Source organism: Streptomyces sp. JL2001, from assembly GCF_050917515.1.
Taxonomy (GTDB): domain Bacteria; phylum Actinomycetota; class Actinomycetes; order Streptomycetales; family Streptomycetaceae; genus Streptomyces.
The window spans coordinates 1,810,382-2,039,585 of the sequence record NZ_CP169421.1; the positions used below are offsets into that span (position 1 = coordinate 1,810,382).

At 72.5% G+C, this 229,204-nt stretch carries 196 protein-coding genes, 2 pseudogenes and 2 riboswitches (2 of these 200 cut by a window edge); of the genes and pseudogenes, 78 read left to right on the forward strand and 120 right to left on the reverse strand.

The features are described from left to right. The 5 genes from ACE1OA_RS07870 to ACE1OA_RS07890 all read left to right on the forward strand — a co-directional run. A protein-coding gene (locus ACE1OA_RS07870) for a sulfate adenylyltransferase subunit 1 (protein ID WP_356608380.1) crosses the window boundary here: on the forward strand, positions 1-9 show its 3' portion. 1,341 nt of this gene lie to the left of the window's left edge; the window shows 9 of its 1,350 coding nt (coding positions 1,342-1,350); its start codon lies off the left edge, out of view; it ends in the stop codon at positions 7-9. Positions 10-198: 189 nt separating this feature from the next. After that, positions 199-1,305 (forward strand): aliphatic sulfonate ABC transporter substrate-binding protein, encoded by a 1,107-nt coding sequence (locus ACE1OA_RS07875; RefSeq protein ID WP_384870977.1) that lies wholly within the window; start codon positions 199-201, stop codon positions 1,303-1,305. A 43-nt stretch (positions 1,306-1,348) separates the two neighbouring features. Next, positions 1,349-2,143: an ABC transporter ATP-binding protein gene (locus tag ACE1OA_RS07880; RefSeq protein WP_356608376.1), complete on the forward strand. Its 795-nt coding sequence runs from the start codon at positions 1,349-1,351 to the stop codon at positions 2,141-2,143. Continuing rightward, positions 2,130-3,014 (forward strand): ABC transporter permease, encoded by an 885-nt coding sequence (locus ACE1OA_RS07885; protein WP_356608374.1) that lies wholly within the window; start codon positions 2,130-2,132, stop codon positions 3,012-3,014. Before ACE1OA_RS07880 ends, ACE1OA_RS07885 begins: the two co-directional genes overlap by 14 nt. Before the next feature lie 7 nt (positions 3,015-3,021). Continuing rightward, positions 3,022-3,759 (forward strand): sirohydrochlorin chelatase, encoded by a 738-nt coding sequence (locus ACE1OA_RS07890; RefSeq protein ID WP_356608372.1) that lies wholly within the window; start codon positions 3,022-3,024, stop codon positions 3,757-3,759. A gap of 64 nt (positions 3,760-3,823) precedes the next feature. Here the strand turns inward: ACE1OA_RS07890 and ACE1OA_RS07895 are convergent, their stop codons facing one another. Both ACE1OA_RS07895 and ACE1OA_RS07900 read right to left on the reverse strand, forming a co-directional pair. Next, positions 3,824-4,396, reverse strand: coding sequence for a TIGR03086 family metal-binding protein (locus tag ACE1OA_RS07895; RefSeq protein ID WP_384870982.1), 573 nt, complete (start codon positions 4,394-4,396; stop codon positions 3,824-3,826). 81 nt (positions 4,397-4,477) lie between these two features. Then, a complete protein-coding gene (locus ACE1OA_RS07900) occupies positions 4,478-5,119 on the reverse strand; it encodes a DsbA family protein (RefSeq protein ID WP_356608368.1) in 642 nt (213 codons plus the stop codon). Positions 5,120-5,223: 104 nt separating this feature from the next. Here ACE1OA_RS07900 and ACE1OA_RS07905 point away from each other — a divergent pair, with 104 nt between their 5' ends. Then, a complete protein-coding gene (locus ACE1OA_RS07905; RefSeq protein ID WP_384870984.1) occupies positions 5,224-6,072 on the forward strand; it encodes an aldo/keto reductase in 849 nt (282 codons plus the stop codon). On the opposite strand, the gene ACE1OA_RS07910 is transcribed toward ACE1OA_RS07905, so the two are convergent. The 7 genes from ACE1OA_RS07910 to ACE1OA_RS07940 all read right to left on the reverse strand — a co-directional run bounded on the left by ACE1OA_RS07910 (position 6,044) and on the right by ACE1OA_RS07940 (position 12,846). After that, positions 6,044-6,427: a nuclear transport factor 2 family protein gene (locus ACE1OA_RS07910; protein WP_356608364.1), complete on the reverse strand. Its 384-nt coding sequence runs from the start codon at positions 6,425-6,427 to the stop codon at positions 6,044-6,046. The genes ACE1OA_RS07905 and ACE1OA_RS07910 overlap by 29 nt on opposite strands. After that, positions 6,420-6,971, reverse strand: a complete 552-nt coding sequence (locus ACE1OA_RS07915; protein ID WP_356779234.1) for a DUF1697 domain-containing protein — start codon at positions 6,969-6,971, stop codon at positions 6,420-6,422. Before ACE1OA_RS07915 ends, ACE1OA_RS07910 begins: the two co-directional genes overlap by 8 nt. A 73-nt stretch (positions 6,972-7,044) precedes the next feature. Further along, positions 7,045-8,247: a S8 family serine peptidase gene (locus ACE1OA_RS07920; protein ID WP_432752542.1), complete on the reverse strand. Its 1,203-nt coding sequence runs from the start codon at positions 8,245-8,247 to the stop codon at positions 7,045-7,047. A 268-nt stretch (positions 8,248-8,515) separates the two neighbouring features. Continuing rightward, positions 8,516-9,709, reverse strand: a complete 1,194-nt coding sequence (gene mgt / locus ACE1OA_RS07925; RefSeq protein ID WP_356608358.1) for a macrolide-inactivating glycosyltransferase — start codon at positions 9,707-9,709, stop codon at positions 8,516-8,518. Between the two features lie 64 nt (positions 9,710-9,773). Beyond that, positions 9,774-11,072 carry an ABC transporter substrate-binding protein gene (locus ACE1OA_RS07930; protein WP_432752543.1) on the reverse strand — a complete coding sequence of 433 codons (1,299 nt, stop codon included), beginning with the start codon at positions 11,070-11,072 and terminating at the stop codon, positions 9,774-9,776. Continuing rightward, positions 11,072-11,914 carry a carbohydrate ABC transporter permease gene (locus ACE1OA_RS07935; protein ID WP_432752544.1) on the reverse strand — a complete coding sequence of 281 codons (843 nt, stop codon included), beginning with the start codon at positions 11,912-11,914 and terminating at the stop codon, positions 11,072-11,074. The genes ACE1OA_RS07930 and ACE1OA_RS07935 overlap by 1 nt, the downstream gene beginning before the upstream one ends. Beyond that, the gene (locus tag ACE1OA_RS07940; protein WP_356608352.1) at positions 11,911-12,846 is read right to left on the reverse strand and encodes a carbohydrate ABC transporter permease; all 936 of its coding nucleotides are present in this window, start codon (positions 12,844-12,846) and stop codon (positions 11,911-11,913) included. Before ACE1OA_RS07940 ends, ACE1OA_RS07935 begins: the two co-directional genes overlap by 4 nt. A gap of 142 nt (positions 12,847-12,988) precedes the next feature. On the opposite strand from ACE1OA_RS07940, the gene ACE1OA_RS07945 reads away from it, so the two are divergent. Together ACE1OA_RS07945 and ACE1OA_RS07950 are read left to right on the forward strand one after the other, a co-directional pair. Further along, positions 12,989-13,852, forward strand: a complete 864-nt coding sequence (locus ACE1OA_RS07945) for a phosphotransferase enzyme family protein (RefSeq protein WP_432752545.1) — start codon at positions 12,989-12,991, stop codon at positions 13,850-13,852. 45 nt (positions 13,853-13,897) lie between these two features. Then, complete coding sequence (locus ACE1OA_RS07950) at positions 13,898-14,728, forward strand: alpha/beta fold hydrolase (protein WP_384870994.1); 831 nt, start codon at positions 13,898-13,900, stop codon at positions 14,726-14,728. 60 nt (positions 14,729-14,788) lie between these two features. Here ACE1OA_RS07950 and ACE1OA_RS07955 read toward each other — a convergent pair whose 3' ends face one another. The 4 genes from ACE1OA_RS07955 to ACE1OA_RS07970 form a co-directional block, all read right to left on the reverse strand. Then, positions 14,789-15,511, reverse strand: coding sequence for a 3'-5' exonuclease (locus ACE1OA_RS07955; RefSeq protein ID WP_356608346.1), 723 nt, complete (start codon positions 15,509-15,511; stop codon positions 14,789-14,791). Positions 15,512-15,588: 77 nt separating this feature from the next. Then, complete coding sequence (locus ACE1OA_RS07960) at positions 15,589-16,839, reverse strand: SAV2148 family HEPN domain-containing protein (RefSeq protein WP_356608344.1); 1,251 nt, start codon at positions 16,837-16,839, stop codon at positions 15,589-15,591. Positions 16,840-16,940: 101 nt separating this feature from the next. Beyond that, complete coding sequence (locus ACE1OA_RS07965) at positions 16,941-18,239, reverse strand: copper amine oxidase (RefSeq protein WP_386543976.1); 1,299 nt, start codon at positions 18,237-18,239, stop codon at positions 16,941-16,943. Between the two features lie 55 nt (positions 18,240-18,294). Beyond that, positions 18,295-19,134 (reverse strand): Tat pathway signal sequence domain protein, encoded by an 840-nt coding sequence (locus tag ACE1OA_RS07970; protein ID WP_432752546.1) that lies wholly within the window; start codon positions 19,132-19,134, stop codon positions 18,295-18,297. 147 nt (positions 19,135-19,281) lie between these two features. On the opposite strand from ACE1OA_RS07970, the gene glgX reads away from it, so the two are divergent. After that, complete coding sequence (glgX, locus tag ACE1OA_RS07975) at positions 19,282-21,402, forward strand: glycogen debranching protein GlgX (RefSeq protein WP_356608339.1); 2,121 nt, start codon at positions 19,282-19,284, stop codon at positions 21,400-21,402. A 67-nt stretch (positions 21,403-21,469) separates the two neighbouring features. Here glgX and ACE1OA_RS07980 read toward each other — a convergent pair whose 3' ends face one another. Then, the gene (locus ACE1OA_RS07980; protein WP_384871036.1) at positions 21,470-22,783 is read right to left on the reverse strand and encodes an MFS transporter; all 1,314 of its coding nucleotides are present in this window, start codon (positions 22,781-22,783) and stop codon (positions 21,470-21,472) included. Positions 22,784-22,873: 90 nt separating this feature from the next. On the opposite strand from ACE1OA_RS07980, the gene treY reads away from it, so the two are divergent. Beyond that, the gene (treY, locus tag ACE1OA_RS07985) at positions 22,874-25,234 is read left to right on the forward strand and encodes a malto-oligosyltrehalose synthase (protein ID WP_384870999.1); all 2,361 of its coding nucleotides are present in this window, start codon (positions 22,874-22,876) and stop codon (positions 25,232-25,234) included. Here the strand turns inward: treY and ACE1OA_RS07990 are convergent. Next, positions 25,191-26,252, reverse strand: a complete 1,062-nt coding sequence (locus ACE1OA_RS07990) for a cytochrome P450 (protein WP_432752547.1) — start codon at positions 26,250-26,252, stop codon at positions 25,191-25,193. The two genes, treY and ACE1OA_RS07990, sit on opposite strands and share 44 nt — an antisense overlap. A gap of 158 nt (positions 26,253-26,410) precedes the next feature. Continuing rightward, complete coding sequence (locus ACE1OA_RS07995) at positions 26,411-26,983, reverse strand: DUF1707 and FHA domain-containing protein (RefSeq protein ID WP_356608333.1); 573 nt, start codon at positions 26,981-26,983, stop codon at positions 26,411-26,413. A gap of 123 nt (positions 26,984-27,106) precedes the next feature. Here ACE1OA_RS07995 and ACE1OA_RS08000 point away from each other — a divergent pair, with 123 nt between their 5' ends. Together ACE1OA_RS08000 and treZ are read left to right on the forward strand one after the other, a co-directional pair. Further along, positions 27,107-28,096, forward strand: a complete 990-nt coding sequence (locus ACE1OA_RS08000; RefSeq protein WP_386543969.1) for a GNAT family N-acetyltransferase — start codon at positions 27,107-27,109, stop codon at positions 28,094-28,096. A 51-nt stretch (positions 28,097-28,147) separates the two neighbouring features. Beyond that, on the forward strand, positions 28,148-29,899 hold the full coding sequence (gene treZ, locus ACE1OA_RS08005) for a malto-oligosyltrehalose trehalohydrolase (RefSeq protein ID WP_356779223.1): 1,752 nt from the start codon (positions 28,148-28,150) through the stop codon (positions 29,897-29,899). An 84-nt stretch (positions 29,900-29,983) separates the two neighbouring features. On the opposite strand, the gene ACE1OA_RS08010 is transcribed toward treZ, so the two are convergent. The 3 genes from ACE1OA_RS08010 to ACE1OA_RS08020 all read right to left on the reverse strand — a co-directional run bounded on the left by ACE1OA_RS08010 (position 29,984) and on the right by ACE1OA_RS08020 (position 33,068). Next, complete coding sequence (locus ACE1OA_RS08010; RefSeq protein WP_384871005.1) at positions 29,984-31,117, reverse strand: aminopeptidase P family protein; 1,134 nt, start codon at positions 31,115-31,117, stop codon at positions 29,984-29,986. 57 nt (positions 31,118-31,174) lie between these two features. Next, positions 31,175-32,134, reverse strand: coding sequence for a hypothetical protein (locus ACE1OA_RS08015; protein ID WP_384871007.1), 960 nt, complete (start codon positions 32,132-32,134; stop codon positions 31,175-31,177). Positions 32,135-32,195: 61 nt separating this feature from the next. Continuing rightward, positions 32,196-33,068, reverse strand: coding sequence for a LysR family transcriptional regulator (locus tag ACE1OA_RS08020; RefSeq protein ID WP_384871009.1), 873 nt, complete (start codon positions 33,066-33,068; stop codon positions 32,196-32,198). Between the two features lie 85 nt (positions 33,069-33,153). On the opposite strand from ACE1OA_RS08020, the gene ACE1OA_RS08025 reads away from it, so the two are divergent. After that, the gene (locus tag ACE1OA_RS08025) at positions 33,154-33,939 is read left to right on the forward strand and encodes a CTP synthase C-terminal region-related (seleno)protein (protein ID WP_432752548.1); all 786 of its coding nucleotides are present in this window, start codon (positions 33,154-33,156) and stop codon (positions 33,937-33,939) included. A 45-nt stretch (positions 33,940-33,984) separates the two neighbouring features. Here the strand turns inward: ACE1OA_RS08025 and ACE1OA_RS08030 are convergent, their stop codons facing one another. Continuing rightward, positions 33,985-34,620, reverse strand: coding sequence for a nucleoside/nucleotide kinase family protein (locus tag ACE1OA_RS08030; protein ID WP_356608319.1), 636 nt, complete (start codon positions 34,618-34,620; stop codon positions 33,985-33,987). Between the two features lie 50 nt (positions 34,621-34,670). Between ACE1OA_RS08030 and ACE1OA_RS08035 the strand changes: the two genes are divergently transcribed. Next, positions 34,671-35,072: a VOC family protein gene (locus ACE1OA_RS08035; protein ID WP_356608317.1), complete on the forward strand. Its 402-nt coding sequence runs from the start codon at positions 34,671-34,673 to the stop codon at positions 35,070-35,072. Positions 35,073-35,560: 488 nt separating this feature from the next. Beyond that, positions 35,561-37,618: an elongation factor G gene (gene fusA, locus ACE1OA_RS08040; protein ID WP_432752549.1), complete on the forward strand. Its 2,058-nt coding sequence runs from the start codon at positions 35,561-35,563 to the stop codon at positions 37,616-37,618. On the opposite strand, the gene ACE1OA_RS08045 is transcribed toward fusA, so the two are convergent. Beyond that, positions 37,566-38,057: an ATP-binding protein gene (locus tag ACE1OA_RS08045; protein WP_432752550.1), complete on the reverse strand. Its 492-nt coding sequence runs from the start codon at positions 38,055-38,057 to the stop codon at positions 37,566-37,568. The genes fusA and ACE1OA_RS08045 overlap by 53 nt on opposite strands. Positions 38,058-38,200: 143 nt before the next feature. On the opposite strand from ACE1OA_RS08045, the gene ACE1OA_RS08050 reads away from it, so the two are divergent. From ACE1OA_RS08050 to ACE1OA_RS08070, 5 genes are all read left to right on the forward strand, one after another. Further along, entirely contained in the window at positions 38,201-39,034 is an 834-nt protein-coding gene (locus ACE1OA_RS08050; RefSeq protein WP_361316479.1) for a helix-turn-helix domain-containing protein, read from the forward strand. Then, positions 39,031-39,216, forward strand: coding sequence for a DUF397 domain-containing protein (locus ACE1OA_RS08055; protein WP_361316476.1), 186 nt, complete (start codon positions 39,031-39,033; stop codon positions 39,214-39,216). The genes ACE1OA_RS08050 and ACE1OA_RS08055 overlap by 4 nt, the downstream gene beginning before the upstream one ends. A 113-nt stretch (positions 39,217-39,329) precedes the next feature. Next, positions 39,330-39,785, forward strand: a complete 456-nt coding sequence (locus ACE1OA_RS08060; protein ID WP_384871019.1) for a hypothetical protein — start codon at positions 39,330-39,332, stop codon at positions 39,783-39,785. 5 nt (positions 39,786-39,790) lie between these two features. Further along, positions 39,791-41,128, forward strand: a complete 1,338-nt coding sequence (locus ACE1OA_RS08065) for a hypothetical protein (RefSeq protein ID WP_432752551.1) — start codon at positions 39,791-39,793, stop codon at positions 41,126-41,128. Then, a complete protein-coding gene (locus ACE1OA_RS08070; RefSeq protein WP_384871023.1) occupies positions 41,125-41,445 on the forward strand; it encodes a hypothetical protein in 321 nt (106 codons plus the stop codon). The genes ACE1OA_RS08065 and ACE1OA_RS08070 overlap by 4 nt, the downstream gene beginning before the upstream one ends. A gap of 103 nt (positions 41,446-41,548) precedes the next feature. Here the strand turns inward: ACE1OA_RS08070 and ACE1OA_RS08075 are convergent, their stop codons facing one another. Then, on the reverse strand, positions 41,549-42,955 hold the full coding sequence (locus ACE1OA_RS08075; protein ID WP_386543055.1) for a TerD family protein: 1,407 nt from the start codon (positions 42,953-42,955) through the stop codon (positions 41,549-41,551). Between the two features lie 114 nt (positions 42,956-43,069). Between ACE1OA_RS08075 and ACE1OA_RS08080 the strand changes: the two genes are divergently transcribed. Further along, on the forward strand, positions 43,070-44,371 hold the full coding sequence (locus ACE1OA_RS08080; protein ID WP_432752552.1) for a benzoate/H(+) symporter BenE family transporter: 1,302 nt from the start codon (positions 43,070-43,072) through the stop codon (positions 44,369-44,371). Between the two features lie 222 nt (positions 44,372-44,593). Here ACE1OA_RS08080 and msrB read toward each other — a convergent pair whose 3' ends face one another. From msrB to ACE1OA_RS08100, 4 genes are all read right to left on the reverse strand, one after another. Beyond that, entirely contained in the window at positions 44,594-45,025 is a 432-nt protein-coding gene (msrB, locus tag ACE1OA_RS08085) for a peptide-methionine (R)-S-oxide reductase MsrB (RefSeq protein ID WP_356608303.1), read from the reverse strand. Positions 45,026-45,041: 16 nt separating this feature from the next. Further along, positions 45,042-46,448 (reverse strand): UDP-N-acetylmuramate--L-alanine ligase, encoded by a 1,407-nt coding sequence (murC, locus tag ACE1OA_RS08090; RefSeq protein ID WP_356779211.1) that lies wholly within the window; start codon positions 46,446-46,448, stop codon positions 45,042-45,044. Between the two features lie 303 nt (positions 46,449-46,751). Continuing rightward, complete coding sequence (locus tag ACE1OA_RS08095) at positions 46,752-47,204, reverse strand: indole-3-glycerol phosphate synthase (protein WP_356608299.1); 453 nt, start codon at positions 47,202-47,204, stop codon at positions 46,752-46,754. A gap of 124 nt (positions 47,205-47,328) precedes the next feature. Further along, positions 47,329-48,114: a pyrimidine reductase family protein gene (locus tag ACE1OA_RS08100; RefSeq protein WP_432752553.1), complete on the reverse strand. Its 786-nt coding sequence runs from the start codon at positions 48,112-48,114 to the stop codon at positions 47,329-47,331. A gap of 36 nt (positions 48,115-48,150) precedes the next feature. On the opposite strand from ACE1OA_RS08100, the gene zapE reads away from it, so the two are divergent. The 5 genes from zapE (at position 48,151) to ACE1OA_RS08125 (ending at position 54,566) form a co-directional block, all read left to right on the forward strand. Continuing rightward, a complete protein-coding gene (gene zapE, locus ACE1OA_RS08105; protein WP_356608295.1) occupies positions 48,151-49,266 on the forward strand; it encodes a cell division protein ZapE in 1,116 nt (371 codons plus the stop codon). A gap of 34 nt (positions 49,267-49,300) precedes the next feature. Beyond that, positions 49,301-49,726, forward strand: coding sequence for an OsmC family protein (locus tag ACE1OA_RS08110; protein ID WP_147980592.1), 426 nt, complete (start codon positions 49,301-49,303; stop codon positions 49,724-49,726). Positions 49,727-49,850: 124 nt separating this feature from the next. Beyond that, positions 49,851-51,209 carry an alkaline phosphatase PhoX gene (locus ACE1OA_RS08115; protein ID WP_432752554.1) on the forward strand — a complete coding sequence of 453 codons (1,359 nt, stop codon included), beginning with the start codon at positions 49,851-49,853 and terminating at the stop codon, positions 51,207-51,209. A gap of 254 nt (positions 51,210-51,463) precedes the next feature. Next, the gene (locus ACE1OA_RS08120) at positions 51,464-52,297 is read left to right on the forward strand and encodes a PPK2 family polyphosphate kinase (RefSeq protein ID WP_432754046.1); all 834 of its coding nucleotides are present in this window, start codon (positions 51,464-51,466) and stop codon (positions 52,295-52,297) included. A 1,288-nt stretch (positions 52,298-53,585) separates the two neighbouring features. Further along, on the forward strand, positions 53,586-54,566 hold the full coding sequence (locus ACE1OA_RS08125; protein WP_384875500.1) for a polysaccharide deacetylase family protein: 981 nt from the start codon (positions 53,586-53,588) through the stop codon (positions 54,564-54,566). Positions 54,567-54,672: 106 nt separating this feature from the next. Here the strand turns inward: ACE1OA_RS08125 and ACE1OA_RS08130 are convergent, their stop codons facing one another. Further along, entirely contained in the window at positions 54,673-55,035 is a 363-nt protein-coding gene (locus ACE1OA_RS08130; RefSeq protein ID WP_356607480.1) for a MerR family transcriptional regulator, read from the reverse strand. A gap of 91 nt (positions 55,036-55,126) precedes the next feature. Between ACE1OA_RS08130 and ACE1OA_RS08135 the strand changes: the two genes are divergently transcribed. Then, positions 55,127-55,582, forward strand: coding sequence for a hypothetical protein (locus ACE1OA_RS08135; protein ID WP_432752555.1), 456 nt, complete (start codon positions 55,127-55,129; stop codon positions 55,580-55,582). A gap of 18 nt (positions 55,583-55,600) precedes the next feature. Here the strand turns inward: ACE1OA_RS08135 and ACE1OA_RS08140 are convergent, their stop codons facing one another. From ACE1OA_RS08140 to ACE1OA_RS08155, 4 genes are all read right to left on the reverse strand, one after another. Further along, entirely contained in the window at positions 55,601-55,858 is a 258-nt protein-coding gene (locus ACE1OA_RS08140; protein WP_432752556.1) for a hypothetical protein, read from the reverse strand. A 68-nt stretch (positions 55,859-55,926) separates the two neighbouring features. Then, positions 55,927-56,577 carry an ABC transporter gene (locus ACE1OA_RS08145; protein WP_356778925.1) on the reverse strand — a complete coding sequence of 217 codons (651 nt, stop codon included), beginning with the start codon at positions 56,575-56,577 and terminating at the stop codon, positions 55,927-55,929. Beyond that, positions 56,574-57,428, reverse strand: a complete 855-nt coding sequence (locus ACE1OA_RS08150; protein ID WP_432754047.1) for an ATP-binding cassette domain-containing protein — start codon at positions 57,426-57,428, stop codon at positions 56,574-56,576. The genes ACE1OA_RS08145 and ACE1OA_RS08150 overlap by 4 nt, the downstream gene beginning before the upstream one ends. Beyond that, positions 57,425-58,102 (reverse strand): AIM24 family protein, encoded by a 678-nt coding sequence (locus ACE1OA_RS08155; protein WP_356607488.1) that lies wholly within the window; start codon positions 58,100-58,102, stop codon positions 57,425-57,427. Before ACE1OA_RS08155 ends, ACE1OA_RS08150 begins: the two co-directional genes overlap by 4 nt. A gap of 72 nt (positions 58,103-58,174) precedes the next feature. Here ACE1OA_RS08155 and ACE1OA_RS08160 point away from each other — a divergent pair, with 72 nt between their 5' ends. From ACE1OA_RS08160 to ACE1OA_RS08185, 6 genes are all read left to right on the forward strand, one after another. Continuing rightward, a complete protein-coding gene (locus ACE1OA_RS08160) occupies positions 58,175-58,891 on the forward strand; it encodes a peptidyl-tRNA hydrolase (protein ID WP_356607490.1) in 717 nt (238 codons plus the stop codon). Positions 58,892-59,003: 112 nt separating this feature from the next. Continuing rightward, positions 59,004-59,750: a DUF4142 domain-containing protein gene (locus tag ACE1OA_RS08165; protein ID WP_356607492.1), complete on the forward strand. Its 747-nt coding sequence runs from the start codon at positions 59,004-59,006 to the stop codon at positions 59,748-59,750. 121 nt (positions 59,751-59,871) lie between these two features. Next, positions 59,872-61,386 carry a DUF692 domain-containing protein gene (locus tag ACE1OA_RS08170; protein WP_432752557.1) on the forward strand — a complete coding sequence of 505 codons (1,515 nt, stop codon included), beginning with the start codon at positions 59,872-59,874 and terminating at the stop codon, positions 61,384-61,386. Then, entirely contained in the window at positions 61,383-62,444 is a 1,062-nt protein-coding gene (locus ACE1OA_RS08175) for a TIGR04222 domain-containing membrane protein (protein ID WP_432752558.1), read from the forward strand. Before ACE1OA_RS08170 ends, ACE1OA_RS08175 begins: the two co-directional genes overlap by 4 nt. 69 nt (positions 62,445-62,513) lie before the next feature. Continuing rightward, entirely contained in the window at positions 62,514-63,260 is a 747-nt protein-coding gene (locus tag ACE1OA_RS08180; RefSeq protein WP_356607498.1) for a TIGR04222 domain-containing membrane protein, read from the forward strand. A 76-nt stretch (positions 63,261-63,336) separates the two neighbouring features. After that, positions 63,337-64,998, forward strand: coding sequence for an alpha/beta hydrolase (locus tag ACE1OA_RS08185; protein ID WP_432752559.1), 1,662 nt, complete (start codon positions 63,337-63,339; stop codon positions 64,996-64,998). Positions 64,999-65,062: 64 nt separating this feature from the next. Here the strand turns inward: ACE1OA_RS08185 and hemQ are convergent, their stop codons facing one another. Both hemQ and hemG read right to left on the reverse strand, forming a co-directional pair. Then, on the reverse strand, positions 65,063-65,776 hold the full coding sequence (gene hemQ / locus ACE1OA_RS08190) for a hydrogen peroxide-dependent heme synthase (RefSeq protein ID WP_147980603.1): 714 nt from the start codon (positions 65,774-65,776) through the stop codon (positions 65,063-65,065). A 17-nt stretch (positions 65,777-65,793) separates the two neighbouring features. Next, complete coding sequence (gene hemG / locus ACE1OA_RS08195) at positions 65,794-67,281, reverse strand: protoporphyrinogen oxidase (RefSeq protein ID WP_384875476.1); 1,488 nt, start codon at positions 67,279-67,281, stop codon at positions 65,794-65,796. Positions 67,282-67,420: 139 nt separating this feature from the next. Here hemG and ACE1OA_RS08200 point away from each other — a divergent pair, with 139 nt between their 5' ends. Further along, positions 67,421-68,440, forward strand: coding sequence for a DUF4349 domain-containing protein (locus tag ACE1OA_RS08200; protein WP_386543044.1), 1,020 nt, complete (start codon positions 67,421-67,423; stop codon positions 68,438-68,440). 27 nt (positions 68,441-68,467) lie between these two features. Continuing rightward, positions 68,468-69,841, forward strand: a complete 1,374-nt coding sequence (locus ACE1OA_RS08205) for an FAD-dependent oxidoreductase (RefSeq protein WP_432752560.1) — start codon at positions 68,468-68,470, stop codon at positions 69,839-69,841. Between the two features lie 70 nt (positions 69,842-69,911). Here the strand turns inward: ACE1OA_RS08205 and hemE are convergent, their stop codons facing one another. Beyond that, positions 69,912-70,988, reverse strand: a complete 1,077-nt coding sequence (hemE, locus tag ACE1OA_RS08210; RefSeq protein WP_356607509.1) for a uroporphyrinogen decarboxylase — start codon at positions 70,986-70,988, stop codon at positions 69,912-69,914. Positions 70,989-71,078: 90 nt separating this feature from the next. Here hemE and ACE1OA_RS08215 point away from each other — a divergent pair, with 90 nt between their 5' ends. The 6 genes from ACE1OA_RS08215 (at position 71,079) to ACE1OA_RS08240 (ending at position 78,487) form a co-directional block, all read left to right on the forward strand. Beyond that, positions 71,079-71,771 carry a DUF3000 domain-containing protein gene (locus tag ACE1OA_RS08215; protein WP_356607511.1) on the forward strand — a complete coding sequence of 231 codons (693 nt, stop codon included), beginning with the start codon at positions 71,079-71,081 and terminating at the stop codon, positions 71,769-71,771. 233 nt (positions 71,772-72,004) lie between these two features. After that, positions 72,005-72,667, forward strand: a complete 663-nt coding sequence (locus ACE1OA_RS08220) for a response regulator transcription factor (protein ID WP_327373566.1) — start codon at positions 72,005-72,007, stop codon at positions 72,665-72,667. Between the two features lie 147 nt (positions 72,668-72,814). Continuing rightward, positions 72,815-74,101, forward strand: coding sequence for a ribonuclease D (locus tag ACE1OA_RS08225; RefSeq protein ID WP_356607513.1), 1,287 nt, complete (start codon positions 72,815-72,817; stop codon positions 74,099-74,101). Positions 74,102-74,270: 169 nt separating this feature from the next. After that, positions 74,271-75,017, forward strand: coding sequence for a ferritin-like domain-containing protein (locus tag ACE1OA_RS08230; protein ID WP_432752561.1), 747 nt, complete (start codon positions 74,271-74,273; stop codon positions 75,015-75,017). Positions 75,018-75,140: 123 nt separating this feature from the next. Next, on the forward strand, positions 75,141-76,355 hold the full coding sequence (locus ACE1OA_RS08235; protein ID WP_356607517.1) for a thiolase family protein: 1,215 nt from the start codon (positions 75,141-75,143) through the stop codon (positions 76,353-76,355). Next, positions 76,352-78,487: a 3-hydroxyacyl-CoA dehydrogenase NAD-binding domain-containing protein gene (locus ACE1OA_RS08240; RefSeq protein ID WP_356607519.1), complete on the forward strand. Its 2,136-nt coding sequence runs from the start codon at positions 76,352-76,354 to the stop codon at positions 78,485-78,487. The genes ACE1OA_RS08235 and ACE1OA_RS08240 overlap by 4 nt, the downstream gene beginning before the upstream one ends. A gap of 222 nt (positions 78,488-78,709) precedes the next feature. Here ACE1OA_RS08240 and ACE1OA_RS08245 read toward each other — a convergent pair whose 3' ends face one another. After that, on the reverse strand, positions 78,710-79,888 hold the full coding sequence (locus ACE1OA_RS08245; protein ID WP_432752562.1) for a hypothetical protein: 1,179 nt from the start codon (positions 79,886-79,888) through the stop codon (positions 78,710-78,712). A 116-nt stretch (positions 79,889-80,004) separates the two neighbouring features. Here ACE1OA_RS08245 and ACE1OA_RS08250 point away from each other — a divergent pair, with 116 nt between their 5' ends. Then, positions 80,005-80,403, forward strand: a complete 399-nt coding sequence (locus ACE1OA_RS08250) for an NTP pyrophosphohydrolase (protein ID WP_386545423.1) — start codon at positions 80,005-80,007, stop codon at positions 80,401-80,403. A 73-nt stretch (positions 80,404-80,476) separates the two neighbouring features. On the opposite strand, the gene ACE1OA_RS08255 is transcribed toward ACE1OA_RS08250, so the two are convergent. The 9 genes from ACE1OA_RS08255 to ngcE form a co-directional block, all read right to left on the reverse strand. Next, a complete protein-coding gene (locus ACE1OA_RS08255; RefSeq protein ID WP_356607525.1) occupies positions 80,477-81,955 on the reverse strand; it encodes an amino acid permease in 1,479 nt (492 codons plus the stop codon). Between the two features lie 188 nt (positions 81,956-82,143). Next, entirely contained in the window at positions 82,144-84,063 is a 1,920-nt protein-coding gene (dxs, locus tag ACE1OA_RS08260; RefSeq protein ID WP_356607527.1) for a 1-deoxy-D-xylulose-5-phosphate synthase, read from the reverse strand. Between the two features lie 228 nt (positions 84,064-84,291). After that, complete coding sequence (locus ACE1OA_RS08265) at positions 84,292-85,659, reverse strand: sugar ABC transporter permease (RefSeq protein ID WP_432752563.1); 1,368 nt, start codon at positions 85,657-85,659, stop codon at positions 84,292-84,294. Next, the gene (locus ACE1OA_RS08270; RefSeq protein ID WP_147980617.1) at positions 85,656-86,462 is read right to left on the reverse strand and encodes an ATP-binding cassette domain-containing protein; all 807 of its coding nucleotides are present in this window, start codon (positions 86,460-86,462) and stop codon (positions 85,656-85,658) included. The genes ACE1OA_RS08265 and ACE1OA_RS08270 overlap by 4 nt, the downstream gene beginning before the upstream one ends. 193 nt (positions 86,463-86,655) lie before the next feature. Then, a complete protein-coding gene (locus tag ACE1OA_RS08275; RefSeq protein ID WP_384875311.1) occupies positions 86,656-87,753 on the reverse strand; it encodes a substrate-binding domain-containing protein in 1,098 nt (365 codons plus the stop codon). Between the two features lie 122 nt (positions 87,754-87,875). Beyond that, complete coding sequence (locus ACE1OA_RS08280) at positions 87,876-89,087, reverse strand: ROK family transcriptional regulator (protein WP_356607529.1); 1,212 nt, start codon at positions 89,085-89,087, stop codon at positions 87,876-87,878. Positions 89,088-89,368: 281 nt separating this feature from the next. Continuing rightward, positions 89,369-90,310, reverse strand: a complete 942-nt coding sequence (locus ACE1OA_RS08285) for a carbohydrate ABC transporter permease (protein ID WP_432752564.1) — start codon at positions 90,308-90,310, stop codon at positions 89,369-89,371. Then, positions 90,310-91,239: a carbohydrate ABC transporter permease gene (locus ACE1OA_RS08290; protein ID WP_384867574.1), complete on the reverse strand. Its 930-nt coding sequence runs from the start codon at positions 91,237-91,239 to the stop codon at positions 90,310-90,312. Before ACE1OA_RS08290 ends, ACE1OA_RS08285 begins: the two co-directional genes overlap by 1 nt. A 115-nt stretch (positions 91,240-91,354) precedes the next feature. Further along, a complete protein-coding gene (gene ngcE / locus ACE1OA_RS08295) occupies positions 91,355-92,800 on the reverse strand; it encodes an N-acetylglucosamine/diacetylchitobiose ABC transporter substrate-binding protein (RefSeq protein WP_356607535.1) in 1,446 nt (481 codons plus the stop codon). Between the two features lie 422 nt (positions 92,801-93,222). Between ngcE and ACE1OA_RS08300 the strand changes: the two genes are divergently transcribed. Beyond that, a complete protein-coding gene (locus tag ACE1OA_RS08300) occupies positions 93,223-97,044 on the forward strand; it encodes a GH92 family glycosyl hydrolase (protein WP_356778911.1) in 3,822 nt (1,273 codons plus the stop codon). 62 nt (positions 97,045-97,106) lie between these two features. Here ACE1OA_RS08300 and acnA read toward each other — a convergent pair whose 3' ends face one another. Together acnA and ACE1OA_RS08310 are read right to left on the reverse strand one after the other, a co-directional pair. Beyond that, entirely contained in the window at positions 97,107-99,821 is a 2,715-nt protein-coding gene (gene acnA / locus ACE1OA_RS08305; RefSeq protein ID WP_432752565.1) for an aconitate hydratase AcnA, read from the reverse strand. Between the two features lie 209 nt (positions 99,822-100,030). Further along, on the reverse strand, positions 100,031-100,963 hold the full coding sequence (locus ACE1OA_RS08310) for a helix-turn-helix domain-containing protein (protein ID WP_356607541.1): 933 nt from the start codon (positions 100,961-100,963) through the stop codon (positions 100,031-100,033). Positions 100,964-101,072: 109 nt separating this feature from the next. Between ACE1OA_RS08310 and ACE1OA_RS08315 the strand changes: the two genes are divergently transcribed. From ACE1OA_RS08315 to ACE1OA_RS08325, 3 genes are all read left to right on the forward strand, one after another. After that, positions 101,073-102,131, forward strand: coding sequence for a saccharopine dehydrogenase family protein (locus tag ACE1OA_RS08315; protein ID WP_432752566.1), 1,059 nt, complete (start codon positions 101,073-101,075; stop codon positions 102,129-102,131). Positions 102,132-102,257: 126 nt separating this feature from the next. Continuing rightward, positions 102,258-102,614 carry a VOC family protein gene (locus ACE1OA_RS08320; RefSeq protein WP_356607545.1) on the forward strand — a complete coding sequence of 119 codons (357 nt, stop codon included), beginning with the start codon at positions 102,258-102,260 and terminating at the stop codon, positions 102,612-102,614. Between the two features lie 50 nt (positions 102,615-102,664). After that, a complete protein-coding gene (locus ACE1OA_RS08325; protein WP_147980625.1) occupies positions 102,665-104,194 on the forward strand; it encodes a helix-turn-helix domain-containing protein in 1,530 nt (509 codons plus the stop codon). A gap of 89 nt (positions 104,195-104,283) precedes the next feature. Here the strand turns inward: ACE1OA_RS08325 and ACE1OA_RS08330 are convergent, their stop codons facing one another. The 3 genes from ACE1OA_RS08330 to ACE1OA_RS08340 all read right to left on the reverse strand — a co-directional run bounded on the left by ACE1OA_RS08330 (position 104,284) and on the right by ACE1OA_RS08340 (position 107,596). Then, a complete protein-coding gene (locus ACE1OA_RS08330) occupies positions 104,284-105,837 on the reverse strand; it encodes an MFS transporter (protein WP_356607547.1) in 1,554 nt (517 codons plus the stop codon). Between the two features lie 248 nt (positions 105,838-106,085). Next, positions 106,086-106,487 carry a RidA family protein gene (locus tag ACE1OA_RS08335; protein ID WP_356778906.1) on the reverse strand — a complete coding sequence of 134 codons (402 nt, stop codon included), beginning with the start codon at positions 106,485-106,487 and terminating at the stop codon, positions 106,086-106,088. Next, positions 106,484-107,596 carry an acyl-CoA dehydrogenase family protein gene (locus ACE1OA_RS08340; RefSeq protein ID WP_356778905.1) on the reverse strand — a complete coding sequence of 371 codons (1,113 nt, stop codon included), beginning with the start codon at positions 107,594-107,596 and terminating at the stop codon, positions 106,484-106,486. The genes ACE1OA_RS08335 and ACE1OA_RS08340 overlap by 4 nt, the downstream gene beginning before the upstream one ends. A 108-nt stretch (positions 107,597-107,704) precedes the next feature. On the opposite strand from ACE1OA_RS08340, the gene ACE1OA_RS08345 reads away from it, so the two are divergent. Together ACE1OA_RS08345 and ACE1OA_RS08350 are read left to right on the forward strand one after the other, a co-directional pair. Then, entirely contained in the window at positions 107,705-109,375 is a 1,671-nt protein-coding gene (locus ACE1OA_RS08345) for an AMP-binding protein (RefSeq protein WP_384867585.1), read from the forward strand. A gap of 69 nt (positions 109,376-109,444) precedes the next feature. Beyond that, the gene (locus ACE1OA_RS08350) at positions 109,445-110,287 is read left to right on the forward strand and encodes a PaaX family transcriptional regulator (RefSeq protein WP_361312721.1); all 843 of its coding nucleotides are present in this window, start codon (positions 109,445-109,447) and stop codon (positions 110,285-110,287) included. Between the two features lie 85 nt (positions 110,288-110,372). On the opposite strand, the gene ACE1OA_RS08355 is transcribed toward ACE1OA_RS08350, so the two are convergent. Together ACE1OA_RS08355 and ACE1OA_RS08360 are read right to left on the reverse strand one after the other, a co-directional pair. After that, positions 110,373-112,763: a bifunctional salicylyl-CoA 5-hydroxylase/oxidoreductase gene (locus ACE1OA_RS08355; protein WP_432752567.1), complete on the reverse strand. Its 2,391-nt coding sequence runs from the start codon at positions 112,761-112,763 to the stop codon at positions 110,373-110,375. A gap of 2 nt (positions 112,764-112,765) precedes the next feature. After that, entirely contained in the window at positions 112,766-113,593 is an 828-nt protein-coding gene (locus ACE1OA_RS08360) for an enoyl-CoA hydratase family protein (protein WP_356607559.1), read from the reverse strand. A 246-nt stretch (positions 113,594-113,839) separates the two neighbouring features. Between ACE1OA_RS08360 and ACE1OA_RS08365 the strand changes: the two genes are divergently transcribed. Continuing rightward, positions 113,840-114,298: an ATP-binding protein gene (locus tag ACE1OA_RS08365; RefSeq protein ID WP_384867590.1), complete on the forward strand. Its 459-nt coding sequence runs from the start codon at positions 113,840-113,842 to the stop codon at positions 114,296-114,298. A gap of 93 nt (positions 114,299-114,391) precedes the next feature. On the opposite strand, the gene argF is transcribed toward ACE1OA_RS08365, so the two are convergent. From argF to ACE1OA_RS08390, 5 genes are all read right to left on the reverse strand, one after another. Continuing rightward, on the reverse strand, positions 114,392-115,402 hold the full coding sequence (argF, locus tag ACE1OA_RS08370) for an ornithine carbamoyltransferase (RefSeq protein WP_432752568.1): 1,011 nt from the start codon (positions 115,400-115,402) through the stop codon (positions 114,392-114,394). Positions 115,403-115,612: 210 nt separating this feature from the next. After that, a complete protein-coding gene (locus ACE1OA_RS08375) occupies positions 115,613-116,845 on the reverse strand; it encodes an arginine deiminase (protein WP_356607564.1) in 1,233 nt (410 codons plus the stop codon). 203 nt (positions 116,846-117,048) lie between these two features. Beyond that, positions 117,049-119,595 (reverse strand): polynucleotide kinase-phosphatase, encoded by a 2,547-nt coding sequence (locus ACE1OA_RS08380; RefSeq protein WP_432752569.1) that lies wholly within the window; start codon positions 119,593-119,595, stop codon positions 117,049-117,051. Then, on the reverse strand, positions 119,592-121,259 hold the full coding sequence (locus ACE1OA_RS08385) for a 3' terminal RNA ribose 2'-O-methyltransferase Hen1 (protein WP_432752570.1): 1,668 nt from the start codon (positions 121,257-121,259) through the stop codon (positions 119,592-119,594). Before ACE1OA_RS08385 ends, ACE1OA_RS08380 begins: the two co-directional genes overlap by 4 nt. A 97-nt stretch (positions 121,260-121,356) precedes the next feature. After that, on the reverse strand, positions 121,357-122,343 hold the full coding sequence (locus ACE1OA_RS08390) for a hypothetical protein (RefSeq protein ID WP_432752571.1): 987 nt from the start codon (positions 122,341-122,343) through the stop codon (positions 121,357-121,359). 250 nt (positions 122,344-122,593) lie between these two features. On the opposite strand from ACE1OA_RS08390, the gene ACE1OA_RS08395 reads away from it, so the two are divergent. Next, positions 122,594-124,957, forward strand: a complete 2,364-nt coding sequence (locus ACE1OA_RS08395) for a hypothetical protein (protein WP_386541283.1) — start codon at positions 122,594-122,596, stop codon at positions 124,955-124,957. A 242-nt stretch (positions 124,958-125,199) separates the two neighbouring features. On the opposite strand, the gene mmuM is transcribed toward ACE1OA_RS08395, so the two are convergent. Beyond that, positions 125,200-126,111 (reverse strand): homocysteine S-methyltransferase, encoded by a 912-nt coding sequence (gene mmuM, locus ACE1OA_RS08400; protein WP_432752572.1) that lies wholly within the window; start codon positions 126,109-126,111, stop codon positions 125,200-125,202. 11 nt (positions 126,112-126,122) lie between these two features. Next, on the reverse strand, positions 126,123-127,046 hold the full coding sequence (locus ACE1OA_RS08405) for an LLM class F420-dependent oxidoreductase (protein WP_356607576.1): 924 nt from the start codon (positions 127,044-127,046) through the stop codon (positions 126,123-126,125). Between the two features lie 248 nt (positions 127,047-127,294). Here ACE1OA_RS08405 and ACE1OA_RS08410 point away from each other — a divergent pair, with 248 nt between their 5' ends. Further along, the gene (locus tag ACE1OA_RS08410) at positions 127,295-127,495 is read left to right on the forward strand and encodes a hypothetical protein (protein ID WP_356607578.1); all 201 of its coding nucleotides are present in this window, start codon (positions 127,295-127,297) and stop codon (positions 127,493-127,495) included. Positions 127,496-127,790: 295 nt separating this feature from the next. Here the strand turns inward: ACE1OA_RS08410 and ACE1OA_RS08415 are convergent, their stop codons facing one another. From ACE1OA_RS08415 to ACE1OA_RS08435, 5 genes are all read right to left on the reverse strand, one after another. After that, entirely contained in the window at positions 127,791-128,288 is a 498-nt protein-coding gene (locus ACE1OA_RS08415; RefSeq protein ID WP_356607580.1) for a DUF6099 family protein, read from the reverse strand. A gap of 126 nt (positions 128,289-128,414) precedes the next feature. Further along, positions 128,415-128,795, reverse strand: coding sequence for a nucleotide pyrophosphohydrolase (locus ACE1OA_RS08420; protein WP_432752573.1), 381 nt, complete (start codon positions 128,793-128,795; stop codon positions 128,415-128,417). Next, positions 128,792-129,922 carry an AAA family ATPase gene (locus ACE1OA_RS08425; RefSeq protein WP_432752574.1) on the reverse strand — a complete coding sequence of 377 codons (1,131 nt, stop codon included), beginning with the start codon at positions 129,920-129,922 and terminating at the stop codon, positions 128,792-128,794. Before ACE1OA_RS08425 ends, ACE1OA_RS08420 begins: the two co-directional genes overlap by 4 nt. A 355-nt stretch (positions 129,923-130,277) precedes the next feature. Beyond that, a complete protein-coding gene (locus ACE1OA_RS08430; protein ID WP_432752575.1) occupies positions 130,278-130,694 on the reverse strand; it encodes a cell division protein SepF in 417 nt (138 codons plus the stop codon). A gap of 147 nt (positions 130,695-130,841) precedes the next feature. Beyond that, on the reverse strand, positions 130,842-131,297 hold the full coding sequence (locus ACE1OA_RS08435; RefSeq protein ID WP_432752576.1) for an Lrp/AsnC family transcriptional regulator: 456 nt from the start codon (positions 131,295-131,297) through the stop codon (positions 130,842-130,844). Between the two features lie 187 nt (positions 131,298-131,484). On the opposite strand from ACE1OA_RS08435, the gene ACE1OA_RS08440 reads away from it, so the two are divergent. The 4 genes from ACE1OA_RS08440 (at position 131,485) to ACE1OA_RS08455 (ending at position 138,410) form a co-directional block, all read left to right on the forward strand. Further along, on the forward strand, positions 131,485-132,600 hold the full coding sequence (locus tag ACE1OA_RS08440; RefSeq protein WP_356607588.1) for an asparaginase: 1,116 nt from the start codon (positions 131,485-131,487) through the stop codon (positions 132,598-132,600). Positions 132,601-132,628: 28 nt separating this feature from the next. Continuing rightward, a complete protein-coding gene (gene aspA, locus ACE1OA_RS08445) occupies positions 132,629-134,038 on the forward strand; it encodes an aspartate ammonia-lyase (RefSeq protein WP_384867609.1) in 1,410 nt (469 codons plus the stop codon). 84 nt (positions 134,039-134,122) lie between these two features. After that, positions 134,123-134,322, forward strand: a riboswitch (cobalamin riboswitch). Between the two features lie 201 nt (positions 134,323-134,523). Further along, positions 134,524-136,845: a 5-methyltetrahydropteroyltriglutamate--homocysteine S-methyltransferase gene (gene metE, locus ACE1OA_RS08450; protein WP_432752577.1), complete on the forward strand. Its 2,322-nt coding sequence runs from the start codon at positions 134,524-134,526 to the stop codon at positions 136,843-136,845. A gap of 278 nt (positions 136,846-137,123) precedes the next feature. Beyond that, positions 137,124-138,410 carry a YhgE/Pip domain-containing protein gene (locus ACE1OA_RS08455; RefSeq protein WP_432752578.1) on the forward strand — a complete coding sequence of 429 codons (1,287 nt, stop codon included), beginning with the start codon at positions 137,124-137,126 and terminating at the stop codon, positions 138,408-138,410. 22 nt (positions 138,411-138,432) lie between these two features. On the opposite strand, the gene ACE1OA_RS08460 is transcribed toward ACE1OA_RS08455, so the two are convergent. From ACE1OA_RS08460 to ACE1OA_RS08475, 4 genes are all read right to left on the reverse strand, one after another. Beyond that, positions 138,433-139,368, reverse strand: coding sequence for a hypothetical protein (locus ACE1OA_RS08460; RefSeq protein ID WP_432752579.1), 936 nt, complete (start codon positions 139,366-139,368; stop codon positions 138,433-138,435). A 3-nt stretch (positions 139,369-139,371) separates the two neighbouring features. Further along, positions 139,372-139,959: an RNA polymerase sigma factor gene (locus ACE1OA_RS08465; protein ID WP_432752580.1), complete on the reverse strand. Its 588-nt coding sequence runs from the start codon at positions 139,957-139,959 to the stop codon at positions 139,372-139,374. A gap of 79 nt (positions 139,960-140,038) precedes the next feature. Then, positions 140,039-140,518, reverse strand: a complete 480-nt coding sequence (locus tag ACE1OA_RS08470; protein WP_432752581.1) for a hypothetical protein — start codon at positions 140,516-140,518, stop codon at positions 140,039-140,041. 186 nt (positions 140,519-140,704) lie between these two features. Then, positions 140,705-141,889: an N-acetylmuramoyl-L-alanine amidase gene (locus ACE1OA_RS08475; RefSeq protein ID WP_432752582.1), complete on the reverse strand. Its 1,185-nt coding sequence runs from the start codon at positions 141,887-141,889 to the stop codon at positions 140,705-140,707. Positions 141,890-142,494: 605 nt separating this feature from the next. On the opposite strand from ACE1OA_RS08475, the gene ACE1OA_RS08480 reads away from it, so the two are divergent. Beyond that, complete coding sequence (locus tag ACE1OA_RS08480; protein WP_356607602.1) at positions 142,495-142,962, forward strand: DUF1877 family protein; 468 nt, start codon at positions 142,495-142,497, stop codon at positions 142,960-142,962. Between the two features lie 275 nt (positions 142,963-143,237). On the opposite strand, the gene ACE1OA_RS08485 is transcribed toward ACE1OA_RS08480, so the two are convergent. The 4 genes from ACE1OA_RS08485 to ACE1OA_RS08500 form a co-directional block, all read right to left on the reverse strand. After that, complete coding sequence (locus ACE1OA_RS08485) at positions 143,238-143,663, reverse strand: DUF6223 family protein (RefSeq protein WP_384867623.1); 426 nt, start codon at positions 143,661-143,663, stop codon at positions 143,238-143,240. A gap of 158 nt (positions 143,664-143,821) precedes the next feature. Beyond that, positions 143,822-144,229 (reverse strand): hypothetical protein, encoded by a 408-nt coding sequence (locus ACE1OA_RS08490; RefSeq protein WP_386541260.1) that lies wholly within the window; start codon positions 144,227-144,229, stop codon positions 143,822-143,824. 57 nt (positions 144,230-144,286) lie between these two features. After that, a complete protein-coding gene (locus ACE1OA_RS08495) occupies positions 144,287-145,180 on the reverse strand; it encodes an RNA polymerase sigma-70 factor (protein ID WP_432752583.1) in 894 nt (297 codons plus the stop codon). 37 nt (positions 145,181-145,217) lie between these two features. Next, entirely contained in the window at positions 145,218-146,465 is a 1,248-nt protein-coding gene (locus ACE1OA_RS08500) for an NAD(P)/FAD-dependent oxidoreductase (protein ID WP_432752584.1), read from the reverse strand. Between the two features lie 673 nt (positions 146,466-147,138). On the opposite strand from ACE1OA_RS08500, the gene ACE1OA_RS08505 reads away from it, so the two are divergent. Beyond that, positions 147,139-147,351, forward strand: coding sequence for a hypothetical protein (locus ACE1OA_RS08505; protein ID WP_432752585.1), 213 nt, complete (start codon positions 147,139-147,141; stop codon positions 147,349-147,351). 222 nt (positions 147,352-147,573) lie between these two features. After that, positions 147,574-147,699: pseudogene (locus tag ACE1OA_RS08510) on the forward strand (IS5/IS1182 family transposase); the annotation flags it as partial. 457 nt (positions 147,700-148,156) lie between these two features. Here the strand turns inward: ACE1OA_RS08510 and ACE1OA_RS08515 are convergent. Further along, the gene (locus ACE1OA_RS08515) at positions 148,157-148,699 is read right to left on the reverse strand and encodes a hypothetical protein (RefSeq protein ID WP_386541255.1); all 543 of its coding nucleotides are present in this window, start codon (positions 148,697-148,699) and stop codon (positions 148,157-148,159) included. A 376-nt stretch (positions 148,700-149,075) separates the two neighbouring features. Next, positions 149,076-150,086, reverse strand: coding sequence for an AraC family transcriptional regulator (locus ACE1OA_RS08520; protein ID WP_384867633.1), 1,011 nt, complete (start codon positions 150,084-150,086; stop codon positions 149,076-149,078). Between the two features lie 332 nt (positions 150,087-150,418). On the opposite strand from ACE1OA_RS08520, the pseudogene ACE1OA_RS08525 reads away from it, so the two are divergent. After that, a pseudogene (locus ACE1OA_RS08525) lies at positions 150,419-150,487 on the forward strand (hypothetical protein); the annotation flags it as partial. A 43-nt stretch (positions 150,488-150,530) separates the two neighbouring features. On the opposite strand, the gene ACE1OA_RS08530 reads toward ACE1OA_RS08525, so the two are convergent. The 3 genes from ACE1OA_RS08530 to ACE1OA_RS08540 form a co-directional block, all read right to left on the reverse strand. Next, positions 150,531-150,743 carry a hypothetical protein gene (locus ACE1OA_RS08530; RefSeq protein ID WP_386541303.1) on the reverse strand — a complete coding sequence of 71 codons (213 nt, stop codon included), beginning with the start codon at positions 150,741-150,743 and terminating at the stop codon, positions 150,531-150,533. A gap of 170 nt (positions 150,744-150,913) precedes the next feature. Beyond that, complete coding sequence (locus ACE1OA_RS08535; RefSeq protein WP_384867637.1) at positions 150,914-152,242, reverse strand: class I SAM-dependent RNA methyltransferase; 1,329 nt, start codon at positions 152,240-152,242, stop codon at positions 150,914-150,916. A gap of 85 nt (positions 152,243-152,327) precedes the next feature. Continuing rightward, complete coding sequence (locus tag ACE1OA_RS08540) at positions 152,328-154,376, reverse strand: APC family permease (protein WP_356604122.1); 2,049 nt, start codon at positions 154,374-154,376, stop codon at positions 152,328-152,330. Between the two features lie 234 nt (positions 154,377-154,610). Between ACE1OA_RS08540 and ACE1OA_RS08545 the strand changes: the two genes are divergently transcribed. Both ACE1OA_RS08545 and ACE1OA_RS08550 read left to right on the forward strand, forming a co-directional pair. Continuing rightward, positions 154,611-155,279 carry a potassium channel family protein gene (locus ACE1OA_RS08545; RefSeq protein WP_356604124.1) on the forward strand — a complete coding sequence of 223 codons (669 nt, stop codon included), beginning with the start codon at positions 154,611-154,613 and terminating at the stop codon, positions 155,277-155,279. After that, positions 155,279-155,962 carry a potassium channel family protein gene (locus ACE1OA_RS08550; RefSeq protein ID WP_356604126.1) on the forward strand — a complete coding sequence of 228 codons (684 nt, stop codon included), beginning with the start codon at positions 155,279-155,281 and terminating at the stop codon, positions 155,960-155,962. The genes ACE1OA_RS08545 and ACE1OA_RS08550 overlap by 1 nt, the downstream gene beginning before the upstream one ends. A 159-nt stretch (positions 155,963-156,121) precedes the next feature. On the opposite strand, the gene ACE1OA_RS08555 is transcribed toward ACE1OA_RS08550, so the two are convergent. The 4 genes from ACE1OA_RS08555 to ACE1OA_RS08570 form a co-directional block, all read right to left on the reverse strand. After that, positions 156,122-156,868, reverse strand: a complete 747-nt coding sequence (locus tag ACE1OA_RS08555; RefSeq protein ID WP_432752586.1) for a DUF3159 domain-containing protein — start codon at positions 156,866-156,868, stop codon at positions 156,122-156,124. 3 nt (positions 156,869-156,871) lie between these two features. Beyond that, on the reverse strand, positions 156,872-157,270 hold the full coding sequence (locus ACE1OA_RS08560; protein ID WP_356604130.1) for an OB-fold nucleic acid binding domain-containing protein: 399 nt from the start codon (positions 157,268-157,270) through the stop codon (positions 156,872-156,874). Between the two features lie 138 nt (positions 157,271-157,408). Further along, complete coding sequence (locus ACE1OA_RS08565; protein WP_356604132.1) at positions 157,409-158,095, reverse strand: response regulator; 687 nt, start codon at positions 158,093-158,095, stop codon at positions 157,409-157,411. 54 nt (positions 158,096-158,149) lie between these two features. Next, on the reverse strand, positions 158,150-160,699 hold the full coding sequence (locus ACE1OA_RS08570) for an ATP-binding protein (RefSeq protein ID WP_384867640.1): 2,550 nt from the start codon (positions 160,697-160,699) through the stop codon (positions 158,150-158,152). A 228-nt stretch (positions 160,700-160,927) separates the two neighbouring features. On the opposite strand from ACE1OA_RS08570, the gene ACE1OA_RS08575 reads away from it, so the two are divergent. Together ACE1OA_RS08575 and ACE1OA_RS08580 are read left to right on the forward strand one after the other, a co-directional pair. Further along, positions 160,928-161,320 carry a YciI family protein gene (locus ACE1OA_RS08575; RefSeq protein ID WP_432754048.1) on the forward strand — a complete coding sequence of 131 codons (393 nt, stop codon included), beginning with the start codon at positions 160,928-160,930 and terminating at the stop codon, positions 161,318-161,320. Next, a complete protein-coding gene (locus ACE1OA_RS08580; RefSeq protein WP_432752587.1) occupies positions 161,317-162,573 on the forward strand; it encodes an RNA polymerase sigma factor in 1,257 nt (418 codons plus the stop codon). The genes ACE1OA_RS08575 and ACE1OA_RS08580 overlap by 4 nt, the downstream gene beginning before the upstream one ends. A gap of 140 nt (positions 162,574-162,713) precedes the next feature. Here the strand turns inward: ACE1OA_RS08580 and ACE1OA_RS08585 are convergent, their stop codons facing one another. The 4 genes from ACE1OA_RS08585 to ACE1OA_RS08600 all read right to left on the reverse strand — a co-directional run bounded on the left by ACE1OA_RS08585 (position 162,714) and on the right by ACE1OA_RS08600 (position 165,482). Further along, positions 162,714-163,382, reverse strand: a complete 669-nt coding sequence (locus ACE1OA_RS08585) for an ABC transporter ATP-binding protein (protein ID WP_432754049.1) — start codon at positions 163,380-163,382, stop codon at positions 162,714-162,716. Between the two features lie 231 nt (positions 163,383-163,613). After that, the gene (locus ACE1OA_RS08590; RefSeq protein WP_356604138.1) at positions 163,614-164,384 is read right to left on the reverse strand and encodes a DUF3710 domain-containing protein; all 771 of its coding nucleotides are present in this window, start codon (positions 164,382-164,384) and stop codon (positions 163,614-163,616) included. 1 nt (position 164,385) lies between these two features. Next, entirely contained in the window at positions 164,386-164,898 is a 513-nt protein-coding gene (dut, locus tag ACE1OA_RS08595) for a dUTP diphosphatase (RefSeq protein ID WP_147976780.1), read from the reverse strand. Further along, complete coding sequence (locus ACE1OA_RS08600) at positions 164,898-165,482, reverse strand: PaaI family thioesterase (protein WP_356777358.1); 585 nt, start codon at positions 165,480-165,482, stop codon at positions 164,898-164,900. Before ACE1OA_RS08600 ends, dut begins: the two co-directional genes overlap by 1 nt. Before the next feature lie 58 nt (positions 165,483-165,540). Here ACE1OA_RS08600 and ACE1OA_RS08605 point away from each other — a divergent pair, with 58 nt between their 5' ends. Next, entirely contained in the window at positions 165,541-166,047 is a 507-nt protein-coding gene (locus ACE1OA_RS08605; protein ID WP_356604142.1) for a DUF3093 domain-containing protein, read from the forward strand. Positions 166,048-166,182: 135 nt separating this feature from the next. On the opposite strand, the gene ACE1OA_RS08610 is transcribed toward ACE1OA_RS08605, so the two are convergent. The 4 genes from ACE1OA_RS08610 to ACE1OA_RS08625 all read right to left on the reverse strand — a co-directional run bounded on the left by ACE1OA_RS08610 (position 166,183) and on the right by ACE1OA_RS08625 (position 169,765). Continuing rightward, on the reverse strand, positions 166,183-167,166 hold the full coding sequence (locus tag ACE1OA_RS08610) for a hypothetical protein (protein WP_356604144.1): 984 nt from the start codon (positions 167,164-167,166) through the stop codon (positions 166,183-166,185). A gap of 12 nt (positions 167,167-167,178) precedes the next feature. Further along, the gene (locus ACE1OA_RS08615; protein WP_003955561.1) at positions 167,179-167,475 is read right to left on the reverse strand and encodes a DUF4193 domain-containing protein; all 297 of its coding nucleotides are present in this window, start codon (positions 167,473-167,475) and stop codon (positions 167,179-167,181) included. 395 nt (positions 167,476-167,870) lie between these two features. Then, positions 167,871-169,106 (reverse strand): sensor histidine kinase, encoded by a 1,236-nt coding sequence (locus tag ACE1OA_RS08620; protein ID WP_356604146.1) that lies wholly within the window; start codon positions 169,104-169,106, stop codon positions 167,871-167,873. 5 nt (positions 169,107-169,111) lie between these two features. Beyond that, positions 169,112-169,765, reverse strand: a complete 654-nt coding sequence (locus ACE1OA_RS08625) for a response regulator transcription factor (protein WP_147976775.1) — start codon at positions 169,763-169,765, stop codon at positions 169,112-169,114. 449 nt (positions 169,766-170,214) lie between these two features. Here ACE1OA_RS08625 and ACE1OA_RS08630 point away from each other — a divergent pair, with 449 nt between their 5' ends. Beyond that, positions 170,215-170,388, forward strand: coding sequence for a hypothetical protein (locus ACE1OA_RS08630; RefSeq protein WP_187282579.1), 174 nt, complete (start codon positions 170,215-170,217; stop codon positions 170,386-170,388). A 71-nt stretch (positions 170,389-170,459) separates the two neighbouring features. Here ACE1OA_RS08630 and ACE1OA_RS08635 read toward each other — a convergent pair whose 3' ends face one another. Together ACE1OA_RS08635 and ACE1OA_RS08640 are read right to left on the reverse strand one after the other, a co-directional pair. Next, a complete protein-coding gene (locus tag ACE1OA_RS08635; protein ID WP_386544211.1) occupies positions 170,460-171,299 on the reverse strand; it encodes an inositol monophosphatase family protein in 840 nt (279 codons plus the stop codon). A gap of 9 nt (positions 171,300-171,308) precedes the next feature. Continuing rightward, the gene (locus ACE1OA_RS08640; RefSeq protein WP_356604153.1) at positions 171,309-172,436 is read right to left on the reverse strand and encodes a ferrochelatase; all 1,128 of its coding nucleotides are present in this window, start codon (positions 172,434-172,436) and stop codon (positions 171,309-171,311) included. A gap of 132 nt (positions 172,437-172,568) precedes the next feature. Here ACE1OA_RS08640 and ACE1OA_RS08645 point away from each other — a divergent pair, with 132 nt between their 5' ends. Continuing rightward, entirely contained in the window at positions 172,569-173,822 is a 1,254-nt protein-coding gene (locus tag ACE1OA_RS08645) for an MFS transporter (protein ID WP_356604155.1), read from the forward strand. Further along, positions 173,770-175,101, forward strand: coding sequence for a D-arabinono-1,4-lactone oxidase (locus tag ACE1OA_RS08650; RefSeq protein ID WP_432752588.1), 1,332 nt, complete (start codon positions 173,770-173,772; stop codon positions 175,099-175,101). Before ACE1OA_RS08645 ends, ACE1OA_RS08650 begins: the two co-directional genes overlap by 53 nt. 7 nt (positions 175,102-175,108) lie before the next feature. On the opposite strand, the gene ACE1OA_RS08655 is transcribed toward ACE1OA_RS08650, so the two are convergent. Next, complete coding sequence (locus ACE1OA_RS08655; protein ID WP_384867656.1) at positions 175,109-175,942, reverse strand: hypothetical protein; 834 nt, start codon at positions 175,940-175,942, stop codon at positions 175,109-175,111. Between the two features lie 486 nt (positions 175,943-176,428). On the opposite strand from ACE1OA_RS08655, the gene sepH reads away from it, so the two are divergent. After that, positions 176,429-177,472, forward strand: coding sequence for a septation protein SepH (gene sepH / locus ACE1OA_RS08660; protein WP_356604161.1), 1,044 nt, complete (start codon positions 176,429-176,431; stop codon positions 177,470-177,472). 90 nt (positions 177,473-177,562) lie between these two features. Here the strand turns inward: sepH and ACE1OA_RS08665 are convergent, their stop codons facing one another. After that, the gene (locus tag ACE1OA_RS08665) at positions 177,563-178,390 is read right to left on the reverse strand and encodes a sulfurtransferase (RefSeq protein WP_384867659.1); all 828 of its coding nucleotides are present in this window, start codon (positions 178,388-178,390) and stop codon (positions 177,563-177,565) included. A gap of 317 nt (positions 178,391-178,707) precedes the next feature. On the opposite strand from ACE1OA_RS08665, the gene ACE1OA_RS08670 reads away from it, so the two are divergent. After that, the gene (locus ACE1OA_RS08670; RefSeq protein ID WP_356604165.1) at positions 178,708-179,481 is read left to right on the forward strand and encodes a VOC family protein; all 774 of its coding nucleotides are present in this window, start codon (positions 178,708-178,710) and stop codon (positions 179,479-179,481) included. Here ACE1OA_RS08670 and ACE1OA_RS08675 read toward each other — a convergent pair. The 7 genes from ACE1OA_RS08675 to ACE1OA_RS08705 form a co-directional block, all read right to left on the reverse strand. Next, entirely contained in the window at positions 179,453-180,877 is a 1,425-nt protein-coding gene (locus ACE1OA_RS08675; RefSeq protein WP_432752589.1) for a polysialyltransferase family glycosyltransferase, read from the reverse strand. The genes ACE1OA_RS08670 and ACE1OA_RS08675 overlap by 29 nt on opposite strands. A gap of 3 nt (positions 180,878-180,880) precedes the next feature. Beyond that, positions 180,881-181,846 (reverse strand): glycosyltransferase family 2 protein, encoded by a 966-nt coding sequence (locus tag ACE1OA_RS08680; RefSeq protein ID WP_356777374.1) that lies wholly within the window; start codon positions 181,844-181,846, stop codon positions 180,881-180,883. Positions 181,847-181,938: 92 nt separating this feature from the next. Continuing rightward, entirely contained in the window at positions 181,939-184,650 is a 2,712-nt protein-coding gene (locus tag ACE1OA_RS08685) for a YfhO family protein (RefSeq protein WP_432752590.1), read from the reverse strand. A gap of 161 nt (positions 184,651-184,811) precedes the next feature. Then, positions 184,812-185,462 carry a thymidine kinase gene (locus ACE1OA_RS08690; protein WP_356604173.1) on the reverse strand — a complete coding sequence of 217 codons (651 nt, stop codon included), beginning with the start codon at positions 185,460-185,462 and terminating at the stop codon, positions 184,812-184,814. Between the two features lie 73 nt (positions 185,463-185,535). Then, positions 185,536-186,750: an alkaline phosphatase family protein gene (locus tag ACE1OA_RS08695; protein ID WP_432752591.1), complete on the reverse strand. Its 1,215-nt coding sequence runs from the start codon at positions 186,748-186,750 to the stop codon at positions 185,536-185,538. Continuing rightward, on the reverse strand, positions 186,750-187,334 hold the full coding sequence (locus ACE1OA_RS08700; protein WP_329115009.1) for a DUF5998 family protein: 585 nt from the start codon (positions 187,332-187,334) through the stop codon (positions 186,750-186,752). Before ACE1OA_RS08700 ends, ACE1OA_RS08695 begins: the two co-directional genes overlap by 1 nt. 109 nt (positions 187,335-187,443) lie before the next feature. Next, positions 187,444-190,434, reverse strand: a complete 2,991-nt coding sequence (locus ACE1OA_RS08705) for a GNAT family N-acetyltransferase (RefSeq protein ID WP_432752592.1) — start codon at positions 190,432-190,434, stop codon at positions 187,444-187,446. A 173-nt stretch (positions 190,435-190,607) separates the two neighbouring features. Here ACE1OA_RS08705 and ACE1OA_RS08710 point away from each other — a divergent pair, with 173 nt between their 5' ends. Beyond that, entirely contained in the window at positions 190,608-190,889 is a 282-nt protein-coding gene (locus ACE1OA_RS08710; protein WP_147976764.1) for an HPr family phosphocarrier protein, read from the forward strand. Positions 190,890-191,070: 181 nt separating this feature from the next. Here ACE1OA_RS08710 and ACE1OA_RS08715 read toward each other — a convergent pair whose 3' ends face one another. The 4 genes from ACE1OA_RS08715 to ACE1OA_RS08730 all read right to left on the reverse strand — a co-directional run bounded on the left by ACE1OA_RS08715 (position 191,071) and on the right by ACE1OA_RS08730 (position 195,839). Beyond that, positions 191,071-191,754, reverse strand: a complete 684-nt coding sequence (locus ACE1OA_RS08715; RefSeq protein WP_356604180.1) for a GntR family transcriptional regulator — start codon at positions 191,752-191,754, stop codon at positions 191,071-191,073. Positions 191,755-191,936: 182 nt separating this feature from the next. Further along, on the reverse strand, positions 191,937-192,707 hold the full coding sequence (locus tag ACE1OA_RS08720) for a M23 family metallopeptidase (protein WP_356604182.1): 771 nt from the start codon (positions 192,705-192,707) through the stop codon (positions 191,937-191,939). Between the two features lie 13 nt (positions 192,708-192,720). Continuing rightward, positions 192,721-192,887: riboswitch (cyclic di-AMP (ydaO/yuaA leader) on the reverse strand. Positions 192,888-193,098: 211 nt separating this feature from the next. Next, positions 193,099-194,466, reverse strand: a complete 1,368-nt coding sequence (locus ACE1OA_RS08725; RefSeq protein WP_356604359.1) for a M16 family metallopeptidase — start codon at positions 194,464-194,466, stop codon at positions 193,099-193,101. Positions 194,467-194,492: 26 nt separating this feature from the next. Continuing rightward, positions 194,493-195,839 (reverse strand): M16 family metallopeptidase, encoded by a 1,347-nt coding sequence (locus ACE1OA_RS08730; protein WP_356604184.1) that lies wholly within the window; start codon positions 195,837-195,839, stop codon positions 194,493-194,495. A 223-nt stretch (positions 195,840-196,062) separates the two neighbouring features. On the opposite strand from ACE1OA_RS08730, the gene ACE1OA_RS08735 reads away from it, so the two are divergent. After that, positions 196,063-198,519, forward strand: coding sequence for a DNA gyrase/topoisomerase IV subunit A (locus ACE1OA_RS08735; RefSeq protein ID WP_432752593.1), 2,457 nt, complete (start codon positions 196,063-196,065; stop codon positions 198,517-198,519). Positions 198,520-198,609: 90 nt separating this feature from the next. Here ACE1OA_RS08735 and ACE1OA_RS08740 read toward each other — a convergent pair whose 3' ends face one another. Then, entirely contained in the window at positions 198,610-199,287 is a 678-nt protein-coding gene (locus tag ACE1OA_RS08740; RefSeq protein WP_356777384.1) for a TetR/AcrR family transcriptional regulator C-terminal domain-containing protein, read from the reverse strand. 93 nt (positions 199,288-199,380) lie between these two features. On the opposite strand from ACE1OA_RS08740, the gene ACE1OA_RS08745 reads away from it, so the two are divergent. Then, positions 199,381-200,853: an FAD-dependent monooxygenase gene (locus tag ACE1OA_RS08745; RefSeq protein ID WP_432752594.1), complete on the forward strand. Its 1,473-nt coding sequence runs from the start codon at positions 199,381-199,383 to the stop codon at positions 200,851-200,853. 15 nt (positions 200,854-200,868) lie between these two features. Here ACE1OA_RS08745 and ACE1OA_RS08750 read toward each other — a convergent pair whose 3' ends face one another. Then, on the reverse strand, positions 200,869-201,930 hold the full coding sequence (locus ACE1OA_RS08750) for a CobW family GTP-binding protein (protein ID WP_432754050.1): 1,062 nt from the start codon (positions 201,928-201,930) through the stop codon (positions 200,869-200,871). A 115-nt stretch (positions 201,931-202,045) separates the two neighbouring features. On the opposite strand from ACE1OA_RS08750, the gene ACE1OA_RS08755 reads away from it, so the two are divergent. Both ACE1OA_RS08755 and ACE1OA_RS08760 read left to right on the forward strand, forming a co-directional pair. After that, positions 202,046-203,743, forward strand: a complete 1,698-nt coding sequence (locus ACE1OA_RS08755) for a sensor histidine kinase (RefSeq protein WP_432752595.1) — start codon at positions 202,046-202,048, stop codon at positions 203,741-203,743. Next, the gene (locus tag ACE1OA_RS08760) at positions 203,740-204,423 is read left to right on the forward strand and encodes a DUF7342 family protein (RefSeq protein ID WP_384867682.1); all 684 of its coding nucleotides are present in this window, start codon (positions 203,740-203,742) and stop codon (positions 204,421-204,423) included. Before ACE1OA_RS08755 ends, ACE1OA_RS08760 begins: the two co-directional genes overlap by 4 nt. Positions 204,424-204,489: 66 nt before the next feature. On the opposite strand, the gene ACE1OA_RS08765 is transcribed toward ACE1OA_RS08760, so the two are convergent. The 5 genes from ACE1OA_RS08765 to ACE1OA_RS08785 form a co-directional block, all read right to left on the reverse strand. Then, positions 204,490-206,088: a solute symporter family protein gene (locus ACE1OA_RS08765; RefSeq protein WP_432752596.1), complete on the reverse strand. Its 1,599-nt coding sequence runs from the start codon at positions 206,086-206,088 to the stop codon at positions 204,490-204,492. Beyond that, on the reverse strand, positions 206,085-206,660 hold the full coding sequence (locus ACE1OA_RS08770; protein ID WP_432752597.1) for a DUF485 domain-containing protein: 576 nt from the start codon (positions 206,658-206,660) through the stop codon (positions 206,085-206,087). Before ACE1OA_RS08770 ends, ACE1OA_RS08765 begins: the two co-directional genes overlap by 4 nt. Positions 206,661-206,758: 98 nt before the next feature. After that, positions 206,759-207,496 carry a response regulator gene (locus ACE1OA_RS08775; protein WP_432752598.1) on the reverse strand — a complete coding sequence of 246 codons (738 nt, stop codon included), beginning with the start codon at positions 207,494-207,496 and terminating at the stop codon, positions 206,759-206,761. Further along, the gene (locus ACE1OA_RS08780; protein WP_432754051.1) at positions 207,493-208,686 is read right to left on the reverse strand and encodes a sensor histidine kinase; all 1,194 of its coding nucleotides are present in this window, start codon (positions 208,684-208,686) and stop codon (positions 207,493-207,495) included. The genes ACE1OA_RS08775 and ACE1OA_RS08780 overlap by 4 nt, the downstream gene beginning before the upstream one ends. Positions 208,687-208,862: 176 nt before the next feature. Continuing rightward, a complete protein-coding gene (locus ACE1OA_RS08785) occupies positions 208,863-210,980 on the reverse strand; it encodes a DNA gyrase/topoisomerase IV subunit B (RefSeq protein ID WP_147976749.1) in 2,118 nt (705 codons plus the stop codon). A gap of 431 nt (positions 210,981-211,411) precedes the next feature. On the opposite strand from ACE1OA_RS08785, the gene ACE1OA_RS08790 reads away from it, so the two are divergent. Further along, complete coding sequence (locus ACE1OA_RS08790) at positions 211,412-211,642, forward strand: DUF7455 domain-containing protein (protein WP_137992866.1); 231 nt, start codon at positions 211,412-211,414, stop codon at positions 211,640-211,642. Positions 211,643-211,779: 137 nt separating this feature from the next. On the opposite strand, the gene ACE1OA_RS08795 is transcribed toward ACE1OA_RS08790, so the two are convergent. The 7 genes from ACE1OA_RS08795 to ACE1OA_RS08825 all read right to left on the reverse strand — a co-directional run bounded on the left by ACE1OA_RS08795 (position 211,780) and on the right by ACE1OA_RS08825 (position 222,578). Then, positions 211,780-212,598 (reverse strand): S1 family serine peptidase, encoded by an 819-nt coding sequence (locus ACE1OA_RS08795; RefSeq protein ID WP_432752599.1) that lies wholly within the window; start codon positions 212,596-212,598, stop codon positions 211,780-211,782. A gap of 169 nt (positions 212,599-212,767) precedes the next feature. Beyond that, positions 212,768-214,315: an RNA polymerase sigma factor gene (locus ACE1OA_RS08800; RefSeq protein WP_432752600.1), complete on the reverse strand. Its 1,548-nt coding sequence runs from the start codon at positions 214,313-214,315 to the stop codon at positions 212,768-212,770. 377 nt (positions 214,316-214,692) lie between these two features. Beyond that, entirely contained in the window at positions 214,693-215,580 is an 888-nt protein-coding gene (locus ACE1OA_RS08805) for a FadR/GntR family transcriptional regulator (RefSeq protein ID WP_432752601.1), read from the reverse strand. A gap of 160 nt (positions 215,581-215,740) precedes the next feature. Beyond that, positions 215,741-217,825 (reverse strand): ATP-binding cassette domain-containing protein, encoded by a 2,085-nt coding sequence (locus ACE1OA_RS08810; protein ID WP_432752602.1) that lies wholly within the window; start codon positions 217,823-217,825, stop codon positions 215,741-215,743. A 210-nt stretch (positions 217,826-218,035) separates the two neighbouring features. After that, positions 218,036-218,806, reverse strand: a complete 771-nt coding sequence (locus ACE1OA_RS08815; protein WP_356604217.1) for an NUDIX hydrolase — start codon at positions 218,804-218,806, stop codon at positions 218,036-218,038. 108 nt (positions 218,807-218,914) lie between these two features. Continuing rightward, positions 218,915-220,969, reverse strand: a complete 2,055-nt coding sequence (locus ACE1OA_RS08820) for a glycogen debranching N-terminal domain-containing protein (protein WP_432752603.1) — start codon at positions 220,967-220,969, stop codon at positions 218,915-218,917. 112 nt (positions 220,970-221,081) lie between these two features. Beyond that, positions 221,082-222,578: a DUF4192 domain-containing protein gene (locus ACE1OA_RS08825; protein ID WP_384867702.1), complete on the reverse strand. Its 1,497-nt coding sequence runs from the start codon at positions 222,576-222,578 to the stop codon at positions 221,082-221,084. Positions 222,579-222,701: 123 nt separating this feature from the next. Here ACE1OA_RS08825 and ACE1OA_RS08830 point away from each other — a divergent pair, with 123 nt between their 5' ends. Next, entirely contained in the window at positions 222,702-224,885 is a 2,184-nt protein-coding gene (locus ACE1OA_RS08830) for a RecQ family ATP-dependent DNA helicase (protein ID WP_432752604.1), read from the forward strand. Positions 224,886-225,101: 216 nt separating this feature from the next. Continuing rightward, the gene (locus tag ACE1OA_RS08835; RefSeq protein WP_356604225.1) at positions 225,102-225,731 is read left to right on the forward strand and encodes a hypothetical protein; all 630 of its coding nucleotides are present in this window, start codon (positions 225,102-225,104) and stop codon (positions 225,729-225,731) included. Between the two features lie 87 nt (positions 225,732-225,818). Here the strand turns inward: ACE1OA_RS08835 and ACE1OA_RS08840 are convergent, their stop codons facing one another. The 3 genes from ACE1OA_RS08840 to ACE1OA_RS08850 form a co-directional block, all read right to left on the reverse strand. Continuing rightward, the gene (locus ACE1OA_RS08840) at positions 225,819-226,451 is read right to left on the reverse strand and encodes a hypothetical protein (protein WP_432752605.1); all 633 of its coding nucleotides are present in this window, start codon (positions 226,449-226,451) and stop codon (positions 225,819-225,821) included. 85 nt (positions 226,452-226,536) lie between these two features. Next, on the reverse strand, positions 226,537-227,244 hold the full coding sequence (locus ACE1OA_RS08845; protein ID WP_386543104.1) for a ribonuclease HII: 708 nt from the start codon (positions 227,242-227,244) through the stop codon (positions 226,537-226,539). A gap of 98 nt (positions 227,245-227,342) precedes the next feature. Next, the gene (locus tag ACE1OA_RS08850; RefSeq protein ID WP_386543102.1) at positions 227,343-227,966 is read right to left on the reverse strand and encodes a TetR/AcrR family transcriptional regulator; all 624 of its coding nucleotides are present in this window, start codon (positions 227,964-227,966) and stop codon (positions 227,343-227,345) included. A 133-nt stretch (positions 227,967-228,099) separates the two neighbouring features. Between ACE1OA_RS08850 and ACE1OA_RS08855 the strand changes: the two genes are divergently transcribed. Then, positions 228,100-229,204, forward strand: the 5' portion of a protein-coding gene (locus ACE1OA_RS08855; RefSeq protein WP_356604233.1) for an MFS transporter. The gene runs 449 nt beyond the window's last position; only the first 1,105 of its 1,554 coding nucleotides appear in the window; it begins with the start codon at positions 228,100-228,102; its stop codon lies beyond the right edge, outside the window.

Sequence of the window (229,204 nt, forward strand, 5' to 3'; positions counted from 1 at the left end):
GACTTCTGAGATGAGAAACGACGTCTACGCCACGTTCGCCAAGGAAGGCGGCCGGGTCGGCTCCGGTGCCCTCGGTGCGGGCCGGGGAGGTGTCGCGCGATGTGCGTGCTGACGCCGATGCGCCGCGCCTGCGGCGCCACCCCGCTCCACCTCCGACACCACCGACGAAGAAGACTTCGAAGACCCTGAGGGGAACCCGTGCCTGCCTCCCGTACCACCCTGCGCCGCTCACTCGCCGCCGCCGCGGCCCTGCCGCTGCTGATCGGCGCGCTCGCCTCCTGCGGCTACGGCTCCGAGGCCAAGAACGACGAGAAGAAGGTGGCCGCCGAGGGCGAGAAGCTCTCCGCCGACACGGTCCGGCTCGGGTACTTCCCGAACCTGACGCACGCCACCGCCCTGGTGGGCGACCAGGAAGGCATCTTCCAGAAGGAGCTGGGCGGCACGCAGCTGAAGGTCTCCACCTTCAACGCCGGCCCCTCCGAGATCGAGGCGCTGAACGCCGGCTCGATCGACATCGGCTTCATCGGCCCGTCGCCGTCCATCAACGGCTACACCAAGTCCAAGGGCTCCAACCTCCGCATCGTCGCCGGCTCCGCCTCCGGCGGGGTCAAGCTCGTGGTGAACCCGGACAAGATCAAGACCCTGGACGACATCAAGGGCAAGAAGATCGCCACGCCGCAGCTCGGCAACACCCAGGACGTGGCGTTCCTGAACTGGGTCTCCGAGAAGGGCTGGAAGGTCGACGCCCAGAGCGGCAAGGGCGACGTCTCCGTGGTCCGCACCGACAACAAGGTGACCCCCGACGCCTACAAGTCCGGTTCCATCGACGGCGCCTGGGTGCCGGAGCCGACCGCGTCGAAGCTCGTCAGCGAGGGCGCCAAGGTGCTGCTCGACGAGTCGGACCTGTGGCCCGACAAGAAGTTCGTGATCACGAACGTCATCGTGTCGCAGAAGTTCCTGAAGGAGCACCCGGACGTCGTCGAGGCGGTGCTGCGCGGATCGGTGAAGACCAACGCGTGGATCAACGCCAACACCGACAAGGCGAAGGCCTCCGCCAACGCCAAGCTGAAGGAGCTCTCCGGCAAGGCGCTGGGTGACAAGGTCATCGACGGCGCGTGGCCGTCGATCCAGTTCACCAACGACCCGCTGGCCGCCACGCTGCAGGCCCAGGCGGACCACGCGGTGAAGGCCGGTCTCCTGAAGCAGCCCGACCTGAACGGCATCTACGACCTGAAGCCGCTCAACAAGGTCCTGAAGGCCGCGGGGCAGCCCGAGGTCGCCGACGCCGGTCTCGGCGTCAAGTAACCCTCGAAAAAGCCCAGTTCAGGTATCCCAGGAGGTGACGACCATGGCCACGACCGCGACGATCGCCAAGGCCGAGGACCGTGCGGCGGTGACCCACGCCGCCCGGCTCGAGCACGTCTCGAAGTCCTTCGGCGGACCCGCCGGTCAGCAGCTCGTGCTCGACGACATCTCACTCGATGTCGCCCCGGGCGAGTTCGTCACCCTCCTGGGGGCCTCGGGCTGCGGCAAGTCCACCCTGCTCAACCTGGTCGCCGGGCTCGACCGGCCGTCCGCGGGGTCCATCGAGACCCCCGGCGGCCGGCCGGCCCTGATGTTCCAGGAGCACGCCCTCTTCCCGTGGCTGACCGCGGGCAAGAACATCGAACTGGCCCTGCGGCTGCGCGGGGTGCCGAAGACCGAGCGCCGCGACGAGGCCGAGCGCCTGCTCGAACTCGTCCGGCTCAACGGCTCGTACGGCAAGCGGGTGCACGAGCTGTCCGGCGGCATGCGGCAGCGGGTCGCGCTGGCCCGGGCCCTGGCCCAGGACAGCGATCTGCTGCTGATGGACGAGCCGTTCGCGGCGCTCGACGCGATCACCCGCGACGTCCTGCACGACGAGCTGACCCGTATCTGGCGCGAGACGAAGCTGTCGGTCCTCTTCGTCACCCACAACGTGCGCGAGGCCGTGCGGCTGGCCGAGCGCGTGGTGCTGCTGTCGTCCCGCCCCGGCCGGATCGCCCGGGAGTGGACCATCGAGATCCCGCAGCCGCGCCGCATCGAGGACGCCGCCGTGGCGGAGCTCTCCGTCGAGATCACCGAAGAACTGCGTGGGGAGATCCGCCGCCATGGCCAGCACTGACACCACACCCAAGACCGACGACCTGGCCGGGCTGGAAGCGGGTCTGGACGCGCTGGACAGCGTGCAGGTCCGCCGGACCCCGGTGCGCGAGGTCCTGCTGAAGAAGGTCCTGCCGCCCGTCCTGGCCGTCGTGCTGGTGCTCGTGGTCTGGCAGCTCCTCGTGGTGGCCGAGGTCACCGACGAGGGCAAGCTGCCCTCCCCCGGAGCCGTCTGGGAGTCCCTCTCCACGATGTGGCTGGAGGGCACGCTCATCGAGGTGCTGTGGACCAGCGTCTCCCGGGCGCTGCTCGGCTTCCTGCTGGCGCTGGCGATCGGCACCCCGCTCGGGCTCGTCGTGGCCCGGGTGTCCGTGGTGCGGACGGCGATCGGCCCGATCCTGTCGGGTCTGCAGTCGCTGCCCTCGGTCGCCTGGGTGGCACCCGCGGTGCTGTGGCTCGGGCTCAACGACCAGATGATGTTCGCCGTGATCCTGCTGGGCGCGGTGCCGTCCATCGCCAACGGTCTGGTGGCCGGCGTGGACCAGGTGCCGCCGCTGTTCCTGCGGGCCGGCCGGACGCTCGGCGCGACCGGTCTCAAGGGCGCCTGGCACATCGTGATGCCGGCCGCGCTGCCCGGGTACCTCGCCGGCCTGAAGCAGGGCTGGGCCTTCTCGTGGCGCTCGCTGATGGCCGCGGAGATCATCGCGTCCTCGCCCGATCTCGGCCTGGGGCTCGGTCAGCTGCTGGAGAACGGCCGGAACAACTTCGACATGCCGGGGATCTTCCTGGCCATCATCCTGATCCTGCTCGTCGGTGTCGCCATCGACCTGCTCGTCTTCAGCCCGCTGGAGCGCGCCGTGCTGCGGCGCCGCGGTCTGCTGGTCAAGAGCTGAGAACGCCGTGAACGGTCCCGTCCTCCTCGTCATCGCCCACGGCAGCCGCGATCCGCGGCACGCGGCGACCGTGCGGGCGCTGGTCGCCCGCGCCCGGTCGCTGCGGCCGGGGCTGCGCGTGGAGACGGCGTTCCTGGACTTCGACCTGCCGTCGGTGAGCGGAACGCTCGACCGGCTCGCGGCCGAGGGGGTGCGGGACGTGGTGGCGCTGCCGCTGCTGCTGACCCGCGCCTTCCACGCCAAGGCGGACATCCCCGCCGTCCTGCGGCAGGCGCCGCCCGTCCTGCGGGTGCGGCGGGCGGAGGTCCTCGGCCCCTCACCGCTGCTGGTGGCGGCGGTGGAACGGCGGCTGTACGAGGCCGGGCTCACGCCCGGCGACAAGGGCTCGACCGGGGTCGTCCTGGCCTCGGCGGGCTCCAGCGACCCGGAGGCGATCGCAGTGATCGCAGAAACGGCGCGGGAGCTGCGGCGCACCGGTTGGTGCTCCGTGCGGCCTGCGTTCGCCTCCGCATCCCTTCCCCGGACCGAGGACGCCGTCCGGACGCTGCGCGCCGACGGGGTGCGCCGGGTCGCGGTGGCCCCGTACGTCATCGCGCCGGGCCGGCTGCCCGACCGGATCGCGGCCGGCGCCGCGGATGCCGACGTCCTGGCGGACGTGCTGGGCCCGGCTCCGGAGCTCGCGCGGCTGCTGACGGAGCGCTACGAGGAGGCCGTCGCCGGCCGCCGGGTGCCGATCGCCGGCTGAGGCGGGTCCGTCCGGCCCGTCCCGGACACCGGAAGCCTTCGGCCGGCACTGCCGCGGACGGCCGCTACCGGCGCGGGTCGCGTCCGCTCAGGGCGAGGGCGCGGCCGAAGGCGGAGGCGTCCGGCGCGCTCTCGACCGGGGCCGCGAATCCGTCGTAGCCGCGGTAGACCTCGGCGTGTTCGGCCACGACGCCGAGCAGGAACTCCCCCGTGGGGTCGGGCACCTCGAAGTCCTGGCCGGTGGAGCGTGCCAGGTCCCAGCCGTGCACGGCGAGTTCCTTGACGAGCAGCGAGGCGACCACGGTGGCCGGCATGGCGGTGAAGCCGAGGTCGATCTCGCCGTCCCAGACACCGGGGCCTTCCCAGGCGGCCAGGGCCCGGTCCAGCTGGGCGGCGTACCGCTCCGCCCAGTCGGGGTCCGCGGCGAAGTCGCGGGCCGTGAGCTCCTCGGGGAGCCGCTCGCGCAGGGCGCGGTGCTCCAGGCCGTGCGCGGAGTAGAGGACGAGGTGGTTGGCGAGCTCACCCACCGTCCAGGCGGTGCAGACGGAGGGGGCGGCGAGCTGTTCCCGGGTGACGCCGCGGGCGACGCGGGCCGCTTCGGCGGCGCAGACGCCGAGGTGCGTGTGGATGTCGTTCATGGCGTCGACGCTAGGCGGGCGCCCGCGTCGCGGTCTTGAAGATTCGCGACACCCGGGCGCCGGCCGTCGGCGTCGGCCGGATCAGCCGAAGTCGAGGCCGCCGGTGCGGGTCCGCTTGAGCTCGAAGAGGTCGGAGTGGCCGGCGAGGACGCGGAAGCTGTCGAAGAGTTCCACCGCCTCCCGTCCACGGGGGATGGCACGCAGGACGGGTCCGAACCAGACCGTGCCGTCGACGTGGAGGGTGGGGGTGCCGACGTAGCCTCCGGCCTGCGGGTCCCGCCCCGCGTCGTGGCTGCGCCGCACGGCCTCGTCGTGGCGGGTGTCGTGGGCGGCCTCGGCGAGCCGTGCGGGCAGTCCCAGCTCGGCGAGGGATCCGGCGATCACCGTGTCGAAGTCGGCCTCCTTGCGCTCGTGGATGCGGGTGCCGAAGGCGGTGTAGAGCGGGCGGAGGATCTCCTCCCCGTGCTCCTCGGCCGCGGCGGCGGCGACCCGCACCGGGCCGATCGACCTGTCGACGAGTTCCCGGTACCAGTCGGGCAGCTCGTTGCCGATGTTGTGGAAGTACAGGCTCATCACCCGGAAGCGCAGCTCGACGTCGCGCTGCCGCTCCACCTCCAGCATCCAGCGGGAGGTGATCCAGGCGAAGGGGCAGGCGGGGTCGAAGTAGAAGTCAACGACGGGGACGGCGGGGGCAACGGGCCGGGACGGGGCGTCGGTGGTCATGGCTGGGAGCCTAGCCAGCCGATGGCCCGCGGCTTCGGGCCATTCGCCGCTTTGTCGACTGGGCCACTTCGGTGCCGTCCGACGTGCTGTCGTACGGTGCCCGCATGGTCTCGGAGACGTTCGTCCTCGGTGGTGTTCCCGTACGACGGCTCGGCTACGGAACGGCGCAGCTGACCGGCCCCGGCTACTGGGGTCCGCGCGGCCCGCGGGCGGATGCCGTCGCCGTGCTGCGGCGGGCGGTGGAGCGGGGCGTCACGCTCGTGGACACCGCGGACAACTACGGGCCGGGCCTGGCCGAGGAGCTGGTCGCCGAGGCGCTGCGTCCGTACCGCGACGACCTGGTGATCGCCACCAAGGGCGGGGTGGTCCGGACGAGCGACAGCGCCTGGCACGTCGAGGGGCGTCCGGAACGGCTGCGGGAGATGTGCGAGGCGAGCCTGCGCCGGCTGCGGACGGACCGGATCGATCTCTACCAGCTGCACCGCTTCGATCCCGAGGTGCCGATGTCCGAGCAGCTCGGCGCACTGGACGAGCTGCGCGCCGAGGGGAAGATCCGGCACGTCGGCCTGGACTCGGTGACCGCGGGGCAGCTGTCGGAGGCGCTGGCACTCACGTCGTCCGTGGTGTCCGTGCAGAACCGATTCCATCTGCTGGACCGCGGCTCCGCGGCGGTGCTGGAGCTCTGCGAGGCGCACGGGCTGGGCTTCCTGCCGTGGTTCCCGCTGGGCAACGGCGCCCTGACCGGCCGGGCCGCGGCCTCGCTCGACGCCGTCGCGGCGGCGCACGGCGCGACCCGGGGGCAGATCGCCCTGGCCTGGCTGCTCCACCGTTCACCGGTGCTGCTGCCGACTCCGGGCACCGGCTCGCTCGCGCACCTGGAGGAGAACCTGGACGCGGGCGCGCTCCGCCTCGACGCGGCCGAACTCAGTCTGCTGGACTCTCTGGCGGACTGACGGGTGCGGGCGTGCCCTGGTGGAAGTAGAGGAGCCAGCGTCCCTCGGTGAGCCGCCAGATCGAACTGCGGTGGGAGCGGACGCCGTGGGACTCGGTGGCGAAGGTCAGGTGCACCACGTCGGGGGCCAGCTGCACGCCGTGCATGTCGCTGGCGGTGATCGGCCGGGGGCTGGCCCCCGCGGTCATCGCGGCGATGATCGACGCCCGGTCCCAGCGGCGTCCTGACGTGCCGAACTCCTCGAAGTCCGGGTGCAGCAGCTCGGAGAACAGCGTCACCGAGCTGCGGACCGTCGGGTCCAGGAGGCGCAGCTCGCCCTCGACGGCCGCGGCCACGGCGGGGGGAAGGTCAGTCACGGGTCATCTCCACGAGCTTGGTCACGGTGTTCCAGTTGCGCGAGGTGGCGACGACGCCCTTGAGGAGGGAGGGCCGGGAGACCGCCTCGGCCAGCTTGGAGCGCCCGAGGCCGTCCGGGGCGTAGAGGTAGAGGACGCGGTCGCCGAGGCGGAACTCCTCCGGGAGGAAGGCGGCCTGGTCGACCGAGGCGAAGCGCTCGGCGCCGAGGGCCTCCGAGAAGTACGTGACGTGGAGCTGCTTCCCCTCCAGCTCGGCGGCCGGGAAGGGGCAGGCGTCGGCCACCGCGGCCAGGTAGGCGGCGCTGCGCACGAGGGTGTCGACGCGGAAGCCGAAGTGCTGCTCGACGGCCTTCTCGACTGCGGCGGCGAGGGTGTCGTCGGTCTCGTCGGCGTCGGTGGTGAAGACGGCGTTGCCGCTCTGCAGGTAGGTCCGGACGTCGCGGTGGCCGAGCCCTTCGAGGAGTGAACGGAGCTCCGCCATGGGCACCTTGCGATGCCCGCTCACGTTGATTCCGCGCAGCAGTGCGGCATAGGTCGTCGTCATGGTCACACGATAGGGCGGCCGTCGCGCCCCGTGGGGGAGGGCGCGACGGCCGCCGGGCATCAGGCGGGGGCTCCTACTCGACGATCTTGAGCAGCTTGTTGGCGGTGCCCTGACTCGGGTTGCTGATCTTGTCCGCGGTGGCTCCCGCGACGAGCGCCTGGGCGACCTGGTCCGGGGTGGCGTCGGGGTGTGCCGCGAGGTACACGGCGGCGGCGCCGACCACGTGCGGGGTCGCCATGGAGGTGCCCGAGATGGTCTTCGTACCGGTGTCGCTGTCGTTCCAGTCGGAGGTGATGTCCGAACCCGGGGCGTACAGGTCCACGACGGAGCCGAAGTTGGAGAAGTCGGACTGCTGGTCGTCCTTGGTCGAGGAGGCGACCGTGATGGCCTCCTGGACGCGGGAGGGGGAGCCCTGACTGGCGTCGGAGGACTCGTTGCCGGCCGCGACGGCGAAGGTGACGCCGGAGGCGATCGCCTTCCTGACCGCGTCGTCGAGCGCCGGGTCGGCGCCGCCGCCGAGGCTCATGTTGGCGACGGACGGGCCCTGGTGGTTCTTGGTGACCCAGTCGATGCCGGCGACGACCTGCTCGGTGGTGCCGGAGCCGTTGTCGTCGAGGACGCGCACGGCGACGATCTTCGCCTTCTTGGCGACACCGTGGGCCGTGCCGGCGATGGTGCCGGCGACGTGCGTGCCGTGACCGTTGCCGTCCTGGGCCGTTTCGTCGTTCTCCACGGCGTCGAAGCCGTCGGAGGCCCGGCCGCCGAAGTCCTGGTGGCCGACCCGGACTCCGGTGTCGATGACGTACGCGGTCACGCCCTCGCCGGCGCCGTCGGGGTAGGTGTACTTGGAGTCCCCGGCGGTCTCGGTCTGGTCGACGCGGTCCAGGCCCCAGGAGGGCGGATCGGCCTGGGTGGCGCTGATGGAGAACTTCTTGTTCTGGACCACCTTGGAGACGGCCGGGTCGGCCGCGAGGCGCTTGGCCTCGGTCACCGAGAGGTCGTTGACCGAGAAACCGTTGACGGTGGAGTCGTAGCTGCGGCGCAGGGTGCCGCCGTACTCCTTCGCCAGCTTGCCCTTGTCGGCCTTCTCGTCGAGCAGGACGATGTAGCTTCCGCTGACGGCGCCTTCCGCGCCGAGGCCGTAGACCGTGCCGAGGGCGGGCGTGGGGGCCGCGCCCGCGAACGGACTGGTGAGGACGGTCACTCCGGCGGCTGCTGCTATCGCGGTCGTGACGGCGATGAGCTTGGTCCGGCGAACGCGCTTGTGTGTAGCCATGAAGAGGGGACTCCTCGTCAGGATTTGTGGGGGGTTGAGCCACTGGAAGAAAACTCTCCGGTAGCTGCCTCGAAACCCTGACCGATTGACGGGCTCAGTTCAAGGGCTTCCCGGTCCCGCGGCTTACTCAACAAGGTTTCTTAAAGAGAACCCCGCCAACCCCCCTCATTTCATTCACACATGAGGCCCCTGGGGACCCCAGGGGCCTTGCTAGTGCAATCAGCAACGAACTCGGTGATGCATCACCGGCTCCGAAATGCGAACACACTCAAGCCAGTTCGGCCTCGATCAGGTCGGCGGCCCTGAGGGTCCCGCCCTCGGCCGCCATCCCCTGCCGGATCTCCTGTGCGCGGCGGGCGACTTCGGGGTCGTCGGCGAGGGCGAGCACGGCCTCGCGCAGCCGCTCGGCCGTCGCCTCCTCCATCGTCAGCCGGCGGGCCACACCCAGGGACACGAGCATGTCCGCGTTGCCGAACTGGTCGACGGCCTGTGGGACCGCCACCATCGGGGTGCCGGTGGCCAGGCCCTCCTGACTGCCGCCGGCGCCGGCGTGGGTGACGAACGCGTCGGCCTGCCGGAGGATCGCCAACTGCGGTACCCAGGAGTGGACTTCCACGTTGGCCGGCAGCTCGCCCAGTTCCGCCGGATCGACGAAGGAGCCGATCTGGAGGACGACGTGCCAGTCGGGACGGTCCGCGAAGGCCGCGGCGGCCGCCCGGTAGAACGCGGGCTGCTTCGTGTAGGCGGACCCCAGGGAGACCAGGAGGACCCGGCCGGCCCCCTCGGGCCGGCGCCACTCCCCCTGGTCGGCGCGACCGCCCTGGCAGGCGCCGACGAAGCGGAAGACGGTTTCGTCGACCCGGTCGGCCTGCGGCTGCAGGGCCCGCGGGATGAGCACGACGGCGCGGCGGGGGCGGGCCACCAGGCGGTCGGGAGGGGTGTCGACGCCGTGCTCGGCGAGCCACCGCTCGAAGCGCGCGTAGTACGCCTTGCCCCGCGGCGAGGCCTTGAGCTCCGCGAACATCGGCTCCGCGACCTCCTCCTCGTACCCCTCCCAGGGCACGAGGTTGGGCCAGAGCGAGACGGCGGGGACGCCCCAGCGATGGGCGAGGACCGGTGCCGGATAGGAGGTGATGTCGTGCAGGACGAGGTCGGGTTCGTCGCCGGCGAAGGCCGCGGCGAGCTGCGGGAGCGCCTGGACGGCGTCGTCCAGGAAGGGCTCGACGTTGTCGATCAGCTCGGTGCCCCAGGCGTCGGGGTCCTCGTCGGTCGGGAGCGTGGACGTGTAGACGACGGGGGTGGCGCCGGTCGCGGCGACCTTCTCGGCGAAGGAGGCGGGGACGGCGTAGCTGACGCGGTGCCCTCGGGCGACGAGCTCGCGGATCACTTCGAGGCTCGGGTTCACGTGCCCGTGGGCGGCGATGGAGAACATGGCGATGTGGGCGCGCGGGATCGTGGTCATGAGCCGAACCTTAACGAGACGAGACGTCTCGTGCAACCAAATGGGTGCCCGTTTCCCTGTCCCGTCAGCGGCGTTGATACCGGGCCAGCACCAGGTTCCCGTACTCCACCAGGCGCCTTCGCAGCTCGGCCGCGTCGATCGCGCCGCTGTAGTACTCCTGGAACGCCGGGGTCGCCACCTTGTCCTTCCACTCCGGATAGCCCCGCACCGACTGCGCGGGCGCCGAGCGCAGGTGCTCCGCGACCGCCGCCCCGGTCGCCCAGCCGTCCCGCTCGGTCCGCAGCGAGGGATCGGCCAGCGCCGCCGTACCCGTCGGCAGCATCCAGTCGCCCCGGGCCAGCCGGACCATGTTCCGGGGCTGGAGAAGGAAGTCGAGGAACTGCGCGGCCTCCTTCTTGTGCGGGCTGTCCTCGGCGATGGAGAGCGTCTGCGGGCTGACGCCCTGGGCGAGGCCCTCACGTCCGGCGGGCGCGGGCAGCACGGTCCACTCGAAGCCCGGAGGCGCCTGCTGGGCGATCTGCTGCCGGTACGAGAAGCCCAGTGGGACCATCGCGTACCGGCCGCCGAAGAAGCCGGGCAGTGTGTCCGAGCCGCCGGTGCCGAGCGTGGAACGAGCCGCGCTGCGGTCGGTGTTCACCTGGTCGTGGACCGTGCCGGGGACGATGCCGTCGGTCGCGCCGAAGTCGATCGTCACCCGGCCGTCCGCGCCGCGGTGGAAGAGCCGCCCGCCCGTCGACAGGCCCAGGTTGAGGCTCACCGAGACCGGCTCCTTGAGGGGCCAGGCGACCGCGTACCGCCCCGGCCCCATCGTCGCCGTCAGTTCCCGGGTGACACGGCGGAACTCCTCCCAGCTCCACGGGGCCTCGGGGGTCGGGATCCGGACGCCCGAGGACTCCAGGATCCGCCGGTTCGCGATGATCACGCGCGGCTCCTGGAGGAACGGAACCCCGTAGATCCCGTCCCCGAAGGTCGTGGTCTCCCAACTGCGCGCGGGGATGTCCGCCTTCAGGCGGGCCGGCAGCAGGTCGCTCAGATCCGCGAGGCGGCCGCCGTAGGCGAAGTCGGCCAGGTCGTCGGAGGCGTCGTGGATGAGGTCGGGGGCCTCACCGCCCTCGAAGGAGGTCAGGAGCTGGTCGTGGACGGAGTCCCAGCTGCCCTGGACGTACTCGACCCGGATGTCGGGATGGGCGGCGTTCCACTCCGCCACCAGCTCCTTGTTGACGTCGACGGACTCCTTCTGCCAGGCCAGCGACTGGAAGCGGAGCCGTACGGTCCCGTCGTCCCGGCCGTCTCCGCCGGCGGCGCAGCCGCTGAGCAGCAGGGCGACGACGGTGCTGACGGCGGCCCAGGTCCGCGGGCGCATCAGGACTTCACCGCCCCGGCCAGCGCGCCCCCGGTGATCCGTCTCTGGATGACCGCGAAGACGACGAGCGAGGGGATCGTGGCCAGGAACGCGGCCGCGGCCAGCGGCCCGAGATCGGCGACCCCCTCCGCGCCCAGGAAGTGGGTCAGGAGGACCGGCAGGGTCTGCTTCTCCGGGCTCTTGAGCAGCACGAGCGCGAAGAAGAACTCGTTCCAGGAGGTGACGAAGGCGAAGAGCGCAGTGGCGACGATCCCGGGGGCGAGGAGCGGGGCGGTGACCGAGACGAGCGTGCGGACCCGGCCGGCGCCGTCGACGGCGGCGGCCTCCTCCAGCTCGGCCGGCACGGCCCGTACGTATCCCACCAGCATCCACAGCGCGAACGGCAGCGACCACACGACGTACACCATGACCAGGCCGGGAAGGCTGTCGATCAGCCGCAGGTTCTTCAGGACCAGGAAGAGCGGGATGATCACCAGGACGAAGGGGAACGCCTGGCTGACCACGACCCAGCCGGTGACGGCCGAGGCGGCCTTCCCGCGGGCGCGCGCCGTCACGTAGGCCAGGGGGGTGGCGACGGCGACCGAGACGAGGGCGGCGGCGAGCGCGGCGAGCAGGCTGTTCGCCGCGGCCCGGAGCAGCGGCTGTTCGTCGAAGGCCTGCCGGAAGTTGGCCCAGGTGGGGTCCCGGGGGATCCAGGTGGGGTGGAGCGAACCGAGCTCGGGGGCGGGCTTGAAGGCGGTGGAGATCAGCCAGAGAAGGGGGAAGGCGAGGAAGGCCAGGTACGCGAGGAGCGCGAGGTACTGGCCGAACCGCGCGGGCCTGCTGGGGCGAAGAGCGCTCACCGGTCCCGGTCCCCCTTCAGTCGTCCGACGAGATGGAAGGCGAGGAGCACGGAGACGGCGGCCACGAGCACGCAGCCCATGGCGGCGGCGTAGCCGAACTGTCCGTAGCGGAAGGCCTCTTCGTAGGCGAAGAGCATGGGGAGGCGGGTCCGGCCGCCGGGGCCGCCGTTGGTCAGCACGTAGACCAGGGCGAAGGAGTTGAGGTTCCAGACGAAGTTGAGCGCCGTGATGGCCAGTGCCACCGGTCTGAGGGCGGGCCAGGTGACCGTGCGGAAGCGGCGCCAGGCTCCGGCGCCGTCGAGGGCGGCGGCCTCGTGGAGCTCGCGCGGGGTGTTCTGGAGGCCGGCGAGCAGGGCGACCGTGGTCTGCGGCATCCCCGCCCAGACCCCGACCACGACGACCGCGGCCAGCGCGGTGGCCGGTCCGCCGAGCCAGTCGTGTCCGTCCCCGAGGCCCAGGTCGCGGACGGTCTCGTTGAGGATGCCCGCGTCGGCGTTGTAGACCAGGCGCCACATGATGCCGACGACGACCTCGGGCATCGCCCAGGGGACGATCGCGAGCGCCCGGGCCAGCCAGCGCAGCCGGAGGTTCTGGTCGAGCAGCAGGGCGAGCCCGAGCGCGAGCAGGAACTGCGGGACGGTGACGCCGAGGGCCCACACCAGACCGATCCGGAACGACTCCCAGAACAAGGTGTCGTGCAGCAGGTCCTGGAAGTTGAGGGTGCCGACCCACTGGGTGGAGCGGGTGCGGCCGGACTGGGCGTCGGTGAAGGCGAGGGCGATGCCGTAGAGCAGGGGCCCCACGCTCAGGACCAGGATGGGGATCAGTGCCGGCAGCACCAGGAACCACGCGCCGTGGTCCCGCCCGGGGCCGGGGCCCGCTCCGGCGGCCGTCCGTCCGCCGGACCGCTTCGTCGCGGTCACCACACTCACCGATACGACCCCTTATGTGCGCTATGTCACATGCTCCGGTCTCCGTCATGGTCCTGACAGGGCGTCGGTCCCGTCAAGGCCGCCCGCACGGATGCGAGACTTTGGCTGATTCGCATAGGCAACGGGAGAGACGGAGATTCGGATGGACGAGGCGCGGGCACGGGAGATCCTGGCCGCCACGGGGCTGCCGGCCCGGGAACAGGACGCCCCCCTCCTCTCCTTGGGGGAGAACGCGGTCTTCGGCGCGGGTGATCTCGTGGTGAAGGTCGGCCGGGACGCGGAGCTGCTGCCCCGCGCCGAACGCGAACTGACGCTCGCTTCCTGGCTGGCCGAGACCGGCATCCCCGCGGTACGGGCGGCGGAAGCCGCGCCCCGCCTGGTCGACGGCCACCCGGTCACCCTCTGGCACCGGCTGCCCGCCGCCGTACGGCCGGCCGAGCCCCGCGACCTGGCCCCGCTGCTGCGCCGGATCCACGCACTGCCGGAGCCCGCCTCCCTCACCCTGCCCCGCCGCGACCTGCTCGCCGGGGTGGAGCGGTGGCTGCGGCTCGCGGGCGACGCCGTCGACCCGGCCGACGCGGCCTATCTGCGGGAACGGCGCGACTCCTTCGCGCCGGCGGCCGCCGCGCTCACCCCGCACCTGACCCCCGGCCCGATCCACGGGGACGCCCTGCCGCGCAACGTGCACGTCGGCCCCGACGGTCCCGTCCTCGTCGACCTGGAGACCTTCTCCTCCGACCTGCGGGAGCACGACCTGGTGGTCCTCGCGCTCTCCCGCGACCGGTACGGGCTGGATCCGGCGGCGTACGACGCCTTCACCGAGGCCTACGGCTGGGACGTGCGCGCGTGGGAGGGGTGCGCCGTGCTCCGCGGTGCCCGGGAGACCGCGAGCTGCGCCTGGGTGGCCCAGCACGCGCCGAGCAATCCCAAGGCCCTGGCCGAATTCGAACGGCGGGTGGCCTCGCTGCGGGACGGCGACCCGGAGGTGCGCTGGTACCCGTTCTGACATGATCCCCGGGACCGATCCTCCATGTCCGAACGGGGTGTTGTGATGCGCGTGGAACTGTCCGGGGTGACCCTCGACGTCGAGGTGAGCGGCGAGGGGCCGGCCGTGCTCCTGGTCCACGGCTTCCCTGACACGCACCACCTCTGGCGTCACCAGGTACCGGCCCTGACCGCCGCCGGGTACACGTGCGTCGCTCCCACGCTCCGCGGCTTCGGCGCCTCGGACCGGCCCGAGGGCGGACCGGAGGCGTACGCCCCGGCGCGGTCGGTCGGCGACCTCCTGGAGCTGCTGGACCGGCTGGGGATCGACCGGGCCCATCTGGTGGGCCACGACTGGGGTTCGGGCATGGTGCAGGGGCTGGCCGTGGCCGCGCCCCAGCGGGCCGCCTCGCTGAGCATCCTGTCGGTGGGCCACCTCTCGGCGGTCCGGGACGCCGGCTGGGAGCAGAAGCAGCGGTCCTGGTACCTGCTGCTGTTCCAGCTGGCGGGCCTCGCGGAGGACTGGCTGTCGCGTGACGACTTCGCCCGGCTGCGGGAGATGCTGGCCGAGCACCCCGAGGCCGGGGCGGTCATCGAGCCGCTGCGGGCGCCGGGCGCGCTCACCGCCGCGCTGAACGTCTACCGGGCGGGGCTGCCGCCCGAGGCGCAGTTCGGCCCCGACGAACCGGCCTTCGCGCTGCCCGGCCCCGTGATGGGCGTCTGGAGCACCGGCGACCGTTTCATGACGGAGGCGTCGATGGCCGGCACCGCCAAGCACGTCGACGGCACCTGGCGCTACGAGCGGATCGAGGACGCGGGCCACTGGCTGCCGCTGGAGAGGCCGGAGCAGGTCAACACGCTGCTCCTCGACTTCCTGTCCGAGAACCCGGTCGGCTGAGTCCGGTCCGGTCCGCCGACCCGCCACCGCGGCCGCCCCGCGGGGCTGCCGGCGCGGGTGTCAGTGGGACACCGGGGCGAGATCCCGCAGCGGCCAGGCCGGGTCGACGACCGCGTCGGGGTTCCCCTTGCGGCGCAGGAAGTCCTGGAAGTCCTCGGCCCAGGCGCGGTACCAGCCGATCTGGCGCTCGTGCAGTTCGGCCGGTGTCAGCGCGGCGACGGCCGGGTGCCGCTCGGCTATCGCGACGGCCACCCGCACGGCGGCCAACGCGTCGGCGGCGGCCTGGTGGGCCGTCTCCAGGACGACTCCGTACTCGCCGCAGACCGCTTCCAGGGTCCGCTTGCCGCGGCGGTAGCGGTCGACCGCCCGGTCGATGGTGTACGGGTCGACGACCGGTCCGGTGGCGGCGCCGCCGAGCCGGTCGGCGAGCGAGGGCAGCGAGTGCCGCCGCAGCTCGGCCGAGAGCAGGGTGAGGTCGAAGGCGGCGTTGTAGGCCACGACGGGCACGCCCTGGGCCCAGTACCCGGTCAGGGTCTCGGCGATCTCGTCGGCGACCTCGCGCACCGGGCGCCCCTCGGCCGCCGCGCGTTCACTGCTGATGCCGTGGATCGCGGACGCCTGCGCCGGGATGCGGATGCCCGGATCGGCGAGCCAGTCCCGCTGCCTCACCACCCGTCCGCCGTGGACCCCGACGATCGAGGCCGTCACGATCCGTGCCTCCAGCGGTTCGGTGCCGGTGGTCTCCAGGTCGAAACCGACCAGCGCTTCCCCATGCCAAGCCATCGGGCCTCCTTACGTGATCTCCCCCGTGGTGCTGCTCACCCTCCCACGGGCCACTGACACCGCCCGTGGCCCGCGGCTCAGGAGACCGGCCGGGAGTCGAGCCAGACGGACTCGAACTCCTCCCGGTACGTCTCGAAAAGTCCGTGTTCGCCGTCGCGCACCGGCTGGCCGGAACGCACCAGGTTGCGCCCGCCGCCGCGCAGCACCAGCACCGGCGCCTCCATCCCCCGCGCCCGCCGCAGATAGGACTGGACGACCGCGAGGCCGTCCGGGCCGTCGCCGTCGACCAGGTACGCGGTGAAGCGCGGCGTCTCGTCGAAGACGTGGATCTGGAAGGCGCCCGGGTCCCGCAGCCGCGAGCGGACCCGCCGCATGTGGAGGATGTTCATCTCCACCGAGCGGCTCAGCTCGCCCTTCTTGAGGCCGAGTTCGCGCTCGCGGCGTTTGACGGCGCTGCTGGCCGGGTTCAGGAAGAGCAGCCGGATCCGGCAGCCGGATTCGGCCAGTCTCACCAGGCGCCGCCCGGAGAAGTTCTGGACGAGCAGGTTCAGGCCTATCCCGGTGGCGTCGAGGCGCCGTGCCCCGCCGAAGAGGTCCTCGGCGGGCAGCTGCCGCTGCAGGCGCACCCGGTCGGGGTGGACGGAGACCACGTCGGCGTACCGGTCGCCGACCAGGTCCTCGACGGCGTCCACGGGCAGCCGGTCGGCGGACGGCACCCCCGCCCCGCTCCCGAGGATCTCCAGGAGCCGGGCGGAGGCCCGCTCCGACTGGGCCAGCACGGTCAGCGACAGCGCCCGGTTGCGGGAGACGACGTTGCGCGTCACCTCCAGCTCGTCCAGGGCGAGCTCCACCTCGCGCCGGTCGTCGAAGTACGGCTCGAAGCACGGCCAGTGCTGCACCATCAGCTCCCGCAGCTGCGGGAGCGTGAGGAAGCTCAGGACGTTGTCGTCGGCCGGGTCGAGGAGGTAGCCCTTGCGCCGCGAGACCTCGCGCACGGCCACGGCGCGCTGCACCCACTCCTGACCCGCCGGCCCGGCCGCGGCCACCACCCAGTCGTCGCCGTGGACGGGCTCGTACACCGGCCGCAGCACGGCCGCCACGACGGCCCGCAGCCGCTGCTCGACGAGATTCAGCCAGATGTAGGCGCGGCCGGCCCGCTGGGCCCGGGTCCGCACCTCGCTCCAGGCCTCGGCCCCCCAGTCGAGCTCCGCGCCGATCTCCATCGGCCGGGCGACGGACACCGCTCCGGGCGGCGCTTCCCCGGGGTCGGGGGAACTCCCCTCGTGACCCGCGTCACCTGGGGGCAGCTCCAGACCTCCCGAGCTCACCCACGCACCGCCTTCTGCTCCTGGACGCCCCGTCTGACAAAGATCAACGAAGGGTACTCCGGGAACGGAAGGCGGTGCAGCAGGATCGGCAGGCTGCTTGCTCAACTCCCCTGGCTCGGAGCGCCGTTCTGGTCGGCGAGATCGGCCGGAGTGAGCGGATTCATAGCGGTTACGTCCCTGGGTGCCAGGTGGAAGCCCTGCCAGTGGACCGGCATCGGCTGCTGGTCCTCGTCCCGTGCGATGTGGTGGAACCCGATGTTGACCCACACGGCCGGGTCGGTCAGCGTCTCGCCGTTGACCCACTTGTCCACGCTGTCGGGCGCGTTGCGTCCGCAGTCGAGGATGTTGTTGCTCGCGAACTGCTCGCAGGCCCGGTTCTGGGTGAAGAAGATGTCGTGCTTGGTGAAGCCGCGGCCGGCGTGCGTGTTGGAGGGGCCCGGCACGATCTCGTACGAACGGGCGTGCCCGTCCTTGTTCTTGCCGGTCGCGCTCACCACTCGCCACCAGCGCATGTTCCTGGCGTCGCCGGCCAGTTCCTTGGTGACCGCCGTGCGGGTGGTCTTCACCTTGGGACCGCCGCCCCCGCTCGGCGCGGTCACCTTGGAGTCGTACTGCTCGATCCGGTCCTTGACGGCGCCGTCGAGGCCGAAGTCGAGCCGCCAGAAGACGTTGTGGGCGTGGCTGGTGGCGTAGGAGCGCGCGCCGGGGCCGATCGGCCAGCCGCGGCCGTCGGTCCCGTTGTAGTCGCCGGGGGCGAGGCTGCCGGTGGCGCCGACGTTGGCGGCGACGGTGCCGTCGGAGGAGAACCGCCACTCGGTGATGTACTCGTACCAGGCGACCTTGTTGACGGTGTAGACGAGCAGGTCCTTGCCCTGTGCCTGCCAGACCTTGGTGCCCTCGTCGTTGGCCATCCGGTAGGCGTGGCCGCGCGCCCTGGTGGTGGTGCAGAGGCCGTTGACCTTGCCCATCTCCGGCACCTTCACGGAGGTGATGGTGCCGCCGGGGCACTCGCCCGGCTTGAGGTTCTGCAGGCCCCAGCCGAAGCCGGCACCGGTCAGGTCGTCGTACTCGGCGTTGCCGTCGTCGTACGGCACGTGGATCTGGGCGAGCTTGGCGCTCGTCAGCACGCGTATCGGGGCGCTCTCGCCCTTGGGCTGGTAGGTGACCTTGTCGAGGATCAGGCCGGAGTCGGTGCTGTAGCGCCAGCACATGCGCCAGGTGGTGCCGCCGTCGAGCTTCTGCTCGATGCGGTACGCGGCGGAGCAGTCGGGGCGCGGTGCCGGCGGCGCCGCGGTGGCGGCGCTCACGGGGCCGGCCGCGGCGGTGGCGGTGCCGAGGAGGGCGGCCGCGGCGAGGACGGCGCCCTGCCTGCGGGCACGCGAAGACGAACGGATGTGCATGAAGACGAACTCCCTCGTACGGAAGTGCGGAAGATGTGGTCGTCGGCGCCGGTGGTCAGCCGACGCGGGTCACGGTCCGGGCACTGAGGTCGACGATCAGGTTGCGGGTGTCGATCCAGGAGCCGTTGAGGATCTTGGTGACGAGCCGGACGCAGCGGTGCTCGCCGCACGTGGACAGGGCCGCGGGGACGTTCGCCTCGCGGTACGTGCGGTAGACGTCGCCGTTGAACCAGAGCTGCTCCGTCGAGGTCAGCTCCTTGCCCGTGGCGTCCTTGTAGTCCTCCTTGACGCCCTTGCCCAGCGGGCTCTTCAGGATCAGCTCCAGGGCCTCCCGCAGTTCCTCTGGATGTGCCGAGGGCTGGACCCCGCGCTGCGCGGCCGTCGCCTCGACCTTGCCCGTGTCGAGGTTGACGGTGCTCGTGATCAGCTCGTCGCGCCCGTAGTCGTAGAACCGGACCTCGGCGCGGCGCGGCTGCGTGGCGGCGCTCGCGTCCGCGGGCAGCGGGTCGGCCAGTTCGGTGGCCAGATGCTGGGGCCCTCGGGCCCCCTCGACGTCACGCCGGGCGGTCCGGGCGGGCGGGGTCAGCGCCAGCTCCTCGGCCCTGCGCAGTTCGTCGTCGGTGAGCGGGTCGGTGCCCACTCCCTTCGCCCCTTCGGGCGGCGCGGTGGCCAGGGTCGCGGGCTCCGGCGCCGTTCCGGCGGAGCCCCCCTCCCCCGCGGTCGATCCGGGCGCCGCGGACGCGGCCGGACGGCCGTTCGCGGTGCCGCTGCCTGCCGTGTCGTCCGCGCCGGCGGTCCCCGGGAGCGTGATCCCGACCATGACGGCCGTCCCGGTCACGGCCATGGCGGCGCCCGCCACCACCTTCCCCAGGTGGCGGCGCACTATTCCGTGCACTTTTCCCCCACTCTTCTCAGAGTCTCCCCGATTTCTCTGCGGTCACCCGGTAGGACGGGCCGAAGTCCTAGGAGGTTGCCCTACTTTCGGGCAGGATCTGGCCGAAGTACCCCCCAACACCCGGATCAGAATGGAAGAGTCTTATCTATGCAGGTCTGGCCGGGACAGGCGTATCCCCTGGGCGCCACCTACGACGGCGCCGGAACGAATTTCGCGGTCTTCTCGGAGGCCGCGCACCGCATCGAGCTGTGTCTGCTCCACGACGACGGCTCGGAGACGGCGGTGGAGCTGCGCGAGACGGACGCCTTCGTCCGCCATGCCTATCTGCCGGGAGTGATGCCCGGTCAGCGGTACGGGTTCCGGGTCCACGGACCCTACGCACCCGAGCACGGGCAGCGCTGCAACGCGGCGAAGCTCCTCCTCGACCCCTACGCCCGCGCGGTCTCGGGCCGGGTCGAGTGGGGCGAGGCGGTGTACGGCTACCACTTCGGGAAGCCCGACTCGCGCAACGACCTCGACTCGGCGCCGCACACGATGACGTCGGTCGTGGTCAACCCGTACTTCGACTGGGGTGACGACCGCCGGCCCCGGACCGACTACCACCGGACGGTGATCTACGAGGCCCACGTGAAGGGCCTGACCATGCTCCACCCCGAGCTGCCGGAGGAGTTGCGGGGCACCTACGCCGGACTCGCGCATCCGTCGGTCATCGGGCACCTGAAGGAACTGGGCGTCACGGCGCTGGAGTTGATGCCGGTCCACCAGTTCGTCAACGACCACCGGCTGGTCGACGCCGGGCTGTCGAACTACTGGGGTTACAACACCATCGGCTTCTTCGCCCCGCACAACGCCTACGCCTCCTGGGGCGACCGCGGCCAGCAGGTGCTGGAGTTCAAGTCGGCGGTGCGGGCGCTGCACCAGGCGGGCATCGAGGTCATCCTCGACGTGGTCTACAACCACACCGCCGAGGGCAACCACCTGGGCCCCACGCTCTCCTTCCGCGGCCTGGACAACCCGTCGTACTACCGGCTCACCGACGATCCCCGGTACTACATGGACACCACCGGCACCGGGAACTCACTCCTGATGCGGTCCCCGCACGTACTCCAGATGATCATGGACAGTCTGCGGTACTGGGTGACGGAGATGCACGTCGACGGCTTCCGCTTCGACCTGGCGGCCACCCTGGCCCGGCAGTTCCACGAGGTGGACCGGCTGTCGTCCTTCTTCGACCTGGTGCAGCAGGACCCGGTCGTCAGCCAGGTCAAGCTGATCGCCGAGCCCTGGGACGTCGGCGAGGGCGGCTACCAGGTGGGCAACTTCCCCCCGCTGTGGACCGAGTGGAACGGCAAGTACCGCGACTGCGTCCGGGACCTGTGGCGCGGCGAGCCCCGCACGCTGGCCGAGTTCGCCTCCCGGCTGACCGGCTCGTCCGACCTCTACCAGGACGACGGCCGCCGTCCGCTCGCCTCGGTGAACTTCGTGACCTGCCACGACGGCTTCACGCTGCGCGACCTGGTCTCGTACAACAGCAAGCACAACGAGGCCAACGGCGAGGGCAACCGGGACGGCGAGAGTCACAACCGGTCCTGGAACTGCGGCGAGGAGGGCGACACCGAGGACATCGGCATCCGCGAACTGCGGGCCCGCCAGATGCGGAACTTCCTGGCCACGCTGATGCTCTCGCAGGGCGTGCCGATGCTCAGTCACGGCGACGAGTTCGGCCGCACCCAGGGCGGCAACAACAACGCCTACTGCCAGGACAACGAGGTCGCGTGGGTGCGCTGGCCGGATCCGGACAGCGAGGAGGACGGCACGCTGCTCGCCTTCACCCGGGCGATGGTGCGGCTGCGCCGCGACCATCCGGTCCTGCGGCGTCGCCGCTTCTTCCACGGCCGGCCGGTCGAGGGCACCCACGACGAGCTGACGGACATCGCGTGGTTCACCCCCGAGGGCGAGGAGATGACGTCCCAGGACTGGCAGGCCGCGCACGCCCAGGCGCTGTCGGTCTTCCTCAACGGCAACGCGATCTCCGAGCCCGGCCCACAGGGGGAACGGATCGCCGACGACTCCTTCCTGCTGATGTTCAACGTGTCGTCGCAGGAGCTGGAGTTCGAGGTCCCGGTCAACCACGGGCAGACGTGGCGGGTCGTCGTCGACACCTCCCACCCTGAGGGCATCCCTCCGCTGGAGGGCCCGAAGGTGGCGGCCGGCGAGCGGGTGACGCTGGCGCCGCTCAGCCTGACGGTGCTCCAGCGGCCCGCCTGAGGACCGTCCGGACAGGACCCGGGTGCCCTCCCTCCCGGGGACCCGGGCTCCGCGGCCGGTCCCCTGGTCAGGCGCGGCGCGCCGGCCGCGGGCCGGCCGGAAGCGGGCGCCGCGCCGGTGCCAGGGGGTCGACGACCCAGGACAGGGCCGCGCACAGGGCGGCCGCGGCGACCGCCACCGCGAAGGCGGCGGGCGCCCCGTGGCCGTCGGCCAGGCGGCCCGAGAGCGCCAGGGCGAGCGCCTGGCCCCCGACGATCCCGCTCGTCAGGAAGGCCATCGACTCGGCGAGCCGGGCGCTCGGGACGGTCCGCTCGGTGAGGCCGAAGACCGTGATGAGGTGCGGCGCGTAGGCGGCGCCCAGGAGGGTCACCACCGCGTACAGCGCGCCGAGCGAGTCGACGAGGAGCAGGGGCACGGAGAGGACGACCAGCCCGGCGGTGGCCGCGCGCCAGCGCGTGGCCGGTCCGATCCGCGCGGGCACCGCGGTCATGGAGAAGCCGACCGCGGCGCTCATCACGCCCATCGCGGCGTAGACGAGCCCGGCCTGGGCGGGCGCCCCGAGTTCCTCGGTGAAGGCGGTGATGCCGGCCTGCGAGGCGCCGAACATGGCCCCCTGGAGCGTCATCGCGATCCGCAGGACGTAGGCCGACCGCGGCAGCCGTCCCCGTTCGGCGGCGCCCGTAAGGGTGGTACCCCGGGGGAGCGACCGTGCGACGGCGTCCGTGGGTGCGCCGGGAGGCGTCCGGCCCTCCGGGGCCGAGGGCGGGACGGCCGGTGCCGGGCGGCCCCGCGCGGCCTCTGCCGACGGGTGCAGCGCGAAGGCCGTCCCGAAGACGGCGAGCAGCCCGGCGGCCACGAGCAGGGCCGCCGCCGGATGCGCGAACGCGGCCGCGAGCCCGACGAGCGCCGGCCCGAGCACGAACGAGACCTCGTCGAGGGTTCCCTCGAAGGAGAGCACCGCGCCCACGAGCCGGTCGTCCGCGCCGGCGCCCCGGGCCAGGGCCACGGAGCGGGTCCGGGCGAGCGGTCCGGCCTGCGGGACCGTCGTGCCGGCCAGAGCGCCCAGCAGCACCAGCCAGCCGGTCCCCACGTGCGCGAGCGCGGCGAGGACCAGCGCCGCGACGGCCACCGCGTTGGCGGCGGAGGCCACGAGCACCACCCGGCGCTGCCCGCGCCGGTCGGCGAGCCGCCCGATGACGGGTCCGGCGCACGTCTGCCCCGCCGCGAGCGCGCCGCCCGCCAGGCCCGCCGTCGTCAGGGAGCCGCTCGTCCCGGCGACGAGGAGCAGACTGCCGAGCTGACACATGGCGGTCGGCAGCCGGGCGAGGAACGAGACCACCGGCAGCGCCGGTCCGAGCAGGCCGAGAGTGTCGCGATACATCCGGAGCATCGGCCGAACGTAACGCGATGCACACGAACGGACGCATGGGGCGATGACACAGAAGGGGTCCAGCGGGGTACGTACGTTCGCATGACGCCCTCGCCCCTCGCTCCGACGGTCCCCACCGCCACCTACCGGCTGCAGCTCCAGCCGGAGTTCCCGTTCGCGGCCGCCGAGCGGGCCGTCCCGTATCTCGCCGGCCTCGGAGTCTCGCACCTGCACCTGTCGCCGGTCCTGGAGGCCGTGCCCGGCTCCGGTCACGGCTACGACGTCACCGACCACCGGGCCGTCCGGGCGGAGCTGGGCGGCGAGGAGGGCCTTCGGGCGCTCGCCGCCACCGCCCGCAGCCACGGACTCGGTCTCGTCGTCGACCTGGTGCCCAACCACATGGCCGCCTCGCCGCGGCACAACCACGCGCTGTGGGAGGTGCTCCGCGAGGGTCCCCGATCCCCGTACGCCCGCTGGTTCGACGTGGACTGGGAGGCGGAGGACGGGCGGATCCTGCTGCCCGTGCTGCCGGACCGGCTGCCGGAGGTACGGGAGCGGTTCGTGGTGGCGGACGGGGTGCTGCGTCTCGACGGCCAGGAGTTCCCGCTGCGCGAGGGGACGGCGGACCTGCCGCTGGACGAGCTGCTCGACGCGCAGTGGTACCGGCTGTCGTGGTGGCGACTGGCCCGTACGGAGCTCAACTACCGCCGGTTCTTCACGATCTCGGACCTGATCGGGGTGCGGGTGGAGGAACCCGAGGTCTTCGAGGCGACCCACGCGAAGATCGTGGAGCTGGTGCGGGACGGGGTCATCGAGGGTCTGCGGATCGACCATCCGGACGGGCTGGCCGACCCGCTGGGCTATCTGGAGCGGCTGCGGGAGGCGACGGACGGCCGGTGCTGGACGGTCGTGGAGAAGATCCTCACCGGCACCGAACCGCTGCCCGCGGACTGGCCCGTCGCCGGCACCACCGGCTACGACGCGCTGCGCCATGTGGACGGGCTCTTCACGGACCCCGTGGGCGCGGACGAACTGCTGGACGTCTACCGCCAGTTCGCGGGGCGGGCCGGCGACCGCGGAGGCTACTGGGAGGCGACCGCGCGCCGCGCGGCGTACAAGGTCGTGACGCACGAGCTGGCCGCCGAGACGGCCGTGCTGACCCGGATGGCGGGGCGGCTCTGCGCGGCCGACCCGGAGCTGCGCGACCACGCGCCGTGGGCGCTGCTGACGGCGATCCGCGAACTCCTGGTCCGGGTCCCCGTCTACCGCACCTACGGAACCGGTGGCGAGGAGGTGCTGACTCCGGAGGCGGCTCGCGGGGCGAAGGCCGCGTTCGCCGTCGCGGAGGAGGCCTCGGCGGTCGACACGGTGCGGGACCTGGCGCTCGGCCGGCGCGGGGACGGTCCCGGGCACCGGGCGTTCCGGGCGCGGTTCGAGCAGACGTCGTCCGCGCTGCGCGCCAAGTCCGTCGAGGACACGGCGTTCTACCGCTACACCCCGCTGCTGTCGGCGAACGAGGTGGGTGGGGATCCGGGCCGGCCGGCGATCACGCCCGAGGAGTTCCACGCGTACTGCCTGCGGCTGGCCCGGGACTGGCCCGCCACCGGGACGGTGCTGACCACGCACGACACCAAGCGCAGCGCGGACGTCCGGGCGGGCATCGCGGTGCTGTCCCAGTGCCCGGGCGTGTGGGCGGAGTTGCTGGAGGAGGTGGCGGGGGTGCCGGCGCCCGATCCGCATCTGGCGTGGACGGCGTGGCAGACCGCGTTCGGCTTCGGCTCGGCGGACGCGGCCCGGCTCGGCCCCGCGGTGCTCAAGTCGGTACGGGAGGCGGGGCTGCACACCAGCTGGACCGAGCCCGATCCGGCCTACGAGCGGGCGGTGAGCGACTTCGTGGCGGCGGGCCCCGGCCGGATCCCGCTGCGGGCGGCGTCGGAGACGGCCTTCGCCCTGGAACCGCACATCCGCGCCGCGATGCTGGGCGCGGCCCTGGTCCAGCTGACGATGCCGGGCGTGCCGGAGCTCTACCAGGGCACCGAGCGGGAGTACCGGGCCCTGGTGGACCCGGACAACCGGGAGCCGTTCGCGGTGGGCACGGACGACGACAAGACCACGCTGGTCCGGGCGGCACTGGGGCTGCGCCGCCGGCACCCGGAGCTGTTCGGCGCCTCGGGCACGTACACCCCGCTGACCGCGGCCGGGCCGGGGGCGCCGCACTGTCTCGCCTTCGCCCGCTCCGGCGAGGTGGTCACGGCCGTCACGCGGCTGCCCCTGCGGCTCGCCGAGTCGGGTGGCTGGCAGGACACGGAGCTGATGCTCCCGCCGGGCCGCTGGTTCGATCTCCTCGACGGGGTGCGGGAGTTCGCCGGTGGCACGGTGAAGGTGGCGGAGCTGCTGGCGGAGCGTCCGGTGGCGCTGCTCAGCCGCCGGGCCGTACGAGAAGGCTCCGCGGGGCTCGGGTGATGAGACCGGTGCGCTCGGGCCGGAAGCCGTCGACGAGGCGCAGCCGCGGCATGGCGTCGAGGAGGGCCCGCAGGGCGTACTCGGCCTCCAGTCCGGCCAGCGCGACCGCCGGGCAGAAGCCGGTGCCGTAGGTGAGCTGGCCGGGGTCGTCGCGCCGGGGGTCGTAGCGGTCGGCCTCCCGGAAGCGCTCCGGGTCGCGGCCGGCGGCCCCGATGAGCAGGGCGACCGGCTCCCCGGCGGGGATCGTGCCGCCGGTGACCGGCACGTCGGCGCCGGTCCGGCGGACCGCGATCTGCACGGGCGGGTCGCGGCGCAGCGATTCGGTCCAGGCCCGGGTGAAGGGGCTCGTTGGTCCCGTGGGGGCGTCCCGGAGCTCCGCCAGCCGGTCGGGGTCGGCGAGCACGTTGGCGAGGAACGAGGCCAGCGCCTTCTCCCGGACGGCGATCTGGGCGGTGCACTGGCCGGCGAGCGCGGAGGCGGCCCGGCCGCGCACCAGCCGCATCATGTCGCGGTACGGCACCCCGACGGCGGCGGCGACCGTGCCGGCGGGCAGCCAGTGGCAGAAGTCGGCGACCAGGTCGGCCTGGGGGCGGTCGGCGATCCGGCGGGCGAGGACGTGGGCCGTGCGCTCGGCGACGGCCCGCAGCTCCTCCACGTCGACGTCGACGTGGGTGTCGGCGCAGGGTGGGTCGCCGGGCCGGTGGCCGTGCGTGAAGCGGGCGTCGGTGAGGGCGGTGGCCACGTCGGCGTACCGGCTCAGCACCCAGGCGCGCAGCAACGGGTCGTAGGTGAGGGGGAACTGCTCCCGCAGGACCTGGTGGACGCGATGCGGGTCGCGGGTGGCTCCGGGGTCGAGGAGGCTGGGCGCGACGGTCCGGCTCCGCCGCTGCCCGGCAGCGGGCGTCACGGCACCGGCCCGGCCCGCGAGGGGGGCCGTGCGGCGCGTCCTGGCGCGTGCCATGGGAGGGAGGCCCGTCCAGTTGTCCTGCCGTATGCCCGGGGTCGCTTCCTCGCGCATCGTGCCCCCTGTCGGTCCGATGTGGGTCTCCCCACCCCACCACCAGGCCGGCCCCGCCGCAGCTCGCATACCGCCGAACGGGTTAAAAGTGCCGGGAGGGAAGGGTCCAACGGTGGGGCCGGTCACGGCCGCCCCCTCACGGCCGCCCGGTCACCGGCTCAGTGCGGAGAGAGCCGGAACGACATCTGGCCGAAGGCGACCATGTCCCCGGGCCGGACGGCGACCGCTCCCGTCACCCGGCGCCCGTTGACGGTGGTGCCGTTCGTCGAGCCGAGGTCGCGCAGCACCCACATACCGCCCTGCAGGGAGAGTTCGGCGTGCAGCCGCGAGACCGTCTCGTGGCTGAGCCGCAGGCCGTTGACCGGATCCCGGCCGATCCGCAGCGGATGGGGGCCCGGTTGGGGCAGCAGCAGCTTCGGCAGCCGCTCCGCCCGCCACGCGCGCCCGACCTTGGCCGTGAACGCCGACATCCGCTCGACCGCGCCCACCACGCGGCGGGTCCACGGCCCCTCGGACTCCAGGTCGGCGGTCAGCAGCGCGAGTTCGTCGGGGCGGCGGGCGACGAGCACGCGCTCCATGCGGTAGAGGAACGTGTCGTGCGAGAGACGGCCCTTCGCGGCGCCCTCGCGGAGGAGCTCCAGCGCGCGGTCCCGCTCGGCGTCGGAGACGCGGACGGAGACGGGGACCGGGACGGGGCCGGAGTGCGTGGGGAACTCGAACGGGGTGCTCACATTCGCGATTGTCGGTCCGACCGGTAGGCAGTGTCCAGAAGACCCCGGACGGGAAACTCCGCACCCCTCCGACCAAGATCGTTGTACGGTCTGCGCACTCGACTCCCTGGAGGGAAACACCACGTGCCCACGACCCCGACCGGGCCGGACCTCGGCCTCACGCTCCGCCCGCTCACCGGACCGGAGGAGCTCGGACTCTTCCGCCGCCTCGACTACGTCCTCGACCACGAACTGGAGGGCGACCTCGCCGACGGCCTCCGCCGGCCGGAATGGATGTGGGTGGCGCTCCGCGACGACCGGGTCCTGGCCAGGCTCGCCTGGTGGACGAGCAAGGAGGGCGGCGAGCCGCAGGCCCTCGACTTCTTCGACCTCGACCCCGCCCTCCCCGCCGAGGAGCGCGCCGACATCGGCCTGCGGCTGCTGGAGACCGCCACCGCCGCCGTGGTGCCGGAGGGCGTGCCGCGCCCCGAGTACGGCCGATTCCTGCCGCCGGACTGGCGCGAGGTTGCCGAGACCCGCGAGCAGTTGGAGACCCTGTTCGCCGTGCTGGAGCGCGCCGGGGCCCGGCCGCTCGTCGAGCGGCTCCGCCTGGAGTGGCGCGCGGGCACGGCGGTACCCGAGCCGAGGGGCCGGCTGGCCTTCCGGCCCGTGCGGGACCGCGAGGACCTGGTCGCGCTCATGGTCCAGGTCCTGGAAGGGACGCTCGACGCACACGGCCGGGCCGAACTGGCGTCCGGCATGTCGGCCCGCGAGTCGGCCGAGCTGCAGTACGACGAGGAGTTCGCCGGGTACACCTCGCCCCGGGAGTGGTGGCAGGTGGCGGAGCTTCCGGAGACCGGCGAGCCCGTCGGCTTCGTCGTCCCGGCCAGGAACAACTACCACCACAACATCGCCTACATCGGTGTGCTCCCGGCCCACCGGGGCAACGGCTACGTCGACGACATCCTGGTCGAGGGCACCCGCGTCCTGGCCGGCCACGACGTGCCGCGGATCCGGGCGGCGACCGACCTCGGGAACGTGCCGATGGCGCGTTCCTTCGCGCGGGCGGGTTACGTGACCTTCGAGCGGGCGATCAATTACGTGTGGGACGCGCCGGGCGCCACGGGGTCCTGACTGCCAGGATGGACGCCGTAGCCGTTGGTCCATCGACGAGGGGATCGGCCAGTGCTGTTCGAGGTGTGGGCCCCCGCGGCCCGTGACCGGGTGACGCTGGAGCTGAACGGCACCGCCCACCCGATGGAACGGGACGCGGAGCGGGCCGGCTGGTGGACCTGCGTGGCGGCGGCCGGTGACGGCGACCGGTACGGCTTCGCCCTGGACGGCGGGCACGTCCTGCCCGACCCGCGCTCCCGCCGGCAGCCCGACGGCCCGGACGGCCTGAGCGCGGTCGTCGACCACGACGCGTACGTCTGGTTCAACGAGGCGCCGAAGCTGCGGCTGCGGGCCGCGGTGCTGTACGAACTGCACGTCGGGACCTTCACCCCGGACGGCACCCTGGACGGGGCCCGCGACCGTCTCGGGGAGCTGGCCGGGCTCGGCATCACCCATGTGGAGCTGATGCCCCTGTGCCCGTTCCCGGGCCGGTGGGGCTGGGGGTACGACGGGGTGGCGCCCTGGGCGGTGCACGAGCCGTACGGCGGCCCGGCCGCGCTCAAACGCTTCGTCGACACGGCGCACGGGCTCGGGATGGGCGTGGTCCTCGACGTCGTCCACAACCATCTCGGCCCGTCCGGCAACCATCTGCCGTCCTTCGGGCCGTACTTCACCGACACCCACCACACGCCCTGGGGCGCGGCGGTGAACCTCGACGCGCCGGGTTCGGACGAGGTCCGCGCGTACCTGCTGGGCAGCGCGCTGGGCTGGCTGCGGGACTACCGGATCGACGGGCTGCGCCTGGACGCGGTGCACGCGCTGGTGGACAACCGGGCGCTGACCTTCCTGGAGGAGCTGTCGGAGGCGGTCGACGAACTGGCGCGCGAACAGGGGCGGCAGCACTTCCTCGTCGCCGAGTCCGACCAGGCCGATCCGCGCACCACCACCCCGCGGGTGGCGGGCGGCCTCGGACTCCACGCGCAGTGGAACGACGACTTCCACCACGCCCTCCACGTGGTCCTGACCGGCGAGTCCCAGGGGTACTACGCCGACTTCGCGCGCGCCCCGCTGGCCGCGCTCGCCAAGACCCTGCGGCAGGTCTTCTTCCACGACGGCACGTACTCCAGTTTCCGGGGCCGCCACCACGGCCGCCCGGTGGACCGGGTGCGCACCCCCGCGCACCGCTTCCTGGGCTACGCCCAGACCCACGACCAGATCGGCAACCGGGCGCTGGGCGACCGGCTCTCGGCGACCCTCTCCCCCGGGCTGCTGGCCTGCGCGGCCGCGCTGGTGCTGACCGGCCCGTCCGTCCCGATGCTGTTCATGGGCGAGGAGTGGGGCGCCGGAACACCCTGGCAGTACTTCACCGACCACACGGATCCGGAGCTCGCGGAGGCCGTACGGCGGGGCCGGCGGCGGGAGTTCGCGGCGCACGGCTGGGCGGAGGAGGAGGTCCCGGACCCGCAGGACCCGGCCACCCGGGACCGCTCCGTGCTGGACCGCGGTGAGCGCGAACGGGCGCCGCACAACCGCCTGCTGGCCTGGCACCGGGAGCTCGTCGCGCTGCGCCGCACGCTGCCGGACCTGACCGACCCCGACCTGGCCGCGGTCCGCGTGGCCTTCGACGAGGAGGCCCGGTGGCTGGCCTTCCGCCGCGGGGTGCTGCGGGTCGCGGTCAACCTGGGCAAGGAGCCGGTGGACATCCCGATCGGCTCCAACGGCCGCGACCGGGTCCTGGCGTCCTGGGAGCCGGTCGAGGCGCCCGGTGCGGACGGGGTGCTGCGACTCCCGGCGGAGTGCGCCGTGATCCTGACGGACGGCTGAGGGCGACGCCGGCACGCCCGAGCGCCCGGCCCCCCGGGCGGGGTACCGGGCGCTCGGGCGCGACCGCTGCCGGACCCCGGCGGTCTACTCGACGATCGCCATCTCGTGCGGGGTGTTGTTGAAGCGGCGGCCCGAGCCGTCCTCCGTCGCCGTCACGATGTCCTCGATGCGGACCCCGAAGCGGCCCGGCAGGTAGATCCCCGGCTCGATCGAGAAGCACATGCCGGGCACGACCGGCCGCTCCTCGCCCTCGATCATGTACGGCGGTTCGTGGGTGGTGACCCCGATGCCGTGACCGGTGCGGTGGATGAAGTACTCGCCGTAGCCCGCGTCCGTGATCACCTTGCGGGCCGCCCGGTCCACGTCCTGGCAGGCCACGCCCGGCCGGACGGCCTCGAAACCGGCCTGCTGCGCCTCGCGCACGATGTCGTGGACGCGCTGCTCCTCGGCCGTCGGCTCGCCGACGTGGACGGTCCGGGTGGTGTCGGAGCCGTAGCCGTGCTTGAGGCCGCCGAAGTCGAGGACCACCATGTCCCCGCGCTCGATGACCCGCTCCCCCGCCTCGTGGTGCGGATTGGCCCCGTTGGGACCGGAGCCGACGACGGTGAAGTCGACCTGGGAGTGGCCGAAGCGCGTCAGCAGCGCGGCGAGGTCGGCGGCCACCTCGGTCTCGCGGCGGCCGGCGAAGCGGACCTTGAGGATCTCGCCGTACGCCTGGTCGGCGGCGGCGCCGGCCGCCGCTACCCGGGCCAGCTCGTGGGAGTCCTTCACGGCCCGCAGCATCGGCAGCACGTCGGTGAGCGACACGTAGGAGGTGCCCGGCAGCTGCTTCTGCAGGCCGAGGAGGTGCATGGCCCAGGCGTTGTCGCTGACGCCGAACCGGCCGTCGACGTCGAGGAGCGGCGCGGTGACCTCGTACGGGTCCTTGCCGTCGGTCCAGTCCCGCAGGGTGAGCGCGGCGGCGCCGGCGGCCTTCTCGGCGTCGGGGGCCTCCAGCGTCGGCACGACGAGGACCGGGTCCTGGCCGACGGCCAGGACGAGGACGGTGAGCCGTTCGGTGATCGCGGTCGGCTGGTAGCCGGTGAGGTACACCAGGTCGGGGCCGGGGGCGACCAGCACTCCGGCGAGCCCGGCGTCCGCCGCGGACCCGACGGCCCGTTCCATGCGGGCGCGGTAGTCGTCGGCGGTGAAGGGGGCGGGTGCGGACGTGCTCGGCATGGGGTCTCCTTCTCGACGTACAGCATCCTGCCTGTCGCGGTGCGCCGCCGCGACCGCTCAGAGTTGCTCGGGGTCCTGGGTGATGAGGCGTTCCAGCAGCTCCTGGAAGTCCTCGCCGACGACGATCCGCAGTTCGCCGCCGTCCTCGTCGTGTTCGCTGAGCTGGGTGAGCCGGCCGTGCCGCCACCAGAAGACGTACGGGCTGATCGCCCCCGGCGTGTCCTCGTATCCGGACGCGGCGAACGACGCCATCGCGCCCAGCGCGGGGACGATCGTGGTGTCCCGGATGGGGTGGAAGGCCAACTGGTGCCGGAACGGCATCGCGACCAGCGCGCCGTGCTCGCCCAGCGGCTCCCCGGTGACCCGCCGGACGACGGCGTCCAGGTCCAGGACGCGGCTCGCGGTGTAGAACGAGTCGCCGAGGATCACCTCGAAGCACATGCCGTCGGCGTCCCGCACGGTCTCATGCCCCTCGACGGGCAGGGCGCGCAGATTGGCCAGCGCCCGTTCGCGCAGCCGCCGGACGTCGCCGAGCGGCTCCAGCGCCTCGTCGGTGAGCATCATGACGCTCTCCGGCAGGTCGAGGGCGAGGATCTCGTACAGGCCCGGCGCGACGGTCCGGGCGTATCCGAAGGTCGACGGGTCGATGCCGTCGCCGCTGACGACGCGGGGGTAGAGCTGGGAGCGGATCTGTTCGGGCGGCAGGGTGTCGAGTGCCGACGGTTCCTCCATGGTCCGGAGCACCAGACCGACATGACGGCGGATCAGTTCGGGCCAGACGCGTGGTCCGCGGCGGTCGTTGTGGCAGACGGCGGCGAGGTTCCCGAGCCCGAACCGCCGTCCGCCGTCGTCGGTCACCACGTCGGCGTACACCGTGACTTCGAGGCCGAGCTCGGCGAAGGACTCCCTGACGCGGCTCCGGAAGAGGGCGGCCTCCCGGACTGAGAAGTAGCTGAACTCGGGGTCGCGGGGCGCGTCATCGCCGTCCCGCCTGGGTCCTCGCCGGAACAAGCCCACGTATGCCCGCCTTCCGTCGCCGCCGCGTCACCGCGCCGCGGCCAAGCCTAGAGGCGGGAGGTCACGCGCGCAGTCGCCGCGCCAACTCGGCTACCTGACGCAGGGGTTCACCGCCGAGATGCAGGAGTTCGGTCCGGTGGACGAGACGGGGCGACCCGAGCGGTACGGCGACCGCGTCCCGGACTCCGGCGGCGACGCTCGCCGGGAGCAGGGCGAGGCCGTGTCCGGCGGCGGCCAGCGCGGCCAGCGTGCGGACGTCGGTGCCCTCGTGGCGCAGGGCGGCACGGAAGCCGTGGCCGCCGGGGCCGTCGTGGGCCGCGCGCAGCCGGTCCAGCGGGAAGCCGGCGTGGGGGGCGTCGAGCCAGCGCGCGTCGACGAGGTCGGCCAGCCGCAGCGCGCCGCGGCCGGCGAGCGGATGTCCGGCGGGCAGCAGGACGGCGAGCGGCTCCTCGGCGAGGCGGACGGCGGTGAGCGGGGCGACGTCGGGCAGTCGCAGGGGATCACTGGGGGCGGCGAGGCCGTCGACCAGGCCGAGGTCGGCGCTCCCGTCGGCGACGGCGGCGGGCACCTCGTCACGGGGCAGGGTCCGCAGGGTGACGCCCGCCGCGGGCAGGGCGGCGAGGGTGCGGGGGTGCACGGCGAGCGGTGACGCGGCGAGGGTCACGGTCCCGCGGGGCGCCGCCGCGAAGCGGGCGAGGTCGGCGCGGGCGGCGTCGAGCCTCAGCAGGAGCGGTCCGGCGTGTTCGAGGAGACGGGTGCCGGCGGGCGTGGGGACGACGGGCCGGCGGCCGAGGAGCGGCGTGCCGAGGTCGCCCTCCAGGGCGGCGATGTGCTGGGAGACGGCGGACTGGGTGTATCCGAGCACGCGGGCGGCCTCGGAGAAGGAGGCGAGCCGGACGACGGTGACGTAGGTGCGCAGGAGGTGCGGGTCCATGGGGAGGTGAGCATAAGTGTTCCTGATGGACCGTGCAGGAATCATCGTTGGACGTGAACGGGCGCGTCCGCCCAGCATGGTGGGCATGACGAACTCCCCTACGGCCGGCTCCCCGGCACCGGACGCGCCGCCGCGCGCGTCGAGGACGCCCCGCGTCGCGCTGGTCGGCGACCGGTCCCCGCACGTGAAGTCCCATGCCCGGGTCCCGCTGCTCCTCGACGCGCTGGCGGAGTGCGACGGCCTCGTCCTGGACGCGTACTGGATCCCGACCCCGGACGCGCGGGAGCCGGGCGCGGTGCAGGGCTTCGACGCGGTGTGGGTGCTGCCGGGCAGTCCGTACGCGAGCGAGGAGGGGGCGCTCGCGGCCGTCCGGACCGCTCGTGAGGACGGCATCCCGTTCCTGGGCACCTGCGGCGGGTTCCAGCACGCGCTGCTGGAGTTCGCGCGGAACGTGTGCGGACTGCCGCGGCTCGCGCACGCCGAGAACGATCCGGGCGCGGACGCCCACGACCTGCTGATCGCCCCGCTGGCCTGCTCGCTCGTGGGGCACGAGGGCACGGTGCGGGTGACGCCCGGCTCGCTGGCGGAGTCGGTGCTCGGCGCCGAGCGGTCGACCGAGCGCTACCACTGCGGCTACGGCCCGGACGGTCGCCATCTGGACACCCTGCGCGCGCACGGCCTGCGCTTCAGCGGTGCGGACGAGGCGGGGCAGGTGCGGATCGCGGAGCTGCCGGGGCATCCCTTCTACCTGGCGACGCTGTTCCAGCCGGAGCTGGCCGGTGACGGGACCCGCCCGCATCCGGTGGTCCGGGCGCTGGCCCGGGCGGCGACGGCCCACGCGACGGGCCGACCGGCCGGGGCGACGAGGTGACGCGAGACGGGCGACAGCCCGGGAGAGGCCGGGCCGGCGGCGCGGTCAGCTCATCCGGACGACCAGGTCGGCGCGGTCCCGGCCGCGGGCCACGAGCCGGGCGTTGACCTCGTCGGAGTCCCGCACCCAGCGCTCGGCGTGCGCCCGGTCCTTGCCGAAGCGGACGTGCCGGTCCACGAGCCGCGGCACCCGGCGGTGGTCGTCGAGTTCCAGGAACCACGCCTCGTCCAGGAGCGGTCGGACCAGGGCCCATGGACCCTCGTCGTGGAGGAGGTAGTTCCCCTCCGTGATCACGAGCGGGACGTCGGCCGGCACGGGTACGGAGCCGGCGACCGGTTCCTCCAGGGCCCGGTCGAAGGCGGGGGCGTAGACGGTGGTGCCCGGTTCGGGGGCCCGGAGCCGGGTCAGCAGCGCGGCGTAGCCCGCGGCGTCGAAGGTGTCCGGCGCCCCCTTCCGCGCGGCTCGGCCGAGCCGGCGCAGCTCCTCCTGGGCGAGGTGGAAACCGTCCATGGGCACGAGGACGGCGAGGCCGTCGAGCCGGGAGACCAGACGCGCGGCGAGGGTGGACTTCCCGGCGCCGGGCGCGCCCGCGAGGCCCAGGATCCGCCGTCCGCCGGGGGCGGCGAGGAGCCGGGCGCGGGCGGTGAGCCCGGCGAGCTGCTGCGCTTCCATGCGGGGCATTCTCCCACTCGATTTGACGGGACCCAGTTGTACGTATGACGTTGGGTGTCATGTCGTCCATCGCACTCGTCACCCTCGTCGTCCGTGACTACGACGAGGCCATCGCCTTCTACACCGACGCCCTCGGCTTCGAGCTCGTCGAGGACACCGACCGCGGCGACGGCTCGCGCTGGGTCGTCGTACGTCCCCGGGGCGGCGTCGGCGGTCTCGGCAACGCGGGGCTGCTGCTCGCCCGCGCCCGCGGCCCCGAGCAGGAGTCCAGCGTGGGCGCCCAGACGGGCGGCCGGGTCGGCTTCTTCCTCCACACCGAGGACTTCGCGGGCGACCACGCCCGGATGTCCGCCGCCGGGGTCCGCTTCCTGGAGGAACCGCGGCACGAGGTGTACGGCTCGGTCGCGGTCTTCGAGGACCTCTACGGCAACCGCTGGGACCTGCTCCAGCCCGCCGGCTGACTCCGGACTCCCCGCCCGGTCCCGCCCGGCTCTCGCCACGGCAGGGACCGGGCGGCGCCGGGGCGCGTCCGGGCGGCCCGTACCGGATCGGGGGGCCTCGAGCCGCGCCCTCCCGCCCCGGCGCGGCGAGGACCCGATGCGCCGTGCCCGCGGGGCCCGGTGGACGCGGCCCGGTCGGCCGTCCGCGTAAATTCGCTGTCCCCCGCGACCCCGGTCTCCCTAGACTCGCAGCGCGCACCGCCCGTGTGCGCCTGAACAGCCGAACCGAGGGGAGCCGACCGTGCGTTGCCACATCGCCGTCGCCGTTCCCCGTTCCCGGTACGACGTGATCCTCGCCTCTTCGCGCGCCCGACGGCGGCTGCGCGGCCGCCGTCGCAGGCCCGCGACGACCCTCTGACCCCTCTCTGCGCCCTCCCGAGGGCACCGGGGTCCTTCCGCGTCCGGGAATCGCGCTGCCCTCTTCAGGCGCCAGCGAAAGGCATCACGCCGTGCGTACCCACACGCTCCCGTCCCCCACCCGTGTCCGCAACCTGGGCATCCTCGCCCACGTCGACGCCGGGAAGACCACCGTCACCGAACGGTTCCTGTACCTCACCGGTGCCACCCACAAGCAGGGTGAGGTCCACGACGGCACCACCGTCACGGACTTCGACCCGCAGGAACGCGACCGCGGCATCACCATCTTCGCCGCGGCCGTCAGCTGCGACTGGGACGGCCACCGCGTCAACCTGATCGACACCCCGGGCCACGTCGACTTCTCCGACGAGGTCGAGCGCGCCCTGCGCGTGCTCGACGGCGCCGTCGCCGTCTTCGACGCCGTCGCGGGCGTCGAGCCGCAGAGCGAGACGGTGTGGCGGCAGGCCGACCGGCACGGCGTCCCGCGGATCGCGTTCGTCAACAAGCTGGACCGCGCGGGTGCCGACCTCGACACGGCGGTCGAGTCGATCCGGACCCGTCTGCACACGGTGCCGCTCGTCGTCCAGCTGCCGATCGGCCGGGAGGACGGCTTCACCGGCGTCGTCGACCTGGTGCGCCTGCGCGCCCTGGTGTGGGACGGCGACGGCGGACCGTACGTCGAGGGCCCGGTCCCCGACGACCTGCTCGACGAGGTGCGGCGCCGGCGACGACGGCTGGAGGAGACGGTGGCGGAGCTCCATCCGACCGCCCTGGAGGAGTTCTGCGAGCGGTCCGCGCTGGGCGAGGAGACGCTGGTCTCCGCGCTGCGGGACCTCACCCGCGACGGCGAGGCCGTGGTCGTCCTGTGCGGCTCGGCCTACCGCAACCGCGGGATCGAACCGCTGCTCGACGCCGTCGTGGCCTACCTGCCCGCGCCGCCGGACGTCCCGCCGGTCCGCGGGACGCTGGACGGCGTCACGCAGGAGCGGGCCGCCGATCCCGACGAACCGTTCACGGCGCTCGTGTTCAAGGTGAACTCGACCGCCACCGGCCGCATGACCTTCCTCCGCGTCTACGCGGGCACGCTCAGGAAGGGGGACACCGTGCTCGACGCCACCGCCCGGCGCACCGAGCGCGTCGGCCGGATCCTGCGCGTCCAGGCCGACCGGAACACGGAGGTGGACGAGGCCCGGGCCGGCGACATCGTCGCCGTCGTCGGACCGAAGGCCGCCCGCGCCGGTGCCACGCTGTGCGCTCCGGGCGCACCGCTGGTCCTCGAACCGCCGTCGACGGCCGACCCGGTCGTCTCCGTCGCCGTCGAGGCCCGGCGGAGTCTCGACACGGACCGGCTGGCGACGGCGCTGGCCCGGCTCACCGAGGAGGACCCCTCCCTGGTGGTCCGGACCGATCCGGAGACCGGCCAGACCGTGCTGTCGGGGCTGGGCGAACTGCACCTGGAGGTGGCGGTGGAGAAGATCCGACGCGCCCACGGGCTGGACGTCGCTGTCGGCAGGCCCCAGGTGGCCTACCGCGAGACGGTCTCCCGCGGCGTGACCGGGCTGCTGTACCGGCACGTCAAACAGGACGGCGGCTCGGGCCAGTTCGCCCATGTCGTCATCGACGTGGCGCCCCTGGAGGCGGAGACCGCGGACGGTGACTTCGTCTTCACGTCCACGGTCACGGGCGGCCGGGTGCCGCAGGAGTACGTCCGCGCGGTCGAGGCCGGCTGCCGGGACGCCCTGGCGGAGGGCCCGCTCGGCGGGCATCCGGTCACCGGCGTGCGCGTCACGCTGACCGACGGCGCGACCCACACCAAGGACTCCTCGGAGATGGCGTTCCGCACCGCGGGCCGGTTCGCGCTGCGGGAGGCCCTGCGGGCGAGCGCCATGACGCTGCTCGAACCGGTGGCCGAGGTCACGGTCACCGTGCCGGACAGCGCGGTCGGCGCGGTGCTCGGCGACCTCGCGGCGCGGCGCGGCCGGGTCTCCGACTCGACGGCCCGCTCCGGTACGGCGGTCGTGACGGCGACCGTGCCGCTGGCCGAGCTCTTCGGCTACGCGTCGCGGCTGCGTTCGCGCACCCAGGGCCGGGGCACGTTCACCAGCCGTCCGACCGGCTACGCCCCGGCACCGGCGGCGTCGGCCGGCTGAGGTCGAGTTCGGCCCGTACGGTCTTCCCGACCGGTACGCGGTCGAGCACGGCCCACCGGGTGGCCAGGGCCTGGACGACGAGCAGGCCCCGGCCGGACTCGTCCAGGGGCCGGGGCCCGGCGATCCCGCCGGGCCCCGGCGGCCGGCGTTCCGTGCGGGAGTCGGCCACGTCGACGCGGAGCAGCAGCCCGGGCGTGTACGCGAGCGTCAGCTCGAAGTCGCGCCCGGGCACCCGGCCGTGGGTCACGGCGTTGGCGGCGAGCTCGGCGACGAGGAGCCCCACGGTGTCGGAGGTGCCGCTGCCGTGCTCGATCCCCCAGCGGTGCAGCTGGTGGAGCCCGAGGTGCCGGGCGAGCCGGGCCCCGCGCGGGGTGGAGCTCAGACGCTGGGTGAACACACGTACGGTGACGGGTTCCTGATGGGTCGATGGGGGTCGCATGAGCCCAATGTGGCGCCGTCGGTACCGCGTTGCCCAGGTCAGCGACCCGTACGCTGGGTGAGCGTACGGGTTCGGAGGGTGGACAGTACCGGTCACCGCCCGTGACCATGGCCGGGACGGGCGCGGCACGGGAGGGGCACGGGATGACGGACGGCTACACGGGCGGCGGCGAGCCCGAGGCGTCGGACAGCTTGAAGTCCTTCGGGGAGGTGGTCAAGACCCTCCGCAAGCGGGCCCGGCTCACCCAGGAGGAGTTCGCGCCCCGGGTGCGGTACTCGGTCCCCACGGTGGCCTCGATCGAACAGGGCCGCCGCTTCCCGCCTGCGGACTTCGTGGAGCGCGCGGAAGAGGTCCTGGACGGCCTGGGAGTACTGCGGGCCGCGTCGAAGCACCTGTCGCGGCAGCCGGGACTGGCGAGCTGGTTCCGGCAATGGGCGAAGCTGGAGACGGAGGCGTTGAACCTCTACACCTATGAATGCCGCCTGGTCCCGGGGTTGTTGCAGACGGAGGCGTACGCGCGCGAACTCTTCAACGAACAACGCCCGCCACTCGGGGACGACCAGATCGAGGCACAACTCGCTGCGCGTCTGGAAAGGCAACGGTTACTGACCGATCGCCCGAACACGGCTTACAGCTTCATCGTCGAGCAACACGTCCTCGAACGCCCCACCGGTGGGGTGCAGGCCATGCGCAAGCAGGTCGCCCACCTGATCGACGTTGCAGAACGCCGCAACGTGGAAGTCCAGATCATGCCGAGGACCCGCGGGCATCACGCCGGACTCGGCGGGCCCATGCGCCTCCTGGAGACGCCGGGCAATCAGTGGTTCGCCTACTGCGAAGGACAGGAAAGCGGGCAGTTCATCCGCGACCCGAAAGTGGTCAGCATCCTCCAGATGCGATATGCCAGGATGCGCTCGCAGGCTCTCACTCTGCAAGACTCCCTGAGCCTGCTGCGGAGGATGCGAGGAGCCACATGAGCACCACAAATCTGGTCTGGGTCAAGAGCAGTTACAGCAGTGGGAGCGGCGACGACTGCGTCGAGGTCGCCATCACCCCCGCCATCGTCCACGTGCGCGACTCGAAGGACTCCGGTGGTCCGCGGCTGACCCTCCCCGCCTCCGTCTGGGCCGACTTCGTCGCCCACGCCTCGGCCGGCTGAGCGAAGCCACACCCGAGCAACTCCGTTGCTTACGGACGGACATGTGGCACCATGAATGAGCACATTCATGTGCAGCAGCAATGCCACGGCCGCTCAGGGGGGAGACGGACGACGTGACGTTCGACGAGGAGTGGGGACAGCTCAGGGCCGCCGCCGCAGCACGGGCGGAGTCCGCGTCGATGCAGCTCAACCAGGCACCGGGAGGCGGGGACCATCCGGGCGGGGGCGCGGGAGTGAACGGTGCGGGATTCTCTGCGAACGCCGCCTCCATCAACGGAAGTTCGCATTTGCTGATGGAGATCGCGGGTCTTCTCTATGAGGGCCGCATGGACGGGGAGAACGCGACGCAGGCCCGTGCGCCGCGCGCGCACGCAGACGTTGCCGCGAGCGTCGACACCTTCGCCCGCTTCGCCAAGGACCAGTACACCGACATGGTCGCCCTGCTCGCGGCACTGTCCACTCGTCTGAAGTCTTCAGGGAACAGCTATACCAAGGTCGACCAGGACGTACAGGGTGCCATGAACTCCCTGCTCGACTGCGGGCGTTACGTTCCCGCGAAGGACCGGTGACGGCCATGACCTACCGCGCGGACGTCGCGTTCCTGGAGGACACCAACCCCTTCCTCATCCTCCGCAATGCCCTGGAGTTCTGGCGGCTCCACACGCTCGTCGACTCAACCGACGACGCCTTCCGCAAGGCGTCCAAGGTCGAGTGGCAGAGTGAGGCCCGCGACCTGTACGTCAAGCGCCTCCAGGAGAGCAAGAGCATCGCCGACGCCCTCTCTGAGGCCTTCCGTACCGCTGGGTCGGCCCTCGCCGCGTACGCCGACGCCGTGACAACCGCCACGTCGCACTTCAAGAACGGCAAGCACACCGAGGGGAAGCTGTCCGAGGTCATGGGCCGGGAGGCGCAGGCGATCACCCCGACAGCGAGAGCAGCGGAGCCACTGCGCCAATGGGAGGACCTGCGGGGCACGTCGGGCGTCCTGGACTTCTTCGCCGAGCTGACCGTCGACGTGGACGCCATCCGCGAGGAGGCGGAGGGCTACTACCACCAGACCAAGGGGCATTACGGCGACGCCCTGCGGGTCGAGTCCGAGGCCCGGGAGCACTGCCTCGCCTCGCTCAGGACGGCCTACGCATCGATCCCCGACTTCCAAGGGACGATCCCGAGCCCGGATGAGTTCCTCAAGGGACTCAGGCCGCTGCAGAACGAGGCGCGGGAGGCGCACTCGAACCCGAACACGCAGCTCCCGGGGTCCGGCCCGAAGGTCGACACGATCCCGACGGTCGGCTCCCACGTGGTGGTGTCCGAGGCGCTCATGCGGATCGCCCACCGGGTCGACGGCCTACCCGACGGCCAGGGCAACAACTACTGGCTGCCGTCCAACTCGGACGAAGGACGCCGCGACTACATCGCTGGCAACAAGGAACTGATCAGGGCCGCCGCAGCGGACTCCGGCCTCCCGCCCGAGATGGTCGCCGGCATAGCCTGGCAGGAGGTCGAGGGCGACCCCGGCATCCTGGACGACGCGGCATTCGAGGGACGTAAGATCCTTCCCGGAAGCGAGGACCCCGACCGGACGTCGATGGGGCCGATGGCGATCCAGGTCCGGCGCGCGGCCGAGGTGCTCGGCTATGACCCGAATCACCTCACCGACATGCAGCGGGACGTCGTCGTCGACGCCGTGAAGGACCCCGCGAAGAACATCTTCATCGCCTCCGAGTACCTCGCCCAACTCAAGGCGGAGAGCGGCTTCGCCGACGTGCCTCCGGAGCAGATGACCCGGGCGCAGATGCAAGAGCTCGCGGCGCGCTACAACGGCGGCCCGTACTACGAGAGCGACGCCGCCCAGGCGTATGGTCGGGGCTTCGACCGCAGGGTGGACCAGGCGAAGGAGGCGCTGGGGTGACGGAGGCGCGGCGGACCGGGGTCGCCGGGCGGGTCGGGCCCCTGGTGTGCGGGGCGACCCTGCTACTCGGACACCTGGTCACCGGCTACCTCGTCCTGCTCGCCTACACGGTCGAGCCGGACGGTCCGTGGGACCGGCAGGCGGTCACGAACTCGGGCTTCGCCGCGGGGTTCGGACTGGCGGTGTCCCTGGTGACGGCGCTGCTCACGCTCTGGTTCGTGAAGGCCGAGTGGTCCCGGCGCTGGTGGTTCGCCCTCCCCACGGCGCTTGCCGTGGCCGCGGTCCTTCGCCTCACCCTGCTCGCGCCCACGCTCTGACGAGGCACAGCCTCCCGCTCGCCCTCGCCCCCAGCGCGTGGGCCGCGTTCGTCCCTCACGCGACCCACGCCCGAAGCACCCGGCGGGGCGGGCGGAGGGATGCTCAGCGTCTGCCGCGTCGCAGCCAGCCCTGGGCCTTGTCGATCTCGGTCACGTTCGACGGGCCGCCGCCGCTCGACGGACGGCTGTGCGGCTGCAGGTGCTTGAGTCTCGCGCTCCACGGGCCGTCCGCCCTCATCAGATGGACGAGGAGCGGTCCCTCCGGCAGTGGCACGGTCTCCCGTCGCCTGCCTATCTCGTTGACGACGCTCCCCTGTTGCTCCGGGAGGCTGGTGGGGTCGTCGTGATCCGCCAGTTCGTAGAGATAGACGATGAGGTTGTCCTTGCCGCGGTAGCGGATGGCGAGATCGGCCGTTCCCCCTGTGTGCAGCAGCACGTCGGGGCCGAAGCACTCCATCGGCTCCTCCGACAGGTGCCTGGCCGCCGCCAGTGGCAGGACCTGAAGCCGCCAGGGTCCGTCAGCCCTCAGCCGCAGACGCAGACGCCCGTTCCCGGGGACGTGGGCGAGCAGCCGGCCCCGGAAGTTGTCCTCGGTGCTGTTGACGAGGCTCTCCCCGTCCTTGTTGAACCGATTCAGGGGCCAGAGGCCGGTGTACCCCTCGGCGTCGACGGCGAGGTCGACCACGACCGGACCCGGCGGGAGCCCCTCCGCCGTGATCACGTCGTTGTCCCGGCCGGTCTGCGTGTACGGCTCGAAGACGGAGCCGAACGTCCAGTCCGGCACGATCAGCCCCGGCGCGGGCACGGGGACCACCACCGTGGGCACCGGCCCCGGGACCTTGGCGACCGGGACCGGGACGGGGTCCGCGGGCGGCTGGAAGGCGACCGGAGCCGGGACCGGGACCTGGGCGGCGGGCGGAGCCTGGAACGGCGCCGGGCCCGGCGCGGCCACCGGCGGCTGGAACGGGACCGGGGCCTGGGGCGGCACAGGGGCCGGAGCCTGAACCGGCGCCTGGGCCGGGGCGCTGCCCGCCACCTCCACCCCGTGGTCCGTCGCCAGGCCCGCGAGGCCGTTCACATAGCCCTGGCCCACCGCGCGGAACTTCCAGCCTCCCGCCTTCCGGTACAGCTCCGCGAGCACCATCGCCGTCTCGCCGCCCGCGTCGGTCACGTCGTACCTGGCGACCGATGTGCCGTCCGGCGCGAACGCCTCCACGGACAGCTCGTCCACGTCCCGCAGCGCACCGGCCTCCGTCGACCCGACCACCAGAAGGCGGACGATCTCCCCCTCGACCGCGGTGAGCCCGGCATCCAGCCAGACCGTGCCGTTCTCCTCCCCCAGGAGCCTCGTGGCTCCCGAGGGATGGACCGGCGCCCCGTGGAACACGATGTCGTGGTCCCCCCGGACCCGGCCCTGCTCCGTCAGAAGCAGCACCGCCACATCGACTCCGTTCCGCACGGCGAGGCGCAGCGGCACCGTCGGAAGGAAGCTGTTGTCTCCCTTGATCATTTCCCCTCCCCAAAATGGATCACTCCTTGATCCTGCGGCCATCCGCCCCCCGGGACAAGGCCTGTGGATAACCGGTCGGGCCCCTCGCTCACGGTGTGCCAGGATGCCCGGGCCATGGCTTTCATACGACACGTACAGTCCGCCGCGCCGACCACCGCCGTCTCCGCCGGATTCCTCGCCGTCCTCATCGGCGTCACCAGCTCCGTGGCCGTCGTCTTCACGGCGGCCAAGGCCGCCGGGGCGACGTCCGCCGAACTCACCTCGTGGGTCTTCGCGCTCGGCATCGGCATGGGGGTCACCTGCATCGGGCTCTCGCTGCGCTATCGCGCCCCGATCGTGACGGCCTGGTCGACCCCCGGCGCCGCGCTGCTCGCCACCGGGCTCCAGGGTGTGACGATGGCTCAGGCCGTCGGCGCGTTCCTGCTGTCCGCCGTGCTCATCGTGATCAGCGGGGTCACCGGCTGGTTCGAGCGGATCATGAACCGGATCCCGGTGCCGCTCGCCTCGGCCCTGCTCGCCGGGGTGCTTCTGCAGTTCGGTACGGAGCTGTTCACGCAGATGGAGCGGAACGGCGTCATCGCCGTTCCCATGTTCCTGGCCTATCTCGTCGGACGACGCTGGTTCTCCCGGTACGCGGTCGTCGCCGCGCTCGCCGTCGGGATCGCGGCCACCGCCTGGCAGGGGTCATGGAAGCTGGACGGTTTCGCGCTCACGCTCGCCGAGCCGTCCTTCGTACGCCCCGAGTTCGACTGGCAGGTCCTCGTCGGCGTCGGCCTGCCGCTCTTCGCCGTGACGATGGCCTCGCAGAACCTGCCCGGGGTCGCCGTGCTGCGCAACGCCGGTTACACGACGCCCATCTCGCCGCTGCTGACCTGGACCGGAACGGTCAACACCGTCCTCGCGCCGTTCGGCTGCTTCGGCCTCAACCTGGCCGCGATCACCGCCGCGATCTGCAGCGGCGAGGCCGCTCACCCGGATCCGCGGAAGCGGTACGTGGCGGGTGTCTGGACGGGCGTGTTCTATCTGCTCGTCGGCCTCTTCGGAGGAACGGTCGGCTGGCTGCTGACCGCGATGCCGCCGGCCCTGGTCCTGGGCATCGCGGGCATCGCGGTCGGCTGGCTGCTGACCGCGATGCCGCCGGCCCTGGTCCTGGGCATCGCGGGCATCGGCCTGCTGGGAACCATCGGCGGCTCCCTCACCTCCGCCCTCCGGGACGACCGGCTCCGCGAGCCGGCGGTGGTCACCCTCCTCGCGACGGCGTCCGGGTTCACGCTCTTCGGCATCGGCTCGACCTTCTGGGGCCTCCTCGCGGGTGTGCTCACCCTCGCCGTGGGCGACCTCGCCCGGCGCGGGACGCGCTCCGCCGAGCCGTCCCCCCGCGCCACCGCCGAAGCCGAGCAGGCGAAGAGCCGCTGAGCCTCGGCCCGAGCGCGCCGGCCCGGCCGCGCGCGAGGTGCCCGGCCTCGGGGGCGGGCCGGGCGAACCGCTCCGGACGGACGAACACCCACGGTCCGGGACCGTGGGTGCATGGCGGGCGGCGGAGGTCGGGCCGGGCTCTCCCGCAGAGCCTCCTCGCCGCCGCCTCACCTCTCATCGGCCCGCGCCGCGCTGGTGGACTCCGGTCGGCGCGCGGCCCGCTCAGCCCTCGCCGGCCGGCGATCCCGACTCCGACTGCGGCGTCAACCGCAGCGAGATCGAGTTGATGCAGTACCGCTGGTCGGTGGGGGTCGGATAGCCCTCGCCCTCGAAGACGTGACCCAGGTGCGAGCCGCACCGGGAGCAGCGGACCTCGGTGCGGACCATGCCGTGCGAGCGGTCCTCGATCAGCTCGACCGCGTCGGTGTCCTTCGGGTCGTAGAAGGACGGCCAGCCGCAGTGCGACGCGAACTTCTCCGTCGAGGTGAACAGCTCGGCGCCGCACGCCCGGCAGGAGTACACACCCGTGGTGGTGGTGTCGGTGTACTCACCGCGGAAGGCGGGCTCCGTGCCGGCCTGGCGCAGCACCTGGTACTCCGCCGGGGTCAGCTCCGCGCGCCACTGCTCGTCCGGCTTCTCGACGTCGTAGGACATGAGCTCGCTCCCTCTGCTACTTCGACAGGTGGTCCAGGATCAGCGGGCCGAGGTCCGTGACGTCGCCCGCGCCCATGGTCAGAACGAGATCACCGGGCTTCGCCATTCCCGCGACGACCTCCGGGACGGCGTCCTTGTCGTGGACGGGCGTCACGTCGGCTCCGGCCCGCCGGCCGGCCTCGATGATCAGCTCGCTGGTGATGCCGGGGATCGGGTCCTCGCGGGCCGGGTAGATGTCCAGGACGATCGAGGCGTCGGCGAGCGCCAGCGCGTCGCCCATCTCCTTGCCGAGCTCCTGCGTGCGGGAGAAGAGGTGGGGCTGGAAGACGACCAGCAGGCGGGAGGCGCCGGCGGCGCCGCGCATGGCCTCCAGGTCGGCGGTCATCTCGGTCGGGTGGTGGGCGTAGGAGTCGATGACCTGGACGCCCGCGGCCTCGCCCTTGAGCTGGAGGCGGCGGCCGACGCCGGTGTACGCGGTGAGGGCCTGGGCCAGCTCCGCGGCGTCGATGCCCACGCGGGCGCCGGCGGCGAGGGCCGCGGCGGCGTTGTGCGCGTAGTGGCGGCCGGGGACCGAGACGGTGAAGGCGTGCTCGACGCCGTCGAGGAGGACGACGACCTCGCTGGTCATGCCGTGCGGGGTGATCGAGAGGATCCGGACGTCGGAGGTCTCGGACTCGCCGACCGTCACCACGTTCAGGCCGTCGCGGTCGGCGACCCGGGCGGCCAGTTCGCGGGCGCCGGAGTGCTCGCCGACGACGAGCGTGCCGCCGGGGCGGATCTTCGCGGTGAAGGCCTCGAAGGACTCGTAGATCTCGTCCATGGAGGCGTAGTTCGCGTGGTGGTCCAGCTCGACGTTGAGGACGATCGCGACCTCGGGGTCGTACTTCTGGAAGCTGCGGTCGCTCTCGTCGGCCTCGGCGACGAAGACCTGGCCGTCGCCGTGGTGGGCGTTGGTGCCGGGGCCCGCGAGATCGCCTCCGATGGCGTACGACGGGTCCAGGCCCAGCTCGGTGAGGGCGACGGCCAGCATGGAGGTGGTCGTCGTCTTGCCGTGGGTCCCGGCGACGGCGACGGCCCGCAGGCCGGCCATGAGGGAGGCGAGCGCGTCGGAGCGGTGGACGACCGGGATGCCCAGCTCGGCGGCGCGGGCCAGCTCGGGGTTGTCGGCGCGGATGGCGCTGGAGACGACGACGGCGGAGGCGTCGTCGGCGAGGTGCTCGGCGGCGTGGCCGATGTGGACCGTGGCGCCGAGCGCCCGCAGCGACTCGGCCGTCGCGGAATCCTTCGCGTCGCTGCCGGCGACCTTGGCCCCGCGCTGGGCGAGGATCTTCGCGATGCCCGACATTCCGGCACCGCCGATGCCGATGAAGTGCGGCCGTTCCATGGTGGCAGGGACGGCGGCGGCAGGGATGGCGGGTGCCATGCGTGGTTCTCCCCGGTGTGCGTCGTACTGGACGCCCCCAGCCTAGTAGCTCGTGCCCGGAGGCTCGCGGTCGCGCGATCCCGGCGGGGCCGGAGGCCGCCGGTGGGCGGGTTCAGGGGGGCGGGGGCCGGGTCCGGGGGGCGGGAGCGCCGGGCCCTGCGGGCGGACGGCCCGGGCCCCCGTCGCGGCCGTACCCCGGCGGGCACGCGGCCGGGGGCGGCGCCGTGGCCCCGGCACCGCCCCCGGCCTGCTCGTTCCCCCTGCCAGTCCCGGGTCCTCCGGGGCTCGAGCGGGGCCTCCCGGTCAGTCGCTGTGCGCGAAGAGTTTCAGTACCGGTACCCCGACCTTGTGCCGGGCACGCGACGCCCAGTCCCGGTGGAAGAACTCCTCCACGTAGTGCGGGGCCGTCAGCACGATCACCTCGTCCGCCTCCGACTCGTCCACCACGGCCTTCATCTTGTTCAGGGGGTGGTCCTCCACGACCTGGCCGACCGCCTGACAGCCGGCGTTGCGGAGGGCCTGGAGCGAGACCTCCAGCGCCTGCTCCGCGGGGCCCCGGGCGGCCTTGCCCTCCGGCTCGTCGCCCTCCCGGCGCGCCTCCTTCAGTTCGCCCATCGCGACGTCGTCGATGGCGCGCAGCAGCACGTCGGCCTGGTCACCGCGCGGCTGCATCAGCACGATGAAGGACACGGACTCGTCGCCGTGCAGGGTGGTGACGAACTCCACGTCGACCGACGTCAGGGGCTTCTCGATCATCAAAACGCTTGTGAACACCTCAGGAGCCCTTCTGCGGAAACCATCCTTCCCCGTGCCCGCACGGGGTCTGCGAGAGTAAGTGTGCCCAGCGGAAGCAAAGCGGAACGACTAATTCCGCGGCGCGTCAGCTCCGACGGTAGCGGGTGTAGAGGAAGCCGGCCTCCTCCAGCAGCGACGCCACGGCGAACCGCGTCGGCACGGCCACCGGCGGCCCCCCGGCGATCCGCTGCGCGGCCCCCGCCGTCATCGTCGGCGAGAGCGTCAGGCACAGCTCGTCGAGCACCCCGGCGGCCACGAACTGACCCAGCAGACGCGGGCCGCCCTCGGTCAGCTGCCGCTTCAGGCCCCGCTCGGCGAGCGCCGCCACCGCGCGGGCCGGCTCCACGCCCGCACCGTCGCCGGCGATCACCACCTCGGCCCCCGCCTTCTCGGCCTCGTACACCTGCTCGGCGGGTGCCGCGGCCCCCGTCAGGACGAGGGTCGGCACCAGCGGCCCGGTGAACAGGGGGAGCGAGAAGTCCAGGTTCAGCGAGGCGCTGACCACGGCGATCACGGGTGCGGGCCCCTGGCCGGCCGCGGCCCGGCGCTCGGCGAAGACCTCACGCGCCCGGGCCGGACGGTAGCCCTCCGCCCGGACGGTCTCGGCCCCCACCACGATCACGTCGGCGAGCCCCCGGAGCGTGCCGAAGATCCGCATGTCGGACTCCGACGAAAGCGGCTGGGAACGTCCCTCGTGCTGGCCGGCCCCGTCGAGCGACGAGACCATGTTGGCCCGCAGCCACACGCCGTCCGGGCCCCGCTCGGCCTCGTCGGGGTACGCGTAGGCTTCGGCCAGCTCGTCGAGGGACCACTCCCGGTCCCCGGCGGCGTCGGTGGCTGTCATGTCCGTCACAGGGAACAGGCGTCGCATCCTCGCAGTCTGACACGGCGCTTAGAGTGGTGAACTGTGTCGACCCGTTCCCCGCATGCCGCCCCCGCCATAACCGAGGCCGCTTCCGCCGAAGCCTCCCCGGTCTCCCTCTGTGCCAGGGAGCCGCAGGTCCCCGCCGACCGCCTCGTCGCGGAGATGGTCCCGCCGCCGCGGTTCGACTCGGTCCGCTTCGACACGTACATCCCCGACCCGAACCAGCCCAGCCAGACCGACGCGGTCAAGGTCCTGAGCTCCTTCGCCGAGGGTCTGGGCGGCGCCCACGCCAGCGGCTCGGGCCGGCGCCCGGCGCTCGGCCGCTGGTTCGCCAGGAAGCCCGCCGCCCCCACCGGTCCGCGCGGCGTCTACCTGGACGGCGGCTACGGCGTCGGCAAGACCCACCTGCTCGCCTCGCTCTGGCACGCGACCCCCGCCGAGCCCGCCCTCAAGGCCTTCGGCACCTTCGTGGAGCTGACCAACCTGGTCGGCGCGCTCGGCTTCCAGCAGACCGTGAAGACCCTCGGCGAGCACCGGCTGCTCTGCATCGACGAATTCGAACTGGACGACCCGGGCGACACCGTGCTCGTCTCCTCCCTGCTCAGCCGGCTCGTCGAGTCGGGTGTGGCCCTGGCCGCCACCTCCAACACGCTGCCGGGCAAGCTGGGCGAGGGCCGGTTCGCCGCCGCCGACTTCCTGCGCGAGATCCAGGGCCTGTCCGCCCATTTCCGGCCCCTGCGGATCGACGGCGAGGACTACCGCCACCGTGGGCTGCCCGAAGCCCCCGCCCCGTACTCCGACGATCAGGTGACGAAGGCGGCGTACGCCACCCCGGGCGCCTCGCTCGACGACTTCCCGCACCTGCTGGACCACCTGGCGAAGGTCCACCCCAGCCGGTACGGCGCGCTCACCGACGGCCTGAGCGCGGTCTGCCTCACCGACGTGCGACCGGTGCCTGACCAGTCCACCGCGCTGCGGCTCGTCGTCCTCGCCGACCGTCTGTACGACCGCGAGGTGCCGGTGCTGGCCTCCGGACTCCCCTTCGACCGGCTGTTCAGTGAAGAGATGCTGAAGGGCGGGTACCGGAAGAAGTACTTCCGGGCGATCTCCCGGCTCACCGCACTGGCACGCGACGCAAAGGGTCTGGTGGAGCAGTAGGTTGGGGGCCATACCCGATCGAAAGGGATTCACCATGGCCACCGTCCGTCACGCCCACACCGTCTGGGAGGGCGACCTCCTCAAGGGCAAGGGCGTCGTCTCCCTCGACTCCTCCGGCCTCGGCTCGTACGAGGTCTCCTGGCCGGCCCGCGCCGAGGAGCCGAACGGCAAGACCAGCCCCGAGGAGCTCATCGCCGCCGCGCACTCCTCCTGCTTCTCCATGGCCTTCTCCAACGGTCTGGCCAAGGCCGGCAACCCGCCGACCCGCCTGGAGACCAAGGCCGACGTCACCTTCCAGCCGGGCGAGGGCATCACGGGCATCCACCTGACCGTGCGCGGCGAGGTGCCCGGCCTGGACGCGGACGAGTTCCAGGCGCTGGCCGAGGACGCCAAGAAGAACTGCCCGGTCAGCCAGGCGCTCACGGGCACGACCATCACGCTGACCGCCGAACTGGCCTGACGCCCGCGCCACATGAGGCTGTTGTGGCCCGCATGGTTCACGTGTCACCACGGTGCGTGATACACACATGCGGGTCACACGTCACACGCCACCTGTCCGCCAACAGGAAGTGGGCTGTTGCCTCATGTCCGCAACACGACGTCAGATCCTCTCCCGCACCGGCGCGTCGGCCGCCGGCATCGCCTTCTCCGGCGCCTTCGCCGAGCTCTTCGCGGGCGGCGCAGCCGCCGCGAGCCGGGCCGGCTACGGCCCGCTCGTCCCGGATCCCGCCGGGCTCCTCGACCTCCCCGAGGGCTTCCGCTACAAGGTCCTGTCCCGCCAGGGCGACCCCCTCCGCTCCGGCGAGGGCCTCGTCCCCAGCAACCACGACGGCATGGCCGCCTTCGCCGGCCGGCGCGGCCGCGTGCACCTGGTCCGCAACCACGAGAACCGGGCCACCGGCAAGATCGGCGTCCCGACCGTCGAGGGCCTGACCTACGACCCGGCCGCCAAGGGCGGCTGCACCGCGCTCGAACTCGACGGCCGCAACAACGTCCTCGGCGAACGCGTCGCCATCGCCGGCACGGCGGTCAACTGCGCCGGCGGGCCCACCCCGTGGGGCACCTGGCTCACCTGCGAGGAGACCGAGGACCGGGCCGGCACCGCCGGATACACCAAGGACCACGGCTGGATCTTCGAGGTCGACGGGGCCGATCCGCACCGCACCGGGGCCGTTCCCCTCACCGCGATGGGCCGCTTCCAGCACGAGGCGGTCGCTGTCGACCCGCGCAGCGGCATCGTCTACGAGACGGAGGACGCCTTCCAGCAGCCCTTCGGCCTCTTCTACCGCTTCCTGCCCCGCAAGCCGCTGGGCGGCACCGGTTCGCTGCGCGCCGGGGGCGCCCTGGAGGCCATGCGGGTGCCGGGCGTGCCCGACCTCTCCGCGATCCAGGAGACCGGGGCGAGCTTCGGCGGCGTGGAGTGGGTTCCCGTACCGGACCCGCAGGCCGCCGAGACGCCCATCCGGCTGCAGGACTTCGGCCCGCGGGGCATCACGCACGCCCAGAAGCTGGAGGGCTGTTACTGGGGAGGCCGCGCGGTGTACTTCGTCTCCAGCTTCGCCCGCGCGACGGACGGCTCGGCGGGGACCCACTTCGGGCAGGTGTGGAAGTACGAGCCGCACCGCCGCCGGCTCACCCTCGTCGTCGTCTTCGGCCCGAGCACGGACATCCGGCTGCCGGGCGAGTCGCCGGACAACATCTGCCTGGCGGCCGACGGCGGGCTCATGGTCTGCGAGGACGGCGGCGGCGAACAGCACGTCTACGGGCTGACGCCCCGCGGCGAGGTGTACGCCATTGCGCGCGGCGCACAGAACATCGGCACACCGGAGGACCCGGAGTGGGGCGAGTTCGCGGGCGTCACGTTCTCGCCCGACCGGCAGACGATGTACGTCAACTGCTACACACCGGGCACGACGTTCGCGGTGACCGGGCCGTGGTGCTGAACTGACGGACGGGGCGGGCCGGCGCCTGTGCCGCCGGCCCGCCGCTCCCCTGTTCCGCGGGCTCGCGGGCCCGCCGATTCCGTCGGAGGATCGGGGGAAGGCGCGTGACGGACGGGAAGGGGCCCAGCGTGGCGAAGGACGGGAAGGCCGGGAAGCCCGGGAAAGGGAAGACCGGGAAGCCGGGTGGGAAGGCAGCCGGGAAGAAGGACCGGCGGAACGACGCCGCGACGTCGGCTCCCGCACCCCGCCGCCCGCTGCGCGAGCTGCTGCGCCTGCCCGTCGGCGAGCCGGTCGACCTCTCCGCGTACGGCGCCTCCTCCATCCTTCCCGGCGCTCCCGCCGACAAGTCGGCCGGTGTGGCGGCGACCGCGGCCACGGCACCCGCCCTCGCCGGACTCCAGGAGCGCCTGTACGCGGCGAGCACGGCCGGCGACCACCGCCGGCTGCTGCTCGTGCTCCAGGGCATGGACACCAGCGGGAAGGGCGGCACGGTCAAGCACGTGATCGGGTTCCTGAACCCTTCGGGCTGCCGGATCCGGGCCTTCAAGGCCCCGACCGAGGAGGAGCGGGGCCATCCCTTCCTGTGGCGGGTCGAGCGGGCGCTGCCGTCGGCGGGCGAGATCGGCATCTTCGACCGCTCCCACTACGAGGACGTGCTGATCGCCCGCGTCCGGGACCTCGCCCCGCGCGAGGAGATCGAGCGGCGCTACGAGGAGATCAACCGCTTCGAGGCGTCGCTCGTCGACGACGGGGTCACGGTCGTCAAGGTCTTCCTTCACCTGTCGTACGAGGAACAGCGGGCACGGCTGCTCGAACGCCTCGACAACCCCGACAAGCACTGGAAGTTCAACCCGGGCGACATCGAGGACCGGGCGCTGTGGCCCGCGTACCGGCGGGCGTACGAGATCGCCATGGAACGCTGCGCGACGGACGGGGCGCCCTGGTACGTCGTCCCGGCCGACCGGAAGTGGTACCGCAACTGGGCGATCGGCACCCTGCTGCGGGAGCACCTGGAGGAACTGGACCCGCGCTATCCGAAGGCCGACTTCGACGTGGCGGAGTGCCGCCGGACGCTGCTTGCGAGCTGACGGGCGGCGCATGGGTTCAACACTTGGGGGTGGGGGTGGGGGTCTGGGCGCTTGGGGCCGGGCGGTCTTGGAGGGTGCGGGTCCTGGCTCTTGGGGTGGGCCGGTCTCCGTTTGTTTCTGGTGGTTGGCCGCCCTCTCTCCGAGTGTGGCAGCCGGGTCCGTGCCCTCAAGGGCGCTCCTTCGTCGCGTCGCTGCGCGATGGCCTGGCGGCCACCCTTGACCGCCCGGCCCCGACTGCCTTTTCACACTCGGAGGGCGGCCCGGGAGGGGCATCCGCTCCGGGGCCCGGTGGGGCCCCGGGCGCCGTCGGCGTCCGACAGCTTTTGGGGTGGCTTCCCGCACCCATTGAATGGGGTGACGCGGCGGCGCTTAGCGGATGCCGCTCGTCTCTCGGCTGGGATTCATGCCCCGCTGGTCACTCTCCGGTGGTGGGTGAAGCCGAATCCGGAGCCAGCATCGCCGGCTCGGGTCAGAGGGCACGGGTCGCGCGGGGCGGCGGGCCGTACGGATCCCATCCACCCCACACATCCCATCGCCGACCCGGGATGGACTGCTCAATGACGCTACGGCGTACATTAAGCCCGCCGAGAGTCCGATATGCCCGTGAAGTCCCTTATCCCGTCCCTGTTACCGCAAGTAATGTACGCGCTAGCGTCATCCGGGGAGAGGGACGGAACCCCCCCCGCCGCCGAAGACGGGCCGGACTGGATGGGGCCGGCTTGAGACGTCACCCTTCCATGTCCTCCTCGGATAAGGGATCACCCACCACCGGGAATGACCAGCGGGGCATGAATCCCAGCGGGAATCGAGCAGCACCCGCTAAGCCATGCCCGACCGCCCCATTCAATGGGTGCGGGAAACCACCCCCGGAGCCGACGGGGGCCGACGGCGCTGCGCGCCCCGCCGGCCCCCCGCCTGGGCCCATCCCCCCGGGCCGCCCTCCGAGTGTGAAAAGGCGGGTGAAGGCGACGGGTCAAGGGTGGGCGCAGCCCATCGCGCAGCGACGCGACGAAGGAGCGCCCTTGAAGCGGCGCCGTAACCCGCCACACTCGGAGAGAGGGCGGCCAACCACCAGAAGCAACGGAGACCGGCTCACCCCAAGACCCCAGGCCCCGCACCCCTCAAGCCCCCCAACACCAAGCCCCCATCCCGTCCGCCCACCCCCGGCGACGCTCGACGCCCAAGCACCCCCACCCCGACCCACCCCCCGACCCCCCGACCCCCACCCCCGCCCCCGCCCCCGTCGAGCCGCGAACGATCCGGTGCGATGATCGGATAACTTCCGGTCGTGACCATTTCTGCACGAAAGCTGACGGCGCTCGGCCTGCTGGGTGCCGTTCTCGTCGGCTGCGGCGGCGCGGCCGACACGGCGGCCCCCGGCCGGCCGGCGAGCCCGGGCGCCATCCGTTCCGCCGGCCCTGCCGCCACCGCCGCCACCGCTTCCCCGTCCCCGCCGCCCCGCACCGCGACGAGCCCGACTCCGAGCGCGAGCGCCGGCGCGAGCTCCGCGGGCAGCCCGAGCGCCGCGCCCGGCCCGGCCACCGTGCGCGAGGCACCCCCCACCCTTGCCCCGGGCCCCGGCGGCGTCACGCCCGTCTTCACACGGCGCGCCCACGGCGCGGAGAAGGTCGTCGCCCTCACCTTCGACGCCGACATGACGGCCGATCAGGGGCCGCGGGCAGCCGGCGGGGAGCGCTTCGACAACCCGCAGCTGATCGCCACCCTGCGGCGCCTGGGCGTCGACGCGACCGTCTTCATGACCGGCCGCTGGGCGGAGGAGTACCCGGACCAGGCCCGGTCCCTCGGCAACGACCCCCGCTTCGAGATCGCGAACCACTCCTACAGCCACTACTCCTTCGCCTCCCCCTGCTACGGCCTGCCGACCGTGGCGCGAAACGACATGGCCGCCGACGTGCGGCGCGCCTTCGCCGCCTTCCGCAAGGCGGGTGCGCGCAACGTCGTGCCGTACTTCCGTTTCCCCGGCGGCTGCTACGACGACGACGCGCTGCGCGCGCTCGCGCCGACGAAGGTGACGGCGGTGCAGTGGGACGTGGTCAGCGGGGACGCCTTCGCCACGGACGGCGACGCCGTGGCGCAGCAGGTCCTCGACGGGGTGAAGCCCGGCTCGCTCGTGGTCATGCACTGCACCCGGAGCGCGGCGCCCGTCACGGAGCAGGCGATCCGGCGGATCGTCCCGGAGCTCCGGGCGAAGGGCTACCGTTTCGTGAAGGTCTCGGAGCTGATGAGCCGCCGGACGCCTGCCGGCTGACAACCCGCCAGCTGACACCCGCGCGGACGCGCCCCGCCGGCCCTGCCGGCCCCGCCGGCGCCCCGCCGGTCCCCCGGCCCCCGGCCCCGCCGCCGGCGGCGACGCGTCAGCCGGCCGGGGCGGCTTGGAGGGGGCAGCCGGCGCCCACCCGTTCGACGAGCTCGGCCCGCAGCGCGGTGAGCTCGTCCATGCGGGCGTCGATGATCCGGATCTTGTCCTCGAACAGCGCGGACAAGGCGTCCGCGCTGTTCGGGTCGTCGCGCAGGTCCCCGCCGATCCGCGCGATCTCCGCGAGCGAGAAACCGAGGGTCTGCGCCGTGCGGACGTACAGGAGCCAGGCCACCGCATCCGGCGGGAAGTCGCGGTAGCCGTTGGGCAGTCGCCGGCTCTCGACGAGGCCGAGCTTCTCGTAGAACCGGATGGCGTCCCTGGACACCCCCACCTGGGCGGCGAGTTCGCCGATGCGCATGCACCCTCCGTCATGAGTCGGGCTTGACCTTGGAGCGTAGTCCCCTGTCTAGCGTGAGGCGTCGTCGTCCCGAGACAGAGGAGACCCCGTCGTGATCCGTCCGTTCCCGCCCGTCCATCCCGCCTATCTGCGCACCGTCCGTGCGAGCGCCTGGTACGACCTGGTCGTCACCGCCGGCTTCGCCACACCGTGGACCTACGCGCTCGTGCACCGCGGGCTGTCCTCCGGGGGCGAGGCCGCGGGGCTGGGAGCCCTGCCCCCGCTCGAGCCGATGCAGGTGCTGTTCGCGAACCTGATGGGTTCGGTCGTGATCGTCTGGGCCGCCCTGCGCCTGGTCCGGACCCTGCCCGTGCACGGGCTGCTCGACGGAGTCGCCCGGCTGCTCTTCGCGTCCTGGCAGGCGTACGCCGTGACGCACGGCGCCCCGGCCCTGCTGTGGCCCTTCTTCGCCGTCGAACTCACCCTGGGTGTCGTCCAGCTCGTGCCCTGGTGGCGGACCCGCCGGGCGGAGCGGGCCGCCGTGCCCGCCGCACCGGCGGCCGGCTGAGCCCGTCCCCGCGTCCGGTCAGCCGGAGCAGGCGGTGCGCTGGGCTTCCTGCCACGCGCAGACCGGGCAGAGCGTGATGCCCTTCGTCGACTCGGGGTACTCGGTCGGCGCGCGGCACAGCACGCACTCGGCGAAGGGGCCATCGCCCGCGGGCTCGGGGCGGGGCGCGGGACCGGGGCCGCAGTACGACGTGCGTGCGTCCCCGGTCTCCGGGGAGCCGGTGGCCCCCGTGGCCTCGGTGGCCCCCGTGGCGTCGGTGGGGTCGGTGACGTCCATGGACACGAGCCTAGACGTTCCCCGAAACCTGGCCGGAGAGCAGCGTCGTCCGCCCGGACAGGCCCTGGTCACTCGCGCCAGGCCGTGGCCCGGCAGGCGAGTGCCGCGGCCGCGGCCGCCGTCGCCGCGGCGCAGGAGAACGCGAGCCAGGGGACGTGGACGGTCGCCGTGAGCGAGCCCGTGACCAGGCCGGTGACCGCGTACTTCGCGGGGGACCCGGTCGTCACCAGCGCCAGCAGCGAGCCCAGCACCAGGACCGCCAGCGACCAGCCCGGGGCGCGTACGAGGGGCCTGGTGCACAGGGCGCCGAGGGCCGCCCCGGTGAGGACGCAGGCCCCGGCCGCCAGGAGCCCGGCGGTGGCGGCGGCGAGCGGACCGACCCGGCGCAGGTCGCTCACCGCGGTCACCCCGAGCACGGCCACCGCGCCCAGCACGGCCATGCACCCGACGGCGGCCAGGAACGCCGCCAGATGAGCCCGCTCCCGGCCGGCGGCGGCCGCCACCACGTGGCGCGCGGCGGCCGGTTCCTGGTTGAGGCAGATCCGTACGAGCCAGGCGGTCACCGGCACCAGCGCGGCGGACGCGTAGCCGAGCGCGCCGAGCACGGGCTCTCCCGCCTGGACGCCCACGCCGACGAAGACCGCGTACAGCAGCAGCGGCGCGAGCCAGCGCTGGGACCGCGCGAGCAGGGCCGTCTGATAGCGGAGCAGGGCGGTCATACCCGGGCGCCTTCGGTGTCGAGTGTGTGGATGTGCCAGGACGGGCGGGCGTCGAGAAGGGCCCGCAGCAGTGCGTCGGAGTGAGCGGCGTCGACGGTGCAGACGGTCGTGCCGTCGGGGCCGGTGGTGTACGCGGGGGCGCCCGGGACGCCTTCGGGGAGCGCGTGGCCGCCGGAGACCACGATCCGTGCCCTGGTCGCCGCCCCGGGGGCCCGGCCGGGCGCGGCCGTCCCCTCGGCCGGCACGGGGCGCACCCGGCCCGACTCGACCGCGAGGACCGTGTCCGCCTCGCCCGCGAGCCGCCGTGGGTCGTGGTCGACGAAGAGCACGGTGGCCCCGGCCGCGACCCGTTCGCGGACCGCGCGGTCGAGCTCCTCCCGAGCGGCCGTGTCGAGCCCCGTCCACGCCTCGTCGAGGACGAGCAGTCCGGGGTCGGCGAGCAGCGCCTGGGCGACGGCGACCTTCTGGCTGCTGCCCTTGGAGAGTTCGTCGAGCGGGGTACCGGCGAAGGCGGTCGCGCCGAACCGGTCCAGCCACTCCTCCGCCGCGCGCTCCGCGTCCCGCCGGCCGAGGCCCTGCACGCGGCCGAGGTGGACGAGCCAGCCGGCCGCCGTGAAGGGCAGGGCGACCGGGAAGCGTTCGGGGACGTACGCCGTGCGGCGGGGGCGGCCGGTGATCCGTCCCTCCGTGGGGGCGTCGATGCCGGCGACGAGGCGCAGCAGGGTCGACTTGCCGGTGCCGTTGGTTCCGGTGACGCGCACGAGGGTTCCGGACGGCAGGCCGAGGGAGACCCCGCGCAGCACCCATGGTCCGCGCAGGCCGTACCGGCGGCCGACCCCGTCCAGGTTCAGTTCGCCGACGCCTTCTGCGGGGTGAGCTCGCTGGGCCGGACGATCACGAAGCCCTGGCCCTCCAGCTTCAGTTGGACGGCTTCGCCGGAGCCGCCTCGGATCATCGAGCCGAAGGACTGCGAGCGGTGCAGCGAGGTGTGCAGCTGCTCGCTCCAGCCGACGACGGCGTCCGTGTCGACGAAGACCGGGGCCTGGGGGCTGACCGGGATGACGATCGGGTTGCCCTCGCAGACCAGGGCGATCTTCCCGTAGCCGGAGAAGACGCTGTTGAAGAGGCCGCCGCCGGTCATGCCGGCACCCTTCACGGTCTTGATCTCGTAGGAGAGCGTGGCGTCGAAGCACAGGACGTTGCGGCCGTTGACGGTGAGCGCGTCGTTCTGCTCGATCTCGACGATGAAGCAGTTCTGCGCCTCGTGCGCGAACCATGCCTCCCCCTGGCCGCGGACGGCCATGAGCGCCAGGCCCTCGCCCGTGACGGCCCGCTTGAGCATGCCGCCGATGCCCTGGGCCTTGCGCTCGAACTGGAGGTCGCCGCGGAAGGCGATCATGGATCCCTGGCGGGCGTGCATCTCGCCGTTGACGGCGTACTTGACGGATTTGGCGTTCTGCAGGCTCATCCCCGGGAAAGCCGCTGTCTCGGCCAGGTGGTCGCTTGCGAAAAGATCACTCTTCATGTCGGGCATCCTGTCCCGGAACGATTCGTTCCCACAAACAGCCGCCTGTGACGGGGGTGGCAGACTTGCCGGGTGAGCAGCGATCAGACCACCCCCGAGCCCGTACGCACCGACGTCCGCGACGAGAAGCCGCAGTTCGTCCTGCCCCTCGTCGTGCGGATCGAGCGGGCCGAGCCGCCGTCCCGCACCGACGCCCTGGAGACGTCGGCCCGGGCGGTCCTGGAGATCCTCTCCGACGAGCGCTCGCACGGCGACGGCCCGTGGGCACAGGTCATGACGGACTGGCAGGACGCCCGGATCCGCAAGGTGGTGCGCCGGGCCCGGGGCGCGGAGTGGCGCCGGGCCGGCGAGCTGCCCGGGATCACGGTCACCGGCGGCTCTGCCGAGGTGCGGGTCTTCCCGCCGGTCCCGCTGGACGGCTGGCCCAAGGAGCTGGCCAAGCTCCAGGTGTCGGGGACGGATCTGGACGACCCGGCCGAGCCGGGGGACGTGCCGGCGGGGGCGGCGCTCCTGTGGCTGAACCCCGAGCTCGACATGTCGGCGGGCAAGACGATGGCGCAGACCGGTCACGGCGCGCAGCTGCTGTGGTGGGAGATGTCGGACGCGGACCGCGCGGCGTGGCGGGCGGCGGGCTTCCCGTTGGCGGTGCGGACGGCGCCGAAGGAGCGCTGGGCCGCGCTGACGACGAGCGGGCTGCCGGTGGTGCGTGATGCCGGGTTCACGGAGATCGCGCCCGGTTCGTGCACCGTGGTCTCCGCATTCCCCGCGACGGGTTCCCGCACCGGCTGAACGCGAGCGCCCTCCCGTCCGTATCCACCGATACCGCCGAGCGGCTTGAACCGCTGCCCGGTTGGCGGTTCAGTCTGCGGTGACACCACCGCACACCTGCTCGGGAGACACTTTGTCGCTACGCGTCAACGGGACTGCACTCATCATCGCGGCACTGGTCGCGACGGTCGGCGCCCTCGCCTTCCCCGTCTGGTCCTACGCCGACCGCTCCGGTACCGGCCAGGCCAATCTCAACGCGTCGAGCGTGGCCACCCAGTGGGGCCCGCTCTCGGCCACCGACCGCGACTTCCTGGTCAAGGTACGCCTGGCCGGCCTCTGGGAACTGCCGGCCGGCCAGCAGGCCATCGAACGCGCCCCCACCCAGGCCATCCGGGACGCCGGCGACCACCTCGTCGTCGGCCACACCGACCTGGACCGGCGGGCGCGCGACGTGGCGGCGAAGCTGGGCGTCGAACTGCCCAACCAGCCGACCGAGCAGCAGCAGGGCTGGCTGCGCCAAATGACGGCGGCCAACGGGCAGGAGTACGAGCGCCTGTTCGCGAACCTGCTGCGCAACGCGCACGGCAAGGTGTTCGCGCTGGTCGCCGAGGTCCGGCACACCACCCGCAACACCCTGATACGGCAGCTGGCGAGCGACGCGAACCAGACGGTGCTGGACCACATCACCATGCTGGAGGCGACCGGGCTGGTGGACTTCGACTCGCTGGCCAACGAGGCGGCCGGCAAGAAGACGGCCCCGCCCACCGGTCCGCCGGTGGTGCCGTCGCCCGCCCAGCCCACGCCGGCGGTGCCGACGGGGGACCAGTCGTTCACGTCGACGCCGGTGCCGGACGGGGGCATCGTCACCCCGCAGTCGTAGGTCCGGCCGGGCCCGTCGGCTCCCCCTCCGGCGGAACCTCAAATCAACCTCTGAACGTCCCTCCGACTGGATTCGAACCGATTCGGCGGGGCCATCACGTGAGGGACTGAAGGAGGGGGACATGACGGAACTCGGCATCGGCATCGGGTGGCGTCCGGAGATCGCGGAGGCGGTGGAGGCGCTGCCCGGCGTCGACTGGGTGGAGGTCGTCGCGGAGAACCTCTGCGCGGGCCACCTGCCCGACTCCCTGACCCGGCTGCGGGCGCGCGGGGTCACGGTGGTCCCGCACGGGGTCTCGCTGGGGCTCGGCGGGGCCGACCGGCCGGACGCGGGGCGGCTCGCGGACCTGGCGGCGAAGGCGACGGCGCTGGGGGCGCCGCTCGTGACGGAGCACATCGCGTTCGTCCGGGCCGGGGGCGCGCTGACCGCGACGCCGGCGCTGGAGGCGGGCCACCTGCTGCCGGTCCCGCGGACCTGGGACGCGCTGGAGGTGCTCTGCGAGAACGTCCGGATCGCCCAGGACGCGCTGCCGGTGCCGCTGGCGCTGGAGAACATCGCGGCGCTGGTCCGCTGGCCGGGCGAGGAGCTCACGGAGGGGCAGTTCCTGGCGGAGCTGGTGGAGCGCACGGGGGTGCGGCTCCTCATCGACGTGGCCAACCTCCACACCAACCACGTGAACCGCGGCGAGGACCCGGCGAAGGCGCTGGCGGACCTGCCGGTGGAGGCCCTGGCCTACGTGCACGTGGCGGGCGGACTGGAGCGCGACGGCGTCTGGCACGACACGCACGCCCATCCCGTACCGCCCGAGGTGCTCGCCGTCCTGTCGGACCTCGCGTCCCGGGTCTCCCCGCCGGGCGTGCTGCTGGAGCGGGACGACCACTTCCCGCCCGCGGAGGAGCTGGCCTCGGAGCTGGCGACGATCCGGCGGACGCTGCGGACGGCGACGGGCGGGGCGGCTTCCGTTCCCGCCACGGCGGAGGTCGCGGCGGACTCCGTGGCGCGGTCGGCGGCGCATGGCCTGGCCGCGCCGGGATCCGGTCTGGCGGCCGTGGACGACGTCGCCGAGCGGCCCCTGCTGATCGGGGCGGGCGCGCGGGCGTCGGGCGGGTTCATGCCCGCGCCGCACCCCGTTCCGGCCGGGACCGACGGTGGGGCTGCGGTGCCGGAAGGGCCGGAACGCGGCAGGAACGGCACGGCATCCCCCGGCACCGTCTCGGGAGGTGCCCGGGAGCGGCTCGCCCTCGCGCAGGCCGCGCTGCTGTCCGCGCTCGTCGCCGGCACCCCCGTGCCCGAGGGCTTCGACGCACGGCGTCTGGGAGTACAGAGCCGGGCCCTGGGCGCCAAGCGGGCCGGGGTCATCGCGAAGGTGGCCCCGGAGCTGCCGGAGATCCTCGGTACGGGCTTCCGGGCGGCGTTCTCCTCGTACGCCCTGACCCGGCCGATGACCGGTGGCTACCGGCGCGACGCCCTCGACTTCGTGGAGCACCTCCTCGTCGCCGGCCGGCCCGAGGACCCCGAGGCGCGGCGGCGTCTCACCCACTGGTGGCAGGACCGTGCCGGCGCCCGGCCGCCTGGCCGGGCGACCCGCCTGGCCCGGGCCGCCCGCGCCGCGTTCGCGGGGCGGTGGGCGGCATGAACACGCTCGCACTGCTGGTCACCGCGGCCGGCGCCGTCTGCGCCGTCCTGCTGATCGTCAAGCTCTCCCGCACCCGCCGCGGTCCCGGCGGCCCGCTGCACGACCGGTACGAGGCCGCGTTCCTGAACGGCGGTCCGGCGCGGGTCACCGACGCCGCCCTCGCCGCGCTCCAGGCCGACGGCCGGATCGCGGTCGGCGGGCCGGGCATCGTGTCCGTCCTGCGCGCCACCGCGCACGACCCCGTCGAGCGTGCCGTCCTCCAGGAGCACGCGGCGGCCCCGCACGGTGCCCTGCACCATCTGCGTCTGACGGTGATGCGTCACCCGGCCGTCCAGGAGATCGGCGACGCGCTGGCGGACCGCGGGCTGCTCGTCCTCCCCGCCGCGCGGCGCTCGGCGATCCGCTGGAGCATCGCGCTGGGGGTGGTGTGCCTGTCGATGTTCCCCGTCTCGATCGTCCTGACGGTCGTGGACCTCGGGTCCTCGGACGGCTTCCCGGTCCCCTTCGTCTTCAAGGTGGCACCGGCGCTGCTGGGCACCGGGATCACGGCGGTCGTCTGTGCCTCGCTCGCCGCCTCCCGGGTCACCCCGGCCGGCCGGCGGGCCGTCGCCGCGTACGCGCGGGACCACGGGCATCTCGCCGAGGCGGGGCACCTGGTCGCCCTGCACGGGCTGCGCGCCCTGCCGGACCCGGTGCTGCGGGATCAGCTGCTCGCGGCGGCCCGGGTGTACGGCCCCGGACCCGCCCCCCGGCGGCGCGCCGGCGGCGGCCGGCGGTCCGGGCACGGCGCGCCGTACACCGGGACGAGCACCGACGCCGCCGGCCTGATCGCCGTCTGGTGCGCGAGTGACGCGGGCGGGGGAAGCGGCGGCTGCGGTGGTGGGGGCGGTGGCGGCGGCTGTTCCGCCGGATCGTGCTCCAGCGGCTCCTGCTCCGGCGGCGGCAGCTCCTGCGGCTCCGGCGGCGGTTCCAGCTGCTCCGGTTCCAGCGGGAGTTCGTGCTCCAGCGGCAGTTCCTGTTCCAGCAGCAGCGGTTCGAGCTGCGGAAGCTCCAGCTGAACGGCCGGTCCCTTTCCGGATGCTGAGAATCCGCTGGCGCGCGGCGCCCGTCACCGGTGAGAATCCCGCATGATCTGGGTCCCTCTCCTGCTGGTGGCGTGCGTCGCGGCGGCGGTCAGCTGTGCGCGGCTGTGCCGCGCGGCCGTCGTCGAAGCGGCCCTTCCCGACACGGTCGCGGACGGGCGCCGGGAGCTCACGCTGCCCGAGGCCGCGTACCTCTCCGGCGGCCCGCTCCGCGTGACCGACCTGACCCTGGTCCTGATGCACCGCCACCGCCGCCTGCTGCTCGCGCACACCGGCTGGGCCACGGTCGTCGACCCGGACGGACGGGACGAGCTGGAACGTTCCGTCATCGGGGCGATCGGCCCCGGCGGGCAGTCGCCCACGGCTGCGATACGGCCGGTGATCGCCGCCGCGGACGCCGTACGGGCACTGGCCGACCGGCTCGTGGCCGCCGGTCTCGCCGTGCCCGAGGCGGGCCGGCGCAGCGTCTGCGGCGGGGTCCGGTCGGTCCGGCTCGCCCTGGCCCTGACCGTGGCCCTGGGCGCGGGTGCGGCGGCTCTGGTGCCCGGCCACGAACGGATGCCGGTGTACGCCTGGTTCGCGCTGCCGCTGGTGCTCACCGCCGGCTGTCTGGTGATCGCCCGCGCGGAGGTCCATCCGTACAACCGCTGGGCCTCGCCCACCGGCCTGGCGCTGCTCGCCGCCCTCGCCCCGGACGGTCCGCTCGCTCCCGACGACCCGCTCACCGCGCTGGCGACCCGCGGGCCCGCCACCCTGGATCCGCAGCTGCGGGCGGCACTTCGGGGGCATTGACCACGACACCGCCCGTCGGTCCTTTACTTGGGGCGCGCCGCCCGCTTTCGTCCCTTGGGGACGAAGGGAAGTGGCGATGAGAGCCCTCGCACTGTTCGGAGCAGCCGGGTCGCTGGTGGTGTCGTCCCTGACCGCCGCACCGGTGGCCGGAGCCCTGGAGGCCCCGCCCGCCGAGGCCGTCGGCACCCTCCTCGCCGCCCGGCGCGCGGCCGCCCACCCGCCGCGCTTCGGCACCTGCCCGGCGGCGGAGCACCTGCCGTCGACCGTCTCGTGCGCCACGGTCACGGTCCCGCTCGACTACGCGGACCCCGACGGGCCCCGCATCGGACTCACCGTCAGCCGGGTCCGGGCGTCCGGTCCGACGTCCTCGCGCCAGGGCGCGCTGGTCTACAACCCGGGTGGGCCCGGGGCCTCCTCGACCTCCTTCCCGCTGGCCGCCGGGCTCCCGGCCTGGAAGCGGATCGCCGCCGTGTACGACCTGGTCGGCTACGCCCCGCGCGGGGTGGGCAGCTCCGCCCCGGTGTCCTGCCAGGACCCGGCCGACCGGGTGACGGGCCCCACCCCGGCCCCCACCGAGCCGTCGGAGGTCTTCAAGCGGGAGCGGGTCGCCCGCGCGAAGACGTACGCGCTGGGCTGCGCCCACCGCACGGGCGCGTCACTGCGGCACTACCACTCGCTCAACAACGCCCGCGACCTGGAGGTGCTGCGGGCGGCTCTCGGTGAGCCGAAGCTGACCTACATGGGCGCCTCGTACGGCACGTACTTCGGCGCGCTGTACGCGACGCTGTTCCCGCACCGGGTGCGCCGGATGGTCTTCGACGCACCCGTCCATCCCGCGCCGCGGCAGATCTGGTACGCCAACAACCTCGACCAGTCACTCGCGTTCGAGCGGCGCTGGGCGGACTTCCGCACCTGGATCGCCCGGCACGACCGCGTCTACGGGCTGGGCACCACGGCGGAGGGGGTGGGCCGGAGCTACGAGCGGGCCCGCGCCGAGCTCGCGGCCCGCCCGGCGGGCGGTCGGGTGGGGCCGGGACAGTTGCACGCGGTGATGCTCCAGGCCGGGTACGACGACGTGTTCTGGCCCTCGCGCGCCGCCGCGCTCGCCCGGTTCCTGCAGGGCGATCCCGAGCCGCTGATCGCGCTGGCGGCCCCCGCCGGGAACCCGTCGGGCACGAGGGGATCGGCCGGGGCGACGGGCGCGGCGCTCACGGGCGCTGCGCCGTCCTCGGACCCCGGCAACGCGACGGCCGTCTACACCGCCGTGGAGTGCAACGACGCTCCCTGGCCGGAGGACTTCGCCGTCTGGGACCGGGACAACACCCGGCTCGCGCGGCGCGCCCCGTTCGAGACCTGGGACAACGTCTGGGCGAACCTGCCGTGCGCGTACTGGACGGCACCGCGGCAGCGGCCGCTGGACGTCCGCACCGCTCCGGGTGAGCTGCCGCCGGTGCTGATCCTCGCCGCCGAGCGGGACGCGGCCACGCCGTACGCGGGGGCGCTGGAGCTGCAGCGCCGGCTGTCGGGTTCCGCCCTGGTGACCGAGCGGGACGCCGGGACGCACGGCATCGGGGGCGGCGGGAACGCCTGTGTGAACGGCCATCTGGAGACGTATCTCCTCACGGGGGCCGTGCCCGGAAAGACGCCGGTGCGGCGCGCGTCGTGCGCGCCGCACCCGGAGCCGGACCCGGTGTCGCTGGAACGGCGGCGGGAGTCGGGGACCCCCTCCGCCGTCTGATCTTCCGGGTCGAGGGGCGACGAGCCCGGCTGGGCGCCGGGTCGTCACCAGGTCGAGGGGCCGGTCAGGCCAGGCCCGCCACCAGCTCGGCGACGCTCTTGCGGCGGCCGGTGTAGAACGGGACCTCCTCGCGCACGTGCAGTCGCGCCTCGGACGCGCGCAGGTGACGCATGAGGTCGACGATGCGGTACAGCTCGTCGGCCTCGAAGGCGAGGATCCACTCGTAGTCGCCGAGCGAGAACGAGGCGACCGTGTTGGCGCGGACGTCGGGGAACCCGCGGGCCATCTTGCCGTGGTCCGCGAGCATCCGGCGGCGGTCCTCGTCCGGCAGCAGGTACCAGTCGTAGGAGCGCACGAAGGGGTAGACGCTCACGTAGTCGCGGGGCGTCTCGTCGGCCAGGAAGGCCGGGATGTGCGACTTGTTGAACTCGGCGGGGCGGTGCAGCGCCATGTTCGACCAGACCGGCTCCAGAGCGCGGCCGAGCCGGGTACGGCGGAAGAGGTTGTACGCCTCCTGGAGCTCGTCGCTCGTCTCGGCGTGCCACCAGATCATGACGTCGGCGTCGGCGCGCAGACCGGAGAGGTCGTAGGTGCCACGGATCGTGATGTCCTTGGCGGCGAGCTGGTCGAACAGCTCCTGGACCTCGTCGGCGAAGCCGGCGCGGTCCTCGGGCAGAACGTCGCGCAGTTTGAACACAGACCACAGGGTGTAGCGGATGACCTCGTTGAGGTCCTTCGCCTTCTTACCGGCGTTCGGGATCTTTTCGGGCGCACTCATACGCCTATTCTCGCCCGTCACGGACAGTGCCCTGCACCAGGGTCGGTGGTTTTCGACGTGGCGATGATCTCGTCCGCCGCGCGGTGGGCGGAGGCGATGCAGGCGGGGATGCCGACGCCGTCGTACGCGGCCCCGGCGAGGCGCAGTCCGGGCAGCGCGGCGACGGCCGCGCGGATGCGGGCGACCCGGGCGAGATGGCCGACGGGGTACTGGGGCAGGCCGCCGTGCCACCGGGTGACGGTGGTGGCGACGGGGCGGGCGGCGAGGCCGGTCGCCGTGCCGAGGTCTTTGAGGGAGTCCTCGACGAGGTCGGCGTCGTCGCGGTCGACCTGGCCTTCCTCGCCGTGGCGCCCGACGGAGGTGCGCAGGACGAACAGGTCGGGGGCGGCGTCGGTGACCCACTGCCACTTCTGGCTGGAGAAGGTGGACGCCTTGATGGTGCGGCCGTCGACCGGCGGCACGAGGAAGCCGGAGCCGGGCAGCGCCCCGACGTCGGAGCGGCGGAAGGCCAGGGTGACCAGGGCCATGGAGGCGTACTCGACCGCGGCGAGCTCGGCCGCGGCGGCGGGTTCCTCGCCGGCCAGGAGCGTCGCGGCGACGGGGGCGGGCGCGGCGAGGACGACGGCGTCGGCGAGGTGGGTGCGGCCCCCGGCCTCGACGTGCCACCGCGCGCCGGACCCGGCGGTCGTGCCGTCCGGTGCCGGGAGGCGGCGCAGCACCGTCACCGGGGCGTGGGTGAGGATCTCGCCCCCCGCGGCGCGGACCGCGTCCGCGACCGCGTCCGGGAGGGTGCCGATGCCGCCGGCGATGCCCGCGAAGGCGGAGCCGCCGAGGCCGGTGGCCGCTCCGGCCGCGTCGGCCGGGACGGCGGCGCCGGCCCGCTGGACGGCGCGGACGGCGTCGGTGAGCGTCGGGTGGGCGCGGGCGGCCTCGAAGAGCGCGGGCACGGCGGCGCGCAGGGAGATCCGGTAGGCGTCGCCGGCGTACACCCCGCCGAGCAGCGGCTCGACGAGTCGGTCGACGACCTCGTGGCCCATCCGCTCGGAGACGTAGGCGCCGATGGCGACGTCGTCGCCGATCTCCGTCGGGGGCAGCTCGCGGTCCCGCTCGACGCGGTCCACGCCGTCGGCGGAGAGCAGCCCGGCCAGGGCCCGGCCGTCGCCCGGCACGCCCATGACGTGGCCCTTGGGCATGGGGATCAGTTCGCCGCGTGACCAGACGGACGCGGTGGTCGTGGCGGGCGGCCGCAGGCGGTCGCCGAGTCCGACGGCGCGGGCGAGCGCGAGGGCCTCGGGGCGGCGGGCGAGCAGCGACTCGGCGCCGAGGTCGACGCGGGTGCCGGCGATCTCCCCGGCGAGCAGCTTGCCGCCGGTCCGGCCGCCGGCTTCGAGGAGGGTGACGCGCGCACCGGCCGAGACCAGTCGGTGGGCTGCCGCGAGTCCGGCGATCCCGCCTCCGACGACGACGACGTGCCCGGGTGGCCTGCCCGTGATGTCCGCGTTCATGGCTCCACTCTCTCAGACGGGTTCCGCTGTCCGTTCCGAGGCCGGACCGTGATCGCATCGCTACCGCGCGAGGGCAACCTCCTGCCCTCTCCCATACGTCGAACCGGCATACATCCACCACCCACCCCGGGGGGATCCCATGCGTGGTACGAGAACGTCCGCGGCACTGCTGACGCTCGCGCTCGCCCTGACCGGCTGCGGCGCGTCCGCCGGCGGCGGCGAGCGGAGTCAGGGCGACACGAAGGCGGCCGCCCCGGCCGAGCCGGGAGCCGACGGCTACGGCGGCTCGGCGGCCGACGCGGCGAAGGAAGCGGACACGAAGGCTCCGGAGGCGGGGAAGCGGGCCCCCGTGCCGAGCCCGCAGCACGTCATCCGGACCGCCTCGCTGTCCGTCGAAGTCCGTGACGCGGCCCGGGCCCTCGCCACCGCGCGCCGGGTCGCAGCCGCCGCGGGCGGGCACGTCTCGAACGAGACCACGGAGCGCGTCGACGACTCGCACGTGACGTCCCACGTCGTGCTGCGGGTGCCGCAGGAGCGGTACGAGTCGGTGCTGGCGGAGCTGGCCGGCACCGGCCGGCTGCTGTCCCGCACGGCGGACGCCAAGGACGTCACCGAGCAGGTGGTGGACGTGGAGAGCCGGATCGCCACCCAGCGGGCGAGCGTGCAGCGGGTGCGGGCGCTGATGGAGAAGGCGACGAAGCTGTCCGACGTCGTCACCCTGGAGGGGGAGCTGAGCCGCCGTCAGGCGGATCTGGAGTCGCTGCTGGCCCAGCAGGCCTCGCTGAGGGACCGGACGACGCTCGCGACGATCACCCTGGATCTCGTCGAACCGGAGAACGCGCAGGCGTCGCGGGACGAGGGCCGTCCCGGCTTCCTCGACGCGCTCGGCGGCGGCTGGAACGCGCTGGTGACGGCGCTGGCCTGGGCCGGGATCGTGCTGGCCGCGGTGGCGCCGTGGCTGGCCCTGGCCGCGGCGCTGTACGCGGTGTGGCGCCTGCTCCTGCGTCCGCGCCTGTCGCGTCGTACGCGCACGGCGGCGTCCGCTCCCCCGGCCGGCGGCGCGGCCGGTGCGCCGCTGCCCGTCCAGGCGCGCAACGCCGCCGGGGCGCCGCTGCGCACGGCGGACCCGGAGGCGCCCGCCGCGCCCAGGGAGGACTGAACGACCGCCCCGACGTAGCGTGTTCGTATGAGCGAACGACTGGTGGTCATCGGGGGCGACGCGGCGGGCATGTCCGCCGCGTCGCAGGCGCGCAGGCTCAGGAGTCCCGAGGAGTTGGAGATCGTCGCCTTCGAGCGCGGTCACTTCACGTCGTACTCGGCGTGCGGGATCCCGTACTGGGTCGGGGGCGACGTCGGGAGCCGCGACGAACTGATCGCGCGGAGCCCCGAGGAGCACCGGGCGCGGGGCATCGATCTGCGGATGCGCACCGAGGTGACCGAGATCGACGTCCCCGGGCAGCGGGTGCGCGCCCGGGACGTGGAGTCGGGCGCGGAGACGTGGACGGGCTTCGACAAGCTGGTGATCGCGACCGGGGCCCGGCCGCTGCGGCCGCAGCTGCCGGGGATCGACGCCACCGGCGTGCACGGGGTGCAGACCCTCGACGACGGGCAGGCGCTGCTGGACTCCCTCGACCGGTCGGAGGGCCGGCGGGCGGTGGTCGTGGGCGCCGGCTACATCGGTGTGGAGATGGCGGAGGCGCTGCTCAACCGGGGGTACGCGGTGACGGTCCTGAACCGGGGCGAGCAGCCGATGGCGACGCTGGACCCGGACATGGGCCGGCTGGTGCACCGGGCGATGGACGGGCTGGGCATCACCACGGTCGGTTCGTCGGCCGTCACCAAGATCCTCACGGGCGGGGACGGAGCGGTCCGGGCGGTGGCGACGGAAGACGCCGAGTACCCGGCGGACGTGGTGGTGCTGGGCATGGGCGTGGAGCCGGAGACCTCGCTCGCGCGGCGGGCCGGGCTGCCGGTCGGCGTGCACGGCGGGCTGCTGACGGATCTGGCCATGCGGGTGCGGGGGCACGGGAACATCTGGGCGGGCGGCGACTGCGTGGAGGTCCTGGACCTGGTCTCGGGCCGCGAGCGCCACATCGCGCTGGGCACGCACGCGAACAAGCACGGGCAGGTCATCGGCTCGAACGTCGGCGGCGGCTACGCCACGTTCCCGGGCGTCGTCGGCACGGCCGTGTCGAAGGTGTGCGACCTGGAGATCGCGCGGACGGGTCTGCGCGAGAAGGAGGCCCGCGAGGTGGGGCTGGAGTACGTGACGGTGACGGTGGAGTCGACCAGCCGGGCGGGCTACTACCCGGGGGCGGCCCCGATGACGGTGAAGATGCTGGCCGAGCGGCGCACGGGCCGGCTGCTCGGGGTCCAGATCGTGGGCCGGGAGGGCGCGGCGAAGCGGGTGGACGTCGCGGCGGTCGCGCTGACGGCCGGGATGACGGTGGAGCGGATGGCGGCGCTGGACCTGGGCTACGCCCCGCCGTTCTCGCCGGTGTGGGACCCGGTCCTGATCGCGGCGCGCAAGGCGGTGGCGGCCGTCCGCGCGGCGGGCTGACGCCGGGCGGTGGGCCGGAGACGCGCCGCGCCCCCGCCCGGTCGCGGGCGGGGGCGCGGTCCGTCCGGTCTCAGACGGCGGTGCGGGTGTGGACGTACTCCACCAGTCGCGTCAGGGCGTCCGGGTCCATGGACGGCAGGACGCCGTGGCCCAGGTTGAAGATGTGCCCTTCCAGGTCCTTCGCGGCGTCGAGGACCTCGTCCGTCTTGGTCTCGACGGCCTCGCGCGAGGAGAACAGCACGGCCGGGTCCAGGTTGCCCTGGAGCGCCTTGCCGGGGCCCACGCGGCGGGCGGCCTCGTCCAGCGGGACGCGCCAGTCGACGCCCACGACGTCCGCGCCCGCCTCGCCCATGAGTCCAAGGAGCTCGCCCGTGCCGACGCCGAAGTGGATGCGCGGCACACCGTAGGGGGCGACCGCGTCGAAGACCTTGACGGAGGCGGGCATCACCGAGCGGCGGTAGTCGGCGGGGGCCAGTGCGCCCACCCAGGAGTCGAAGAGCTGGACGGCGGAGGCGCCGGCCTCGATCTGGACCTTGAGGAAGGCCGAGGTGATCTCGGCGAGGCGGTCGAGGAGGTCGGCCCACAGCTGCGGGTCGCCGTACATGAGCGCCTTGGTGTGCTCGTGGTTGCGCGACGGACCGCCCTCCACGAGGTAGCTCGCGAGAGTGAAAGGAGCGCCCGCGAAGCCGATGAGCGGAGTGGAGCCCAGCTCGGCGGTGAGCATCCCGATGGCCTCGGTGACGTAGTGGACGTCCTCGGGGGTCAGGTCGCGCAACCGTGCCAGGTCGGCGCGGGTGCGGATGGGGTCGGCGACGACGGGTCCGACGCCCGGCTTGATGTCGAGGTCGATGCCGATGGCCTTGAGCGGGACGACGATGTCGCTGAAGTAGATCGCCGCGTCGACCTTGTGGCGCCGCACGGGCTGCAGCGTGATCTCGGTGACCAGTTCGGGCCGCATGCAGGACTCGAGCATCGGGATGCCCTCGCGGACCTTCAGGTATTCGGGCAGCGAGCGCCCCGCCTGCCGCATGAACCAGACCGGCGTGTGCGGCACCGCCTCGCGGCGGCAGGCCTTCATGAACGGGGAGTCGTACGTCTGCGACTGCTGCTGCGTCTGCTGGCCCGAAGGGCGGTCGTTGGCACTCACGCCCAGAATCTTCGCATGTGCGCGAAGCCGCTCCCCCGGGCCGGGTGTCCCTCCCTGCGCGAGGGGCCCGTTCCGCCTAGTCTTCCCCGCATGGCTGCGGCTCAGGGACACCTTTCCGATCATTCCGACGGCGACGAACAGGCGGGCGACACGGCCGGTCAAGCGGAGGCCGAGGCGGTTCCGGCCGCCTTCCGGCGAGCGGTCGAGGCGGTGCGTGGGGCCCGGTTGCGGTCGGAGATCGAGATCGACCCGACCCGGCCGCCGCAGCGGCTCGCCCCGCACGCGTACGCCCTGGAGGCGACGGTCGTCGACGGCGAGGAGGACCTGGCCGACGGCCGGCTCGTCCTGCTGCACGATCCGGCCGGCCACGACACCTGGAAGGGAACGTTCCGGCTGGTGACGCTGGTCCGGGCGGAGCTGGAGCCGGAGATGGCGGCCGATCCTCTGCTGCCGGACGTCTGCTGGTCCTGGCTCACCGGCGCGCTCCAGGCGCGCGGGCTCGCGTACGGCGAGGCGAGCGGCACCGTCACGATGGCGGGCTCGCACTACTTCGGCGGGCTCGCGGACCGCAGGCCGGCCACCCAGATCGAGATCAGGGCCTCGTGGACGCCGAGGGAGGACGCCTCGGGGGTGCCCGACTCGGGTGCGCATCTGGCGGCCTGGTGCGATCTGCTCTGCCAGATCGCCGGCCTGCCCCCGTCCCCGGCCGATCCGGGCGCCGGCACCACGTCGGGCGCGGGAGTCGTGTCGCTGCCCCAGCGCAGGGGCCCTCAGCAGCCCTGAAGAGGGCGCCGGGGAGTACCCGGCACGCCCGGGGATTCACCCGGACGGAGGACTAATCGTCAGATGATCGATCGCGCGTCCGAATTGCACCGAATTATTACTCACCAAATCGTGATCTTTCTCTAAAGGCGGGCGCCCGAGTTGCCGAAGAGGTCAATGACCCCTTCACCGCACGGGTTCGCCCCCGGCTTCTTCCCCGAGCCGGCTCCGTCCCGCACTCCCCAGGAGGCCGTGTGTCCGTTCTCCTCGAGCAGCCCGCAAGTCTGGCCTACCGTCCGAACAAGCCGACCGCCATGGTCGTCGTGGCCGACCCGCGCGTCCGCTCCACCGTCACCCGCCACCTGTGGGCCCTCGGCGTACGCGACGTCATCGAGGCGTCGTCCATCGCCGAGGCGCGTCCCCGCGTCGGCAGCCCACGCGACATCTGCGTGGCCGACGTCCACCTTCCCGACGGCAGCGGCCTCACCCTGCTGTCCGAGACCCGCGCCGCGGGCTGGCCCAACGGGCTGGCGCTCTCCGCGGCCGATGACATCGGCGCCGTCCGCAACGCCCTCGCGGGCGGTGTGAAGGGATACGTCGTCACCGGTACGCGGACGAACATCGGGCACCCCACCCGACCCGGCGCCGCCCCCATCGGTGCCTCGGCCGCCCGCCTCGGCCACCGCCGCCCCCCGGGTGCTCCGAGCCACCCGGGCGGCTACCGCGAGCTCTCCGGCCGTGAGGTCGAAGTGCTCCGGCTGGTGGCCGAGGGCCAGTCGAACAAGGCCATCGGCGTCTCGATGGGCCTGTCCGCCCTCACGGTGAAGAGCCACCTCGCCCGCATCGCCCGCAAGCTGGGCACCGGCGACCGTGCCGGCATGGTCGCGGTGGCCCTGCGCACCGGGATCATCCACTGACCGCCCGGCACGACCACCCCGGGACCGGTCGGTTCCAGGGTCTCCGTACGGGCATCGGCTTCGGCTCGAACGGTTGACAAAAGATCGGCGCCTGTCGACGGAACGTTCCGTCGGCAGGCGCTTGCCGTTCACAGATACCCTTGACACGTGACCGACGCCCAAGAGACCGCAGCAGACACAGCACTGCGAACCACCGGGGGCGCCCCCCCGGACGACGACGTCCCTGCGAACGGGCTGCCGATCCCCTTGCTGGAGCCCCGCGAGGGCATTCCGCCTGTCGTCGCGACGGAGGAGGCGCTCGCCGAGGTGATCGCCGCGTTCGCCGCCGGAAGCGGTCCGGTCGCGGTCGACGCCGAGCGCGCCTCCGGCTACCGCTACGGCCAGCGCGCCTACCTCGTCCAGCTGCGCCGCGAGGGCGCGGGCACCGCGCTCATCGACCCCGTGGGCTGCCCCGACCTGTCGGGACTGGACCAGGCGCTCGCCGGAACCGAGTGGATCCTGCACGCCGCGACCCAGGACCTGCCCTGCCTGCGCGAAATAGGTATGGCACCGGCCCGGCTGTTCGACACCGAGCTCGCCGGCCGGCTCGCCGGCTTCCCGCGGGTCGGACTGGGCGCCATGGTCGAGACCGTCCTCGGCTTCGCGCTGGAGAAGGGCCACTCCGCGGTGGACTGGTCCACCCGCCCGCTGCCCGAGCCCTGGCTCCGGTACGCCGCGCTGGACGTCGAGCTCCTCGTCGACCTGCGGGACGCACTGGAGAAGGAGCTCGACCAGCAGGGCAAGCTGGAGTGGGCCCACCAGGAGTTCGACGCGATCGCTTCGGCCCCGCCCGCGCCGCCGCGCAAGGACCCGTGGCGGCGGACGTCGGGGATGCACAAGGTGCGGCGCCGCCGCCAGATGGCGGTGGTGCGCGAGCTGTGGACCGCGCGGGACAAGGTCGCGCAGCGCCGGGACGTGTCACCGGGCAAGGTGCTCAGCGATGCCGCGATCGTCGAGGCGGCGCTGGCCGTACCGGCGAACGTCGCCGCCCTCACCGCGCTGCCGGGGTTCGGCCACCGCATGGGCCGCCGCCAGCTGGAGCAGTGGCAGGCGGCCGTGGACCGCGCGAAGGCGCTGCCCGACCACGAGCTGCCGCAGCCCGGCCAGCCCGTCGCGGGTCCGCCCCCGCCGCGCGCCTGGGCGGACAAGGACCCGGTGGCCGCGGCGCGCCTGTCGGCCGCGCGGGCGGCGATCTCGGCCCTCGCCGAGGAGCTGAACCTCCCGCAGGAGAACCTGATCACGCCGGACACGGTGCGCCGGGTGTGCTGGGAGCCGCCGGCCCAGGTGACCCCGGACACGGTGGGGGCCGCCCTCGCCGGGTACGGCGCGCGCCCCTGGCAGGTCGGACTCGTCAGCCCGCTGCTGGCCGCGGCGCTGGCCGTGTCGACCGCCTGACCCGCCCGCCCCTCCGGACACGGCCGGCTCTCCGGGCCACCCGCCCGGAGTGCCGGACCGCGAGCCCCCGCCCGCCCTCGCGCGGCCGGGGGCTCCGTCATGTCCCGGTTCTGTCACCACGAGGGCGAGTCACCTTTGAACGCGCTCAAAACCCTCTAGGGTCTTGAACATGATCAAAAACGGGTACGCGGACTGGATCGACGACTTCACCGCCGAGCGGGAGCGCCGTGCCGCGCTCGGCGACCCGGACTGGGAGCGCGGCGCCCTGCTGACGCCCGCGCTGATCCGCAGCATCCAGCGGTTCCAGGTCGGCGAGGACGGTGACGGCGCGGAGCTCAGGGCCAAGGCGCGGCGGGCCGGCGACGCCGGCTACACCGAGGCGATCGGGCTCTTCGTCGCCGAGGAGCAGAACCACGCACGGATGCTGAAGCTGCTGCTCGCGGCGGGCGGGGCCGTCACGCTGACCGGCCACTGGAGCGACGCCGCCTTCGTCCGGCTGCGGCGGCTGCTGGGGCTCCGCACCGAGCTGCTGGTGCTGATGGTGGCCGAGGTGGTGGCCCTGCGCTACTACCGCGCCCTGCGCGACGGCTGCGCCGACCCCCTGGTCTCCGAGGTCGCGGGGCGCATCCTGGGCGACGAGGAACGGCACGTGCCGTTCCACTGCCGCCGGCTGCGCGAGGGCTTCGCCGGCCTGCCCCGCGCCGGCCGGCGCGCGGTGACGGCGGGCTGGCGCGTCCTGCTCGCGGCGGCGGCGCTGGTGGTGGCGCACGACCACGGCCCGGCGCTGCGCGCCCTGGGCGTCGGCCGGCTCGTCTTCGTCCGCGACGTCGTGCGGCTCTCGGGCCCCCTCGCGGCCACCGTGGACGGCCGGGCCGCCGCCCCCGTCGGACCCACCGCGCACCGGTCGGCGGTGTGACCTTCACCGCTCCGGCCCCAGGGACTGGGCAGTCTGGTTACCCGCAAGTAGCATGGGGTCAGCAAGCGCGCGCTTAGTCGCGTGCCGCAGCAGTGCCATCCCGCACCCTGGAGGAGAGCCATCGTGCCTCGTACCGTCAGGGACGTCGTCTTCGTCGACGGCGTCCGCACCCCGTTCGGCAAGGCGGGCCCGAAGGGCATCTACCACGAGACCCGCGCCGACGATCTCGTCGTGAAGGCCATCCGGGAGCTGCTGCGCCGCAACCCCGGCCTCGACCCGGCCAAGATCGACGAGGTGGCCATCGCGGCGACCACGCAGATCGGTGACCAGGGTCTGACGCTCGGCCGCACCGCGGGCATCCTCGCCGGTCTGCCGCAGTCCGTCCCCGGCTACTCCATCGACCGCATGTGCGCCGGCGCGCTGACCGCCGTCACCTCCGTCGCCGGCTCGATCGCGTTCGGCGCCTACGACGCCGTGATCGCCGGTGGCGTCGAGCACATGGGCCGCCACCCGATGGGCGAGGGCGTCGACCCGAACCCGCGCTTCGTGTCGGAGAAGCTCGTCGACGAGTCCGCCCTGTTCATGGGCATGACCGCCGAGAACCTGCACGACCGCTACCCGACCATCACCAAGCAGCGCGCCGACGAGTACGCCGTGCGCTCGCAGGAGAAGGCCGCGAAGGCGTACGCCGACGGCAAGATCCAGCAGGACCTGGTCCCGATCTCGGTGCGCCGCACCAACGCCGAGGCCGGCGAGACCGGCTGGGGCCTGGTCACCGCCGACGAGCCGATGCGCCCGGGCACCACCCTGGAGTCGCTGGCGAACCTGAAGACGCCGTTCCGCGTCCACGGGAACGTCACCGCGGGCAACGCGGCCGGTCTCAACGACGGCGCCACCGCCTCGATCATCGCCTCCGAGGACTTCGCCCGCGAGAACGACCTCCCGGTCAAGATGCGCCTCGTCTCCTACGCCTTCGCCGGTGTCGAGCCGGAGGTCATGGGCTACGGCCCGATCCCGGCCACCGAGAAGGCCCTCGCCCAGGCCGGCCTGTCCATCGAGGACATCGGCCTCTTCGAGGTCAACGAGGCCTTCGCGGTCCAGGTCCTGGCGTTCCTCGAGCACTACGGCATCGCCGACGACGACGCCCGCGTGAACCAGTACGGCGGCGCGATCGCCTACGGTCACCCGCTGGCCTCCTCCGGCGTCCGCCTGATGACGCAGCTGGCCCGCCAGTTCGAGGAGAACCCGCAGGTCCGTTACGGCCTCAACACGATGTGCGTCGGCTTCGGCATGGGCGCCACGGTCATCTGGGAAAACCCCCACTGGGAGGGCAAGTGAGCACCACCGCCGAGCTTCTGAAGGGCGCCGCGGAGCTCTTCCCGGACGAGGTCGTCACCAGCGCCCACGTACGGCACTTCGAGCTTCCCGCGGGCGCGGGCCGGTTCGCGCTGATCACGCTGGACAACGGCTTCGACCACACCAAGCCGACCACCTTCGGCCCCCAGTCGCTGGCGAACCTCAACGCCGCCGTCGACCAGGTCGAGAAGGAGGCGGCCGAGGGCGCGATCGTCGGCGTCGGCCTCACCGGCAAGCCGTTCATCTTCGCGGTCGGCGCCGACCTCAAGGGTGTCGAGCTGCTGGGCCGTCACTCCGACGCGCTCGCCATCGGCAAGGGCGGCCACGACGTCTTCAAGCGGCTCTCGTCGCTCGCCGTGCCGACCTTCGCGTACTACAACGGCGCGGCGATGGGCGGCGGTGTCGAGGTCGGTCTGCACTGCACCTACCGCACCGTCTCGAAGGCCCTGCCGGCCTTCTCCCTGCCCGAGGTCTTCCTCGGTCTGGTCCCCGGCTGGGGCGGCTGCGCGATCCTGCCGAACCTGATCGGTGCCGACAAGGCCGTCTCGGTCATCATCGAGAACTCGCTGAACCAGAACCGCCAGCTCAAGGGCAAGCAGGTCTTCGAGCTCGGGATCGCCGACGCCCTCTTCGAGGGCGCGGACTTCCTGGAGCAGTCGCTGATCTGGACGGCCTCCGTCCTCAACGGCACGGTGACCGTCGAGCGTCCCGAGATCGACCGCGGCGCGGGCTGGGACCAGGCCGTCGCGCGGGGCCGGGCCATCGCCGACGCCAAGGTGCACGGTGCGGCCCCGGCCGCCTACCGCGCCCTCGACATCATCGAGGCGGCCAAGGACGGCGACCTGCAGAAGGGCTTCGACGCCGAGGACACGGCCCTGGCCGACCTCATCATGGGCGGTGAACTGCGCTCCGGCATCTACGCCTTCAACCTGGTGCAGAAGCGCGCCAAGCGCCCGGCCGGCGCCCCGGACAAGTCCCTGGCCCGCCCGGTCACCAAGGTCGGCGTCGTCGGCGCCGGTCTGATGGCCTCCCAGCTGGCCCTGCTCTTCCTGCGCCGCCTGGAGGTGCCGGTCGTCCTGACCGACATCGACCAGGAGCGCGTCGACAAGGGCGTGGGCTACGTCCAGGCCGAGATCGACAAGCTGCTCGGCAAGGGCCGGATCAACCAGGACAAGGCCAACCGCCTCAAGGGCCTGGTCTCCGGTGTCCTGGACAAGGCCGAGGGCTTCGCGGACGCGGACTTCATCATCGAGGCCGTGTTCGAGGAGATGGGCGTCAAGCAGCAGGTGTTCGCGGAGGTCGAGGCCGTCGCCCCGGCGCACGCGATCCTCGCCACCAACACCTCCTCGCTGTCCGTCTCGGAGATGGCCTCGAAGCTCCGGAACCCGGAGCGCGTGGTCGGCTTCCACTTCTTCAACCCGGTCGCGATCCTCCCGCTCCTGGAGATCGTGCGCGGCGAGAAGACGGACGACGCCTCGCTGGCCACCGCGTTCGGTGTCGCCAAGAAGCTGAAGAAGACCGCGGTCCTCACCAAGGACGCGCCGGCGTTCGTCGTGAACCGCATCCTGACCCGCTTCATGGGCGAGATCCAGAACGTCATCGACGAGGGCACCCCGGTCGAGACGGCCGAGAAGGCCATCGAGCCGCTCGGTCTGCCGATGTCCCCGCTGGTCCTCCTGGAGCTCGTCGGCCCTGCGATCGGCCTGCACGTCTCCGAGACCCTGAACCGCGCCTTCCCGGAGCGCTTCACCGTCTCCGAGAACCTGGCCGCCGTGGTCAAGGCCGGCAAGCGCGGCTTCTACGTCTACGACTCCGGCCGCCCGGAGCTGGACCCCGAGGTCGCCGCCCTCCTCAAGCAGGGCGACAGCGTCCTGACGGAGGAGCAGGTCCGCGACCGCGTCCTGGACGCGGTGGCGCAGGAGATCGGCCTGATGCTGGAGGAGGGTGTCGTCGCCGAGGCGCAGGACATCGACCTCTGCCTGATCACGGGCGCGGGCTGGCCCTTCCACCTGGGCGGCATCACGCCGTACCTGGACCGCGAGGGCGTCTCCGAGCGGGTGAACGGCAAGCCGTTCCTCGCCCCCGGCGTCGCGAGCGTCCCGGTCCAGGCGTAACGGACCCCGGACAACCGGCGGACGGCCCCGGCACCTTCATGGTGCCGGGGCCGTCCCGCGTCCGGGTGCCGGGCGGGCGCGCCCCGGGCCGGGGGGCTCCGGAGGGATTCCGGGCCGGGCGTGCGTCGTGCGGCGGGGACGCCCCGGGCGCGCGAACGGCCCGGGATCCCTCTCGGGATCCCGGGCCGGTGCCTTCGGGGAGACGCGCGGTGCGCCGCGTCCTCAGACGCGGGTCCAGGCCTCCATCGCCAGGCCCGACTCCTCCTTCTGGCGCGTGACGCGCAGCGCGCCGTCCTCGCCGATCGCCGCCAGGACCACCCGGCCGAGTCCGTCCAGGGCCATCGCCGGGGCGCCCGCGCAGACCTCGCCGGTCTGCGACCACTCCAGGCCCGCCCCCTCGGTCTCGGTCGGGTACGCCGCCAGGGCCGGCCGGCCCGAGGCGTCGCGCTGGGCCAGCAGCGTGCAGTCCACCCCGTCGACCGGGGTGCGCAGCAGGGCGACCGGACCGGTGCCCGACCCGCCGCCCAGCGGACGCGGCCGGTCGCCGGGGCGCCAGGCGACGACCTCACCGGTGCCGGCGTCGCGCCAGAAGCGGGTGACGGTCTCGCGTCCGGTGCGGGTCGCCGTGAACGTACCGTCGGCGACCGAGACCTCGGTCAGCTCGTCGGCGCGCGGCATCCGCCAGCCGGGCTCCTGCTGGCTCCACCGCAGCACGCGGTCCGCGCACGGCGCGGAGACCTCGGCCAGGCCGGCGTCGTTCACGGTCACGGCGACGGTCCCGGACACCCCGCTGCCCTTGATGTCGCCCCAGCCCTTCCAGCGCCCGGTCGTCTCCTGGCTGCGGCCGCTGACCCCGCGTCCGGCGTTGCGGACGAACATGTGCATCGACCCCTCCGGGTCGACCAGCGCGGACGGCAGGCCGAGTTCGGCGGCGAGGTGCCGGTTGTCCTTGGAGGTGTAGGGGCTGTTGAGGGAGTGCCAGTCCCGCAGCGGCCGGCCCGTCTGGTACTGCACGGCGTACACGATCGAGGCGTCCACGTGGTCGCTCCCGCCGGGCAGCCGGCGCAGACCGGTGAGGAAGACGTAGCCCTCCGGGCTCTGCACGATCGACAGGTGCGGCACGAGGCCCGGCGCGGGGAGCAGTTCGGGGCCGCTCCACTCGGGCCCGCCGACGTTCTTCTCGGTCCAGCGCAGCACGCCGCCGTCGACGGGGGCGTACGCGGTGAGGCGGCCGTCCTTGCCGCGCACCAGCCAGTCGGCGGTGGCGGGGACGGGATCCTTCATCGGCACGGAGGGCGTGAGCTTCTGCGGCTGGGCTCCCATGAGCGAGCTCGGCGCCGAGGCCTGACCGTCCGAAGCGGACTTACGGCTCTGCGACCTGCGCGCGGACCACACGGCCATGGTCTGCGACCACCTTCCCTGACACCTTGAAATCGCGGCGACAATAGCACTGGGACGCCTCTCACCGTCCGCCGGGAGGCCGCAAGATCGCAAGGGCAGGGGACATGACAGGGGACATGCCGCAACATCTCCGACCTGTACTGATCGTGGACGGCGCCAATGTCGTCGGGTCCGTGCCGGACGGCTGGTGGCGGGACCGGCGGGGTGCGGCCGAACGGCTGCGGGACCGGCTTGCGGAGGTGGCCCGGCGGGGGCTCCGGGAGGAGCCGGGGCCGCTCGACGTGGTGCTGGTCGTGGAGGGCCGGGCGCGGGGCGTGGAGCCCTCCGCGGAGGTGCGGGTCGCCGCGGCGGACGGGAGCGGGGACGACCTGATCGTGGAGCTGGCCCGCGAGGCGTCGGGGCGGCGGTGCGTGGTCGTCACGGCCGATCGCGAGCTGCGGAGGCGGGTGAACGAGCACGGCGCGCGGTGCGTCGGCCCGCGCGCCGTCCGAGAGGACTGGACCACCGCCCCGTGATGCCCGCTCAGAAGGCCCTGGACGGGCTTCTGCGGGCCCGGGACGGTGGTCGTGGGTCCTGGGTGGGGTCGTCCTAGTACAGGGCGTCCTGACCCGCCTTGCCGAGTCGGCTGTGCTTACGTCCGTAGAGGAAGTACACGACGATGCCGATGACCATCCACACGGCGAACCGGAACCAGGTCTCGCCGGGCAGGTTGAGCATCAGCCAGAACGAGGCCGCGATCGACAGGATCGGCAGCACCGGGACCCACGGGGTGCGGAAGGCGCGGTGCAGGTCCGGCCGGGTGCGGCGCAGGACCATCACGCCGACCGCGACGACCACGAAGGCGAAGAGCGTGCCGATGTTCACCAGGGTCGCGAGCTCGTTGATGCTGGTGAAGCCCGCCACGATGGCGATGACCACGCCGAGCAGGATCGTCGGCCGGTAGGGGGTCTTGAAGCGCGGGTGGGTGACCGAGAAGAAGCGCGGCAGCAGCCCGTCACGGCTCATCGCGAAGAACACCCGGGTCTGGCCGAGCAGCAGGATGAGGCAGACGGTGGTGAGGCCGACGGCCGCGCCGAAGCTGATGACACCGGCGTAGAAGGGGTGTCCGGCGGCCTTGAACGCGTCCGCCAGCGGCGCGCTGACCGACAGTTCGGTGTAGTGCTGCATGCCGGTCACGACCAGGGCCACGGCGACGTAGAGCACGGTGCAGATGAACAGCGAGCCGAGGATGCCGCGCGGCATGTCGCGCTGCGGGACCTTGGTCTCCTCGGCCGCGGTGGCCACCACGTCGAAGCCGATGAAGGCGAAGAAGACGACGGAGGCGGCGGTGAAGATGCCCATGACGCCGAAGTTGGTCGGCTCGTACCCGAAGATCAGCTGGACCATCGGGGAGTCCCAGCCGGAGGTGCCCTCGGGCGGGGCGACCGCGTCGGGGATGAAGGGGTCGTAGTTGTCGCCCACGATGAAGAAGAGGCCCGCGATGATCACGATCATGACGACCGTCACCTTGATCGCCACCACGACCGCGGTGATGTTGGCGGAGAGCTTCATGCCCAGGACGAGGACCACGGTCAGCACCAGGACCAGCAGGAACGCCAGGAGGTCGAAGGTGCCGCCGGGGACGTCCGGCCCCGACAGCGCGGCCGGCATGTGCCAGTCCACGTTGTCCATCAGGGAGCGCACGTAGCCGGACCAGCCGACCGCGACGACGGCGGTGCCGAGCGCGAACTCCAGGACGAGGTCCCAGCCGATGATCCAGGCCGGGAGTTCGCCGATGGACGCGTAGGCGAAGGTGTAGGCCGAACCGGCGACCGGGACCGTCGAGGCGAACTCCGCGTAGCAGAGGGCCGCCAGGGCGCAGACGATGCCGGCCGCGACGAAGGCCAGCGCGGTGGCCGGGCCGGCGTTCTCCTTGGCCACCTTGCCGGTGAGCACGAAGATGCCGGTGCCGATGATGACGCCGACGCCGAAGACCATCAGGTCCCAGGCGGACAGCGATTTCTTCAGCGCGTGCTCTGGCTCCTCGGTGTCCCGGATCGACTGTTCGATCGACTTGGTCCGGAACATTCCTGACGACCTGCTTGGCTGCTGGTCCGTACTCACCGTCGTACCTCCGTGCGGTCGGTCCCAGCACCCATGATCGAGAGGGTCGGGGTGCGGCGCGCGCCGGGGGAACGGGTTTCACACGAATGGGCCGGTCGAACTCTCCTGGGAATGGTCCGACCGGCCCAACGGTGACGCTGTGTCGCGGGCGGTCAGTCGCGCGCGGGCTCCACGGCCTGGCTGCTGCCCTCGTAGCGCCCGTCCAGCCGCGAGACCAGACCGGTGACCTGGCGGGCGATGTCCGGCGCCGTCAGGCCGATCTCCGCCATGACCTCCTTGCGGGAGGCGTGGTCGAGGAAGCGCGGCGGGATGCCGAAGTCGCGCAGCGGCACGTCGACGCCGGCGTCGCGCAGGGCCTGTGCGACGGCCGAGCCGACACCGCCGACCCGGCTGTTGTCCTCGACGGTGACGACGACCCGGTGCTGCTCGGCGAGCGGCGCCATGGCCTCGTCGACCGGCTTGACCCAGCGGGGGTCGACGACGGTGGTGGTGATGCCCTGCTTGTCGAGGAGGTCGGCGATCTCCAGGCACATCGGCGCGAGCGCGCCGACCGACACCAGCAGGACGTCGGGGACGTCGCTGCCGGGCTCACGGAGCACGTCCATCCCGCCGACCCGGCGCAGGGCCGGTACGGCGGGGCCGACGGCGCCCTTGGAGAAGCGGACGACGGTGGGGGCGTCGGTGACCTCGACGGCCTCGCGCAGCTGGGCGCGCACCTGGTCGGCGTCGCGTGGGGCGGCGAGCCGCAGGCCGGGGACGACCTGGAGGATCGACATGTCCCACATGCCGTTGTGGGAGGCGCCGTCCGTGCCGGTGACACCGGCCCGGTCCAGGACGAAGGTGACGCCGCACCTGTGCAGCGCCACGTCCATCAGGACTTGGTCGAAGGCGCGGTTGAGGAAGGTGGCGTAGACGGCGAAGACCGGGTGGAGTCCGCCGGTGGCCAGGCCGGCCGCCGAGACCGCGGCGTGCTGCTCGGCGATGCCGACGTCGTACACCCGCTCGGGGTAGGCCTTGGCGAACTTGTCGAGGCCGACCGGCTGGAGCATGGCCGCGGTGATCGCGACGATGTCCGCGCGCTCCTTGCCGAGCTTGACCATCTCCTCGCCGAAGACCGAGGTCCAGTCGGCGCCGGAGGAGGCGATCGGCAGGCCGGTGTCGGGGTGGATCTTGCCGACGGCGTGGAAGCGGTCGGCCTCGTCCGCGAGGGCGGGCTGGTAGCCGCGGCCCTTCTCGGTCAGGCAGTGCACGATCACCGGGCCGCCGAACCGCTTGGCCCGGGTCAGCGCGGACTCCAGCGCCTCGATGTCGTGGCCGTCGATCGGGCCGACGTACTTCAGCCCCAGGTCCTCGAACATGCCCTGCGGCGCGATGAAGTCCTTCAGGCCCTTCTTGGCGCCGTGCAGCGTCTCGTAGAGGGGCTTGCCGACGACGGGGGTGCGCTCCAGGATGTCCTTGCCGCGGGCGAGGAAGCGCTCGTAGCCGTCGGTGGTGCGCAGGGTGGCCAGGTGGTTGGCGAGGCCGCCGATGGTCGGGGCGTAGGAGCGCTCGTTGTCGTTGACGACGATGACGAGCGGGCGGTCCTTGGCCGCGGCGATGTTGTTCAGCGCCTCCCAGGCCATGCCGCCGGTCAGCGCGCCGTCGCCGATGACCGCGACGACGTGGTCGTCCTTCCGCAGGACCTCGTTGGCCTTGGCGAGGCCGTCGGCCCAGCCCAGGACGGTCGAGGCGTGCGAGTTCTCGATGACGTCGTGCTCGGACTCCGCCTGCGAGGGGTAGCCGGAGAGCCCGCCCTTCATCTTGAGCTTGGAGAAGTCCTGGCGGCCGGTGAGCAGCTTGTGCACGTAGCTCTGGTGGCCGGTGTCGAAGAGGACCTTGTCCTTCGGGGAGTCGAAGACGCGGTGCAGGGCGATGGTCAGCTCGACCACGCCGAGGTTGGGGCCGAGGTGGCCACCGGTCTTGGAGACGGCGTCCACGAGAAACGTCCGGATCTCCTCGGCCAGCTGTTCCAGCTGTTCCGGGGACAGCCGGTCCAGATCGCGCGGTCCCCTGATACGGGTCAGCAGAGCCACCCGTGCCTCCTTGCGTTTGAGCTGGTCGAGCTTGCCGGTTTGGTCGAGTCTAATGTTCCGCTCCCGACCTCGGTCATCGGGCGGCGGGGTGCGCGCCACTCGAATGGCCGACACACCGCCGAGCCTACGGGGCGGTACACGGGTCCAGACGCGGCAGTTCCCGGCGCCGGTTCTGCGGCGCCGGGAACTGTGGGGTTCGTTACGCGAAAGGCTGTTCGCCCGTCGTCGTCACGCGCGTCCCGCGGTCTTCTGCGTGCGGCGGGAGACCGAGTCGATCACGACGGCGGCGAGGAGCACCGCGCCGGTGATCATGAACTGGATCTCGTTGGCCATGCCGATCATGTTCAGGCCCTGCTGGATCGACTGGATGACGATCATGCCCAGGAGCGCGGACCAGACCTTGCCGCGGCCGCCGAAGAGGCTGGTGCCGCCGATGACGGCGGCGGCGATGACGAGCATCAGGGTGTTGCCGCTGCCCAGGCTCTTGGTGGCGCCGCCGGAGAGGCTGGCCACGAAGAGACCGCCGAAGGCGGCCAGCATGCCCGACAGGCCGAAGACGAGGATCCGGATGCGGTCCACGTTGATGCCGGCGCGGCGGGCGGCCTCGGCGTTGCCGCCGACCGCGAAGACCTTGCGGCCGAACAGGGTGCGACGGGCGACGAAGTCGGCGATCACCAGGACGGCCACGAAGAGGACCAGGGCGAGCGGCAGGCCGCGGGCGCCCTCGGGCTCGTTCAGCACGTAGGCGACGACGAAGCAGAGGATCGCGACGACGCCCGTGCGGAGCACGATCTCGCTGGTGGGGCGGGACGGCAGGGCCGCGGCCTTGCGGCGCTTGGCGTCGAGCAGCAGCGAGCCGGCGTAGGCGAGGACGGCGACGGCGGCCAGACCGTAGGCGGCGCCCTTGTCCTCGAAGTAGTACGCGGTGAGGTTCTCGACGATCGAGCCGGTGGGCGCGTTGATCGAGCCCTCCTTGCCCATGAGCCAGATCTGCAGACCGCTCCAGCCGAGGAAGCCGGCGAGGGTGACCACGAAGGCCGGGACGCCGATCTTGGCGAAGAAGAAGCCGTGCAGCAGGCCGATGAGCAGACCGGAGGCCACCGCGATGACCACGGAGAGCAGGTCGTTCATGCCGTTGGTGACGTTGAGCACCGCCCAGACGGCGGCGCCGACGCCCGCGACCGAACCCATGGAGAGGTCGATCTCGCCCAGGATGAGGACGAAGACGATGCCGACGGCCATGATGCCGAGGCCGGAGGAGTACACCGCGATGTTCGCGACGGAGCTCGCGGACAGGAAGTTGTTGTTCTGCACCTGGAAGACGATCGCGATGACGATCAGGCCCAGGACGACGGGCAGCGAGCCCAGCTCACCGCCGCGGATCTTGCGGGAGAACTCGCTCCAGTAGCCCTTGAAGCCCTCCTGGCGGACCAGCAGGCGCGGGTCGACGGTGGGGATGGGGGCGGCGGCATCGGCGGGGGCGGCCTGGGCCGGCACCGTGGTCTCGGCCGGCGTCGCGGTCTCGGCCGGCGTCGCGGTCTCGGCGGGCGCCTCGCTCTCGGCGGGCGTCTCGGGGGTCTTGGCGAGGTCGCTCACTTCGCGTCCTCCTTCGTGGCCGCTGCCGAGGCCGTACGGGCCTGCCGACGGGTCACGGCGTTGTCCGTGGCACCGGTGATGGCGGCGATGATCGTCTCGTGGCTGGTCTCGGCGACCTTGAAGTCACCGTTGTTGCGGCCGAGGCGGAGCACGGCGACGCGGTCCGCGACGGCGCGGACGTCGGCCATGTTGTGGCTGATGAGGATGACTCCGTGGCCACGCTCGCGCAGCCGCTCCACCAGGTCGAGCACCTGTGCGGTCTGCTCGACGCCGAGGGCGGCGGTGGGCTCGTCCAGGATGACGACCTTCGGGTCGCCGATCAGGGCGCGGGCGATGGCCACGACCTGACGCTGTCCGCCGGAGAGGGCGGCGACGGGGATGCGGACGCTGGGGATGCGGATGGACAGGGTGTCCAGCAGCTCCTTGGCGCGCTTCTCCATCGCGATCTCGTCGAGGACGGACGCGGAGCGCAGCTCACTGCCGAGGAAGAGGTTGGCGACGACGTCGAGGTTGTCGCAGAGCGCCAGATCCTGGTAGACGGTCGCGACTCCGAGGTTCTGGGAGTCGTGCGGCTTGGTGATCTGGACGGGGCGGCCGTCCCACTCGATGGTGCCCTCGTCGATCGGGTGGACACCCGAGATCGTCTTGACGAGGGTCGACTTGCCGGCGCCGTTGTCGCCGACCAGGGCGACAACCTCTCCGGCATGGATCTCCAGTTCGACATCGGTGAGCACCTGGACGGCGCCGAATCGCTTGGAGACCCCGCGCAACGCCAGCACGGGCGTAGCGGACACGTGAATCATCTCCTTCGCCGCCTGACCGGCGGGGATGGTGGTGCAGGGGGAGCACTCGGGGTGCGAGAGAAGTCCGGCGTCCCGCCCCCGCTTGCGGGGCGTTGAACGGGGCGGGAGACGCCGGACCGGTTCTGGCGGGCCGTCCGGAACGCGCGCACGGGGGGACACGCGTGGGGGCCGGACGGCCCGGCCGGGGGGCGGGCTACTTGATGCCCGCCGCCTCGCAGGCCGCCTTGTACTCGGCGGTGCAGATGTCGGCGGCCTTGTAGACGCCGTCGGCGATGATCGTGGAGGCGATCTTGTCCTTGGTCACGATCTGGGCGTCGTACAGCTTCGCCGGGATGTCCTTGAACTCACCGGTCAGGCTGGTGACCTTGGTCGGGACCAGGTCGTCGATCTTCTCGCCCTTGAGGAGCTTGACGGCGATCTCGGCGGTGGTCTCGGCCTCCGGCTTGATCTGCTTGTAGATCGTGAAGGACTGGTCGCCCGTCAGGAGTCGCTGCAGACCGGCGAGCTCGGCGTCCTGGCCGCCGACCGGGACCTTGATGCCCTGCTTGGAGAGGGCGGTGATGATGCCGCCGGCCATGCCGTCGTTCGCGGAGTAGACGCCCTGGAAGCCCGTCTTGCCCAGCGAGTCGATGGCGGCACCCATCTTCTTGTTGGCCTCGTCCGGGGACCAGTCCGGGATGTCCTGCTCGTAGACGACCTTCTTGACGGCCGTGTCGAGGACGCTGTGGGCGCCCTTCTTGAACAGCGGCGCGTTCGGGTCGGTCGGCGAACCGTTGATCATGACAACGTTGGCGTCCTTCGCCTTGTCGCCGAGCGCGGCGACCAGGCCCTCGCCCTGGAGGCGGCCGATCTTCTCGTTGTCGTACGAGACGTAGGCGGAGATCGGGCCCTCGGCCAGACGGTCGTACGCGACGACCTTGACGCCCTTCTTCTCGGCCTGCTGCACCCAGGACTTGGTGGCCTTGTAGTCGACCGAGTCCAGGATGATGACCTTCACGCCCTGCGTGACGAGCGCGTCGAACTGCTTCTTCTGCGTCTCGGTGTCCTGCGCGGCGTTGTTGTACTTGACCTCGCAGTCGGAGCACAGGGCCTTGATCTTCGCCTCGATGATCGGGCGGTCGAAGGTCTCGTAGCGCGTGGTCTTGTTCTCCGGCAGCAGCAGACCGATGGTCTTGCTGTCGCCACCGCCGTTGCCCGAGTCGCTGTCGCCCGCCTTGCCACAAGCGGCGACGGAGAGAGCCATCGAGACCGCGGCCGTGCCTATGACGATGCGGCGCGTCATTGCGTTCATGTGGGGTTGCCTCCCTGACGAGGCCGCGACGTTGCGGCCGAGGTGGCACGAAGTCAACTCGGCCGCAACACCGACGTCAAGAAGTAAATTCTTAACGAGATGACAACGGTGCCTTTCGTTATCTAAGTGAAGGCAGGCTTGGAGGCGGGCGACGAGGCCGGCGGGGCACTCTCCAACAGGGTCGAATCGCCCATTTCGCTCAGTACGAGGGCCAGCGCGCCGAGCACCTCGGCCCGGCCGCCGAGCGCCCCGGGCGCGAGCGACAGCTGGCGTGCGGCGCTGGGGATGGCATACCGCGACACGGAGTCGCGGATCGGCGCGAGCACCAGCTCGCCGGCCTCCGCCAGATCGCCTCCGAGCACCACACGGCTGGGGTTCAGGAGGTTGCAGAGGTTGGCGATACCGCTGCCGATGTGGCGGCCGACGTCCGCCACCACCCGGCGGCAGCCCGGATCGCCCTCCCGCGCCAGCTGGACGACCCGCTCCATGGTCAGGTCGGGCCCATGGCTGGGCTGGAGCAGGGGCAGGACGTAGCGGGCCGCCGTGAAGGTCTCCAGGCAGCCCCGGTTGCCGCAGCGGCACACCGGGCCGGACTCGTCGAGGGTGATGTGCCCGATCTCCCCCGCGGTGCCTCCGGGGCCCCGGTACACGCGCCCGTCGATCACCAGACCGGCGCCGACACCGCTGGCCACCTTGATGTAGGCCAGGTCCTTGACCCCCCGGCCACTGCCCCAGACCAGCTCGCCCAGGGCGCCGAGGTTGGCGTCGTTGTCGACGTACACGGGCACCCCCAGCCGGCCGGAGAGCTCGTCGGCGGGGTTGATCCCGGTCCAGCCCGGCAGGATCGAGGTGGAGCCCAGCGTGCCGGAGGAGACGTCGATCGGGCCCGGCACGCCGAGCCCGACGCCGATGACCTTGCCCTGGCCGATGCCGGTGGCCTCGATGAGGCGTTTGACCAGCTGTTCCGCCCGGTCGAAGCCCTCGGCCGAGGACGCGTCGACGTCCAGCGGCTCCGACTCCTCGGCGAGCACCTGGTGGGCGAGGTTGCCCACGGCGACGCGCAGGTGGGTGTGGCCGAAGTCGACCCCGATGACGACGCCCGCGTCACCCGAGAGGGAGACGCTGCGGGCCCGCCGGCCACCGGCGGAGGTCGGCGTGACCTCGACCGTTCCGCCGTCCTTCAACTCCCGCACGATGTTGGACACCGTGGCGGCCGACAGGCCCGTGGCACGGGCGATCTCCGCCTGGGTGAGCGAACCGGCCATCCGTACCGCACGGACGACCCGTTCGAGATTGGCCCTGTGCAGAGACGTCTGCGACCCCGGAGTCTCCATCGACTCATCCACTCCCGCCTGTGGTGGGCGGTGCGAGCACCGCCCCGGCCGGGGGCACGCCCGTGTGGACCCCGGCTCCTTCTCCAACTTGTGAACTCTAAGGGGAGCCTTTCGGGGTGTTCCCCGTCAAGACCTTGAGCGGGGCAAGGCTCGGATGAGCCGCGCCGGACACGCCGCGAGGGCGTACGGACCGAGGCCCCGGCGGAGAGTCCGCCGGGGCCTCGGTCCGTACGCCCGTTGACCGGGAGGCGCCTCGGAAGGGCGGGCGCCCGCGCCCGCGGCTACTTCACCGCGCCGGCGGTGAGTCCCGCCACCACCTGCCGCTGGAAGACGATGTAGGCGGCGAGCACCGGCAGCATCGCCATCACCAGGCCGGCGAAGAGTCCGGACCAGTCGCCCTTGTAGCCCTGGCTGACCGCGAGCTGCACCAGGCCCTGCGAGAGCACCTTCTGCTCCGGCTCGGTGTTGAGCACGGTCGGCAGCAGGTACTGGTTCCACTGCCCGAGGAAGTTGAAGATGCCGACGCTGATCAGACCCGGCTTGGCCATCGGCAGCATGATCTGGAAGAAGGTGCGGGTGTGCGACGCGCCGTCCACGAAGGCCGCCTCCGCCACCGAGGTCGGCAGGGTGCGGAAGAAGGCCGTGAGGAAGAAGACGGTGAACGGCAGCGAGTACGCGATGTACACCAGGATCAGCCCGTGCAGCGTGTTGAGCAGGGCCATGTTCTGCAGGACGTAGAAGAGCGGCACCAGCGCGAGGATGATCGGGAAGCTCATCCCGCCGATGAACAGGAAGTAGATGAAGCGGTTGCCCGGGAACTCGAAGCGGGCCAGCACGTAGGCCGCCATCGAGCCGAAGAGCAGGGTGCCGAGGAGCGAGCCGCCCACCACCAGGATGGTGTTCAGGAAGTAGTCGCTCATGTGCGCCTCGGTCCAGGCGCGCGACCAGTTCTCGAAGTGCAGCTTGTCCGGCAGCGCCCAGGGCGAGGTGAAGATCGCCCGGTCGGTCTTGAACGAGGTCATGACCGCCCACAGCAGCGGCATCACCACCATGATCGCCCAGATGATCAGGACGCCGTGGGAGAAGACGTTGAGCGTCGCGCCCTCGCGCTTGCCCTCCTTGCGCGGGGTCGGCGCGGCGTCCTTCTTCACCAGCGCGTCGCCGGCGGTGCGCGGGCCCGGCAGGTCGCCGGTTCCGGTGGACGGGGTGTCGGTGGTCTTCATCAGTACTCCAGCCGCTCGCGCCGGCCGAACCGCATCACGACCGCCGCGAAGGCCAGCGTGACGACGAGCAGCGCGACACCGATCGTTGTTGCGTAGGCGGCCTGACCGTCCCGGAAGGCCTTCTGGTAGACGTACAGCGGCATGACGATGGTGGAGTAGTCCGGGCCGCCGCCGTTGGGGCCCACCGTCATGATCTGGACGACGGCGAAGGACTCCGCGCCGAGCGCCAGGATGCCCATGTAGATCCAGCCGGACTGCACGGTGTCCCAGAGCAGCGGCAGCGTGATCCTGAAGAAGGTGGTGAACCGGTTCGCGCCGTCGAGCAGCGCCGCCTCGTAGAAGTCCCTGGGGATGGACGCCATGCCCGCGGAGAAGAGGACCACGAAGAAGCCGACCGTGGACCAGACGAGGACGACCATCACGCAGATGAGGGCGAGGTCCGGGTCGCCCAGCCAGTCCGGCTGGACGCTGCCGAGTCCGACGCCCTTGAGCACGGAGTTGATCGCGCCGCTGTTCGGGTTGTACGCGAACTGGAAGAGGAGCGCGACGATCGCGATCGACAGCACCTGCGGGAAGAAGTAGACGATCTTGTAGAAGGAGGAGCCCCGGACACCGGCGACGGCCGCTCCCTTCCGGCGCCGACCGCCGACGTTGAGCATGAACGCGAAGAACAGCGCCAGGCCGACGGTGACCAGCGGCAGCACGATCGCGAGGGTCAGGCTGTGCTGGAGCGATTTCCAGAAGACGTCGTCGTCCAGCAGCCGGGTGTAGTTGTCGAACCCGACCATCTGGAATTCGGGGCTGAGTCCGCTCCAGTCCGTGAACGAGTAGTAGATGGACTGGACGAAGGGCCATATGACGAACAACGCGTACATGGCCAGGGGGACCGCCAGGAACCCCACGATGAAACGGTACTTGCCGTGTTGCATTCCTACCGACCCCGATCTTCCCGCGGAGAAGCCGCTGGTGCCGTGCGTGGCGTGAGTGCCGGACGCAAGGAGCCGGGGCCCGCTCCCGGTCGGCGGGAAGGGGCCCCGGCACAGCTCACTGGTGCTTGTAGTGCTTGATGGAGGAGTCCTTGGCCGCTTCGTCGGCGAACTTCTGGATCTTCTTGATCGTCTCGGCCGGGGTCGCGCGGCCGGCCATCATCTCGCCGATGCCGGCGACACCGATCTTCTCCTTCTGCAGGGCCACGTACCAGTCCTGCAGACGGGGGTTGACGACGTTCTGGCCGGCCTTGTCGAGCGCCGCCACACCGGACTTCAGACCCGGGGTCAGGTCGAGGCCGTCGGTGCCGCCGTTGAACGCGGTCAGGGACTTCACGGACTTGGTGAAGTTCTTCGAGGAGGCCTCGCTGAGCATGATGCGCAGCTGCTCCATGCCGCCCTCGACGTTCTTCGCCTTGGCCGGGACGATGAAGGGCTCGCCGCCCGAGGCCCAGATGGTGCCGAAGGGCATCTTGTCGGACGCGTCGATGCCGGTCGGCGCCGAGACGGCGAGGTTGAAGTCCGCCGGCATGGTCTTGGCGGCCTCGTTCTCCACCCACGAGCCGTTCGGGATGAAGAGCGCCTTGCCCTCGGTCCAGGCGGTCTGCGACTGGATGTGGTCGAGGCCCGGGGTGCCCTGGAGGATGTAGCCCTTCCTCTGGAGCTCGTAGTAGGCCTCGAAACAGGCCTTGACCGCGGGGTGCTCCCAGGCCTTCGGCTCCAGGTTGTCGATAGCGTCCAGGACCTCGCGGCCACCGACCTTGGCGATCATCGGGTACAGCGAGAAGGGGATGTAGTACGGGTGCTTGCCGGCGTAGGTCCAGCCCGCGATGCCCTTCTTCTTGGCCTTCTCGCAGACGGCCAGCATCTCGTCCCAGGTCTCGGGGTACTTGGCGTCGAGCGAGTCGAGCGCCTTCTGGGAGTACCAGACGCCGTAGACCGTGTACGCGTAGTACATGATCCAGACCGGGTCGCCGTCGAACTGGCCCATCTCCACGATGCCCGGACGCAGGGTGTCGCGGACCTTCTTGGTCGGGTCGTCGACGGAGGGGGCGTCCAGCAGCGGCGTGAGGTCGGCCAGCTGCTTCTTGCCGACGAGGACACCCATGTCCATCTGCTCGGCACCGGAGTTGTCGATCAGGTCCGGCGGGTTGCCGCCGTTGAAGCGCGGCTGCAGCTCGGTGGTGATCTTCTGCGTGGCCGCGAACTTGACCTTCGCCTTGGGGTAGTTGGTCTCGTAGACCTTCACCGCGTCCTTGGCGTACTGCTGGCCGAAGCCGCCGTCGAAGAGGACGAAGTCGAGCGGGGCCGACTCGTTCACGCCGAGCGGGTTCTTGTCCGACTTGGTCCCCTTCTCGACCTTGTCGTTGCTGCCGCTGTCGCTGCTCGCGCAGGCGGACAGGAAGCTCATCGTCGGCACCGAGATCAGACCGAGAGCGGCGGAGCGCTTGATCAGATCGCGGCGGCCGAGGCCCTCGTGGTTGTGCGCGGAGGTGGATCCCATGCTCAAGTCCTCGCCTTCATTCAGGACTCAGGCGGTGTACCGGTCGCCCGTACTGCTCGCCTCAGGCGAAGGGCCCCGCCACCGCATTCCATTGCAGCTTGGGTCGTGCAGTCGTCATACGAAGTGCTGCGCGGTGCAGCGTCGTGCGTGCGTACCTCGCCCGGTCGCCGTTCTCCCCGACTGGCCCGGACGCCGACAGGTATAGTCCACTTCCCGCCGCCGGAGCAAGATCGAAAGCGGGTTTGAGCGGCAGTCTTTCCCGAGTTGAGACCTCGGGGATATCCGCGACTCATCTGCACCGGTTCATCCCCGGCATTGCCGTGAACACCCTTGACACCCGGCACCACTTGGACCCCTACTGGTTCCTGCGCCTTTCAGTTGACAACGTTGTCTAACTACAGCAGCGGGAGTGACGACACGGTATGCAGGCCCGACTTCGCCCCGGACCGAGACCTCGACAGGCACACATTCCAGCAGCCGCACTACTGGCGACCGCCGCTCTTCTCGTCGCCGCGACACCCACCACATCCCACGCTCTTCCCTCCCGACCGGGCCAGCCGGAACGGGAGTTCTCGAATTCCTTCGAGACGAATGAAATCCAGCCGACCTGGCGCAACACCATCGAAGTCGGACCGGACGGCACGAAGAAGGCATCCGGGGTCGACGGCGGCTTCGCCGGTGGAATACCGGGCAATGTCACCGACCGGGTGACAGCGCTGCGCGCCAGCGGCGAGAACGCGGCCTCGGGAGAGACCAAGGAGAACCTGGTCGACCTCCAGAGCGGCACCAAGTGGCTGGTGTTCGAGCCGACCGCGTGGATCGAGTTCGACCTGGACGCCCCCGTCAAGGTCGTCACCTACGCACTGACCTCGGCCAACGACGCCGCCGAGCGCGACCCCCGCGACTGGACCCTGAAGGGCTCGGCGGACGGCAAGGAGTGGAAGGTCCTCGACGGCCGCGAGGGCCAGACCTTCTCCAAGCGCTTCGAGACGAGGACGTTCGACTTCGCGAACGACACGGCGTACGCCCACTACCGCCTGGAGATCACGAAGAACGCCGGCGCGGGCCTCACCCAGCTCGCCGACGTTCAGTTCTCGAACGGGGACACCAGCGTTCCCGTCCCCGAGGAGATGCGCAGCCAGGTCGACCGCGGCCCGGGCGGCTCCCCCACCGCCAAGGCCAACGCCGGTTTCACGGGCACGCGGGCGCTGCGCTACGCCGGTACGCACAAGGCGGACGGCCACGCGTACTCGTACAACAAGGTCTTCGACGTGAACACGGCCGTCGTCCGGAACACCGAGCTGTCCTACCGGATCTTCCCGGCCCTGGCGGAGACGGACCTCGCCTATCCGGCCACGAACGTGGCGGTGGACCTGGCCTTCACCGACGGCACGTACCTGAGCGGGCTGCGCGCCACCGACACGCACGGCGGGCTGCTCACCCCGCAGGGACAGGGGGCCGCGAAGCGGCTCTACGTCAACCAGTGGAACCAGGTGACCGCCGGGATCGGCCAGGTCGCGGCCGGCAAGACGGTCGACCGGATCCTGGTGGCGTACGACTCCCCGAAGGGCCCGGCGAAGTTCCAGGGCTGGATCGACGACGTCTCGCTGCGGCCCCGGGCTCCGGAGAAGCAGCTCGACCGGCTCTCGGACTACGCCTCCACGACCCGCGGCACCAACTCCAGCGGATCGTTCTCGCGGGGCAACACCTTCCCCGCGACGGCGGTCCCGCACGGCTTCAACTTCTGGACGCCGGTGACCAACTCCGCGTCCAAGAGCTGGCTGTACGAGTACGCGCGGGGGAACAACGCCGACAACCTGCCGGCCGTCCAGGCCTTCGCCGCCAGCCACGAACCGAGCCCGTGGATGGGTGACCGGCAGACCTTCCAGGTCATGCCGTCAGCGGCGGCCGGGGCTCCGGAGACCGACCGGGTCAAGCGGGCCCTCGCCTTCCGCCACGAGAAGGAGACGGCCCGGCCGCACTACTACGGCGTCACCTTCGAGAACGGTCTGAAGGCCGAGCTGGCCCCGGCCGACCACGCGGCGACGATGCGCTTCACCTATCCGGGCCAGGACGCGGGCGTCGTCTTCGACAACGTGACCGAGGAGGGCGGTCTGACGCTGGACCCGGCGACGAGCTCCTTCACCGGCTACTCCGACGTGAAGAGCGGTCTGTCGACGGGCGCCACCCGGATGTTCGTGTACGGCGTCTTCGACGCGCCGGTCACCTCCTCCGCCGCACAGGGCGTGAAGGGCCACTTCCGCTTCGACGCGGGCGACGACCGCACGGTCACCCTGCGCCTGGCGACCTCGCTGATCTCCGTCGACCAGGCGAAGGCGAACCTCGCGGACGAGATACCCGCCGGCACCTCCTTCGAGCGGGTCAGGGAGCGGGCGCAGGACGCCTGGGACGCGATCCTGGACCGGGTCCGGGTGGAGGGGGCGACCCACGACCAGCTGGTCACCCTCTACTCCAGCCTGTACCGGCTGTACCTGTACCCCAACTCCGGTTTCGAGAAGGTCGGCACGAAGCTCCAGTACGCCAGCCCCTTCTCCCCCATGACCGGACCGGACACCCCGACCCGGACGGGCGCGAAGATCGTGGACGGGAAGGTGTACGTCAACAACGGCTTCTGGGACACCTACCGCACGACCTGGCCCGCCTACTCCTTCCTCACCCCGAACAAGGCCGGTGAGCTGGTGGACGGCTTCGTCCAGCAGTACAAGGACGGGGGCTGGATCTCCCGCTGGTCCTCCCCCGGCTACGCCGACCTGATGACCGGCACCTCCTCCGACGTGGCGTTCGCCGACGCGTTCGTCAAGGGCGTGGACTTCGACGCGGAGGCGGCGTACGAGGCCGCGCTGAAGAACGCGACCGTCGTGCCGCCGAGCCGCGGCGTGGGCCGCAAGGGCATGGAGACCTCGCCGTTCCTCGGCTACGCCTCGACCGAGACCCACGAGGGTCTGTCGTGGTCGCTGGAGGGCTACCTCAACGACTACGGCATCGCGAAGATGGCCGAGGCGCTGCACAAGAAGACCGGCAAGAAGCGGTACCAGGAGGAGGCGGCCTACTTCCTCTCCCGGGCGCAGAGGTACGTGTCGCTCTTCGACTCCGAGGCCGGGTTCTTCCAGGGGCGCGACCTGAAGGGCGACTGGCGGGTGCCCTCGGCGCGGTTCGACCCGCGGATCTGGGGTTACGACTACACCGAGACCAACGGCTGGGGCTACGCCTTCACGGCCCCGCAGGACTCGCGCGGCCTGGCCAACCTGTACGGCGGGCGGGCCGGTCTGGGCAAGAAGCTCGACACCTACTTCGCCACGCCGGAGACGGCGAGCCCGGAGTTCGTCGGCTCGTACGGAAGCGTCATCCACGAGATGACCGAGGCCCGGGACGTCCGGATGGGCATGTACGGGCACTCGAACCAGGTCGCGCACCACGTGCCGTACATGTACGACGCGGCCGGGCAGCCCTGGAAGACGCAGGAGAAGGTCCGCGAGGTGCTCTCCCGGCTCTACACGGGCAGCGAGATCGGGCAGGGTTACCACGGCGACGAGGACAACGGCGAGCAGTCCGCCTGGTACCTCTTCTCCTCGCTCGGCTTCTACCCGCTGGTCATGGGCAGCGGGGAGTACGCGATCGGCTCGCCGCTGTTCAAGAAGGTGACGCTGCGGATGGACAACGGCCGCACGCTGGTCGTGGAGGCGCCGCGGAACAGTGCGAAGAACGTGTACGTCCAGGGCCTGAAGGTCGACGGCAAGCGCTGGGACTCGACGGCGCTGCCGCACGCCCTGCTGGCCAAGGGCGGCCGGCTGACCTTCGACATGGGTCCGAAGCCCTCGTCCTGGGGCAGCGGCGCCGCGGCGGGTCCGGTCTCCATCACCCGGGACGACAAGGTGCCCTCGCCCCGGGCGGACCTGCTGACCGGGACGGGCGCGCTCTTCGACGACACCTCGGCCACGGAGGCGCCCGTCGCGTCGGTGGAGCTGCCGGTGGCGAAGCCGGTCCGCGCGGTGCAGTACACGCTGACCTCGTCCGCCCGGGACCGGGCCCCGGCCGGCTGGGTCCTGCAGGGTTCGGCGGACGGCACGACCTGGACCGACCTGGACCGGCGCTCGGAGGAGTCCTTCGCCTGGGACCGCCAGACCCGGGCCTTCTCGGTCGCGGCGCCGGGCTCGTACGCGAAGTACCGTCTGGTGGCCGCGGGTACGGGCGGCGCGCTGGCGGAGGTCGAGCTGCTGGGCTGACGCCCGGTGACAGCGGAAAGGGCCCGCACCCCCGGACGGGGTGCGGGCCCTTTCGGCGTGTGCTAGCCGCGGATCAGGTTGCGGAGCACGTACTGCATGATGCCGCCGTTGCGGTAGTAGTCCGCCTCACCGGGGGTGTCGATGCGGACGACCGCGTCGAACTCGACACCGGTGTCGGTGCTGACCTTGACCGTGCGCGGGGTGACGCCGTTGTTGAGCTCCTCGACGCCGGTGAAGGAGAAGGTCTCCTCGCCGGTCAGACCGAGGGTCTCGGCCGAGTGGCCCTCCGGGAACTGCAGCGGCAGGACGCCCATGCCGATGAGGTTCGAGCGGTGGATGCGCTCGTACGACTCGGCGATGACGGCCTTGACGCCGAGCAGCGCGGTGCCCTTGGCGGCCCAGTCACGGGACGAACCGGAGCCGTACTCCTTGCCCGCCAGGATCGCGAGCGGGGTGCCCTGCTCGATGTAGTTGCGCGAGGCGTCGTAGATGAACGACACCGGGGCGCCGTCCTTCGTGAAGTCGCGGGTGTAGCCGCCCTCGGTGCCCGGCGCGATCTGGTTGCGCAGGCGGATGTTGGCGAACGTGCCGCGGATCATGACCTCGTGGTTGCCTCGGCGCGAGCCGTAGGAGTTGAAGTCACGACGCTCCACACCGTGCTCGGTGAGGTACTGGCCGGCCGGGGTGTCGGCCTTGATGGCACCGGCCGGGGAGATGTGGTCGGTGGTGACCGAGTCGCCCAGCTTGGCCAGGACGCGCGCGCCGACGATGTCGGTGACCGGGGTGGTCTCCATCGTCATGCCCTCGAAGTAAGGGGGCTTGCGGACGTAGGTGGACTCGGTGTCCCACTCGAAGGTGTTGCCGGTCGGGATCGGCAGCGCCTGCCACTGGGCGTCGCCCGCGAAGACGTCCTGGTAGGACTTGTTGAACATGTCCTCGCCGATGGCGCTGGCCACGACCTCGTTGACCTCGGCCTCGGTCGGCCAGATGTCGGCCAGGTGGACGGGCTTGCCGTCCTGGTCGACACCGAGCGCGTCCTTGGTGATGTCCACCTTCATGGAACCCGCGAGGGCGTACGCGACGACCAGCGGCGGGGAGGCCAGGTAGTTCATCTTGACGTCGGGGTTGATGCGGCCCTCGAAGTTCCGGTTGCCGGAGAGGACCGAGGTGACCGCGAGGTCGTGCTCGTTGACGGCCTTGGAGACCTCGTCCGGCAGCGGGCCGGAGTTGCCGATGCAGGTGGTGCAGCCGTAGCCGACGAGGTTGAAGCCGACCTTGTCGAGGTAGGGGGTCAGACCCGCCTTGTCGAAGTAGTCGGTCACGACCTTCGAGCCCGGGGCGAGGGTGGTCTTGACCCACGGCTTGCGGGTCAGGCCCTTCTCCACGGCCTTCTTCGCGACGAGCGCGGCGGCGACCATGACGTACGGGTTCGACGTGTTGGTGCAGGAGGTGATCGCGGCGACGGTGACGGCGCCGTGGTCGATCGTGTAGGTGCTGCCGTCGGGGGCGGTCACCTGGACCGGGTTCGACGGGACGCCGTTGGTCTGCGCCGGGGAGTCGGAAGCCGGGAAGGACTCCTCGCCCGCCTCGTCGGCGGTGTCGACGTAGTTGCGGACGTCCTGGGCGAACTGCTCCGCGGCTTTCGCGAGGACGATGCGGTCCTGCGGGCGCTTCGGGCCGGCGATGGAGGGGACGACCGTGGAGAGGTCGAGCTCCAGCTTCTCGGAGAAGTCGGGCTCGGCGGCCGGGTCGAGCCAGAGGCCCTGCTCCTTGGCGTACGCCTCGACGAGCGCGACCTGCTGCTCGGAGCGGCCGGTGAGCTTGAGGTAGTTCAGGGTCTCGCCGTCGATCGGGAAGATCGCGGCGGTGGAGCCGAACTCCGGCGACATGTTGCCGATGGTGGCGCGGTTGGCCAGGGAGGTCGCGGCGACGCCCTCACCGTAGAACTCGACGAACTTGCCGACGACGCCGTGCTTGCGCAGCATCTCGGTGATCGTGAGGACGAGGTCGGTGGCGGTGGTGCCGGGGGTGAGCTCACCGGTCAGCTTGAAGCCGACGACGCGCGGGATGAGCATCGAGACCGGCTGGCCGAGCATCGCGGCCTCGGCCTCGATGCCGCCGACGCCCCAGCCGAGCACGCCGAGGCCGTTGACCATGGTGGTGTGCGAGTCGGTGCCGACGAGGGTGTCGGGGTACGCCTGGCCGTTGCGGACCATGACCGTACGGGCCAGGTGCTCGATGTTGACCTGGTGGACGATGCCGGTGCCGGGCGGGACGACCTTGAACTCGTCGAAGGCGGTCTGGCCCCAGCGCAGGAACTGGTAGCGCTCCTTGTTGCGGCCGTACTCCAGCTCGACGTTCTGGCCGAAGGCTTCCTTCGTGCCGAACTTGTCGGCGATGACGGAGTGGTCGATGACCAGCTCGGCCGGGGCGAGCGGGTTGATCTTCGCCGGGTCGCCACCGAGCTCCTTGACGGCCTCACGCATGGTGGCGAGGTCGACGACACAGGGCACGCCGGTGAAGTCCTGCATGATCACGCGGGCCGGCGTGAACTGGATCTCCTGGCTCGGCTGAGCCTGCGAGTCCCAGCCACCCAGCGCACGGATGTGGTCGGCGGTGATGTTCGCGCCGTCCTCGGTGCGGAGCAGGTTCTCCAGCAGCACCTTCAGGCTGTAGGGGAGGCGGGCCGAGCCCTCCACCTTGTCCAGCTTGAAGATCTCGTACGACTCGTCGCCCACCTGCAGCGTGCTGCGGGCGTCGAAGCTGTTCGCCGACACGACAGTCTCCTTCATCAATGTGCGCGTTCTACCGCCATGCTGCCGCCACGGCTCCACGCCGATCCGCTAAGGTAAGGCTTAGTTAGGTAACCCTTACCGAGTGGGCGGCTGCGGTGCGCCGCAAGCAGTTATCTCGATGTCGAGATAACTCTAGTGCATCCCCGCCCCTCGGTCATGCCCGGCATGCGTGTGATCGCTCCCATGCCGCGTCACCCGGCGGCCGCCCGCGTACGCCGGAAGGTACGCCGGTAGGCGTCCGGGGGGACGCCCAGGGTGCGGTTGAAATGGCGGCGCAGCGTCGTGGCCGTACCCATGCCGGTGGCCTCCGCCACGGCGTCGACACTGTCACCGGTGGATTCGAGGAGCTCCTGGGCGCGCCGGATCCGCTGGTTCAGCAGCCACTGGAGCGGGGTGGTGCCGGTCACCGAGCGGAAGTGACGGCCGAGGTGGCGCGAGCTCATGTTCGCCCGGCGCGCCAGGTCCTCCACGGTCAGCGGCTGGTCGAGCCGCTCGATCACCCAGGGCAGCAGGTCCGCGAGCGGGTGGTCGTCCCGGGCGGGCACGGGCGCGGTGACGAACTGGGCCTGGCCGCCCGCCCGGTGCGGGGGCACGACCAGACGGCGGGCGACCGTGTTGGCGAACGCGGATCCGTGGTCGAGGCGGACCAGGTGCAGGCAGAGGTCCATCGCCGCGGCCTTGCCCGCCGAGGTGAGCACGGTGCCGTTGTCGACGTAGAGCACGTCCGGATCGACCTCCACCAGGGGGTGGCGGGCGGCCAGCACATCGGTGTGCGCCCAGTGCGTCGTCGCGCGCCGGCCGTCCAGCAGCCCCGCCGCGGCCAGGACGAACGCGCCCGTGCACAGCGAGGCCACCCGCGCGCCCGCCTCGTGTGCGGCGCGCACCGCGTCGACCAGCTCGACGGGCGGGTCGACGTCCACGTCGGCCCACCCCGGGACGATCACCGTGCCGGCGTCCCGGAGCCCGTCGAGGCCCGCGTCGGGCTCCAGCCGGAAGCGGCCGACCCGCACCGGGCCCGGCCCGCAGACGGTGAGGTCGTACGGGGCTCCCCCGAACACCTCGGACGCCACGGAGAGTTCGAAGTGCAGCATGCCGTCCGTGACGGCCAGCGCGACCTTGTCCATGTCCGGAAGTGTACGGGCCATGTCGTTCCGGACACTCGTCCCGGCCGGCCCCCGGCGACAGAATTTCCGTATCGGACAGGCCAGACGGAAGACGACGGGGGAGCAACCCATGACATCGGCATCGACGGCGGCGGCGGATTCGGCACGGGGGCGGAAGGTCGCGGTGTTCGGCGCGTACGGGCACACCGGGCGCTTCGTGGTGGCGGAGCTGCTGGACCGCGGCTTCGTCCCCGTGGCGTCCGGCCGTGACGCCGGCAAGCTGGACGCGCTGGCGGCCTCCCACCCGGGGCTCGACGTCCGGACCGCCTCGGTGGACGACCCTGCCTCCCTGGACCGGGCGCTGGCCGGCGCCGACGCGGTGATCAACTCCGCCGGGCCCTTCGCCGAGACCGCTGCCCCGGTGATCGAGGCGGCGCTGCGGGCCGGGATCCCGTACGTGGACGTGGCGGCCGAGATCGAGGCCAACGTCGACACCTTCGCCCGGTTCGCGGAGCCCGCCCGGGCCGCCGGTGTCCCGGTGGTCCCCGCGATGGCCTTCTTCGGCGGCCTCGGCGACCTGCTGGTGACCGCGGCGATGGGCGACCGCACGGCGGCCGACGAGGCCCACGTGGCGTACGGGCTGAGCAGCTGGCACCCCACGCCCGGCACGCGCACGGCGGGGGCGGTCTCGCGGCAGCGCAGGGACGGCCGGCACGTCCGCTTCCGCGACGGGCGCCTGCAGTACGGCGAGGCCGCCTCGCCCACCCTGCGGTGGAACTTCCCCGCCCCCCTGGGGGACCGGCCCGTGATCGGCGACTTCACCATGGCCGACGTGGTCACCGTCCCCAGCCACCTGGCCGTCCCCGACGTCCGCACCCACATGGCCGCCGAGGCGGCCCGGGACCTCTCCTCCGCCGACACCCCGGCCCCGGCCGCCGTGGACGCGCGCGGCCGGTCCGCGCAGACCTTCCTCGTCGACGTACTCGTGCGCGCGGGCGACACGGAGCTGAGGGCCGTGGCGAGCGGCCAGGACATCTACGCCGTCAGCGCCCCGCTCGCGGTGGAGGCGGTGGCCCGGATCCTGACGGGGCGGACCAGGACGGTCGGAGTCGCCTCGGCCGGTGCGATGTTCGACGCGCTCGACTTCCTTCGCGCCCTTTCCGGGCACCTTTCGGTCGAATTGCCCTGACGGGGAAAGGGGTGCGGATGGCGGGAGGACCCTCCCTCCCGTCGGGCCGGGTCTCCCCCGTCCGGCCCCTCCCCGTCCGGACGCCCCCCGATGGCCGGAACCGGACCCCGGGGTGACGATCGGAGCATGTTCAGTGGCGCGCACGTGATCCTCCACACCCCGGACGCGGAGGCCGACCGCGCCTTCCTCCGGGACGTACTGGGCTTCCCCCACGTCGACGCAGGCCGCGGCTGGCTCGTGTTCGCGCTGCCGCCCGCCGAGGTGGCCGTCCACCCCACCGAGGGCGGGCCGAAGCACGAGCTCTACCTGATGTGCGACGACATCGTGGGCACGCTGACCGCCCTGGAGGACCGGGGAGCCGAGATCTCACGGCCCGTCAGCGATCAGGGGTGGGGACTGCTCGCCGCCCTGCGCCTGCCGAGCGGCACCGAACTCCCGCTCTACGAACCGCGTCACCCGACCGCGCACGGCCTGTCACCCTGATGGCCCACCCTCACGGCAGGCTCATCTCATATCTGAGATAACGTGACGCCATGGCAGACGACTACCTCGTACGAATCGGCAAGCTCATCCGTGATGCCCGTCAGCATCGCGGCTGGACACAGACCCAGCTCGCCGAAGCACTGGCCACCAGCCAGAGTGCCGTCAACCGGATCGAACGCGGCAACCAGAACATCAGTCTTGAGATGATCGCGCGCATCGGGGAAGCCCTCGACAGCGAGATCGTGTCCCTCGGCTACTCCGGCCCCATGCACCTGCGCGTGGTGGGCCGCCGCCGGCTGTCCGGCGCCATCGACGTCAAGACGAGCAAGAACGCCTGTGTCGCGCTGCTGTGCGGCTCGCTCCTCAACAAGGGCCGCACGGTGCTGCGCCGGGTCGCCCGCATCGAGGAGGTCTTCCGCCTGCTGGAGGTCCTGAACTCCATCGGCGTGCGCACCCGCTGGATCAACGACGGCGTCGACCTGGAGATCGTGCCGCCCGCCGAGCTCGACATGGAGTCGATCGACGCCGAGGCGGCGATCCGCACCCGCTCGATCATCATGTTCCTCGGCCCGCTGCTGCACCGCCTCGACCGCTTCAAGCTGCCGTACGCCGGCGGCTGCGACCTCGGCACCCGCACGATCGAGCCGCACATGATCGCGCTGCGCCGCTTCGGTCTGGACATCACCGCGACCGAGGGGCTCTACCACGCCCAGGTCGAGCCGGCCGTCTCCCCCGACCGCCCGATCGTGCTGACCGAGCGCGGCGACACCGTGACCGAGAACGCGCTGCTCGCCGCCGCCCGCCACGACGGCGTCACCGTCATCCGCAACGCCTCGTCCAACTACATGGTCCAGGACCTCTGCTTCTTCCTGGAGGCGCTCGGCGTCCGGGTCGACGGCATCGGCACGACCACGCTGACCGTGCACGGCGTGCCGCAGATCGACGTGGACGTGGACTACTCCCCCTCCGAGGACCCGGTCGAGGCGATGAGCCTGCTGGCCGCCGCCGTCGTCACCGAGTCGGAACTGACGATCCGCCGCGTCCCGATCGAGTTCATGGAGATCGAGCTCGCGGTCCTGGAGGAGATGGGCCTCGACCACGACCGCTCCGCAGAGTACCCCGCCGACAACGGCCGTACCCGCCTGGTCGACCTGACGGTCCGCCCCTCCAAGCTGGAGGCGCCGATCGACAAGATCCACCCGATGCCGTTCCCCGGCCTGAACATCGACAACGTGCCGTTCTTCGCGGCGATCGCGGCGACGGCCCAGGGCAAGACCCTGATCCACGACTGGGTCTACGACAACCGCGCCATCTACCTCACCGACCTCAACCGGCTCGGCGGCCGCCTCCAGCTCCTCGACCCCCACCGCGTCCTGGTCGAGGGCCCGACCCGCTGGCGCGCCGCCGAGATGATGTGCCCGCCGGCCCTGCGCCCGGCGGTGGTGGTCCTGCTCGCGATGATGGCGGCCGAGGGCACCTCGGTCCTCCGCAACGTCTACGTCATCAACCGGGGGTACGAGGAGCTGGCGGAGCGCCTGAACTCGGTGGGCGCGCAGATCGAGATCTTCCGCGACATCTGAGTCCCCCGCACGCACGCACGCCAGGGGCGGAGCCGGTCGGCTCCGCCCCTGGCGTCCTTCGCCCCGTCGTGGTCCTGCGGGCCGGCGGATCAGCCCATGCCCGGTGGGCCCATGCCGCCTTTGAGGCGGTCGATGTCCGACTGGCGGACCTGGATCACGAAGATCGCGATCAGCGCGCCCACCACGGCGAAGATCGCCGCCGTGACGAAGCCCGCGGAGACACCGGAGGTCAGCACCTGGTCGCTCCAGGGCGGTGGCAGCTGGCCCGTCTTGGCGAACTGGGCCTTCTCCAGCGGGCTTGCCTGGGAGAGGAAGGCGGGGACCTGCTCGTCCGCCTCGTTGCGGCTGGCCGTGCCGAAGACGGTCACCAGGATCGACAGGCCCAGCGAACCGCCCACCTGCTGCATCGCGTTGAGCAGGCCGGACGCGGCTCCCGACTCCCGCGGCTCGACGTTCGACAGGGCCATGATGGTCAGCGAGACGAACATCAGGCCCATGCCGAGCCCGAAGACCAGGATCGGCCCGAGGATGCTGCCCAGGTAGGTCGAGTCCACGTCGGTCAGGGTCAGCCAGGACAGGCCGGCCGCGGCCAGGATCGACCCCGTCACCATGAAGGGTTTGGGCCCGTACTTGGGCAGCAGGTTGGACGTGATGCCGGCTCCGACCGCGATGATCGCGCTCACCGGCAGGAAGGCGAGTCCCGCCGCCAGGGGGCTGAAGCCCAGGACCGTCTGCACGAACAGGGTCAGGAAGAAGAACATCCCGAAGATGGCCGCCGCCAGGCAGAGCATGATCGCGTACGTGCCCGACCGGTTGCGGTCGGCGAACATGTGCAGTGGCGTGATCGGCTGCTGGGAGCGGCGCTCGATGAGGATGAACAGCCCCAGGAGCACGATCGCCGCGACGAACGACCCGATGGTGTAGGGGTCGCGCCAGCCCTCCTGTGCGGCCCGGATGAAGCCGTAGACCAGCGCCACCATGCCGAGTGTCGAGGTCAGCGCTCCGGCGAGGTCGAAGTGGCCGGGGTGCCTCTCGGACTCCTTGACGTGGCGGGGGGTGAGGAAGGCGATGAGCAGGGCGATCGGCACGTTGACGAAGAAGATCCAGCGCCAGTCGAGCCATTCGACGAGCACGCCGCCGGCGACCAGGCCGATCGCGCCGCCACCGGCCGAGACCGCCGCGAAGACGCCGAAGGCCCGGTTGCGCTCGGGGCCTTCGTCGAAGGTCGTGGTGATCAGGGACAGCGACGTCGGTGAGGCGATCGCACCGCCGACGCCCTGGAGGGCGCGGGCCGCGAGGAGTTGCCATTCGCTCTGCGCGAGTCCGCAGAAGAGCGAGGCCAGTCCGAAGAGCAGTACGCCGAAGATGAAGACGCGCCGCCGCCCCAGGATGTCTCCGAAGCGCCCGCCGAGGAGCAGCAGGCCGCCGAAGGTGAGGGTGTAGGCGTTGACGACCCAGGACAGGCTGGTCGTGGAGAAGTCCAGTGCGCTCTGGATGTCTGGGAGCGCGATGTTCACGATCGTGATGTCGAGGACCACCATCAGCTGGCAGGACGCGATCACGAACAGGGCGATGCCCTTGCCGTCACTGCCCTTCTTCGAGGTGGCGGTCTGTGCCGGAGTCGTCGGCTTGGGTGTACTCATTGGCGCCTCGGGTTCTCGCCTGGTGAGTGAGCCGTGGGCCGGTCAGTCCACCTTTCGACACTAAGCCCGGGTCCTGTGGGTGACCAGTTGATCAAGCGGTGCCGGGCGCCCGGGCGGTGAACGTGCCCGGGGCCGCCGCGAGCCGCCCCCGCGGCGGCAGTTCGGGGGCGGCGGCCGTGCTCCCGCGGCGCGACACCCCCGGTCCGTACCGTCCGGGCCCGCGCCCGCGGCGCCCGCCGCGGTGACGGTCAGTCCAGTACCGCGAAGCCGTCCAGTTCCACCTGGGCCTGGTCGTCCCAGAGCCGCACGACGCCGATCACGGCCATCGCGGGATAGTCGCGGCCGGCCAACCTGCGCCAGATGCGGCCCAGTTCGTGGGCGTGCCGCCGGTAGTCGGCGACGTCGGTGACGTAGACGGTGACACGGGCCAGGTCGGCGGGGGAACCGCCGGCGTGCCGCAGCGCGGTGAGGAGGTTGGCGAGCGCGGTCTCGAACTGCTCGGGCAGGCCCTCCCCCACCACCTTGCCGTCGCGGTCCAGGCTGGTCTGGCCGGCGAGGAAGACCAGGCGGGAGCCGGTGGCGGTGACGGCGTGGGTGAAGCCGGCGGGCGGCGAGAGCTCGGCCGGGTTGTGCCGGTGGAGGGGGCTCATCCGTACAGCTCCTTCGCGATGATCGTGCGCTGGACCTCGGTCGCGCCTTCGTAGATGCGGGGTGCGCGGACCTCGCGGTAGAGGTGTTCGAGGAGGTGGCCGCGTTGCAGGGCGCGTGCCCCGTGCAGTTGGACGGCGGCGTCGACGACGTACTGCGCGGTCTCCGTGGCGAACAGTTTCGCCATGGCGGAGCGGCGGGGCACGTCGGCGGCGCCGGAGTCGTACGCCGCCGCGGCCGCGTAGACCAGCAGGCGGGCGGCCTCGGTGCGGGTGGCCATCTCGGCGACCTGGTGGGAGACGGCCTGGAGGTCGCGCAGGACGCCGCCGAACGCGGGGCGGGCGGCGGTGTGGGCGAGGGTCGCGTCGAGGGCCGCCTGGGCCATGCCGACGGCGAAGGCGCCGACGCTGGGGCGGAAGAGGTTCAGGGTGGTCATGGCGACCCGGAAGCCGCGGTCGGGCTCGCCGAGGACGTCGGCCGCGCCGACGGGCACCCCGTCGAAGACGAGGGAGCCGATGGCGTGCGGGGCGAGCATGTCGAGGGCCTCGCCGGTGAGTCCGGGGCGGTCGGCGGGGACGAGGAAGGCGGTGACGCCGCGGGCTCCGGCGCCGGGGGTGGTGCGGGCGAAGACGGTGGCGAAGTCGGCCTCGGGCGCGTTGGAGATCCAGCGCTTCTCGCCGTGCAGGAGCCAGCCGCCGGCGCCGTCGGGCCGGGCTTCCAGGGCCAGGGCGGCTGCGTCGGAGCCCGCGTCGGGCTCGCTGAGGGCGAAGGCGGCGACGGCGCGGCCGGCGACGACCTCGGGGAGCCAGCGGTCGCGCTGCGCGGCGGTGCCGAAGGCGGCGACCGGGTGGGACCCGAGACCCTGGAGGGCGAGGGCGGTCTCGGCCTCCGTGCAGGAATGGGCGAGGGACTCGCGCATCAGGCAGAGGTCGAGGGCGCCGGCGTCGAAGAGCCGGGCGAGCAGGCCGAGTTCGCCGAGGGCGGCGACCAGCGGGCGGTTGACGCGGCCGGGTTCGCCCTTCTCGGCGAGGGGACGGAGCCGCTCGGCTGCGAGCTCCCGGAGCTCCTCACAGCGGGCGGTCTGTGCTGGATCGAGCGAGAATACGGGCATTCGGACCCCTGTTTCCGTCGCTTCATCACTTCTATCGCGCACCGTTGACTGTCGTCACCATCACGATACGCTCGATGGGCGACCCCACCACGACAAGGGGACGAACTCATGGAGCTGACCCCCTCGGCGCACCACGACACCTTCGCGCGCGACCATCTGCCGCCCCCCGGGCAGTGGCCGCACCTGCTCTTCGATCTGCCCGGGCTGCGCTACCCGGACCGCCTCAACTGCGGGGCCGAACTGCTCGACCGCACGGTGGAGCAGTTCGGCGCGGACCGCCCGGCCTTCCTGGACGGCGCGGGAAATGTATGGACATACGGACAATTGCGCGAACGGGTGGACCGGATCGCGCACGTGCTGACGTCCGACCTCGACGTCCGGCCCGGCAACCGGGTGCTCCTGCGGGGCCCCACCACCCCCTGGCTGGCCGCCTGCTGGCTCGCGGTGATGAAGGCGGGCGCGGTCGCCGTCACCGTACTGGCCCAGCAGCGGGCGTCGGAACTCGCCGTGATGTGCGAGATGGCCCGGTGCAGCCACGCCCTCTGCGACGTCAGGACGGTCGACGACCTGGTGAAGGCCGAGGTCCCGGGGCTGCGGATCACCGCGTTCGGCGGGGACGCGCCCGACGACCTGCTCTCCCTGGCACTCGCCCGGCCGGCGGTCTACGAGGCGGTGCCCACGGCCGCCGACGACGTGGCGCTGATCGCGTTCACCTCCGGCACCACCGGCCGGCCCAAGGGGTGCATGCACTTCCACCGCGACGTACTGGCGATCGCCGACACCTTCTCCGCGCACGTGCTGCGCCCCGAGCCGGACGACCTGTTCGCCGGTTCCCCGCCCCTCGGCTTCACCTTCGGCCTCGGCGGACTGGTCGTCTTCCCGCTGCGGGCGGGCGCGAGGGCACTGCTGCTCGAACAGTCGGGCCCCAAACAGCTGCTGACGGCCATCGAGGAGCACCGGGTGTCGGTGCTCTTCACGGCACCGACCGCCTACCGGGTGATGATGGAGGAGATGGACCGCCACGGCGGCCACGACGTCTCCTCGCTGCGCCGGTGCGTCTCGGCCGGCGAGAACCTGCCGGCCGCCACCTGGGACGCCTGGCACGCGCGCACCGGCCTGAAACTGATCAACGGCATCGGTGCCACCGAGCTGCTCCACATCTTCATCTCGGCGGCCGACGGGGCCGTCCGCCCGGGCACCACGGGCCGGCCGGTCCCCGGCTGGCAGGCGCGGGTGGTGGACCGGCTGGGCACCGACGTCCCGGACGGCCAGGAGGGCCTGCTCGCCGTGCGCGGCCCGGTCGGCTGCCGGTACCTGGCCGATCCCCGCCAGGGCGAGTACGTGCTCGACGGCTGGAACGTCACGGGCGACACCTACGTCCGCGAGGCGGACGGCTACTTCCGCTACGTCGCCCGCGCCGACGACATGATCGTCTCGGCCGGCTTCAACGTGGCCGGACCCCAGGTGGAGGAGGCGCTGCTGGCTCACCCGGACGTGGTGGAGGTGGCGGTGGTGGGCGTTCCGGACGAGCTGCGCGGCCAGATCGTGGTGGCGTACACGGTGGTCCGGGACGGGGTGCCGCGGGACGCGGAGACGTCGGCGGCGCTGCGCGCCTTCGTGCGGTCCCGGCTGGTGCCGTACAAGAGCCCGCGGAAGATCGTCTTCCTGGACGCGCTGCCCCGGACGGCCACCGGGAAGCTGCAACGCTTCCGGCTGCGGGAGGCGCACGGCGAGGACCGTGACGAGGACCCCCGGCGTGACCGGCTGGGGGCGCCGTAGGGGTGCCGGTCGGGCTCCCGCCGCTCACTTTTCCGGCCCCACCGGCGAGACGCCCCCTAGAGTGATCACGTGGCCGAGCAGCACACTCCCCGTTCCCTGATCGTCTCGCTGTACGGCGCGTACGGCCGCGGCCGTACGCGCGACGAGGCGCCCATGCCGGTGGCGGAGCTGATCCGCCTCCTCGGAGTCCTGGGGGTGGACGCGCCGTCGGTACGGTCCTCGGTGTCGCGGCTGAAGCGGCGGGGGCTGCTGCTGCCGCGACGGACCCCCCTGGGCGCGGCCGGATACGCCCTGTCGGACGACGCGCGCCAGCTCCTGGACGACGGCGACCGGCGGATCTACGCCCGTGCGGAGCCGGAGCTGTCGGACGGCTGGGTGATCGCCGTCTTCTCCGTCCCCGAGGCCGAGCGCCACAAGCGCCATCTGCTGCGTTCCCGGCTGGCGCGCCTGGGCTTCGGTTCGGCGGCGCCGGGCGTCTGGATCGCCCCCGCCCGGCTGTACGAGGAGACCCGGCACACCCTGGAGCGGCTGGAGCTCTCGTCGTACGTGGACCTCTTCCGCGGCGAGCACCTGGGGTACGCGGCGACCGCGGAGGCGGTGTCCCGCTGGTGGGACCTGCCGGCGATCGCCAAGCTGCACGAGGAGTTCCTGGCCGCCCACGAGCCGGTGCTCCGGGCCTGGACGGCGTCGGCGGGCACGGCCGAGGACGCCTACCGGGACTACCTGTTCGCCCTGGACTCCTGGCGACGCCTGCCGTACGCCGACCCGGTCCTGCCGGCCGAGCTGCTGCCGGTGGACTGGCCGGGGAGCCGCTCGGCGGCGGTCTTCGCGGAGCTGCACGCGCGGCTGCACGAGGCGGGGGCCGCGTTCGTGCAGGCGGACGGGCCCGCCGACCGCCGTCCGGAGGCATGAGCCCGCACCCCGGACAGGACCTGGTCTCCCGGCTCCGTCGGGGCGGGGCGGCACGCGCGGGGGCCCGGCCGGCGCCGGGCCCGTCTCAGGGGCGGGAGCGCAGGCTCAGCCGGGGCTTCGGCGCGTCCGTGCGTCCCGTCGGGGGAGGCCGGCTGCCCGCCCGGTACGGGGCGGGCCAGGGCGCGGCCGGGCCCTGGTAGCCCTGTTCGGCCGCCGCGTGCAGGGTCCAGTGCGGGTCGTACAGGTGCGGGCGGGCCAGGGCGCACAGGTCGGCGCGGCCGGCGAGCAGCAGGGAGTTGACGTCGTCCCAGGAGGAGATGGCGCCGACGGCGACGACCGGGACGGCGAGGGCGTTGCGGATCCGGTCGGCGTACGGGGTCTGGTAGGAGCGGCCGTACTCCGGCCGCTCGTCGGCGACGACCTGGCCGGTCGAGACGTCCAGCGCGTCGGCGCCGTGGGCCGCGAAGGCACGGGCGATCTCCACGGCGTCCTCGGCGGTGGTGCCCCCGTCGGCCCAGTCGGTGGCGGAGATGCGGACGGTCGTCGGCCGCTCCTCGGGCCACACCTCCCGCACCGCGTCGAAGACCTCCAGCGGGAAGCGCAGCCGGTTCCCGAGGGAGCCGCCGTACGCGTCGGTGCGGAGGTTGGTCAGCGGGGACAGGAAGCCGGACAGCAGGTAGCCGTGGGCACAGTGCAGTTCCAGCAGGTCGAAGCCGCAGCCGGCGGCCCGCCGGGCCGCCGCGACGAAGTCCTCGCGTACGGCCTTCATGCCGTGCCGGTCCAGGGCGTGCGGGACCTGGTTGACGCCGGGGCGGTAGGGCAGCGGGGAGGCGGCGGTCACCGGCCAGTTCCCCTCGGGGAGGGGTTCGTCGATGCCCTCCCACATCAGGCGGGTGGAGCCCTTGCGTCCGGAGTGGCCGAGCTGCACGCCGATCGCGGTGCCGGGTGCGCGCTCGTGGACGAAGGCGGTGACGCGGCCCCAGGCAGTGGCCTGCTCGTCGGTGTAGAGGCCGGTGCAGCCGGGTGTGATCCGGCCCTCCGGGCTGACGCACACCATCTCGGTCATGACGAGTCCGGCGCCGCCCAGGGCCCGGGCTCCCAGGTGGACGAGGTGGAAGTCGTTCGGCACGCCGTCCACGGCCACGTACTGGTCCATCGGGGAGACGACCACGCGGTTGCGCAGGGTCAGTCCGCGCAGCCGGAAGGGGGTGAACATCGGCGGCGTCCCGGGCGGGCAGCCGAAGTCCCGCTCGACGGTGCCGGTGAAGACGGGGTCGCGCAGCCGCAGGTTGTCGTGGGTGACCCGGCGGCTGCGGGTCAGCAGGTTGAAGGCGAACTGGCGCGGCGGCTGGCCGAGATGGCCGGCGATCTCCTCGAACCAGCGCAGGCTGGCCGCGGCGGCGCGCTGGGTGGACTCGACGACCGGGCGGCGTTCGGCCTCGTAGGCGGCGAGTGCGTCGTCCAGGGCGGGGTGTTCCTCGACGCAGGCGGCGAGCGCGAGGGCGTCCTCGACGGCCAGCTTGGTGCCGGAGCCGATGGAGAAGTGGGCGGTGTGAGCGGCGTCGCCGAGGAGGACGACGCGGCCGTGGGACCAGCGTGCGTTGACGACGGTGCGGAACGCGGTCCAGGCGGAGCGGTTGGAGCGCAGCGTCCGGCCCCCGAGCGTCTCGGCGAAGATCTTGGCGCAGCGGGCGGTGGACTCCTGCTCGTCCATCTCGTCGAACCCGGCGGCGCGCCACACCTCCTCGCGCATCTCGACGATGACGGTGGAGGAGTCGGCCTCGTACGGGTAGCCGTGCAGCTGCATCACGCCGTGCTCGGTCTCGGCGATCTCGAAGCGGAAGGCGTCGAAGGCGAAGTCGGCGGCGAGCCAGATGTAGCGGCAGCGGTGTGTGGTGATGCGCGGCCGGAAGACGTCGGCGTGGGCCTCGCGGGTCGCGCTGTGGACGCCGTCGGCGGCGATCACGAGGTCGTGGGTGGCGGCGAGCCGGGTGGCCGGCGGGGCCTCGGCGCGGAAGCGGAGGCGGACGCCGAGCTCGGCGCAGCGGGCGTGCAGGATCTCCAGGAGGCGGCGCCTGCCGAGCGCGGCGAAGCCGTGTCCGGAGGAGGTGAGGAGCCGGCCGCGGTGGGCGATGTCGATGTCGTCCCAGCGGACGAACTCGTCCTGGAGCGCGCGGTACACGGCGGGGTCGGCGTGCTCGATGCCGCCGAGGGTCTCGTCGGACAGGACGACGCCGAAGCCGAAGGTGTCCTCGGGTGCGTTGCGCTCCCAGACGGTGACCTCGCGGGCGGGGTCGAGGCGCTTGAGGAGGGCCGCGGCGTAGAGCCCGCCCGGTCCGCCGCCGATCACCGCGATCCGCAGGGGTGCGGCGGGGGCCGGAGGGCCGGTGAGCTCGGGCGCGGGGCTCGCGGCGGTGCTCCGGGACGGCCCGGCCCCGGGTCCCGGACGGGCGGCGCCGTCCTGTGCGGCGGTCATGGTCAGCGGCCCCGCCACTGGGGGGCGCGCTTCTCGGTGAAGGCCGCGTGGAACTCGGCGTAGTCCTCACCGTTCATCAGCAACGCCTGGGTGGCGGCGTCCAGCTCGACGGAGGCCGCGAGCGGCATGTCGAGTTCGGCCGTGAGCAGCGCCTTCGTCTGGGCGTGGGCCAGGGCGGGGCCGTCGGCGAGGCGGCGGGCGAGTTCGGCCGCGCGGGCGGCGACGTCGCCCTCCTCGGTGAGTTCGCTGATCAGTCCGATGCGTTCCGCCTCCGGGGCGCGGACCGGTTCGCCGAGCATGAGGAGCCGGGTGGCGTGACCGAGGCCGACGACCCGGGGCAGCAGGTACGCGGCGCCCATGTCGCCGCCGGAGAGCCCGACACGGGTGAAGAGGAAGGCGAAGCGGGCGCTGGGGTCGGCGATCCGGAAGTCCGCGGCGAGCGCGAGGACGGCCCCGGCGCCGGCGGCGACACCGTGCACGGCGGCGATCACGGGGAACGGGCACTCGCGGATCGCCCGGACGACCTGGCCGGTCATGCGGTTGAAGTCGAGCAGCTGCGCCGTGTCCATGGCGAGGGTGGCGCCGATGATCTCGTCGACGTCGCCGCCCGAGCAGAAGCCGCGCCCCTCGCCACCGAGGACGAGGGCGCGCACGGCCCGCTCCCGGGAGAGTTCGGCGAGCAGGTCGCGCAGATCGGCGTAGGCGCCGAAGGTGAGGGCGTTCAGCTTGTCGGGCCGGGCGAGAGTGAGAGTGGCGACCCCGTCGTCGATGTCCACGCGCAGGTGCCGCCACTTCTCGGTACGGAGCGCGGAGCCGGAAAAGGGGCTCATGGGGACGGCCTCCCTCAGCGTACGTGCATCACGAAGACACCTTCGGGAAGGTTATCACTCATACGTGACTGTCGTCACGGGTACGCAATACAGGGGGCGGGGCGCCCGGCCGAAGGTCCCGGACCGGCGATGCCCCAGGTCCCCACCACTCCGGGCCGGCGCCCCTGGTTCCGGATCCGGCTCTCCGTGAAGCTGGAGGCAGGACGTCATGGGCCGTCCCCCTCCCCCTCGTCGAAGGGATCCGCCGTGTGTGAGCCCTCCGCCCCCCGCTCCTGGCGCATCGAGCTGCCCCACACCACCGCGGCCGTGCCGATCGCCCGCGCGCTGATCCGTACGGCGCTGGCGGAGATCGGCGAGGCTCCCGGGGTGTCGGACGGGTTCACGGCCGAACTGCTCACCGCGGAACTCGTGGCCAACGCCGTGGAGCACACCTCCGGGGACGCCCCGCTCGCGCTCGTGATCGAGCTCCTGCCCGGCCCCGGCGGCTACCAGGTGGAGGTCCACGACCACGACCCGGCGCCTCCCGAGGCCCTCACCCGGACGGCTCCGCCCGCCGAACCCGACCCCTGGCAGGAGCACGGGCGGGGGCTGCTGCTGATCCGCGCGCTCAGCAGCGCCTGCGGGCACCGCGCCACCGTGCACGGCAAGGCGGTGTGGTTCACCCTGCCCGCGCTGCCCCGCCAGCGCGGGCCGCAGGAGCCGTAGAAGCCGCAGGAGCCGTAGGAGCGGACCCGGCCGGAGTTCCGGGAAGCAGGAATCGGCGGGCTCGGGGGGACGGGCGACGGTGGGCCCGGACCGCTACGCGGCGGTGCCCGCCAGCGTGGCGACCAGGACGGCCTTGATGGTGTGCATCCGGTTCTCCGCCTCGTCGAAGACGACGGAGTGGGCGGATTCGAAGACCTCGTCGGAGACCTCGAGCTCGGTCAGTCCGTGGCGGGCGTGGATGTCCCGGCCCACGGCGGTGCCGAGGTCGTGGAAGGCGGGCAGGCAGTGCAGGAACTTCACGTCCGGGTTGCCGGTGGCGTTCAGCACGTCCATGGTCACCGCGTACGGGGAGAGGGCGGCGATGCGCTCGTCCCAGACCTCCTTGGGCTCACCCATGGAGACCCAGACGTCGGTGGCGACGAAGTCCGCGCCGCGCACGCCCTCGGCGACGTCCTCGGTGAGGGTGATCCTCGCCCCGCTGGCCTCGGCGAGCTCGTGCGCCTTGGCCACGAACTCCTCGGCCGGCCAGTAGGCCCGCGGAGCCACGAGCCGGACGTCCATGCCGAGCAGGGCGCCGGTGATCAGGTACGAGTTGCCCATGTTGAAGCGGGCGTCGCCGAGGTAGGCGAAGGCCATCGCGTCCAGCGGCTTGTCGGAGTGCTCCGTCATCGTCAGGACGTCGGCGAGCATCTGGGTGGGGTGCCAGTCGTCCGTCAGGCCGTTGTAGACGGGCACGCCGGAGTGGGTCGCGAGGTCCTCGACGGCCTGCTGGCTGTCCCCGCGGTACTCGATGGCGTCGAACATCCGGCCCAGCACCCGGGCGGTGTCCTTGACCGACTCCTTGTGGCCCATCTGCGAGCCGGACGGGTCGAGGTAGGTGGTGGAGGCCCCCTGGTCGGCGGCGGCGGCCTCGAAGGCGCAGCGGGTCCGGGTGGAGGTCTTCTCGAAGATCAGGGCGATGTTCCTGCCCCGCAGCCGCTGCACCTCGGCGCCCGCCTTCTTGGCCGCCTTCAACTCGGCGGCCAGCCCGATGAGACCGCGGAACTCCTCGGCGGTGAAGTCCAGCTCCTTGAGGAAGGGGCGGCCGATGAGGTCAGTGGCCATGGGGACACTCCTGGAAGGATCACAGAGGGGCGGCGACAGGTATGGAAGTCTATACGTATTCCAGTATTCCTATACAGCCCTGCGTGGGTGACGAGGCCCACTCGCCCGGGCCCGCCACCGTCCCGGGGACCGGCCGCGGGCCCTCAGTGTGCGCTCCGATCCCGCCGCGCGCCCGGCCCGGGACCTCCCGCGCCCTTCGGACCCCGCCCCTCAGACCGCGTCCCGCTCGACCGGGCAGCTCATGCAGCGCGGTCCGCCGCGGCCCCGGCCCAGCTCGCTGCCCGGGATCTCGATCACCTCGATGCCCTGCTTGCGCAGATGGGTGTTGGTGGTGACGTTGCGCTCGTACGCCACGACCACGCCCGGTTCCACGGCGAGCACGTTGCAGCCGTCGTCCCACTGCTCGCGCTCCGCCGCGTGCACGTCCTGGGTCGCCGTCAGCACCCGGATGTCCTGCAGCCCGAGCGCGGCCGCGATCGCGCTGTGCATGTGCTCCGGCGGGTGGTCGGAGACCCGGAGCGAGGCTCCCGCGTCGCCCGGCTCGATCGTGTACGAGCGCAGCATGCCGAGCCCGGCGTACTGGGTGAACGTGTCCTGGTCGACCATCGTCATCACGGTGTCGAGGTGCATGAACGCCCGCCGTTTCGGCATGTCGAGCGCGACGATCGTGCGCGCCGATCCCGCCGCGAACATGCCGCGTGCCAGCATCTCCACCGCCTGCGGCGTCGTCCGCTCGCTCATGCCGATGAGCACCGCGCCGTTGCCGATGACGAGCACGTCGCCGCCCTCGATGGTCGACGGATAGTCCCTCTGCCCCTCCGACCAGTGGTGGAAGGCACCCGCCTCCGCACCCGTGAAGAGGGGATGGTGCTTGTAGATGGCCTCGAAGTGGACCGTCTCGCGCTGGCGGGCCGGCCAGCGCATCGCGTTGATGGAGACGCCGTCGTAGATCCAGGCGGAGGTGTCACGGGTGAAGAGGTGGTTGGGCAGCGGCCCGAGGAGGAAGTCGTCCAGGTCCAGGGCGTGGAAGCGCACGGAGGTCGGTTCGCTGAACGCGGCCAGGAACTCGCGCTTCGTCATCCCTCCCACCAGCGCCTCGGTGAGCGCGCCCGAGTCCAGGGAGTCGAACGCCGCGCGCAGATGGTCGGCGGCGAGCGGCCCGTACTCCTTCTCGTCGAAGACGCGGTCGAGCACGAGCGCCCGGGCCGTGGACAGCTCCAGCGCCTCCCGCAGCAGGTCCCCGAAGAGGTGGACCTCGACCCCGCGGTCCCGCAGCACGTCCGCGAACCCGTCGTGCTCCTGCCGCGCCCGGCGCACCCAGAGCACGTCGTCGAAGAGGAGCGCGTCCTTGTTGGACGGTGTGAGCCGCTTCAGCTCCAGATCGGGCCGGTGGAGGATGACGCGGCGAAGCCGCCCGGTCTCGGAATCGACGTGGAATCCCATGCGCCCATCCTGACGGAGCGGGCGGCCGCGCGCCCCGATCCGCGACGAGATCACGCGGATCGGCGGCGCGCCCGCCCGCGTCGTCCGGGACGGGAAACGCACGGTCCGGGGCGCGCTGCCCGCCGTCCGGGGCCCGGAGCCGGGTCCTCGGGGGTGTCCTGTCGGTCAGGCCGGGCTGACCGACAAGACCCCCCGGGGCCGGGTCACAGCCGCGGGTCGACCGGTTCCGACTCCAGGGCGAGCACGGCGAACACCGCCTCGTGGATCCGCCAGAGCGGTTCGCCCTCCGCCAGCCGGTCCAGCGCCTCCAGGCCGAGCGCGTACTCGCGCAGGGCGAGCGAGCGCTTGTGGCCGAGGAAGCGGTTCCGCAGGCGCTCCAGGTTCTCCGGACGGGTGTACTCCGGACCGTAGATGATCCGCAGGTACTCGCGACCGCGGACCTTCACGCCCGGCTGCACGAGACGGCCCTTGCCGTCCCGGACCAGCGCGGCCAGCGGCTTGACGACCATGCCCTCGCCGCCGGCCGCCGTCATCTCCAGCCACCAGTCGACGCCGGCCCGCACCGACGCCTCGTCCCCCGTGTCGACGACCAGCCGGCGCGTGACCTGGAGCAGCCCGGCCGGGTCGTGCTCGACCAGCCGGTCGAGCAGGCCCAGCTGCTCGTCGTGCGGCAGGGCCGCCAGGGAGCGGCCGCGGACCGCCAGGATCTGGAACGGCGCGAAACGCACCCCCTCCAGTCCCTGCGTCGGCCAGCAGTAGCGGCGGTACGCCTCGGTGAACGCCGCGGCGTCCGCGGCCCGTTCGCGCTGCTTGGCGAGCAGCGCGTCCACGCCTTCGACACCCCGGGAGACGGCCTGCTCCAGCGCGCCGAGCGCGCCGGGGAAGACCGCGCGGGAGGCCGCGCCGACGGCCGCGTACTGCACGCGCAGCAGGCCCGCCGACTTCAGCGACCACGGCATCAGCTCTCCGTCGAGCAGCAGCCAGTCGGTGTCGAGCTCGTCCCACAGCCCGGCCGCGGTGACGGCCGCCCGGAGCCGTGCCAGGACCTCCTCGGTGACCGCCCGGTCGTCGAAGAAGGGCCGTCCCGTGCGGGTGTGCAGGGAGCCCGTCACACCCTCGGCCGCGTCCACGCCGAACCGTTCGCGCGCCGCCTCGGCGTCGCGGCAGACGAGTGCCACGGCCCGCGAGCCCATGTGCTTCTCCTCGCACACGACCCGCTGGACGCCGTCGGCCGCGTACTGCGCGAACGCCTCGGCCGGGTGCTCCAGGAAGCCCTCGGCACGGGACGTGGCCGTCGGCGCCATCGTCGGCGGGAGGTAGCCGAGGAGCCGCGGATCGATCGCGAACCGGCTCATGACCTCCAGGGCCGCCGCCGCGTTCTCCTCGCGGACGCCGACGTTGCCCATCTGGCGGGTCTCCACGACCCGCCGTCCGTGCACGTCGGCGAGGTCCAGCGGACGCCCCTGGTGCCCGCCCGGCGCCTCGGTGGCGAGCGGCCGCGCCGGCTCGTACCAGACCTTCTCGGCCGGTACGTCGACGAGTTCACGCTCGGGCCAGCGCAGCGCGGTCATCTTCCCGCCGAAGACCGCTCCGGTGTCGAGGCAGATGGTGTTGTTGATCCAGGAGGTGTTCGGCACCGGGGTGTGGCCGTAGACGACGGCGGCCCGGCCGCGGTAGTCCTCGGCCCACGGGTAGCGCACGGGCAGCCCGAACTCGTCGGTCTCGCCCGTGGTGTCGCCGTAGAGCGCGTGCGAGCGCACCCGCCCGGAGGTCCGGCCGTGGTACTTCTCCGGCAGACCGGCGTGACAGACCACCAGCCTGCCCTCGTCGAGGACGTAGTGGCTGACCAGGCCGTCGATGAACGCGCCGACCTCCGCCCGGAACTCCTCGCTCTCGCGGCCGAGCTGCTCGATGGTCTCGGCCAGACCGTGGGTCTCCTGGACCTTGCGGCCCTTGAGCCAGCGGCCGAGCTTGTTCTCGTGGTTTCCGGGCACGCAGAGCGCGTCGCCGGCGGCGACCATGCCCATCACGCGACGCAGCACGCCCGGGCTGTCGGGGCCGCGGTCGACGAGGTCTCCGACGAAGACGGCGGTGCGGCCCTCGGGGTGCCGGCCGTCGACGTAGCCGAGCCTGCCGAGCAGGGTCTCCAGCTCGGACCGGCAGCCATGGATGTCTCCGATGATGTCGAAGGGGCCGGTGAGGTGGCGCAGGTCGTTGAACCGCTTCTCCGTGACGACCTCGGCCGCGTCCACCTCCTCGACGCTGCGCAGGACGTGGACCTTGCGGAAGCCCTCCCGCTCCAGACCGCGCAGCGAGCGGCGCAGCTCGCGCCGGTGGCGCTGCACGACGTGGGCGGGCATGTCCGCCCGGTCGGGGCGGGCCGCGTTGCGGGTCCGGCACACCTCCTCGGGCAGGTCGAGGACGATCGCGATGGGCAGCACGTCGTGCTTCCGGGCGAGCTGGACGAGCTGGCGCCGGGCCTCCTGCTGCACGTTGGTGGCGTCGACGACGGTCAGCCTGCCGGCCTCCAGCCGCTTGCCCGCGATGTAGTGCAGGACGTCGAAGGCGTCCCGGCTCGCGCTCTGGTCGTTCTCGTCGTCGGAGACGAGTCCGCGGCAGAAGTCGGAGGAGACGACCTCGGTCGGCTTGAAGTGGCGACGGGCGAAGGTCGACTTGCCGGAGCCGCTCGCGCCGATCAGGACCACGAGGGACAGGTCGGTGACGGGCAGCTTGCGGGTGGTGCCGGTCATGCCGAGTCCTCCTTCGGGTTCCGGTCCTGCGTCGGGTTCGGGGCCTGGGCCGGGTTCGGGGCCTGGGCCGGGTTCGGGTCGTGCGTCGGGCCGAGGTCTTGGCCCGGGTTCGGGGCCTGGGTGAAGACGGCCATCTGGGTGGGCGGGCCGACCTCCGGGTCGTCCGGGCCGACGGGGGTGAACCGCACCCCGTACCCGTACCGTTCGGCGACGCCCGCCGCCCAGGTGCGGAACTCCTCGCGGGTCCATTCGAAGCGGTGGTCGCCGTGCCGTACGTGACCGGCCGGCAGGGACTCCCAGCGGACGTTGTACTCCACGTTCGGCGTGGTCACGAGGACCGTCCGGGGACGGGCCGAACCGAACACGGCGTACTCGAGCGCCGGCAGTCGCGGCAGGTCGAGGTGCTCGATGACCTCGCTCAGGACGGCCGCGTCGTAGCCGGTCAGCCGCTTGTCGGTGTACGCGAGCGAGCCCTGGATCAGCTTCACCCGGCCCGCCTGCCGTTCGCCGAGCCGCTCCAGCCTGAGCCGCCGCCCGGCGATGGTGAGGGCCCGGACGGACACGTCGACGCCGACGATGTCGGTGAAGCGGACGTCCTTGAGCAGCGCCTGCACCAACTGGCCCTGACCGCAGCCGAGGTCGAGCACCCGGGTCGCTTCGGCGGCCCGCAGCGCGGCGAGGATCGCGTCGCGCCGCTGCTCGGCGAGCGACACCGGCCGCTTCCCGGTGGCGGTCCCTTCGGCCCCGGTGGTCCCGTCGGTGCCGGTGGCCGCAGCCGTGTCGCCGGTGGTCGCGTCGCTGTCCGTGGTCCCGTCGGCGTCCGTGATCCCGTCGGCGTCCGTGATCCCGTCGGCGTCGACCGCGTTGTCGAGGTCTTCCGCCTCCAGGCCGTCGCTCTCGGCCAGACGCGCCAGCTCCAGGCGCTCCATCGCCTCCAGGGTCAGACTGCGGCGCCGGGCGAGGTAGCGGCTGGTGATCAGCTGCTGCTCGGGGTGCTCGGCGAGCCAGCCGTCACCGGCGCGCAGCAGCTTGTCGACCTCGTCGGGCGCGACCCAGTAGTGCTTGGCGTCGTCGAGGACCGGCAGCAGGACGTACAGCTGGTTGAGCGCGTCGGCGAGCCGCAGCTCCCCTTCGAGGACGAGCCGCACGTAGCGCGAGTCGCCCCACTCGGGGAAGGCGGTGTCCAGCACGACCGGCTCCGCCTCGACCGTGTCCCAGCCGAGCGGGTCGAACAGCCGGCGGACGAGCGCGGCGCCGCCGCGGGCCGGGACCGCCGGCACCTCGATGCGGAGCGGCAGCGGCTCGGCGGCCCGTTCGGGCAGCGCCTTGCACGCGCCGCGCAGGGCCGACTTGAAGACCGACGAGAGCGCGACGGCGAGCAGCGAGGAGGCGGCGTAGGGCCGGTCGTTCACGTACTGCGCGAGGGCCGTGTCGGGGGCTCCGCCCCGGCCCTTGCCCTTGCCGCGCCGCACCAGCGCCACCGGATCCACCTCCAGCAGCAGCGCGGCCGTGCACCGCTCGGCGGACGCCTCGGGGTAGAGGACGTGTGCCGTGCCGTGCGAGGTCGAGAACGTCTGCGCGTTGTCGGGATGCTTGTGCAGCAGAAAGCCCAGATCGGTCGCGGGACGCTCGGGGGTGCCGGTGGTACTGATCGTCAGGAACACATGACCGAGTATGGACGGCGGGTCTGCCGCCGACCAGGCATTTTCCCGGCGCCAGGGGTGTCTCGCCGATCCGGCCCGATCGGCCGGACGCCCTGCGTCACGGGGTGCCCCGGTAGGACACCGGGCCGCCCTCCGGGTCGGGTTCGCGGTACCAGTCGAGGTGTTCGCGCAGCGCGCCCGGATCCCGGTCGTCCACCGCGATGGCCAGCACGTGGAACGGCACGTCGCCGATGCCGTCGCGCACCGTGGGCTGGTTGACGAACGGGCGCTCCAGGAAGATGTTCCGCTCCACCTCCTCCCTGGGGATCCTCGGCTCCGCCTCGTGGTACGCCCACGCGCCGGCCTTGTGGTGCACGGCGACCTCGCCGACGTACCAGACGGCGCCCTGGACGAAGGGGCCGTACTCGTCCGCGCGGTAGGCGTCCTCGCTCGCGTACCGCGCGATCACCAGGTCGCCCAGGGTGTCGAGCGAGGTGGGCGAGAAGTCCCACGTCCGCAGGTCGGCGCCGGTGTCGGACGCCCAGGCGGCGAAGGCCTCGCGACGTTCCGCCAGCCATCCGGCCAGCCACGGGTGGGGGTCGTTCCGCGCCCAGGGGTCGAGGCCGGGGGTTCGCTGCTTGACCGGCTTCCACCCCGGTGCGGACGACCGGCGGGCCTCGACGGCGGCGCTCAGCGTGCGCGCCGTCTCCGTGAACACCTGGAAGTCGGCGCGTTCCTGAGCCTCGATCACCAGCTTGAGCGGATCGAGCGCCTCCAGGCCGAGTTCGGCGTCCGGCAGCACGAGCGGGTGACCCCCGTCGCTCCAGCCCCACCGGCCGCCGCCGATCTGCATCAGGGACTCGCCGAGGCAGGCCATCGCGCCCTGGAGGAAGTCGCGGGACTCGTCGGTCCCCTCGGGCTCGTAGCCCAGGACCAGGGCCTCCTCGAGCAGCCGCAGCGACTCGGGGGTCCTGTCCGTGGCGAAGCCCTCAGGGGTGTGCCAGGTCTCCAGCCGCATCAGCAGGGCCGGGACGTCCGCGATCCACCGGTCCACGTCCGTGTCGGCCGCCGTCCCGTCCCCGAGGTCGTTCCGTTCGTCAGACATGCGGCCACCCTAGGCGGTGCCGGGGGTGATGTCGGGCGGAGTCCGGTCTTCACCGTCCGGATCGGAATGGCCCCCGAACCAACCTCCGCAGAAGCAGAGTTGTGTTCCAAACCTTGGCGTGTCCCCGCCATTTTCTTCACAACTCCGCCCCTAGGGTGACTCACGCGCAGACCACTACCACGGGGGCCGTGGCCTGCCGCACCATCCGCACCGACGAACCCGTGGCCCCCTGACCATGGGACAGATTGCCTTGATCCACTCCATATCCCGGCGCTCCTCCTGGCTCGGCCGCGCGGCCGTGCTGGCACTGAGCGTCGGTATCCTCTCCGGCGGTTTACCGCCCGTCCTGGACAACGCCCAGGAAGCACACGCCGCCGCCAAGCGGTGCACCGAGATGTACCAGACGCCCAACCGGGCGCCCCGCATGGGCAGCCTTCCCGGCTTCAAGCCCGCGGGCAAGTACCAGTGGCGCACCATGGGCGACACCAAGCGCACCTACGACTTCGAGAATCCGCGCAAGGCGCTCTCCGGGCTCGAACTCCCCGACGAGAGCGTGCTCCGGAAGATCAAGCCGGACCACAACAAGTACCCCAACGCCAGCCCCGAGCACGCCTGGGCGTACTGGAAGGAGAACCAGGCCAAGCCCGAGAAGGACCGCTACAAGGGCACCTTCAACGAGTACGTCAACAGCTTCTACGTCAACGGCGAGACCAACAGCCGCGGCGGCAACGCCTACGAGCGCGAGGTCGCGCAGTACTTCAAGCTCGGCGGCCGCGACTGGTACTGCCAGTACTCGATGGCCGAGGAGATGCCCGAGCTCTTCCAGGAGCTGGTGGAGGAACTCGGCGAGGAGAACGTCAAGAAGGACCGCCGCTTCGACGCGATCAAGACGAACGGCCGGCAGAAGGTCATCTACGAGTTCAAGTCCGGACTCAAGCAGATCGACACCAAGCAGCTCCTGGTGGACAAGGCGCTGGCGCAGCGCGGCTACAAGGTCGTCTACGTCTTCCGTGAGCCGCCCAAGCCCGGCGTCGTCAACGCGCTCAGGGCGCACGGACTCTCGTGGTACGAGCACCGGGCCGTGCCGAACGGCACGTTCACCTCCGACCCCCGCTACACGCGGCAGGACCCGGCCTTCACCGGCCGGCAGTGCAACCAGCCGAGCACCGCGGCGGCGGCCGCCGCGCCGAAGCCGGGCTGCGGCGGAGCGAGCGGCGCGGCCAACGACATGGCCCGCAACTCCGGCCGGACGAAGGAGGAGGCCCAGCGCCGCCAGGCGGCGATCCGCCAGGCGCCCGGCGGGCCGAGCCGGATGCGTGGCCCCGGCGGCATCGACTTCACCACCATGGAGCTGCGGTACATCTCCGAGCCCGTCAAGGGCAAGGGCATGGACTACGGCTTCAAGGCCAAGATGAACGACGACGAGGACGAGAACCCCTCGTGGGGCGGCGGGGCGAAGATCGACCTCTCCTCCGACGCGATGTTCACCTGGCTGGCGCTGCATCCCAACCGGTTCTGGGTGAACCTCAACCCCGACCAGCCGAACCAGGTCGTCGACGACAAGCTGGCCAAGACCGACGCCGGCCGCGTCCTGCTGGAGGCGGACCTGGAGATGAAGCACGACCTGGCGCGGGTCATGGTCCCCGACAACCCGGTGGGCAACCGGCTGTGGGACTCCTTCCAGCACGTCAACGGCGCTCCCTGCTGGAAGACCTACCGGTACTACATCGAGCCGGCCCCGGCCCAGGTCCGCGAGGAGGACGGCAAGCTGTACATCCTCGACGCGCCCATGGACGTGAAGGCCGCGAAGATCGACTTCAGTGAGGGCTTCAAGTGCAAGCAGCCCGAGTCGGTCCAGGAGTACAACTTCGAACAGATCAAGCGCATCGCGATCCCCGAGGTCGAGAAGCTGGTCAACACGGCCCCGCAGTACGCCGACCTGCGCAGCGTCTACACGTCGCGGATCGCGGCGGAGTGGATCAAGCAGCGGGACGCGGTGCGGCCGGGTGACTTCCACTCGATCATCGGGTCCGACGACGCCACCCGCTGGCCGTCGCGCACCGCATGGGACCGCGAGAAGATCTACGCGGACTACCTGAAGTCCTTCCGGGAGGGTGACTTCCACTTCAAGCGGGAGTACCCGCAGGACGGCTCCGTCCTGGAGTTCTCCTTCTACCTCGGCGGCGTGGACTTCTCCAAGCAGCCCAAGAAGAACATCTCCAAGGCCCGCTTCCAGGCCGAGAACCCGGAGATGCCGGACACGGTGAACGCGGCGCAGAAGGCGACCACCGCCTACGCCGACACCGACAGCGCCTTCCTCGGCGGCAACAACACCGGCAAGGGCTCGGGCGGCGGCACCAAGCCGACGCCCACCCCGACGCCGACCGACCCGGGCGGTCCCGACCCGACGGACCAGCCTTCGACGCCGGCGCCCAGCCCGTCCACCCCGGGCACCGGCGGTCAGACCCCGCCCGCGAAGAACCCCGACGGGGACCTCGCGGACACCGGATCCGACGTCCCGGTGGGCCTGATCGCGGGCATCGCCGCCGCGCTGGCCGCGGCGGGCGCGGCGATGGTCTGGTGGAAGCGGCGCCGTACCGGCACCCAGGGCTGATCCCGGAGGTGCCCTGCCGGCCGACCTGACCGAAAACCGGCAGGGCACCCTCGCAAGGGCCCGTCCTCAAAGTCCCGCCTGGCTCGCGGCGCTACTTTGACGACCGGCCCTGGCCCGTCCACCGCGAGCGGCCCCGTACCCGTCATGGGTACGGGGCCGCTCGCGTGACACACGCGCATCGCAGGGGGGTGGGGCCGGGCGGGGGGCGGACAGGGCGGGGAAGGGCAGGGCGGCGTCCCGCCTCAGTCAGCGGCGGTGAGGGCCTCCGCCAGCGCGGTGATCCGGTCGGGGCCGATGCGGCAGCAGCCGCCGATCAACCGGGCCCCGGCCGCCGGCCAGGCAGCCATCCGTACCGGGTCGAAGGCGGCGTCCCCGCGCCAGCTCCTGGCGGGGGCGTCCCACTCCTCCCCGCTGTTGGGGTAGACGACCACCGGCTTTCCGGTGACGGCCGCGGCCGTCCGCACCGCCCGGTCCGCGTCGGCCGGCTCGCAGCAGTTGACCCCGACCGCGATCACCCGGTCGTCGCCCGCGGCGAGCGCGAACGCCTCCGACAGCGGCTGTCCCGCCCGGGTCCGCTCCCCCGCGATCGTGTACGAGAGCCATACCGGCACCCCGCACCCCTCGGCGGCCCGCAGCATCGCCTCGGCCTCGTCCGTGTCCGGAACGGTCTCCAGCGCCAGCAGGTCCGGACCGGCCGCCGCGAGTGCCTCGATCCGGGGCTGGTGGAACCGCTCCAGCTCCCGCACCGTGAGCCCGTACCGGCCCCGGTACTCGCTGCCGTCGGCGAGCACCGCTCCGTACGGGCCGACGGATCCGGCGACCCACACCTGGCGCCCCACCCGCGCCGCCGCGGCCCGGGCCAGCTCCACGCTCCGCCCGAACAGCCGCTCGGCCCCCGCCCGGTCGACGCCGTGCCGGGCGAAGCCCTCGAAGGACGCCTGGTAGCTGGCGGTGATCAGGACCTGCGCCCCGGCCCGCAGGTAGGCCGTGTGCGCCGCCTCGATCTGCTCCGGCCCGTCGGCGAGGAGCCGTGCGGACCAGAGCGCGTCGGAGAGGTCGCAGCCCTGGGCCTCCAGCTGGTTGGACAGTCCGCCGTCCAGGACGAGGACGTCCGTCGCCAGGGCCTGGGCGAGCGAGCGGTCCGAGACTGTCACGACGTCCTCCCTCAGCCCAGCTGGGACTGGACCTGGGCGGAGATCAGCTCCAGGTGGTCCAGGTCGTCGAGATCGAGGACCTGGAGGTACACCCGGGACGAGCCGATCGCCGCGTACCGCCCGATCTTGTCGACGACCTCGGCCGGGGAACCCGCCAGGCCGTTCGCCTTGAGCTCCTCCACCTCCCGTCCGATGGCCGCCGCCCGGCGGGCCACCTCGGCGTCGTCCTTGCCGACGCACACCACGAGTGCGTTCGAGTACACGAGGTCGTCGGCACGGCGGCCGGCTTCCTCGGCGGCGGTCCGGACGCGCCCGAACTGCCTCTCGCTCTCCTCCAGCGAGGCGAAGGGGATGTTGAACTCGTCGGCGTACCTCGCCGCCAGCCGCGGCGTGCGGACCGCGCCGTGGCCACCGATGAGGACCGGCACCCGGGACTGTGCCGGCTTGGGCAGGGCCGGCGAGTCCTGGAGCTGGTAGTGCTTCCCCTCGAAGGAGAACGTCTTGCCGACCTCGGTGCCCCACAGGCCGGTGACGATCGCCAGCTGCTCCTCCAGCCGGGCGAACTTCTCCTTCGGGAACGGGATGCCGTACGCCCGGTGCTCCTCCTCGAACCAGCCTGCCCCCAGGCCCAGTTCGACCCGGCCGCCGGACATCTGGTCGACCTGCGCCACCTGGATGGCGAGGACACCGGGGAGACGGAAGGTACCGGCGGTCATCAGCGTGCCGAGGCGGATCCGGCTGGTCTCCCGCGCGAGCCCGGCCAACGTGATCCAGGCGTCCGTCGGCCCGGGCAGCCCGTCGGCGGAGCCCATGCTGACGTAGTGGTCGGAACGGAAGAAGGCGTCGAAGCCGAGGTCCTCGGTGGCCTTGGCGACCGTGAGCAAGGTGTCGTAGCCGGCCCCCTGCTGGGGCTCGGTGAAGATTCGAAGATCCATACCTCCATCCTGCACCGCATGGGCGCCGTCAACCTCTCCGTCACCCCCGGGGCCGCACCGGCTCGGTCGGGTGAATATCCCGCCCCCTGGCGGGGGGGCGTTCTTCCAGGCCAGTGACTGTGGCCGGGCACCTGTCGTTGGCTCGGGCGGAGCCGGACCGCCCGGCCCGCGCGCCGGCGGCCGCTGCCGGTGCGTGTTCTTCCAGCGACCCCTCCCGCGCCGGGAGGAGTCCGGCCGAGGAGGCCGCCATGTCCCAGGAAGCCGTGCCGCAACGGGCGCTGTCCGAGCAGCAGGTGCCACAGCAGCCCGTACCCGGGCAGAAGGGGTCCGGCGCCCCCAGGGGTCTGCTGCAGCAGATGGAGGAGCTGATGGCGGCCCTCACCGCCGACCTCTCGCAGCTCGACGCGGACCTCCAGTCCACGGCGGACCGTCGCGACGACGCCGACTGATCTCGCCCCCGGCCGCCCACTCCCCGCGCGGCGGAGGAGCTCCTGCCCACCGAGCCCCTCGGGCCCCCTCCGCCCACGCGCGGCCCGCGTCCGGCCGTCGCCCACGCGAGCCCGCGAGCCCGCCGGGACTCAAGGCCCTGCCGCCAGGCGACCGCTCGTGCCGGACCTTCGAGCCCGGCCGGGCTCCGCACGCAGGAGGCCCTCGGGCGTGCTGCGAAAGTCCCGCCTCACCGCCCTCGCGGCCCCCTACGCCCGCCGCCCTCTCACGGCCGGGCCCTGTTCACGCCGCACCCCTTCAGGGCGGGCCCGTCGTCGGCCCCGCCCGGCCCCGGGCGGCATCGGGCGGCCGGTCCCGCTCCCGTACCGCGAGACGGCGCAGCATCCCGCGCACCCGGTCGTTCGACTCGTCGGCCGCGTCGATCGCCTCGATGCACTGCCAGTACAGCCCCTCCTCGTCGGTCGCGCAGGCCACCCCGACCAGGGCGATCCCCACTTCCCCGAGGAGCGCGCCGAGCGCGTTCAACGCGAGGCGCGCGTTCGCCACTTCGGTCAGCTGTGCGGCCCTCGGCCCGCCCGGGCCGAGCACGGGGTACTCCAGCACCCCGCGCCCGCCACCGGTCTCACTCAGCCCTCGCGCCTCGCTCCGCAGCTCCAGCGGTCCGCAGAGCGCGAGGTGACTTCCTATCGCCTGGGCGAGGGCCTGGGCCTGCCAGGCCTCCGCCACGATGTCCAGCGCCGTCCGGCTCTCCGCCAGCGCGCGCCGGCCGGCCGCGATGAGTCGCTCCGCTTCCATGAACGCCGCCCCCGTTCGTACGACTTACTACCCACTCACTCCATTACCCAGCGTGAAGGCGACTGAGCCAAAACGCCAGAGGAATTCGGAAATCTGTGGACAGGAAGCTCGATGGGGAAAAGCCGATCACTCCGCAGAGTGACGATCACCCTCTTCCGTGGGGCGTGGCACCCCCTCCGGCCGCTGCCGGACGGGGAAGCGCAGTTCGTTCCGGTCGATCTTCTCCGACAAGGCCACCAGGGGATCGACGCCGAGCGCCCCGCAGAACTGGAGCAGATACGCCAGTACGTCCGCGACCTCGTCGGCGACCCGGTGCGCCGACTTCGGGTCCTCCATCACCCGCTCCGCCTGTTCGGGCGTCAGCCACTGGAAGATCTCCAGCAGTTCGGCCGCCTCGACGCTGAGGGCGGCCGCCAGGTTCTTGGGGGTGTGGTACGGCTGCCACTCCCGTGAGGCCACGAACTCGGCCAGTCTGCGCTGCAGTTCCGCTACATCCAGTTCACTCACGGCTCCAGGTCTACCACCGACACCCCCCGCACCTCCCGGGCGTCCTCCGCCGCGGCCTGCCCGACCGCGCCGACGAGCCGGATGTGCCCGTCCGCGCAGATGGTGGCGGCGAGGTCGAGCAGGGCACGGAACTGCCGCGCGTCCAGCCCCCGGTCGAGGCCGTCGGCGAGGACGGTCAGCGCCCGCATGGCCGAAGGCACCTCGTCGAGCTGGTCCATGGCGAGCACGCCCGGCCCGGTGAGCAGGACGAGCGCGAGCGCCAGGTACCGCAGTTCGCCGTCGCCGAGTCTGCCCAGCGGAGTCGCGGCCGTGGCGCCCGGGCCCGACGCGCCCCTCGCCGCCCGCTCCAGCACCGCCCGCACGGTGGCGTCCGGCAGTTCCTCCACACCGAGCCCCGTGACCGGTCCGGCGCAGCCGGCCCCCGCCACCGAGGCCAGCCGGGCGTGGCGGCGCGGGCAGTCGTTGCTGGTGCGGTGCAGCACCTCGGCGAGGTTGTCGCAGCCGCGCCGCAACCGGCCTTCCCCCGTGGGAACGGGGGCCCGCATCCGGTACGGCCGGGGGTCGCAGGCGAAGACCGAGCGCATGGCGACGACGACCTGTTCGGCCGCGGCCAGGACCTCCAGCTGTCCCTGGGTCTTGCCGGCAACCCGCAGCGGCAGGAGCGCGGTGCCGAGCAGGTCGTCGGGCAGCGGTGCCCGGGTGACGGGTGTGGCTCCCGCGGTGTGCCATTCGGCCTGCACGGTGCTGCGGCCGGGATCTCGGAGGGCGGTGGTGAGCAGGGTGCGGCCGGGCAGGGTGAGGCGTTCGCCGACGATGCGGAGGCGGGGTTCGGCCTGGACGGCGACGTCGAGGCGGACCGGGCCGCAGGGGCCGTCGACCGTGCAGCCGATGCGGAACCCGCGCCGCCCTTGCGCGTCGGGCCGGGCACGCTCGGGCACGCACCCGACGGCGTCGGGGAACGCCAGCGCGAGGTCGTCGCCGGAGCCGAGCCGGGCCAGCGCCTCGTACGCCCTGAGGACGGTGGACTTGCCGCTGCCGCTCGGCCCGGCGAACAGGGTCACCGGGCCGAGCGGGTGGACGGCACCGCGGTGGGCGGCGAAGGCGGAGAGGCGCAGCTCGGTCACCACCGGCCGCGCGGGCCGCCGTTCGGCGCCGGCCCCTGCCGCGCCCCCGCCCGGGAGCGGTCGCGCCCCGTCCCGGGCGGAAGCGGAAGCGGAGGCGGGAGGGGACGTCGACGCGGCCCCGCCCCACGAGGCCGAGCCCGGGGACGCGACCCCGGACGCCGGGGTGGAGGGCACGACGCGAGACGCCGGGGCGGGGGGTGCGGCCACGGGCGTCGAGGCCGTGGGGGCCGGCGGACCGGAGCGTAAGGAGCGGGACCCGGAAACGGATGCGTGGTCGGGCGTGAGACCACCGATGGAGTGCATGGTCGGACCGTACGCAGCCCTTCGCGCGACGAACCGTTCCGGCGAGTCGGCCTTCCTACGATCGGAGGACAGCGGCCTCCGCGTCGTCCTCGGCGTCCGGCGCGCCCTCGACCTCGGTGCCGGCCGGGGCCAGCAGGAAGACGTTGCGGTCGACCCGGTGCATGCCGCTGCCCAGCCCGAACACGACGCCGCTGCTGAAGTCCAGGATGCGCTTGGCGACTTCGGTGTCCGCGCTGGTCAGGTCCAGCAGGACGGGGATCTGTGCGACGAGGTACTCGGCGACCTCGCGGGCGTCGGCGAAGACCTGCACCCGCAGGACGACCATGCGGCGCTGCTCCGCGTACGCGTACTGATCGGGGATCGTGCGGTGGTCGATCCTGGACGGCCATTCGTCACGGCCGCGCAGGGGGACGACCTGGGCGAGGCCCTCCCACTGCTCGTCGGTGACGTCGTACCTCTCGTACCTACTCATGGCCCCATCCTCCCGTCCCTCACCCGTTCGGCCCAACAGCGACACGTCCCAACTCGGCCACCGTCCCGCACGGGTCCGTCGCAGGTCACCGGCTCGCGCGGCCCCGCGGCCGGTCACCGCCCGTACGGACGGGGCGTCGCCCTCGCCTCATCGCGGGACGGGCAGTCCGCGCGGTTCCTTGACCCGCTTCATGATGATCTGCGAGTTGACCTCCGTGACGCCGGCCAGTGACGTCAGGCGCTCGATCCACAGGCGCTCGTACGCGGCGAGGTCGGCGACCGCGATGCGCAGGAGGCAGCCGGGGCTGCCGAAGAGCCGGTACGCCTCGATGACGTCCGGGATGTCCTGGAGTGCCGCCTCGAACGCCTCGACCGTCTCCCGGTCCCGCCGGACCTCGATGGAGACCAGCACCTCGAAGCCGCGGCCGACGGCGTCCGGGTCGATCACCGCCCGGTATCCCTGGATGACCCCGTCCTGCTCCAGCTGGCGCACCCGGCGCATGCAGGCGGAGGCGCTGAGTCCGACCCGCTGGGCGAGCTCCAGGTTGGTCAGCCGACCGTCGTCCTGGAGCTCGCGCAAGATATGAGCGTCGATCCGATCCATGGCGCAATTATGCACGCACTCTTAGCGAGGGAAGGGGCTGATTTCGCAATCGCATTGCGGACCTCCTGCTCTATCGTTGCGGCGGCGCCGGTCCCCTCGTACATCCGTGCACCCGTTCGAGCCCGCGCCCGCATCCCCGCGTCCGAGTTCGCGCTCGAGACGACCCCCCACCCCGGGAGCAGACGACATGGAATGGATCCGCGACGACAGGCCCCGCCGGATCAAGCTGATCAGCACCGGCGGAACGATCGCCAGCCGCTGGCAGGGCACCGGATACGCCGCCGACGCCTCGGGTGACGACGTCCTGGCGACGGCCGCCCTCCCCGACGACATCGAGGTCGAGGTCGTCGACCTGTTCAACGTCAACAGCTCCCGCATGACCACCGCCCGCCAGCTCGCGCTGCTGAGCGCGGTGCACGAGGCCCTCGCCGACCCCGACGTGGCCGGAGTCGTCATCACCCACGGCACGGACACCCTGGAGGAGTCGGCCTTCTTCCTCGACCTGCACCACACGGACCCGCGGCCGGTCGTCCTCACCGGCGCCCAGCGCCCCCTCGGCACGGGCGACGGCGACGGTCCGGGCAACATGTACGACGCGCTCCAGGTCGCCGCGTCCGTGCGCGGACTCGGGGTGCTGGTGGTCTTCGACGGCGTGGTCCACGCCGCGCGCGGCACGGTGAAGGCGCAGACCCTGGCCGCCGCCGCGTTCGCCGATCCCTCCGAGCAGAGCCTCGGCAAGGTCGGCTTCGCCCGGGTGGACGTCCGCCGCCGGCCGGACCGCCCGGCTCCGCTCGCGCTTCCGCGGGCCGCCACGGCCGGGGAACCCGGCGCCCTCCCCCGGGTCGACATCGTCACCCACCACAGCGACGGCGACCCGCTGCTCCTGAACGCGGCGGTCGCCGCGGGCGCGCAGGGCATCGTGCTGGTCGGCACCGGTGCGGGCAACGCCACTCCCGAGATAGCCGAGGCGGTCGCCGAGGCCGTCTCCCAGGGGGTCCTGGTGGCCCTGACCACCCGGGTGCACTCCGGCCCGGTCGCCGAGATGTACACCGGCGGCGGCGCCGTGGACCTGGTCGCGGCGGGCGCGGTGCTCACCGGCACGCTGCGGGCCGGTCAGGCCCGGATGGCCCTCGTCGCGACCCTGCTCTCCGACGTCGCCCCGGGGCGGCGTGACGCCCTGCTGCGCGACCTCCTGAACGGCCCGACCCGCGCGGAACCTGCCCTGGCTGCCGGCGGGTCGGGCTCCCGTTTCTCCGGCGCCCACGCCTCCCCCGCCGCCCGGCAGCCCGCCGCGCTCCGCTGACGCCGAAGAACCGAAGGTCGGACACGCCATGCAGAACCCCTCCCGCCGCGAGCACGACCTCCTCGGTGAGCGTGCGGTGCCCGCCGACGTCTACTGGGGCATCCACTCGCTGCGCGCCCAGGAGAACTTCACCGTCACGGGCCTGCCCATCTCGGTGTACCCGCGGCTCGTCGAGGCGCTCGCCGCCGTCAAGGAGGCCGCGGCCCTCGCCAACGAGGAACTGGGGCTGCTGTCCCCGGAGAAGGCCCGCGCCATCGTCGCCGCCTGCCGGGAGATCCGCGCCGGGCGGCTCCACGAGCAGTTCGTCGTGGACGTCGTCCAGGGCGGCGCCGGCACGTCCACGAACATGAACGCCAACGAGGTCGTCGCCAACCGCGCGCTCGAACTCCTCGGCCACGCCAAGGGCGAGTACCAGCACCTGCACCCCAACGAGGACGTCAACCTCAGCCAGTCCACCAACGACGTGTACCCGACCGCCGTCCGGATCGCGGCGATCACGTCGGTGCACGGGCTCCTCCAGGCCACGGCAGTGCTCCAGGACGCGTTCGCGGCCAAGGCGTTCGAGTTCCGCGACGTCCTGAAGATGGGGCGCACCCAGCTCCAGGACGCCGTCCCCATGACGCTGGGCCAGGAGTTCTCCACGTACGCCGTGATGCTGGACGAGGACCGCAACCGGCTGGCCGAGGCCGTCGAGCTGATCCACGAGATCAACCTCGGCGCCACCGCCATCGGGACGGGGCTCAACGCCCCGGCCGGCTACGCCGAGACGGCCCGGCGGCACCTGTCCGAGATCACCGGCCTGCCGCTGGTGACCTCGCCCAACCTGATCGAGGCCACCCAGGACTGCGGGGCGTTCGTCCAGCTCTCCGGTGTCCTCAAGCGCCTGGCGGTGAAGCTCTCGAAGACCTGCAACGACCTGCGGCTGCTCTCCTCCGGGCCGCGCGCCGGCCTGAACGAGATCAACCTGCCCGCCGTGCAGGCCGGTTCGAGCATCATGCCGGGCAAGGTCAACCCGGTGATCCCCGAGGTCGTCAACCAGGTCGCCTTCGAGGTGATCGGCAACGACATCACGATCACCATGGCCGCGGAAGGCGGCCAGCTCCAGCTGAACGCCTTCGAACCGGTCATCCAGCACGCCCTGTCGAAGAGCATCACCTCGCTGCGCGCCGCCTGCCTCACCCTCGCGGAGCGCTGTGTCTCGGGCATCACCGCCAACACCGAACAGCTGCAGGCGACCGTGCGGAACTCCATCGGTCTGGCCACCGCCCTCAACCCGCACATCGGCTACACCGCGGCCACCGCCATCGCCCAGGAGGCGCTGCGGACCGGGCGGGGAGTCGCCGAACTCACGCTGGAGAAGGGGCTGCTGCCCGCCGAACGCATCGCCGAGCTGCTCAGCCCGGAGCGGCTGACCGGCGCGACGCCGCACCGCGTGTAAGAAGGCATGTCGCCGGCGGCGATTCCCGGCCAACTCGCCTCCGGGGCGGCGGACCCGCCCGCGGGCCGACTAGGGTGGCGGCCGCAATGGGTTCGCGCCCGTCCGCCGGACGGGACGCGTCGTAAGAGGGAACCCGGTGGGAATCCGGGACTGCCCCGCAGCGGTGAGTGGGAACGACCGCCGTCATACGCACTGGACCTGTACGGGTCCGGGAAGCGACGGCCACTAGGTGTCCGCCTCGGAGAGAGGTGGGTGTGCCCGCGAGTCCGAAGACCTGCCCGCTGCCCGCGCGCGACCGTTCGCGCGCGGACATCCCGGTGACCTCGAGGGCGGGTCGGCGTACAGAGCGGGCGAGCCGCCCCGAACCGACGTGCATGCATCCGGCATGACACGGCGGGCGGCCACGGTCCGCTCGTCCACGCACCCCTTCGCGCCCTCGTCCCGTCGCCGGGACGCATGGAGACACGCTCGCGAAGGAGAGTTCCGTGACGACAAGGGCGACACGAAGGGCCGCGGCGACGGCCACCCTGTACGGGTACCCCCGCCAGGGCCGGGGCCGCGAACTGAAGAAGGCCGTCGAGGGCTACTGGCAGGGCCGGGTCGACGCCGAGTCCCTTCACCGGACCGGCCGGGACCTGCGGCGAGCCACCTGGATGCAGCTCGCCGACACCGGCATCACCGAGGTGCCGACCGGCGACTTCTCGTACTACGACCACGTGCTCGACACCAGCGTCATGGTCGGCGCCGTGCCCGAGCGCCACCGGGCCGCCGTCGCGGCCGACCCGCTCGACGGCTACTTCGCGATGGCGCGCGGCACGCAGGACGTGGCGCCGTTGGAGATGACGAAGTGGTTCGACACCAACTACCACTATCTGGTCCCGGAACTCGGACCCGACACCGTCTTCACCGCCGACTCCGCACGGCAGGTCGCGGAGCTGCGCGAGGCGCGGGCGCTCGGCCTCACCGCCCGGCCCGTCCTGCTCGGCCCCGTCACCTACCTCCTGCTGGCCAAGCCGGCTCCCGGCGTCCCCGACGACTTCCGGCCGCTCACGCTGCTCGACCGGCTGCTGCCGGTGTACGCGCAGGTCATGGCCGACCTGCGGGCTTCGGGCGCCGAGTGGGTGCAGCTCGACGAGCCCGCCCTCGTCCAGGACCGCACCCCGGCCGAACTGAACGCGGTCGCCCGCGCCTACCGCGAGCTCGGCGGGCTCACCGACCGGCCCCGGCTGCTCGTCGCCTCCTACTTCGACCGGCTCGGCGCCGCGCTGCCCGTCCTGGCGAAGTCCCCCGTCGACGGCCTGGCCCTGGACTTCACCGGCCCCGCCGCCGCCAACCTCGACGACCTCGCCGCGGTCGGCGGGCTGCCGGGCAGGCGACTGGTCGCCGGAGTCGTCGACGGGCGCAACATCTGGATCAACGACTACGAGAAGTCCCTCGCCCTCCTCGGCACCCTGCTGGGGCTCGCCGGGCGGGTCGACGTCGCCGCGTCCTGCTCGCTGCTCCACGTGCCGCTCGACGCCACGGCCGAACGGGGCATCGACCCCCAGGTGGCGCGCTGGCTCGCGTTCGCCCGGCAGAAGGCCGGCGAGATCTTCACCCTCGCCCGCGGTCTGTCCCGGGGCACCGGGGCGATCGCGGCCGAACTCGCCGCCAACCGCGCCGCCCTCGCCTCCCGTTCGACGTCCGCGCTGACCCGCGATCCGGCGGTCCGGGCCAGGGCGGCAGCGGTCAGGGACGCCGACCTCAGGCGCCCCCAGCCGTACGCGCTGCGCGCGGCCGCCCAGCGGACCGGGCTCGGTCTGCCGCCGCTGCCCACGACCTCGATCGGCTCCTTCCCGCAGACCTCCGAACTGCGCGCGGCCCGCGCCGACCTGCGGGCGGGCCGGCTCGACGCGGCCGGATACGAGGCGCGGATCGAGGCCGAGATCCGCGAGGTCGTCGCCTTCCAGGAGCGGACGGGCCTGGACGTGCTCGTCCACGGCGAACCCGAACGCAACGACATGGTGCAGTACTTCGCGGAGCAGCTGACCGGGTACCTCGCCACCCGGCACGGCTGGGTCCAGTCGTACGGCACCCGGTACGTCCGGCCGCCGATCCTGGCCGGGGACGTCTCGCGCCAGGACCCGATGACGGTCCGCTGGACCGCGTACGCGCAGTCCCTGACGCGGCGCCCGGTCAAGGGGATGCTCACCGGGCCGGTCACCATGCTGGCCTGGTCCTTCGTCCGCGACGACCTGCCGCTCGCCGACACCGCCCGGCAGGTCGCCCTGGCGCTGCGCGACGAGGTGGCCGACCTGGAGGCGGCCGGCACCGCCGTCATCCAGGTCGACGAGCCGGCCCTGCGCGAGACGCTTCCGCTGCGGGCGGAGCGGCACGCCGCCTATCTCGACTGGGCGACGGAGGCGTTCCGTCTCACCACGAGCGGCGTCCGGCCGGAGACCCAGGTCCACACCCACATGTGCTACGCCGAATTCGGGGACATCCTGGCGGCGATCGACGATCTCGACGCCGACGTCATCAGCCTGGAGGCCGCCCGCTCCCACATGGCCGTGGCGGGTGAGCTCGCCTCTGCCGCGTACCCGCGCGAGGCGGGCCCGGGCGTCTGGGACATCCACTCCCCGCGCGTGCCGTCCCCGCAGGAGGCGACCGGGCTGCTGCGCGAAGCGCTGAAGGCGATCCCGGCCGAACGCCTCTGGGTCAACCCCGACTGCGGCCTGAAGACGAGGTCCTGGCCGGAGACCCGCGCGTCCCTGGAGAACCTCGTCGCGGCGGCGCGCGAGCTGCGTGCGGAGCTGCCGGGCACCTGACGCCCGGGCGCCCGCCGGATCCCGGGCCGGAGGACCCAAGGTCCTCGTACGAGCCCTCCGGCCCGGGACCCGTACGCCCCGCTTCGGTGCCGTACGACGCCCGGGAGGGTCGTACGGCCCCTCCCGGGTGTCGTACACGGTTCCCGGCCTCCGGGGGTGGCTTCACCTCTCCGGGCGAGCGGCCTGCCCCGGCCGGGGGGCACCGCGGTGAGGCGGCGCGGTTCCCGGCGGAGCGCCGCGCATCATGGGCCGACCTGTTCCAGAGCCGACGGAGAAGCATGACCTCCCCGAGCACCTCTCCGGACGACGGCCCCCTGGTCCGAGCCGGCACCCTGCTGCGTCGTCCGCGGTTGTGGCTGATGCCCACGATCCTCACGGGACTGCTCGCCCTGCTGCTGTCCCTCCTCTACATGGGCGGCGTCGTCAACCCCCAGGGCGACCTGCGGAACCTGCCCATCGGCCTCGTCAACGCCGACCGGGGCGCCCCTCTGCCCGGGCAGCAGCAGAACGTCGGGACGCAGATCAGCCGGGCGATCACCGGCGACCGGAAGAGCGTCGCGGCCGAGTGGCAGACCCTCACCCTCGCCGAGGCGCAGGACCGGCTCGACTCCGGGAAGATCTTCGGTGCGCTCGTCATCCCCGCCGACTTCACCGCGTCGGTCGCCGCGCTCACCACGGCGAACGCGACCACCCGGCCGACGATGACGGTGCTCACCAATCCCGGCAAGGGCAGTCTCGGCTCCTCTCTCGCGAGCCAGATCTCCACGACGGCCGCCCACCAGGCGTCCCGTGCGATCGGCGAGCGTCTCACGGCGGCCTCGACCGGCGCCGCGACGACCTCCACCACCCGGCTGCTGCTCGTCGACCCGGTGGACGTGGTGACCAGGGTCGGCCATCCCCTGGGCGGCCACAGCGGCCTCGGACTGAGCGCGTTCTACTACACACTGCTCCTCGTCCTCGCCGGCTTCCTCGGCGCCAACGTCATCAACAACGCCGTGGACACCTCCCTCGGCTACGCCGACAACGAGATCGGCCCCTGGCACGCCCGCCTGCCCACCGTGCCGATCAGCCGCACGCAGACGCTGCTGCTGAAGATGGCCATGACCGCCGGCATCACGGTGCTCAGCGTCTCCCTGGTGATGCTCGCCTGTGTCGTGATCCTCGGCATGGACGCGACCCATCTGCCGTTGCTGTGGATCTACTCCTACTGCGCCTCGCTGGCGGTCGGCCTCGGGGTGCAGGCCATCAACGCCGCGTTCGGCGGGGTGGGCCAGCTGGTCTCGATGTTCGTGTTCATCGTCCTCGGCCTGCCGTCGTCAGGCGCCACCGTGCCGCTCGAGGCCGTCCCCGCGTTCTACCGCTTCCTGTCGTACTTCGAACCGATGCGCCAACTCAGTGACGGGGTGCGGGCGATCCTGTACTTCGACGCCCGCGGCGACGCCGGGCTCGGCCGCGCCTGGATCATGATCGCGCTCGGCACCGTCCTGGCCCTGCTGTTCGGCTTCGCGATGACGTCCTACTACGACCGCAAGGGGCTGAAGCGGCTGACACCGCAGCCGGCCTGAACCCCCGGCCGCCCGGCGCGCGTCAGGAGGCTCCGCCGGACGAATGCTTCGCGCCGCCGTTCCCCGAGCCGCCCCTGTTGCCGTTCTCGCCCCCGGCGCCCTTCGACGCCTTCCCCGACGCCTTCTTCGGCTTCCCGGCGCTGTTCGCCGGGGCCGGCGGGTCCGCCGCGTCCACGGCAGGGTGCGGACGCGGCTCCCGGTGGCAGTAGGCCGCGACCCGCTCCTCGCCCCCGGCCGCTGTCGCGAGCCGTCGCCAGGCCGTCGATTCCAGCGTCTCGTCCTGGCCCTTGGCCTGGGTGCTGCCGGCGCCGTCGGCCTTGTCGTCGCCCTGCCCCCGCTGCCCGTTCTTCTCCCGGCCCAGTCCCACCGCGTGGCACAGCGCCTCACGGTTCTCGGCGGGAGGCGGGACCGGGTGCCGGTCCGGTCGGAAGGGGGTGGCCAGGTCCGAGGGTCCCGGCCGGCCGGTCTCCGTGCCCGCGGGGCCGGACGCCCGCTCGTGCGTGGCGGAGTCGGCGGGGCGCGGTGCGGCGGGCGGGTCCAGGAAGCCCGCGGACAGGCCTCCGGTGGCGAGGGCCACACCGCCCAGCGTGAGGCTCGCGAGGAGCCCGGCCACGACGGCCCTGAGGGCGCTTCCCGGGCACCGTGGCGCGGCGGCCGGCGACCAGTCGTCACGACGGCGCGTCGGCACGGAGGTGTGGAGGCCGGCGTCACGGGCTGCCCGGAAGGCGGCACGGGCTCCCTCCTCGGCCGCCCGGCGTGCGAGGGCGCCGCTCGCACGGCCCTCGGTGTCGGCGCGTGCGGGGACTTCACGCTCGGCGGCCTCGCGCGCGGGCCGGAACCGCGTGTCGGCACCGTTCACCGCATCCTTCGCAGGGGCGCCGTCCGCGGTGTCCGGGCTCCCGCTCAACAGTTCCCGGAGAGCCTCCTCCAGCGCCCTGTCCCACGGCTCGTCAGGCATCCGTCACCTCCCCTTCCCCTTTCCCTTCAGTTGACGGGCAAGTCGCTTCAATCCCCGATGTGCCGCGGACCGTACCGCACCGGGACGCTTGCCCAGTACCCGGGCGGAGGTGGCTCCGTCGAGACCGACGACGACGCGCAGCAGCACGGCCTCGGCCTGGTCCGGCGGCAGGCCCGCGATCAGCGCCAACGCGCGTTCCGTGGACAGGGCGTCCAGGGCCTCGACCGCGACGTCGCCGGGGGCGGGAAGCTCCCAGACGTCCTGTTCGAGTGCGGTGGCGCGGGGCCGGGAGCGGGCGCGCCGGAGATGGTCGAGGGCGCGGTGGCGGGCGATGGTCGCGGTCCAGCCGCGGAAGCCCGCGGCGTCGCCCCGGAAGCGGCCGAGGTCACGGGCGATCTCCAGCCACGCTTCGGAGGCCACGTCCTCGGCGTCCTCGCCGACCATGCCCCTCAGGTATCCGAGCAGTCCGGGGTGCACGATCCGGTAGGCCTCCGCGAACGCCTCCTCGTCGCCCCGCTGGGCGCGTTCGACGGCCGAGCCGAGGTCCGGGCCGTGTGCCGCCGGGGGCACGTTCCCCGTTCCCTCGCCCACACGACCCTCTTCACCACACGTACGCGTCCGCGGCTCCGGCCCCACGGTGACACCGGATGACTTTCATCCTGTCAGACCGTCAGCGACCGCCCGTCGCCACCCTGTCGGGGGTGGCGCGGGCCGCGGTGCGGCGCGCCCGCGGTGACCGGCGGCCGTGCACCGTGAGGAAGTAGGTCTGGAGCGACTCCTTGGGGCCGATCTCGAAGCGGTTCACGGTCCGGCCGAGGGGGTTCCACACACGGCCGTCCGGCAACCGGACCCCGACGGGATGCCGGAACAGCTTCCGGAGCAGGTGCTTGGGCGGCAGGTCCACCCAGACCGCCCCGGCCTCCCGCACCAGCACCTCACCGACGTAGGCACCGAGGCCGAGCAACGGCCCCTCGACGTCGGCCCGTCGGCTGGCGCCCTGGCGCAGGCCGTCGATCAGCCGGTCGACCAGGCGCAGGCTCGCCACGGTGTAGTCCAGCGGCAGCCGTGCCCGGCCGGCGACGCGGTCGACGAACTCGGCCGCGTGCCGTCTCATGTCGGCCGCGCACAGCGCGCCTTGCTCGCGGTCCATACGTGAACACCCTCCCCGTCCGCGTGGCGGTCTCGCCACGTGGTCAAGCGGATCCGGGCCGGGAGACATCACGGGGGCGGCGCGTGACCCCGGTCACAGGCGACCTCGAGAGGTGCGGCGGCCACAGGCGACCTCAAGAGGTGCGGCGGCCCCGCTGAGACGGGGCCGGCGGTGGGCGGGCGAGGTTCAGCCCGCCTGCGCGACCGCGGCGAGGCCGCGGATCGTGGAGAGGTCGGCGTACAGGTTCCTGCCGGGGCACTCGGTCGGGTAGGCGTCGCGGTGGCCCGAGATCCGGTTCAGGACGGCCTTCTGCCCCTTCCCGTACAGGCCGTTGTCGGCGGCAGCGGTGAGTTCGGCGGTTCCGGACGCGTCGTGGCCGTACAGGCCGAGCTTCCAGGCGGCGACACCCGCGATCGCGTCGAGCAGCACCGGCGAGGAGACGGCGTCGTTGTGGTCGCCGAGGACGGCGACGCCCGTGGTGTCCGTGTTGAAGCCGTAGGTCTGGGCCCCCACGACGGGCTGGTCGGTGCCGCCCGCCCGGCCCTCGAAGACGGTGCCGCACTTGTCGACGAGGAACGGGTAGCCGATGTCGTTCCAGCCCAGACCCTGCACGTGGTACAGGAAGATCGCGCGGATGAGGTCGGGCGATTCGGCGCAGGCGTAGTCGTTGGTGCCCGCCGTGTGGTGGACGAACACCGCCTTCGTCTCGGCCGAGTACCTCGGCGGGTCGACGACCAGCGACTCGTCCGCGCCCCAGCCGGCACGCGGGGTGACGGCGGGCCGCGGGGCGGCGGTGACCGAGGACTCGGTCGCCGGGGCGGGTGCCGCCTCGTCCGCCGGGCGTCGCGGGCCGGGCGGGACTTTCGCCACACGCACGAGGTCCAGGCGGAGTCCGCCGGGCAGCTGCGCGCCGGGCCGCGCGGTCACCCGCACCTGGACGCCGTCGGACGGTCCGGTCCACAGCGGCTGGGTGCCGGCGCGCAGTGCGGACCCGCCCGCGGCCCCCACCTCGGGCGTCCGGACGTCCGACTCGAGCGCGCGCCATGCCGACCAGACTCCGGTCACCCGGTCCCGGGTGCGGACCTCGGCCGTACCGTCGAGCCGGGCACGCGCATCGGCCCAGGTCAGCCCGACCATGCTGAACGGCCCGGTGGAACGCGCGGACAGCTGCCGCAGCGCGGGGCCGGTACCGGTCAGGGGGATGCCGCGCACATCCTTCCCGGTCGCCGCGGCGGCGGGCGCCGCCCGGGTGGGAGCCGCGGGCTCGGGCGCGGGGGCGGCGCGCACGGAGGTGCTGAGGCCGGCGGAGGCGAGGACGAACGCGGAGGCCGCGGAGACGCGCGCGGCACGACGGAGGAGGTGCGGGATCACTGTGTTCCTTCGGAGTCGGTGGGGGTGCGGGTCTCGGACGCCTCGCCCACGCGCGTCCCGCGTCCGGAGAAACCGGTCGGGTCGGAGCAGGGGACGTGCGGGCCGTCGGCTGCCATGGCGGCCGGGGTTCCGCGAAACCCTGCTCCCCTCACGGAGTTCGGCCCCTGCCGGAACCGCCGGTGTTCCGTCGGGCGCATGGCGGCCCCTTCGCTCGACGGAATGCGCCTGGCTCTGTACACCCTGCGGATCCCTGGATGCCAGGACACGGAACGACCGGACGAAGACCCCCTTTCGGTTGACCGAAACAGCGTCACATGCCCCAATTCTGCCTGGGGTTGACTGAGGTGGATCGTTGGACTAGAAAGCGTTTCCGCCCCACCGGGGCGGTGCTGTCCAGGCACGCCGTCTGCGGTCTCGGTCGAGGTCCGCTTCGTGACCGGTTCCGGAAACGACCCCTCGCCCGGCGTCGCGACGGCACGTCACCCTTCGCCGCGCGTCCCTGGCCGGCCGTGGTGCGCGATGGTCACACCGATGCACCGAACCGAATGACCGAACGAATTCATTGACCGGCGAGGCGGGAGTCCGTTGTGGGAACGTCACTGAGAATGCTTCGCATCGCCCCCGACGAGGCGATGAAGGGCGTCGAGCACCTGGAGAGCCGGTTCTCGAAGCCCCTGGAGAACGACACGTTCCTGGCGGAGCTGGAGTCCGGGATCCTCTGCAGCCTGGGCGAGGACTGGCAGATGGTCAATGTGCTCCTCACCGGCGAGGACTTCCCCGCGACCGGGGACGAGTGCCTGCCCGTCCTCGGTGGCGAGCACGTGGCGACCCTCGGGAGCCCGTTCGACGTCCTCCTGGTCCTGCGCCCCGACCTGGTGCGGAGCGCCTCCGCATACCTCCAGGGCGTGGACACCGGCGCCCTCCTGGAACGGAACAAGGGCAGACTGCGCGTCGTGGGGGGCGCCCCGGACCGGCTGACGGACCAACTGGTGGGGTGCGTCCAGGCGATGAGGCGGTTCTACCTCGACGCGTCCGCGGCGGGCCACGCGGTGGCCAAGCGCATGTACGGCTGATCTCCGGAGGCCCGCACGGCCGGGCGGTACGGGTGCCACCGAAGGGCGGCTCACCCGTGAGGAACCGGAGGGTCTCCGCTCCCGCGGCGAGCGGGCCGAGAGCGGCCGCGGCCCGTCGGCGCGTGGTTCACCGAGGGGTGACCACGATCTCGCGCCCGGTTCAGACACCGGACCAGTTCATCGTGGCGGCCCTTGGCCAGGTTGATTCAGTGACGGTCCATGCGGAACCGTGGCTGGTCGAGACCGGACCTGGCCCCTGTCGGCGGCGGAGGGGATCAGCGGAACTGGTGGGAACGGATGCGGGCCAGCCAGCCGAGGGTGACGGCGATCAGGCCCAGCAGCACGGCGACGTAGGCTCCGCCAAGTCCGTTGCCGGTGCCGAGACCGCCCTTGGCTGTGGCAGCGACCGTCCCGCCGACGGCCGCGGCGATCAGGCCCGTCACGAGGGCGGTCACCGCTCCGTTCCGTCTGGCCCAGGCGGCGACGCGACCCTTGCCGGTGGTGCGTGTCAGGGCCATGCCTCCGCACACCGAGCCGATCAGGCCGGTCAGCGCCGAGAGGGAGGCTCCGATCCGGCCGATGCTCAGGGTGAAGACGTCGGCGGCGACCGGCGTGGCCGACGCGGCGGCGGCGGGTCCGGCCAGCGCGAGAGCGGCGATCAGGACTGCGGCGGCAGCGGAGAGCGAGGAGCGAGTGGACATGGCGTGATGCGTCCCTTCTGGGATGGTCTGCATGGACCGGTCGCCGCGCGGACGACGCCGGCGGTGGCGATGCGATGCCGGGTTGGGGTGGCTGGCCGGGTGGCGTGCAGGCTGTGCCTTACATGCGAGTTCGCCGCGGGCCCCGTCTCGTCGGGCGGTTACGAGCCGGTGGCGGGGCGTAGTGGCGAGCGGGGGGAGAGCGCGCGGACGAGGGCGAGGGTACTGAGGGCGAACATGAGCACGCCCAGGGGGACGTGCAGCGATGCCACGTGGGCGATGCCGAGTGCGACCTGGGCAGAGGCGAGGAGGAGGAAGCCGGTGGAGTACAGGACGGGGCGGGGGGATCCGCCGCCCGGGCGCCAGGCCAGGATCGTGGCGAGCACGTAGAGCATGGCGGCGCCGTACATCACTTTCGATCCGTAGTCGTGCAGTGTGTAGGCGCGGGACGAGGTCAGCAGCAGGCCGGCGGTGGACGCCTGGAAGAACAGGGCCAGGGTCTGCAGCGCTGCCGTGGTCTTGAGGAAGGTTTCGCCGCGAGGCGTGGTGGCGGTCGCCTGTCCGGGCATGGTGGGTGCTTCCTTTCGTCGTGTGCTGCGGTCGGTGAGGCGCCGGGGGTTCGGTCCCTAGCGGGTGAGGGGGATCTCGGAGTCGAGGTGGGTGAGCTTTTCGGGGTTGCGGACGAAGTAGAGGCCGGTGATGCGGGTGTTGTCGACGTGGATGGCCATGACCCCGTCGAGTGCGCCGTCCACGTAGGCGGCGAGCGCGGGGCTGCCGTTGACGACGGTGGGTTCCCAGTTGACGGTGGCCTGGAGCTTGGCGGTGCCGCCGAGGTAGAAGCGGACGATCTTCTCGGCGCCGATGACCGGGTGAAGGGCCGCCTTCTTGAGGCCGCCGCCGTCGCTGAGCAGCACGACGTCGGGGGCGAGGACGTCGAGAAGGTCCTGTGGGTTGCCGGTCTCGATGGCGCGCCGGAACGACTCCAGGGCTGCCTGGGCCTCGCTGGGCGATGCCGTGGTGCGCGGGCGGCGGGCTCCGACGTGCTTGCGGGCGCGGTGCGCGATCTGGCGGACCGCTGCGGGGCTCTTGTCGACGGCCTCACCGATCTCGTCGTAGCCGACCTCGAAGACCTCGCGCAGCACGAACACCGCCCGCTCGGTCGGAGTGAGGCTTTCCAGGACGAGCATCATCGCCATCGACATGCTCTCGGCGAGTTCGACGTCCTCGGTCACGTCCGACGTGGTGATCAGCGGCTCGGGCAGCCACTGGCCGACGTAAGCCTCGCGGCGTCGCTTCATGGTGCGCAGCCGGTTGAGCGCCTGCCGCGTCGTGATCCGCACCAGGTACGCCCGCCGGTCGCTCACCCGCCCGAGGTCCACGGCGGCCCAGCGCAGCCAGGTTTCCTGTAGTACGTCCTCGGCGTCGGCCGCCGTGCCGAGCATCTCGTAGGCGACGGTGAACAGCAGGTTCCGGTGCGCGATGAACGCCTCCGTCGCCAGGTCGGTGGTGTCGTCGGTCATGTCAAGGCCCCACTTCTGGCATGTACGACGGAACGGCTCAGCCACGGGCGGCCTCTCCGCTTCCTGCCGGACCGTTTGTCGTCACGTCGTTCGATTCCGGTGTGCCGGTCAGGCGCTGCCTTCGGGTGGGGAGGCCGAAGGTGGGGTGGGAAGTGGTCCACAGCGACATGCTGAGGATGCCGGCCTTGATCCGCGCGGCCTTCCGGCCGCCCAGATACTTCGGCTTCGCCTGGGCGTCGTGGTCGACCATCTGCAGGATGCCGTCGCGCCGCCCGAGGCTGATGTGGTTGCCCACGTACTCCATCCCGGTCTGCTTGGCCTTGCCGCCGGTCAGGCGGGCCGCGATCGCTGCCGTCGCCTGTCGGCCGGTGTAGCCGGCCGAGGCGCAGGACATGGGAAGGGGAAGGCCGTTGTCACCGAGGGCGTGGGCGCTGTCGCCGACGGCGTACACGTTCGGGTGCGAGACGGAGCGCATGGTGCGGTCGACGACGATCCGGCCGTCGTCGGTGACCTCGAGGCCGGCGGCGGCGGCGATCGGGGCGACCGCGAACCCAGCCGTCCACACGGTCGCGTCGGACGGCAGGGCGGTGCCGTCCGCGCAGAGGACCCGTCCCGCTTCGACGCTTTCCCCGCCGGCGTGCTCCAGGACGGTGATGCCGAGCCGGTCGCAGGCCCGACGCACGTGGTCGCGGGCACCGGCGGACAGTGGAGTGGCCAATGCACCGCGGGCGATCAGCGTCACCGACAAGCCTGGCCGCGACTCGGCGATTTCGGTGGCGGTCTCGATCCCGGTCAGGCCGTCGCCGACGACCACGACCTTCCCGCCCTCGCCGCGCGCATCCAGAGCGTCCAGGCGGTCACGCAGCCGCAGCGCGGAGGGCCGGGCGGCTACGTCGAAGGCGTGCTCTGCGACACCGGGGACACCGTGGTCGGCGCCGTGGCTGCCCAGCGCGTAGACGAGCGTGTCGTAGCCGACCTCACCGTCACCGTCGGTGCCGGCCAGGGCGACGATTCGGCGTTCAAGTTCGATGTCGGTGGCCCGGGCCAGGAGCAGGCGGATCCCGGTTCCCGCGAAGACTTCGGCGAGCCGCGGGGCCTCGATCTCCTGGCCGGCAGCGAGCTGGTGCAGTCGCAGCCGCTGCACGAAGTCCGGCTCGGCGTTCACCACGGTGATCTCGGCATCCGATGGTGCCAGTCGCCGCGCCAGGGTCCCGGCGACGTAGGCCCCGGCGTAACCGGCGCCGAGGACGACGACGCGGTGCTTCGTGCCGTTCTTGTCGGGCATGGCTTCCTCCTCTGTCTCAAGGCGATCGGTCACAAGACACCGGGCCACCGCCGTCTGTGACGTGAAGTGACTCGGATCACCTTCTGCAGTGACCTGATGAGGGGTGAAAGACCAGGGCGAGCGCCTTTGCTCGGCGGACCGGACCCGCCGGCTCAGGGGCATCAATCGTTCTGGCGTTCAGGGCCGTCTTGGACGGAGAGGTCCACCGCCATGCCTTGGCGAACGCGCTGAGCTGGGCGGGACCGTCCTCGCTCGCGCATGGTCTCTACGCTCGCGGCATGAAGATCGACTGGAGCGCGGAATACCTTCGCCTGTTGGATGGCCGTCGTCGGGGGTTCTTCGACCCGGAAGTCATGCGGCGCGCCGGTTTTCCGGTGGAGCGGAGGCTTAGCGAGGCGGACCTGCGGGAGGCGGAGGGGGAGCTCGGATCACGTTTCCGTCCGAGTACCGCGAGCACCTCCTGCGGCAGGGAAACCCCGAAAGGGGTTTCAAGCGGCTGTGGCGCGGCCCGCGGGGCTGGGGCTGGTACGGCGACACCCACACCAACTACGACCTGCTGACTGAGCCGTTCCCGCACCCTGATTCCTACCGCGCCGCCGACGATGACCTCGACGAGCGCGAGCCGCCCCGCGAGGACGCCGAGGCCTGGGAGGAGTGGGACAACGAGTGCGGGGTGCTGGAGGAAGGGAAGACGACCGGCGCGGTGTACATCCAGGAGGGCGGCTGCGGCTTCTCCACCCTCCTCGTCGTCACGGGCCCTCACCGCGGCGAAATGTGGTTCGACGGCCGCGCCACCTGCGACCAGATCCTCCCCCTCAGACGGGCCGGTCGACCCGTGTTCTTCACGGAGTGGGTCGAGCTGGGAATGAGCCTGACCCCGTGGTGAGCCGAGAGGCATACTGAGTCTGTCTACGGCGACGCCCCCGGCTGCGGCCGACGAAACAACGCCGCAGCCGTGCCTTCCCTGACGGCGAGGGCGGATCGGAGGGGCCAGCAGCGCCAGGTCGACGACGCCATTCGCGTCGCAATCCTGCCGCCTGAGCCGGACGACCGGCGCCAACCGCCGTGTCTCCACTGCGCCACGCCGGATGAGTGCTCCTGTATCCACGTTGAGCACCTCTTCGCCCGCATGAAGACCTGGAAAATCCTCCGCGACTGCCGCCTCGAAGGCGACGGCCTCCACCACGCCATGCTCGGCATCGCACGGATGCACCACCTCGCCCTCACCGAGTAGGCAAGCGGGGCGCATGACCACCGAGAACGCCCGAGGCGACTTGGAGATCATTTACGGGACAGCCTTAGGGGCCCGTCAACGCCAGGACCGGGTCTCTATGCCGCCGCTCGAGACGCGTTCAGGGGTGGGCAGCTGACGAAGGAGAATCCGCTTGTCTGCCAGTACGCCGCATCACGGAAGACCAGCAGGCCGGACACGCGGATGACGGTCGCCCGGTAGCTGCCGCCGTTGAAACTGGTGCACCTGGCATACCAGCCGTTTCGTGCTTATGCGAGGCTCCTGGCAGCACGGTGGATTTTGGTCGTGCCACCGTCCACCAGGAGCTTCGTCGTTGCGTAGGAGCGTCCAACTCGTGCCCACTATCGCCAGGTCAGAAAAGGCTCACTGGAAATCTTCCGCCGGAACGGAATGAATGGATGAATGTACGCCCGGGCGGATCGCGGCGGCGGAAACGCCGTTAGGACCATCCCTCGGAACCGTATTCACACACGACTTTCGTCGTGCCCGACATCTTGCAGACTTCGAGCCACACACGCGTCTGCTCCGGGAGGTCACCGGTCTGCCAGCCCGTGCAATAGTTTGCAGTGTGACCTGCAGTGCTGGCGGTACGAATGACCCTACCGGTGTCTCGATTGGTCAGCCACGCCTTTATGGAATACCCATCGCTGGCCAGGTCGCAAGCTTTCAGCGCGTCACCGGGCGTGCTTCCGATCGGATCGGCATTGAACCATCCATACCCCGCAGTGGCGCAGTAGTCGAACGGGCACTGCAGAACGTGGACGGTGATATTCATACTTGCTTGCGCCGGAGCCGTGGCGAACATCGTTATCCCCACGGCCGCTGCTGTCGCCGTGAATGCACTCCTGGCAAAACGCGGCATCCGCATCACATTTCCCCTCTCTGTTGATCCGCTTGGACCGAGTGTCGCCTGAAAGCGGTCCTTTTTCCGCTTTTGCTCACGCCGGTATCTCACTGGGTGGATTGCCGCGAGCGCGTTCAAGTTACAGCGTGTGGAAGACAGATAGTTGGCATGGAGTCCGCAGCAACTATGCAATGCGTCTCAACGTGTGTGGTGCGGGGTTCTGCCCGGGGAAGGCCTTCTGCACGCTTCGAAGCGCTTGAGCCCTTTCCGACCTCACGTTGAGACGCAGTGAAGGACGACGACCGCCTTCACCACGACCGGGATCCGGTTCGTGCTGCGGTGAAGCTCCGGAGGGGGCCAGCCCTTGAGGGTGGCCATGGCGCGTTCGCCGAGGCAGCGGATCTTGGCGCGGGTGGTGTCGTGACGACAATTCCGTCGCGTCCCCCATTCCAGCGCCCTCTGAACGCACCAATGGTCACGGCGAGTCGTCCTCGGGCGGCGCTGGCGCAGCGTCTCAGAGTCGGGGCGCGCCGGCGAGCGACCGATTGCGGTGCTCGCGCGGCGACATCCCGTACGCGGCGCGGAAGGCACGGGTGAAGTCGGAGGCTCGGGGGAATCCCCAGCGGGCCGCGATCGCGTGGATCGGGGTGGCGAGCAACGCGGGGTCCGCGAGATCGCGGCGGGCCTGTTCCAGGCGGCGGGCACGGATCCAGGCGGCGAGCGTCTCGCCGCCGGACTGCTGGGTGAACACGCGGTGGAGGTGGCTGAGCGAGACGTGGTGCGCGGCGGCGATGGTGGAGGGGGTCAGCTCGGGGTCGTGCAGGCGCTGGTGGACGAAAGCCCGGACGCCCTCGACCAGGACCTGCTGCCGGGTCTCGGGCGCCAGCGCGGCCTCGGCCTCCAGCGTGTGGGCCAGCCAGGCCGACACCAGGTCGAGCACGGTCGCCCCGAGGCGGGGCGCGTCGGACGGACGCAGGACGTCGGCCTGCCCGCCCAGGCCGAGGAGGAAGTCCGCGAGCAGCGCGCCCATGCCCTCTCGTGCCGAGAGGCCGATGCCGCCCAGGTCCCGCAGCTGCCACGGCGGTATGGGAAGCAGCGCTCTCGGAAAGTCGACGGCGACGCCCGAGACGGGGCGGCACTCCCCGGTGTGCGGGCAGCGCAGCTCCTGCGGCCGGAGCTCGAACGGCTGCGAGCTGTCGACGAGATGGATGTCGAGGGGGCCGAGCAGGGTCGTCCGGTCGGCACCGTGGGTCAGCGTCATCGCCCCGTCGAGCAAGAGCGTCACGTGGTAGCACTCCAGATCGTCGTTGCGCGCTGTACGCGCCGACCGCCAGAAGCGCGCCGGTGCGAACGACGTATTCATCACGGTCACCGCACCCAGCTCCATGTGCCGCAACTCCGCCCGGAAGTCTGCCGCGTGAACGCTGACGACATCGGCGGCACGGGATTGGACGAGCATGTCCCGCCAACAGTCGAACCTTCCCTCCACGGGCACGTCCTCGGTCCGGAACACAGTTCCGATCATCGCAGTGATCCTCCGCTCGCCCGTCGGGTTTGGTCTCGTCCCGCAGAAGGTGCAAGGGGCCGGGGACGCGATAGCCGCCGAGATCCTCCCATGTCACTCGGGTGTCCTGACGAGCTCGTGCACGGTTGGCGGTACGACGCCGGATCGTGATCGCTGATCATGTTCGTTTGGTGGGGAACGGACCTCGTGCAGCGATCAACAGCGATCGGCGGATCACGGGACTGTCGGTCGAGGTGATCCCCGAACTCGTCTCCCGGGTAGGTCCGTTATGGCACGCGCGACACCAGGCGAGACTGGAGTCCAGGCCGCGGAAGCGGGTCGTCGACGCTGGCGTGAAGCACCGGCTGGTCTTCATCGACCGGCTCCTGGCCACCCTCGTCCACCTTCCCCACGGTGCTACTCACGACGTGCCGGCCTGCTGGTTCAGCGTCGACCGCTCCACGGTCACCCGGGCGATCGGAGGTCACCCTCCACGGCGAAGCCGCCGAAGACAGACGTCTCGACGAGATCGAAGCAGCCCGCCAGAAGCGCATCCACTGGGAAGCCGCCATGGAGGAAGCGCGCGCCCAGTACGCCGAGGCGTATCGCGTCGAGGCACTTCGAGGCGCAGGAAGCGGCATGGCGCCACGCCTTCCGATTCGCGGAGTACGTCAGCACCTCAACGTGCCTACGTGCAAATCCATTCGGCGGCCGTCAATCACACATGACGACCCATCAGAAACCGGGCCGTTCGCGCGCCAAACGTGCGTCATGTGCGTTGAGCACGCGTCGAGATATCGCCCCTAAGGCATGCAACGCCCATAACGCACACTCGAAGAACCCTCAGGTCACGCGTCCTTCTTCAGCGGCTCCAGGATCGCCACGCACTCCACGTGGTGGGTCATCGGGAACAGGTCGAACGCGCGCAGCGTGCGGACCCGGTAGCCGCCCTCCTTGAAGTAGGCGAGGTCGCGGGCCAGGGCCGCCGGGTCGCAGGCGACGTAGGCGATGCGGCGGGCGCCGAGGCCCGCGAGGTGCTTGACCGTCTGCTTGCCGGCGCCGGCGCGCGGGGGGTCCAGGACGATGAGGTCGACGTCGGTGATGCCGGTGCGCGGCAGGACCGACTCGACCTTGCCCTGTTCGATGCGGACGCGCGGGAAGTCGGCCAGGTTGTGGCGGGCGTCCTCCACCGCGCGCTTGCCGGACTCGATGCCGAGGACCGCGCCCTGGTCGCCGACCCGGTCCGCGAGGGCGCCCGCGAAGAGGCCGACGCCGCAGTAGAGGTCGAGGGCGGTGTCGCCCTTGCGCGGGAGGAGGCCCTGCATGACGGCCTTCATGAGCGTGTCGGCGGCCTTCGGGTGGACCTGCCAGAAGCCGCCGCTGCCCACGCGGTGGGTGCGGTCGTCGGCGCGCTCGCGGACGAAGGCGCGGCCGTGGACGCGGTGGACGCCGCCGTCCTTCTCGTCCACGCGCATGACCGAAACGGGCTTGTCGAGCTCCACCAGGGGGAGGCGCGCGCCGGGGCGAGGGGTGAGGATCACCTGGCGGTCGCCGGAACCGGAGGCCGCGATCGCCTCGATGGAGGCCATGCCCTCCCAGTTCCGCTTCTCGATGCCGAGCTCGGAGACGCCCTCGGCCGCGATCATGCAGCGGTCGATCACCTCGACCTCGTGCGAGCGGTGACGGCGCAGGCCCGCGTGGCCCTCGGTGTCGACCGCGTACTGCACGCGGGTGCGCCACTGCGGGACCTCGCCCGCCGGGAGCTTGTCGCCCTCGGCCGGCATGACGGTGCCGTCCCAGCCGGCCTCCTCGGGGGTGAGCCCGGCGAGGCGCTGGAGCTGTTCGGCGATGACCTCGCCCTTGAGCCGGCGCTGGGCGCCGGGCTTGGCGTGCTGCCAGTCGCAGCCGCCGCACTTGCCCGGCCCGGCGAAGGGGCAGGGCGCCTCGACCCGGTCCTTGGAGGCTTCGAGGACGGTGACGGCGTCCGCCCGCAGGAAGCGGGAGGTCTCCTCGCCCTCGGTGACGCGGGCGACGATCCGCTCGCCCGGCAGGGCGTGGCGGACGAAGAGGACGCGGCCTTCCTCGGTGCGGGCGATGCAGTGGCCACCGTGTGCGACGGGGCCGACCTCGACCTCGTACTCCTCCCCGACGAGCGACGACTCAGATGCGTTCTGCATGACGGGGAGACTCCAGAGAATGAGAGAGGTGGGCTGCCGCAGCGGCAGCCCACCAGTCTACGTGCCCGTGAGGACGGATTCGTCCTCAGCTCTTGGCGGTCGGCTCCTTGGCCCGCTTCTCGACGGGGCCGCGGCGCACGGATCCCGGCGCGTTCCAGTCCTGGCGCTTCCTCGCCCGCTTCTTCGCGGCCTCGGAGGACTGGAGCTGGTAGGGCACCGAGGTCACCATGACGCCGGGGGTGAACAGCAGCCGGCCCTTGAGCCGCAGGGCGCTCTGGTTGTGCAGCAGGTGCTCGTACCAGTGACCGACGACGTACTCCGGGATGTACACGGAGACGGCGTCGCGCGGGCTCTCCCGGCGGATGCTCTTGACGTACTCGATGACCGGGCGGGTGATCTCGCGGTACGGCGAGTCGAGGATCTTGAGCGGGACGTTGATGCCGCGCCGCTCCCACTCCTCCTTGAGCGCCTTGGTCTCGGCCGGGTCGACGTTGACGCTCAGCGCCTCCAGCTCGTGGGCGTGCAGCAGCTTGGCGTAGGCGAGCGCCCGCAGCGTCGGCTTGTGCAGCTTGGAGACCAGGACGACGGAGCGGACCCGGGAGGGGCGGACGTACTCGTCCGGGCGTTCCTCGGCCGCCGCGATCTCCTCGGCCACACGGTCGTAGTGGCGGCGGATCGCCGTCATCGTCCCGTAGAAGATCACCATGCCGAGCAGCGCGACCCAGGCGCCGTGGGTGAACTTGGTGGCGAGGACGACGACCAGGACGAGGCCGGTGAAGAAGGCGCCGAAGGTGTTGATCGCACGGGAGCGGATCATGTGCCGGCGCTTGGCCTGGTCCTTCTCGCTCCGCAGGTGGCGGTTCCAGTGCCGCACCATGCCGATCTGGCTGAGGGTGAAGGAGACGAACACGCCGACGATGTAGAGCTGGATGAGCTTGGTCGAGTCGGCTCCGTAGAGCCACACGAGCAGCGCGGCGGCGCCGGCCAGCAGGACGATTCCGTTGGAGAACGCGAGGCGGTCGCCGCGGGTGTGCAGCTGCCGGGGCAGGTACCGGTCCTGGGCGAGGATCGAGCCGAGGAGCGGGAAGCCGTTGTACGCCGTGTTGGCGGCCAGGAAGAGGACGAGGGCCGTGGCCGCGGCGAGGACGACGAAGAGGAAGGTGCCGTCGCCGAAGACGGCGGCGGCCACCTGGGAGATGACCGGGTCCTGGACGTAACTCTCGCCGACCGGGACGCCGTTCAGCAGCAGGTCCTGGGCGGGCTTCTCGGCCATCCGCACGTCGGTGGCCATGGCCAGGAAGATGATGCCGCAGAACATGGTGACGGCCAGGCCGCCCATGAGGGCGAGGGTGGTGGCCGCGTTCCTCGACTTCGGCTTGCGGAAGGCGGGGACGCCGTTGGAGATCGCTTCGACGCCGGTGAGGGCGGCACAGCCGGAGGAGAAGGCGCGCAGCAGCAGGAAGACCAGCGCGAAGCCGGCGAGGCCCTGGTGCTCGGGCTTGATCTCGAAGTCCGCGGTGGGGGCCTGCATGGTGTCGCCGAGGACGATCCCCCGGTAGGCGCCCCAGGCGATCATGATGAAGACGCCGGCGACGAAGACGTACGTCGGGATGGCGAAGAGGCTGCCCGACTCCTTCACTCCGCGGAGGTTCATCAGGGTCAGCAGCACGATGACGGCGACCGCGCAGAGCACCTTGTGCTCGACGACGAAGGGGACGGCCGAGCCGAGGTTCTCGATGCCCGAGGAGATGGAGACGGCGACGGTCAGGACGTAGTCGACGAGCAGCGCGCTGGCGACGGTGAGTCCGGCCTTCGGGCCGAGGTTGGTGGTGGCGACCTCGTAGTCGCCGCCGCCGCTCGGGTAGGCGTGGACGTTCTGCCGGTACGAGGCGACGACGGTGAACATCAGGACGACGACGGCCAGCGCGATCCACGGGCTGAAGTGGTACGCCGACAGGCCCGCGATGGAGAGGACGAGCAGCACCTCGCCGGGTGCGTACGCCACCGAGGAGAGCGGGTCGGAGGCGAAGACGGGGAGCGCGATGCGCTTCGGGAGAAGTGTTTCCCCGAGCTTGTCGCTGCGCAGGGCCCGCCCGATGAGGATTCGTTTGGGCACGTCGGTCAGTTTGGGCACGCAGAGGATCGTAAGCGTTCGAAAACCGCCACGCCCACCGGCACCCCCGATCCGCACCGAATCTCCCTGCGTACCACCTCGGATGAGGTCGCGGTAGGCGTTGCCGCATAAGCTCGGAGCGGGCAGCACGGCAGGGCGTTGCCCGCCGTGGCCCGGGCCAGACGGGTGAGGAAAGTTGTGAGCAGGGTGTATTCGCAGGTCAGCAGGGCGATCAGGAGTGCGGGGTAAGGGGACGTGCACATCGTCATCATGGGCTGCGGGCGAGTGGGAGCCGCTCTCGCGCAGACCCTGGAACAGCAGGGCCACACCGTCGCGGTCGTCGACCAGGACCCGACGGCTTTCCGCCGTCTGGGCTCCGGCTTCGGCGGACGCCGCGTCACGGGCGTGGGCTTCGATCAGGACACGCTGCGCGAGGCGGGGATCGAGGAGGCCGGCGCCTTCGCCGCGGTGAGCAGCGGCGACAACTCCAACATCATCGCCGCGCGGGTCGCGCGCGAGATGTTCGGCATCGAGAACGTGGCCGCGCGGATCTACGACCCGCGGCGCGCCGAGGTCTACCAGCGGCTCGGCATCCCGACCGTGGCGACCGTCCGCTGGACCGCCGACCAGATGCTGCGGCGGCTGCTGCCGTCCGGCGCGGAGCCGCTGTGGAGCGACCCGAGCGGGGGCGTCCAGCTGGCCGAGGTGCACACCTCGCCCGCGTGGATCGGTCACAAGGTCAGCCGCCTGCAGGACGAGACGGGGGTGCGCGTGGCGTTCCTCACCCGGCTGGGCGAAGCGATTCTCCCGTCCTCGCAGACGGTGCTGCAGGAGGGCGACCTCGTGCACGTGATGATGCGTACGGACGAGATCGCGAAGGTCGAGGCGGCCTTCGCCGAGGGTCCTGAGGAGGGCGGTCACTGATGCGTGTCGCTATTGCGGGCGCGGGTGCGGTGGGCCGTTCCATCGCGGGCGAGCTCCTGGAGAACGGCCACGAGATCCTGCTGATCGACAAGGCGCCCACCGCCATCTCGGTGGAGCGGGTGCCGCAGGCGGAGTGGCTGCTCGCCGACGCCTGTGAGATCACGTCTCTGGACGAGGCGGCGCTGCAGCGCTGCAACGTGGTGATCGCGGCCACGGGTGACGACAAGGTGAACCTGGTCGTCTCGCTGCTGGCGAAGACCGAGTACGGCGTGCCGCGCGTGGTCGCCCGGGTGAACAACCCCAAGAACGAGTGGCTCTTCAACGAGTCCTGGGGTGTGGACGTCGCCGTCTCGACGCCGCGTCTGATGTCGGCCCTGGTGGAGGAGGCGGTGAGCGTCGGCGACCTGGTCCGGCTGCTGCGCTTCAGCCACGGCGACGCCAACCTGGTGGAGCTGACCCTGCCGCCGGAGTCCGCGGTCGCGGGGACGTCGGTGGGCGACGTGGCCTGGCCGCAGGACACCTCGCTGGTGACCATCATCCGCGGCTCCCGGGTGCTGACCCCGAGCCCGGAGGAGACGCTGGAGGCGGGCGACGAGCTGCTGTTCGTGGCCGCGCAGGCCCGCGAGGAGCAGCTGGAGGACCTGCTGTCGGTCCGCCGCGGCGAGGAGTCGTCAGCCGGCTGACGCGGGCGGAGGCCGGCCCCGGGCGGGGCCACGGCCACGGTCTCGGCGAGCGGCTCAGTCTCCGGGAAGAACGAAGGGGCTGTGCGGAAGCAGAATCGCTTCCGCACAGCCCCTTCGCCGTCACGGCCCCCGGCCGCGCCAGGGGTCACGAGCGGGCGGCTACGCCTCCGGGCGCTGCGCCGCCTCGGCCTTGCGGGCCTTCTCGGCCTCCTCCTCCGCCTCCAACTCGGCGAAGACGTCGATCGGCGGCGGCGCCTTGGCGAGGAAGACCCAGGTGAGGTAGACGGCCAGCAGGAAGGGCGGGATCTTCAGCGCGACCAGCACCCAGCCGAACTTGGTCGTGTCGGCCCACCAGTACATCGGGAAGAGGATCGCGCACTTGCCGAGCAGGATCAGGCCCCACGCCCAGCTCGCCTTGGCGTACGCCTTCTTGCGGCCCGGGTTGCGGGTGCGCCAGGAGAGGTTCTCCTTGAAGACCGGCCCGAGGATGAGACCGATGAGCGGCACGCCGGCGAGCGTGGTGATGATGTAGGCGAGGGCGAGGCCCAGCGTGTACAGCATGCCCGGCAGGTAGAAGTCCTTCGCGTTGCCGGTCATCATCGCGAAGACCACACCGAAGGCGACGCCGAAGACACCGCTGAAGGCGTGCTTCACGGTGTCCCGGCGGATCAGCCGGACCACGACGAGGGCCAGCGAGACCGCGAGCGCCGCGATCGCCGAGATGTGCAGGTCCTTGTTGATCGTGAAGATCGTCACGAACAGCAGGCCGGGCACGACTGTCTCGACCATGCCGCGCACGCCGCCGAAGGCCTCGAACAGCGCGGCCTCGGTGACCTCCTTCGAGGCCTGGGCGTCCTTGGCGTCCTGCGCCGCCTGATCGGTGGTCGGCTTGTCGAGGGACGTCACCGGCTACTCCTGTCCGAGCGGTCGGAGCTCGTATTTGGGATTGAAGAGGACCCGCCGGCCGTGGCTCATGGAGATCCGGCCGGAGGCGATGAGCTTGCGGCCCGGTTCGATGCCCACGATGGACCGCCTGCCCAGCCACACCACGTCCAGCGGGGCCGTGCCGTCGAACAGCTCGGCCTCCAGCGCGGGCACGCCGGCCCGCGGCCGCAGGGTGACCGTGCGCAAGGTACCAGTCACCTTGACCACCTGGCGGTCGGAACAGTCGGAGATACGCGTGCACCCCGACGCCTGGGCGTCCTCCTGGAGCTCTTCGGACTCCAGTTCCTCCTGGGAGGTGGACAGCCGGTCGAGCATCCGCCGGAAGCGCCCGGCCGGCTTCTCTGTACGCGGTGCAGCACTCATACAGAAAGCGTACCGGCCCCCCTCCCCCCGGGAACCGGCCGCTTCCCGGGGCTCTCCCGCCCTCGGGTCCGGTCTCGGTCCCGCCCCGGGACGGTCGCCGGACCGGTGGCCGGACGGGCCGCCGCCGCGGCGTTCGCATCAGCGCTCGAAGCGGTAGCCCATGCCCGGTTCGGTGACGAAGTGACGCGGGTGCGAGGGGTCGGCCTCCAGCTTGCGCCGCAGCTGGGCCATGTAGACGCGCAGGTAGTTCGTCTCGGTGCCGTACGAGGGCCCCCAGACCTCCTGGAGGAGCTGCTTCTGGCTGACCAGACGGCCGCTGTTGCGGACGAGGACCTCCAGCAGGTGCCACTCCGTGGGGGTGAGCCGGACGTCCCGCCCGTCGCGGTGGACCTTCTTGGCCGCGAGGTCGACGGTGAAGCCTGCCGTCTCGACGAGGACGACGCCGTCCTCGGCGCCGCCGACCGGTTCGGCCCGCCGCACGGCGGCACGCAGCCGGGCCAGCAGCTCGTCCATGCCGAAGGGCTTGGTGACGTAGTCGTCGGCGCCCGCGTCGAGCGCCTCGACCTTCTCGTCGGAGGTCTGCCGGGCCGAGAGCACCAGGATCGGCACCCGGGTCCAGCCACGCAGCCCCTTGATGACCTCGACCCCGTCGATGTCGGGCAGCCCCAGGTCGAGGACGACCACGTCGGGATGGCGCTCGGCGGCGAGCCGGAGGGCGGTCGCGCCGTCGGGCGCCGCGTCCACCTCGTACTTCCGCGCCTTGAGGTTGATCACCAGCGCGCGGACGATCTGCGGCTCGTCGTCGACGACGAGAACCCGGGTCATCGAAGCAGTCCTTCTCTCTGTGTGGCTCTCGGTGGGGCGGTGCGGGGGGGCGGGTCAGGGTGCGGCCCGGGCGGGCAGCTCCGGGGCGGCGGCCGGCGGCCGTCCGCGTACGGCCCTGAGGGTCAGGGTCATCGTCAGGCCCCCGCCCGGGGTGTCGTCGGCCGTGACGGTGCCCCCCATCGCCTCGACGAAGCCCCGGGCGACGGCGAGGCCGAGGCCGACGCCGGAGCCGCGCGGTGCGTCCCCGAAGCGCTGGAACGGCTCGAAGATGCCGTCCTTGTCCTCGTCGGGCACTCCCGGCCCGCGGTCCACGACCCGCAGTTCGACCCGGTCGCCCAGCACGCTGGCGGCGACGACGACCGGCACCTCGGGCGGGCTGTACTTGACGGCGTTCTCGACGATGTTGGCGACCGCCCGCTCCAGGAGTCCTTTGTCGACCTCGACCATCGGCAGGCTCTCGGGGACGTCCAGCTCCGCGCTGCCGTCCGGGACTCCGCCGAGCGCCATGGGCACGACCTCGTCCAGGTCGACGGCGCGGATCAGCGGGGTGACGGTGCCGGTCTGGAGGCGGGACATGTCGAGGAGGTTCCCCACGAGGTGGTCGAGCCGGTCGGAGCCGTCCTCGATGCCGGCCAGGAGCTCGGCCCGGTCCGCCTCGGACCATTCGACGTCGTCGGAACGCAGCGAGGAGACGGCGGCCTTGATCGCGGCGAGCGGGGTGCGCAGGTCGTGGCTGACGGCGGCCAGCAGCGAGGTGCGGATCTTGTTGCCCTCGGCGAGCTTCCGCGCCTCCTCGGCCTCTCCGACGAGTCGCTGCCGGTCGAGGACGACCGCGGCCTGCGCCGCGAAGGCGCCGAGCACCCGCCGGTCCTCGGCGGGCAGGGCCCGGCCGGTGAGGACGAGCGCCAGGTGCTCGCCCACGGGCATGTCCACGTCCGCGTCCTCGGGGCGGACGGCGGGCCGGGTGCCCACGCTCGCCGCGCAGGTCCACGGGTCGACGTCGCTCGCCCGTTCCAGCAGGGCGACCGACTCCATCGAGAAGGTCTCCCGGCCCCGCTCCAGGAGGGCCTCCAGGCTCGACTCCCCGCGCAGCACGCTGCCGGCGAGATAGGAGAGCACCTCGGACTCGGCGCGCAGGCGGGCGGCCTGGTGCGTGCGCCGGGCGGCGAGGTCGACCACCGAGGCCACCGACACGGCGACACCGAAGAAGACGGCGATGGCGACGATGTTCCTGGGGTCGGCGATCGTGATCCGGTGCACCGGCGGGGTGAAGAACCAGTTCAGCAGGAAGGAGCCGAAGATCACCGAGGCCAGGGCCGGCAGCAGCCCGCCCAGCAGTGCGGCGGCCACGGCGAGGCCCAGGAACAGCAGCATGTCGTTGGCCAGGCCGAGATCGGCGTCGACATGCGTGAGGAGGAGGCTGAGCAGCGCCGGACCGCCGACGCCGACGACCCAGCCCCAGATGATCCGGGGGCGGCCGAGGCGGGCGCCGCGGGTGACGGGCAGCCCGCGCCCCTTGGCGACCTCCTCGTGGGTGACGATGTGGACGTCGAGGTCGGGTCCCGACTCGCGGGCGACGGTCTGGCCGACGCCGGGGCCGAACACGTACTGCCAGGTCTTGCGGCGGCTGGAGCCGAGGACGATCTGGGTGGCGTTGACGCCCCGGGCGAACTCCAGCAGGCCCGAGGGGATGTCGTCGCCGATGACGTGGTGGAACGTTCCGCCGAGGTCCTCCGCAAGGGTGCGCTGCACCGCCAGCTCCTTGGGCGAGGCGGCCGTGAGCCCGTCGCTGCGCGCGATGTACACGGCGAGCACCTCACCGCCCGCGCCCTTCTCGGCGAGGCGGGCGGCGCGCCGGATGAGGGTGCGGCCCTCGGGACCGCCGGTGAGACCGACGACGATCCGCTCGCGGGCCTGCCAGGTGGAGCGGATGTTGTGCTCGCCCCGGTACTGCCGGAGGTACTCGTCGACCCGGTCGGCGGTCCACAGCAGGGCGAGTTCGCGCAGCGCGGTCAGGTTGCCGGGCCGGAAGTAGTTCGACAGCGAGGCGTCGATGCGGTCGGGTTTGTATATGTTCCCGTGCGCCATGCGGCGGCGCAGCGCCTCGGGCGACATGTCGACCAGCTCGATCTGGTCCGCGCGGCGGACGACCTCGTCGGGCACCGTCTCGCGCTGGCGCACCCCGGTGATCGACTCCACGACGTCGCCGAGTGACTCCAGGTGCTGGATGTTGACGGTCGATATGACGTCGACTCCGGCGGCGAGCAGCTCCTCGACGTCCTGCCAGCGCTTGCCGTTGCGGGAGCCGGGCACGTTCGTGTGGGCGAGTTCGTCCACGAGGGCGACGGCGGGCCGCCGGGCCAGCACCGCGTCCACGTCCATCTCGGTGAAGGCGGCGCCCCGGTGGGTCAGGGAGCGGCGCGGTACCTGCTCCAGCCCGTGCAGCATGACCTCGGTGCGCGGGCGGTCGTGGTGCTCGACGAAGGCGACGACGCAGTCCGTGCCGCGCTCGACGCGCCGGTGTCCCTCGGAGAGCATCGCGTACGTCTTGCCGACGCCCGGGGCAGCACCGAGGTAGATCCGTAGCTTGCCGCGTCCACCCATGGCTCGACCATACGTCCGGGGAATCGGACATTCTGTACGGGCGTGGGGTGCGTGGAGCCGTATTGACGGGATTCTGATGCGCGTGGACGCGGGGCCCGGGGAATCCCGCTGGATATTCTCGGCGGAAACCTCTCGCGGGTGTCGAAATCCCCGGGCCGGCTTCGACCTGTCCGTGCATCCGGGCCCTACGGGCCCCACGACAGACACGAGGAGCACACCGTGAAGTACATGCTGCTGATGCAGTTCAGCTCGCAGACGCTGGACGCGCCGGCGATCGGCGAGTGGCGGCCGGAGGAGATCCAGGCGCACATCGGGTTCATGAGGACCACGAACGAGAAGCTCGCCGCCGCCGGTGAGCTGGTCGACGCCCAGGGTCTGGCGATGCCGGACACCGCGAGGATCGTGCGGGCGGCGGGCGACGGGTCGCCGCTGGTCACCGAGGGTCCGTTCGCGGAGACCAAGGAGTTCCTGGCCGGCTGGTGGATCGTGGACGTGGAGACGCCGGAGCGGGCCGTCGCCATCGCGGCCGAGGTCTCGACCGCGCCCGGCCCGGGCGGGGCACCGCTGAACATGCCGATCGAGGTCCGCGAGGTCATGTCCGCGCCTCCGACGGAGCTGTGAGCACCGAGCACCGGATCGACGACCTGCTGCGCCCGCTGGCGCCGCAGGTCGTCGGCGTGCTCACGCGCCGGTACGGGGACTTCGACGCGGCCGAGGACGCGGTGCAGGAGGCGCTGGCCGACGCGGCGGCCCAGTGGCCGGAACAGGGGGTTCCGGGCAATCCGCGCGGCTGGCTGATCCAGGTGGCCGCGCGCCGGATGGCCGATCTGGTCCGCGCCGAGCAGGCGCGTCGGCGCCGGGAGGACCGGGCGGCCGGTCTGGAGCCGGCGGACCGGTGGGCCGCGCCCGCGGCGGACGCGGACGACGCGGCGGGCCGGGACGACACCCTCACGCTGCTCTTCCTGTGCTGCCATCCGGCGCTCTCGCGGGCGTCCGCCGTCGCCCTCACGCTGCGGTCGGTGGGCGGGCTGACCACCGGCGAGATCGCGCGGGCCTTCCTGGTGCCGGAGGCGACCATGGGCCAGCGGATCTCCCGGGCGAAGCAGCGGATCAAGTCGTCCGGCGTGCCGTTCGGCATGCCGGAGGAGAAGGACCGGGCGGCGCGGCTCGCGGCCGTCCTGCACGTCCTGTACCTGATCTTCAACGAGGGGTACGCGACGAGCGACGGGGCCGAACTGCGCCGGGTGGAGCTGTCGGCCGAGGCGATCCGGCTGACGCGCACCGTGCACGCGACGCTGCCCGACGACAGCGAGGTCGCGGGCCTGCTGGCGTTGATGCTGCTCACCAACGCACGGGGCGCGGCCCGCACGGGCCCCTCCGGCGAGCTGATCCCGCTCGCGGACCAGGACCGCTCGCGGTGGGACGCGGCGGCGATCGCCGAGGGCGTGGCCCTGGTCACCGCCGCGTTGCCCCGGGGGCCGGTGGGGCCCTACCAGGTGCAGGCCGCGATCGCGGCGGTGCACGACGAGGCGCCGACGGCGCGGGAGACGGACTGGCCGCAGATCCTGGCGCTCTACGGGGTCCTGGAGCAGGTCTCGCCCAGCCCGGTCGTGTCCCTCAACCGCGCGGTCGCGGTGGCGATGGTCCACGGCCCGGCCGCGGGCCTGGAGATCGTGGACGAGCTGACCGGGCGGGGCGAGCTGAAGGACCACTACCGGGTCCATGTGGTGCGTGCCCATCTGCTGGAGCGCGCGGGGGAACCGGAGGCGGCCCGGCAGGAGTACCTGCGTGCGGCGGCCCGCACGGCGAGCGTGCCGGAACACCACTACCTGACGCTGCGGGCGTCGGCACTGGGGACACGGCAGGGTCCCTGAGGTCGTGCGGCCCCCTGAGGCCCGTGCCGGTGCGCACCCCCTCCTGCGGGCCGGAGGCCCGGGGGGCCCGGGGGGCCTGGGAGCCCCGGGGGGCCGGGGGCCAGGGGCCCGGGGGCCTGGGAGCCCCGGGCTCACGGACCCTAGTGCTCGATGATCTCGCCGTCGCCGAGTTCGAGGACCCGGTCCGCCAGGCCCAGCAGCTGCGGGTCGTGGGTGGCCACCAGCGCCGTGACGCCCTCGCTGCGCACCACGGCGCGCAGCAGCTCCATCACCGCGAGTCCGGTCTCCGCGTCCAGCTGGCCCGTCGGCTCGTCGGCGATCAGCAGGGCCGGCCTGTTGGCGAGGGCGCGGGCGATGGCGACGCGCTGCTGCTGGCCGCCGGACAGCTCGCCGGGCCGCTGGGCCGCGTGGTCAGCGAGGCCCACCAGGGCGAGCAGCAGGGCGACCCGCTCCTCACGCTCCCTGGGATCGGCCTTCCGCAGGCGCAGCGGGACGCCCACGTTCTCGGCGGCCGTCAGGATGGGGATGAGACCGAAGGACTGGAAGATGAAGCCGATGCGGTCCCGGCGGAGCTCCAGGAGGCCGTTCTCGCCCAGCTCGGCGAGGTCCGTGCCGCCGATGGTGATCCGCCCGTCGTCCGGGGTGTCCAGGCCGCCGACCAGGTTGAGCAGGGTCGTCTTGCCGGAACCGGAGCGGCCCTTGAGGGCGACGAGCTCGCCGCGCGGGATGTCGAAGGAGACCCCGCGCAGGGCGTGGACGGCCGCCGCGCCGGTGCCGTACGACCGGTGCAGGTTCCGGACGCGCACCATGGGGCCGCCGGACGGGTCCTCGGCCACCGCTGTACCGGACCGCGCGCTGCTCTCACTCACCCTGGGCTCCCCCCGTCGTCGGACACGTGCGCCCGTCAGTATGTGCCGCCGGGGCGCCCGCGGGCCAGACTCGGAGGGGCGAAGATCCACGGAACGCCGGTGGGCCGGTCCCCGTACACGTGTACGGGGACCGGCCCACCTTTCATGCGGAGGTCCGTGCGGCGACCGGGGTCAGCGGACCTCGGTGATCTCGGGACCGCGCTGGAGCTGGCCCATGCCGCCGGAGAAGCGCGAGCCCTCCTGCTCCTCCTGCTGGACGCCCTCGGGCACCATCTGCGCGTCGTTCGGCAGCTTGAGGACGATCGGGTCGCGGGGGGCCATCGGCCCCTCGCCCCGGACCACCACGGTGTCCCGGACGATCTGCTCCAGGAGGCCGGCCGCCTCGGGCTGCACCGCGCCCTGGCCGGAGATCACTCCGCGCAGGAACCAGCGGGGCCCGTCGACGCCCACGAAACGCACCAGCTGCACGCCGCCGGTGCCGTCCGGCAGCTGTACGGGGACCTGGGCCCGAAGCTCCCAGCCCAGCGGGCCCTCGACCTCGTCGATGACACCGCCCTGCTGGGTGATGCCGGAGGCGATCTCCTCGCGGACCTCGCCCCAGATGCCTTCCTTCTTCGGCGCGGCGAACGCCTGCAGCTGCACGGCGCTGTCACGCAGCACGACGGTGGCCGCGACGATCGCGTCGCCCGCCACCTCGACCCGCAGCTCCATGCCCTCGACTCCGGGCACGAAGATGCCGCCCAGGTCCACCCGGCCGTCCTCCGGCTTGGAGACCTCGGAGATGTCCCACGGTCCGTCGGGCCGGGGAGCCGGCGGAAGGTTCACCCGGCGCCGGGCGCCGGCCGTGTCGTCGGTGTCGAGCTCGTCGACGACCTGCTCGGCCTCGCCCGCTGCGTCCGCCACGTCCCCAGCGGAACCACTCTTCTTGCGACGTCCGAACACGTCACTGTCCTTCCCGGTCGGATACGACCGAAGCGTATCGATTCCCACCCGATGTGCCGTCCACGGCGGCATGCCCGCCGGTGGACCCGAAGCCCCCCTCGGCCCGCGCCGAGCCGGGAAGCTCCGCCACCTCGTGGAAGCGCACCTTCTCGACCTGCTGGACGACAAGTTGGGCAATCCTGTCGAATCGTTCGAACCGCACGCTCTCGCGCGGGTCGAGATTGACCACGATCACCTTGATCTCTCCACGGTACCCGGCATCCACCGTCCCCGGGGCATTCACGAGGGCCACTCCGCAGCGGGCGGCCAGGCCCGAGCGGGGGTGCACGAAGGCGGCGTAGCCGTCGGGCAGCGCGATGGAGACCCCGGTGGGGAGCACGGCCCGCTCACCGGGGGCCAGGACGGCCGCCTCGGTGGTCACGAGGTCGGCCCCGGCGTCCCCGGGATGCCCGTAGGACGGGAGCGGTACGTCCGGGTCCACGCGCCGGATGAGTACGTCGACGGGGTTGCGCATCAGGGGTTCACCTCGAAGGCGCGGGCGCGCCTGACCTGGTCGGGGTCGGACATGGCGGCCTGGATCTCCTCCGGCCGGCCGTTGTCGATGAAGTGGTCGACCTTGACCTCTATGAAGAGGGCGTCGGCACGGACGGCGACGGGGCCCTCGGGCCCGCCGATCCGGCCGGTCGCGGTCGAGTAGATCTTGCGCCCGTGCACGGCGGTGACCGCGGCCTCCAGATGCAGGACGGTGCCCACCGGCACGGGCCGGACGAAGTCGGTCTCCAGGCGTCCGGTGACGGCGATGACCCGCAGCAGCCAGTTCAGGGAACCGAGGGTCTCGTCGAGCGCGGTGGCGAGGACGCCGCCGTGCGCGAGGCCGGGGGCGCCCTGGTGGTCGGGGGTCACCGTGAACTCGGCGGTGACGGTCACGCCCTCGCCGGCGCGGGCCGCGAGGTGGAGTCCGTGGGGCTGCCCGCCGCCGCACCCGAAGCAGTGCTCGTAGTGCGCGCCGAGCAGCTCGCCGGGGGCGGGCGCGTCGGGGTGGCGTACCGGCGGTATGGCGTCGGCCGGCGGGGTGAGGGCGGCAGATGTTGCAGTCACAGGCGCAGACCTTACCCGCGCGGGTAGGGCCTGGTCGCGCCGTGCCAAGCTTGGAGGCATGCAGCCTTCCGCACCGTCCTCCGCGCCGCGCTTCGACGAACGACTGACCGCCCCCCGTTCGTGGTGGGTGATCGTGGCGCTGCTGGGCCTGTCCGGCGGTCTGGTGACGTTCCCGCTGGGCACGATCCCGATGCTCGCCGGCCTGATCGCCGCGACGGCCGCGGCGGCCGTCGTGGTCTCCTCGTACGGCTCCGCCCGCATCCGTGTGGTGGCGGGGTCGCTGGTCGCCGGCGACGCGCGGATCCCGGTCTCCGCGCTGGGGACGCCCGAGGTGCTGGACGCGGAGGAGGCGCGCGCCTGGCGCAGCTTCAAGGCCGATCCGCGCGCGTTCATGCTGCTGCGGAGCTACGTCCCGACCGCGCTCCGTGTCGAGGTCACCGATCCGGCGGACCCGACGCCGTACGTCTACCTCTCGACCCGGGACCCGCAGGGTCTGGCGGCGGCCCTGGAGGCGGCCGGCGCGGAGGCGGCGGGAGACGCGAGCGCGAGGTCCGCGGAGGCGTAGGGCCCGCCCTTCGGAGCGGCGTCCGGGCGGTCGGCCGCCGGGCGGGACGGCCGGCTGTGCGGCGGAACGGCCGGCGGTCGCTCCGCCCCTGACCGTGTCGTCCGGCAGGCCTGGGTCCTGTCCGGGTGACAGGGCCTAGAAGCCGATCTCCTTGGGGTTCTTCGGCTGCTCCAGCGGGGGCAGGCCGCCGAGGGCCTCCCAGGGGACCTGGCGCTTGCGCAGGTCCTTGCGGATGTGTCCCGCGAGCTTCTTGGTGTCGCGCCGGTTCATCACGGCGCCGACGGCGGCGCCGACCATGAACGGCATGAGGTTGGGCAGGTTGCGCACCATGCGCTTCATGATCTGCTGCCGCAGTTCGCGCTTGAGCTGCCCGCCGAGCGCCGCGTTGACGGTGGTCGGCCGGGTGGGGTCGATCCCCCGCTCCTCGGCCCACGACGTCAGATAGGCCGTCGAGCGCTGGGTGAGCGACCCGGGCGGCCGGAGGCCGTAGACCTCGTGCAGTTCGGCGATGAGCTTCAGCTCGATGGCCGCGACGCCCGTGATCTCCGCGGCCAGCTCGGCCGGCATCGCGGGGGGTACGGGCAGCATGGCGGCGGCGCCGATGCCGGCACCGACGGTGGAGCTGGCGTTGGCGGCGCCGGCCACGAGCTTGTCGGCGATCTGCTCGGGGCCGAGCCCCGGGAAGTGCTTGCGCAGGGTCGCCAGGTCGCGCACGGGAATGCGCGGAGCCAGCTCGATCAGCCGGTCGGCGAGATAGCCGATACCGGCCTTGGCGCTCTCGCCGCCGCGCTTCACGCCGCGCCTGACCGCGTCCATCCGGGCACGGTCGAGTCCGAGCCGGTCCAGCTGGGCGCGCGCCGGGTCGGCGGCCCGCCTGACGGCGCCGAGACGGCCGCCACGCGGTGTCTCCCGCTCGACCGGATCCGGCGTCGTGGCCGCTTCGAGCGAGGCCGAGGGGCCCCGCTCGTCGTCACGTACGCCGAGGACGGGCAGGAAGGCGGTCTGCTCGGCTTCGGGAGCCTCCTGGGCACCCTCGGCCGGGCCGGAGCCGCCCTGGTGCGCCTCCGGCCTCCCAGGGAGGCGGAAGCGCCGCTTCCGAGACGGTGTGTCGCCTGCCACGGCCGACCGGTCTCAGTCGCAGTCGCGGCAGATCGGCTGACCGTTCTTCTCGCGCGCCAGCTGGCTGCGGTGGTGCACGAGGAAGCAGCTCATGCAGGTGAACTCGTCGGCCTGCTTCGGCAGGACCCGGACGGCGAGCTCTTCGTTGGACAGGTCCGCGCCGGGAAGCTCCAGGCCCTCTGCGGCCTCGAACTCGTCGACGTCGACCGTCGAGGTCGACTTGTCGTTCCGGCGGGCCTTCAGTTCCTCAAGGCTGTCCGAATCGACGTCGTCGTCGGTCTTGCGTGGGGTGTCGTAATCCGTTGCCATGTCGCTCTCCCCCTCTGGGTGGTTGCGGTGTCTCCAGCGCACGTAACGCGTGAGAGGCCGGACTTGTGCCCGACCCGAGGCGGAGATTTTGCCTCACATCAAGGTCTGTTACTCAATCGACACCCAACCCGCCCTCTCACGAGTGATCGGCTTTGGGTGGCGAACGGGACCGTACACGGTCCACCTGCCGTCCCTCACGGGTGCCACCCCGTGTACTTCCCGTCATCCAGGGCCCCGGAAACCCGTACTTTTCCCGGTTTTCCACTGAAATTCTCGATCACGGAGAGTAGAGAGTCGGGTGCTCGCTCCTGTGATCGATCACACAGGTGCGTCTCAGGAACGGGCTCCGAAAATTCCGCGCAAAGCGAACGGAACCGGCTGGTACCCGAAGTGTGTCAGATCGGAAGAGTGACACGCATCACGAGACCGCCGCCTTCGCGGGGCTCCGCGATGATACGGCCGCCGTGGGCGCGCGCGACGGACCGGGCGATCGACAGGCCGAGACCGACGCCCTTGTCGCTCCCCGTACGCTCCGTCCGCAGCCGTCTGAACGGCTCGAAGAGGTTGTCGACCTCGTACGCGGGAACCACGGGACCCGTGTTCGAGACCACCATGACCGCCTGTCCGTGGTCCACCGCCGTGGTGACCTCCACCCAGCCCTCCTCCGCCACGTTGTAGCGCACGCCGTTCTGCACCAGGTTCAGGGCGATCCGCTCCAGCAGGACGCCGTTCCCCTGCACCACGGCGGGCTCCCGCCCGCCGCGGATCTCGACGCCCTTGGCCTCGGCCTCCGCGTGCGCCTGGTCGATGGCGCGCGAGGCGACCTCGGCGAGGTCCACCGGTTTGCGCTCGATGATCTCGTTGTCGCTGCGGGCCAGCAGCAGCAGGCCCTCCACGAGCTGCTCGCTGCGCTCGTTGGTGGCCAGCAGCGTCTTGCCGAGCTGCTGGAGCTCCACGGGCACCCCGGGGTCGGAGAGGTGGACCTCCAGGAGCGTGCGGTTGATCGCCAGCGGCGTGCGCAGCTCGTGCGAGGCGTTGGCGACGAACCGCTGCTGTGCGGTGAAGGCCCGTTCCAGCCGGTCCAGCATGTCGTCGAAGGTGTCGGCGAGCTCCTTGAGCTCGTCGTCGGGGCCGTCCAGCTTGATCCGCCGGGTCAGGTCGGATCCGGCCACCTGGCGGGCGGTCCGGGTGATCCGGCCGAGCGGGGAGAGCACCCGGCCGGCCATGGCGTAGCCGAAGGCGAAGGCGATGATGCTCAGGCCCAGCAGCGCGAACAGCGAGCGCCGCAGGAGGTCGTCGAGGGCCACGTCGCGCTGATGCTGGAAGCAGGCCGTGACGGCGCGGTTGAAGTCGTCCACATTGCCCTGCTCGGGCAGGACGCACCCGGAGGTGGTGGGCAGCACCTTGCCTTCGACGATCTTGAAGGGCAGATCGGCGACGGTGACGTTCAGCGCGTTGGCGGTGAGCAGGTAGATGATCGACAGCAGCAGGATGCCCGCGATCAGGAACATGCCGCCGTACAGCAGCGTGAGCCGTATGCGGATCGTCGGACGCAGCAGCGGCCGGACCGGGTCCCGGGGGTCCCAGGTCGGCTTGGGGGGCGCCTGGGGCGGCGCAGGGGTCGTGGTCACGGTGGTCAGATCCGGTAGCCGGAGCCGGGCACCGTGACGATGACGGGCGGCTCCCCGAGCTTGCGCCGCAGGGTCATCACCGTGACCCGCACGACGTTGGTGAACGGGTCGGTGTTCTCGTCCCAGGCCTTCTCCAGCAGCTGCTCGGCCGAGACGACGGCTCCCTCGCTGCGCATCAGCACCTCCAGGACGGCGAACTCCTTCGGGGCGAGCTGCACCTCCCGGCCGTCGCGCAGGACCTCGCGGCGGTTCGGGTCGAGCTTGATCCCGGCGCGCTCCAGGACGGGCGGCAGCGGCACCGTGGTGCGCCGGCCGAGCGCCCGCACCCGCGCGGTCAGCTCGGTGAACGCGAAGGGCTTCGGCAGGTAGTCGTCCGCGCCGAGCTCCAGACCCTCCACGCGCTCGCTGACGTCGGCGGAGGCGGTGAGCATCAGGACGCGCGTGGGCATCCCGAGCTCGACGATCTTGCGGCAGACGTCGTCGCCGTGGACGAGCGGGAGATCGCGGTCGAGGACGACCACGTCGTAGTCGTTCACCCCGATGCGTTCGAGGGCCGCGGCGCCGTCGTACACGACGTCGACGGCCAGTGCCTCCCGGCGCAGTCCGGTGGCCACCGCATCGGCGAGCAGCTGCTCGTCCTCGACGACGAGTACACGCACGTCGCATTTCCTTCCCGAGTGCCCTGGTCATGGACGCGAAGAGCGCGGACCGGGCGGTTTCTGAGCACTGACTGTGCGTGTCCATCCTGCCCCGAACGCGCGTAAACCGGCTGTAAGACGGGCTGCGGCCGCCCCTGCCCGGGGTGGGTGCGGGGCCGCTCCCGGGTCCGCTTCGGGTGTCCCCCGGGGTCCGCCGCGCGGGCGGGACGTTCCGGACGGGACCGAGGGGCGTGCGCCGGAGGCGGGCAGGGGCGCGCCGAGAATTCACCTGATTCACGGGCCAGTTGAGGTTTCTGTGAGGAAGGGCGTGGGGAGGACGACTGCACACCCCGTGATCACGCCCTGTATGTGGCACGCCACAAGCCGTTCTGTCCCCCAGAGGTTGCAGCGTGTGATCCACCCACCCTCGGCACACCCCGTGCCACCGACCCATGACGAGGGGGCGCACGATGGACGCTTTCACCGCAGGACTGCTGCAGCGCATTAGGACGGCGCAGACCGACCTCACACGGGCTCGCGAGACGGGCGACGACTTCCTCGCGGACGTCGAGCAGGCTGAGCTCGAAGACCTGCATCGCCTGGCCGCCGAACACGGCGTGGAGATCGGCGCGACCTGCGCCTGACCGACCCCACCGACGTGAAGGGGCCCCGTGCGCATCCGCACGGGGCCCCTTCACGTGTCCGGGGACAGCCCTCAGTCGTGCCAGGCGCCGTGCTCCTCCAGGAGCTCCTGGAGGGGGGCGAAGACGCCGGGGGACGCCGCGACGGTCAGCTCGCCCGAGGCGGGCTCGCCGGGGCGTCCCCCGGTCAGGCAGCCCGCCTCGCGGGCGATGAGGTCCCCCGCGGCGAGGTCCCAGGGGTTGAGGCCGCGCTCGTAGTAGCCGTCGAGGCGGCCGGCCGCGACGTCGCACAGGTCGATGGCCGCGGAGCCGCCCCGGCGGATGTCCCGCAGGAGCGGGATCATGCGCTGGGCGACGTCGGCCTGGTGGGCCCGGCGGTGCTGGAGGTAGCCGAAGCCCGTGGAGATCAGGGCCTGGTCCAGCGGGGGCGACGGACGGGCGGCGAGGCGGCGGTCGCCGACGTACGCGCCCCCGCCCAGGACCGCGTGGTACGTCTCGCCGCGCAGCGGGGCCGCCACGACGCCGACGACGGTCTCGCCGTCGCGTTCGGCGGCGATGGAGACCGCCCAGGTGGGCAGCCCGTAGAGGTAGTTCACGGTGCCGTCGAGCGGGTCGATGACCCAGCGGACGCCACTGGTGCCGGGGCTGGCGGCGCCCTCCTCGCCGAGGAAGCCGTCGTCGGGACGGTGCTCGGACAGGTAGCCGGTGATCAGCTTCTCGGCGGCGAGGTCCATCTCGGTGACGACGTCGATCGGACTGGTCTTGGTCGCGGCCACGGCGAGGTCGTCCGGCCGGCCGTCGCGCAGCAGCGCGCCGGCCCGGCGGCCGGCCTCCAGGGCGAGGGTGAGCAGTTCGGCGAGGAGGGGGTCGGCCGGCGCGGGGCCGGTGGACCCGGGGGTCACGGGCTCGGTCATGGGTGCTCCTTAGGCGTACGGGCTGTCGGCGCCGGCGGCCGCCGGCCGGTCGGCCCGCGCCGGGCAGCAGCCGATCGGGCAGAGGTCGTGGGAGGCTCCGAGGGCGCCCAGCGCACAGCGCTCGGCGCGGACGCCCCGCTCGCTCGCGGCGCGCTCCAGGAGGAGCTCGCGCACGGCCGCGGCGAAGCGCGGGTCCGCCCCGACGGTCGCCGAGCGCCGCACCGGGAGCCCCAGCTCCGCGGCCTTGGCGGTGGCCTCCGTGTCGAGGTCGTAGAGGACCTCCATGTGGTCCGAGACGAAGCCGATGGGGACCATCACGGCGGCCGGGGCCCCGGCGCCGTGCAGCTCCTCCAGGTGGTCGCAGATGTCGGGTTCGAGCCAGGGGATGTGCGGGGCGCCGCTGCGGGACTGGTAGACGAGCCGCCAGGGGTGGTCCTCGCCGGTCCGCTCGCGGACCGCGTCCACGATCACCCGCGCGACGTCGAGGTGCTGCTTCACGTAGGCCCCGCCCGCGCCGTGCTCGGCCGCCGGTCCGGAGGAGTCCGCCGCGGAGTCGGGGATGGAGTGGGTGGTGAAGGCGAGGTGGGCGCCGGACCGCACGGACGGGTCGAGTGCGTCCAGGGAGGCGAGGACGCCTTCGACCATCGGCTCGACGAACCCGGGGTGGTTGAAGTAGTGCCGGAGTTTGTCGACCCGGGGCAGCGGCAGCCCTTCGGCCTCCAGCTCGGAGAGCGCGTCGGCGAGGTTCTCGCGGTACTGGCGGCAGCCGGAGTAGGAGGCGTAGGCGCTGGTCGTGAGCACGGCGATGTGGCGTCGGCCGTCGGTGATCATCTCCCGCAGGGTGTCGGTGAGATAGGGCGCCCAGTTCCGGTTTCCCCAGTAGACCGGCAGGTCGAGGCCGGCCTGCGCGAAGTCCTCCCGCAGCGCGGAGAGCAGCGCGCGGTTCTGGTCGTTGATCGGGCTGACGCCGCCGAAGAGGAAGTAGTGCTGCCCCACCTCCTTGAGCCGTTCCTTCGGGATGCCTCGGCCGCGGGTCACGTTCTCCAGGAACGGGACCACGTCGTCCGGGCCCTCGGGGCCGCCGAAGGAGAGCAGCAGAAGGGCGTCGTACGGGGCGGGATCGTGCTGATCGGACATGGACCGATCCTCCCACCCGCCCCACGCGGCCGAGGGCGCGGCCCGACCGGAAAACAGGCTGACCGCACCCACTTCAACACCGTAGGCTTTAGCTATTAATTACACGTGTTGAGCCGACGCCCGGAGATCCCCTTGCCCAGTCCCTATCGCGCGATCTTCGCGGCGCCCGGCACCACGTCCTTCTCCGTGGCCGGCTTCGTCGGCCGGATGCCCCTGTCCATGATGGGCATCGGCATCGTCACCATGATCTCCCAGGTCACCGGGCGCTACGGCCTGGCGGGCGCGCTCTCCGCGACCCTGGCCACGTCCGCCGCGGTGATGGGCCCGCGGGTGTCCCAGCTGGTCGACCGGTACGGCCAGCGGCGCGTGCTGCGCCCGGCGACCCTGATCGCGCTGGCCGCGGGCGCCGGACTGCTCGTCTGCGTCCAGCAGGACGCCCCGGACTGGACGCTCTTCGCCTTCACGGCCCTGGTCGGCTGCGTGCCGAGCGTCGGCGCCATGACCCGGGCCCGCTGGGCGGAGATCTACCGCGGCGAGGGCCGCCGGCTGCACACCGCGTACTCGTGGGAGTCGATCGTCGACGAGGTGTGCTTCATCTTCGGCCCGATCCTCTCCATCGGCCTGTCCACGATCTGGTTCCCCGAGGCCGGCCCGCTGTTCGCCGGCGTCTTCCTCGCGATCGGCGTCTTCTGGCTGACCTCGCTGCGCGCCACCGAGCCCCGGCCGCATCCGCGCACCGCGGACTCCGGCGGCTCCGCCCTGCGCTCCCCCGGCCTCCAGGTGCTCGCGCTCGCCTTCGTCGCCACCGGCGCGATCTTCGGCTCGGTCGACGTGGTGACGGTGGCCTTCGCCGACGAGCGGGGCGCCAAGGCGGCCGCCAGCCTGGTCCTCGCCGTGTACGCGCTCGGCTCCTGCCTGGCGGGCGCGGTCTTCGGGCTGCTGCATCTCAAGGGCGAGCCGTCCCGGCGCTGGTTGCTGGGCGTCTGCGCGATGGCCGTGAGTATGATCCCCCTCCTACTGGCCGGGAACCTGCCGTTGCTGGCCGTGGCGCTCTTTGTCGCGGGCCTGTCCATCGCACCGACGATGGTGACCACCATGGCCCTCGTCGAAGCGCACGTACCGCGCACCAAGCTGACCGAGGGCATGACCTGGACGGGTACCGGGCTCGCGATCGGTGTGGCGCTCGGCTCCTCGGCCGCCGGCTGGGTGGTCGACGCCCGGGGTGCGGAGGCGGGGTACGTGGTGCCCGTCGTCTCGGGTGGCGTCGCGGTGGTGGTGGGTCTCCTGGGGTACCGCCGGCTGGGCAAGCCGGTGCCGACTGGGGAGGGGCAGCGTGAGCGGGACCACGAGGGAGAGCACCGGGGCGACGAGCAGCCCGTGGCGTAACTGGGCCGGGAACGTCACCTCCCGGCCCGTGCGGGAGGTGAGCCCCGCGTCGGCCGACGAACTGGCCGAGGCGATCACGAAGGCGGCCGAGGACGGGCTGCGGGTGAAGACGGTCGGAACCGGCCACTCCTTCACCTCGATCGCCGCCACGGACGGCCTGCTCGTCCGCCCTCATCTGCTGGCCGGGATCCGGCGGATCGACCGCGAGGCGATGACGGTCACCGTCGAGTCGGGCACGCCCCTCAAGCGGCTGAACGTGGCGCTGGCCCGGGAGGGCCTGTCGCTCACGAACATGGGCGACATCATGGAGCAGACGGTCGCCGGCGCCACCTCCACCGGCACGCACGGCACCGGCCGGGACTCGGCCTCCATCGCCGCCCAGATCCGCGAGCTGGAGCTGGTCACGGCCGACGGACGGCTGATGACCTGCTCGGAGAAGGAGAACCCGGAGGTCTTCGCGGCCGCGCGCCTCGGGCTCGGCGCGCTCGGTGTGATCACGGCGATCACCTTCGCCGTGGAGCCGGTCTTCCTGCTCACCGCGCGCGAGGAGCCGATGACCTTCGACCGGGTCACCGCGGAGTTCGACGCGCTGCACGCGGAGAACGAGCACTTCGAGTTCTACTGGTTCCCCCACACGGACAACTGCAACACCAAGCGCAACAACCGCAGCGCGGGCCCGGCCGCCCCTCCCGGGCGGCTCAGCGGCTGGGTCGAGGACGAGTTCCTGTCCAACGGGGTCTTCCAGTTGGCCTGCTCCCTCGGCCGCGCGGTGCCCCCGGTGATCCCCTCGATCGCCAAGATCTCCAGCCGGGCCCTGTCGGCCCGCACCTACACCGACATCCCCTACAAGGTGTTCACCTCGCCGCGCCGGGTGCGGTTCCTGGAGATGGAGTACGCGCTGCCGCGCGAGGCGGCCGTCTCGGCGCTGCGCGAGGTCAAGGCGATGGTCGAGCGCTCGCCGCTGAAGGTGAGCTTCCCGGTCGAGGTGCGGACGGCTCCGGCGGACGACATCACGCTCTCGACCGCCTCGGGCCGGGAGAGCGCCTACATCGCCGTCCACCTCTACAAGGGCACTCCCCACCGCGCGTACTTCACCGCGGTGGAGAGCATCATGACGGCGCACGGGGGACGTCCGCACTGGGGCAAGGTGCACACCCGGGACGCCGCCTACTTCGCTGAGGTCTACCCGCGCTTCGCCGAGTTCACGGCCCTGCGCGACCGGCTGGACCCGGACCGGCTCTTCGGCAACGACTACCTGCGGCGGGTCCTGGGCGACTGACGGCGCCTCAGCCGGCCGGCGTCTCGCCGGCCGGTGCACCGGCGGACGGGGTTCCGGTCGCGGGCGGGGTGGGAGCGGGCGTCGTCGACGGCGCGGACGGCGTGGCCGACGGCTCGGGTGTCGGGTCGGCGGAGTCCGAGGGCGTCGGCTCGGGCTCCGGGGTGACCTCTCCGGTGCCGCGGGACGGGCCTCCGCCTTCCCCCTCCGTGCGGGGCGTCGGGTCGGCGCCGTCGCCCTGCCGCTCCTCCGGGGTCTCGCGGGTCGACGGGGTGCGCCCGGCGCCGTCCTGGCCCCGGACGACCGAGCCGAAGGTGGTCGATCCCCTGGTGCCGCTGAAGTCCTGATCGGAGATCAGCTCGTAGGCGGTGATGCCGCCCATCGACACCAGGAAGACGAGGGACGCGGCGACGGCGGAGCGCTTCCAGCCGCGGACCCGGGTGCCGTGCGTGGTGGCGGCGCCGAACTCCTCGTCGTACGGCGGGCCGGCCTCGACCGGCGGCCACGGCGGGCCGGGCGCGGCGACGGCCCCGGCCCGCCGGGCGGCCGGCGGACCCCCGACGGCCCGCCCGGCCCTCACCGGCTCGCCGTGGACGGCGACTTCGCGTATCTGCTCGCCCGTGCGCCTGAAGAGGTGCTGGAGGAAGGAGCCGCCACAGGTCGCGATGACACTGATCAGTCCTGCGCCCAGGATCGTGCCGTACACGCCCAGGGTGGAGGCGAGTTTGGCGGCCACGACGGCGGCCACCGCACTGGCGGAGACCTGGGCCACGCTCAGGTCGAGCCGCTTCTTCTTCCCGTCCGACGCGACTTGCTCCTTCTTCGCGTCCTCGGCGTGATCCATTCCCGCCCCTTGCCTGCTCATTCGTTCCACCATGCACCCACAAGGGACATATGGGCGAAAGGAATAGTTCCGCTTCTGGGGTTTATGTGAACAGCGCCACGTGGGTGCATGAGCGAGGAGACTCAACTCCCGTACCGTCGGCAAAGTTGGGCGGCGCGCCGGTCCACCCAGGTGGCCCGAATGGAGTACTGTGTCGAGCCCTGGGTCCGGGCTCTCTCATGGGCGTCCGGGTCATCGGGAGGGGGCCGAAGGTGGCACTCGAACCGGCGGCGCCGCGGCACCGCACGGACGCCCGCTGCACAGCGTGACGAGCTGTCACTCTACGTGTGCAGACAGGTAACCGTGCCATAACGGCGGTCCAGGGTCCATGCCCGACACGCCGGGCAACTCGGCAAGGTTGTGGCAGGCTGCACCCGGGCAGGCCACACTCGACTAGCGGAAGCAGCGACGCACGTGACGTCGGCAGGCACCACCCGGGAGGTCCCCATGCCCGAACTGCGTGTCGTGGCCGTCTCCAACGACGGCACACGACTGGTGCTGAAGGCTGCTGACAGCACGGAGTACACGCTTCCGATCGACGAGCGGCTGCGCGCCGCCGTGCGCAACGACCGCGCGCGCCTCGGCCAGATCGAGATCGAGGTGGAGAGCCACCTCCGCCCCCGTGACATCCAGGCGCGTATAAGGGCCGGTGCCTCCGCCGAGGAGGTCGCCCAGCTCGCCGGGATCCCCGTCGACCGCGTACGCCGCTTCGAGGGCCCCGTGCTCGCGGAGCGGGCGTTCATGGCGGAGCGGGCCCGCAAGACCCCCGTGCGCCGGCCCGGCGAGAACACCGGACCCCAGCTCGGCGAGGCGGTGCAGGAGCGGCTGCTGCTGCGCGGCGCCGAGAAGGACACCGTGCAGTGGGACTCCTGGCGCCGTGACGACGGCACCTGGGAGGTGCTGCTCGTCTACCGGGTGGCGGGCGAGGTGCACACGGCGAGCTGGACGTACGACCCGCCCCGACGGCTCGTCCAGGCCGTGGACGACGAGGCGCGGGCGCTGATCGGCGAGACGGACGACACGATCGCCGCCGCGCCGGAGCCGAGCTTCCCGTTCGTGCCGCGGATCGCCCGACTGCCCCGGGACCGGCCGCTCGACCGCGCGCTGGACCGGCAGATCGAGCGCCAGCCGGAACGGCCGTCCGCCTCCGCGGAGCCGGAGGAGGAGCGGGACTCGCTGACCAGCCTGCTGGAGGCGGTGCCGAGCTTCCGCGGCGACATGGTCGTCCCGGAACGCACCACCGAACCGTCGTCGACCGAACCGTCCGACGAGCCCGAGGCGGAGGAGCCGCCGGCTCCGGCGGCCTCGGCCGGTGCGGGCTCGGCGTACGCGGACGTCCTGATGCCCCGGGCGGTCTCGGGTCACCGCGACCGTCTGACGGGCACCACCGACCGCCAGGCCGAGGCCGACGGTGTCCGGCCGGGCCGCCGCGCGGCGGTCCCGAGCTGGGACGAGATCGTCTTCGGCACCCGCCGGAAGAAGCAGGACTGACGGCACTCCGCACGGCCGTCACCACGCGGGAGAGGGCCCGCGCCGTCGCACGGCGCGGGCCCCTTCGCGTGCCCGGGCGGGCCGGCGCCCCTACCGGGGGTCAGGTCCCGTGGCCACCGGGCGGGCGGGGTCGTGGGACCACTCCGACCACGACCCCGCGTACAGGGCCGCCGGGATGCCGGCCAGAGCCAGGGCGAGGACCTCGTGGGCGCCCGAGACGCCCGAACCGCAGTAGACGGCGACCTCGGAGTCGGCGGTCGCGCCCAGGCCCGAGAAGCGTGCGGCCAGCGCGTCCGCCGGCAGGAAGCGGCCGTCGGGAGCGACGTTCTCCGTCGTGGGCGCCGAGACGGCGCCCGGGATGTGGCCGCCGACCCGGTCGATGGGCTCGACGTCGCCCCGGTAGCGCTCCGCCGCCCGCGCGTCCAGGAGGAGCCCCGAGCGGGCCACCGCCGCCGCGCCGTCGGCGTCGAGCAGTCCGACCGGGCTCGGCTCCGGTGCGAAGTCGCCCGGCGCCGGCCGCGGGGTCTCCTTCGACAGCTCCCCCGTCCAGGCCGCGAGGCCTCCGTCGAGGACCCGCACGTCCGTGTGGCCCGTGAAGCGCAGCAGCCACCAGGCGCGGGCCGCGCCCCAGCCGAGTCCGCCGTCGTAGACCACGACCGGTGAACCGGCCGAGACACCCGCCCGGCGCATCGCCGCGCCGAAGACCGCCATGTCCGGCAGGGGGTGCCGGCCACCGGCGCCGGGCGGTCCGGCCAGCTCGGCGTCGAGGTCGACGTAGACCGCGCCGGGGAGGTGGCCGGCCTCGTACTCGGGCAGCCCGGGCGGGCCGCCCAGCTGCCAGCGGACGTCCAGCAGGACCGGGGGCCTCGGCCCGGCCGACTCGCTCACGAGTTCGCTTGCGGTGATGATGGGCTTCATGGGTGCCATCCTCGCGCAGCCCGCGACGCCGCGGGCCGCTCGGTAGGTCCGGCCGACCGGTCGGCGGCGGCCAGGAACCGGCATTCCAGGCATCCTCGTGCCGGATCGCGCCAAAGTCGGCGCGGCCGGGGCGCACCGCGCGCCCAACGGTGCAACGATCGGCACCGGGCGCGCGGTGAGGCACGTGCGCGGCCGGCTCGACGGCGGGTGTGGACCTCCGCTCCGGAGCCGGCGCCCGGGCCCACCGCTCCGTACGCGTGCGTACGGACGCCCGGTCCCCCGTGCGGCCACGACGATGGTCCGAGGAGAGAGTGACGATGACCGAGGCGACGCGACGCACACCCGGTACACCTTCGTGGGTGAGCCTGATGGTGCACGGCCTTGACGCGACGCAGGAGTTCTACGGCGCGCTCTTCGGCTGGGAGTTCGTGCCCGGGCCCCAACAGCTCGGCCCGTACGTCCGTGCCCTCCTGGACGGCAAGGAGGTGGCGGGGATCGGCCAGCTGCCGCCCGACAGGCATCTGCCGGTCGCCTGGACCACCTATCTGGCCACCGACGACGCCGCCGGGACCACCGAGACCATCCGCTGCTGCGGCGGCACCGTCGCCGTCGGGCCGCTGGACGCCGGCGAGGCGGGCCGGCTGGCGATCTGCTCGGACCCGACGGGCGCCGTCTTCGGCGTCTGGCAGGCCGAGGCGCACCACGGCACGGCGACCGCGGGACCGCCCGGGACGCCGGTCTGGAACGAGCTGCTGACGCACGAGACCTCGATGGTCGCCAAGTTCTACCGGACGGTCTTCGGGTACGAGATCGAGCCGGTCGTCTCCGCGGACTTCGACTACCTGACCCTGCACCTGGACGGCCGTCCGGTCGCCTCCCTGCACGGGGTCGGCACCGCGCTCCCGCGCGACCGGGGCGCGCACTGGATGACGTACTTCGAGGTCGCCGACACGGACGCGGCCGCCCGCCTGGTCACGGAGCTGGGCGGCAGGGTCCTGCGACAGCCGCGGGAGGGCACGGCAGGCCGCCTGGCGACCGTGACGGACCCCGAGGGTGCCGTCTTCACGATCGTCCGGTCGGCCGACGCCTGAGCCGTCGCGGCCGGGAGAGGGAGCGGCCCGCGTCCCCGCCGGGCAGGCCGAGTTCGGTCAGCCGGTCCCGGTCGACGTAGCGGGCGAGCGGGTCGTCCGGACGCAGGCCGTCGAGGAGTGCGACGGCCTCCGCGCGCAGACCCGGGTGCAGCTTCGGCTGCATGCAGTAGCCCACCGCCCTGACCAGCGATTCCAGCGTGTCCGGCGCGGCTCCCGGGACGGCCGGTCCGGCGCCCGACTCCAGGTCGGGCACCAGGTGGTCGACGAGGGTCAGCGGCACGCGGTTGCTGTTCTCGTACGGCTGGAGCCGCTCCAGCACCGTTCCCGTGCCGACCCGGGCGATGGGTACGCCGTAGTACACCGAGGCCGTGAGCATCGCGGTCGAGAAGCAGCCGACGACGAGCCGCGGCCGGCAGCGGGCGTAGAAGGTCTCGGCGAGAAGCGGGCCGTCCAGGACGGTCAGCCGCACGCCGACGGCCTCGGCCGCCTCCCGCAGGGCCCGGGAGTAGCGGGCGGGTGCGGTCGGATGCGGTTTGAAGATCACGGAGCGGTGTCCGGCCGCCGCGGCGCCGCGCACCATCCGGGCGTGCAGGTCCTCCTCCTCGTCGGCCGTGAGGATGCCGAGGACGGCGAGGTACTGGCCGAGGAGCACGGCGGTGGGTGCGGCCTCGACGGCCGCCGCGACGTGCGGGTCCCCCTCGGCCGCCCCGGCGATCTCGGCGAGGACCGCGCGGAAGGCGGAGTCGGGCACGATCTCCGGTTCGACGCCGTACTCGGCGAGGAGCAGTGGGCGCAGTCCGGGCACCAGATCGAGATGGAGCAGTCGCCGGACGCGGCAGCCGATCGACTGGGGCAGCTCGTCGCGGGTGGGGCCGTAGCTCATCAGTCCGTCGGCGTAGAGCTGCACGGTGCTCTCGGCGAACACGGCGGCGAGCGCCTTGGCGGGGTTGGCCTGGATGGACTCGACGATGAGTTCGACCGGGCCGTCGCCCAGGTCCCAGGCGGTGCGCAGGACCCGCTGCCAGAGCGGGGTCTCCTCGGGTCGGGGCGCCCAGGAGCCGGGGTGGTGGGGGTGGATGGCCTCGTTCCACTCGACCGTGGTGTCGAAGCGGGCCGCGATGCGGTCGTAGCCGGTCATGGCGTCGAGTCGCAGCGCGGTCTCGGGGATCTCGGCGTTGTGGGACACCAGGAGGACCCGCCGTGCGTCCCCGCGGGTGCCGAACCGGCCGGAGTCCAGGGCGGCGGCCACGGTGGCGGCGCCGTACAGGGTCGACACCTGGAAGATCTGCACCCGCTGCCCGCGGCGGCCCGACGCGGGTGCGTCGGGGCTCGGTGCGGGCGCCGCCGGGGTCGGCGTGGCCGGGGCGGTGCCCGACGGGGTGGGGTCCGTGGCCATGGGTCAGGCCGCCTTTCCGGTGGCGCGCAGGCTGCGGAGCAGCGTGCCGCGCGCGGTGTCCATGCCGGCCAGCGTCTCGTCGAGGACCCGCTGCGGCATCCTGCGCAGGGCGTCGGTGACGTCGTGCCGGAGGCGTCGGGTGACGGCCGGCTCGTACTGGTCGGCCTTTCCCATGTGAAAGGCGATCATCGCGCAATAGGTGCGGACCGCTTTCGGCAGGAACCGGTCCGCCTCGGCGTCCGCGGACACGTCTTCCAGCAGCAGGTCGTACGAGGGGATGAAGTCGAGCTGGCGGTTGTCGGTGATCTGGGTGAGCGAGGTGGTGACTCCGCGGCGGTAGAAGGCACCGTGCAGGCTGAGTGCCGCGTAGGACGTGGTGTTCAGATGCAGCCGCCAGATCCACAGGCGGTCCTCGGCGGTGCGCAGTCTCGTCTCGAACCGCGAGGCCCCGTCGGCGAAGAGACGGCCGGAGTAGATGCCGAAGGGGACGAAGGGATAGTCGACCATCGTCACCATGGAGGCCGGGGCGATTCCGTCGCGGGGGTCCATCACCGTGTCGCGGAGCTTGGCCGGGGCGTACCGGACGGCGCGGGTCCGGCCGGTCGACAGGACGTGGTCGGTGCGGGCGAAGTCGCAGCCCAAGGCCTCGATTCCGTCGACCATGGCGCGCAGGTGGCCGGGCGCGTACCAGTCGTCGCCGTCGAGGAAGGTGACGTAGTCGCCGGTCGCCGCGTCGATTCCGGTGTTGCGTGCCTGGGCCACCCCGAGATTGGTCTCGTGCCGGATGACGGTGGCGTTCGGCACACGGTCCTTCAGCCGGTCGAGCACGTACGGGGTGTCGTCCGTGGAGCAGTCGTCGACCAGCAGGAACTCGAATTCCGGGTCCGCGTTGATCGCGAGGCTGCGCAGGGTGTCGGGGGCGTAGGCCCCGACGTTGTGGAAGGGGACGACGACGGACAGTTTCGGCACACGGAATCCCAACACTCACCCAGGAGAACCATCGAGCGAACGCGCCCGTCGGTGATCACCCGGACCCGCTCAGGCGGGCAGCGTATCGACGGTCAATTCCCGTCGGACGAGGCCGGTGTGCACGCCGGATGAACTCTTCCGGTCCTGCGGAGAAACCGCTGCCGCGCGCCGATCGCCAGGAGGCAGAGCAGGGCCGTGGCGCCGATCGCGCCGCCGAGCCGCAGTCCGGGCGGCCGGAACGAGCAGCCGACGGTGGTCGCCGTGCCGTCGAGGGGAACGGCGATCAGGCCCAGGTGGCGCCGGGCGGGGACGGGGGCGGCGTTCCCCGCGGAGCAGGTCCAGCCGGAGATCCGCGGTACGGCGACGAGGGCGGTGCCCTTGCTGCCCGGCGGGAGTTCGGCGGTGAGGGTGTGGCCAGAGGTCCGCACCGCGGTGGCTCCGATCGTGGTCGACCGGCGCACGGCCTCGGTCAGCCGGTCCTCGACCAGGCAGCCGACCGGCTGCCGGGGCAGTGCGGGCCGCGTGGCGGGATCCAGTGCGATCCGTACCTCGCCCGAGGCGGGCACGGTGCCGAGCCGTTGCATGGGGCCGATGACGGCGGGCGGGCGGCCGGCGAAGGCGACCGGGGCGCTGCCCGCCAGGGCCGCGGTCCCCCGGTAGTCGGGGGCCCAGAACCACACCTGGGCGCCGGCGGGGCAGGAGGCGGTGAGGGTGACCGCGCCGCCCCGCGGGCCGGTGGCGCGGCGGGGCGCGGCGGGCACCTCGTAGACGTCGGCGCCGAGCAGGGCCTCCTGGTTGGCGAAGGCGGACGGGCCGAAGCGGGCCTCGCGGGCCGGCAGCCGCAGGTCGGGACGGACGGTGACGAGCGGGGGCACGGGCGTGTCGGCGATGCTGATCGTGGCCTCGGGCAGCCGGTCGGTGCGCAGCGGCGCCGCGGGCGCCGAGCGCATCCGGGTCCCGATGGAGAAGATCGCGTCGGTCACGGGGTTGTCCAGGCTGACCGGGTGGCGGCCCTTGGCGTAGGAGCCGAAGCCGAGCGAGGTCAGGGTGCGTGAGGTGACGTCGGCGGTCAGGCTGCTGTAGTAGTCCGCTCCCTGGCCGCCGACGAGCAGCACGTCGTTGCCGCCGGGGACCTCGCCGGGGTCGGTGCGCCGCCGGGGCCAGGCGTCCTTGCTCGCGGTGGCCCGCGCCATGTCCGTGTGCCAGGGCCCGAGCCGCGGGGCCCAGGAGACCTCGGCCAGCTGCTGCCGCTCGATCCGGCCCGCGCTGATCGCGGTCTCGCCCGCCTGGGCGAGGACGAGCAGGACGACGGCCACCGCGGGCAGGGCCTTGGTGCCGACCGCCTTCCGCCGGGCGAGGAGGACGGCCGCGGCGGCGAGGACGCCGAGGACCAGGGCGGCGCCGAAGGCGGGATACGTCCAGCGGTCGACGTCCGGGCTTCCCCGGGAGGCCAGGGTGAGGGCGGCGAGCACCGCGCCCGCGCCGAGCAGGGCGGGCGTCCGGGGCAGCCCCTGGGCCGTGGAAAGCCAGGCCGCGATCAGCAACAGGCCGCAGAGCACGAAGGTCTGACGGTACGGGATGCCGTTGGGCGAGGCGCCCGCGTGCCAGAGGAGATGTGTGGGTTCCCACTGCATCGAGAGCGCGACCAGTGCGGTCGCGGCCGTCCAGGCGAGCCGGGTCCGTGGGGTGACGGCCCGGTTGAAGGGGAGGGTGAGGGCCAGCAGGAGGGCCGGGGTGCCGATGAAGAGGGCGGGGCTGGCGACGCTCGCCGTGGCGGGCAGCAGACGGGCGAGGAACTCCGTCCAGGCGACGGCGGTGAACGTCGTCCCGGGCGTGGGGTCCGCGACCCGGGTGGCCAGGAAGATCACCAGGACGAGCGGGGCCGCCAGTCCGACGCCCACGAGCACACCCCGGGCGGCGCGGAGCAGTCCGGCGAGACGCCGGCGGCCGGTGTCGTCGGCCGTGCACAGGCGGACGGCGAGCACGACGGCCGCGCCGAGCGTCGCCATGTAGGCGGTGTAGAAGTTCGCGTACCAGGCCACGGCCACGACCAGCGGGCCGAGGACGGCGCGGCGCCCGGCCCGGGCCCACTCGCCGACCAGGCAGAGCAGCGGGAAGGCCAGCAGGCCGTCGAGCCACATCGGGACGGTGGCGGCGAAGTTCAGGGTCCAGCCGCACAGCGCGTACGCCGTCCCCAGGACGGCCGCGACCGGCCACGGGCCGGGGCGCAGCGTCAGGAGCAGCAGCGCCATGGCGGCCCCCGCGGCGGTGATCTTGGCGGCGGTGACGACGTAGAGGGCGAGTTCGGCGCTGTCCGCGGGGAAGAGCAGGACCAGCAGGTCGAACGGGCTGCTGAGGTACGTGCCGTAGTCGCCGAGGAAGTTGGCACCGAAGCCGGAGTTCCAGTTGAGGAAGAGGTCGCCGTGGGTCTCGCCGAGCAGCAGCCGGCGCCAGTACGCGTGGAACGGCAGGTACTGCTGGCCGAGGTCGACGGTGTTGCGGGTGGTGGGCCCGAAGGGATGGCTGCCGGCCAGCAGGCCGCCGAGGCAGAGGACGACGCAGGTCAGGAGGGCGGCGGCGGCCGATGCGCGCAGCCGGGCGCTGTGCCGGGCTCGTCGCGTCCACGCCCGGGCTCGGTGCCCGCTCGCGGCCGTGGCGTGCCCGGTGTCCTCCGGTCCCGAGGTCGACGCCGGCCGTCCGTCGTCCTCGGTCCGGGTGTCCCCGGCCGTCGCACCCCCGGCGCGTTCACCCCCGGCGCGTTCACTCTCGGCCTGGGCGGACTCGGTCTCGGCAGCAGGGGGCACGCGTCCTCCGGGATGTGTCGCGCGGATGCACGGAGCCCGGGCGGGACGTCACGGGCCGACGGCCATTACCGCCGAGCCGGGCGACCCGCGTCCGATCGGCAGACGGTGCGCGGGTACACCCGAGGTGAACTCGCGGTGCCGCGGCCGGCCGAGAGGGACGGTCAGGAGGGGGTGACGGGGAGCACGTCCGGGGAGAGCGAGCCGGCGTGCGCCGAGGCGCTGGTCATCCGGCGCCGGTGGTGGCGCCGGCACAGCACCTCGTAGCCGATCTCCTCGGCCGGCCGGTTCACGTCGCCGACGACGACCTGCTCGCCCTCCACGACCATCTCGCCGCCCACCGTGCGCGCGTTGTGCGTGGCGCGGGCCCCGCACCAGCACATCGCCTCGACCTGGAGGGTCTCGATGCGGTCGGCCAGCTCGATCAGGCGCTGCGATCCGGGGAAGAGCTTGGTGCGGAAGTCGGTGGTGATCCCGAAGGCGAAGACGTCGAGGTCCAGGTCGTCCACCACCCGCCCGAGCTGGTCGATCTGCTCGGGGGCGAGGAACTGCGCCTCGTCGACGATCACGTAGTCGACCTTGCCGCCCCGGGACATCTGGTCCACCAGGTAGGCGTACAGGTCCATGCCGGGGGCGGCCTCGACCGCCTCGGTCACCAGGCCGAGGCGCGAGGAGAGCTTGCCCTCCCCCGCCCGGTCGTCGCGCGTGAAGATCACGCCCTGCAGGCCGCGCGCCGAGCGGTTGTGCCCGATCTGCAGGGCCAACGTGCTTTTCCCGCAGTCCATCGTTCCGGAAAAGAACACCAGCTCGGGCATGGGAGGTCGGGGACCTTTCGGGTCTGGGGAGCGGAGGGGCCGCGGGAGGGGGACGGGGCGGGGACGGGCAGGGTCAGGAACGGACCTCGAGGAGCGGCACGAGCTGCTCCGCGGGTGTCATCGATCCGTGGACGCCGACCATCGCCGACTCGTGCGGTTCGTTGACGGAGGCGGTGATGATGACGTCGTCGTGGGCGGCGGCGACGACGTCGCCGATCCGGCCGTGCACCCGCTCGTCGATCCCGTCACCGGGCCGGCCGAACCAGCCGAGCGCGACGGCCTCCTCCCGGCTCGCCACCCAGAACTGCTCCCCGAGGACCTCGCGCCAGCAGGTCAGGACGTCGGCCTCGGCACCCGGTACGGCGTAGACGTGGCGGGCACGCCCTTCACCACCGAGCAGGGCGACGCCCGCCCGCAGCTCCCAGTCCTCGTCGAAGTCGATCCGGGACTGCTCGTCGAAGGGGATGTCGACCATGCCGTGGTCCGCGGTGACGTAGAGCGCGGAGCGCGGCGGCAGCTGTTCGGCCAGGCGCTGGACGAGCCGGTCGACGAACATCAGCTGGCCGCGCCAGGCGTCGGAGTCGACTCCGAAACGGTGTCCGGCGCCGTCGAGTTCGCTGTAGTACGTGTAGACCAGCGAGCGGTCCCCGCCGGCGAGCTGCTCGGCCGCGAAGTCCATCCGCTCCTCGCCGGAGAGCCGGCCGTGGAACGAGCCGCCGCTCAGCGCGATCTTGGTGAGCGGTGTGTCCTGGAAGATCGGCGAGGAGACCTGCGCGGTGTGGATGCCGGCCCGGTGGGCGAGCTCGAAGACCGTGGGGTACGGCTGCCAGACGCGCGGGGAGGTCCACGGCTTCCAGCGGAGCTGGTTCATCAGCTCGCCGGTCGCGGGGTTGCGGGCCGTGTAGCCCGGCAGCCCGTGCTCGCCGGGGAACCGGCCGGTGCCGACCGAGGCGAGCGAGGTCGCGGTGGTCGCGGGGAACCCCGCGGTGATCGGGCGCCCGGTGCCGCCGCGCGAGCCGGCGAGCAGCGAGGTGAGGTACGGCGCCTCGTCCGGGTGGGCCAGGATCTGCTCCCAGCCGAGCCCGTCGATCAGGAAGACACAGTTCCGGTCCGCCGGGGCGAGCTCGGGGATCCGGGCCTCGAACCCGGGCACGCCCTGTCCGGCGACGAGGGTGGGGAGGAGGTCGGCGAGCGAGCCGGAGCCGTACGCCGGGAGGGGCGCGGTGTCCAGGGCGAGCGGGACCGGATCGTCCGGCCACCCGGAGGCGACGACGGCGGGCTGCACCATCAGCGGGTCGCCGCGGTGGCTTCGGAGAGCGACTGCGCGAAGGCCAGGGTCTGCCGGACGGTGTCCGGCCCGTCGCCCGCGTCGCTGACGCGCAGGCTGAGGTCGTCGGCGGTGGCGTTCCCGGTGTAGCCGTGGTCGGCGTCGCAGTTGGGGTCGCCGCAGGCGGCGGGCTCCAGGTCGATGCGCGAGACGGCGCCCCAGCCGATGGTGAGGACGACCTCACGGGGCAGGGTGCCGGGGGTGTACGACTCCGGGTTGGCGACGACGCGGCTGACGACGACCGAGGAGATCCGGTCGAGCTTGACGGATTCGGTGGAGGTCGTGGCGTAGGGCGTCGGGGAGCTGGTGTCGGCGTTCTGCTCGTCGGTGTGGCTGACGATGAAACGGTTGGCCGTCAGGACGAGCACGGTGACGTGGCGGCGGACCTCGTTGGAGTCGAACGTGGTCTCCTGGTGGACCAGGTACGACGCGATCGCCTCCCCACCGACGGCGGCCTCCACCGCCTCGGCCACGAGGGCCGGGTAGTAGCCGCTGCGCTCGATCGCCGCGCGCAGCCCCTGGGTCGTCGTACCGGTCTTTGCCATGGACTCCATCCTAATCCGTCGGAAGGGGCGCTCCGGGACGCTTGGGCGAGCACCCCTCCGGCTTGCGGGCCGATGAGGCGGGGCGGGCCGCGCGGAGGGGTGGCCTCTCTCAGTAGCTCGGCAGGCGGCGCGGGCCGAGGTCGGTGCGGGGCGGGGGCGGGGCGAGGCGGACGGTGGCGCCGAGCACGGAGAGCCCGTGCGGGGCCACGACGACGGGTTCCAGGGCGATCGCGACGACCTCGGGGTGGTCGTCGACGAGACGGGAGACGCGCAGCAGCAGTTCCTCCAGGGCCGGGGTGTCGACCGGTGCGGAGCCGCGCCAGCCGAAGAGCAGCGGGGCGGTGCGGATGGAGCGCACGAGCTCGGCGGCGTCCCGGTCGGTGGCGGGGACCAGCCGGTGGGACGTGTCGCCCAGCAGCTCGGAGGGGGCTCCGGCGAGCCCGAAGGACAGCACGGCGCCGACGGCGGGGTCGATGGCCGAACGGACGACGGTGTCGACGCCGCGGGGCACCATCGCCTGCACGACGGGGTGGAGCTCCTCGGGCTTGCCGAGGGCCTGGGTCATCTCGGCGTAGGCGGTTCGCAGTTGCTGTTCGGTGGCGAGGTCGAGCCGGACGCCCCCGAGGTCGGGCCGGTGGCGCAGGTGGGGCGCGGTGGTCTTGAGCGCCACGGGGTAGCCGAGCCGCGCGGCGGCCGCGACGGCTTCGTCGGGGCCGGGCGCGGGCTGCGTCGGCCGGACGGCGATCCCGTACCGCGCGAGCAGCTCGCCCGCCGCGTCCGCGTCCAGGGTCACCCCGGCGGCCTCGGCGTCCTCCCCGAGCAGCCGCTCGATCTGGGCGGCGGCGCCGCTCTCGTCGATGTCCTCGTACTCCGGCACGCGCCCGGGCTCGGCGGCCTGCCGCCGCCACTGTCCGTACCGCACGGCTTCGGCGAGCGCCCGTACGGCCCGCTCGGCGGCGGGGTAGGCGGGGATGCCCCCGGTGGTGCGGCCACCGGGCGCGGGGCCGTCGCCGGTGCGAGGCGCGGAGCCGTCGCCGGTGCGAGGCGCGGGTCCCGGGGGGCCGGGCGGGCCGGACGTGGGGGCACCGGGTGCGCCGGCCGGGGCGGGGGCGACGCGGGAGGCGTCGGGAGCCGGGGGCGTCGAGGCGCCGGCCGTCGGCTGTGCGGTGCCGGGTGCGGGCCGGCCGGCGGCGGACCCCGGGCCGGCCGCCGGCTGCGGTCGCGTGCTGGTGGCGGCGGAGAGGGCCTCCGCCAGACCGCCCATCTCGACGTGTACGACGAGCACCGGCTTCGCCGCGGCCGGGGCGGTGTCGACCGCGGCGCGCAGGTGGGCCGCGAGGACCTCGCCGTCGCCGGACTCGACGGCGCCGTTCTCGCCGACCCAGGGGATCGCCGTCACCACGACCGCGTCGTTGGCGTCGTCCACGAGCGCCGCCGCCAATGCGTCGCGGAAGTCCGCCGGGCTCGCGGCGGTGGTCAGGTCGAGCGGGCGCAGCGGGCGCAGACCCTCCGTCAGGCAGGCGTCGTACGTCAGCAGCCCCAGCGACTCGGAGTTGCCGAGGATCGCCACCCGCGGTCCGGCCGGCAGCGGCTGGCCCGCGAGGAGCAGGCCGGCGTCGACCAGCTCGGTGACTGTGTCGACCCGGATCACCCCGGCCTGCCGGAGGAGCGCGGAGACCGTGGCGTGCGGGATGCGGGTGACGGGCACGCGGTGTCCGGGCGGCGCGCTGCCGCTGTGCCGGGCGCCCTTGACCACGACGACCGGTTTGACCGCCGCCGTGCGGCGGGCCAGCCGGGTGAACTTGCGGGGGTTGCCGATCGACTCCAGGTAGAGCAGCACGACGTCCGTCTCGGGGTCGTCGTACCAGTGCTGGAGGAAGTCGTTGCCGGAGACGTCCGCGCGGTTGCCCGCGGAGATGAAGGAGGAGAGCCCGGCGCCGCGCCGGTGCAGCCCGGCGAGCAGGGCGATGCCGATGGCGCCGGACTGGGTGAACAGGCCGATCCGGCCGGCCGCCGGCATCTGCGGGGCGAGCGAGGCGTTGAGCTTGATCCCGGCGGACGTGTTGATGATCCCGAAGGCGTTGGGCCCGATGATCCGCATCCCGTACGAGCGGGCCTGCCGGACCAGTGCGCGCTGGCGCTCCCGGCCCTCGGCACCGCTCTCCGCATAGCCCGCGGAGAGGACGACGAGTCCGCGGACGCCGTGCTCGCCGCAGTCGGCGACGGCCTCCGGCACCCGCTCCGCGGGGACGGCGACGACCGCCAGGTCCACCGGTTCGCCGATGTCGCCCACGGAGCGGAAGGCAGGCACCCCGTCGAACGCGGCGGGCGCGCCCGCCTCCAGGCTGCGGTTCACGGCGAGGACGCGGCCGGTGTAGCCGGAGGCGACGAGGTTGCGCAGCACCGTCCGGCCCACCCCGCCCGGGGCGCGCCCGGCGCCGATCACGGCGACCGAGCCGGGGGCCAGGAGGCGCTGCACGGAGTGGGCCTCGGCCCGCTGCTCCCGTGCGCGCTGGACGGCGAGCGAGCGGACGGTGGGTTCCAGGTCGAGGTGGAGCCGTACGGCTCCGTCCTCGAAACTGCGCTTCTGGGTGTAGCCGGCGTCCGTGAAGACCTTGATCATCTTGGAGTTGGCGGGGAGCACCTCGGCCGCGAACCGCCGGATGTCCCTCTCCCGGGCGACCGCCGCGATGTGTTCGAGCAGGGCCGAGGCCACCCCGCGGCCCTGGTGCGCGTCCTGCACCAGGAAGGCGACCTCGGCCTCGTCGGCCGGGGCGCTGGCGGGCCGGCCGGTGGCGTCGATGCGGTCGTAGCGCACGGTGGCGATGAACTCGCCGCCGACGGTCGCCGCGAGTCCGACCCGGTCCACGAAGTCGTGGTGGGTGAAGCGGTGGACGTCCTTGGCGGAGAGCCGGGGGTAGGGCGCGAAGAAGCGGTAGTACTTCGACTCGTCCGAGACCTGCTCGTAGAAGCTGACCAGGCGGTCGGCGTCGTCGGCGGTGATCGGCCTGATGCGCGCGGTGCCGCCGTCGCGGAGGACGACGTCCGCCTCCCAGTGGTCGGGGTATGCGTGTTCAGGCTGTTCCGACGCGCTCTGCATGGGGTCAGCCTACGACCGGGACACGGCGCCGGCACCGGTCGCGCACGACGTGGGTGCCGTGCAAGGTAGGAGGGCCGGAGGGCTGTTCCGGCCGGGCCGGAGGTCGGCACGAGCACCTCGCAACCCATGAGAGACTGGTCTAGACAACCGGCCAAGACTTGAAGGGCAACACCATGGCTGAGCGCCGCGTCAACGTCGGCTGGGCCGAGGGCCTGCACGCCCGCCCCGCCTCCATCTTCGTCCGTGCCACCACGGCCTCCGGGATCCCCGTGACGATCGCCAAGGCCGACGGCAACCCGGTGAACGCCGCTTCCATGCTCGCGGTGCTCGGCCTGGGCGCGCAGGGTGGCGAGGAGATCGTGCTCGCTTCGGACGCCGACGGCGCCGAGGTCGCCCTGGACCGTCTGGCGAAGCTGGTTGCCGAGGGGCTCGAGGAGCTTCCCGAGACCGTCTGACGACACCTCACGCGGGAGCCGCATCCGTCCGAATTCCGGCGGGTGCGGCTCCTTCGTCTATTCCGGATTCATCCGGAGCGGTACGAGCCATTTGCTCGCCGCCCGGGAAATGCGCACACCGAATTGCGGGCAGCACGAGATCCGGCCCCCGTATTCACTCTCTTTGTATACGGTGCCACCGTTAATTCCGGATGCTCGCGGTGTTTACGGCATGTTGCGAAGGCCTCACACGGCCGCGCCCGGACCGTTTGGGCCGGTGCCGGGCCAGCGAGCGCTCGGCGTGCAGCGCGGTCAGCGCCCGCGCCCGCTCGGCGTCGCCGCGGGCCACCGCGTCCACGATCGCCCCGTGCTCCGCCCACTCCTCCACCGGCTGCGCCGCCGGCTCGACCGCGTACATCCAGGCGATCTTGTGGCGGAGCTGGGTGAGGAGCGCCGTCAGGGCCGGACTGCCGGCGGCCTGCGCCAGCGTCTCGTGGAACCAGCCCCCCAGGGACCGCAGGTCGTCGCCCTGGCCCCGCCTGGCCCTCTCCTGGCCCAGCCTGACCAGGCCGCGCAGCACCTTGAGATGGGCCTCGGTGCGGCGCTGCGCCGCCCGCGCGGCACCCAGCGGCTCCAGCAGGGCCCGCATGTCCAGCAGGTCCGCCGCCTCCTGCTCGGTGGGCTCGGCGACATGGGCCCCGGCGTGCCGGCGGGTGACCACGAACCCCTCCGACTCCAGGGTGCGCAGGGCCTCGCGGACCGGGACGCGGGAGACTCCGTAGCGGCGCGCCAGCTGCTCCTCGGTCAGCCGGCCGCCGCGCTCGAAGACACCGGAGACGATGTCGTCCCGGATCGCCGTGCATACCGAGTGCGCGGGAATGCGCATGTTCGACCTCCGCCTTAATCCGCGCGAAACCCATCCGATGGACGCCTGTTCGCCGACCCTTCCGTGACTCTATTGCAGCAGAGGGATATTTCCGAAGGCCACCGTCGGCCCATGGATTTCTTTTGGCCTGCAAAAAAGCCCCGGCTCAGTACGAGCCGGGGCTTTTCTGACGCGGGCGGGGTTCAGACGTTCACACCGCGCGCACGCAGGTACGCGATCGGGTTGATGTCGGAGCCGTACTCGGCGGTGCTGCGGGCCTCGAAGTGGAGGTGGGGGCCGGTGGAGTTACCGGTCGACCCCGAGAGGCCTATCTTCTGGCCCGGGGTGACGGTCTGGCCGACCGAGACGCTGATGACCGAGAGGTGACCGTACTGGGTGTACGTGCCGTCGTGCATCCGGATGACGATGTTGTTGCCGTACGCGCCGCCCCAGCCGGCCTCGACGACGGTGCCGGAGCCCACGGAGACGACCTTGGTGCCGGAGGAGGCGTGGAAGTCGACCCCGGAGTGGCTGCCGGACGACCAGAGCGAGCCGCCGGTCTTGTAGCCGGTGCTGACGTACGAACCGGCGACGGGGAGCTGGAAGGAGGCGAGGCGCTTGCGCTCGGCCTCACGGGCCGCGCGCTCCTTAGCCAGGCGGATCTCCTTGGCGCGGGCCTCGGCCTTGCGCTTGGCCTCCGCCGCGGCCTTCTCCCGGGCGGCGGCCTCGACGGCCTCCCGCTCCTGGGCGGCGGCCTGGGCGCTCACGGTGTCCGCCAGGACGTCGGCGACGACGGTCTGGTTGAGGCCGGTGTCCTCCAGCGAGGGGGCTTCCGTGTCGGCGGCGAGCGCCGGGGAAGCGAGGGTTCCGATGACGCCGGTGGTGGCGAGGGTGGCGATGCCGGCGATGCCGGCGCCACGGCGCGCCATACGGCTCGGTCCACGATGCTTCCCGGTGGCACGGGTGAACGCCATGTAGTGGCTGATCCTTTCCTTCCTTCTCGCCTACCGGGTTAGCTGACGGGTTCGGAGCAGGAAGGTCTCCTACGGGCCCCTCCGCACGGGTGCGAAGGCGTCCGATTCACCCCAGGGACTTCGTTGTGGGTCCCCGGCTCCCCAGGCTCGCGCCTGACGGGGACTCGGCGATGACTGTCCGATGCCGCGGGCGCGGCGGGTGCAACTGGCGGACAGCCGGATCGAAGCTAAGCGGACCGCCTTTCAATCGCCAAACAGACAGGCCCGTTTGTAAGACATGCCACAGGGCAAACGATCACCCAGCCCGCCATTCCGGACAAAGCAGAGGACCCCGACATACCACTCGATCGGGGTCCCGCTGCCATGCCTTTTCGGCCACCGGTCTCCGCAATCAGCCGGAGACGACGGTCACTTCGCCGATGCCGAGCGCACGGACCGGCTCCGCGATCGCGGCCGCGTCGCCGACGAGGACGGTGACCAGACGGTCCACCGGGAAGGCGCTGACGACGGCGGCGGTCGCCTCGACCGTGCCCGTCTCGGCCAGCCGCGCGTACAACTGCGCCTGGTAGTCGTCCGGAAGGTGCTGCTCGACCTGGTCGGCGAGCGTCGCGGCGACGGAGGCGGCCGTCTCGTACTTGAGCGGCGCCACGCCCACGAGGTTCTGCACGGCCACGTCCCGCTCGGCGTCCGTCAGACCCTCGGCGGCGAGGGTGCGGAGCACCTTCCACAGGTCGTCAAGTGCCGGGCCGGTGTTGGGGGTGTCCACGGATCCGCTGATGGCGAGCATCGAGGCGCCGTTGCCCGCGCCGTCGGAGCGGAGCACCTGCCCGAAGGACCGGACACCGTAGGTGTAGCCCTTCTCCTCGCGCAGCACGCGGTCCAGGCGGGACGTGAGCGTGCCGCCGAGGCAGTACGTGCCGAGGACCTGGGCCGGCCACACGCGGTCGTGCCGGTCGGCCCCGACGCGGCCGATCAGCAGCTGGGTCTGGACGGCGCCCGGGCGGTCCACGATGACCACCCGGCCGGTGTCGTCGGCCGTGATCGGCGGGACGGGGCGGGCCTCGGCGGTGTCGCCCGTCCAGGCGCCCAGCGTCTCGGCGAGGATCTTGTCCACGTCCACGTCGGTGAAGTCGCCGACGACGACGGCCGTGGCCGTGGCGGGGCGGACGTGGGCCTCGTAGAAGGCGCGGACGGCCGAGGCGTCGATCGCGGCGACCGTCTCCTCGGTGCCCTGCCGCGGCCGGGACATGCGCGAGTCGGCCGGGAACAGCTCCTTGGAGAGCTGCTTGGCCGCCCGGCGCCCCGGGTTCGCCGTCTCGTGCGGGATCTCGTCGAGCCGGTTGCGCACCAGGCGCTCGATCTCGGTCTCGACGAAGGCCGGCGCGATCAGGGCCTCGGCGACCAGGCCGAGGGCCTTGGGCAGCCGGGAGACGGGCACCTCCAGGGAGACCCGGACGCCGGGGTGGTCGGCGTGCGCGTCGAGCGTGGCGCCGCAGCGCTCCAGCTCGGCGGCGAACTCCTCGGCGGAGTGCTTGTCCGTGCCTTCGGACAGGGCGCGGGCCATGATGGTGGCCACGCCGTCCAGGCCCTCGGGCTCGGCGTCCAGCGGGGCGTCGAGGAAGATCTCCACGGCCACCACCTGCTGGCCCGGGCGCAGGCAGCGCAGCACGGTCAGGCCGTTGTCCAGCGCGCCGCGGTCCGGGGCCGGGAAGGCCCACGGGCGGGCCGCGCCGGGCTTCGGCTGCGGGTGGAACTCCATGCTCGTCAAAGACGCGGCGGCGTCGGTCACTGCTCCGCTCCCTCTTCCTCGTCGCTGTCGCTCTGCTCGGCGGCGACCGGCTCGTAGACCAGGACCGCGCGGTTGTCCGGACGCAGGCGGGCCTGGGCCACCGCCCGCACCTCGTCGGCGGTGACGTCCAGGACCCGGTTCACCGCGGTCAGGGCGAGCTGCGGGTCGCCGAACAGCACCGCGAAGCGGCACAGTTCGTCGGCGCGGCCGGCGACGGTGCCGAGCCGGTCCAGCCACTCGCGCTCCAACTGGGCCTGCGCGCGCTCCATCTCCTCGGGCGTCGGGCCCTCGGCCGCGAAGCGGGCCAGCTCCTCGTCGACGGCGGCCTCGATCTCGGGCACCTCGACGCCGCCGGAGGTCTTGACGTCCAGCCAGCCGAGCGAGGGTGCGCCCGCGAGCCGCAGCAGGCCGAAGCCGGCCGCGACGGCCGTGCGGTCGCGGCGGACCAGGCGGTTGTGCAGCCGGGAGGACTCCCCGCCGCCGAGGACGGTCAGGGCCAGGTCGGCGGCGTCGCACTCGCGCGTGCCGTCGTGCGGCAGGCGGTAGGCGGCCATCAGCGCGCGGGCCGGGACCTCCTCCTCGACGACCTCGCGCAGCTGCTCGCCGATGACGTCGGGCAGGGTGCCGTCGCGCGGCGGCAGCTTGCCGTCGTGGGACGGGATGGAGCCGAAGTACTTCTCGATCCAGGCGAGGGTCTGCGCGGGGTCGATGTCGCCGACGACCGACAGCACCGCGTTGTTCGGCGCGTAGTACGTGCGGAAGAAGGCCCGCGCGTCCTCCAGGGTGGCCGCGTCCAGGTCGGCCATGGAGCCGATCGGGGTGTGGTGGTACGGGTGGCCGTCCGGGTAGGCCAGCGCGGTCAGCCGCTCGAAGGCGGTGCCGTAGGGGACGTTGTCGTACCGCTGGCGGCGCTCGTTCTTGACGACGTCCCGCTGGTTCTCCATCGAGGTGTCGTCCAGCGCGGTGAGCAGCGAGCCCATGCGGTCCGCCTCCAGCCAGAGCGCGAGCTCCAGCTGGTGGGTCGGCATGGTCTCGAAGTAGTTGGTGCGCTCGAAGCTCGTCGTACCGTTGAGCGAGCCGCCCGCGCCCTGCACCAGCTCGAAGTGGCCGTTGCCGTGGACCTGCTTCGATCCCTGGAACATCAGGTGCTCGAAGAGGTGGGCCAGGCCGGTGCGGCCCGCGACCTCGTGGCGCGAACCGACGTCGTACCAGAGGCAGACCGCGGCGACCGGGGTCAGGTGGTCCTCGGAGAGCACCACGCGCAGGCCGTTGGCCAGCCGGTGCTCGGTCGCTGTCAGGCCTCCGGAGCCGGCCTCGGCTGTGGCCGTGTGACCCATGGGCATGTACGTCCCTTCGATCGCGATGTGGAAAAGTCCTGCCACTGTATGCAAGCGCGCTGACACCTGGCGAAGTTCCCGCAGGTTCGTGGCGTCCCTCTTCCGGGTACCGCGGCGCTCTCGTACGGCCGACGGACGCCTTGACCGGGTCGCGGTCGGACTTGTCAGTGGCACGGTCCACAATGGTCCGCGTCAGATCAACCATGTTGGTGAAGGAGCCGCAGCCGCGATGGCCCGCCGCAGCACGAAGACACCGCCGCCGGACGACGCGTTCGAGGAGAGAATCCTCGACATCGACGTCGTCGACGAGATGCAGGGCTCCTTCCTCGAGTACGCGTACTCGGTGATCTACTCGCGCGCTCTGCCGGACGCCCGCGACGGCATGAAGCCGGTGCAGCGCCGCATCGTGTACCAGATGAACGAGATGGGCCTGCGCCCCGACCGCGGCTACGTGAAGTGCGCGCGCGTCGTCGGCGAGGTCATGGGCAAGCTGCACCCGCACGGCGACTCGTCCATCTACGACGCCATGGTCCGGATGGCCCAGCCGTTCTCCATGCGCGTCCCCCTCGTCGACGGCCACGGCAACTTCGGCTCCCTCGGCAACGACGACCCGCCGGCCGCCATGCGGTACACCGAGTCCCGGATGGCCGCCGCGGCGCTGATGATGACGGAGTCGATCGACGAGGACACCGTCGACTTCGCGCCGAACTACGACGGCCAGGAGCAGGAGCCGGTCGCTCTCCCCGCCGCGTACCCGAATCTGCTGGTCAACGGCGCGTCCGGGATCGCCGTCGGCATGGCGACGAACATGCCGCCGCACAACCTCGGCGAGGTGATCGCCGCCGCCCGCCACCTGATCCGCCACCCGAACGCGGACCTGGAAGCGCTCATGCGCTTCGTGCCCGGCCCCGACCTGCCGACCGGCGGCCGGATCGTCGGCCTGTCCGGCATCAAGGACGCCTACGAGAACGGCCGCGGCACGTTCAAGATCCGCGCCACGACGACGGTGGAGACCGTGACGGCCCGCCGCAAGGGCATCGTCGTCACCGAACTGCCCTTCACGGTCGGCCCCGAGAAGGTCATCTCCAAGATCAAGGACCTGGTCGGTTCCAAGAAGCTCCAGGGCATCGCGGACGTCAAGGACCTCACCGACCGCGCCCACGGACTGCGTCTCGTCATCGAGGTCAAGAACGGCTTCGTGCCGGAGGCCGTCCTGGAGCAGCTCTACAAGCTGACGCCGATGGAGGAGTCCTTCGGCATCAACAACGTGGCGCTGGTCGACGGTCAGCCCCTCACCCTGGGGCTCAAGGAGCTCCTGGAGGTCTACCTCGACCACCGCTTCACGGTGGTGCGCCGCCGCTCCGAGTTCCGCCGGGGCAAGAAGCGCGACCGGCTGCACCTGGTCGAGGGCCTTCTCGTCGCGCTGCTCGACATCGACGAGGTCATCCGTCTCATCCGTTCCAGCGAGAACTCCGCGCAGGCCAAGCAGCGCCTGATCGAGCACTTCTCGCTGAGCGAGATCCAGACGCAGTACATCCTGGACACCCCGCTGCGCCGGCTCACGAAGTTCGACCGGATCGAGCTGGAGACCGAGCGCGACCGGCTCAACGGCGAGATCGACGAGCTGACCGGGATCCTCGACTCGGACAGCGAGCTGCGCAAGCTCGTCTCCACCGAACTGGCCGCGGTGGCGAAGAAGTTCGGGACGGACCGCCGCACGGTCCTGCTGGAGTCGGCGGGCGCGCCGGTCGCGGCCGTGGCGCTGCAGGTCGCGGACGACCCGTGCCGGGTGCTGCTCTCCTCGACGGGCCTGCTGGCCCGCACGGCGAGGGCGGACCTGCCGGCGGCGGAGGACGGCAGGCGGGTCAAGCACGACGTGGTGGTCTCGGCCGTCGCGGCCACACAGCGGGGCGAGGTGGGTGCCGTGACCTCGGCCGGGCGCCTGCTGCGGCTCGCGGTGATCGATCTGCCCCAGCTCCCGGACACCGCGTCCGCGCCGAACCTCGCCGGCGGGGCGCCGGTGACGGAGTTCCTCAACCTGGAGGACGGCGAGACGGTGGTCTGCCTGACCACGCTCGACGAGTCCTCGCAGGGCCTGGCGCTCGGCACGCTCCAGGGCGTGGTGAAGCGGGTGGTGCCGGACTACCCGGCGAACAAGGAGGAGCTGGAGGTCATCACGCTCAAGGACGGTGACCGGATCGTCGGCGCGACCGAGCTGCGCACGGGCGAGGAGGACCTGGTGTTCATCACGTCCGACGCCCAGCTCCTGCGCTACCAGGCGTCCCAGGTGCGACCGCAGGGCCGTCCCGCGGGCGGCATGGCGGGCATCAAGCTCGGCGCGGGTGCCGAGGTGCTCTCGTTCACGGCGGTGGATCCGGGGGCGGACGCGGTGGTGTTCACGGTCGCGGGCTCCACGGGCACGCTGGACGACTCGACCGGCACGTCGTGGAAGCTGACGCCGTTCGACCAGTACCCCCGCAAGGGGCGGGCGACCGGCGGTGTGCGCTGCCAGCGGTTCCTGAAGGGCGAGGACGTGCTCCTGCTGGCCTGGGCGGGCGAGGCACCGGCCCGCGCGGCGCAGCAGAACGGCACGCCGGTCGAGCTCCCGGAGACCGACCCGCGACGGGACGGCTCGGGCACCCCGCCGACCGCGCCCGTGGCCTCCCTGGCCGGCCCTCTCGGATAGCGCTCCGACCCCACGCGAACGCCCCCTGTCCCGCGCCACGGCGCGGGGCAGGGGGCGTTCGCCGTCCCGCGGCCCGGGTGAGGGCCGGTGTCAGGACGGGTCGCGGGGCGGGACCGTGGGCGCGTACGTCGCCTCGATCCCGGCGACGATCAGGCGCAGTCCGTCCTCGAAGCCGGTGTCGTAGTCGGTGAAGAGCTCCGCCCCGGCCGCCGCCGAGAGGGGGTACTCCGCCAGCCGCTCCGCGCGCCGCTCGACGTCGAAGCCCTCGCGGGGCTGCCCCGGCACCGGCTCGGCGCCCTGCTCCTCCGTCACGAAGCCCAGCGTGAACATGTACGCCGTGGTGCTGGCCCGTACCGCCTGGTGCAGCGAGAAGCCCGCTTCGACGAGCGCGCCGAGCTGGAGCTCCATGTCCGCGGCGAAGTCGGTCCCGGTGAAGCGGGCGCCGCTGTAGACCTTGGCGCCGTCGCGGTAGCGCAGCAGTCCGGCGCGCAGGCCCCGGTTGACCGCGAGGATCCGCTCCTGCCAGCCCAGGTCGCCGGCCGGCCGCGCCGTGGGGTCGGCGACCATCTGCCGGTACATCACGGTCGCCATCTCGTCGAGCAGCGCCTGCTTGTTCTTGAAGTGCCAGTAGAGCGCGGGCGCCTGCACGTTCAGCTCCTGGGCGATCGCGCGCAGCGTGAGCCCTTCGAGGCCCCGCTCGTTCAGCAGGCCCAGCGCGGTCTCCGCCACCTGCGCGGGGTCCAGCCGGTTCGTCTTCTTCGTCGCCACCCCGTCACGGTATCCCCTTGACAACTTAACACCGTTAAGGAGATGCTCCGGGCCATGGAACTTAACAGCGTTAAGGAGCCTGGAGGCAGCGCCATGAGCAGCGACACGAACACCGGGACGGACGTCCTCGTCGTCGGAGCGGGCCCCACCGGACTGGTGCTCGCCATCGACCTGGCCCGCCGGGGCGTGCGCACCCTGCTGGTCGAGCAGGCGGACCGGCTCTTCCCCGGCTCTCGGGGCAAGGGCGTCCAGCCGCGCACTCAGGAGGTCCTGGACGACCTCGGCGTGCTGCCCCGGGTCCGGGCGTCGGCGTCCCTCTATCCGCGGATGCTCGCCTGGGAGGGCACGGAGCGCCGGCACGAGTGGGACATGATGCAGCGCTCCGAGCCGACCGAGCAGGTCCCGTACGCCGACGTGCTGCTCATCCCTCAGTCCCGCACCCAGGAACTGCTGCACGAGCGGCTGGTGGAGCTCGGGGGCGGGGTCCGGTTCGGCGCGGCCCTCACCGGCTTCCGCCAGTCCGCGGACGGGGTCGAGGCGGAGCTCTCCACCGGCGAGACGGTGGGGGCGTCCTACCTCGTGGCGGCCGACGGCGGACGCTCCACGGTCCGCAAGGCCCTCGGCATCGGCATGACGGGCGAGACCGTCGACCCGCGGCCGATGCTCGTCGCCGACGTCCGGCTCTCCGCGGAGGCGCTCGTGGACCGGGCCAACTGGCACATCTGGCCCGAGGCGCCCGGCGGTGGCGTGGCCCTGTGCCCGCTGCCCGGGGCCGACCACTTCCAGCTGATCGCCGGGTTCGAGGACGAGGCGGCCCTCGTGGACACCTCCGCGGAGGCGGTGCGCGGGCTCGTCGCCGAGCGCACCCCGCTCGCCGCCGCGGACGTCGTCGAGGTGCTGTGGGCCTCCGACTTCCGGGCCCGCGCGGCGATGGCGGACCGGTTCCGCGACGGGCGGGTCTTCCTGGCGGGCGACGCGGCGCACGTGCACTCCCCCGCCGGCGGTCAGGGCCTCAACACCAGCGTCCAGGACGCCTACAACCTCGGGTGGAAGCTCGGCCAGGTGCTGCGCCACGGCGCCCCGGCCGCGCTGCTCGACTCCTACGAGGCCGAACGGCTGCCCGTCGCCGCCGACGTGCTCGGCATCAGCACGCGGATCCACCGAGCATCCGCCTCGGGGGAGAACACCCGGCGGGGAGAGGAGGTCCAGCAGCTCGGCCTGGGGTACCGGGACTCGGCCCTCGCCGTCGAGACCCGGACCGGGCTCGCCGAGGACGCGCTGCGGGCGGGCGACCGCGCTCCGGACGGGCCGTACGGCCAGGAGCGCCTCTTCGACGTCTTCCGCGGGCCGCACTTCACGCTCCTCGCCGTCGGCACGGAGCCCCCGGCCCTCGGGGCGCCCACGGTGCGCACGGCCCGCCTCGACGCGTACGAGCCCTACGGGCCGGGCCTCTTCCTGGTCCGGCCCGACGGGTACGTGGGCTGGGCGGGCGAGAGCGCGGACGGTCTCGCGGACTACCTCGCCGCCGTCGGCGCGGCCCCCGTCCCGGCGGCCGCCGGAGCCTGACGGGCCGCCACGACGCTACGGCGCCGCGTCCGGCTCGGGCTCGGGATCCGGCTCCGGCTCCGGTACGTAGCGCAGGACGCCCCACATGCTGTGCTCGTCGGGGACGTCCCCCGGACCGTTCAGCTCGCACCCGGCGAGGCCCTTGCGCAGGGCCGGCGCGTCGATGCCGGAGCCGATGAGCACCAGCTGGGTCAGCCTCTCCTCGCCGGCGGGCCAGGGCTCGGGGAAGAACCGCAGGAAGCGGCCGACCGCGTGGACGACGTAACGGTTGTCCGGATCGGCCGGGCCGAGATCGACGAAACCCTTGATGCGGTAGAGCCCCCGCGGCCGGGAGTCGAGGAAGGCCATCAGGCGCCGCGGGTGCAGGGCGGTGCCGGTGGAGAACGACAGGGTCTCGTAGTGCGCGTGCGGATGCCCCGCCTCGTCGTCGGGGTCGCCGTAGAGCAGGTCCTCGATGGACATCTGCCCCTCGATCTCGCCCTCGGGCACGACCCGGTCGAAGAGGACCTCGGGGTCGACGCGCCCGTACGAGGCGCGGATCACGGCGGCCCGGCCGGCCAGTTCGGCGACCGTCCCGTGCACGGTGCCGAGCTCCTCCTCGGGCACCCGGTCCGTCTTGTTCACCACGACGAGGTCCGCGAGGGCGAGGTGACGGTCGGTCTCGGGGTGCCGCTCCCGGGTCGCGGCGAACTCGGCGGCGTCGACGACCTGGACGAGGCCGCCGTACATGATCCGGGCGTTCTCACTGGCGAGCACCATCCGCACCAGCTCCTGCGGCTCGGCCAGGCCGCTCGCCTCGATGACGATCACGTCGAGCCCGGAGGAGGGCCGGGTAAGAACCTCCAGGTACTCGTCCAGTTCGCTCGCGTCGACGGCGCAGCACAGGCAGCCGTTGCCGAGGGAGACGGTGGACCCGACCTGTCCGGCGACGGTCATCGCGTCGATCCCGATGTCCCCGAAGTCGTTGACCATGACCCCGATCCGGGTCCCGCGGGCACTGCGCAGCAGATGGTTGAGCAGTGTCGTCTTGCCCGACCCCAGGAACCCGGAGAGGATCACGACGGGGATCTGCTGCATGCTCAAGGGAAGCCCTCCGGTGTCTCGGCGAAGCCCCCAGGATAGGCACGGCCGCGGGCACGGACGGGGCGCCGGGATTTCCGGTCGCGCTCCGGTTCCGCTTACGGTTCCCGGCATGAGTCCCGCTTCGACCACCGCTCCACGGCACCTCGCGCGCCGTCCGCGGTTCGGCCGGCCTCGACGGGTCTTCTCGCAGGTCCTGCTCATGCAGCTGGCCATCGCCGCCGGTGTCACGGTGCTGGCCACCGGCCTCTTCCTGGCGCCGCTGAGCGCCCAGCTCGACGACCAGGCCATGCGGCGCGCGCTCGCCGTCGCCGAGACGACGGCCTCCCCCGAGGTGGCCGCCGCGCTCGTGCGGACCGCGCCGTCCGCGAGCGGCCCGGTGCAGGCGGAGGCGGAGCGGATCCGGCGGTCGACCGGCGCCGAGTACGTCGTCGTCATGGACACCCGCGGCGTGCGCTGGTCCCACACCGACCCCGCGCAGATCGGCAGGGTCGTCTCCACCGATCCCAGCGCGGCGCTCGCCGGCCGTGAGGTCATGGAGATCGACGACGGCACCCTCGGCCGCTCCGCCCGCGGGAAGGCACCGCTGCGGGACTCCGGCGGTGCCATCGTCGGCGCGGTGTCGGTCGGCATCGAGTACGACAGCGTCCACGACCGTCTCCTCGGGGCGATCCCCGGTCTCCTCGCGTACGCCGGCGGCGCACTGGCCGCCGGCGCGCTCGCCGCGTACCTGATCTCCCGCCGGCTCCAGCGGCAGACCCACGACCTGGCCTTCTCCGACATCTCCGCGCTGCTCGCCGAACGCGAGGCGATGCTGCACGGCATCCGCGAGGGGGTCGTCGCGCTGGACGGCACCGGCCGCGTCCGGCTGGTGAACGACGAGGCGCAGCGCCTCCTCGGGATCGGTCCGGAGGCCGCCGGGCGCCCGCTGGAGGAGGTACTCGGCTCCGGCCGGACGGCCGACGTACTGGCCGGCCGCGTCACCGGCGAGGACCTGGTGACCGTGCGCGGCCACCGGGTGCTGATCGCCAACCGGATGCCCACGGACGACGGCGGCGCCGTCGCCACCCTGCGCGACCGCACCGAACTCGAACGGCTCGGCCGCGAGCTGGACTCCACCCGGGGCCTCATCGACGCGCTGCGCGCGCAGGACCACGAGCACGCCAACCGGCTCCACACCCTGCTCGGACTGCTGGAGCTGGACCTGCACGAGGAGGCGGTCGAGTTCGTCACCGAGGTCGTCGGGGTCCATCGCGCCACCGCCGAGCAGGTCACGGAGAAGATCCACGACCCGCTGCTGGCCGCCCTCCTCGTCGGCAAGGGCAGCGTCGCGGCGGAGCGGGGCGTCGCCCTGCGGATCACCCCCGGATCGCTGCTCCCCGACCGTCTGGTGGACCCGCGCGAGCTCGTCACGGTCGTCGGCAACCTCGTCGACAACGCGCTCGACGCCGCGGCGGGCACGCGCGAACCGCGGGTCGAGCTCACCGTGCGCACCGAGGGACGCACCGTCGTCCTGCGGGTCGCCGACAGCGGCCCGGGCGTGCCCGCCGACCGGCGCGAGCTGATCTTCACCGAGGGCTGGACCACCAAGGAGCCGCCGTCCCACGGCCAGCGCGGCCTCGGCCTGGCGCTCGTACGCCGCCTCGCCGAACGCCAGGGCGGCAGCGCACGGGTCGGCGCGGGGCCCGACGGGAGCGGGGCGGAGTTCACCGTCGTCCTCCCGGAAGCGCTGGACCAGCCCGCGCCGGACGGGCCCGTGGCGAAGCCGGGCCTCCCGGTCGGCACAGGCTCCCCGGAGGAGGCCCGGTGATCGACGTACTCGTCGTGGACGACGACACCCGCGTCGCGCGGGTCAACGCGGCGTACGTGGCCAAGGTGCCCGGCTTCCGGGTCGTCGCCACCGCCCATTCGGCCGGCGAGGCCCTCGCCCACCTCGCCGGGCAGACCGTCGACCTGGTCCTGCTCGACCACTACCTGCCGGACGGGAACGGCCTCGCGGTCGTACGGGAGCTGCGCCGGCTCGGCCACCGCACGGACGTGATCATGGTGACGGCGGCCCGCGACGTGGCGACCGTCCAGGCCGCGATGCGGCAGGGGGCGCTCCAGTACCTGGTCAAGCCGTTCAACTTCGCCGGTCTGCGCACCCGGCTGGAGGCGTACGCGGCCCTGCGCCACACCCTCGACCGCGGCGGCGAGGCGGAACAGGCCGAGGTGGACCGCATCTTCGCGGCGCTCTCGGCGGGCACGGCGGAACCCGACCTGCCCAAGGGGCACTCCCCCACCACCGCGGAGGTGGTCCGGCGGGTGCTGCTCGCCGCGGAGAGCCCGCTGTCCACACAGGAGATCGCCGAGCGGGCGGGGGTGAGCCGGCAGACCGCCCAGCGCTATCTCAAGCTGCTCGACCGGACGGGCCGGGTCCGGCTCTCCCTGCGGTACGGCGAGACGGGCCGCCCCGAGCACCGTTACGTCTGGGCGGCGTCGGGCGGCTGAGACCGACCGGGGAGCGGGCGTGGCCGGGAGGTGCGGACTGCGGCGGCCCGGACGGGCCTGGACCGGTCAGACCGCCCCCGCCCCCGTGAGCGCGCGGACCTCCGTCTCGGCGTGCCGGGCCTCGTCCGGCGGCTCGGGTGAGGTGAGGGTGCCGATCCAGCCGGCCAGGAAGCCGAGCGGGATGGAGACCACCCCGGGGTTCTGCAGCGGGAAGACGTGGAAGTCGGCAGCGGGGAACAGCGCCTCCGGAGTGCCGGAGACCACCGGGGAGAGGACCACCAGCACGACGGCCGGGACGAGCCCTCCGTACACCGCCCAGACCGCCCCCCGCGTGGTGAAGTTCCGCCAGAAGAGCGAGTAGAGCAGCACGGGCAGGTTGGCGGACGCGGCGACCGCGAAGGCGAGGCCGACCAGGAAGGCCACGTTGAGGTCGCGCGCGAGGAGCCCCAGGCCGATCGCGGCCGCCCCGATCCCGGCGGCGGCCAGCCGGGCCACCGTCACCTCGCTGTACTGCTTGGCATGGGCGCTGCGGCGGCGCAGCGAGGCGTACAGATCGTGGGCGACGGACGCGGAGGAGGCGAGCGTGATTCCCGCGACGACGGCCAGGATCGTCGCGAAGGCGACGGCCGCGACGACCGCGAAGAGCACGGTGCCGCCGGTCGATCCGGCTCCCCCGCCGAGGTCGAGAGCGAGCAGGGGGACGGCGGTGTTGCCGGCCGCGTTGGAGGCCCGGACCGCGTCCGGGCCGATGATCGCCGCCGCGCCGAAGCCGAGCACGATCGTCATCAGGTAGAAGCTGCCGATCAGTCCGATGGACCAGACGACCGAGCGCCGGGCGGCCCGCGCGGTGGGCACCGTGTAGAAGCGCGACAGGATGTGCGGCAGGCCCGCGGTGCCCAGGACGAGGGCGATACCGAGGCTGATGAAGTCGAGGCGGGCGGTCCAGCTTCCGCCGTAGCGCAGTCCCGGCCCGAGGAAGTCCCGGCCGTGGCCGCTGCGTTCGGCGGCGGTGGTGAGCAGCTGGTTGAAGTCGCCGTGGAAGCGGAGCAGGACGAGCACGGTGAGGGCGATCGTGCCCGCCATGAGCAGGACGGCCTTGACGATCTGGATCCAGGTGGTGGCCCGCATCCCGCCGAGCGACACGTAGATCACCATCAGGGCTCCGACGCCGATCACGGTCCAGGAGCGGGCGGCCTCGCTCGTGCCGCCGAGGAGGAGGGCGACCAGGCTGCCTGCGCCGACCATCTGGGCCACGAGGTAGAGCACGGAGACGGTGACCGACGAGGTTCCGGCGGCGATCCGCACGGGGCGCTCGGCCATCCGGGAGGCGACGACGTCGGCGAGCGTGAACCGGCCGCAGTTGCGCACCAGTTCGGCGACCAGCAGGAGGACGACGAGCCAGGCGACCAGGAAGCCGACGGAGTAGAGCATGCCGTCGTAGCCGAAGAGCGCGATCAGGCCGGAGATACCGAGGAAGGAGGCGGCGGACATGTAGTCGCCGGCGATCGCGAAGCCGTTCTCCATCGGGGAGAAGAGCCGGCCGCCGGCGTAGAACTCCTCGGCCGAGCCGTGCCGGCTGCGGCTCACCCAGGTGGTGATCCCGAGCGTCACCGCGATGAACACGCTGAAGAGGACCAGCGCCAGGGTCTGGTGGTCTCCGGTCACCGCTGGAACCCCCTCGTCATCTCCTGGGTGTCCCAGCGCAGTTCCAGCGCCGCCCGGTCCCGGCGCAGCCGGGCGTGCCGGGCGTAGGCCCAGGTCAGCAGGAAGGTGGTGAGGAACTGGCCGAGTCCGGCGAGCATCGCCACGTTGACCGCTCCGGCGACGGGGCGGGCCATCAGCCCGGGGGCGGCGGTCGCCGCCACGACGTAGGCGAGGTACCAGAGGAGGAAGGCGAGGGACGCCGGGATCACGAACCGGCGGTAGCGGCTGCGCACTTCCTGGAAGGCCGGGCTGCGCTGGACCTCCAGATAGATGTCCGCGGCGCTGTGGGCCGCCTGCTGCCGCGGTACGGCGCCGGGCGCCGTACCGCGGCCGTCCGGTGCCCCGGAGGGGACTCGCCGGTCCCCGGCCGTCGCCCGCTCCCCCGCGGCGGCCCGGTCCGCGAACGCGGTCGTCGGCCCGGAGTCCGCCGGCTCACCCGTGTCGGCCGGCTCGCCCCAGCCGGCGGCCAGGGCGTCGTACCAGGGGTCGTCGATCCGCACCGCGGGGGCGCCGGGTCCTTCCTGCTTCTCCACCGGTGAACTCTCCTTGTCAGCGAACCGTTTCGGCCGCGTGCACAAGGATGGACAGAGCGGGAAGATCCAGGACTCTTCTCCTCTGCCACTTCACCCCATCAGGTGACGGAATCCCCACATGGTCCGACGAGCCCTTGCTGATAGGCGTACCGGACCGCCTGCGCCCGGTCGCGGACCCCGATCTTGGCGAAGAGGTTGTTGATGTGGGTCTTCACGGTCGCGGTGGAGATGCGCAGACGGACGGAGATCTCCTGGTTGGACAGCCCGTCCGCGACCAGGGCCAGCACCTCCGCCTCGCGCTCGGTGAGTCCGTCGGGCGGCGCGGCGGCATCCCGCGAGCCGGTGGACGGGGCACGGCGCGGTACGCGCGGCTCGGGCTGGTCCAGCAGTCTCTCCAGGAGCCGCCGTTGGACGGCGGGATCGAGTCCGGCCCGCCCGTCGAGCACGTCCCGGACGGCCCGGACGATCTCCTCCCCGCCCGCGTCCTTGGTGAGGTAGCCGCGTGCTCCGGCCCGCAGCGCGGGGAAGAGCGAGTCGTCGTCGGCGTAGGTGGTGAGCACGACCACCTCGGTGCCGGGATGCTCGGCGCGGATGCGGCGGGTGGCCTCCACCCCGTCGCAGCGGGGCATGCGCAGGTCCATCAGGACGACGTCGGGGGCCAGGGCGGCGGTCAGGGCGACGGCCTCCTCCCCGTCCCGGGCCGAACCGACCACCTCGATGCCGGGAAGGAGGCCGAGGACCAGCACGATGCCCTCGCGGACCATGGCCTGGTCGTCGGCGACGACCACCCGTGCGACCCGCTCGCCGGCGGCCCCGTCCGTCCCGGGCCCGCTCATGCCGGCACCCGCAGGCGCACGGCGAATCCCGTGCCGTCGGGACCGGCCTCCAGGGTGCCGCCGAGGAGTTCGGCACGCTCGCGCATGCCGAGCAGGCCGTAGCCCGCGCCGGAGGCGGCCAGGGAGACGTCCGGGCCGTCACCGCCGGTGTCGGCGGCGGGCGGGCCGGTGTCCCGGACCTCCAGACCGACGTCCCCGGCTCCGTAGGCGAGCAGCAGTGTCGTCCGCGCCCCCGGCGCGTGCTTGCGGACGTTGGTGAGGGCTTCCTGGGCCACTCTGCGCACCGCCTGCGAGGCCTCCGCCGGGAGCGGCCGGCGGTCTCCGGTCACCCTGACCTCCGCCCGGTCCTCGCGGGCCAGCTCCCGCAGGTAGTCCTCCACGGGCACCATGTCGCCGCGGAGCGCGGAGAGCGCGTGGCGGGTCTCCGCGAGGCCGTCGCGGGCCATGGAGCGGGCGGCGACCACCCGCTCCAGGATCATCTCCCGGTCGGCGCCGGCCTCGATCTGCAGGCGGGCGGCCTCCAGGTGCACCATCTGGGCCGAGAGGCTGTGGGCCAGCACGTCGTGGATCTCGCGCGCGATCCGGGCCCGCTCGGCCAGCGCCGCCGAGGTGGCCTCCGCCTCGCGTGCCGCCCGCTCCTGCCCGAGCAGCCGGAAGCCGGCACTGCGGGCCTCGGCGTCCAGCCGGAGCGAGTAGCCGCCGAGCAGCACGGCGGAGGTGGTGACCGCGGCGCCGAGGATGCCGGTGTCGTCGGCCTCGACGAAGGCGGCGGTCAGCGCGAGGACCGTGGCGAGGCCGACGACGAGCGGGAGCCGTTCCATGGCCGAGGCGGAGACGACGATCCAGAGGAGGGTGGCGGTCACCGGGGCACCGGCGAGGCTCGCCCCGAGTCCGACGACCGTGACGGCGGCGAGCAGTCCGAGCGAGTGGGGCAGCCGGTTGGCGAGGGTGGTCCGGTGGAAGCCGGCGAGCGCCGCAGCACAGAAGGCCACGCCGATCGGGGGCACCACCCCGTACCAGCCGGGGAAGGCACCGGAGAGGTACGCGCTGGTCACCGCCCAGACGCCCAGGGCCGCGAGGAGCAGGCCGTCGAGCACGAGACGCCCCCGCGGCACGCCGACCCGGCTCAGCGCCTCGGGAGCGGGCCAGGCCGTCCACCTGCCGGTGCCCCGCCTGTCGCCGTCCGCCATCACCGCCCCCTTCGTCGTGGCGATGCTACGGAAGGGCACCGGCCGAGGGATCGTCTCGAAGGCGGATCACGCGCCTCCACCCCCGGGTGGACACGGGGCGCCGGGAGGCGTGGGGCCCGGACGGGCGAGGCCCCGAGCGGGATTCCGCTCGGGGCCTCGGTCGCGTTCTCCGGCGGTCAGGCGTCGATGCGCGAGCGGTCCAGGGTCGCCGCCGAGCTGGTGATGAACTCCTTGCGGGGAGCCACGTCGTTGCCCATGAGCAGGTCGAAGACCTGCTCGGAGGACTCCAGGTCGCCGATGTTGATCCGGCGCAGGGTGCGGTGGCGCGGGTCCATGGTGGTCTCCGCCAGCTGGTCGGCGTCCATCTCGCCGAGGCCCTTGTAGCGCTGGATGGCGTCCTTGTAGCGGATGCCCTTGCGCTGGTACTCCAGCAGCGTCTGGCGCAGCTCGTTGTCCGAGTACGTGTACACGTACTTGTCCTGGCCCCGCTTGGGCTGGACGAGCTCGATGCGGTGCAGCGGCGGCACGGCCGCGAAGACCCGGCCGGCCTCGACCATGGGCCGCATGTAGCGCTGGAAGAGCGTCAGCAGCAGCGTACGGATGTGCGAACCGTCGACATCGGCGTCGGTCATCATGATGACCTTGCCGTAGCGGGCCGCGTCGATGTCGAAGGTGCGGCCCGAGCCCGCCCCTATGACCTGGATGATCGCCCCGCACTCGGCGTTCTTGAGCATGTCCGAGACCGAGGACTTCTGGACGTTGAGGATCTTGCCGCGGATCGGCAGGAGCGCCTGGAACTCGCTGTTCCGCGCAAGCTTGGCGGTGCCGAGCGCGGAGTCGCCCTCGACGATGAAGAGCTCGCTGCGCTCCACGTCGTCGCTGCGGCAGTCGGCGAGCTTGGCCGGCAGCGAGGAGGACTCCAGGGCGGTCTTCCTGCGCTGCGCGTCCTTGTGCTGGCGGGCCGCGATGCGGGTCCTGGCGGCCGCCACGGCCTTCTCCAGGACGGCGCGGGCCTGTGCCTTGTCGTCGCGCCGGGTGGACGTCAGGAAGGCCTTCAGCTCCTTGGCGACCACGTTGGCGACGATCCGGCGTGCCGCCGAGGTGCCCAGCACCTCCTTGGTCTGCCCCTCGAACTGCGGCTCGGCGAGCCGGACGGTCACGACCGCGGTGAGCCCCTCCAGGGCGTCGTCCTTGACGACGTCGTCCTCGGCGACGCGCAGCAGCTTGGCGGAGCGCAGCACCTCGTTGACGGTCTTCGTGATCGCCTGCTCGAAGCCGGACACGTGGGTGCCGCCCTTGGGGGTGGCGATGATGTTCACGAACGACTTGAGCGTCGTGTCGTAGCCCGTGCCCCAGCGCAGGGCCACGTCGACGCCCAGTTCCCGGGTGACCTCGGTGGGGGTCATGTGGCCGAGGTCGTCGAGGACCGGCACGGTCTCCTTGAACGTGCCGGTGCCGGTCAGGCGCTGGACGTCGCAGACGGCCTTGTCCTGGGCGAGGAACTCGCAGAACTCGCTGATGCCCCCGTCGAAGCGGAAGGTCTCCTCGCTCTTGCCCACGCCCTCCAGGTCCCGCTCGTCGCGGACCACGATGGTCAGGCCGGGCACCAGGAAGGCGGTCTGGCGCGCCCGCTGGTGGAGCGTCTCCAGGGAGAGCTTGGCGTCCTTCAGGAAGATCTGGCGGTCGGCCCAGTACCGGACGCGGGTGCCGGTGCGGGCCTTGGGGACGCGCTTGCCCTTCAGGAGGCCGTTGGCCGGGTCGAAGGGGCTGTCGGGGCCCTGCTCGGTGAAGATGCCGGGGACACCGCGGCGGAAGCTGATCGCGTGCGTGGCGCTGTTCCGGTCGACCTCGACGTCGAGCCGGGCGGACAGGGCGTTCACCACGGAGGCGCCCACGCCGTGCAGGCCGCCGGAGGCCGCGTACGAGCCGCCGCCGAACTTGCCGCCGGCGTGCAGCTTGGTCATGACGACCTCGACACCGGAGAGCCCGGTCTTGGGCTCGACGTCGACCGGGATGCCCCGGCCGTTGTCCTGCACCTCGACGGAGCCGTCGTCGTGGAGGATCACGTCGATCCGGTCGCAGTACCCGCCGAGGGCCTCGTCGACCGAGTTGTCGATGATCTCCCAGATGCAGTGCATCAGGCCCCGGCTGTCGGTGGACCCGATGTACATGCCGGGGCGTTTGCGAACCGCTTCGAGCCCTTCGAGTACGAGCAGGTGCCGCGCGGTGTAGTTGGAACCGTCACGGTCTGCGGTCAGCAGCGCACTGGACGGCACGGACGTCTCGGCGGTCACGCGGTTCGCTCCTCGCTGAATTTGAATTGTGGCCCGGTGGGTAAGGCCCGGCGTCTGTCACCGGTTCAGAGGGTACCGATGCCTGGTAGAGCCGTTGTCACGCCACCCTCCCTCATTTCTCATGCTAGTCCAGAGTCGTATGGATGTTCGATCCCTCGAAGGGGTGACGTGAACATCACGTTCCCTTCCGCGCATGAACCATTTAGGCTCCGGGCACGTCCTCATCAACAACCGGCAACCAGCCGGGAGGACGAACCGACCCAGCAACGCGAAATCCGTAGTGCGACGCAATACGGCTCATTCGCCGCCAACCGGCAGCAGACAGCCACCTTGGTAAGAAGTTTCGAGGAAAAGCCACGAGCGGGAACGTTTTCGGCCTGGTTGGATGTTGACCCTGGTACGACAGCTCGTCGAGCTAGAGAAGAGGCGACGTGACTACTGTTCTGACCCCCGCGAGCCCCCTGACGGCCGCTGACCGCTGCGACCGCTGCGGCGCCCAGGCCTACCTGCGCGTCGTGCTGACCAGTGGTGGAGACCTGCTCTTCTGCGCTCACCACGGGCGCAAGTTCGAGCCGGAACTCAAGAAGATCGCCGCGGAGATACAGGATGAGACGGACCGGCTCACCGACGTGCCGGCCAAGGCAGTAGACGAGGACCGCTGACGCCTCGCATCCACGACGAGCCATGGGCCGGTCGCTGACCGGACGACGGGCGGCCACCCCCGCAAGCGAGGGGGGTGGCCGCCCGTTCTCGTTCCCGAGGACCGCCGTGGCGGCTCACAGGCCGCCGGAGGGGCGTCTCAGAGGTTCCGCGGCAGGACGGCGGAGACGCGGGTGTAGACGCCCGGGTTCTCGGCCTGGCCGCAGCCGCTGCCCCAGGACACCAGGCCGATGAGCCGCCCGCCGGCCACCAGCGGCCCGCCGCTGTCCCCCTGGCAGGCGTCCTTGCCCCCCTGCGGGTCTCCCGCGCAAAGCATGGTCTCGGCCCGGTAGCCGGCTCCGAAACCGCCCGGATACGCCCGCTCGCACGCCGTGTCCGGCAGCACCTGGACCGTGGCGGAGCGCAGGGCGGACGCGTAGTTGCCGTTTCCTGTGGTGTCCCCCCACCCGTAGACCTCCGCCGCCGTACCCGGGCTCTCGGCGGCGTCGCCCGGACTCGCGACCGCGATCACGTACGACTGCGGCAGCGCGGTCGCCAGGGTCAGCACCGCCAGGTCGCCGGAATTGGTCCTCGGGTCGTAGTCCGGGCTGATCCACGTCGACGAGACCCGGACCTCCCGGCCGTCCTGGCCGCTGAGCGAGCTCCGGCCCGCGATGACCTTGAAGTCGGGCAGCTGGGACGGCTCACCGCCGAGCACCTCCCTGCCGAGGCAGTGGGCCGCCGTGAGCACCCGCGTGGGCGCCACGACCACGCCTCCGCAGAACTGCCCCGCCCGGGTACCTCCGAACCGGTCACGGCTGGAGAGGGCCACGACCCAGGGGGCCTCCTCGGTCCGGGCCGGCTGGCCTCCGACCACGACGCTGTCGGCGAACGCGGGCGGGGCGGCGGCGAGCGGCCCCGCCGCCGCCGAGACGAGGCCCAGGGCAGCGGTCACTGCTCGGGCGAAGGGGCGACGCATAGAGCCTCCTGACTCTCCGGAACTTTCCGTGGACCCAGCGTCGTCCAGGCTTCTCCTCCGTGCACCCGCGCCGCGCCCAGCGGAAGGGCCCGGCTCCCCCATGGGGAACCGGGCCCTTTCACGCCTGGCGCTCGACCACGCCCCGCAGGGGGCGGCCGGCGACGGGTGACTAGTCGAGGTAGTCGCGCAGCACCTGCGAACGCGACGGGTGACGCAGCTTCGACATCGTCTTGGACTCGATCTGGCGGATCCGCTCACGCGTCACGCCGTAGACCTTGCCGATCTCGTCCAGCGTCTTCGGCTGGCCGTCGGTGAGACCGAAGCGCATGGAGACCACGCCGGCCTCACGCTCGGAGAGCGTGTCGAGGACGGAGTGCAGCTGCTCCTGAAGGAGCGTGAAGCTGACCGCGTCGGCCGGGACGACCGCCTCGGAGTCCTCGATCAGGTCGCCGAACTCGCTGTCGCCGTCCTCACCCAGCGGGGTGTGGAGGGAGATCGGCTCACGGCCGTACTTCTGGACCTCGATGACCTTCTCCGGGGTCATGTCGAGTTCCTTGGCCAGCTCCTCCGGGGTGGGCTCGCGGCCCAGGTCCTGGAGCATCTGGCGCTGCACGCGGGCGAGCTTGTTGATGACCTCGACCATGTGCACCGGGATACGGATCGTGCGGGCCTGGTCGGCCATGGCGCGGGTGATCGCCTGCCGGATCCACCAGGTGGCGTACGTGGAGAACTTGTAGCCCTTGGTGTAGTCGAACTTCTCGACGGCGCGGATCAGACCCAGGTTGCCCTCCTGGATCAGGTCCAGGAACAGCATGCCGCGGCCGGTGTAGCGCTTGGCCAGGGAGACCACCAGACGGAGGTTGGCCTCCAGCAGGTGGTTCTTGGCGCGGCGGCCGTCCTCGGCGATGATCTCCAGCTCGCGCTTGAGCTTCGGCGCCAGCTTGTCGGAGTTCGCCAGCTTGTCCTCGGCGAACAGACCGGCCTCGATGCGCTTGGCGAGCTCGACCTCCTGCTCGGCGTTGAGCAGGGGGACCTTGCCGATCTGCTTCAGGTAGTCCTTGACCGGGTCCGCGGTGGCACCGGCGACGGCGACCTGCTGCGCGGGAGCGTCGTCCTCGTCCTCGTCGGACAGGACGAAGCCCTTGGTCTCGCCCTCGGCCTCCTCGTCCTCGCCCTTGCCGGGAGCGACGTCCTCGAGCAGCTCCTCGCCCTCGACCGCGTCGTCGGCGTCCTTCTTGGACGTGGACTTCTTCGCCGCCGTCTTCTTCGCGATGGTCTTCTTCGCCGCCGTCTTCTTGACGGCGGTCTTCTTCGCGGCCGCCTTCTTGGCCGGAGCCGCGGCCTCGTCGGCCGGGTCCGCGCCCTCGGCCGTCGCCGACGCCGGAGCGGCCGGGACGCTCTTGGCCACGGTCGTCCTGGCGGTGACGGTCTTGGTGGCGGTGCGCTTGGCCGGGCTCTTCGCTGCGACGCTCTTGCGGGCGCGCTTCGGCGACTCCGCTGCACTGACCATCAGCGTCACACCCTCTTCCTCGAGGATCTGGTTGAGGCTGCGCAGAACATTCTTCCACTGGGTTGGCGGAATCTGGTCAGCCTCGAAGGCCCGACGCACGTCATCGCCGGCGATCTGCCCATCAGCCTTTCCCCGCTCGATGAGCGCCATCACAGACTCGGACTCGGCGATCTCCGGCGGGAGCGTACGGGATGTGCTGGCCGACACGAACAACCTCTCGGAACGATGGAAAACGGCTTCCGGCCCCGCCCATGATCGGGCCGGAGCCGACGACCGTCGGCGGGGAATGTGCCGACGGCGCGCGGGCTGGACCGGGGAACTGCACAGCGCCACAGGCGGCTGCTGTATTCCTTCCTCGGCCGTCACCTCTTAGGTCATCGCACGGCTTCGAGGAGTGTTACGCCCAATCTGCGTGGCCCGAGTCACACCTCATATGCGACACATCACCTCAGAAGGGTAAATGGTTGCACATTCTCGCCGCCGAAACCCCCGCGGCCCCGGGGACGCCGGACGCCCCCGGGTTCCGCGCGGGTCCGGCGACCCCCGATGCGAACGGTTCCGCGCTTCCGGCCATGGCCCGCGGGTCAGTGCTCGCGGGGAGCGGGCACCACGCCCCCGGGGTCCGGGTGCCCCGTGAGCAGCTGGCGCATGGCGGTCTCGGCCCCGATGGCGTCCCCGGCGGCGATGGCGTCGACGATGCGCGCGTGATGCGCGATGCAGGACTCGCCCGGACGGTCACAGCCGGTGACGGGGCCGCCGGAGACCTGGAGGGCGGCGGAGACGATGCCGGAGAGGTGTTCCAGCATGCGGTTGCCGGCGAGCTGGATGAGCAGGGAGTGGAACTCGGCGTCGGCCCGGGAGAAGGTGATGCCGTCGCCCTGGCCGAAGGCGTGCCCCATGATCTCCACCATGTCGGACAGCCGCTGCTGGACGTCCTCCCGGCCGTGACCGGCGGCGAGCCGGGCGGCCAGCGGCTCGATCGTCCAGCGGAGCTGGCTCAGCTCCCGGCGCTGGTCGTCGCGCTGCGGCCCGAAGGCGCGCCACTCGATGATGTCCGGGTCGAGCAGGTTCCAGTCACTGACCGGCCTGACCCGGGTGCCGACGTTCGGGCGGGCACTGACCAGCCCCTTGGCCTCCAGCACGCGCAGCGATTCCCGGACGACCGTGCGGGAGACCTCGAACCGCTGGCCGATCTCCTCGGGGACGAGGGGGCGGTCGGCGCCGAGGTCGCCGGAGACGATCATCTGCCCCAGCTGCTGGACGAGCTGGCCGTGCAGGCCGCGACCCCGGCTGCCGGCCGAGCGGCGGCCGACCCGGCCGAGGTCCGTCTCCACGCCCTCCCAGGAGGGCAGCCCCACGCGGTCGGCGACGGGCGCCTCCGCGTACGGATATCGATCGAGATCGCCCGAGGCGCCGAGGCCGGAGTCGACGGAACGGGCGGCGGTCATCATGGTGTGCGCAAGGGTACTCACGCATCCTTTGTCGGCGTGGCTCCCGTGACCCTTGAGGTCTTTGGTGAAAAGCACACGAAAGGGTGATCGGCACCCCCTACACAATTGACGATTATTCGGACATAAGGGGCCGTTTTTGAGGGAGTTGCCGACGTGTCGGAACTCTTCGATCCGGAAGTGATCACCAACGCGCCTTACGACTCAGCCCGGTGAACAGATAGGCGCACAGAAGTGCCGTCAACGCGAACGCCAGCGCCACCCCCACGGGTTGCACGACCACCCGGAGCGCCCCCTCGAGCCAGTGATCGACAGCCGCGGGCCACTCCAGACTCGCGAATTCCCTGAGTCTGGCCGGGAGTCCGGCGACGGGGCGCACCGACGGTCCCGAGACCAGCCTGCCCAGCAGCGGTACGAGGACGATGGGCACGGCCAGCACCGCGGCCACGCCGGCGGCGGCCGCACGGAACACCCCGGCACCCAGCACCCCGGCCCAGGCGCAGCCGATCAGCAGGCCCAGCCAACTCGCGCACAGCGTCGCCCAGTTGTCCGGCAGCGGGATCAAGTCGCCGCCGTACACGAGGCGGAGGGCCTCCAGGTCGGCCACCACGACGACGACGGCGAGTACGACGGCGACGCCGGCCGCGACCGTGAGTTTGGCGAGCAGCAGACCGAGACGGCGCGGGACCGTGCCGCGGCCGGTGGTGAGGGCGGGGTAGCGGTACTCGTCCCCGAAGGAGAAGGCACCGAGCAGGCCGGCCCCGAGGGCGGCAGGCGGCAGGGGCGAGAGGGCGGGCCACCCCGCGAGGGCCGCGGGCAGGGGCGTGCGGCCGCCGCGGGCGAGCAGGACCGAGATCAGGACGGAGACGCCGACGGTCGCGGCGAGCACCAGCCAGGTGGGCGGCACCCCGAGCAGACGACGGACCTCGTACCGGAGGGGGCGCAGCGGCGCCCGCGGCGGCCGCCGCCTCGCCGAGACGACGGGGTCCCTCGTGGCATGGGTCTCCGGGGCGGGACCTTCGGGGGCAAGGCCTTCGGGGGCAGGGCCTTCGGGGGCGGACTCGGCCTCCGCCTCGAACCAGAGGTCCGGCGGGAACGAGGACCGGGCCCCGGGCGCGGCACAGGGCTCGGACGCAGCGGCGGACTCGGGATCGGGCTCCCACTCCGACTCGGGGCCGGCAGCCGCCGTGGACGGGTACGCGGCGTCGAAGGACTCCGGCTCGGGCCCCGCCCCGATGCGGCGTGCGGCGGGGACGTCGAGGTCAGCGGGTCCAGGGACTTCGGGAGCTACGGGGGTTTCCGGGCCCGCGGCGGATCCGGCGGCTCCGGCGCGGACCGTCCGGCCGACCCGGTCTCCGGCGGAGCCGGTGTGCGCCCGAGCCGCCGGGAGGGCGGGGCCGGTGTCACCCACCTCGTCAGCCAGTTGATGAATGAGCACCCCGTGCCGGAAGGCCGCCTCCCCGATCGTCGCGCAGTCGCTGCCGTAGACGGAGAGGCGGTTCCCGTTCTCGGTGACCACCTCGACGGGGCGCTTGGCGGCCCGCGCCTCCTGCGTCACGACGGCGGCCAGCCGTGCGGCGTGCGGGGTGCGCACGGCCACGCGGGGACGCAGTCTCGTGCGGGCGAAGTCGGCGACGTCCTGGTCGGCGACGAGCCGTCCGGCATCGAGGGTGACGACGTGGTCGGCGTGCCGGGCGGCCGTCCTGGGGTCCTCGGTGGTGAACAGGACGGTGCCGCCGTCCTCCGCATGGGCGCGCAGCAGTTCGTAGAGCCAGGCGCTCTCACGGACGGAGAGGCCGGCGCCCGGTTCGTCGAGCAGCAGGGTGTGCGGATCTCCCAACAGAGCACAGGCGAGTCCGAGTCGGCGGTCCATTCCGAGCGGCAGGGTGCCGATGCGCTGGTCGTGGAGGCCGGTGAGGCCGACGACCCGCAGCATCTCGTCGGCCTGGGACACCGGTACCCCGGCGGCGGCGCAGAGCATGCGCAGCTGGCTGCGCAGGGTGCGCGAGGGGTGCCCCGCGACGTCGCCGAGCAGCACCCCGACCTCGCTCGCGGGGTGCGCGACGCGGTGGAGGGGCCGCCCGCGGAAGGAGGTCACGCCGCGGCCCGGTTCGAGTTCGAGCATCAGGCGCAGGGCGGTGGTCTTGCCGGACCCGGCGGGTCCGAGCAGGGCGGTCACCTGGCCCGGGTGGGCGTCGAAGGTGAGATCGTCCACGGCGGGCGGAAGGTCGCGGCGGGGGCAACTGGTGAGTCCGATGGCCTGGAGCATCGCTTCTCTCGCGGTAGGTGAGACCGCTCCGCGGCAGGGCGGCGGCTTGCGAAGCAAGATAACTCTACATTTCGGACTTTTGGTGCAGCGCTGAGCTCTCGGGGCGCCTCGGCGCGCGTCCGCACCCCCGCGGGCGGGAGTGCGGCGCCGCGGGCGCCCTTGCGACGGGCGTCCCGGTGGTGGGCGTCCCGGCGGTGGGGCGTCGGGCCGTCAGACCTCGGGACGCAGCATGGGCGGGTTGAGCAGGGTCGCCCCTCCGGCCCTGAACAGCTGCGCGGGACGGCCGCCCTGACGGGTGGTGGTCCCGCCGGCGGGAACCAGGAACCCCGGGGTGCCGGTCACCTTCCGGTGGAAGTTGCGCGGGTCGAGAGCCACCCCCCACACGGCTTCGTACACCCTCCGGAGCTCGCCGACCGTGAACTCCGTCGGGCAGAAGGCGGTCGCCAGCGAGGAGTACTCGATCTTGGAACGGGCCCGCTCCACCCCGTCGGACAGGATCCTGGTGTGGTCGAAGGCGAGCGGCTCGGGCCGCTCCTCCTCAGAGGCTCCCGACTCCTCACGGCCCAGCAGCTCTTCGACCGGGGCCCAGCGGGCGCTGTGCGCGTCGCCGCCCGCGCGCGGCGCCGGCAGGTCGGGCGAGAGAGCCAGGTGGGCCACGCTGACCACCCGCATCCGCGGGTCGCGGCCCGGGTCCCCGTAGGTCGCCAGCTGTTCCAGGTGCGCGCCGTTGCCGGGCGCGGGCTGCGGGGCGGCCGGGTCGTGGACGCAGAGTCCGGTCTCCTCGACCAGTTCGCGGGCCGCCGCGGCGCTGAGGTCCTCGTCGTCCCGGACGAAGCCGCCGGGCAGTGCCCATCGCCCCTGGAAGGGCGCTTCTCCCCGTCGCACGACCAGGGCGCACAGCGCGGGGCCCCGGACCGTGAGCACGACCAGATCGACGGTGACGGCAAACGGCGGAAAGGCCGACGGGTCGTAGGGAGACATGCCGCGATCATAGTCGTCTTCCTGACGATAAACACGCCCCGCAGGTACACCGACCATGACTTCTTCTCCTCCCCGCGAGGCACGCGGCACGTGACGGACACCCATCGCTCACACCCCCAGCTGGAGGCCCTCGGGGGCCTCCTCCACCATGCCGAGCCCGAGCCGGCTCACCCGCACCGTGAACGGCCCGCCCGCGACCCGGAGCCCGGACAGACGCACCGCGCCCAGCGGGGCGGACCTGACGGGCTGCAGGGCGATCGTGCCACCCGGAACGTCGGGACGGATACCGGCCAGGACGGTCAGGAGGTGGACCCCCGCGGCGGCGGCCACCGCGGCGGGCCGGCAGGCCGCCGGGTGCGGCACCGGGACCGCGCCGGCCGTCCGCTGCTCCCCCGCGTACATCTCCGGCAGCCGGTACCCGAACGCCTCGGCCGCGTCGACGAGCCCCCGCAGCAGGGACGCGGCCTCCTTCTCGTATCCGGCGGTGGCGAGCCCGGCCACGGCCACCGCCGTCTCGTGCACCCGCACCGCTCCGGAACGGTGCCCGAAGGGGTTGTGTCCCGGTTCCTTGCCGCCGAGGCTCCGCAGCCCCCAGCCGGAGTCCAGCAGCGGCGTGCCGAGCAGTCTCACCAGCTGCTCGGTCGCGGCCTTGTCCAGGAGTCCCGGCGCGTACCGGCCGCCGCCCAGCAGACCGGTGTCCAGGAGGTGCGCCGCCCAGCCGCCCAGGACGGGCCAGGACCGCCCGCCCGGCGCCCTGGCCGCGACAGGACGGCCACCGGAGGGGTCGTCGAGCCAGAACTCCTCCCGGAACCGGGCCCGCTGGACTCGTGCCCAGTCCCGCAGCTGCTCTCCTCCCGGACGGCCACAGGCGTCGAGCAGGTCGGCGCCGAGCACGGCCGCGCGGTGGGCGTGTGCCTGGGTCTCCGCCCGCCACGGCCCGGCGGGGCCCGGGTCCGGCACGAAGCCGCTCGGGTCGGCGGCGGCGCGCAGCCAGCGCAGGCACCGCTCCGCGGCGGGGAGCAGCTCTTCGAGGTCCTGCTCGGGCAGTCCCCACCGTCTGGCCTCGGCCAGGACGGCCGGGAAGGCGAGGGTCGCCTCGACGCCGGTGCAGCGGGGCGGGAGGTGCGGTCCGGCATCCCGGAGAGGGCCCGGGATGCGACCCGATTCGGGTCCCGGTCCGTCGAGTTGGGTACGGGCGAGGACGCGGAGGGTGGTGGCGGCGAGGCGGGTGCCCAGAGGCAGGGCCATCCGGGCGGCCCAGAGGGCCTCGGCGGTGACCGGTCCGCAGCGCCAGGGCACGCCGGCGGCGAGATGGACGTCGGACGACTGTGCGGCATCGCGCTGCAGCAGGGCGCGCAGGTCGTCGAGGGCGACCCGCAGCAGATCGCCGAGCCGTGGGTCGTCGCCCTCGGCACGGGCCTCGGCGAGGACCTGGCCGCCGGGGCGTCCCGCCCCCGAGGGGCCGGCTCCGGGAACGCGGGACGTCCGGTCGCCTCCCCGGACCCGGAGTTCGATGCCGCGGGCGTCACCGGGCTCCAACTCGATCTCCCAGCGCAGGAGTCCGGCCGCGGCCAGCGCGTCCATCGGCGGCGGGTCCGCGGTGACGGCGGCGTACCTCCCGTCGGCCGTGGTCCACCGCAGTCCGGTGCCGTGGACGCTCGGGGCGAGCTCGGGTCCGGGCAGCCCGGCCGCAACCGCCCCCAGATCCGCGAGATCCGTCGCCAGAGCGATCTCCACGGGGAGTCGAAGCGGCCGGGCGGCGGAACTGCGCAGGACGATCCGTTCCGTTCCGTCCGCGCCCCGCGTGCGCTCGACGGTGAGACCGGGGTCGGGACCTGCGTCGGCGGCGGTACGCAGGACGCCTGTGAACACCGCGCGGTCGGCGGCCGCCCGTCTGCCCCGGAGCGGCACGGGCTCGCGGCCCGCGATCCGCAGCACGCAGCGGGAGAGGAGTCGCCGGCCCGCGAGGTAGACCCCTTCGAGGCCGTGGCCGGTGAGCTGCCCGTGCTCGGCGCAGACGGCGAGGGCGGGCAGGGCGACACAGATGATCGCGTCGTGCACGGCGGGCAGGTCTCCCGGCCGTGCCGTGCCCGCGGAGGAGATGCCGACGCCGGACGCGGGCCCGGAGGCGGCGCTGGAGGCCGGGGCGGGGCTGAGGGCCATGGGTGTTCCGTGCTCTCTGTGCGGTCCGGACAGCCGGGGTGGCGTCGGCGGCACGGGCCGTACGGTTCCGCCACAGAGCTGAACGCCTCGGCGGGCGGCCGGGTCACGGTCGTCACCTTCCGCTCCTCGTCCCGCGCTGTCCGCCGCGCCGGGCGCCGGTGGCCCGTGCGGACTTGACGAGGCTGACGCCAGGGCCGGTCCCGGCCGACGGCCCGGTCTGCCGCGGCCCCCTGGGCGGGGCGGTCCGCTGCCGCACCCGGCGCCGCGCCGTCCGGCCCTCCGCGGGGTGCGGGGCCTCGGCGGAGCCCTGAGGCTCCCCCGCGGGGCTGTCGGTCGCCGCAGGACCTCCGTCCGCCGCGACAGGCGCTCCGGCCGGGACCGGAGTCTCGGCCTCCATGCGGGCTCGGCGCTCCCCTCGCAGACAGCTGCGCAGCGATTCGGGATCGAGCCCCTCGTTGCACGCCTGGTGCAGCAGGCGGGCGAAGAGGTAGTCGGGGTCGGCGTCCAGCGCGAGGCCGAGAGCCACCCGTGCGGCCGGCTCGTCGCCCGTCGACCAGGCCGTCCAGCCGGCGAGGGCGAGCGGCGCGGCCGCGTGCTCCTCGAACGGGGTGACGCAGCGGCGGGCCAGTGCCCGCCACAGCCGCAGGGCCGCGGCGCCTTCCGCGCCCTCCATCCATTCCGCGGCCCGGTCCCGGGTCTCCCGGTCCTGGAGCCCGAGGATCAGGGCCGCGGCCTCGTCGTGCGTCAGCAGCCCGTCGTCGGCCGCGTCGGCCGCCGCCGTTCCCACCTGGAGGCGACCGGCGGAGGAGGCGGCTTCCAGCGCCTCGCCGACGGGCCCTGCGGCTCCTGGGACGGCCGCTCCCCCGGCGGGCGGGGCGAAGCGCCGGAGCACCTCCCCGGCGAGCTCCAGGGTGGCCTCCCGTACCTCCCTGCGGCCCTGCCCGGTGGCGGCGTCTAGGATCCTCGGCACGATCACGGCGGCGGCGCAGTTCAGCGCCCGGCGCTGCGGCTCGGTGTCCGGGGACTCGTGGGGCTTCAGCCGCGCCTGCATGTCCTTGAGCGATCCGCGCACCTGGATCCCCGCGTAGGTGGCGGTCGCCGCCATCACCGAGGTCCCCGTGAGGGCGAGAGGGGTGCCGTCCGTGGGGCAGCAGCGCACGTCGGGGCAGCAGTAGGAGAAGTACAGGCCGTCGGAGATGCACAGAGCCTCGTAGACCGGGATGTCGAGGGCCCCGCAGGCGGTGCGCAACCGCTGGGCGAAGGGCCGCAGGCGCTCCATCACCCGTCGGCCGGTCTCGCCGGGCGCGGGGTCCTGGCAGAGGAAGACCACGATGCCGTCCGGTCGGGTCCCGACCCGACTGCTTCCTTCGACGAGGCATTCGGCGAGGCCCTCCGCCGTGGCGGGCCACTCCTCCGGCGCACCCGGGATGCCGAGCCTGACCCGGCCGCCGAAGCGGCCGTGCTCGCCGTGGAGGGCGACGAGCACCACGGAGTCGGTCGGGTGGAAGCCCAGCACGAACGGGAGGGCGTCGGCCAGTTCGGCGGGCCCGCGCAGGGTGATCTGCTGCGCCGGGGCGGTTGTGCGTGATTCGTGTCGGTTCGTGTTCATGGTCACGACGGTCTCGCGGACCCCGTCGCCCGCGAAAGCCCTGTGGATAACTCCCGCGGCCGGTTGTCCACAGATCTCGCGGCCCGTTCGCGCTTTGTCCGAGCCATCGGGTTGCATGGGGGCATGACCAACGCAGAGCCTCTCGAAGACCGCGCCGCACTCCGGGCCACCGCCGATGCCGTACTCGCCCGTCTGGTCGGGGACCCCACGGGGACGGCGAGACTGCGGGAGGACCAGTGGCGCGCCATCGAGGCGCTCGTCGCGGACAAGCGCCGGGCGCTGGTCGTGCAGCGCACCGGCTGGGGCAAGTCCGCGGTCTACTTCGTGGCGACCTCGCTGCTGCGCTCCCTCGGCAGCGGTCCCACGGTGATCGTGTCCCCGCTCCTGGCGCTGATGCGCAACCAGGTCGACGCCGCGGCCCGTGCCGGCATCCGCGCCCGCACGATCAACTCGTCCAACACGGAGGAGTGGGAGACCGTCCAGCAGGAGGTGGTCGACGGCGAGGTCGACGTGCTGCTGGTCAGCCCCGAGCGGCTCAACAACCCCGACTTCCGCGACCAGGTCCTGCCCCGGCTCGCCGCCGCCACGGGGCTGCTGGTGGTCGACGAGGCGCACTGCATCTCCGACTGGGGTCACGACTTCCGGCCCGACTACCGGCGTCTGCGCACGATGCTGGCCGACCTTCCGGCCGGGGTGCCGGTGCTCGCCACGACGGCGACCGCCAACGCGCGGGTGACCGCGGACGTGGCCGAGCAGCTCGGCACGGGTGCCGGGACGGACGCCCTGGTGCTGCGCGGCCCGCTGGACCGCGAGAGCCTCAGCCTCGGTGTCGTCCGTCTCCCGGACGCCGCCCACCGGCTGGCCTGGCTGGCGGACCACCTCGGGGAGCTCCCGGGCTCCGGGATCATCTACACCCTCACGGTCGCGGCGGCCGAGGAGGTCACGGCCTATCTCCGCCAGTGCGGGCACACCGTGTCCTCGTACACGGGCCGCACGGAGAACGCCGACCGCCAGCAGGCGGAGGAGGACCTCCTGGCGAACCGGGTGAAGGCGCTGGTGGCGACATCCGCCCTGGGCATGGGGTTCGACAAGCCGGACCTGGGTTTCGTGGTGCACCTCGGGTCGCCCTCCTCGCCCATCGCGTACTACCAGCAGGTGGGTCGCGCCGGCCGTGGGGTGGAACACGCCGAGGTGCTGCTGCTGCCGGGGAAGGAGGACGAGGCGATCTGGCAGTACTTCGCCTCGGTCGCCTTCCCGCCGGAGGAGCAGGTGCGCCGCACCCTGGACGTGCTGGCGCAGGCCGACCGGCCGCTGTCCCTGCCCGCCCTGGAGCCGCTGGTCGAGCTGCGCCGCACGCGGCTGGAGACCATGCTCAAGGTGCTGGACGTGGACGGCGCCGTGCACCGGGTGAAGGGTGGGTGGACGAGCACCGGCCGGCCGTGGGCCTACGACGCGGAGCGGTACGCCTGGGTGGCGCGGCAGCGCTCGGCCGAGCAGCAGGCGATGCGGGAGTACGCGGCCTCGACCGGCTGCCGAATGGAGTTCCTGCGGCGCCAGTTGGACGACGAGGAGGCGGCGCCGTGCGGGCGCTGCGACAACTGCGCGGGGTCCCGCTTCGATCCCAAGGTCACCGACGCCGCGCTCGACGCCGCCAAGGGCGAGCTGGGGCGGCCCGGCGTGGAGGTGGAGCCGCGCAAGATGTGGCCGACCGGACTGGCGGCCGTCGGCGTGGATCTGAAGGGCCGTATCCCCGTCGGCGAGCAGTCCTTCGGCGGACGGGCGCTGGGCCGGCTCTCGGACATCGGCTGGGGCAACCGGCTGCGCCCGATGCTGTCCGAGCAGGCTCCTGACGGTCCCATTCCGGACGATGTCGTCCAGGCCGTGGTCCACGTGCTCGCCGACTGGGCCAAGGGGTCGGGCGGTTGGTCGTCCGGCGAGCCGGACGCCCCGAACCGGCCGGCCGGTGTCGTCACGGTCGCCTCGCGGAGCAGGCCGCAGCTCGTGGGGTCGCTCGGCAGCCGGATCGCCGAGATCGGCCGGATGCCGCTGCTCGGTTCGGTGGAGTACGCGCCGGAGGCAGAGGACCTGCGGCTCTCCCGAACGAACAGCGCCCAGCGGGTGGTCGGCCTCCACCAGGCCCTGACGGTTCCTCCGGAACTGGCGGCGCGACTGGCCGCCGCGGAAGGCCCCGTCCTGCTGGTGGACGACCTGTCCGACAGCGGCTGGACACTCGCTGTGACGGCCCGTCTGCTGCGCCGGGCGGGAGCAGAGGGGGTGTACCCACTGGTACTTGCCGTCCAGGGGTGAAACAGGGAGTGAACAATGGGCAACTGGGCAGGGATATGAGAGTCATACCGGCGCATTCCAGTCAGCGGCCTCAATTGCTCGTTGCCGCCCGCGCACAGGCCCGCAAGAATTGGGCATCCGCCCCGCACGGCCCGTACGCGGTCTCGAAGGACCGTGCCGTGGTGCGCCCTCACTCGACTTTGCCCGCCTGGCGGGCGCGTATCCGAAGGGAGGACCGTGACCTTCGGATTCGCTCCGTCCGCAGCCACCTCGATCAGTTCGTCGTCCGGGTCCGCCAGCCGCCTCGCTCGGATGCTCGAACCGGCCGAGTGGGCCGCGGCGGGGATCCCCCTGCTGCGCAATCCGCGTGAAGTCGTCACCGGTCTGCACACCCGTCACCGTCCGACGCCCACGACCGCGGTCGTCGCCGTCCTCGACCACGAGGAACGGCTCGCGGCCAGCGCGTCGTTCGTCCGTCGTGCCGTGCCGGCGGACGGCTGGGAGTTCCGGAACGCGCTCCTCGCGCATCTGCGCCGGGTCCTCCCGCACGACCTCCGGCGCCGCTCCCCGGTGCGCACCGCGGTGCTGCTCTACTGCCGCGAGGGCGACGAGCGCTGGACCGAGGAGGACGGTGCCTGGATGTGGGGGCTCCGGGACGCGTGCACGCTCCACGGCCTGCGCTGCGGTGCGTACATCACGCTGACCCGTGGGGGGTGGCAGGTCCTGGGAGAGGGCCGGGGCGGCCGTCATCCCGGTTCCGACTCGCGTCCCACGCCCTTGGGCGAGGTCACGTCCGAACTGGGCGTTCTCACGCCCCGTACGGCGGGAGGCGCCGCCGAGCCCCTGCGCCGCGTGGCGGCGCGCTGAGGTGACGGCCGGGCTGCCTGCGGGCAGCGGCACGGCCCGGCCGCCCGCGAGGGGCGGCCGGGACAGGACCGCGGTCGGTGCTCCGGCTCAGACGCTCGTGCCGAGCACGGCGCCCATGCGCTGCGGGTCACCGCAGACGATGAGCAGCGTGGTCGCGCGGGCGGCGGCGACGGGCAGAGCGCGGGCGGTGGCCTCGTCGGCTCCGCCGTTGACCGCCACGACCACCACGGGGCGGGCGACCGCCCGCTCCACGGCGGCGGCGTCCGCGAAGAACACGTCGTCGCGGGCGTCCTGCTGGGCCCAGTACGCGGCATCGCCGAAGGACAGCTCGTGCGCCGCCCAGGGGTGCTGCTCGCCGGTGGTGAGCACCAGGATGTCTCCCGGTGCGCGACCGGACTCGAGCAGCAGGTCCACTGCCTCCTCGGCCGCGTCGAGCGCGCCTTCGAAGGAAGCGGGGATCAGCTGGATCTGCGGGCCGGATCGCTGTTCGGAACGATTCTCCGGGCCGGACGACGCGGGCTGGCCGGCACCGGTGTGCTGACGCTGCACCGGCGGTCCGGGCCTGGCCGGTCCGGGCACGGGACGCCCGGGACGCGGTGAGCTCGCGGATCGCGGTCCGGGTAGGGGACGGGGACTCGGCGCGGGGTGACCGGCGGCCATGGCGGCGCGGGGACCCTGGGCACTCTCGTGAATCTGAGGCTCCTCGGGGATGAGAGGCATGAGTGGATGTCTATCAAATGCCGGCGCACTGGGCTCCGGCGGGTTGGCACAATCGTGCGACCCGGCTGCCGAGGCACCGGGTGGTTCAGAAGTCGAAGCCGAGTTGGCCCCCGCTTTCCAGAGCGACCGCCTCGGCGGAGACGCGGACCTTCTTGAGGTGCCGCCACTGGGGCAGGGCGTCGAGGTACGACCAGGAGAGCCGGTGGTACCGGGTGGGTCCCCGCTCCTCGAGAGCCGCCTTGTGCACCGGCGAAGGGTAGCCCGCGTTGGCGGCGAAGGCGTAGGCGGAGCAGTCCGCTTCGGCCTCCAGCTCGGCCATCATCGAGTCGCGCCGCACCTTGGCGATGACGGAGGCCGCCGCGACCGCGATGCAGGACTGGTCGCCCTTGATCACCGTGCGGACCTTCCAGGGGGTGCCGAGGTAGTCGTGCTTGCCGTCGAGTATCACCGCGTCCGGACGCACCGGCAGTGCGTCCAGGGCACGCACCGCGGCCAGCCGGAGCGCCGCGGTCATGCCGAGCGCGTCGATCTCCTCCGGAGAGGCATGCCCGAGCGCGTAGCCGGTCACCCACTTCTCGAGCTCCACGGCCAGGGCCGTGCGGCGCTTGGGGGTGATCAGCTTGGAGTCGGTGAGCCCTTCGGGAGCCCGGCGGAGTCCGGTGACGGCCGCGCACACCGTGACGGGTCCGGCCCATGCTCCGCGTCCGACCTCGTCGACCCCGGCAATGATCTTGGCGCCGGTGGTGGCTCGGAGCGATCGCTCGACGCTGTGGGTAGGTGGTTCGTACGGCATGGCGCCAGACAGGTTACGCCGAGGGACGCCGCCCGCGATACCCGGATTCCCGTCGGATGTCCGGTCGGCGCTCGCGGGCGGCGCCGGCGGCGCTCCGCTCAGGCCGCCCCGGGACGGAGCAGCGGCACCATGACCTCGTCGATCATGGCGGCGATCTCGGGGTCACTCCATTCACTGCCGCACATTTTCGAGCGGTACATCATCAGCGCCGGGATGACGTCGTAGAGCAGCTCGGCCCCGGCATCGGCGCGCACCTCGCCCCGCTGGATGCCACGCTCCACCGCGCCCCGGATCAACCGCGTCGAGGGGTCGATCACTCCGCTGACGATGAGGTCGTGAAACCGTTCGGCCGCTCCGCTGTCGCATTCGTGAATCACCGCCCGCAGGGCGAAGCCGAGCCTGGAGTACATCGCGTCCCGGACCCTCCGGCACAGCTCGTAGAGGTCGTCCCGCACGTTGCCCAGATCGGGGCCCTCCACGGTCGGCAGAGCGGTCCGGAGCGCGTCCGCGACGAGATCCTCCTTCGACGGCCAGCGCCGGTACACGGCGGCCTTGCCGGTCTGGGCACCGGCCGCGACGCCCTCCATCGTCAGGCCGCTCCAGCCGACCGTGCTCAACTGCTCGAGCGTGGCCTCGAGAATGGCCCGTTCCAGGACCGGACCGCGGCGTCGCATCGACGCCCCCTGCGGCCGAGCGGCGGCCGAGGAGTGCGAAGTAACCATCAGGGGCTCTCCGTTGGGGATCGATCGGGAGGGCGGCAGTGTTCAGTGAACGGTTGCGTTCACTGACGGGGACTCACTACCGTTGAGGACAGTGAACGGGTGCGTTCACTCATTCTTCCGTGGGGGATTCGCAGTGACAACATCTCCAGTGGACACACAGACCAGGCCGGGTACCGCCCGGCGCGAGGGCCGACCGGGGATCGCTCTCGCCGTCATCGCCGCCTGCCAGTTGATGGTCGTGCTGGACGCGACCATCGTGAACATCGCGCTCCCGCACATCCAGGACGCGCTCTCCTTCTCGACCACCGACCTGTCCTGGGTGCTCAGCGCGTACACGCTCACCTTCGGCGGACTGCTGCTGCTCGGCGGCCGCGCGGGCGACATCCTCGGCCGCCGCCGCGTGTTCACGGCCGGCATCCTGCTCTTCACCTTCGCGTCCCTGCTCGGCGGCTTCGCCCAGGAACCCTGGCAACTCCTCGCCGCGCGCGCCCTCCAGGGCGTCGGCGGCGCGATCGCGTCGCCGACCTCGCTCGCGCTGATCACGACGATGTTCCCGGAAGGCCCGGAGAGGAACCGGGCGTTGGGCATCTTCGCCACCGTCTCGGCCGGCGGCGGGGCCATCGGGCTGCTGGCCGGCGGCATGCTCACCGAGTGGCTCGACTGGCGCTGGGTGCTGTTCGTCAACGTGCCGATCGGTCTGCTGATCGCGTTCCTGACCCCGCTGTACATCAACGAGTCGGAACGCCATCCGGGCCGCTTCGACATCGCCGGCGCACTGACCTCGACGCTCGGCATGGCCGCCCTGGTGTACGGGTTCATCCGCGCCTCCGAGGCGGGCTGGCGCGACGCGCTCACCATCGGCTCGTTCGTCGCCGCGGCGATCCTCCTCGCGGCCTTCGCCGTGGTCGAGTCGCGGGCGAGGGAACCGATCACCCCGCTGCGGATGTTCGCCGACCGCAATCGCTCGGGCACATACGTGATCATGCTCAGCCTGGCCGCGGCGATGTTCGGGATGTTCTTCTTCATCGTCCTCTTCGTACAGAACGTGCTCGGCTACAGCCCGATCGCGTCGGGGCTCGCGTTCCTGCCGGTCACGGTCGCCATCGGCGTGGGCGCGGGGCTCGCGCAGCGGCTGCTGCCGGTGCTCGGACCCAAGCCCTTCATGATCATCGGTGCGGGCCTGACGGGTGTCGGCCTCTTCTGGCAGACCTTCATCACCCCGGAGAGTTCGTACCTCG

Bases quoted from the DNA above. Each gene is read 5' to 3' on its own strand.
- ACE1OA_RS07880 (WP_356608376.1), top strand. From the start codon at position 1,349: ATGGCCACGACCGCGACGATCGCCAAGGCCGAGGACCGTGCGGCGGTG.
- ACE1OA_RS07885 (WP_356608374.1), top strand. From the start codon at position 2,130: ATGGCCAGCACTGACACCACACCCAAGACCGACGACCTGGCCGGGCTG.
- ACE1OA_RS07895 (WP_384870982.1), bottom strand. From the start codon at position 4,396: ATGAACGACATCCACACGCACCTCGGCGTCTGCGCCGCCGAAGCGGCC.
- ACE1OA_RS07900 (WP_356608368.1), bottom strand. From the start codon at position 5,119: ATGACCACCGACGCCCCGTCCCGGCCCGTTGCCCCCGCCGTCCCCGTC.
- ACE1OA_RS07905 (WP_384870984.1), top strand. From the start codon at position 5,224: ATGGTCTCGGAGACGTTCGTCCTCGGTGGTGTTCCCGTACGACGGCTC.
- ACE1OA_RS07915 (WP_356779234.1), bottom strand. From the start codon at position 6,971: ATGACGACGACCTATGCCGCACTGCTGCGCGGAATCAACGTGAGCGGG.
- ACE1OA_RS07920 (WP_432752542.1), bottom strand. From the start codon at position 8,247: ATGGCTACACACAAGCGCGTTCGCCGGACCAAGCTCATCGCCGTCACG.
- mgt (WP_356608358.1), bottom strand. From the start codon at position 9,709: ATGACCACGATCCCGCGCGCCCACATCGCCATGTTCTCCATCGCCGCC.
- ACE1OA_RS07930 (WP_432752543.1), bottom strand. From the start codon at position 11,072: ATGCGCCCGCGGACCTGGGCCGCCGTCAGCACCGTCGTCGCCCTGCTG.
- ACE1OA_RS07945 (WP_432752545.1), top strand. From the start codon at position 12,989: ATGGACGAGGCGCGGGCACGGGAGATCCTGGCCGCCACGGGGCTGCCG.
- ACE1OA_RS07950 (WP_384870994.1), top strand. From the start codon at position 13,898: ATGCGCGTGGAACTGTCCGGGGTGACCCTCGACGTCGAGGTGAGCGGC.
- ACE1OA_RS07955 (WP_356608346.1), bottom strand. From the start codon at position 15,511: ATGGCTTGGCATGGGGAAGCGCTGGTCGGTTTCGACCTGGAGACCACC.
- ACE1OA_RS07965 (WP_386543976.1), bottom strand. From the start codon at position 18,239: ATGCACATCCGTTCGTCTTCGCGTGCCCGCAGGCAGGGCGCCGTCCTC.
- glgX (WP_356608339.1), top strand. From the start codon at position 19,282: ATGCAGGTCTGGCCGGGACAGGCGTATCCCCTGGGCGCCACCTACGAC.
- ACE1OA_RS07980 (WP_384871036.1), bottom strand. From the start codon at position 22,783: ATGTATCGCGACACTCTCGGCCTGCTCGGACCGGCGCTGCCGGTGGTC.
- treY (WP_384870999.1), top strand. From the start codon at position 22,874: ATGACGCCCTCGCCCCTCGCTCCGACGGTCCCCACCGCCACCTACCGG.
- ACE1OA_RS07990 (WP_432752547.1), bottom strand. From the start codon at position 26,252: ATGCGCGAGGAAGCGACCCCGGGCATACGGCAGGACAACTGGACGGGC.
- ACE1OA_RS08010 (WP_384871005.1), bottom strand. From the start codon at position 31,117: ATGCCGAGCACGTCCGCACCCGCCCCCTTCACCGCCGACGACTACCGC.
- ACE1OA_RS08020 (WP_384871009.1), bottom strand. From the start codon at position 33,068: ATGGACCCGCACCTCCTGCGCACCTACGTCACCGTCGTCCGGCTCGCC.
- ACE1OA_RS08025 (WP_432752548.1), top strand. From the start codon at position 33,154: ATGACGAACTCCCCTACGGCCGGCTCCCCGGCACCGGACGCGCCGCCG.
- ACE1OA_RS08030 (WP_356608319.1), bottom strand. From the start codon at position 34,620: ATGCCCCGCATGGAAGCGCAGCAGCTCGCCGGGCTCACCGCCCGCGCC.
- ACE1OA_RS08035 (WP_356608317.1), top strand. From the start codon at position 34,671: ATGTCGTCCATCGCACTCGTCACCCTCGTCGTCCGTGACTACGACGAG.
- ACE1OA_RS08045 (WP_432752550.1), bottom strand. From the start codon at position 38,057: ATGCGACCCCCATCGACCCATCAGGAACCCGTCACCGTACGTGTGTTC.
- ACE1OA_RS08050 (WP_361316479.1), top strand. From the start codon at position 38,201: ATGACGGACGGCTACACGGGCGGCGGCGAGCCCGAGGCGTCGGACAGC.
- ACE1OA_RS08055 (WP_361316476.1), top strand. From the start codon at position 39,031: ATGAGCACCACAAATCTGGTCTGGGTCAAGAGCAGTTACAGCAGTGGG.
- ACE1OA_RS08065 (WP_432752551.1), top strand. From the start codon at position 39,791: ATGACCTACCGCGCGGACGTCGCGTTCCTGGAGGACACCAACCCCTTC.
- ACE1OA_RS08075 (WP_386543055.1), bottom strand. From the start codon at position 42,955: ATGATCAAGGGAGACAACAGCTTCCTTCCGACGGTGCCGCTGCGCCTC.
- ACE1OA_RS08080 (WP_432752552.1), top strand. From the start codon at position 43,070: ATGGCTTTCATACGACACGTACAGTCCGCCGCGCCGACCACCGCCGTC.
- msrB (WP_356608303.1), bottom strand. From the start codon at position 45,025: ATGTCCTACGACGTCGAGAAGCCGGACGAGCAGTGGCGCGCGGAGCTG.
- murC (WP_356779211.1), bottom strand. From the start codon at position 46,448: ATGGCACCCGCCATCCCTGCCGCCGCCGTCCCTGCCACCATGGAACGG.
- ACE1OA_RS08095 (WP_356608299.1), bottom strand. From the start codon at position 47,204: ATGATCGAGAAGCCCCTGACGTCGGTCGACGTGGAGTTCGTCACCACC.
- ACE1OA_RS08100 (WP_432752553.1), bottom strand. From the start codon at position 48,114: ATGCGACGCCTGTTCCCTGTGACGGACATGACAGCCACCGACGCCGCC.
- ACE1OA_RS08110 (WP_147980592.1), top strand. From the start codon at position 49,301: ATGGCCACCGTCCGTCACGCCCACACCGTCTGGGAGGGCGACCTCCTC.
- ACE1OA_RS08115 (WP_432752554.1), top strand. From the start codon at position 49,851: ATGTCCGCAACACGACGTCAGATCCTCTCCCGCACCGGCGCGTCGGCC.
- ACE1OA_RS08130 (WP_356607480.1), bottom strand. From the start codon at position 55,035: ATGCGCATCGGCGAACTCGCCGCCCAGGTGGGGGTGTCCAGGGACGCC.
- ACE1OA_RS08140 (WP_432752556.1), bottom strand. From the start codon at position 55,858: ATGGACGTCACCGACCCCACCGACGCCACGGGGGCCACCGAGGCCACG.
- ACE1OA_RS08145 (WP_356778925.1), bottom strand. From the start codon at position 56,577: ATGACCGCCCTGCTCCGCTATCAGACGGCCCTGCTCGCGCGGTCCCAG.
- ACE1OA_RS08155 (WP_356607488.1), bottom strand. From the start codon at position 58,102: ATGAAGAGTGATCTTTTCGCAAGCGACCACCTGGCCGAGACAGCGGCT.
- ACE1OA_RS08170 (WP_432752557.1), top strand. From the start codon at position 59,872: ATGACGGAACTCGGCATCGGCATCGGGTGGCGTCCGGAGATCGCGGAG.
- ACE1OA_RS08175 (WP_432752558.1), top strand. From the start codon at position 61,383: ATGAACACGCTCGCACTGCTGGTCACCGCGGCCGGCGCCGTCTGCGCC.
- ACE1OA_RS08180 (WP_356607498.1), top strand. From the start codon at position 62,514: ATGATCTGGGTCCCTCTCCTGCTGGTGGCGTGCGTCGCGGCGGCGGTC.
- ACE1OA_RS08185 (WP_432752559.1), top strand. From the start codon at position 63,337: ATGAGAGCCCTCGCACTGTTCGGAGCAGCCGGGTCGCTGGTGGTGTCG.
- hemQ (WP_147980603.1), bottom strand. From the start codon at position 65,776: ATGAGTGCGCCCGAAAAGATCCCGAACGCCGGTAAGAAGGCGAAGGAC.
- hemG (WP_384875476.1), bottom strand. From the start codon at position 67,281: ATGAACGCGGACATCACGGGCAGGCCACCCGGGCACGTCGTCGTCGTC.
- ACE1OA_RS08200 (WP_386543044.1), top strand. From the start codon at position 67,421: ATGCGTGGTACGAGAACGTCCGCGGCACTGCTGACGCTCGCGCTCGCC.
- ACE1OA_RS08205 (WP_432752560.1), top strand. From the start codon at position 68,468: ATGAGCGAACGACTGGTGGTCATCGGGGGCGACGCGGCGGGCATGTCC.
- ACE1OA_RS08215 (WP_356607511.1), top strand. From the start codon at position 71,079: ATGGCTGCGGCTCAGGGACACCTTTCCGATCATTCCGACGGCGACGAA.
- ACE1OA_RS08230 (WP_432752561.1), top strand. From the start codon at position 74,271: ATGATCAAAAACGGGTACGCGGACTGGATCGACGACTTCACCGCCGAG.
- ACE1OA_RS08245 (WP_432752562.1), bottom strand. From the start codon at position 79,888: ATGGCCGTGTGGTCCGCGCGCAGGTCGCAGAGCCGTAAGTCCGCTTCG.
- ACE1OA_RS08250 (WP_386545423.1), top strand. From the start codon at position 80,005: ATGCCGCAACATCTCCGACCTGTACTGATCGTGGACGGCGCCAATGTC.
- ACE1OA_RS08255 (WP_356607525.1), bottom strand. From the start codon at position 81,955: ATGTTCCGGACCAAGTCGATCGAACAGTCGATCCGGGACACCGAGGAG.
- ACE1OA_RS08270 (WP_147980617.1), bottom strand. From the start codon at position 86,462: ATGATTCACGTGTCCGCTACGCCCGTGCTGGCGTTGCGCGGGGTCTCC.
- ACE1OA_RS08275 (WP_384875311.1), bottom strand. From the start codon at position 87,753: ATGAACGCAATGACGCGCCGCATCGTCATAGGCACGGCCGCGGTCTCG.
- ACE1OA_RS08280 (WP_356607529.1), bottom strand. From the start codon at position 89,087: ATGGAGACTCCGGGGTCGCAGACGTCTCTGCACAGGGCCAATCTCGAA.
- ACE1OA_RS08285 (WP_432752564.1), bottom strand. From the start codon at position 90,310: ATGAAGACCACCGACACCCCGTCCACCGGAACCGGCGACCTGCCGGGC.
- ACE1OA_RS08290 (WP_384867574.1), bottom strand. From the start codon at position 91,239: ATGCAACACGGCAAGTACCGTTTCATCGTGGGGTTCCTGGCGGTCCCC.
- ngcE (WP_356607535.1), bottom strand. From the start codon at position 92,800: ATGGGATCCACCTCCGCGCACAACCACGAGGGCCTCGGCCGCCGCGAT.
- ACE1OA_RS08300 (WP_356778911.1), top strand. From the start codon at position 93,223: ATGCAGGCCCGACTTCGCCCCGGACCGAGACCTCGACAGGCACACATT.
- ACE1OA_RS08310 (WP_356607541.1), bottom strand. From the start codon at position 100,963: ATGGACAAGGTCGCGCTGGCCGTCACGGACGGCATGCTGCACTTCGAA.
- ACE1OA_RS08315 (WP_432752566.1), top strand. From the start codon at position 101,073: ATGACATCGGCATCGACGGCGGCGGCGGATTCGGCACGGGGGCGGAAG.
- ACE1OA_RS08320 (WP_356607545.1), top strand. From the start codon at position 102,258: ATGTTCAGTGGCGCGCACGTGATCCTCCACACCCCGGACGCGGAGGCC.
- ACE1OA_RS08325 (WP_147980625.1), top strand. From the start codon at position 102,665: ATGGCAGACGACTACCTCGTACGAATCGGCAAGCTCATCCGTGATGCC.
- ACE1OA_RS08330 (WP_356607547.1), bottom strand. From the start codon at position 105,837: ATGAGTACACCCAAGCCGACGACTCCGGCACAGACCGCCACCTCGAAG.
- ACE1OA_RS08335 (WP_356778906.1), bottom strand. From the start codon at position 106,487: ATGAGCCCCCTCCACCGGCACAACCCGGCCGAGCTCTCGCCGCCCGCC.
- ACE1OA_RS08340 (WP_356778905.1), bottom strand. From the start codon at position 107,596: ATGCCCGTATTCTCGCTCGATCCAGCACAGACCGCCCGCTGTGAGGAG.
- ACE1OA_RS08345 (WP_384867585.1), top strand. From the start codon at position 107,705: ATGGAGCTGACCCCCTCGGCGCACCACGACACCTTCGCGCGCGACCAT.
- ACE1OA_RS08355 (WP_432752567.1), bottom strand. From the start codon at position 112,763: ATGACCGCCGCACAGGACGGCGCCGCCCGTCCGGGACCCGGGGCCGGG.
- ACE1OA_RS08360 (WP_356607559.1), bottom strand. From the start codon at position 113,593: ATGAGCCCCTTTTCCGGCTCCGCGCTCCGTACCGAGAAGTGGCGGCAC.
- argF (WP_432752568.1), bottom strand. From the start codon at position 115,402: ATGGCCACTGACCTCATCGGCCGCCCCTTCCTCAAGGAGCTGGACTTC.
- ACE1OA_RS08375 (WP_356607564.1), bottom strand. From the start codon at position 116,845: ATGGGATTCCACGTCGATTCCGAGACCGGGCGGCTTCGCCGCGTCATC.
- ACE1OA_RS08380 (WP_432752569.1), bottom strand. From the start codon at position 119,595: ATGACCGGCACCACCCGCAAGCTGCCCGTCACCGACCTGTCCCTCGTG.
- ACE1OA_RS08390 (WP_432752571.1), bottom strand. From the start codon at position 122,343: ATGTCTGACGAACGGAACGACCTCGGGGACGGGACGGCGGCCGACACG.
- ACE1OA_RS08405 (WP_356607576.1), bottom strand. From the start codon at position 127,046: ATGGATCTTCGAATCTTCACCGAGCCCCAGCAGGGGGCCGGCTACGAC.
- ACE1OA_RS08410 (WP_356607578.1), top strand. From the start codon at position 127,295: ATGTCCCAGGAAGCCGTGCCGCAACGGGCGCTGTCCGAGCAGCAGGTG.
- ACE1OA_RS08415 (WP_356607580.1), bottom strand. From the start codon at position 128,288: ATGGAAGCGGAGCGACTCATCGCGGCCGGCCGGCGCGCGCTGGCGGAG.
- ACE1OA_RS08430 (WP_432752575.1), bottom strand. From the start codon at position 130,694: ATGAGTAGGTACGAGAGGTACGACGTCACCGACGAGCAGTGGGAGGGC.
- ACE1OA_RS08435 (WP_432752576.1), bottom strand. From the start codon at position 131,297: ATGGATCGGATCGACGCTCATATCTTGCGCGAGCTCCAGGACGACGGT.
- ACE1OA_RS08440 (WP_356607588.1), top strand. From the start codon at position 131,485: ATGGAATGGATCCGCGACGACAGGCCCCGCCGGATCAAGCTGATCAGC.
- aspA (WP_384867609.1), top strand. From the start codon at position 132,629: ATGCAGAACCCCTCCCGCCGCGAGCACGACCTCCTCGGTGAGCGTGCG.
- ACE1OA_RS08455 (WP_432752578.1), top strand. From the start codon at position 137,124: ATGACCTCCCCGAGCACCTCTCCGGACGACGGCCCCCTGGTCCGAGCC.
- ACE1OA_RS08460 (WP_432752579.1), bottom strand. From the start codon at position 139,368: ATGCCTGACGAGCCGTGGGACAGGGCGCTGGAGGAGGCTCTCCGGGAA.
- ACE1OA_RS08470 (WP_432752581.1), bottom strand. From the start codon at position 140,518: ATGGACCGCGAGCAAGGCGCGCTGTGCGCGGCCGACATGAGACGGCAC.
- ACE1OA_RS08480 (WP_356607602.1), top strand. From the start codon at position 142,495: ATGCTTCGCATCGCCCCCGACGAGGCGATGAAGGGCGTCGAGCACCTG.
- ACE1OA_RS08485 (WP_384867623.1), bottom strand. From the start codon at position 143,663: ATGTCCACTCGCTCCTCGCTCTCCGCTGCCGCCGCAGTCCTGATCGCC.
- ACE1OA_RS08490 (WP_386541260.1), bottom strand. From the start codon at position 144,229: ATGCCCGGACAGGCGACCGCCACCACGCCTCGCGGCGAAACCTTCCTC.
- ACE1OA_RS08495 (WP_432752583.1), bottom strand. From the start codon at position 145,180: ATGACCGACGACACCACCGACCTGGCGACGGAGGCGTTCATCGCGCAC.
- ACE1OA_RS08500 (WP_432752584.1), bottom strand. From the start codon at position 146,465: ATGCCCGACAAGAACGGCACGAAGCACCGCGTCGTCGTCCTCGGCGCC.
- ACE1OA_RS08520 (WP_384867633.1), bottom strand. From the start codon at position 150,086: ATGATCGGAACTGTGTTCCGGACCGAGGACGTGCCCGTGGAGGGAAGG.
- ACE1OA_RS08535 (WP_384867637.1), bottom strand. From the start codon at position 152,242: ATGCAGAACGCATCTGAGTCGTCGCTCGTCGGGGAGGAGTACGAGGTC.
- ACE1OA_RS08550 (WP_356604126.1), top strand. From the start codon at position 155,279: ATGCGTGTCGCTATTGCGGGCGCGGGTGCGGTGGGCCGTTCCATCGCG.
- ACE1OA_RS08560 (WP_356604130.1), bottom strand. From the start codon at position 157,270: ATGAGTGCTGCACCGCGTACAGAGAAGCCGGCCGGGCGCTTCCGGCGG.
- ACE1OA_RS08565 (WP_356604132.1), bottom strand. From the start codon at position 158,095: ATGACCCGGGTTCTCGTCGTCGACGACGAGCCGCAGATCGTCCGCGCG.
- ACE1OA_RS08570 (WP_384867640.1), bottom strand. From the start codon at position 160,699: ATGGGTGGACGCGGCAAGCTACGGATCTACCTCGGTGCTGCCCCGGGC.
- ACE1OA_RS08575 (WP_432754048.1), top strand. From the start codon at position 160,928: ATGCTGCTGATGCAGTTCAGCTCGCAGACGCTGGACGCGCCGGCGATC.
- ACE1OA_RS08585 (WP_432754049.1), bottom strand. From the start codon at position 163,382: ATGGTGCGCGTCCGGAACCTGCACCGGTCGTACGGCACCGGCGCGGCG.
- dut (WP_147976780.1), bottom strand. From the start codon at position 164,898: ATGCGCAACCCCGTCGACGTACTCATCCGGCGCGTGGACCCGGACGTA.
- ACE1OA_RS08605 (WP_356604142.1), top strand. From the start codon at position 165,541: ATGCAGCCTTCCGCACCGTCCTCCGCGCCGCGCTTCGACGAACGACTG.
- ACE1OA_RS08615 (WP_003955561.1), bottom strand. From the start codon at position 167,475: ATGGCAACGGATTACGACACCCCACGCAAGACCGACGACGACGTCGAT.
- ACE1OA_RS08630 (WP_187282579.1), top strand. From the start codon at position 170,215: ATGGACGCTTTCACCGCAGGACTGCTGCAGCGCATTAGGACGGCGCAG.
- ACE1OA_RS08635 (WP_386544211.1), bottom strand. From the start codon at position 171,299: ATGACCGAGCCCGTGACCCCCGGGTCCACCGGCCCCGCGCCGGCCGAC.
- ACE1OA_RS08640 (WP_356604153.1), bottom strand. From the start codon at position 172,436: ATGTCCGATCAGCACGATCCCGCCCCGTACGACGCCCTTCTGCTGCTC.
- ACE1OA_RS08655 (WP_384867656.1), bottom strand. From the start codon at position 175,942: ATGGATCACGCCGAGGACGCGAAGAAGGAGCAAGTCGCGTCGGACGGG.
- sepH (WP_356604161.1), top strand. From the start codon at position 176,429: ATGCCCGAACTGCGTGTCGTGGCCGTCTCCAACGACGGCACACGACTG.
- ACE1OA_RS08665 (WP_384867659.1), bottom strand. From the start codon at position 178,390: ATGAAGCCCATCATCACCGCAAGCGAACTCGTGAGCGAGTCGGCCGGG.
- ACE1OA_RS08670 (WP_356604165.1), top strand. From the start codon at position 178,708: ATGACCGAGGCGACGCGACGCACACCCGGTACACCTTCGTGGGTGAGC.
- ACE1OA_RS08675 (WP_432752589.1), bottom strand. From the start codon at position 180,877: ATGGCCACGGACCCCACCCCGTCGGGCACCGCCCCGGCCACGCCGACC.
- ACE1OA_RS08690 (WP_356604173.1), bottom strand. From the start codon at position 185,462: ATGCCCGAGCTGGTGTTCTTTTCCGGAACGATGGACTGCGGGAAAAGC.
- ACE1OA_RS08695 (WP_432752591.1), bottom strand. From the start codon at position 186,750: ATGGTGCAGCCCGCCGTCGTCGCCTCCGGGTGGCCGGACGATCCGGTC.
- ACE1OA_RS08700 (WP_329115009.1), bottom strand. From the start codon at position 187,334: ATGGCAAAGACCGGTACGACGACCCAGGGGCTGCGCGCGGCGATCGAG.
- ACE1OA_RS08705 (WP_432752592.1), bottom strand. From the start codon at position 190,434: ATGCAGAGCGCGTCGGAACAGCCTGAACACGCATACCCCGACCACTGG.
- ACE1OA_RS08710 (WP_147976764.1), top strand. From the start codon at position 190,608: ATGGCTGAGCGCCGCGTCAACGTCGGCTGGGCCGAGGGCCTGCACGCC.
- ACE1OA_RS08715 (WP_356604180.1), bottom strand. From the start codon at position 191,754: ATGCGCATTCCCGCGCACTCGGTATGCACGGCGATCCGGGACGACATC.
- ACE1OA_RS08720 (WP_356604182.1), bottom strand. From the start codon at position 192,707: ATGGCGTTCACCCGTGCCACCGGGAAGCATCGTGGACCGAGCCGTATG.
- ACE1OA_RS08725 (WP_356604359.1), bottom strand. From the start codon at position 194,466: ATGGAGTTCCACCCGCAGCCGAAGCCCGGCGCGGCCCGCCCGTGGGCC.
- ACE1OA_RS08730 (WP_356604184.1), bottom strand. From the start codon at position 195,839: ATGCCCATGGGTCACACGGCCACAGCCGAGGCCGGCTCCGGAGGCCTG.
- ACE1OA_RS08735 (WP_432752593.1), top strand. From the start codon at position 196,063: ATGGCCCGCCGCAGCACGAAGACACCGCCGCCGGACGACGCGTTCGAG.
- ACE1OA_RS08745 (WP_432752594.1), top strand. From the start codon at position 199,381: ATGAGCAGCGACACGAACACCGGGACGGACGTCCTCGTCGTCGGAGCG.
- ACE1OA_RS08750 (WP_432754050.1), bottom strand. From the start codon at position 201,930: ATGCAGCAGATCCCCGTCGTGATCCTCTCCGGGTTCCTGGGGTCGGGC.
- ACE1OA_RS08755 (WP_432752595.1), top strand. From the start codon at position 202,046: ATGAGTCCCGCTTCGACCACCGCTCCACGGCACCTCGCGCGCCGTCCG.
- ACE1OA_RS08775 (WP_432752598.1), bottom strand. From the start codon at position 207,496: ATGAGCGGGCCCGGGACGGACGGGGCCGCCGGCGAGCGGGTCGCACGG.
- ACE1OA_RS08780 (WP_432754051.1), bottom strand. From the start codon at position 208,686: ATGGCGGACGGCGACAGGCGGGGCACCGGCAGGTGGACGGCCTGGCCC.
- ACE1OA_RS08795 (WP_432752599.1), bottom strand. From the start codon at position 212,598: ATGCGTCGCCCCTTCGCCCGAGCAGTGACCGCTGCCCTGGGCCTCGTC.
- ACE1OA_RS08810 (WP_432752602.1), bottom strand. From the start codon at position 217,825: ATGCTCCAGGCCATCGGACTCACCAGTTGCCCCCGCCGCGACCTTCCG.
- ACE1OA_RS08815 (WP_356604217.1), bottom strand. From the start codon at position 218,806: ATGTCTCCCTACGACCCGTCGGCCTTTCCGCCGTTTGCCGTCACCGTC.
- ACE1OA_RS08820 (WP_432752603.1), bottom strand. From the start codon at position 220,969: ATGGCCCTCAGCCCCGCCCCGGCCTCCAGCGCCGCCTCCGGGCCCGCG.
- ACE1OA_RS08825 (WP_384867702.1), bottom strand. From the start codon at position 222,578: ATGAACACGAACCGACACGAATCACGCACAACCGCCCCGGCGCAGCAG.
- ACE1OA_RS08830 (WP_432752604.1), top strand. From the start codon at position 222,702: ATGACCAACGCAGAGCCTCTCGAAGACCGCGCCGCACTCCGGGCCACC.
- ACE1OA_RS08840 (WP_432752605.1), bottom strand. From the start codon at position 226,451: ATGCCTCTCATCCCCGAGGAGCCTCAGATTCACGAGAGTGCCCAGGGT.
- ACE1OA_RS08845 (WP_386543104.1), bottom strand. From the start codon at position 227,244: ATGCCGTACGAACCACCTACCCACAGCGTCGAGCGATCGCTCCGAGCC.
- ACE1OA_RS08850 (WP_386543102.1), bottom strand. From the start codon at position 227,966: ATGGTTACTTCGCACTCCTCGGCCGCCGCTCGGCCGCAGGGGGCGTCG.